Origin of the sequence: Nocardia sp. NPDC023733 (assembly GCF_040639775.1) — a bacterium.
GTDB classification, from domain to species: Bacteria; Actinomycetota; Actinomycetes; order Mycobacteriales; family Mycobacteriaceae; genus Nocardia; species Nocardia rosealba.
This window is the reverse complement of the sequence record NZ_JBFAAN010000001.1, coordinates 1,831,899-2,059,089: the sequence shown is the minus strand read 5'-3', so window position 1 is coordinate 2,059,089 and position 227,191 is coordinate 1,831,899. Positions and strand designations below refer to the sequence as shown.

Here is a 227,191-nt window from a genome sequence, read left to right as displayed (position 1 = left end):
CGTCGGGTGTGCCGTCACGCAACGCCGACCCGAGCCGGTGTCCGCCGACCCGAACTCTGTCCCCGAACAGGTGCCGTCATGAATGAATCCTCCAGTAGCGCAGTGTGTTTCGGTGCGCTGGCGTTCCGGCCGAACGGGGCGGGCGTCGCCACCTACCAGCGCGAACTGCTGGCGAGGATGGCCGGGCTGATGCCGGGAACCGCGCTGTCGGCGCTCGTCCAGGCCGATGCCGCGCCCGTGCTGCCCGAGAGCATCGCCCCGGTGACGCGACCGGTGGCGGCGGGGGCGCGCCGGGCCTGGCACGGCATCGCCCCGCAGCGCGGTGCCGACGTGTTCCACGGACTCGATGTCGACATCCCGCTCAGCGGCCCGAGGGCCACGGTCAGCACCGTGCACGACCTGTCGGTGTTCGACGTACCGTGGGCGTTCAGCCGCTACCGGGCCCGCGGCGAGCAACTCTTGCTGCGGATGTCGCTGACCCGCGCCGACCTGCTCATCGCCGTCTCCGAATTCACCGCACAGCGCATCGCGGACCGCTTCGGGCGCGAGGCCGTCGTCGTCCCGCTCGCCCCGGCCGCCTGGGCGACGGTGCCCGACGAGGCCGCCGTGGACCGGGTTCGCGCCCGGTACACGTTGCCGCCACGCTTCGTGCTGCAGGTCGGCACCGTCGAACCACGCAAGCAGGTCGCGATGCTGGCGCAGGTCGCGGGCGACCTCGACATCCCGCTCGTGCTGGCGGGCGCCGGATCCGACGGCCCCCAGGCACCGGCCTCGGCGATCGGGCTCGGCTACGTGGACCTGGCCGACCTGCCCGCCCTGTACGCGGCCGCGACCGTGGTTGCCTACTGCTCGGAATACGAGGGGTTCGGGCTGCCGCCGGTGGAGGCCATGGCCTGCGGTGGCGCGGTCGTCGCCAGCGCGGTCGGCGCGCTACCGCAGGTCTGCGGTGACGGTGCGATCCTGGTCGAGGGCACGAACCCCGAGGCGTGGGTCCGGGCGATGCGTCCGCTGCTGCACGACGAGGCCGCCAATCGTGAACTGCGCGACCGTGGCCTGGTCGCGATGACGAAACTGAGCTGGCAGGCCACCGCCGAGGCCACCGTCGCCGCCTATCGCACGGCGGGACTCCTGCCGTGAGCGAGCAGACCGCCGCCCTCGACGAGCAAGCCGAGGGCAGGCGCCGCGCCCAATCGGGTCGCGCCGCGGCCAACAACACCGCCGCCATGCTGGCCGCCCGGATCTTCGCCGCCGCGCTCGGCCTGCTCGGCACCACCCTCATCGCGCGGTCGCTGCCGACGGTCGAATGGGGCTATTTCTCCTTCGTTTTCGGTCTGCTCGGCATGCTGGCGATCGTCACCGACCTGGGTGTCGGCCGCGCAGTCATCGGCAAGCTCGTGCACGGCGACCCCACCGAGGCCTCCGAGGTGGCCGCCTCGTTCATCGTGCTGCGCACCGTCCTCGGCCTGGTCGGGTACGGGCTCGCCATCGGCTATGTCCTCGTGATGCGGTGCCCCACACCGGTTGTCACGGCCACGGCGCTCGCCGGGCTGGTGGTGGTGATCGCCACCCCGAGCCACGCGCTGACCATCCTGTTCCAGTCGACGATGCGCCTGACCCTGGTCGCAGCCGCCGAATCCCTCGCGCGCTGCGTCCAATTGGCGCTCACGGTCGCCGCGGTGCTGTGGGCGCCGACGCTGCTGTGGGTCGTGGTGCCTGCCATCGCCTACGAGGCCGTCGCGGTCGTGGTGAAGATCGTCGCGGTGACGCGCGGCCTCGGCGGACCCGTTCCGGCACGGCGCATCGAGCTGCGCTGGTGGGGGCCGATGTTGCGCGAGGCGCTGCCGCTGAGCATCGGTCTGGCACTCATCATCATGTTGCAGAAGGTCGGGCTGCTGTTGCTCGGGCACGCCGACAGCTTCGAAGCCGTCGGTCTGTTCGCCGTCGGTATGAAATTCGCCGATCTGCTCGACACCGCCGCCGTCTCGGTCGTCGCGCCGCTGACGACCCTGCTGATCGCGCTGTGGCCCGACGACCCGGCCCGTTTCCGGCGCTACTTCCGGCAGGCGAACGTCGCGTTGATCGCCCTCGGTCTGCTCGCCCTCGTGGCTTTCTGGCCGGTCGCAGGCCAGGTGATCGGGTTGCTGTTCGGCGAGAACTTCGTCGAGGCGGCGGACGCGGGCCGCATCCAGGTGACCTCCGGTCTGCTGGGCGCCGTCGCGAATCTCGGCCTGGTCGCGCTCATGGCGACCGGACGCAACACCCTGATCCCGTGGATCGCCGCCCTGGCGCTCGCGGTGAACCTGGGCGTCGCGTGGCCGTTGATCGACCGGATGTCCTACGAGGGCGCCGCGATCGCCGGGCTGATCGCCCAGGTGGTGCTGCTGATCTCGGTGTGGATCGCGGTGCTCGCGACAGTCCGGCTGCGGCGGCTGCTCCCGGTCGCGACGGTGGCCGCGCTCACCGGTGTCGCCGGAGCCGTCGTCGTCGCGGCGAGCCTGGCCCAACGGCACTGGGCGCCCCCGTGGATTCTCACCTGCGCTCCGGCCTGCCTGATATACGTTCTCATCGCCGGAAGCATCATGCGAAGGACCGAGGGATTGACCATACGAAGCTTGCGAGGACCGGAAACCGATGACACTGTGGCGAATCGCTCGGGCGGGACTGACCGCCGTGGTCGTCATGGCGACAGTCCTCGGGTGCGCACCGGAGCCGACGGCGAGCACTGAACCGGTGGTGCGCGGCGGTCTGGGCATCTCGGGCGGACACACCTGGCTGCAGCTCGACGCCGCCGAACTGGACCGGCAGATGGGCATCGTGGCGCAGACCGGCGCCACCTGGGTGCGCATCGACATCGACTGGTCGGTGATCGAACCCGTTCGCGGCGAACAGGACTGGTCGGCCACCGACCGCGCCGTGCGGGCCGCGCGCGCCCACAACCTTTCGGTGCTCGCGATCCTCACCTACGCGCCCGCCTGGGCCGGCCCCCACGGCGGTGACGGCGGCAGCAAGACCGCACCGCAACCGGTGTTGTTCGGGCGGTTCGTCGGTGACGCGGTGGAGCATTATCGCGACCAGATCTCGCACTGGGAGGTCTGGAACGAACCGAATGTGACCGCGTTCTTCGCGCCGAAGCCCGATGTCGCCACCTACGCGCACCTGCTGCGGCAAGCCGCGCTCGCGGTGCGCGCACGCCAGCCGCACGGGCAGATCATCGTCGGCGGCCTGGCACCGGCCGCCGACGACGGCCGCGACATCGCCCCCGCCACCTTCGTCGAAGCGCTCTACGCCATCGGCGCGGCCGCCGACTTCGACGCTGTCGCCGTGCACCCGTACTCCTATCCCGAACTACCCGAATCGCAGAGCTGGTACAACGCCTTCGGCAACCTCATGCGGATCCGGCGGATCATGGACGCCAACCACGACACCACCATGCAGTTGTGGCCCACCGAGTTCGGTGCGCCGACCGGTGCGGGCGCGCGGGCCGTGAGCGAGGACGTGCAGGCCCAGATCATCGATCAGGGGCTCGGCATGGTCGCCGCCATCCACGATATCGGCCCCGTGTTCGTCTACTCGCTGGTCGACGCGGGCGGCGACCCGCACGACCTCGAGGACAACTTCGGGCTGCTGCGCCGCGACTACTCCGAGAAACCGGCGGTGACCGTGGTGCGCAACCACGCGGAGGTGCTGCGTGCCGGGCGCTGATCGGGACCTGCTGTTCGTCGCCCACAGTGCGCAGGCCTCCGGTGCCGAGAAGGTGATGCTCGATCTGATCGAGGTGGCCGTCGCGCGCGGGTACCGAGTGCGGGTGGCGTGTCCGGTCGGTGCGCTCAGCCTGCGGCTGCCCGGCTCGGTGGGGCATGTGGCGATCCCGGAACTCGGCTTGTCGGGTCAGCAGGGCGGTGCGCGGTTCGCGGCCGCACTGGTGATGCTGTGGCACTGGGTGCTGGCCGCCGCCGCGTTGCGAAAGGCCTCGCGCGGGGGCCGGGCGCGGCTGGTGGTGAACTCGACGATGGCCCTGCCCGCCGTGGCGATGTCGGTGCCTCGGCGCCGTGACACCGTGTGGTTGGTACACGACATCCTCGCCAGCACAAGACAATTCGCGGTGGCGCGGATCGGTCGGCTGGCGCTGGCACGGGCCGTCGCGGTGTCCGAACGGGCGGCGGCCCCGGTGCGTGCGCTCGGGATCGAGACCGAGGTGGCGTGGCTCGGGGTGCCGTGGCCGGTCGAGCCCGCACCCGTAGTGGTTCGCTCGCACCCCGTGGTCGGCATCCTCGGCGTGATCACCGAGTGGAAGGGCCACCACGTGCTGCTGGAAGCCGTCGCGGCCCTGCCCGAAGTGAGTGTCGAGATCGCGGGAACGGCCCTGCCCGGCGACGAACCGTATCTGGCGCGCCTGCGCGACCGCGCGGCCCAGCCCGACCTCGTCGGCCGTGTGCACTTCCTCGGCCACGTCGACCCACTGCCCACCATCCGAGGCTGGGACGTTCTCGTTTCGGCCAGCGTCCTCCCCGAAGCGGGACCACTGGTGGTGCTCGAGGCGATGAGCGTCGGTGTCCCCGTGGTCGCGACCGACCACGGCGGCAATGTGAGCACCGACGTCGCGGTATGCGTCCGCCCCGACGACCCACACGCCCTGCGCGAGGCGCTGAGCCGGATCACCGAGGACCACGCCCTGCGCGCTCGGCTCCGCGAAGCGGGACTCGCGAAGATCGCCACCCGCCACAACCGCACCCGGACCCGCCCGCACATGTTCGACACAGTGGTCGGCGACGGGAACCGAGCGATGTCGACACCGCCCGGGAACTCGACGTCGGCAGCGCCGGGCTCACCGTGAACCCTACGGTGCGCAGGTCGGACGTCGGGCGTACCGGCCGTCCTTCGATGGGTGGATCCCATCAGCCGTGCGCGCTCGGCCAGCGGGTTTCCGGCAGGTCGTGCGGATAGGGGACGACGAGTTGCCGAGAATCGGCTACCGGTCGACCTTTCGCGGGCGGAGGGGATCGTCGACGAACCAGCGGCCGTCGAGTTGCGGTAGGGAAGTTCGGACTTCGCGGAGGAGGTCGGGGAGCGTGAGCAGGACAGCGTCGGGTTCGGCCGCCACCAGGTCGGCGGGGGAGATGATGGGGACGTCGGTTCCCGGCATGCGTCGGCCCTGTTTGCCGGGCGAGGCATCGGCCACCCCGGCGAGGAGTTCCCGGTGCGCGCCCGCCATCGCCAGGAGGGCGACAGCGCGGGAGGCAGCGCCGTAGGCGAAGGTCCGAAGACCCTGGGCGGCACGGTCTTCCAGCCAATCGTGGAGAGCGTCGACGTGGCGATCCACCACCTGCTGCAGTCCGCCGGCCGCCGCTAACACCTCCTCCTCGGCTGCCAGCAACTCCTCGACCGCCCGGGCGGCGGGATGCGAACCGTGACGTGCGGCGACCAGCACCGTGCCGCCGTAGAGGTCGAAGTCCCATGCCGTCACGACGCTCATCCCCGCCGCGGCGAGAAGGGTGCGCAGGGAGGCGAGAGAGTAGTAGGCGAAATGGCCGTGCCGCAACGCATTCCACTGCCCCTGCGCCACGATCGCGGCCAGCGAGTGGAACTGCACGAGCAGCACACCCGCGGGCGCGGTCGCTGCGGCGCGGGCGGCGAAGGCGGCGCGCTGGTCCGGTTCGTGCATGATGCCGAAACAATCGAGAACTATGTCTGCGGGGCCGGTGGCTTCGGTGAAACCGGGCAGCGGCAACCAGGTACCGCCGTGCGGACTGCCGAACTCGGTCACGGTCGCGCCTGCGAGCAGACCGGCCGCCCGTACCCGGTCGATCGCGTCGGCCGCCTGATCGCGCAGCGCCTGCGGTTCGATCCCGCGCGGTTCGGCGGTGACGGTGTCGTCGTCGGCGAGCTGCGCCAGACCGCACGCCGCGCACCGGTCCATCCGCAGCGGATGCCCGGACTCGGCAGGCTGGACCGGGGAATCCCGAGATGGGAAGTGGTCGGCGGCGGGCACCGTGCCCAGGTCGAGCAGGGTGCGCAGCGCGGTGTCACCGCAACCTCGGCAGCGGCGGGTCATGGCAGGATGTCCTCGTGCGTATCGAAGCGACCGAACTGGCCGACGTGGTTGTGCTCGTCCCCGAGCCGTTTCGCGACGACCGCGGCCTGTTCACCCGCACCTTCGACGCCGAAGAATTCGATGTTCATCTCGGAATCGACGGTGCCGCAGCGAGATTCGTACAGGACTCGCAGTCGCGGTCCAAGCGCGGGGTGATCAGGGGCATGCACGGGCGCGGCGGTCGTGGCGAGGCCAAGCTGGTGCGTTGCGCGCACGGCGCGGTGCACGACGTACTCGTCGACATCCGCCCCGGTTCGCCCACTTTCGGTGCGCGGCAAGCCTTCCGCCTCGACGACGAGCTGTTCCACCACCTGTACGTGCCGCCGGGCTTCCTGCACGGCTTCCAGGCGCTCACCGAGGTCGCCGACGTGTGCTACCGCATCGACCGCCCACACGACCCCGCCGAAGACCTCGGGGTCGCCTACGACGACCCCGACCTGGACATCGACTGGCCGCTGCCGGTGACCGTGGTCTCCGAGCGCGACGCGCGCGCGGGCAGCTGGGCGCGGCTGCGCGCTACGCTGACGCCCGCGCACTGATCCGGCGCAACCGCTCGTCGAGCACACCCGCCTCGCACAGCCCACGCAGGTGCGGCAGCCGGGTGAAACGCTGGAAGAACGCCTCGGACGTGAGTCCGCGCGTGGTGTATTCGGTGAACAGCTCCTCGGCACCGGCAGGCACCGTCCACGCAGCCTCGAAGCCGAGGACCTCGCGCGCGGCCGAGAAGTCGACCCGGTACGAGCGCGGATCGGCACCGCTCTCACCGGTGATCACCAACCGCGAACCCGGCACCGCGTCCACCACGGCCCCCGCGATCTCGGCGACGGTGAGGTTGTTGACCTCGGTGCCGATATTGAACGCGCGGCACGAGACGTCGGCCGCCGGCGCGGTCAGGCACATCGCGAACGCGGTCGCGATATCGGCGGCGTGCACCAGCGGGCGCCACGGCGTGCCGTCGGAGAGCACCTTCACCTCACCGGTGAGCACCGCGTACCCGACCAGGTTGTTGAGCACGATATCGGCACGCAGTCGCGGCGAGAACCCGAAAGCCGTTGCATTGCGCAGGAATACCGGGACGAAGTCGTCGTCGGCCAGCGCCGCCACATCGTCTTCGACCCGCACCTTGCTCTCGGCGTACGGCGTGATCGGGCGCAGCGGTGCCTGTTCGGTGACCAGCTCCTCGCCCGCCGCGCCGTACACCGAACACGTGGAGGCGTACAGGAACCGGCGCACCCCTGCCTCCTTGGCCAGCCGTGCCAACCGGACCGAGGCGTAATGGTTGATGTCGTAGGTGATCTCGGGCGCCAGCGCGCCGAGCGGATCGTTCGACAGGGCCGCCAGGTGGATCACCGCGTCGAACCCGCGCAACTGCTCGACCGTCACCTCCCGCAGATCCACGGCGAGACCCGCTGGGTCACCGGCGAATTCGCCGAGCACACACTCGGCGAAGTACCCGATGTCCAGACCCGTGACCTCGTGGCCCGCGGCCTGGAGCATCGGGACCATCACTGTGCCGAGGTACCCCTGATGCCCGGTGACAAGTACCCGCATGTTCACGTCTGTTCCCATCTGATGATCGCTTTGTCGAGCACGAACGCCTCGGCATACGGCGCGTGACACTGCACGCCACGCATCCGGGCCAGCCCGAGGAAGGCCTGTTCGTCGAACCAGTCACGGCCCGTCTGCGACGGATAGTGCTCGTGCAGCAACTGCGACTTGCGGTGCAGCAGTTCGGCATCCATCGGGTGGTACAGCGTGGGCGCCGGAGTGTCGGTCTCCCACTTGAGGATCTCGTAGCCGAGGGTCAGGTGGTCACGGAACTCGGTGGGCACCAGCTCGGCGAGCAACCGGTGATCCTGGTGAGCGTCACCGCGATGCGGCGCGAACACCACCTCCGGTTCACCGCCGCGGCGGAACGCGGCGAGCGCGTCCTTGATCCGGTCCCAGTGCGCGGGCGCGCGCCCGTCCGGCACGTCGAGCACCTCGAGCTCGGGTTTCGTCCCGGAGCAGAAGGCGGTGAGCGCCGCGCGTTCCTCGTCCTCGCGCGCGGTGCCGCCACCGGAGAGCACCAGTGCCCGCACCTCGACCTCCGGGTCGGCGGCGGTGAGCGCGAGCAGGGTGGCACCCATGCCGATGGCGATATCGTCACAGTGCGCGCCGAGCACCGCGATCCTCTTCGGCGGGCGGGTGAACAAACCGATCACGCCGACTCCCACACCATCCACGGCCGCGAACCGTTGCGGTAGGCGTCGTCGAGTTCGGCGCGCTCCTTGAACGTGTCGGCGGGCTTCCAGAAACCCAGGTGCCGGTACCCGAACAGGCGGCCCTGCCCGGCCAGCGTGCCGCACGCGTCGGCCACCAGATCGCCCCCGGGCGGCAACAGATCGAAGATCTCCTGGCTGAGCACGAAGAACCCGCCGTTCTCCCACAGCGGCATCCGCGCCACCGGCATGATGTCCTTCACCTCGCCGCTGTCGGTGATGTCCACACAGTGGAACGACGACTGCGGGGGAACGACCATCATCGACGCCGCCGCACCCGAGGCGTGGAAACGCTCGATCATGGTGTCGAGCGGTGCGTCGGTGAGCACGTCGGCGTAATTGGCCAGGAAGAACTCGTCACCGTCGAGATGCTCGCGCACCCGGCGCAACCGCTCACCGATCGCCGATTCCACCCCGGTGTCGACGAAGGTGATCGACCAGTCGCTGATATCGGTGCCGAGCAGTTCGACCTTTCCGTCGCGGATGACGAAGTCGTTGGACGCTGTCTCCTGGTAGGTCAGGAAGAAGTTCTTGATGTGTTCGGCGCCGTAGCCGAGGCACAGGATGAACTCTTTGTGCCCGAAGTGCGCGTAGTACCGCATCACGTGCCACAGCAGCGGTCGCGGACCGACCAGCTGCATCGGCTTGGGCACGATGTCGTCGGACCCGCCGCGCATGCGCATGCCGTACCCGCCGCAGAACAACACGACCTTCATCGATTCACTCTCGTTTCCAGCTCGCCGCGGTGCAGCACCGGCAGCGGGTAGACCAGTTCGCCGCCCCATTCGCCCACGTGGCGCAGCTGTGCGCTGATCTCGGTTTCGAGATTCCAGGGCAGCACGAGCACCACGTCGGGCCGGTCCGCGTCGATGCGCTCCGGCGGATGGATCGGGATGCGGGTGCCCGGGGTGTAGCGCCCGTGTTTGTAGGGGTTGCGGTCGACGGTGTACTCGAGCAGGTCGGGTCGGATGCCGCAGTAGTTGAGCAGGGTGTTGCCCTTGCCGGGAGCACCGTAGCCGACGACCCGCTTGCCCTGCGCACGGCAGTCGAGCAGGAAGCGCAGCAACTCCTGGCGCACCGCCTCCGCGCGCGGCGCCAGGTCCAGATATCCGACGGGGGTGTGCAGCCCGGCTTCGCGTTCGAGGTCGAGCACCTCGGCGACCCGCGGACCGGGCTCGGCGACGGCGTCCGGGCGCGCCCACAGCCGCAGCGAACCGCCGTGGGTGTCGAGCAACTCCACGTCCACGACCGTCAGGCCGCCCACCGCGAGCGCGCGCTGCGCCGAATGCACGGTGTAGTACTGGAAGTGCTCGTGATAGATGGTGTCGAACTGGCCGTGGCGCACCAGGTTCAGCGCGTGATGCACCTCGATGCTGAGCCAGCCGTCGTCACTGAGCAGGGTGCGCAGCGCCCGGGTGAAACCGCGCAGATCGGGGATGTGGGCATAGACGTTGTTGGCGACGACCAGATCGGCCGGTCCGTGCTCGGCTCGCACCCGCGCGGCCGAATCCTCGTGCAGGAACGCGGTTTCCGTCGGCACACCGACCGCGCGGGCGGCGGCGCCGACATTGACCGACGGCTCGATGCCGAGACACGGGATACCGCGCGCCACCGCGTGCCGCAGCAGATACCCGTCGTTGCTCGCCACCTCGACGACGAACGATTCGGCCCCGAGTCCCAGACGCCGCACCGCGGTGTCGACGAAGTCCTCGGCATGACGCACCCAGCTGTCGGAGAACGACGAGAAATAGGCGTACTCGGTGAAGGTGTCCTCGGGGGTGATCAGTGCCGGGATCTGCAACAGCAGGCATTGTTCACACAGTCGCAGATGCAGCGGATAGGTCATTTCGGGTGACTCGAGCCGCTCGCTGTCGAGGAAGCTCTCACACGCCGGGGTGGCGCCCAGGTCGAGCACGCTCGTGAGCTGCCCGGAATCACACAGCCGACATTGCAACGGGTCCACCTTCATCAGACGCGAGAATTGTCGCGGCCGATGCCGGACATGCCGGACGTCGGTCCTGCGGGACGAGACGTTACAGCGCGGCCCGGACCATAGCCGCCGGAAAATGTTGCGACCCGGAAAACACCGCGGTGCCCATATCGGGGATCAGGCCAGGTGAAACCGCGATCGGCTAATTTTCGGCGAAGACGACCATTCCTGCGATGAATGTGATGTCACCCACTCGGGAAATCGGTTTTCCTGCTTTCATGTCGAAATGCCATGGACTTTGCGTGATCTCGTCCACCGCTCGCCACCTTGCTGAGCTAATCTCTGGATCGCGTTGTGGCGCTTGCGCTTCGATGTGGAGGAATTTCGGCGATGTGTAACGATCGTCCCACGGGTTTCGAATCGAGGGGCGTAGCGGCCATCGCATTGGTCGCGTTCTGGTCGCCGGCGATCGGAAGGGTTCGACTCCCGATAGGGGAGGTGTGTCGGTTCATGAGCTACGAGCTCACCAGTAGTGGCGAGATGGATGCCGTCACCGGCGTGCACGCGGTGCGCGACTTGCGACGGGAAAGCTGGCAGACCGCATTCGTGCGGCGCCTGATCGTCACCGATGCCGTCGCTGTCGTGGGTGCCGTCGGTACCGCGCAGGCGCTGCGTTTCGACGGACCTGTCGACTCGACGCTGGCCTGGCCCTTGCCGTACGACATCGGCTATTCCGCGGTGTCGCTCGCCCTCGCGCTCGGCTGGCTCGCGCTACTGCACGGGTACGGCACCCGCGCACCCCAGGTGATCGGCACCGGCAGTGAGGAATTCCGCAGGCTGGTGTCGGCGAGCCTGCGGCTGTTCGGTGTCCTCGCCATTCTCGCGCTGCTGTTCCGCATCGAATTCGCCCGCGGCTACCTGGCCATCGCGCTGCCCGCCGGACTCTTCGGCCTGATCGCCGGGCGACTGGCCTGGCGCAGGCAGTTGCGCAGCCTGCGGGCCGAAGGCCGCTGCCACACCGCGGTGCTCGTCGTCGGCTCGCCCGAAGCCGCCCACGCCATGGCTACGGCGTTCACCGACGACCCGGCCTCCGGATACCGGGTGGTCGGGGTGTGCGTGCCGACCGGGCCGGGCGAACGGGTCGAAACCCTCGGTGGCGCATCGGTTCTCGGTGACGACCGCTCCGTACTCGATGCCGTGCGCCGCAGCGGGGCCGGCTCGGTGGCGGTGGCCGCGACCGACCATCTCGGCCCGGCCGAATTGCGGCGCATGGCATGGGAACTCGACCCGCTCGGCGTCGATCTGATCGTGGCACCGGGTGTGGTGGACATCGCCGGTGTGCGCCTCAATCACCGGCTGGTGGCCGGGATGCCGATGCTGCACATCGACCGGCCGCGCTACGGACGGGCCAAGTCCACCCGCAAGGCGCTGTTCGACTTCTGTTTCGCGGCCATGGTGGTGCTGCTCAGCGCACCGGTGCTGCTCGCCATCGCGCTGGCGGTGAAGCTGAGCAGCCCCGGCCCGGTGTTCTACCTGTCGGAGCGGATCGGCCGCGACGGCGTGCCGTTCCGGATGATCAAGTTCCGCAGTATGCGCCCGGATGCCGACACCGCCGTCGACGAACTCATCGCCGAGCACGGCGGAAACCCGGTGTTCTTCAAGGTCAAAGACGATCCACGGGTGACGCCGGTCGGCCGCTTCCTGCGCAAATACAGTCTCGACGAGCTGCCGCAGTTCTTCAATGTGCTGCGCGGTGAGATGAGCGTGGTCGGGCCGAGGCCGCAGGTACAGCGTGAGGTCGACACCTACGACGGCGAGATGCGCAGGCGGCTGCTGGTGAAGCCGGGGCTCACCGGGCTGTGGCAGGTGAGTGGCCGCTCGGACCTGTCACCGGAGGATTCGGTGCGCCTGGACCTGTCGTACGTGGAGAACTGGTCGATGGTGCTGGATGTCGCCCTCATCGCACGAACCATCGGGGTGGTCACCCGGGGCGAGGGCGCGTACTGAGCCGGTGCGCCGAACACGCACCGGCCCAGCCCGTTTCAGCGCAGATCGCGGCGACGGTAGGCGAACAAGCCCACTGCGATGCCGGTTCCCGCTACCGCGAGCAGCCAGGCGATCGGGGTGGCGGTGAACTCCGCACCCGGCAGCTTCGGTGGATGCACGAACGGCACGAGATCGAGCACCCACTGCGGGAAGCCGCCCAGTGAGCCGAGCAGGAACCCAACGACCATCGCGCTCAACACACCCCAGCTCAGCGGCGCGAACCGGGGCAGGGCGCCGACGAGCAGCACCGTGACGGCGGTGACCACCCACACGGCGGGCAGTTGCACGGCCGCCGCGGCGAGCGCCTGGCCGATCTTGCTTGCCGGGTCGCCACCGGTCGCGCCCCAGACCACACCGATCGCCAGCCCGGCGGCCAGCAGGCCCACCGCCGGACCGCCGAGGGCGAACAGCAGATGGCTGCCCGCGTACCGGATCCGGCCGACAGCGGCCGCCAGCACGCTTTCGGTGCGACCGGTGTTCTCCTCCTCGTGCAGTCGCAGCACCGCCGACACCGAGTAGGCCGACGCGGCGGCCGCGAGCATCGCGATCGCGTAGGCGATGAACGACTTCTCCAGATCGTCCGAACCGCCGAGCGAGGTGATGACATCACGCAGCGATTCACTGCCGTCGAGCATGTCGCCGATGCCGGTCACCGCGCCACCGATGAGCAGACCGTAGAGGGCGAAACCGGTCGTCCACGCGAGCAGTGACCCGCGTTGTAGCCGCCAGGCCAGTCCGAAGGGCCCCGAAAGCCCGGCGCCCGCGGTAGCCGGTCCCGGTCGGTCGGCCAACAGGCCGGCGCCGAGGTCACGGGTACGCAGCAGCTGGTAGGCGAGCAGCGTCGCACCGGCGCCGAGGACAAGCAGCGGCACGAGCACCCACCAGCGCTCCTGGGCGAACGGCCGGATCTGCAGGCACCAGCCCACCGGCGAAAACCACGACAGCACACCGTTTCCCGCGTCACCGACGGCACGCACCGCGAACGCCGCACCCAGGGATCCCAGGGCGATGCCACGCGCGATCCTGGCACCCGTGCTCAGCTGCGCGGCGACCGCGGCCACCGCGCCCCAGACGACCCCGGACCCGGCCAGTACCGCACCGAACGCGACCGACCCGGCGAGGGGCAGGTCTGTCGCGAGCAGTGAAGCCGCACAGGCGATTCCGGCGATCGCCGACGCGCCGTAGGTGAGCAGGAGCGCGCCGGTGAGGCCGGCGAACCGGCCGATGCTCGTCGCGCCGACCAGTTCCGCGCGCCCGGTCTCCTCCTCGACCCGGGTATGCCGGATCACGGTGAGCACGGCCGCGATCGCGATGAGCGCGTACATGGCCCCGGCCTTCCAGGTGCCGATCGAGCCGAGGGCCGAACTGAACACCGGGCCGTACATGGCGACCAGCGCCGGGCTGGCGGCCGTCGTCGTGGCGAAACTGTCGAGCTGTTCCTGTGTCGTGTAGAGATCCTTGATCGACACCACCTGGATCGCCGGCATCAGCCCGATCAGCAATGCCCATAGTGGGGCGACCACCCGGTCACGGCGCAGCGCGAGCCGCAGCATCTGCCCGGTGCCGGTGAATTCGTCTGCGGCGCGGGATGTTCCGGAGAAACGACCGGTGGCGGCGAGCGTGCTCATGCGCGCACCTTCTCGGGCTGATCGACGTGGTAGTGGCGCAGGAACAGGTCTTCCAGCGTCGGGGGAGTGCTGGTCAGGCTTCGGACACCGGCGTCGCCGAGTACCCGGATGAGCGCGCCCAGGTTGTCGGCGTCGACCTGGCAGCGCAGGGTCGAACCGTCACGCTCCACGTCCTCGACGCCGGCCAGCGTGCTCAGATCGCCTGGGTCGCCGATCAATTCGGCCGTGATCGCGGTGCGGCTCAGGTGTCGCAGTTCGCTCAGCGAACCGGATTCGACGGTGCGCCCCGCCCGGATGATGGTCACCCGGTCGCACAGGTGCTCCACCTCCGAGAGGATGTGGCTCGACAGCAGCACCGTCGCGCCGCGCGCGGCCGCATCGCGCACACATTCCTGAAAGACCTGCTCCATCAACGGATCCAGGCCCGAGGTCGGTTCGTCGAGGATGAGCAGGTCGGCCTCGGCGGAGAACGCCGACACCAGCGCCACCTTCTGCCGGTTGCCCTTGGAATACGTGCGTGCCTTCTTGGTCGGGTCGAGTTCGAAGCGCTCGATCAACTCGGCCCGGCGTGCCTGATCGAGCCCACCGCGCATGCGGGCGAGCAGGTCGATGGTTTCCCCGCCCGACAGCGACGGCCACAGCGTGACATCGCCTGGCACATAGGCGATCCGCTCGTGCAGCGACACCGCGTCGGCCCATGGATCGCGGCCGAACAGCAGGGCCGAACCGTCGGTGGCTCGCAGCACGCCGAGCAGAATGCGGATGGTGGTGGACTTGCCCGCACCGTTGGGTCCGAGGAACCCGTGGATCTCACCGGGCCCGACCTGGAGGTCCAGCCCGTCGAGAGCGGTGAAGCGGCCGAAAGTTTTGCGCAGGCCCTGGGTTTCGACGACCTGCTGGGTGGGGGACGGCATTGCTACTCCTCGAGGAGAGAGTCGAGCAGAGACGGGTCGGTCAGCATGCCCTGGGTGTAGAGCTCGACGGCCGGGAAGGTGAGTTCGGTGGACAGCTCGCGAATCGCCTTGCGGTAGTCGAGTTTTCCCTCGCGCTGACTACGCATCTGCAGATAGAGGTTCATGGCTCCGACATGGCAGAGCACCAGATAGCGGGCACGGGCCACGGGATCGTGGCTCGGTTTGATGCGGCCTTCGTCGACGGCGGTCTGGGTGTACTGCACGGCGTCGTCGATCATGTGCTCGAGCAGCGACTCGGCAAGCGGTCCGCCGGCCTGGAAGCTGCGGAGCATGTAGGCCACCAAGGGGGCATAGATCTCGATCTCGGCCAACGCGTCGAGCATCCCGGTCGGACCGGTGGCGCGGATGGCCCGCAACTTCTCGTCGCGGATGATCTCGATCACTCGTTCGTCGCACGCCGCGCGCAGGCCGTCCTTGGACCCGAAGTGGTGATTGACCAAGCCCGGTGACACCCCGGCGGCGGTGGCGATGGCACGCACGCCGACACCGAATCCCTGCTCTCCGAACAGGTCGATCGCGGCGTCACGGATGCGCGCGGCGGTGCTCAGGTCGGTGGGGGATCCTTGCGAAACGGGCTGTTGGTTAAACACATGTTCAATATACTAAACGAGTGTTCAATCCGTCCACAAGAGGTTGCCGGAAGGAGTTTCACCGCCGCCGGTACGCCGCCGACCGGGCTATGGTCGAAGACATGGCTACCGGCACATCGACGACGGCAGAACACCTCCGCGCAGCGCTGGACGGACCGTGGCGCGCGGTCAGGGAACAGGCACGCACCCAGCTCGCCGACGACCGCTTCACCGGCGATCCCGACCTCGATCTGAAGGACGCCCGCGCACGGGTGCTCGAGCAGATGCGGGTCATCGCGGGAATGGGTTATCCCGAGCGTGGGTTCCGCCCCGAGAACGGGGGCACCGGGGACCCGGGCGGCGCAGTCACCGGTCTCGAGATGCTGGCCTACGCCGACCTCTCGCTGTGGGTGAAATCCGGCGTCCAGTGGGGCCTTTTCGGCGGTGCGGTGGAAAACCTCGGCACCGAGCGCCACCGCGACTACATCAAGCGGCTCATCTCCCTCGACCTGCTCGGCTGTTTCGCGATGACCGAGTCCGGGCACGGCAGCGATGTCGCGGTTCTCGAGACCACGGCCACCTATGACCCGGCCACTCAGGAATTCGTGGTCGACACCCCGACGCCGTCGGCGCGCAAGGACTACATCGGTGGCGCCGCCGAGCACGCCCGGATGGCGGCGGTGTTCGCCCAGCTCGTCACCGGGGGCAAGAACCAGGGCGTGCACTGCTTCCTGGTGCCCATCCGCGACGAGAACGGCGCCGACCTGCCCGGCGTCACCACCTCCGACGACGGCCGCAAGGGTGGTCTGCCCGGTGTCGACAACGGCCGCATCGTGTTCGACAACGTGCGCATCCCGCGCGAGAACCTGCTCAACCGCTACGCCGATGTCGCGCCGGACGGCACCTACACCTCCGAGATCGAGAACCCGAGCAGGCGCTTCTTCACGACACTCGGCACATTGGTACGCGGCCGGGTGAGTGTCGGCGGCGCCGCCGCGGCGGGTGCGCGCGTGGCGCTGAGCATCGCGGTGCGCTACGCCCTTGCCCGGCGTCAGTTCGCCGACCCCGACACCGGTGCGGAAACCCTGCTGCTCGACTACCGCAGCCACCAGCGCAGGCTGCTGCCGCTGGTCGCGAAGTCGTTCGCGCTGGCCTTCGCGCAGAACGACCTGGTGCGCCGGATGGACCTCGTTCAGCGTGGCGCCGAGATCGAGCCCGGCGCGCAGCGTTCGCTGGAGAAGCGCGCCGCGGGTCTGAAGGTCGCCCAGACCCGGCACGCCACCCGCGCCATCCAAGAATGCCGCGAAGCCTGCGGCGGCGCCGGGTATCTCACCGAGAATCGTCTCGTGACGCTCAAGGCCGACACCGACGTGTTCACCACCTTCGAGGGCGACAATGTGGTCCTCACCCAGCTGGTCGCCAAGGAACTGCTCACCGCCTACGCCGACGAGGTCCGCGACCTGGACGCACTCGGCTGGGTGCGCTTCGCCGCGACGATGGCGGGCGACGTGGTCCGCCGCAATACCGGTGTGCGCCAACTCATTCAGACGCTGCGCGACCGAAACGACGAATCGGTCGACGAGGGTGACCTGTCCAAGCGTGATGTGCAGCTGCAGTTGTTCGCCGACCGCGAGGACTACCTGCTGCGCACCGCCGCGCACCGGCTGCGGGCCCGTGCCGAGGACACCGGTCCGTTCGAGGCGTTCAACAACGCCCAGGACCACATTCTTGCCGCCGGCGCCGCCCACATCGACCGGCTGGTGCTGGAGGAATTCGTCGACGGGATCGCCGCCATCGAGGATCCCGATGCCAGGGCGCTGGCCGAAACCGTCTGCGACCTCTACGTGTATTCCTCGCTGGAGGAGAACCTGGCCTGGTACATCATGCACCGGTTCATGTCGGTGGAACGGGCCAAGGCGGTTCGGCGCGGGGTGAACGAGCTCGTCGACCGGCTGCGTCCCGACGCGCTCACGCTGGTGGAGGCGATGGGTGTGCCGGAGTCGATGCTGCGGGCCGAGATGCTGCACGACGCCAGCGTTTTCGACCGCAGCTGACAGCCCACACCCCCGCGACGGCGAGGGTGACCGCTGCCGCCGCGCCGCCGAGAACATCGGTGGCGTGGTGGTAGCCCCGCTCGATCATCCCCAGGGTGACCGGGACGAGCGCCAGCGCGGTGAGCGCGACGACCACGAGCCGCGCCCGGGCGCTCGTCACCAGACACGCGAATGTCGTTGCGACCGCGACCAAGTGGACGGTGTGGCCGCTCGGGTAGGCCAGATAGTCGTGTAACTGCCTGTCCCACAAAGGCTTCAACAACCACGTATTGATCGTCACCGCGACCTCCGGGACGACGAGCATCGTCGCCGCGCGCCACCACTGGCGCCGCACCAGGAACCAGCAGCAAAACCCCAGCAACCCGATGAGTACGGTCGCGCTGTTGCTCGGCGACACCAGAATCGAGCCCCATTCGGGGGAGACCGAACGCTGCACCGGTTCGGCTATCGCCCGGTCGATATCGGTCGCCCCGTCGTCGGCCGGAAACGTCAGCGGGATCAGGGCGGTGACGCTCGCGCAGGCCGCGAGGACGGTTGTGCGAAGTGCCTGGCCGGGGTGGATCACGGCCCCGACGATAGCGTCCGGTTCAGGCCGGCCCGTAGGTGAGCACAGCGGTGACCACGAACCACAGCACCCACACGATCGCGATGATCATGCCGACGGCGAGGGTGATCCGCAGGAACGCGCGCCCGAAATCGAGATCGCCACCGACCCGGGGGTACAGCTTCCACGGGCTGTACCAGGGTGCGACGAGACCGCGCCGCGACTGCGCCTCCTGCTCGAGCCGTGCCTGCTCCTCCGCGTACGCCTCGGCCTGGGCCTGGGTGGGCCCACCGTGCCACAGCGTCACATCGATCGGCCCGAGGAAACCCTCGTTGAGCAGATCCTGCGGGGCGGGCAGGTACGGCAGGATGCCGAGGCCACGGAAAGCGATGGCGATGTCGTTGGCCGTCCACCGGTTGTGTTCCTTTTCGGCGAGCACCTCGAAATACTGCTCGAGCCGGTAGGGGTCGTCGGTGACGACCACGTCGAAACTCGGGTCGTGCCAACCCTGATGGATGTCGATGTCGGCGCCGGGCTGCGGCACGATCAAGCCGAGCCCGTGCACCGCACGCTGCCCGAGCCCACGCGCGGCGAGGTAGTCCTGCAGCGCGAAGGTGTGCTCCCTGGAGCGTTCCAGCGGCGTCGACTTCTCGCCACCGGCGAACTGCGCGAGTTCACCGGAGACCATCCACGGGCCGTTGAGCGGGATCTCGAGGACACCGTGCTGGGTGGCGGTGAACGTTTCGGCCTCGATCACCACACAGCTGGTCGGTGTCCACACCACCGCGTCGAACTGGTGCAGCCGATCGTTGTGGAACAGGCTGCAGTTGATGGTGGCGACACCGTGCGGACTCGACGGGTCCTTCCAGGTGCGCAGCCAATTGATCAGTGCCCGCTCGGCATCGGTGCCTGCCGCATTCTGCACGCGCACGAGCATGGAGGTCCGCCCTTCTTGGTCGGTGGCGCCGCAAGCCGAGAACCGTTGGCGTACATCGTAGCTCGCCGACGTGCCGATGCCGGTCAGGATGCGGCCGGTGCCTGGTCGGCGCCGCACGGCTCAGCTGGGCTCGGCGGCGAGCTCGCCCCCCTCGACGGCGGCGACGAGCTGCGCGTGATCGGCTTCGGTGCGGTCGGCGTAGCGCACCGCGAAGCGTGCCACGGCCTCCTCGAAGCGGTCGTCGTCGGCACCGTCGCCGTCCAGGTATCCGGCCAGTGTGCGCGGGTCGAGCGAGCGCGCGTGCGCCCGTGCCAGCAGGGCACCCGCCAGCCTGCCGTAGTCGTCGAGATCGTCGGCGGACAACGCGGCCGGGTCGATGGCGCCCTTGAAGTTGCGGAACTGACGCACGATGAACGGCAGTGGCGTGTCGAACTCGATGGTCGTCCAGCCGAGCAGGATGTCGGTGTCGGACTGCACGCTGCGCGCCCCGGCGACGATGCGCTCACCCTCGTGCCGGTGGGTGGTCGCGGGAAGGAACGGTGCGAGCGCCGAGGGTTTGGCCTGTTTGGCCTGCAGCACCAGCGACTCGCCGTCGTTGCCGTGCAGCAGCACCACGTAACTGTGCAGCCCCACGCTGCCGGTGCCGACGATCCGGAACGCGACATCGGAGACCGCGAACCGCGACAGCAGCGTGCGCCGCGACTCCCGGATGGTGCCCGCGTAGCGTTCCAGCCCGTCGATCACCGCCTCCCGGACCTGCTCGTCGACCGCGGTGAGGACCGGCGGATCACTGATGAAGCAGTGCTTGCGGATGCCGGTCTCGTGATCGTCGATGTGCTCGGTCAGTTTCGCGACCACCTTCGCGCTGGTGTTCTTGCGCGCCTTCTTGGCGGCCTTCTTGAAGTCGTCGTGCAGGTCCTGGGCCTTGGCCTTGGTGAGAATCGACTCGTCGTGCAGATCGGTCCAGGACTGCAGGAACGGCAGCTCGGCGAGGCCGGCGACGGTCCGGCGGTAGGAGGCCGCGGCATCGCGGGCCGCGCGCAGGCAGTCGTCGGCGTCGGCACCGCTCTCGCGTCCGGCCAGGACGAGGCTCGCGGCGAGGCGTTCGAGATCCCATTCCCACGGCCCGAGAATCGTCTCGTCGAAATCGTTGATATCCATCACGATCTCGCCCCGCTGGGTGCCGTAGAGGCCGAAGTTGGCGGCGTGCGCGTCGCCACAGATCTGGGCGGGCAGACCACTGTCCGGACCGGCCGCGAGATCGGCGGCCATCAGGCCCGCCGCGCCGCGGAAGAAGCTGAACGGCGACGCCGCCATCCTGCCGATGCGCAACGGGATGAGGTGTGGCAGCCTGCCCTGGTTGCTGGCCTCGACGAACTCGAGCACCCCCGGTCGGTCGGGACTCTCGGCCGGGCGATCGCGCTCGGTCACCGGCACCTTCGTGGCGGCGGCACGGCCACGGGCGCGGGCCTGCTCAGGGGAGACGGAGGAGCGCAGATCGATACCACTGTCGGACACGACTGTCGAGGTTAGCGGTTCGGCGGCCCGACAGTGCCACGACCGAATCACCTGCCACGAAATGGGCGCGGGTTTCGGCGTGGCCGGATGGCGCGTCGGGGGGTCGGTGCGGTAAGCAGGGGCGTGGCAACCGAATCGGGAACGCCTGGCACGAGCGACACCGACGGCGGTGGCGTGTTCAGCGACCGCATCCTGACCGTGCCCAACGCCCTGAGCGTGCTCCGCCTCATCGGCATCCCCGTCTTCCTGTGGTTGATGCTGGTCGAACATGCCGACGGCTGGGCCTTCGCCCTGCTGATCGCCAGCGGCTTCACCGATTTCCTGGACGGCAAACTGGCCAGACTGCTCGATCAGTCCTCGCGCCTGGGCGCCCTGCTCGACCCGTTCGTCGACCGCTTGTATCTGCTGACGACACTGGCCGCCTTCGTGCTGCGCGACCTGATTCCGTGGTGGCTGGCAGTGATCTTGATCGCTCGCGACCTTGTTCTCACCGTGACCCTGTCGGTGTACAAACGGCGTGAGCTGCCCGCACCGGAAGTGATCTACCTGGGCAAAGCGGCGACCTTCGCGCTGATGTCGGGTCTGCCGTGGCTGCTCACCGGGGAAATGGACTGGGTGGGGGCGGGTTTCGGCTGGGCCTTCGGTTGGGCACTGTTGATCTGGGGCACCGCACTGTACGTGTGGACGGGCGTGCTCTACGCGGGGCTGGCGGTCGCGGTCGCACGATCGATACCGCCTGTGCCGCACCGTGGGAGCTAGCCGTTACTGTTGCGTGCAACGTTCACGACGAAAGGACGTCCTGTGACCCGGACCCCTGAGGATCTGCACTACACCGAGGAGCACGAATGGGTGCGGCGGACCAGCCCCACAGCGGTCCGTGTCGGTATCACCGACTACGCCCAGTCACAGCTCGGTGACGTGGTGTTCGTCCAACTGCCCGACGCCGATGCCGACGTCACGGCGGGCGAGAGCATCGCCGAGGTCGAATCGACCAAGAGCGTGTCCGATATCTACGCCCCGCTCAGCGGCAAAGTCGTTGCGGTGAACGAGGATCTGGTCCAGGCCCCGGAGACGCTCAACACTGACCCCTACGAGGCGGGCTGGTTGTTCGAGCTCGCCTTCGACGACGCGGCGAGCCTGGACGCGGCGCTCGCCGAACTGCTGGATGCGGCGGGTTATCAAGGAGTTATCGGGGGCTGACGCAGCCTTCACAGTTCTCCCTGCACGGGCACGCCCCGGCAGGGTACGGTCAATGCCGAAGACAGCACCTGCTTGCATGGATAATCAGGTTCGAGGAGGAGAGAAACGGTGAGCGAGAACAGGGACCCGGGTTACGGGGAGACCGCGGCCGAGACGACATCGGTCTTCCGCGCGGATTTCCTCAACGAGGTCGATTCGTCGCGCTCCGGAGAGCCGGCCGGCGAACAGCCGGTGCAGGGCGTCGAGGGCCTGCCGGTCGGTGCCGCCCTCCTGGTGGTCAAGCGAGGCCCGAACGCGGGGTCGCGCTTTCTGCTCGACCAGCCGACCACGTCGGCCGGTCGCCACCCCGACAGTGACATCTTTCTCGACGACGTCACCGTCAGCCGTCGGCACGCCGAGTTCCGGCAGGACGACGACTCGTTCCAGGTGGTGGATGTGGGCAGCCTCAACGGCACCTACGTCAACCGGGAGCCGGTGGACTCCTCGGAGCTGCAGAACGGCGACGAAGTCCAGATCGGCAAGTTCCGGCTGGTCTTCCTGACGGGGCCGCGCGCGCAGGCCACCGAGTCGTCGACGGGCGCGGGTTCGCGATGACCCGTCCGGTGCTGGTGCTCGCGAAGGGCGCAGTGCTGTGACCGGGGCGGCGCAGTGGGCGCGCGGAGGGATGTCGATCGGCTCCGTGCTCGACTTGCTGCGACCAGATTTTCCCGACATCACCATCTCCAAGATCAGGTTCCTCGAATCGGAGGGCCTGATCCGGCCGGAACGGACACCGTCGGGATACCGGCGGTTCTCGGTGGCCGACTACGAACGGCTGCGTTTCGTGCTCACCGCACAGCGCGATCAGTACCTGCCGTTGAAGGTGATCAAGGAGCAGTTGGAAGCGATCGACAGCGGTGCTGCGACGTTGGGTGTGCGTGAGGCGCGAGCCCGCGCGCACTCCCTGCGTGGCGTCAAGGAGTACACCGAGGACGACGCGCCCGCCGCGCCGCGCCGCCTCGGTGTCGTTCCGGGGGAGATCACGCCCGAAGAATTACGGTTCGATGTCGCGGTGCGGCTCACCCGCGCCGATCTGCTCGCCAAGGCGGGCATCGAGGAGCGTTTCCTCGACGACCTGCTCCGCGCCGGACTCATCGTCCCTGGCGCGGGTGGGTTCTTCGAAGCCGATTCGGTGACGCTGGCGCGCGCGGCCAAGGCGATGGCCGAATTCGGTTTGGAGGCACGGCATCTGCGCGCGTTCAAGCTGGCCGCCGACCGTGAGGCGGCGCTGGTCGCCCAGATCGCCGCACCGATCGCGAAGAGCCGCGACGCCGACGCGCGGGCCCGCGCCGAGGAAACAGTTCGCGAATTGGCCGCGTTGTCACTGAACCTGCATGCGGCACTGGTGAAAGCCGCAGTGCGCAACGCGTTGGGTAGCTGACGCGCGCGAGCGCCGGGTGGCCGGATTCGCCTAGACTCGTGATACCGGGCGGGGCAGCGGTCGTGCCGTCGGCGGCGAGTATGGGAGGCAGGACTACGCATGAGAGGTCAGCGGCCGGAGGCGGCAGCGGAGCGTAACCACGGAGGCCGCCCGAGCATGCGAGGTGTAACAGCATGAGTGAGATGCGCGTTATCGGCATCCGTGTCGAGCAGCCACAGAACCAGCCCGTGCTGCTGCTGCGGGAGGCGGCGGGCGAGCGGTATCTGCCGATCTGGATCGGGCAGGCCGAGGCCACCGCGATCGTGCTCGAGCAGGAAGGGGTCACCCCGATCCGTCCGCTCACTCACGATCTGATCAAGATTCTCATCACCGAACTCGGACACACCCTCAAGGAAGTGCGGATCGTCGATCTGCAGGAGGGCACCTTCTACGCCGATCTGGTCTTCGACGGCGACCTGCGGGTCTCGGCCAGACCATCGGACTCGGTAGCCATCGCGTTGCGCGTGGGATGCCCGATCTTCGCCGAGGAGCCGGTGCTCGCCGAGGCCGGGCTGGTGATGCCCGACGAGCGTGAGGACGAGGTCGAGAAGTTCAAGGAGTTCCTCGACTCGGTGTCCCCCGACGACTTCAAGGCGACCGACAGCTAGGGCCGGACTTTTTTCTGACCCTGAAGTAGAGGTCGAGGGAATCGCCGCTCACGGTGCTTGGTCCGATGACCGTATGGGTCCGACAATGACAGGAGTAACCTCGAAAGTCGGGCAACATCCGTCGTGACTCCGGTACTCGAGAACGTCGGCAGAGCAAGGAGCGGTCAGTGGAAGAGCAAACGCAGGATGTAGTGCAGCCTGGCTTGTTCCCGGACGACTCGGTTCCGGATGATCTGGTCGGTTACCGGGTGCCGAGCGCGTGTCAGGTCGCGGGAATCACCTACCGTCAGCTCGACTACTGGGCGCGGACCGGGTTGGTCGTCCCGTCGATCCGGGGCGCGGCGGGATCTGGGAGCCAGCGGTTGTACTCGTTCAAGGACATCCTTGTCCTCAAGATCGTGAAGCGCCTGCTGGACGCGGGCATCTCTTTACAGAACATCCGGATCGCCGTCGATCACCTGCGCAGTCGTGGCGTCGGCGATCTGGCCGGGATCACCCTGTTCTCCGACGGCACCTCGGTGTACGAATGCACCTCACCCGAGGAAGTCGTCGATTTACTGCAGGGCGGGCAGGGCGTCTTCGGAATCGCGGTCAGCGGCGCCATGCGGGAACTGACCGGCGCCATCGCCGACTTCCCCGCCGAACGAGCCACCGCGATCACCGACCGCCCGGAGGACGAGCTGTCCTACCGCCGCAAGGTCAGGGAGAACCGCAAGACCGGTTAGCGGTGCGCAGTGATCTCGCGCGTACACGGTGACTCCGTGTACGCGCGATTCGCGATCACGTGTGCGAGGCGTCGGTCGAGCAGTCAGAAGGTGCCGTGGGCGGGCGGCGGAGTGCCGTGGAGTAGGGCACGGCCGAGGTGATGGTATTTCCAGCGGACCGGGTCGTGCAGTGTGTGGGTCCTCGCGTTGCGCCAGAAGTGGTGCAGGTTGAGATCCGCTGCGGCACTGCGGGTTCCGCTCACCTCGAACAGTGCGGCCGACACGTCGACGGCCGCGCGGTCGGCGACGATCTTGGCCGTCGCGACGGCGAGGGACGCCTGACCGGCGGCGGTCTGTTCGTCGGCGCCCGACAGCGTGCCCCGGATCGCCGAATCGACGGCGGTCGCCGCGGCAGTCAGCGTCGCTTCGGCCGTCGCCACCGTCACCACCAACTCGCCGAATCGCTGGATCAGCAGCGGGTCGTCGATGGCACGATCGACACCGGCCTCGAACCACGGCCGGGCCTGGCTCCGCACGAATTCCGTTGCGGCGGTGAGGGCTCCGCGTGCGATGCCCGTGTCTATCGCGGCGTGCAGAAGCTGGGCGTACGCGCCGTAGGCGGTGGGCCCGGCGAGGGCTTTCGCCCGGGGGACGAGCTGCTCGGCGCGCACCCGCACATCGTCCAACTCGACGGTGCCGCTGCCGGTGGTGCGCTGACCGAGGCCGTTCCAGTCGTCCACGATCCGGACGCCCGGCGTTCGGGCCGGTAGGTAGACGATGTATTCGCCCGCGGGCAGGCCGCTGCGCGCGTCCGGGTCGTCGAGCCGGGTCAGCACGGCCAGCAGGTCCGCGAACAGCGAGCCGGTGCAATAGTATTTCGTGCCGTCGATCCGGAATTCGTCGTCCACCGGACGCAGCGTGGTCGAGATGTCGGTGATGGTCCGGCCGCCGCGTTCGGATTGGGCATTGGCGATGCGCGCACCGGCGAGGACCGCTCGAAAGTATTCGCGTCGCTGTCCGTCCGTGCCGGCCAGGCGCAACAAGTTCAGATAGACGAAATGACTGTGCGGGATCTGCGCGATGTTCGGGTCGGCCACCGCCAGCAGCCGCACCACTTCCGTGACCACGCTCGGCGCCAGATCCGCCCCACCGAATTCGGCGGGAACCGTGATCGCGAGCAGACCCGAGGACGCCAGCCGATCCAGCTGCGCGTACGGCAGTTCGCGGTCGCGATCACGGGCGGCGGCGCCGGGCGCGAACTCGCGGGCGAGCTCGGCCGCGACGGACACGGCCTGGTCGGCGGAGGTGATGAGCTGGGCGGTGGCCGCGGTCATCAGCCGACCACCGTCGCGGGAACCCGGGCCGCCTCGAGTTCACGGACCAACGGCAGCACCTTCGCCCCGAAATACTCGATGTCCTCCTGGAAATGCAGGAATCCACCGAGAATCAGGTCCACCCCGAGATCGCGATAGGCGACGATCCGCTCGGCCACCTGCTCGGGGGTGCCGATCAGCTGGGTGCGGAATCCGTCGTTGTACTGCACGAGATCCTCGAACGACGAATCCGCCCACATACCCTTGCGGTCGCTGGTGGAGGCACCCGCCTGCTGCACCGCGTCGCGGAAACCCTCGACCGCGGGCTTGTTCGCCTTCTCGATGATCTCGCGCAACGTATCGCGCGCTTCCTTCTCGGTGTCGCGGGCGATGATGAACCCGTTGAGCCCGAATTTCACCTCGCGGTCGTTCTCCCGGGCGACGGCTCGCAGATCGTCGAGCTGTTCGGTGACGCCGTCGAAGTCCTTGCCGTTGGAGAAATACCAGTCGGCGTAGCGGCCGCCGTTGCGCCGGGCAGCCGTCGAGTTACCACCCTGGAACAGTTCGGGATTGGGCCGCTCCGGGGTGTTCAGCGGTTTCGGCTTCAGGGTGAAATCGCGGATGCGGTAGAAATCGCCGCCGTAGTTCACCTCGTCCTCGGTCCAGATCTTGCGGATCACCTCGAGGAATTCGCCGCTGCGCCGATACCGTTCGTCGTGCTCGAGCCAGGGTTCGCCGAGAGCCTGGAATTCGCCCGCGAACCAGCCCGACACCACATTGATCGCGAACCGGCCGTTCGAGAGATGATCGGCGGTCGCGCCGAACTTCGCGAGCACCGCCGGATGCCACAACCCCGGATGAATGGCGGCGATCACCTTCAACCGTTCCGTGGCCAGCAACAATGCCAGGCTGAAGGACGTGGATTCGTGCTGGAATTCGGCACCGTAGGAGGCGGTGTAGCGCACCTGCGAGAGGGCGTAGTCGAAGCCGTTGCGTTCCGCGGTCTGCGCGAGCTTCTTGTTGTACTCGTAATCCCAGCTGGTGCGCTGTTCGATATCGCTGGTGACGAGGCCACCGCTCACATTCGGCACCCAGTAGGCGAACTGGATCTGATCGGTGATCCGCTCGGTTGTCATAGCTGCTCCAGAGGTTCGTGCGGGAGTGGGTTGGCTGTCGCTATCCGACGGCGACCGGTGCGAAGGTCGAGCGTGCGAAGCGGCCCGCGGGTGCGAACTTCGCCAGCAGTTCGCCCGCGTCCACGCCGGTGACCTGGGTGATATAGGCGGCGGCGTCCTCGGGAGTGTCGATGGCGAGGAACGGCTGCGGCCGGTGCAGCAGCCCGACCAGCGCCGAGGCGAAGCGCGGGTCGACGGCGGCGGTGGCGAAGAACTGGCCGCCGATGTCGGCGAACTCGGGGTCGCTGAGGAACAGCCGGGTCACCTTGGCGGCGGCATCGCTGCGGGCGGCCAGGAACGCGGCGTACTGCTCGCCGATCCACTGCTCGTCGAAGGGCCCGTCGTGCACGGCGGCGGCCGCGACCAGGCGCTGGGCCTGGATCAACCCGCTCTGGGCGCCCTGCCCGGCGACCGGGTCGTAGGCGACCGCGGTGTCTCCCAGGGCGGCGACCGGGTGGCCACCCTCGGTGCGTCCCACACCCGCCCGCACGACCGGGCGCACCGCGCCTTTGAGCCAGGAGTGCGGGTCTTCGGCGATCACCTGGGTGGCTTGGACCTCCGGCAGGTCCCAGTCGATGTAGTCGTGGTACAGGTCCTTCACGATGCGCAACGCCGACTCGGCGGAATCGGCCGCGGCGAATCGGGTCTCCCAGTCACTACCGGGACGCGCCCAGCCGAGGAACGCCCAGCTCGGGCCCACATCCTTGTGCAGGTACGGACCCCACCACGCTTCGCCCTGTTCGGCCAGGATGGAGAACAGGCTGTGCGCACCGCCTGCCGGGCTCCGGTGTGCGAACACACCGGAGTCGTAGCCGAGACCGGTCACTGTGACGGTGAGCAGCGAGCGCTGCGGCTTGTCGTAGACGGTGCGGGTGGTATCGATCGGGAAGAGGTCGGACAACCCGCCGCGACCGGTGGCGACCAGGGTGAGGTCGTTGGCGGCGGCGATCGCGTCCAGCGACTGCGGTGTCACGTTGTCGACCACGAACTCGCCGCCGCGTGCACGGAAGACGGTGAGTCGTTCGTCGGCCTTGAGCCGGGTGTCGACCGCGACCCCGACATACCCGTCGAAGGTGCCGTCGAAGGCGATCAGTTCGGCGTTCTCCGGTCCGGCGATGCGGACACTGAGTCCGGTGTGGCGAGGTGCGCGGCCGGTGTAGCTGTCGAGCCCGAGCGCGGCTTCGGCCTGCTGGGTTTCGCCGAATTCGAGGGCAGTGCCGGTGGCGGGCACGTCGTCGCGCAGTGCGCGTTGATCTCGGTCGCTGTAGAGGGTGACGGTGAAACCGGCGTCGAGTAGTCCTAGCGCCGCAGTGACGCCGGTTTGGCCGGCGCCGATTACCGCGGCCGAACGAGTGGAGCGGGAAGCGGGAGTCTGCGATGTCATACCGGAATACTGCGCTGACCTGCACCCGATGAAGAGTGTTGCGATCAGCGCGAATTCATTCCTACGCGTCCGCCGGTTCGTTCACCGATCCAGGCCGTGACACCGCGTGCGGCAGCACGGTGGAACGCGGACCACCGACGCGATACCCGGCACCACGATGGTGGGCGGGGAGCCGATCACCGGCCCCGAAGAGGGCGTTGCGCAACGTTCCCGATTCGTATTCGGTGCGGTACACGCCGCGTTCGGTCAACACCGGAACGACATGGTTCACGATGTCCTCGAACGTGCCGGGGGTGATGGCGTAGGCGAGGTTGAATCCGTCGAGATCGGTGTCGGCGACCCACTCCTGCAGCAGGTCGGCGACCGTTTCCCCGGATCCGGTGAACACCGGCCCCATGCCGCCGATGCCCGCCCAGCGCCCGATGTCGCGCACCGTCCATTCGCGGCCGTCGTCGTCGAATTCCTGGAAGGCCGCCACCGCGGACTGGATGGCGTTGCTGTGTACCTCACCGATCGGGTCGTCGAGGTCGTAGCGCGACAGGTCGATTCCCATCCATCCCGACATGAACACCAGCCCGCCCTCGACGCTGGCGTAGGACAGGTATTCCTCGTGTTTGGCCCGTGCCGCCTCGTCCGTCTCGTCGGTGATGATGGTGGCCAGCGCGTAGATCCTGGCCTCGTACCGCCCACGCCCCGCCGCCTCCAACGCGTCACGAACCCGCGAAACAGTCTGCGCCAGTACGCGTTTGGACGGGCCGGCGATGAAGATCGCTTCGGCGTTCTCGGCCGCGAACTGCACTCCGCGCGGTGAGGCGCCCGCCTGATAGATCACCGGCGTGCGCTGCGGTGACGGCTCCGACACGTGGATTCCTGGCACGGTGTAGTGCTTGCCGTAGTGACCGATGTGGTGCACCTTCGCCGGGTCGGTGTAGATACCGCGATCGGCGTCACGGACCACGGCGTCGTCCTCCCACGAGCCCTCCCAGAGCTTGTAGAGCACCTCGAGGTACTCGTCGGCCCGGTCGTAGCGTTCGTCGTGATCGAGCTGATCGGCGTCACCGAAATTCCTTGCCGCCGAAGGCAGATAACCCGTCACCACATTCCAACCGAGCCGACCGCGCGTGAGGTGGTCGAGGGTCGACATGCGGCGCGCGAACGGAAACGGATGCTCGAACCCGGTGCCGGTGGTGATGCCGAAGCCCAGGTGCTCGGTCACCGCCGCCATCGCCGACACCAGCAGTAGCGGGTCGGCGACCGGGGTCTGCGCACCCTGGCGCAACGCGGCCGTGTCGTCGCCGCCGTACACGTCGTAGGTGCCGAGGACATCGGCGATGAAGATGCCGTCGAACCGTCCGCGTTCCAGCAGTTTCGCCAGCTCGGTCCAGTAGCCGATATCGGTGTAGCGGTGGGACTGGTCGAGCGGGTGACGCCACAGTCCCGGTGACTGGTGGGCCACGCAGTTCATGTCGAACGCGTTGAATCGGATCGGCCTGCTCATCGCGCAACCTCCGTGCGGCGCTCGCCCGCGCTCCAACCGAACGGCAACTCGGTGCCGTTGAGCAGGTGGTCACCGACGGCGCGGGCTTTGAAGATCGCCGGATTGTGCACGGAAACGGTGCGCGCGTTGCGCCAGTGCCGGTCCAGGCGCAGCTGTTCAGACACGATGGACGCGCCACCGAGCTCGAACAGCTGAGTGGTGGCGGCGAGGACGATATCGATCACCGCGAGTTGTGCTTGCGCGGCGGCCAGCTCGGCGGCGGCGAGGTCGCCGTGGTCCTTCGCCCCGGCGTCGAGGACGCGGTCGAGAATGTCCGCGACGGCCAGGACGGTCGCGCGAGCGGTGAACGCCGCCGCCGACAACTTGCCGATCACCTGCTGGACGAGGGGGTCCTCGCGCGGCAGGTCTGCCGAGGCGTGCGTGTAGGTGCGGGTGCGCGCGCTCACCCATTCCCTGGCGTCGCGCTCGGCGCGGGCGGCGATCCCGGCGAGCACCGCGAGCTGCACCAACTGCAGGTAGGCGGTGCCGTAGGTGGGGCCCGCGACACCGTAGCCGGGCCCGAGGACGCGATCGGGCGCCACCACGACATCGGTGAACTCGGTGGTACCGCTGGCGGTGAGCCGCTGCCCGAAACCGTCCCAGTCGTCGTGCTGCACCACACCCTCGGCATTCGCGTCGACCAGCACGCCGAGGCGCTCACCGTCACGATCGGCGGCGACCAGGATGTGATCGGCGAACAGCGAACCGGTGCTGTAGTACTTCACCCCGTTGAGGAGCAGCCGGTCGCCGTCCTCGGTGAGCCGGGTGCGATACCGGTCGACGGCGCCCACCCCGGGTTCGGTGATCGCATTGCCGACCAGGGTGCCCGCGGCCACCGCCCGCAACCACCGCTCCCGCTGCGGGCCCGGCTCGGCCAGCCGCTGATCCTCCACGAACGACCAGTGCACCCGCAGCGCCTGGGGCAGGTTCGACTCGGCGGCCGCCAGGTCGATGAGCAGCCGGAACAGCTGGCGTACGCTCGCACCGTAGCCGCCGAACTCGACCGGTACCCGCAGGGCACCGAACCGGGCCTCCTTCAGCCAGGTGACCTCGTCGAACGGCAATCGCCGGTCGACTTCTCTCGCCACCGCACCGGCGGCGATCCGGTCGAAGATCGGGGCGAAGACGGCATCGAGCTCGGAATCTGTGATCGCGGACGCGGTGGTGGAAGTCATGCCCCAACGATCGCGCAGCGGGCTGCCGGATTCACCGGTTGCGCGCAGGGGGATCGAAACGTCTCCCCGGCACGGTGGGGGAGTGACGAGCACTACACCCCCGGCGGCCCCCTGGTGGCGCGACCGGGGGTTTGCTGCCTCTAGACTCGGGGGTGCGTCGCCGTCGTGCGGGAGAGTCCTGGGATCGCAAGAGTCCGGGCGCCGAAGGAGCAGCACCTCCCCGTCAATCTCTCAGGCAACAGGGACCGCGCGGTGATTCGACGCCTCTGGAAAGCGGTGGCATCCGGCTGCCCGCCCACGGGGAAAGGGGCACGGTTTCGACCGGCTACCGAATCTCTCAGGCGCACAGACAGAGGGGGAGGGCTGGTACCCGTCGGCCACGAGGCCGACCCGCCCGACCTGGAGCTGCCGTGACCCGTTCGTTCGCCGACCGCCACATCGGACCCGATTCCGACGAACTCGCCCGGATCCTCGCGACCATCGGCGTCGAGTCCGTCGACGCGCTCGCGACCACGGCGTTGCCCGCCACCATCCTCGACGAGTCCGGCCTCGCCGCGCTGCCCGCGCCCGCGAGCGAACACGAGGTACTCGCCGAGCTGGCCGGTCTGGCCCAGGCCAACACCGTAGCCACCTCGATGATCGGGCTCGGCTACTACGACACGCTCACCCCGCCCGTGCTGGTGCGCAACCTGCTCGAGAATCCCGCCTGGTACACCGCCTACACCCCGTACCAGCCCGAGATCAGCCAGGGCAGGCTCGAGGCGCTGCTCAACTTCCAGACCATGGTGTCGGACCTGACCGGCATGGACGTGGCCAACGCCTCGATGCTGGACGAGGCGACCGCCGCCGCCGAGGCGATGACGTTGCTGCGCCGCGCGGGCAAGTCCAAGTCGAACCGGCTGCTGCTCGACACCGATCTGTTCCCGCAGACCAAGACCATCATCGGCACCCGCGCCGAGCCGCTCGGCATCGAACTCGTCGAGGCCGACCTGTCCACCGGGGTGCTGCCCGAGGGCGACTTCTTCGGCGTGATCGTGCAGACCCCTGGCGCGTCGGGTCGCATCGTCGACTGGACCGAGGTGTTCACCGCAGCCCACGAGCGTGGCGCGCTGGTCGCCGCCGGTGCCGACCTGCTGGCGATGACCCTGATCGCCCCGCCCGGGGAACAGGGCGCCGACGTGTGCTTCGGGACCACCCAGCGTTTCGGTGTCCCCATGGGCTTCGGTGGCCCGCACGCCGGGTACCTGGCCGTGCGCACCGCGTTCGCCCGTCAGCTGCCGGGCCGCCTGGTCGGTGTGTCGGTCGACGCCGACGGCGCCCCGGCCTACCGCCTGGCGCTGCAGACCCGTGAGCAGCACATCCGCCGCGAGAAGGCCACCTCCAATATCTGTACCGCCCAGGTGCTGCTGGCCATCGTCGCCGCCATGTACGCGAGCTACCACGGTGCCAACGGGCTGCGGGCCATCGCGCGCCGGGTGCACGAGCACGCCGCCGCCGTCGCGACCGGTCTCGGCGGTGCGGTGGTGCACGGCGCCTTCTTCGACACGGTGCTCGCGCACGTGCCCGGTGGTGCGGAAGCCGTTGTTGCCAAGGCGAAGTCGAAGGGGATCAACCTGCGACTGGTCGACGCCGACCACGTCGCCATCGCCTGCGACGAGGCCACCACCGAAGCCCATGTCGCCGCCGTCGTCGAATCGTTCGGCACCGCGCTGACGCCCGAGTCCGGCGCCGGCGCCGAACCGGTCGGCATCGAGACCCGTACCTCGGAGTACCTGACGCACCCGGCGTTCACCCGCCACCACACCGAGACCGCCATGCTGCGCTACCTGCGTTCGCTGTCGGACAAGGACATCGCCCTGGACCGCAGCATGATCCCGCTCGGTTCCTGCACCATGAAGCTCAACGCGACCGCCGAGATGGAGGCCATCACCTGGCCTGGTTTCGCCCGGCTGCACCCCTTCGCCCCCACCGAGGATTCGCCCGGCATCCGCAAGCTCGTCGCCGACCTCGAGCAGTGGCTGTGCGAGATCACCGGCTACGACGCGGTGAGCCTGCAGCCCAACGCCGGTAGCCAGGGCGAGTACGCGGGACTGCTCGCGATCCGCCGCTACCACCTGGACCGCGGCGACGACCACCGCGACACCTGCCTGATCCCGTCGAGCGCACACGGCACCAACGCCGCCTCGGCGGCCATGGTCGGCATGCGGGTCGAAGTGGTGAAGTGCCGGGAGAACGGCGACATCGACCTCGACGACCTGCGCGCCAAGATCGCCGACCACGCCGAGCGGCTGGCCTGCATCATGATCACCTACCCGTCCACCCACGGCGTGTACGAGCACGAGGTCGCCGAGCTGTGCGCGCTGGTGCACGACGCGGGCGGTCAGGTGTACGTGGACGGCGCGAACCTGAATGCCCTTGTCGGACTTGCCCGTCCGGGCCGGTTCGGCGGCGACGTGAGCCACCTGAACCTGCACAAGACCTTCTGCATCCCGCACGGTGGTGGCGGTCCGGGCGTGGGCCCGGTGGCGGTGCGCTCGCACCTGGCGCAGTACCTGCCGGGTGATCCGCTCGAGAACGGTTCGCACGCGGTGTCGGCCGCCAACTACGGTTCGGCCTCGATCCTGCCGATCACCTGGGCCTACATCCGGATGATGGGTGCCGAGGGGTTGCGCGCGGCCACGCTGACGGCCATCGCGTCGGCCAACTACATCGCCCGCCGCCTCGACGCCTCCTTCCCGGTGCTCTACACCGGCGAGAACGGGATGGTCGCCCACGAGTGCATCCTGGATCTGCGCGAGATCACCAAGCAGACCGGTGTCACCGTCGACGATGTGGCAAAGCGACTGGCGGACTACGGGTTCCACGCGCCGACCATGAGTTTCCCGGTCGCGGGCACGCTGATGGTCGAGCCGACCGAGAGCGAGAATCTCGAGGAACTCGACGCCTTCATCGACGCCATGATCGCCATCCGCGGTGAGATCGACCAGGTCGCCGCCGGTGTCTGGCCCGTCACCGACAACCCACTGCGCGGCGCACCGCACACCGCGGCCTGCCTCGTCGGCGAGTGGGACCACCCCTACAGCCGGGAAACCGCCGTCTACCCGCGCGGTGTGGGACACGCCCGGCCGAAGATCTGGCCTGCCGTGCGGCGCATCGATGGCGCGTTCGGCGACCGCAATCTCGTCTGCTCCTGCCCGCCGCTCGACGCGTATCAGGACTGATCCCCGCTGGTCCGGGCCTCGCCGATGCTGTTCGGCGGGGCCCGGATTCGTTCACGGCCCGAATTCGGGCACCCGGTGGGCTGCCCGCCGTGGGCGCGGTCGGTACGGTGGCGGATGGGGCGGGATGTTCCCATGACCAGGAGGGGATCGAATCGTTGAGTATCGGCGAGATAGTGCGCGAGATCGAGGTAGCCGGAGCACCGTACGGGGTCACCGTCGGACCGGACGGCGCGTTGTGGTTCACCTTGGTGACCCAGGGTGCCATCGGACGGTATGCCGAGGGGCAGGTCGACACCTTTGCCCTCGACCCCGTCGGCGGACAACCCACGGTGATCGTGGCGGGGAACGATAACGCTTTGTGGTTCACCGAGTTCCACGGTGGCCGGCTGGGCCGGGTCACCCTCGACGGCGCGGTGAGCAGTCTGGCGATGGACGGGCCCTACGGTGTGTGCGCGGGGCCCGGCGGCATGTGGTTCACCGAATTGCAGGCCGGTCGGGTCGGCCGGATCGCGGGCGACGGCAAGATCGAGGGGGTCGCGGTCGACGGGATGCCGTCGATGATCACCGCGGGCTCCGACGGTGCGGTGTGGTTCACGGTGAACCAGGGCAACGCGATCGGCCGCATCGGCACCGACCTCACGGTGACCCTGCACCCCCTGCCCACCCAGGAGGCGGCGCCGGTCGGCATCACCTCCGGGCCGGACGGTGCGGTGTGGTTCACCGAGATCGGCGTGGGCGCGATCGGCCGGATCGACAGCGCGGGCACCGTCACCGAATACGCCCTGCCGGACCGTGATTCACGCCCACACGCAATCGTCACGGGCCCCGACGGCGCGCTCTGGTTCACCGAATGGGCCAGCGGGAACCTGGGCCGGATCGACACCGACGGCAAGATCGACCACCTCACCCTCCCCGGCGCCGAGCCCCACGGACTCACCGTGGACTCCACCGGCCATCTCTGGGTGGCCATGGAATCCGGTGCATTGGTCGAGGTTTCTCCAGGCTGACCTCTGGGGCACCTATGCCACGCCAGGTTGGGTACTGCTGCGGTCATCAACTGGTGGTGACCGCAGCGTCGGTGATTTCCACGAAATCTGCGTAGCGCCCGCCTTTTTCGACGAGTTCGTGGTGGGTGCCCTGCTCTACGACACTTCCCTTGTCCAGGAAGAGGACGCGGTCGGCGGTTCGGACCGTGCGCAGGCGGTGGGCGACGACGATGACTGTTCGCCCGGCCATCAGGCGTTCGATGCCACGGTGGACGGCTGCTTCGTTGGCGGGGTCGAGCGCCGAGGTGACTTCGTCGAGCAGCACGATGGGTGCGTCCTTCAGGAGGGCGCGGGCGATCGAAACACGTTGGCGCTCACCACCGGACAGCAGCGCACCGCCCTCGCCGACGGCGGCCGACCAGCCACCGGGCAGCCGGTCGACCACCTCGTCCAGCCCGGCCGCGGTCGCCGCCGCCCGCACCTCGGTGTCGGTGGCGTCGGGTCGGCCGAGGCGAATGTTGTCCTCGATCGTGCCGTCGAACAGGTACACATCCTGGAAGACGATGGCGATGGAGGACATCAGGGTCGCGGTGTCGATGTCACGCACGTCGACACCGCCGATGCGGACTGCGCCCGCGTCGACGTCGTGGAACCGGGCGAGCAATTGAAGCACCGTGGATTTCCCGGCGCCGGAGGGGCCGACGATCGCGAACCGCTGACCCTGCGGCACCTGGAATGTCAGCCTGTCCAGCACTGTGCGGCCGTCGCGCGCGAAGCCGACGGCGTCGAATTCGAGATCGTGGCGACTCGGGCGCACCGGATCGCGCGGTTCGGGTAGCGGTTCGGTGCTGAGCAGGTCGTCCAGCCGGGTGAGCTGGGAATGCGCGCTGCGCAGCTTGCCACCCAGATCGGCCAGTGACAGCAACGGTTCGGCGCAACGGGCGGCGAGCACCAAGATCGCCAGCAGTTCGGCGGCGCCGATGCGGCCGCCGAGCGCGAGGTAGGCGCCGAACGCTAGCAGCACGGTGAATGCGGTCTGGACGACGAGCGTGAGACCGACCATCCCCGGCAGCGCGGTGCGCACCGACCGATGAGTGGCTTGCTGCAACTCGCGCAGCGCGTCGTCGAGCAGACCGAACCGTTCGGTGCTTCGGCCACCGGCGCGCAACACGGGCTGGGCCCGCAGATATTCGATCACGCGGCCCGCAGCCTCGTGGTCGCGGGCGTGCCGGTCGGCATCGGTGGCCGCCAGTGCACGACTCGCCCTGATCTGCACCACGGCCACCAGGGGGACGGCGACCAGCGCGGCCAGTCCGAGCCGCCAATCGAAGACCGCGATCACCACCACGATGGTCGCCGGCGTCAGCGTCGCGGTGATGAACGGGCTGAGCAGATGCGCGATCACGCCCATCGCCTCGAGCACACCCCGGCTGGCCAGCACCGACACCTCACCCACCCGGTCCGGCCCGAACCAGCCGACCGGCAGCCGCGCGAGGTGGTCGCCGATGCGGTGGTAGGTCCCGCGCAGCAGTGTGGTGCCCGACCGGAAACCCGACAGATCGCTGACATAACGCAACACGGCGTACACCGCGACCGCGCACCCGAACCCGATCAGCCACGGCCAGGCCCGCGCGGGTTCGCTGCCGAACAGCTCACGCAACACGGGAACGAGCAGCAGGTAGGACAACCCTTCGAGCACGGCGGTGACACTCATCAACACCACGGTCCGGCGAACCGGACCCGCGTACTGATGACCGAGCACCCGTAACAGTGTGCGGATCATGACAACTCGCTTCCTTGTTCGGCCCGCCAGAACGCGGCGAACGCGCCGCCCTCGGCCAGCAGTCGGGTGGGTGCGCCGCGCTCGACGATCACGCCGTCCCGCAGCAGGACGACCGTGTCGGCGTCGGCGATGGTTTCGTGTCGATGGGCGATGACGAGCACCGTGCGGTCACCGCGCAGGTTCGCCATGGCCTGGCGCAACGCCCGCTCGGTCTGTGGGTCGGCGAAGGCAGTCGCCTCGTCGAGCACCAGTACCGGGGTGTCGGCCAGCAGGGCGCGGGCGAGCGAAAGCCGTTGTGCCTCACCGCCGGAGAGTCCGGCCTGTTCGCCGAGAACGGTGTCGTACCCGTGCGGCAGGTCGAGGATCCGTTCGTGGATCCCGGCCAGCCGGGCGGCCTCGATCACCCGTTCACGGTCGGCGTGTGGCACGGCGAGCGCGATATTGTCGGCGACCGAGGCGCGCAGCAGCCGCACATCCTGGAAGACGAACGACACCGACCGGTAGAGCCGATCACTGCCGATGTCACGCAGATCGGCACCACCGAGGACGACGCTGCCGTGACTCGGGTCGAAGAATCGCAGAAGTAGTTGCGCCAGTGTCGATTTGCCGCTGCCCGACGGTCCGACCAGTGCGGTGACGGTACCGGGCTCGAGGACCAGATCGATCCCGCGCAGCACCTCCCGGTCGTCGTAGCCGAATCGCACGTCTCGCAACTCGGCTCGGTGCCCGCGCGGTGCCACGGGTTGCGCGGGTTCGGGCAGTGGCCGCACGGCGAGTACCTCGTTGATCCGGCCGATCGCGTGACCGGCCGCCTGCAGATCGTCGAAACCGTGTTGCAGCGCCGCGACCGGCGCGGTCAAACCGAGCCCGAGCAGCAGGAACGGCAGCAGATCGGCGGCGGTCAGCTCGCCACGGGTCAGCAGGAAGGTGCCACCGCTCAGAATCACCAGCAGCACGAACGGCGGCGACAACGCCAGCTGCATCCCGGCTGCCACCGGGGCGAGACCGCGGACGAAACGCAGGAACGTATCGGCGAATTCGTCTGCGGCCGTGCGGAATCGCCGATGTGCCTGATCACCACCGCCGAAGGCCTTGACCACCGCGATGCCCTGCACGAACTCCACCACCGCATCGGCGATGCGACCCATCGCGGCGTCGAACTCCCGCTGTTCGCGTTCCCTCGCCGGCAGCAGGAGCAGCGGCACGTGCAGCAGTGCGAGCAGCACCGGAACGAGCGTGATGAGCGTGAGGCGCCAGTCCACCGTGCACAGATACGCCAGCGACACCAATGGCACCACGAATGCCGACACCAGCTCACCCGGCGCGTGCGCGAGCACCGGATGCACCGCGCTCACGTCGTCGCCGACCACCTTGGCAAGCTCACCGGTTCGGCGGCCCGAGAACCAGCCGATCGGCACGCGCCCCAGCTGGGCGGCGAGCCGGCGCCGGAACCCCAGCTGTACCCGGCCGTCGAGAACATGGCCGAGGCCGGCCGCCGTACCGGTGAACACCAGCCGCACCAGCAGACCGACCGCCCCGACCAGCACCGCGAGCCACACACGGTCGTGATCCACCGGCCCGGCCGACAAGAGCACCCGGCCCACCTCGACCACCGCGAGCAACGGCGCCAACCCGGCGAGCGAGCCGATGACCTGCGCGATCATCACGGCGGCGAACCCGGGGGCATAGGGGCGGACCGAACTCGCCAGGCTCGGCGGCGGCTCCGCCCCGCCCCGTTCGATTGTCATCGTCATCGCACACTCGATTCAGAAAGTCACTGTCTCTAGACAGCGACTGTACAAGCGTCCTTACAGACAGTCAATGTCTGAATGAAAGTGGCAGTCAGCAGATAGTGGCTTCCTGATAACCTGGCCGCATGGCTGGACTACGCGAACGCTGGCGGCTCAACGCCATGCACACCGTTCAGGAACGCGCGCTCGACCTGTTCGACGCGAAGGGCTTCGCCGCGGTCACCATCGAGGAGATCGCCGCCGCGGCCGAGGTCTCACCCTCGACGGTCTACCGGCTCTTCGGCACCAAGGAGGGCATCATCGTCGCCGACGAGTTCGACAACCTCAGCGACGAACAGCTGGCGAAGGTCGTCGACCCGCACGATCCGATCGGCAGCCTCATCCGATCCGTACGCGAGTACGACACGGGCACGAACGAATCGGGCTCCGAACCCGGTCCGTGGCGGCGCAGCCTGCGCTATCACTTCACCGAACCGTCGGTTCGGCGCGCGGCCTACGCCTCGGCCGACCGCACCAGCCAGCGGCTGTCACCGCTGCTCGCCTCGACCGGCCGTTTCTCCGAGGCGCAGGCCAAGGTGGCGACCAACGCGCTCATCTTCGGCTACCTCGCCGCCTTGGAACAGTGGTTCCTCGACGGCGGTGACCGACCCGTCGCCGCCTATGTCGACGAGGCACTCGAACCATTACGGGCCGTCTGGGGCGACTGACTACGGTGTGGTCAGCGCCTTGACCACGGCCGTTCCGAAGCCGATATCGTTGCTGGTCGGCATCCGGGTATAGGTGCCGCCCGTCTGCGCGGACAGCTCCTGCAAGGTCTGGGTGCCTTCGCCGCCGACCACGATGACGTCCACCCGCACCGGCTTCCCGGACTGGTTGGCCGCCGCGATCTGGGCGAGCAGGTCGGCGCCGGTCAGCGAGGAATCGTCGTCCGGTCCGTCGGTGATGAGCAGAATCGAATTGGTGCGGCCGGGGGAGTAGTTCGCCACCGCCGCGCGATACGCGGCGAGCAGACTCGGATAAGCCTGGTCGGTACTCACCGTGCTCGGCTTCAGTGAGGTCACCGCCGATCCCACGGCATTGCGCTGGGTGTCGGTGAGCAGGCCGGTAGCCACGTTCACCTGGTACGGATTGGTTCCGTCGAGATTCTTGCCGAACGTCCACAGGCCGAGCCCGAAGTCGGGCGGCATCACCTGCAGGGTCGAGGCGAGCGCGGCGCCCGACGTGGCGAGGCGCGTCATCGAGCCGTCGGTGGCGCCCATCGACGACGAGACATCGAGCAGCACAGTCGCATTCACACCGAGCACCGGGTTGTCGATGGTGGCGCGCACCTTCTCGAGCGCCGCCTTGCCAGGATTGGCGGGCGCGGAACCGATGGCCGGGCCGAAACCGTCGGCGGCGAAAGCGGCCGCCTGCTCGGGCGCCCGCAGGAAGTCGATGAAGCGCGAGGCGATGAGGTTCTGGATCTTGTCGACCCACGGACCCGACAGCACCGCCGCCGGGTAGTCCGCCAGCGGCGCGGTGCCCGCCGGACGGAACGCGGTGAGCCCACCGGTGCCCAGTTGCTGAGCGGTAGCGGCAACCGCATGGATATCGTTCGCGGCCGGATCCGCGCTGATCGCGGCCATCGCCGTAGTCAGGTCGGCCGGTTTCTCGGCGGCGGCGGCGAGTCCCGAAATGGCGGCGACCACCTGTCCGGACGCGGCGGCCTGCTCGGTGAGCGGGTCGGTGCCCGACACCGCAGACCCGATCGCGGCGGCGGCCGCGGTGGTCGCGTCACCCGGGGGCAGCGCCATCCGCAGCCCACCCCAGCCGGTCAACCCGATCTCGTCGAGCGAACCCTGCTGCAATCGGGGCAGGTCGGCCCAGGTGATCTGGTGCTCTTCGAGTGCCTGCCGCAGCGGATCGGGCACCGCGAGCACGATGGGACTGGTCGCGATGGAGGCCGGGGTGCCCTCGATCAAGCCGGGCACCCGGACCAGCTCGATCGAGCGGCTCGAGTCGGCGATCCACAGCCCGGGCTTCGGGCCGAGACCGGGTTCCCAGGTGCTGGTGTCGGCGAGCGCGCCGCCGAGCGCCGCCGAGGGCCGGGCCGTCACCTCGACGCGCGCGCAGTGGTCACGCACGCGTGGCTTGGTCGCGTTGAACCGTTCCGCGGCCGCACGCACCGGACCGGCCACGGCCGGGTCGACGGTGACATCGAGGGCGGCGGGCCCCTCCACACATTCCGCCGCGGCGGCCACATCGGATTCGGCGGCACGATCGCGCAGCTGGAACCAGGCGAACACGGCCACAAGCACGAGCACGAGCACCGATGCCGCGATAACCGGACCTTTGCTGATACGTCGAGATCTGGTCCCGCTGCGATGTGTACCCACGCGGCAAGTTTAAGGACTCGTTGCCGGGGCGGCGCACCGCGCATCCCCCGGCGCATCGTCGCAGCTCACAGGCGGAGGCCGGGCGTCGTGGTCGACGCCCGGCCGCCGGTCGGTCATTCGCGGATCACGCGGCCGCGGTCGTATTCACGACCACCCCACACCCCGGACTGACCGGTCCGCGCCGCGTACTCGGTGCACCCCGCGAGCAACGGGCAACCGGCGCAGATGCGGCGGGCGTAGTCGAAATCCTGCGACGGGTACGGAAACCACGCCTCGTGGTTGGGGTCGCCCCGGCAGGCGGCACGATGCCACCGCCCGGAATCGGAAAGGGTGAGCAGGTCGGTCAATGCGGTGGTCACGGCGCGTACTCCTTCCAGATCCGGCGCTGTGTGCTGGCGAGCGGGTCGGGAGCCTTGGGCTCCCACAGCAAACGCATCCCCGCCTCTTCGGGGGTGCGGTCGGCCTTGGTCGTATTGCAGGGTGCGCAGCAGGCCACGAGATTGCCCCAGGTGTTGGGGCCGCCCCGGCTGCGCGGGCGAATGTGGTCGACGGTGGCCGCCCAGTTCGCGCAGTAGCCGCAGCGGTGCTTGTCGCGGCGCAGCACACCGGCCAGGGTGGCGCGGCTGTCCTCGCCGACCGGCCGCACATGCGCCAGGTACACGTAGCGCAGCAACCGGATGGTCTCCGGCAACGCCACCTCGAGCCGCTGGGAGCGGATCGGGAAGCGCGGTACCCGGTCGATGACCGATTCGGCGGCGCCGCTGAGCAGCAGTGTCACCGCGCGATCGGCGGTGATCTCGTCGAGCGCCTCGTAGCTGGCGTTGAGCACCAGCACGCGGCTGTGTATCCAGTTGTCGGCGGCGGGAGCCGTCGGGACGACGGCATGACGAATCATCATCGGAATCACCATGTTTCGAAGAAGCGAGCGGAAGGGAGAGGTGGGGTGCGCTCAGTGCGCGATGGGGAGACGACCGGCTTCGCGCATCTCGGCGCCGCGGTGGCCGGTGCTGTGGTATCCGGGCTTCGAATCATGCTGTCGTACAGCTGGTTTCACGGTCGTCTCCTCCTCTCTACGTGCTCTGCCGGTCTCGCCTGACGCGATACACCGTCGTGAGAATCATGGTGACACACCGTGTCCGGAATGTCGGCTCATTTATTTTCGGTGGGCGACAGCGCATCCCACCGGCACCAAGGATGATTCCGGCGTGGCCGTGACGCCGACGCGTGAGAGCTGGGCCGCCGCCCACACGGCGAACCCGGCCAGGGCGTAGAGCGCGCCGAACAGGCAGGACGCCCACCATCCCCACACGGTGTAAGCCCACGTCGTGGTGACCGCGCCGAGCGCGGAGCCCAGTGAGTAGAAGGCCATGTAGGCACCGATGACGCTGCCCGCGCGGTCGGGATGTGCGGTGGTCAGCACATGCTGACTGCTCACGTGCACAGCCTGGACGGCGAAATCGAGCAGCACGATGCCGACGACGAGCAGTACCGCTGTCCTGGTCCGCGCGATGAACAACCAGGAAGCGGCGAGCACCAGCAGGGCCGAGCCGGTGACCCGCTGCGCGTGACCGGCATCGGCCCACCGGCCGGCCCGGCCCGCGCCGAGGGCGCCCGCGAGACCGAACAACCCGAACAGCCGATTTCGGTGGTGCCCAACGACCAAGGGTGCGCGGCGAGGGGGAGCGCGAGGCCGCTCCACAGCGATCCGAAGGACGCGAAGACGAAGAAGGTGATCGAGCCCCGGCTCAGAAACAGCCGGTCCGTGGTCACCAGCCGTCCCGTGGACCGCAGCACCTGGGTGTACCGAGCATCGCGGGCTCTGACGTCCGGACTCAAAACCTTCCGGGTGAGGACGGCGAGCGTCGCGCAGAGCACCGCGAGCGCCGCATAGGCCGCCCGCCAGCCGAGCGTGTCACCCAGCAGACCCGCGACGACACGGACCCCGAGGATGCCGATCACCACACCGGAGGTGACGGCGCCGATATTGCAGCCCCGTTCACAGGGTGCGGAAACGGCGGCGACGTATGCCACGGTCACCTGGACGACGACCGCGAACACCCCGGCGACCGCGAGCCCGGCGACCGCGACGACACCGGTGGGCGCGACGGCGGTGATCGCGGCCCCGACCGAGGTGAGCGCGAGCATGCCGCCGATGAGCCGACGGCGGTTCACCAGGTCACCGAGTGGGACCAGCAGAATCAGTCCGGCGAAATACCCGATCTGCCCGGCGGCGATGAGGACGCCCGACGACTGCGGCGACAGCCCCAATTCCGCACCCGCCACGGCGAGAACCGGCTGGATCGCGTAGATCGTGGAGACCGCCGCGGCGCACACCACCGCCAACATCACCCGTTGTGCTCGCGTCAGTCGTGTACCCACCGGACCTCCAAAGAGTAGCAAAATGAAACCAAATCAAAGGTAGGCAATAATGGTTTCGAATTGCAACCTATTAGGAGGTGGCCCATGGCTTCGACGGTGCGTGTCGACCGCGAATGGACCGATGCCACCTGCCCGGTGGCGCGAACTGTCGACCTGGTGGGTGATCGGTGGAGTCTGCTCATCGTGCGGGACGCCATGGACGGACCGGCGTCGTTCACCGAGTTGCGGCAGCGGCTCGGGATCGCGCGCAATATCCTGGCCGACCGCCTCCGCCGACTCGTCGACGACGGCATCCTCGGCACCAGCGCGACTGCGAGCGGCAAACGGTACGTCTACGAGTTGACGCCGGCGGGGCAGGACCTGTTCACCGTCGTCGTCGCGCTGCGGCAGTGGGGGGAGAGTCATGCCTTCGCCGAGGACGAGCCCCGCTCGACGCTCGTGGACCGTGACGGCCGGCCACTCGCCGAACTACGCCCGCGCAATCGGGCGGGCGCGGTCGTCACCGCCGCAACCACCGAAGTGCGGCGAGTGGACTGCGGGTGAACTACTTTCGGTCGGCGGCCACCAGCTCCGCGCAGCGTTCGCCGACCAGCATGACGGTGATGTTCGGATTCACCGTGGTGTGGGCCGGGAACACCGACGCGTCGGCCACACGCAGTCCCTCGATGCCCTTGACCCGCAGTTCCGGGTCGAGCGGGCTCATCGGATCGTCCGGTGCGCCCATCCGCACGGTACCGACGGGGTGGTACACGGTGTTGTGGGTGCGCCGGATGTAGTCGGCCAGTTCGGCATCGGTCTCGGCCTGCGGACCCGGATACAGTTCGCGTTCCACCCATTCCGAAAGCGCTGCGGCGGAAGCGATCTCGCGGGCCTTGCGCAGGCCGGCGATCATCACCCGCATGTCGTGGCCCTCGGCGTCGGTGAAGTAGCGCGGGTCCACGCGCGGCTTGTCGCGGAAGTCGCGCGAGCGCAACCGCACGGTGCCGCGCGAGCGGGCGTGGGTGACATTGGGGGTGAGGCAGAAGGTGTTCTCGGCCGTCGGGTAACCCTGGCGCAGCGTATGCATGTCGAAGGGGACGCTGCCGTAGTGCATCATCAGGTCGGGCCGGTCGAGCCCGTCGACGGTGGTGGTGAAGATGCCCGCCTCCCACCATTGCGTCGAACTGCGCACCATCGGCTGTTTCGTCTCGAACCCGATCACCCCCTCGGGGTGGTCCTGCAGGTGCGCACCGACGCCGGGGGAGTCGACCACGACGTCGATTCCGTTCTCGCGCAGGTGATCCGCCGGACCGATACCCGAGAGCATCAGCAGCTTCGGCGAGTCGATGGCCCCGGCCGAGACGATCACCTCCCGCTCGGCGGTGACCCGGGTGGCCCGCCCGAAGGCGTTGTCGGTGTACTCCACACCGACCGCGCGCCCGTCCTCGATGAGGATCCGCTTGGCCCACGCACCCGTGCGGATGGTGAGATTCGGCCGGTCCAGGATCGGGTGCAGGTAGCTCACCGACGACGAGGAACGGGTGCCGTCGGTGCGGCTGTTGATCTGGAAGAAGTTGGCGCCGTTGACAACCGTGCGATCGGCATTGAACTCCGCACGCGGAATCCCGACCTCCGCGCAGGCGTCGAGCACCGCCACACCGCAGGGGTCGTTCGGTGGCACCGTCATGATGTTCACCGGGCCGCTGCGCCCGTGGTGCTCGCCGGGAGCATCGTTGGTTTCGATCCGGCTGTAGAGCCGGTACACCGAGTCCGCGCCCCAACCGGTCGCGCCGTGCTCGCGTTCCCAGCTGTCCAGGTCCTCGCGCGGCGCCCAGAACGCGATGCAGCTGTTGTGCGACGAACAGCCACCGAGCACCTTGGCCCTGGCGTGGCGCATGAACGAATTGCCGTTCTCCTGCGGCTCGATCGGATAGTCCCAGTCGTAACCCGATTCCAGCAGTTCCATCCAGCGATCCAGGCGAAGGATCGCCGGGTCGTCCACATCGGACGGACCTGCCTCGAGCAGGCACACCGTCACCGACGGATCCTCAGAGAGGCGAGCGGCCACCGCCGCGCCCGCCGAACCGGCGCCGACGATCACATAGTCGTAGGTATTCACCGCTGGTCCTCCCGCAGCTCGAACCAGCCGGTGACCCCCGGCCGGAGGTTCTCGTACACGTGCTTGGCCTCGCGATACTCGTGCAACCCGGACGGACCGAGTTCACGGCCGACACCTGAGCGGCCGAACCCGCCCCACTCCGCCTGCGGCAGATACGGCCCGAAGTCGTTGACCCACACCGTCCCCGCGCGCACCCGGGCCGCCACTCGCCGCGCCCGCGCGGAATCGCTGGACCACACCGCGCCCGCCAGGCCGTACTCGGTGTCGTTGGCGATGGAGATCGCCTCTTCCTCGGTGGTGAACGTCTCGACCGTGACCGTCGGGCCGAATGCCTCGTCGTGCACGCACGCCATGGTGCGGTTCGCGCGATCGATGACGGTCGGCAGATAGAACCAGCCGTCGTCGAGATTGCCGGAGCCCTGGTCGCCGACGGCGAAGGTACCGCCGGTGCGGATATCGGCCCCGTCCGCGCGGGCCTGTTCCACGTAGGCGTGCACCTTGTCGCGGTGCGCCGACGAGATCAGCGGACCGGTCTCGGTGCCGTCGGCGAACGGCAGCCCGAGGCGGATCCGGCGGGCGCGGCGGACGAGTTCGTCGACGAACCGGTCGTGCGCCGACTCCTCGATCACCAGCCGTGCTCCGGCCGAGCACACCTGGCCGGAGTGCAGGAACGCGGCGTTGAGGGCGTTGTCGACGCTGGCACTGAGGCGTTCGTCGGTGTCGCAGGCGTCGGCGAAGATGATGTTCGGGTTCTTGCCGCCCAGCTCGAGGGCCACTTTCTTCACCGTCGCCGCCGCCTCGCGGGCGATGACGCGGCCCGTGGACAGCCCGCCGGTGAAGGAGACGAGGTCCACATCAGGATGGGCCGACAGGGGAGCGCCTGCGGTCGGACCGGCGCCGAGAACGAGATTGGCCACGCCCGGCGGCACCCCGAGGTCGTCGAGGACGGTCATCAGCAGGATCGCGGTGTGCGGGGTGAGTTCGGCGGGCTTGAGCACGAAGGTGTTGCCCGCGGCCAGCGCCGGTGCCACCTTCCACGCGGCCTGCAGCAGCGGATAGTTCCACGGCGTGATGAGCCCGCACACCCCGACCGGTTCGTAGACGATGCGCGAGTCGATATCGGCATTGCCCGCGTCGACCACCCGGCCCGCGTCCTCGGCGGCGAGCTTGCCGAAGTACCGGAAGCAGTTCTCGATGTCGGTCATGTCGATCTCGGACTCGTAGGGCCGTTTGCCCGTGTCCAATGTCTCGGCGCCCACGAACTGCTCGCGCCTGCCCTCGATCGCGTCGGCGATATCGAGCAGCAGATCGCCGCGTTCACCGGCAGTGGTGCTGCGCCACGGTCCGTCGTCGAAGGCGCGCCGGGCGGCGGCGATGGCGGCCTCGGTGTCCTCCGCGCCCGCCTCGGCGACGGTGCCGACCACGGAATTGTCCGCCGGACAGCGGATCTCGCGGGTCAGCCCGGACGCGGCCGCGCGCCAGGTGCCATCGATATAGAGGGTCTGGCTCATGGTTGTCCCTTCACGATTCGTCGGTGTCGACGGCTTCGGGTTCGTGGTGATCGGTGGCGGAGCGGCGCAGGTAGAGATAGCCGAGATGACGTTCGTACTGGTCGAGGATGTCGCCGATCACCTGCTCACGGCTGTATCCGTTGAGGGCGTACCCCTGCGAGCCCTCGGCCAGATACACCTCGCAGCGGAAATAGCGGTCACCGGAGCGCTGGGCCAGGACCGCGTAGGAGGGCGCGGGCGCCGAGACCGGCCACACGCCGTATTCGAAGCCGGTCTCGGTGCCCTGATCGACGATCAGCCTCGGATACGGCAGCCCCTCGTGGGTGCCCGATTCGTCGACGTGCGCGGTGAGTCCCATTCTGGCCAGCTCCTCGGAAACCTCACGCATGGCCGGAATCACGGTGTTGTTCAAGAACTTCCGGGTCGAGGCCGGGCCGGGGTAGTGGACGGTGGCCAGCAGCCTGCGCCGCCAGCTGCCGTGCTCGCTCGGTCCGCGCCCGGCCGCGATGGCATTGGGCAGCGCCGCCCGGTAGCTGTCGATCTTGAACGACTCGTTGCGCACCGCGCGTAGCATGGCGATCCCGATCAGCGCCAGCACGAACGAGAACGGCAAGCCCATGATGATCGTCGCGTTCTGCAGGGTGATGATCGATCCGCCCGCCCCCGCGAACAGCATCGACAGCGTGAGCAGACCGATCGCGGCCGACCAGAAGATCCGGGTGCCACGCGCGCAATCCGCCATCGGATCGGGCAGTTTCGAGGTGAAGTTGCCCATCACGAGCGAACCGGAATCGGCGCTGGTCACGTAGAACAGCAGCCCGGTGATGGTGGCGATGCCGAGCAGGAAGGTGGCCCCCGGGTACTGCTCGAGCAGGGAGTAGAAACCCAATTCGGCTCGGGCCGCGGTCTGTTCGGCGAACTGCTGGTCGTCGCGCGCCACCTGCAAGGCGCTGTTGCCGAACACAGAGATCCACAGCAGGGTGAAGCTGAACGGCACGACGAGCACTCCGAAGATGAACTGGCGCAGGGTGCGTCCGCGCGAGATGCGCGCGAGGAACAGCCCGACGAACGGCGCCCATGCCACCCACCACGCCCAGAAGAACAGTGTCCAGCTGTCGAGCCACGTCGACGGCTGATTCGCCGTCTCCGGATTGCGTTCCCAGGCAAAGGTGTTCAGCGTGCGGTCCAGAAACGTCGACAGGTAGTCGCCCGCGTTCTGGGTGAGCCCGTTGAGCAGGAACGACGTGCGACCGGCCACCAGGATGTAGATCAGCAGGGCGATGGCCATGATGACATTGAGTTCGGACAACCGCCGGATGCCCTTGTCGACCCCGGTGGTCGCGGAAATGGTGGTGATGGCCACCGATAGCGCGATCAAACCGATCTGGGCCGCCTTGCCCTGCGGGACGCCGAACAGTTCGTGCAGACCGTAGTTGAGCTGGACGATGCCGATGCCGAGCGAGGTGGCGATACCGAAGATGGTGCCGAGCACCGCGGCCACATCGATGGCGTCACCCCAGCGCCCGTGCACGCGCTTGCCGAAGATCGGGTAGAGAGCGGCGCGAATCGTCAGCGGCAGGTTGTGCCGGAACGCGAAATACGCCAGCGCCCCGCCCATCAGCGCGTACATCGCCCACCCGGTGATGCCGTAATGGAAGATCGTCCAGGTGACCGCTTCGCGGGCGGTGTGATCGGTCTGGGCGGGTCCCTCCGGCGGGTGCAGGTAGTTGTAGACCGGTTCGGCGACGGAAAAGAACATCAGGTCGATGCCGATACCCGCCGCGAACAACATCGACGTCCAGGAGAACAGGCTGTATTCCGGGCGCGACTCCTCCGGGCCGAGGCGATACCGGCCGTAGCGGCCCGCACCGAGGAACACGACGAGCCCGAGGATCACGGTGGCCAGCACGAAATACCACCAGCCGAACCAGGTGGAGATGAAGGTCTTCACCTCGCCGACGACGCTTTCGGCACTCGCCGGCGAGGCCAGCGCCCAGACCGCGAAGGCCAGCACGAGCCCGGCGGCGGTGAGGAACACCGGCTTGTTCACCGACCGCTTGTCGGCCACCGGGTGCAACGGCACCTGCGTCGCCCCGACAGGTGTGCTGTTGTCGCCGGGATTGCTGGGGGCACCCATGCGACGAAGGCTAGTTCCTCCACCTCGTCCTTTCGTGGACATCCGGTGGTTGCTGCACCCGTGTTCGAGCCCGTACGACGGCCGTCGACGGGAACCTACAATCGAGAAGTGGTTCGCCACGCCCAGCCGTCGGCCCCCGACGATTCGGCGTGGCGGAATGCGTGACGCCCGCCGGGCGTTCCACCCACACGCGATGTCGGCAATACCCACGGGTAACATGACATCGACTTTTTCCAGCCGGTTTTCAACCGAAGTGAGGCAGTAGATGACAGAGCGGATTCAGGTCGGCGGGCTCCAGGTGGCGAGCGTTCTCCACGATTTCATCGAGAACGAGGCGCTTCCCGGTACCGGCGTAGATTCCGCCGCGTTCTGGGCAGGCGCCGAACAGGTCATCAACGACCTCGCGCCGCGCAACCGTGCCCTGCTGGCCGAACGCGACGAGATCCAGGGCAAGCTCGACGCCTGGCACGGCGAGAACCCCGGCGCCGGCTACGACAAGGCCGCCTACAAGAAGTTCCTCGCCGAGATCGGGTACCTGCGCCCCGAGCCCGCGCCGTTCCAGATCGGCACCGGCAACGTCGACGCCGAGATCGCCACCACCGCAGGCCCGCAGCTGGTGGTGCCGGTGATGAACGCGCGTTTCGCGATCAACGCCGCCAACGCGCGCTGGGGTTCGCTCTACGACGCGCTCTACGGCACCGACGCCATCTCCGAGGCCAACGGCGCCGAGAAGGGCACCGGTTACAACCGCGTGCGCGGCGACAAGGTCATCGAGTGGGGCCGTAACTTCCTCGACGACGCCGTCACCCTCATCACCGGTTCGCACATCGGTTCGTCGTACTACAAGATCGTCGACGGTGAGCTCGAGGTCGGACTGGAAGACGGCACCGACATCGGCCTGGCCGACCCCTCGCAGCTGGTGGGCTACCTCGGTGACCCCGAGGCGCCGACCTCGGTGCTGCTCAAGCACAACGGCCTGCACATCGAGATCCAGATCGATCCGAACTCGCCCATCGGTTCCACCGACTCCGCGGGCGTCAAGGACATCGTGCTCGAGTCCGCGCTCACCACGATCATGGACTTCGAGGACTCGGTCGCCGCGGTCGACGCCGACGACAAGGTCGTCTGCTACCGCAACTGGCTCGGCCTGATGAAGGGCGACCTGGCCGAAGAGGTCACCAAGAACGGCAAGACCTTCACCCGCACCATGAACCCCGACCGCGTGTTCACCGCGCTCGACGGTTCCGAGCTGGTGCTGCACGGTCGCTCGCTGCTGTTCGTGCGCAACGTCGGCCACCTGATGACCTCCGACGCCATCATCGACGCCGAGGGCAACGAGGTGCCCGAGGGCATCATGGACGGCCTGATCACCTCGCTGATCGCCGTGCACTCCCTCAACGGCACCGCCGAGCTGGCCAACACCCGCACCGGCTCGGTCTACATCGTGAAGCCGAAGATGCACGGCCCCGACGAGGCCGCGTTCACCAACGAGCTGTTCGGCCGCATCGAGGACGTCCTCGGTCTGACCCGCAACACCCTCAAGGTCGGCATCATGGACGAGGAGCGCCGCACCACGGTCAACCTCGCCGCGTCGATCGAGGCCGCCAAGGACCGCGTGGTGTTCATCAACACCGGCTTCCTCGACCGCACCGGCGACGAGATCCACACCTCCATGGAGGCCGGGCCGATGGTCCGCAAGGCCGAGATGAAGACCCAGACCTGGATCACCTCCTACGAGGACTGGAACGTCGACACCGGCCTGGCCAAGGGCCTGCCCGGCAAGGCCCAGATCGGCAAGGGCATGTGGGCCATGCCCGACCTGATGGCAGGCATGCTCGAGCAGAAGATCGGCCACCCCAAGGCAGGCGCCAACACCGCATGGGTGCCCTCGCCGACCGCCGCCACCCTGCACGCCACCCACTACCACCAGGTGGACGTGTTCAAGCGCCAGTCCGAGATCGCCAAGGGCGGCCCCCGCGCCACCGTCGACCAGATCCTCGAGATCCCGCTGGCCCAGTCCACCGACTGGTCCGACGAGGAGAAGCGCCAGGAGCTCGACAACAACTCCCAGGGCATCCTGGGCTACGTCGTGCGCTGGATCGACCACGGCGTCGGCTGCTCCAAGGTGCCCGACATCAACGACATCGGCCTGATGGAAGACCGTGCCACCCTGCGCATCTCGAGCCAGCTGGTCGCCAACTGGCTGCGCCACGGCATCGTCTCCGAAGCCGACGTGATCGCCAGCCTCGAGCGGATGGCCCCCGTGGTCGACCGCCAGAACGCCGGCGACCCGAACTACCGCCCGATGGCGCCGAACTTCGACGCCTCGATCGCGTTCCAGGCCGCCAAGGAACTGGTCCTGGAAGGCACCAAGCAGCCCAACGGCTACACCGAGCCGATCCTGCACCGTCGCCGTCGTGAGTTCAAGGCTGCGCAGAAGTAGTGTGTGTCGCGTGATCGAAAAGTAGCTCGTAGCAGTACTTTTCGCTTGCGGCCCCGCATCGGAGACATCCGATGCGGGGCCGCTGTCGTCACTGGACTGGTAATCAGGAAGAGTGACGATGCGACTGGGCCGGGAGGTCAGGTCAGGTTCTGGGAATAGAACGAGGCGAGTTTGTCGAAGGGGATGAGTTCGGTGCGGTCGTAGAGGTCGACATGTCCGGCGCCGGGCACGATCACCAGTTCCTTGCGGTCCCCGGCGAGATGGTATGCCTCTTCGCTGAATTCGCGGGAGTGGGCGTTCTCGCCGGTGATGAACAGCATCGGGCGTGGGGAGATGGTCTCGATTTCGTTGAACGGGTAGAAGTTCATGAATTTGGTGTTGCTCGACAGGGTCGGGTGGGTGGTGGTGTCGGCGGTGGCGCCCTCGGGGGTGACCGCGCCGCGCTGGGTGCGGTAGAAGTCGTAGAACTCGCGCTCGACCGGGGTGGAGTTCGCGGTCAGTTCGTGCACGGTACCGCCGGTGTATTCGACCGGCCCGCCCCGGAATTCGACGTCGCGCTGGGCGGCGGCCTGGGCGATGATCTGCTGACGCTGTTCGGGAGTGACGGAGCGGCCCAGCCCGTTTCGGTTGGCCGCGCCCATGTCGTACATGCTGACGGTGGCGACGGCCTTGATGCGAGGGTCGATCTTCGCGGCGGAGATGACGAAGCTGCCGCTGCCGCAAATGCCAAGGGCGCCGATGCGTTCGGGGTCGACGGTGGTTTGGGTTCGCAGGTAGTCGACTCCGGCGGAGAAGGTTTCGGTGTAGATGTCGGGGGCGACGGCGTTGCGCGGGTTGCCGCCGCTGCCGCCCCAGAACGCGGTGTCCAGGGCGAGGGTGACGAAGCCTTGTTCGGCCATCTTGGTGGCGTAGAGATTGGCCGATTGTTCCTTGACTGCGCCCATGGGATGCCCGACGACCATGGCGGCGGCGCGGGTATCCGGGGTGAGATTCTTCGGGACGAACAGGTTTCCGGAGACGTCCATCTGGTATTGGTTCTTGAACGTCACGGGGGTCATGGTGACCTGGTCGCTGGTGTAGAAGTTGTCCGCACCGTGAGACAGGTCCCCGGCGTCCAGGCCAGCGATGGGAGTGACCGGCGCGGCTGCGGTGGTGGTGTCGGCGCCGGAGCAGGCCGAGGCCGCCAGCACAGCGAGAGTGGCGATACCGGCTCCGGTGATGCGGGCCAAGCGGTGGGGATCGGTCGTCGTGTTCATGGTGGTGCTCCTGGTGTGGTGTTCGGAGAGGTCAGAGGGTGAGCAGAGTTTTGATGGCGCGGCGTTCGTCCATGGCTCGGTAGCCTTCGGCGGCCTGGTCGAGGGGCAGGATGAGGTCGAAGGCCTTGCCGGGGTCGATGCTGCGGTTCCAGATGCGGTCGATGAGGTCGGGCAGGAACCGGCGAACCGGTGCGGGTCCACCGAGGAGGTGGACTTCGGCGAAGAACAGCTGGTCGGCGGGCAGAGTGACACCGTCGTGGGCGACGCCGACGTACCCGACGTGCCCGCCGGGGCGGGTGGAGTTGATGGCCTGCATCATCGATTCCTGGGTGCCGACGGCTTCGATGACGCCATGGGCGCCGAGCCCGTTCGTGAGGTCCTTGATCGCGGCGACGCCTTCCTCGCCGCGGGTTTCGACGATGTCGGTGGCGCCGAATTCGCGGGCGAGGGCTTGACGGTCGGTGTGGCGGGACATGGCGATGATGCGTTCGGCGCCGAGTTCTCTCGCGGCGAGCACACCCATCAACCCGACGGCACCGTCACCGACGACGGCGATCGTCTTGCCGGGTCCGGCCGCTGCGGCGTCGGCGGCGAACCAGCCGGTGCCGAGCACGTCGGAGGCGGCCAGCAGCGACGGGACCAACGCGGGCTCGGGCATCCCCGGCGTCGCGACGAGAGTGCCGTCGGCATAGGGGATTCGCGCGAGTTCGGATTGGGTGCCGATCGCTCCGGCGACGAAAGAGCCATGCACGCAACGTGATTGGAAGCCGGAGCGGCAGATCTCGCAAGTGTTGTCGGAGATGCAGAACGAGCCGACGACGAAGTCCCCGACCTTCAGGGTGTGCACGTCGGCGCCGATTTCTTCGACAACGCCGACGTATTCGTGGCCCATGAGGGTGTGCTCGACTGGTTCGATGCCTCGGTAGGGCCACAGGTCCGAGCCGCAAATGCAGGTGGCGGTGAGTCGGATGATCGCGTCGGTTGGCTCGACGATCTTCGGGTCTTCACGCTCGACGACGCGCACATCGCCGGGGGCGAACATGACTACTCCACGCATGGGATGTCCTCTCGGTTTTGGATCAGCGGGCGGTAGGGGTTTCGGTGGTGCCGGGGCAGATGGCGTTGATGCGGATACCGCGTGGGGCGTATTCCATTGCGGCTGAACGAGTCAGGTCGATGACGCCGTGGTTGGCCGCGCGTCCAGGTAGTCCGACCAGCCCGCCGAGTGAGGAGCAGTGCACGATCACTCCGGAGCCCTGTTCACGCATCTGGGCGAATTGGCGAGTCCTTTCGGGTCGGTGGTCAGGCGGCGGTGATGGTGAGGGTGGTCCCGGCGGATTCGGCGGTGATCGCTGCCAGGTCGGTCTCGATCTCGCCGATCATCACGATCCCGGGCGAGGGAATGCGGAAGCCGTCTTCGAAGTAGTAGACGGCCAGGTCGTGGCTGGGTGCCCAGTAGCCGAGTTGTCCTGCGCGGTAATCGGATCGGCCTCGTCCGTCGGCGAGTTCGCGGGGCAGAGTGGCGGCCTTCTCCCGGCCGCCGAGGTCGTGGACGGTCAGGGTCAGCGGCAGCAGGGACGCGAAGTCGCGGGCGGTGGGATTGTCGTAGAGGCGGGCGGTGACCTCGCCGGCCGCGTTGCTGAGCCGGATCTGCATATAGGTGTCCTCCTGTGCCGGTGACGTCGTTGTCTGCTCGGTGGTCGAAGTGCTCGGTGCCGGTGCGGATGGGGCGGCGGTGCAGGCCGCGACCGTCACCGCCGCCGTGGTGGTGGTGGTCAGCGCGATCAGGGTGGCGAGCGCTCGCGCGCGGGTTCTCCGTTGGGGTCTGTTCGAGCTGGCCATGGCTCTCAGCTCACTCCGGTCAGGACGGGCTCGGGCCGGTGGCCGGGTCGCGTCGGTGTGTTGTCGTCCTCCCTGCGGCGGCGGGTGCAGGCAAGGACCGCGATCGGAATCAGGGCGGTGGCGGAGAGGAAGGCGCCGAGCACGGCGGGTCCGGTGAGGCCGAGCGCGGTGGACAAGGTGGTCGCGGCCAGCGCGGACCCGGCGGCGGTGCCGAGGTTGAACGCCGCGGTGGCCAGCGATGAGGCCAGCCGCGAACCCGCCCCGGCGAAACGCATGGTCTGGGCGATCAGGACCGGGTTCGCGCCCAGGCCCGTGGCGCCGAGCACGACGACTACGGCGACGACGATCGTCGAATGGGCGGCGGTGGCGGCGAGGACGAGCAGCAGGATCGAGGTGGCCGTGATCGCGATGGCGATGGTGCCCAATGGCCACCGGTCACCGACCCGGCCACCTAGGGCGGTTCCGGCGAGAGCGCCGATGCCGAACCCGACCAGGACCAAAGGGATGAGCGTGCTCGGTATTGCGGCGCGGTCGGTCAGCAGCGGGCTGATGAAGCTGTAGGCGCCCAGGAACCCGGCTTGGGCCAGAGTGATCGCGGCCAGTACCGCCCACACGCGCCACGGCCGGACCGCGGTCATTTCGGCACGCGCCGACACCGGGTTTTCATCGCTGCTGACCGAGGGTGGGGTGAAGCGCAGCACGGCGGCGATGGCGGGTACTGCCAGGGCGGCCAGTATCCAGAACGGGCCGCGCCAGCCGGTGAACTGTCCGGCGAAGGTACCCAGCGGCACGCCCGCGACAACAGCCAGGCTCAACCCGCCCGACATCACCGCCAGCGCCCGAGCGCTCGCACCCGGCCCGGCGATCGCCGCCGCGACCACAGCACCGGTCGCCCAGAACGTGCCGGTCGCCAGCGCCGTCACCACCCGCGAGACCGTGACGACGGTGAACGAGTCACTCAACGCGGCCACTACGTGCCCGGCGGCGAAGACCGCCAGCGCACCGATCAGAGTGGCCCGAGCGGGAAGCCGTAGCGTGGCCATCGCCATCACCGGCGGGCCCAGGATCATGCCGATCGCGAATGCGGTCACCAACAGTCCTGCTCGGGCGATGTCGACACCGAGGTCGGCGGCCACATCCGGCAGGAGACCGGCGATCATGAACTCGGTCGTGCCCATCAGGAAGATCCCGGCGGCCAGCACATACACCAGTACCGGCAATCGAGTCTCGGGCCGGTCGATCCGCGACGTGCTCATCTCACCTCATCGATGTCGAAGGAATCGCTGGAGCTGGTGGCTCCGCAATCCATGCAACGCCCTGAACAGGGGTTGTGGGAGGTGAGGATCAGGGGGGTGCTGGCAGCACCCCTCTTGGCGGCACCTGGCAAACACGCAGGCAGGCGGCCTAGCCTCGAACCCATGGAGTCGAGCCACCGAGCCGCCGAGATCGGCCAGTTCCTGGCCTCACGCCGCGCCAAGATCACCCCCGACCAGGTCGGGCTGCCGGTCTACGACGCCGCCAAACGCCGCGTCCCGGGCCTTCGCCGCCAAGAGGTCGCCACCCTGGCCGGACTCTCGGTCGACTACTACACCCAGATCGAACGCGGCAAGGTCAACAGCGTCTCCGAATCGGTCATCGACGCCATCGCCCGCGCCCTCGAACTCGACGACGCCGAACGCTCACATCTGTTCGACCTGCACCGCAACGCCCTGATCAGCCCACAACGACGCCCCCGCCGCGCCGCCAAAGCGGTTCGGCCCGGCGTGCAGGCCCTGCTCGACAGCTATCACGGGCCCGCGTTCGTCCGCAACGCCCGCCACGACCTCGTCGCGGCCAACCGGCTCGGCTACGCCTTCTACAGCCCGCTCTACCCCGACCCTCTCGCACCCGAGGTCGCCAAACCGGTGAACTTCGTCCGGTTCTGCTTCCTGGACCCCCGCGCCCACGACTTCTACCCCGACTGGGACCACATGGCCGACAGCTCGGTCAACCTGCTGCGCACCGACGCCGGACGCGACCCCTACGACCGTGGCATCTCCGACCTGGTCGGCGAACTGTCCACCCGCAGCGAGGAATTCCGCACCCGCTGGGCCAAACACAATGTGCGCCTGCACTACACCGGAACCAAGAACTTCCACCACCCCGTCGTCGGCGACATCGCCATCGACTACGAAACCATGCCCCTGCCCGCCGACCCCGGCCTGGTCCTCACCTTCTACACCGTGCAACCAGCCACCCCCTCAGCCGACGCGATGGCACTACTCGGCGCATGGGCCGCCACCAACATCCACCCACCAGCACACACGGACCCAGCCCTCAACGTGGGTGACTAGGAATACCAGCGCTGCGCAGGTCGAGGCGGTGGCAGGGTCGTGGCGATACCGATCCGTGCTGGAATCCGGTGTCGCCCCGGTTTCCCTGCCATTTGTCTGCTGACGGTTCGACCGGGCCGCCGGTTCGAGATCTGCAGTAGTGAAGTGCTTTCTCTGCACGTCGATCCAGACCTGCATCTCAGCGGGACATCTTCGCATCGCAGGTCAGTCATCCCGTGATCCTCGTACGGAACGGGACCTCCTGCCGAACGGGCATCGCGACATGGGACTAAACGCCACCTGATGTTGAAACAGGTTGTGCCAGTAGCTGATTCACTAGACATGGCGGCGGCGGGTCACGTGCAGGCGCCATCCGACATGTAGTCGCATTCGGCAGGCACGCTGCTGTTGTCGCGCCGGTGGCCGCGTTGGGCGTCGCGGTCGAAGATGCCCAAGATTTCGCACGGGCCGCCCTCGGCGCCGATGGCGTGCGGGAGCATGGTGGGGAACTCGGCGGCCTGGTTCGTCTCGACGCGGAAGCGTCGGTGGCCCAACATGAGGATCGCGGTACCGGACAGGACGACGAGCCACTCCCGGCCGGGGTGTGCGCGCATGCGTGCGGGGTTGTCCGGTGGCGGTTCGGTCATCCGCTGGCGCACGACGCTCATGCCGGGCTCGCCCTTCATCGGCCAGCGCATCAGCCCGTGCGCCGCGTCGATCATCGGGCTGACGACGACATCGTCGGCGGCGGTCTCCACCAGCTGGTCCAGGGATGTGTCCAGAGCGCGAGCGAGAGTGACCAGCTGATCGAGCGCGAGGCGGCGTTGACCGTTCTCGATGCGCGAGAGGGTGGACTGACTGACATGAGCACGGGTTGCCAGCTCCTCCAGGGACCAGCCTTGTGCCACGCGTAGGGCTCGGATGCGTTTGCGTACGAGGCTGTCCAACTCGCCATCTGTTTGCGTCATAGGCAAGATTGTATGCCAGTGATGCAAGACGGGGTTATGGTCGCCGACAGGTGTCCAGAACGGCTGGGCTACTCACGAAGGGCTATGAGGATATGGCTGAGCCGATTCCCGTGTACGCGACCGACACACTGCCCGACGAGACCGTCGACGTCGTGGTGATCGGCGGGGGAGCTGCGGGTTTGAACGGTGCGCTGATGCTCGCCCGTTCCCGCCGCTCGGTTGTCGTGATCGACAGCGGCAGTCCCCGCAACGCGCCCGCCGAGGCCGTACGTGGCTTCATCGGGCTGGATGGCATGCCGCCCACCGAACTTCTCGAGCGGGGCCGGGAACAGGTCCGCGACTACGGTGGCCGGGTCGTCGTCGGTGCGGTGACCTCCGCCGAGCCTGCGGACTCATCGGTCGAGGGAGACCTGCGTTTCACCGTCACTCTCGTTGACGGCCGCACCCTGACAGCACGCCGTGTGCTGGTGGCCACCGGTCTGCGCGATGTGTTGCCCGATGTGCCCGGCTTGGCGCGGCATTGGGGGCACGCTGTGGTGCACTGCCCGTATTGCCACGGTTGGGAGGTGCGCGATGAGCCGATCGGTGTCCTCGCCAGCGGCCACAATTCGATCCACCACGCGTTGCTGTTCCGTCAGTTGACCGACGATTTGATCTATTTCGCTAGCGGCACCGAGGTGGATGAGGACACCCGCGCGCGTTTCGCCGCCCGAGGCATCCGCGTCATCGACACCCAGGTGGACCAGATCGTTGCTGCCGAGGACGGCACGCTCGCGGGTGTGCGTTTGGCCGACGGACAGCTCATCGCTCGCCGTGTCCTCGCGGTCGCCACGTACATGCAGGCTCGTACCGAGGGGCTGGATGGGCTGAGGCTGCCGATGGAAGACCTGCCCGACAACATGGGTCGCCGCTTTGCCTCCGGCATGGCGGGCACCACCGAGGTGCCAGGCGTGTGGGTCGCCGGCAACGCCACGGACCTGAGCGCCCAGGTGGGTGCCTCGGCCGCAGCCGGCGCCCTTGCCGGCGCCCATATCAACGCCCTCTTGGCCGCTGCCGATACCGACGCGGCGCTGGCCGCAGCGCAGGGCGAAAACACCACCCCCTGATGCCCGAACCCGCGCTGGCCCTCTGCCCGCACTGAGCAGCGCGCGTAGTCGCCGGGCCTCCCACCTCCGTTCACTCAACGACCGGCCATGCTCCGGCGCTGATTCTCCATGCCCATTTTCGAGAGGAATCCATGACCAACCAGCTTTCACAGGTGGCGGCCGCCGACGGCGGCGGGGGTGTTCCGGATGCGCGTGAGCTGCGCACGATCCTGATCGCCGTCTCGATCGCGCTGATGGCCGTCATCGCTTCGGTTTCCGGTCTGAACGTCGCCCAGACTCATATGGCCGTCGAGTTCAGCGCCTCCCAGAACGCAGTGCTGTGGATCATCAATATCTACACACTCGCCTTGGCCGCGCTACTGCTGCCGCTGGGTGCTATCGGTGATCGCCTGGGCCGCAAGCCCATGCTGCTTACCGGGCTGGTCATCTTCGGCACCTCGAATGTCGCGGCGGCGCTGGCCCCGTCGGTTGCGGTCATGCTGTCGGCACGGGTGGCAAGCGGCATCGGCGCGGCGATGATCATGCCCATCACTCTTGCTGTCATCACCTCCACCTTCCCCGAAGAGCAGCGCGGAAAGGCGATCGGTGTGTGGACAGGTGTCGCCGGCGGCGGCGGTATCCTCGGCATGTTCCTCTCCGCCCTCCTCATCGACGTCGCGGACTGGCGCTGGCTGTTCGCCCTGCCCGTGGTCCTGGTCGTCGTAGCCCTGGCCATGACGCTGAAGTCGGTTCCCAACTCCCGCGAGCGGGCCGCTCACTCCTTCGACATCGTCGGCGCGTTGGTATCGACCGTCGCGGTGGTCGGGCTCATCTTCGTCCTGCAGGAGGGACCGGAGCGCGGCTGGACCGCGCCCGCGATACTGATCAGCCTTATTGTCGGTTTCCTCGCCACCGTCGGTTTCGTGGGCTGGGAGCTGCACCGCCGGGACGCATCGCTGCTGGACGTGCGACTGTTCCGTGAGCCCGGCTTGGCCGGCGGCTCACTCACGCTGTTGGTGGTCTTCGGTGTGCAGGCGGGTATCGGGGTGGTCCTGTTCCCGTTCTTCCAGGCCGTGCTCGGCTGGTCGGGACTGTTGTCCACGGTGGCGATGATGCCGATGGCCGTGATGATGATGGCGACCTCCGGACTCGCTCCACTGCTGGCCGCACGTATCGGCGCCCGAGCGACTATGGCCACAGGCATTCTGCTGACCGGCGCCGGTCTTGCGCTTCTGGCCGCGATCGTCTCCGTCGACGGTGGCTACCTGTCCGTCCTGCCCGGCATGGTCGCCATGGGCATCGGTATGGGGCTGTCGATGACACCCTCCACCGAAGCGATCACCAGCTCCCTGCCATGCGAGAAGCAGGGCGTCGCTTCCGCACTCAACGATGTCACCCGAGAGTTCGGCACCGCACTCGGTGTCGCCCTGCTCGGCGCGCTCGTCGCGACCGGCTACCGCAACACCATCGGCAACAAGCTCGACGGCATCCCGCAAGACACCGCCGACACCGCGCGCGAAGGCATCGCCAACGCCATCGAGACAGCGGACAGCGCAGGCTCGCACGCACAAGACCTGGTCCACGCCGCCCAGCAGTCCTTCGTCGCAGGTTGGCAGCAGGCCATGTGGGCAAGCGTCGCCGTCATGGGCGTTCTGTTCGTCTACGTCGCCCTCCGCGGCCCGAAGAGCCAGGATCCCGCGAGGGAAGACGACGCCGAGATGGTCGAGCCCGTCGCCACCCGATAGCGGCGGTGGGTGCGCGAACGTCGCTGATCAGATCAGGAATCGCGCACCCACAGCGTGGTGCCGATCGAATAGCTGCCCCAGACGGCCTGAATATCGAATCCGGTGGACTCTTCGAGAATGGCCTTCGACGTCTGTGGAGGCACGCTGTTTGGTCATCGACGACAACAGGTAGATCACGATAAGTCGAGGTCATCGAACCCTGTGTTGGAATGGGCTCAGCCGACCGCTCATGTGAGTAGCTCGGATTCGGGGGAGGACAACTGGTCTGCAGGTGCCGAGGAATGGAAGTACTCGATGAACACCACTCGCCGAACCCGGCACTGGACGAACACCGCCACACTCGAGCAGCCCGACCCGACTCGACTCCTTCTCGCCGAGTTCGAGCCCTACGGCCGGGCCTCGATCCTGCATGTGCGCGGCATCGTCGACGCTTACACACTCACCCGGTGGCAGTGGGTGCTGGAATCGGCGCTCGGCACGACCGCGATGGATGGCGGCCGGCACCTGATCATCGACCTCACCAAGGTCGATTTCCTCTCCCTTCGCACGATCTTCACGCTGGCAGAACTGGCCCGGCAAGGCTGTCGGCGTGGTGTAGCGATCAGCGTGGTCGAGGCGAGACCGTACGCGGTGACGGGTCGAGTCATGGCGGTCACCGGCTTGGCCGAAATGCTACCGGTGTACCCCGACCTGCTCGGTGCGTTGACTGCGGCTCATTCCGATCTTCTGTTGGCGGGAGCCGAAGCCGTCATCGGCGCCGTGGGCGAGTCCAGTGACGCCTAGGGCAAATATCTTTGACGCCGCCTTCGTTCGGCGGACTCGGTCCGCTGCGACGGTGATCGGAGGGCTTCGCGCACAAGTGCCGACTCATCCCATGTGGTGCCGGTAGGTGGAGTAATCGATGTACCCCTTGTCGCCGCCGGTGTAATACGTGGCTTCGTCGGCCTCATCGAGGGGCAGGTCGGCCCGCAGGCGCTCGACCAGGTCGGGGTTGGCCAGGAACGCCCGTCCGAAGCTGATCAGGTCTGCACCGAGGTCGAGCCAGTGGTCGGCTGCCTTGCGGTCGGTAGGGGTGGCGCCCATGGGGTTCGAGGGGTTGACGATCATGGTGCCGGGCCATTCTCGGCGGAGCCCGACCAGGACCTCCTCGTCGGTAGTTGCCTCCAGGTGCACGTAAGCCAGGTCGTTTCGGGCGAGCTCGGCCAGGAGCGCGCTGTAAAGCTGGGGGACGTCTTCCTCGATCGCGTCCCAGATTCCCGCGCCGGGGCTGAGTCGAATGCCGACCCGGTTGCCGCCGATCGCGGCTACGGCGGCTTCGACCGCCTCGACGGCGAAGCGGATCCGGCCGGTGATCGAGCCGCCGTATCGGTCGGTTCGCTGGTTGGCGTTGCTGGAGAGGAATTGCCCGATCAGGTATCCGTTGGCGCCGTGCAACTCGACGCCGTCGAAACCTGCCTCGATCGCCCTGCTCGCCGCAGTCGCGTACGAGCGGGCCTCGGCAGCGACTTCGGCAGTCTCGAGCGCGCGGGGCACCGGAGCCGGTTGCGGGCCGGTCGGGGTGAAGACCATAGCGTCCCGCGCGGCGACAGCGGAGGGGCCGACCGGCTGGTGGCCGGTAGTGTCCGGGTGGCTGATGCGGCCACCGTGCATGATCTGCGCGTAGATTCGCCCGCCGTTGGCATGGATTGCCGAGGTGACGTGTCGCCAGGACTCGACCTGCTCGTCGGTGTGGAGCCCGGGTGTCGACGGGTTGGACTGGCCGATGATGCTGGGCTGGATGCCTTCGGAGATGATCAGCCCCGCGCTCGCACGCTGTGCGTAGTACGTGGCCATCGACGCTGTCGCCAAACCGGCGGCGTTGGATCGCACGCGGGACATGGGTGCCATCGCGATCCGGTTCGGAAGACGAAGTCCTGCAAGGTCATAGGGGTCGAACAGTGCTGTCTGGTTTGTCATGCCTCGACGGTAAGACCTACCATTGACGTCAGGGGCAAGGGTTTGCGATGGAGGTCACAGTGCGGATCGGTGAGCTGGCAGAACAAGCAGGTGTGAGTGTCCGCTCGCTGCGCTACTACGAGGAACAGGGACTGCTGGTCAGTTCGCGTAGTCCCAGTGGTCAACGGACCTATCGCGACGGTGCTGTGGAACGGGTCCGTTTGCTGCGGCGTCTGTATGCCGCGGGGCTGTCGAGCCGCACCATCGCCGAGCTGCTCCCGTGCGTCGATTCTCCCAGTGCGGAGCAGTCCGACGAGACCTGGGCGCGCTTGCTGGAGGAACGTGCACGCCTCGACGCACAGATCACGGAATTGCTCCAAGCGCGTGACGCCCTGGACGCGGTCGTCATGACCAACCGCCGCCATCGCGAGACATTGGTCGACTCGGTCGACGTCGGCTGACACGACCTCCGGTGTGCCGACCCCGAACCAGCAGTTCCCGTCGGATGGTTCGGATGCTTGGTGACGAGCAGGCGGTTACGCGGGATCCAGCTGGCGCTCCGCCGGCTCGGTACTACCGGCTACTGATCGTGTCGTTCAGTTCCCGGAACCGACGATGGCGGTAACTCGGATCTCCACGCGCATGGCGGACAGGCCGAGCACCGTCACTCCGGTCTCGGTCCAGATCGGCGCGCGACCGCCGAGGCGCTGACGGAACTGCTCGGCCATCACCCTGTTGTGATCGTCGCCGATGGCGTCGTTTCCGGGTTCGACCTTGTGGTAGGAGTTGACGTGGATGACGTCCTTCCAGGTGGCGCCGACCGTGGCGAGCGTGCGTTCCACGTTGTCGAAGGCCTGGACGATCTCGTCTTCGAGTGCGTCGGGGATCACCAGGTCGTCATCCACTCCCGCCTGGCCGGATGTCTCGACCCGGTCGCCGACGCGAACCGCACTGCTGTAGCCGAGTGCTTGGTGCAGCTTCTCGCCGGAGCCCGGAGTGATGCCGAAACTGACAGTGCTCATGATGCTCATTCCTGTGGAGGGAGTTCCCCGATGTATGACTTCACGCATAAACTAACCGCAGGGCGTTAATATTTCAAACTTGAAGTCATTTGGAGATGTGTATGAGCGACGACGAGAACGACGGAGAAGGCCGCTGGCTCGACGAGCAGGAGAAGGCTGCGTGGACCGGATTGATCTCCCTGGTGCTGCTGCTGCCGGGCAAGCTGGAGTCGCCGCTGCGGGCGGAGCACGACCTCACACTGTTCGAATACCTCGTGCTCAGTCACCTCTCCGAGGCGCCGGAACGCAAGCTGCGCATGGGGGAACTGGCTGTCCTCGCCAGTGGATCGCTCTCGCGCCTGTCCAACGTCACCAAGCGCTGTGAGCAGCGCGGGTGGATCGTCCGAACACCCGACCCGACCGACGGCCGCTACACCCTCGCCGAACTCACCGACTTCGGCTTCGACGTCGTGCGTCTGGCAGCACCTACACACCTGCAGTCGGTGCGCCGCATCGTCCTCGACTCGCTCAACGCGGCAGACCAAAAAGCCCTCGCCCGCATCGCGCACAAGCTGCGCATCGTTCCAGACGGCCTCGGCTGACGGTTGTTCCGGCTGTCGGAACCGTCGCGAGGTACGCGCGGCCTGACACCAGAGGGCGTCCCGACTACGGGGCGCCCTCCCTGTCCATCGCCCCGCGCAACCTCCCGAGCAACCGCTCGAACTCCGCGAGCTGGGCGGGTTCGTACTCGGCCAGGATCGCGTCCTGCTCGGTATTGACCGAGTGGAAGAACTCCTCGGCCAGCCGTCGCGCGTGCTCGCTGCACCGCAGTGTCACGACCCGCCGATCGGTGTGCTCGCGGCTGCGGGTGATGTATCCGGCCTGTTCCAGTCGGTTCAACAGAGTCGTCATCGCGCCCGACGTCAGCGTGACCCGCTTGCTCAACAGCGCGGGCGACAGCGGCTCGGCGGCCTGTTCGGCGGCCGCGATCTCCATCAGTGCGAAGGCGTCGGTGGAGTGCACGCCGAGGGTTTCGGCGAACCGTCGGCCCAGCTCGGTGAAGCTCGCGCCGTAGTCGAGGAGGCCCGCGGCGAGCCGCTGCCGTCGCATCGCGACATCGGATGTCTGCTCCACCATCTCGTCCTCTCGTCGACCGCTCGATTGACAACTTACCGCCCAACATTTACCTTCATCATAAAGTAACTTTATGGCGGAGGTATAGTGCGGACAGAAACCGAGACTCCATCACTGCGCCTGTGGTTGGGGTTGATCGCCGTCTCGCTCGGCGTCGCCCTGATCGTGGTCGACCTGACGATCGTGAACGTGATCCTGGCGCCGATCGTCGACGACTTGGGGATCACCTCGATCCAGGCCCAGTGGATCCAGGAGTCGTACGCGATCGTTTTCGCGGCACTGCTCTTGGTCGCCGGTCGACTGAGTGATCTCTACGGCGCGCGCAAGTTGTTCCTGATCGGGTTGGTCGTGTTCGGCGCCACCAGTCTGCTCGCCGCGCTCGCCCCGAACGGCGCCCTGCTGATCGCGGCCCGCTTCCTCCAGGGCGTCGGCGGGGCGATGATCCTGCCGACCTCCCTCGCCCTGGTGAACGCGGCGTTCACCGGCAAGGCTCGCGGGCAGGCCTTCGCGATCTGGGGATCCACGATCGGCGCGGCCGCGGCGGTAGGCCCGTTGCTCGGGGGGTGGCTCGCCGACTTCTCGTGGCGCTGGGCCTTCGGCATCAACATCCCCGCGGTCGCGCTGATCATGGTCGCCGTGCTGGTCTACCTGCCCGCCGCCGCGACCACCACCGGTCGTGTCGATTGGCTCGGGGCCGCCCAGTCCGCACTCGGCCTCGGCCTGCTCTCCTTCGCCACGATCGAGGGGCGACGCTACGGCTGGCTGATGGTGACCGAACCGATGCAGGTCGGTGAATTCGTTTGGCGCAGTGGGCCTTCGCCGGTTCTCGTTGCGTTCATCGCCGCCGCACTCGCGCTCGGGTTGTTCTGGCGCAGACAGGCGATGCTCGGCCGCGCCGGTGGCGATCCCCTGGTGGATGTGCGGTTGTTCTCCATCGATTCGTTCCGCAAGGGCAATGTGGTGACGCTGATCGTGGGGCTCGGCGAGTTCGGGATCATCGCGGTGCTGCCCCTGTGGATGCAGTTCGCCCTCGACTACACCGCGTTCCAGGCCGGACTCGCGTTGGTGCCGTTGGCGATCGGCAGTTTCGTCGCCAGTGGTGCGAGTTTCTCACTGACAGCGTCGGTTTCGGCCTTGGGGCAGGTGCGGATCGGTCTGCTCCTCGAAGCGCTCGGCTTGGCGATGCTCGGTGTGTTCGCCGCGGCGGACAGCAGTTGGTGGTCGATCGCGCTCGCCCTGTTCGTCTACGGCGTCGGCGTCGGCTTCGCGACCGCCCAGGTCACCAATGTGGTGCTCGCCGACGTGCCCGGCGAAAGCGCGGGACAGGGCTCGGGAATTCAGAGCGCCGCACGCGAACTCGGATCGGCACTCGGCATCGCCGTCCTCACCACACTGTATTTCAGCACCCTCGGCGCCGACCTGGGCGACCGCCTGACCGACGAGGGGATGCCCGAACCCGAGGTCGACCAGCTGTCGTCCACCGTCACCGACAGCGCGGGCTCGGTGATTCCAGCCCTCGCCGAGAACCCCGAGACGCTCCCCGTCGCGGAAGCAGCTCGTGCGGCCATGGCGGCAGGGATCGAAGTGGCGAGCTACCTGTGCGCCGGGCTTCTCGTTCTCGCCCTGGCGACAACCGCCTTCGTCAAACCCGCGAAACTAGCGGCGACACAATAGTTCCCACACGGCATGGCGGCCACGGGGTCTCCCGTGGCCGCCATGCTGCATCCGTCACCTGTCGACGAGTAGGTTCTCGAGCCGGAGCACTTCGTCAGCCCATCGAAAGTGGTCATGACTCGAATCCTCATATCCGAGAAGAGGAGTCGACACACTTCGAGGGTGCAAGATCTGCACGGATGTTCGTCGGATGACCGTTCCGGCGACTTTCGGGTCTGTCGGAGGTGTTGACCGATCCGGCCATAGTGGATATTTTGTATCCACTATGAGAATGGGTAAGGGAGTCGAGGCCGCCCTTCACTGCTGCTTGGTGCTGCACTGGCTCGACGGCGCGCCCGTGACGTCTTCTCGGCTCGCCGAATTCTTCGGTCTGCCACCGGCATACCTGCAGAAGACCCTGCGAAGCCTGGTGTCGGACGGGATCGTCGAGGCGGTTCGTGGTCAGGCCGGCGGATTCACGCTCGCACGGTCCGCGTCGTCGATCACTCTCATGGATGTCGTAGCGGCTGTCGAGGGGCGCGAGCCCGCGTTTCGCTGCGAGGAAATTCGTCTCGACGGCCGGTCCGGCACAATCGGTCCCCGTTCAGGACGGTGCGCCATCGCGCGCGCCATGTCTCGCGCTGAGCTGTCGTACCGGTCCGCCCTGGCCGAGCAGACCATCGGCGACCTAGCCGAAGAAACTGGGCCGGACGTGCGAGACCGCACCATCGACGCGCTGACCTGAGTTAGTTCTGAAATCCCGAAATGGTTTGAAGCATACGATCATCGAAAGATTGTGGACAATGGATATCGACAATTCGAGGCGATGGTGGCCCCGGCTGTTACCTTTGCTGGCCGCGACGATCGCGGTGGGCACCGACACCTGGGTCGTCGCCGGATTCCTGCCCGCACTGGCCGCCGACATGGGCGTGTCCACCGCTACGGCCGGCCTGTCCGTGACAGTTTTCGCCGCGTCATACGCACTCGGCGCGCCGGTCCTGGCGGCGGTGACGAGTTCGGTCCGGCCGCGTGTGGTGATCGCGGTCGCCTTGTTGATCCTCGCCCTGGCCAATGTCGTCTGTGCCGTGAGTACGGGGTTCGCGCTGTTTCTGGCGGGGAGGATCCTCGCCGCTCTTGCGGCCTCGGTCGTCACCCCCGCCGCAGGTGTGCTCGCCGCGCGTGTCGCCGATGAACGACACCGTGGACGCGCGCTTGCCCTGGTGATCGCGGGGCTGACCATCGCGACCGCTCTCGGTGTGCCGGTCGGTCATGTGCTGGCGGCCACCACGAGCTGGCGGGGCGCGCTGTTCGCGATCGCGGGACTGGCCCTCGTCGCAGCGATCTTGATTCACACCACGGCGCCGAACCCACCCGCGGGGTCACCTCACCGCATCGCGGACCGACTGGTCCCGCTGACGGAACCGCGCGCCTTGTCCATTCTCGCCCTGACCGTGCTGGGTATGGCTGCTGCGTATGTTCCGTACGCCTACATTGTGAAGCTGTCCCCGGACGGGCACAGCGGATGGTTCGTCGCGATCCTCACCGCTTACGGCGTCGGGGCCGTCGTCGGATCGCTGGCCAGCGGGAGCCTGACAGACATACTCGGCCCCACCCGCACCCTCACCATCGCCTACGCACTCATGGCGGCAGCCTTCCTGGCGCTGGCCGTCGGTCCACCGGCGATAGTGGTGGTCCTCGCCGCCGCGATCTGGGGTGCCGCCAGTTGGGCGCAGACGCCACCGCAGCAGCACCGCCTGCTCGATGCGATGCCGACGATCGGTTCTGTCGCCATCGGAACGAACGCCTCAGCGCTGTACGTGGGAATCGCCCTGGGCAACAGCCTCGGCGCGCTCCTCTTCGATGCAGGCATCGCAGTCATGTGTCTGATTGCCGCGGCAGGGGCTCTGGCGGCCCTGTTGTGGAACAGGACGATGTCGCCAACGGCCCGTCACGCGGAGGTTGCCCGATGACAGGACAGAGCTCGGCGGGCCTCCATTTCACCCGCGCGAGAGCGGAACGGCTCGTACGGCCCCTCGAAATCCGTGCGCGCGACGGCCTATAGCTCGACTGGTCGGAGATCCTGGATTCGGCGAGTCCCGAGACGGCGTGGAGCGGAATACCCGCGTGTAGTCATGACTGAACTGTGCCGTCGTCTGACGGCAATTCGCGAAAAGCCCTGGTACTGAAAACTATTGGAAGTCAGGTGTTGTTGCCCGACGGTGGTGAATGGTGCGGGAGCAGCGATCGGCAGGCGGTGGCGACCAGGATTCCGGCTGCGATGGCGACCAGGATCATCCCGGTGAGGCCGATCTGCCCGGCCGCGGCGGCACCGCCGTTCTGCCCGAAGTTGACCGCTCCCTGCAGGCCGACCGCGCCGGGCACGATCAGCCAGAGCACTGGCGCGAATCCGGCGTAGAACGGTGGAGCCTTGGGTAGGCGCCGTAGCGACATCGACGCCAGGACGCTGGCCGCGCCCGCCGAGAAGCCGCCGATGATCGGACCCGCCCACTGGGTGGTCACGAACTGCGTCGTGAAGGTGACGTACGCGATCAACATCAGATAGGGCAGCGTCCGCAACGACGCGCACTGTGTCAGCAGACATCCGACCGAGAAGACCGCGACGCCGAGCCATGGACCCCAGTCCAGCGACATGTGGGGTGAGATCGGTGCGGTAGCAGGCACCAGAACGCTGGCGGCGTAGGCACCGAATGCCATCAGCAGCAGCCGTTGTACCGCGACAGCCATGCGCGAGGTGCCCGCGATCGCGTCGCCGGTGGACAGGTCGAGCACCGCGAAAGTCATGGCCGCGACAGGCAGCAACGACACCAGCGGCGGAACGATCGCCGGGGTCGGTGATTCGCCGACGTGCGGCGCCACGAGATTCATGACCACGCCGACGAGGAACGCCGCGAGCGCGGGAAACACCGCCGCGGCCATCCGGCGGCTGCTCACGAGGATCCCGAGCGCGCCGATCACCGCCGACATCACGGCATAAACCGGAATAGCCCACAGTGTCGGCTCGAGCAGCAACCCGAAACCCACGCCGAACAACGCGTGCCCCACCAAGACCGCCGCGAGGTGATAGCGCGGCTGCATCGTGGAGATGGCGTGCAGTCGATCGAGCGCGTCGGTGGGACCGCATCGACCCCCGGTGACATCGTCGAGCAGATGTTGCAGGTCGGCCAATTGGTCGAGCCGGAACGAACCGCTCCCGGCGACCGTCCCCTGGGCCAGCGCGACGTTCATCGTGCCGTCGGGGTGCTGAATGAACACCCCGGTCGGCAACGCGAGAATGGTCACCTCGACGCCGAACGCCGCCGCGACCACCTGCATCCGCTCGGTGACATACGACGTCGGAACGCCGGTGTTGCACAGGGCGACAGTCGCCTCGCGCACGAAGGTCATCGCCGAGAGGTCGCTGCGGTCGAGCTTGTCGCCGGTCATCGGCCGTCTTCGGGTCGCTGTCGATTCACCGGTGAGCCTCCCAAGATCGCGGTTCCTGGCACGATAGCGGTTCGGCGGCGGGTTCGGTGCGATGGTGTGCACCACCGCTGGCCTGCAACGAGGACTCGCCAGCCGTGACAACCGTTGCGCCCATGGTGGGTTCCCGATAGTGTTCGCTCGAGCGTTGCCCGATGGGGAAGGCCGCTCTGTTCCGAGTTCGCGAGCTCAGCGCACGGCCATCGAAATTCTGCTTCTGTCAGTCGAACGGAAGGGCGTCGCCATGAATTCTCCCGGTAAATCACCCAGCGAATCGTCGAGTTCGGGCGCCGTCGGTATCAAGAACGCGCGCGTGTTCGACGGGGTGTCCCACAAACTTTCGGCGCCGACAACGGTGGTGACTGCCGACGGGAAGATCGCCGCGATCGGCAAGGACGCCGAGATCCCCGCCGACGCGAAGGTGATCGACGCCGACGGGCGCACCCTCACACCGGGATTCATCGACGCCCACTGCCACTTGATGCTGCAGCCCGACCCCCTCGACCAACTCACCACGGATGCGTTCTACCACGCCTATCGCGGCGCCGAGATCGCGAAACTGTACCTGTCGCGGGGCTTCACCACCGTGCGCGACACCGGCGGCAACACCTTCTCGCTCAAACGCGCCATCGACGAAGGCCGGGTGCAGGGACCGCGTATCTACCCGTCGGGCCCGCTCATCTCGCAGACCTCCGGTCACGCTGACTTCACCCCGATGAACGAACCCTGTGCGCTGCTCGGCGGCAACCGGGATCAGATGCAGGACATCGGGCACCTTCTCGTGGTCAACGGTGTGCAGGAGATGCTGGTGGCCGTGCGCTATGTGCTCGGCCGCGGTGCCTCGCAGGTCAAAATCGCGGTCGGTGGCGGGTGTGCCTCCGAGCGTGATCCCTTGGACGTCGTCGAGTTCAATCCCGACGAGATCGAGGCCGCGGTCATGGCCGCCGCGAACTGGAACACCTACGTCTTGACCCACGTCTACAACCCCACCGGCATCCGCCGCGCCGTCGAAGCGGGCGTGAAGACGATCGAGCACGCCAACCTGATCGACGAGCCCACCCTCGCGCTGATGAAAGAGAAGAACGTCTGGCTCAGCCCGCAGGTCAGCGTCTACGTCGTCGACCCACACGGCTTCCCGCCCGCGCAGATGGAGAAGTTCGCGCAGGCAAGGGCCGGGTTGGACGAGATGTTCGAGCTGACGAAGAAGCTCGACTTCGCCGACATCGCGTTCGGCACCGACATCATCACCAACCCCCAGGCGATCGCCGATATCGGCGACGAGTTCGTCCACCGGACCAAGTGGTTCACCAATGGTGAGGTTCTCGCCCAGGCCACCGGCAACAACGGTCGGATGCTCGCCCTGGCGGGCCCACGCAATCCCTATCCCGCGCCGCTCGGCGTCATCGAGGAGGGTGCGTGGGCCGACCTGCTGCTCATCGACGGCGACCCCGTGGCTGATATCAGGGTGCTCACCGATCCAGAGAAGAACCTGGTGATCATCATGAAGGACGGCAAGCTGGTCAAGGACCTGCTCTCAGTGGACTGACGGCACCGCCGTCGCGATATCGGTGACGGTATCGCCGTGGATCACGTGACGTAAGTGCCGATCCGGTGCGGTGAGGACCGCGATATCGCGCACCGGGTCGGCATCCAACACGCTGGGGGCACCCCCTGCCGAAGGCTGGGGGACGTCAGCAACCGACGACAACGCCGCAATTGTGCGTGCCATACCCCGCGACCTGCCGCATGATCCAAACGACGGCCTTAGGCGGAGCCGGTCACCGCGGGGTAGTCCGTATATCCCGCGGCGTCACCCGCGAAGTACGTGTCGCGGTTGCCGGCGGCGAGAGGGTGGCCGTGCGTGAATCGATCGACGAGGTCTGGATTGGCGATGAAGGGGGCCCCGAAGGAAACCGCCTCGGCCAGCTGCCGTTCGAGCAGCTCGTTGCCGCTCGCTTGCGTAAAGCCGAGGTTGGCGATGACGGCGCCGCGGTAGTGGGCGCGGTAGCGGGTGAATGCGGTGAGGGTGTCGGTTCCTGTGTCGGGTTCCGGGCCGAGGAGGTGGAGGTAGGCCAGGTTGCTGTCGTTGAGGTGCTCGAGGAGCTGGTCGTACTCGTCCAGCGTCTCGGCGTCCGCTGTGAAGGCGGGCCCGTGATTCCAGTAGGGCGAGAGTTTGATTCCGATGCGGTCGCTGTCCCACACGCTGGTGACGGCGTCGACGATGTCGAGGAGGAATTGGGCCCGCTTCTCGCTGCTGCCGCCGTAGGCGTCGGTGCGCTGGTTGAGCCGTGGGTTGAGGAACTGGGCCACGAGGTGGGACACCTGCGCGTGGATCTCCAGGCCGTCGAATCCGGCGCGCAGGGCGTTGGCGGCTGCCTGCCGGTAGGTGCGGATCGTGGTGGCGATCTCTGCGGCGCTCAGAGCGCGTGGGGTGAGTGAGTCCTTCGGACCGTCGGGGGTGAAGGACATCTCGTGGGGATTGATTGCCGACGGGCCGGCGGGGAGCCTGCCACCGTGGTGATCCGGGTGGGAGGCGGCGCCGGCGTGACCGAGTTGCGAGACGATCCTGCCTCCCGCGGAGTGCACGGCTTCGGTGACCTCGGCCCAGCCGGCGGTCTGGGCGTCGGTGTAGATGCCTGGGACGTTGATGAAGCCGATCGCGTCCGTGCTGACCCAGATCCCTTCGCTGATGATCAGGCCGGCGCCGGCGCGCTGCGCGTAGTAGGTGGCGTGCAGGGCGGTAGGGGCCAGTTCCTCGTTGCTGGCCCGAGCGCGTGTCATGGGAGCCATGACGACGCGGTTGGGCAGCTCGAGCGCGCCCAGTTGAACAGGCTGCAGGAGGGGCTGGGTGGGTACTGAGGTCAGGGCGGACATGAGGATCTCTTTCGTGATGGAAGGTGCTCCTCGTGGGCTCGAGGAGCATCAGCGGGTTGGGGGATCAGTCCTGCTGGAGGGCGTGGAGGGCGGACAGGGGGCCGCCGAGCTGGATGAGGCGTCCTCCCTCGCGCAGCGTTCCGAGGTCGACGGGGGCGAAGCCGAACTCGGAGGTCAGGTTTCTCACGGTGCTCTTGGCATCGGCGTCGTCGCCGGCGAGGAACAGCACCTGCCGCCCTGCCTCGTGGCGGGGATCGGGTGCGATGAACTGCGCGTAGAGGGCGTTGAACGCCTTGACCACGCGTGCGCCGGGAAGCAGGGAGGCTACGTATTCGCTCCCGGTGAGGTCGCCCAGATCGGCGATCTCCGGGGTCGGGGACAGGGAGGCGAACTGGTTGGTGGTGTCGATGACGACGGTCTTGTCCAGGCGGGGGAGCCCGGCGACGGCGTCAGGGATCTGCGGCCAGGGAACCGCGAGCACGACGAGGTCCGCGACGGCGGCCTCCGCAGGGGTTGCGGCCGTCGCGAGCGCGCCGAGGTCCTTGACCAGCGGGGCCAGGGAGGCAGGTCCTCGGCTGTTGCTGAGCACGACCTCGTGGCCGTGACGGATCGCATGCCGGGCGATGGCCTGGGCGACTTCTCCAGCTCCGAGCATTCCGATCTTCATCGTCCCGCCCCCTGTCCGGAGCCGGCCGCCCGCAGTGTGGTGAGCAGGACGGTCCCGCTCTTGGCGGGGCGACGGGCGTGCTCGACGGCCGCGTTGAAGTCGGCGAGATCGTAGCTGGCGGCGACTTCGAGCAGGTCCGGCCTGCGCTGCGCCAGATCCTGGGCGAAGGCGACATCCTCAGCCCGCTCCCTGGGGGTGTGGCTCGTCCAGCCTTCTCCACCGCGCGGTACAGCATGCGCACCGTCAGCGGGTTGACCAGCATCAGGGCTGCGGTCTCGTCGCTGACCCTGTGCCGCGTCCCCTTGCCGCGTGTGCTCCACGGTGCGCATAGGCGCCTCCATCTCTCCTTTAATGATGGTCATCATTAAAAATAATGATGAGGGGTAACCTTGAAAAGGTCAAACACTGCCGACACAGGAGGGCGGCCATGCCGCGGATCACCAGGGAAGACAAGGCCAGGAACCGGCAGAACATCGTCGAGGCGGCCGGGCGCATGTTCCGCTCGCAGGGCATCGATGCCGTAGGGATCGCCGAACTGATGAAGGAAGCGGGCCTGACCCACGGCGGCTTCTACAACCATTTCGCGTCCAAAGGGGACCTGGCCGCCGAGGCATGCAGTGCCTCGTTCCAAGCCTCGCTGTGCTCCCTGGACCACATCCTCGGGGAAGGCGACGATCTCACCGGCCCACCGCTGAAGCGAGTGGTGGACAACTATCTTTCGGCCGCCCACCGCGACGCCCTGGACGGCGGCTGTCCCTCCGCCTCCCTGGTCACCGACGCCGGACGGCACAGCGACACGGTCCAGAGCGCCTACGCAACCGGCGTGGAGGGGTACCTCACCGGATTCGCCGAGGAGTTCGCCCGCGAGCACGAAGGGGAGATCACCTCACAGGAGGCGCGGGAGCGCGCGGTGCTGCTGCTCAGCCGACTCGTAGGGGCGATGGCTCTCGCCCGCGCAGTGAGCCACGTCCAGCCCGAACTGTCCGACGAGATTCTGCGGACCTGTCGCGCCCACGCTCTCGACTGACGGCTTCGCGTCGTCAGCCCTGCGTACGAATTCCAGCTTCGGGTCAGCCTGGTTGATCGGAGGCGTACCGGGCGAGTGCGGTCTCAACCGCCTGCTCGACGGCGTAGCGGATGTCAGAGGCTGAGGGGTCCCAGTCGGTCAGCAGCATGCGGGGCCACAGGACGTAGTTGGCGATCATCCCGAGGAACTGGTTGGCGGCGCTCTCGGCGTCCGGGACGTAGGCGTTACCGGCCTCGTGCTCCGACTCGAGGTAGTGCTGGACCGAGGTGAAGTAGGGCAGCTTGCCGAGCTGGAACTGCATCCGCCCCAGTTCGGGGAAGCGGGGCAGCTCGGCGATGACGATGCGGAACAGGGCTGTCATGCCGGGCCGGCCGATCAGGTCGGCGTAGCGATGGCCGATGGAGGTCAGGCCGGAACGCAGGTCTCCGGCCTGAGGCGGTGCGACGGCGCCTCCGGCGTCGCGCTGCCAGGACTCGGTGACGATGGCCTCGAAAAGGGCTGCCTTGGTGGGGAACTGCTTGAACAGGGTGGACTTCGAGACTGCCGCCCCTTCGGCAATGCGGGCGAGGGAAGTGCCGTCGTAACCGCGGTTGAGGAAAAGGTCCGTGGCTGCGGAGATGATCGCCTCACGCTTTTGCTGGGCGAGGCGGCGGTGATGTGTGGAGAGCTCTGCTGCCATGCGTGCAGTATGCCCTAACGCCGAGGCGAGTCACTTGACTCACCTCCTTTGGTCTGCCTACAGTCGATGAAAGGCGAGTCACTCGACTCGTATCTGATTGCGGCGCCCGCCGTCTCTCGGGTGCCGTGCAATGAGGGAGCAACTGATGACAGTCGACAGGATCGCTTTGGTGACCGGTGCGAACCGTGGCCTGGGTCGGAGTACGGCTCTTGCCCTGGCGGCGCGCGGAGTGCGGGTCGTGGTCACCCATCGCGGTGATGCGGCCGGGGCCGAGGAGACGGCGCAGCAAGTGCACGCTGCCGGCGGGACTGCCGCTGTCATGCGTCTCGACATCAGCGACGTCTCCTCTTTCGGAGTCTTCACCTCCGAGTTGAGCGGACTGCTCGAGCGGTGGGGGGTTTCGCGGCTCGATATCGTGGTCAACAACGCGGGGGTGGGTGTCTTCGGCCCGCTGGAAGCGGTCGCGGCCGACGACTTCGACACGGTGTTCGGCACGAACGTGCGTGGCACGTTCTTCCTAATCCAATCGCTTGTGCCGTTGCTGGCGCAGGATGCCCGCGTCATCAACGTCTCGTCGTCGTTGACTCGCCACACCAGTCCCGCGACCTCGGTCTACTCCGCCTCGAAGGCCGCCGTCGAGGCCCTGAGCCGCACTCTGGCCGCAGAACTCGGCCCCCGCGGCATCCGAGTCAACTCCATTGCCCCGGGGCCGACCGCCACCGACTTCAACGGTGGTGCCATGCGCGATGACGCCCAGATGCGCCAGGGTCTCGCCGGGCAGACCGCCCTCGGCCGCGTCGGCGAACCCGAGGAGATCGGCGACGCCATCGCCACGCTGGCGTCGGAGGGCCTGCGCTGGATGACCGCCCAGCGCATCGAGGTCTCCGGCGGCGCCCTCCTCTGATCGACCGGGCGAGCCTGTCCCCGGCCGCGCCGGATTCATTCCGCCCGGTCTCGTCCTCGTCCAGCTCTGGGGCATCCGGGTCGCGCAGTGGGCGCCGGGCGCCGGCGGCTGGGGTCGAGCGGTGAGAAATTGTTGCGGCCGAGCAGGTTTCAGGTTGCGATGCTCGAGCGGGGAGAGCCGGGCGATGTCCTCGCCCCGGATCTCGTGGCCCTCGGCACGGAGCCGGGCGACTGCGTCATCAACGTAGCGGGTTGTCCTGAGCGGCGACCGCCGGGCGATCGACGTGATCCCTTACGACGCGATCCGTTACCGTGGCGCTGATGGCGGTGACCTCGCCGTCCCCGGCGACAAGGGCGCGAATAGTGTCGGGCAGCGAGAGTGGCTCCGAGGCTACGGCTTACGCCGATAGGGAGGCAGCCCGACCAAGTGATCATCAGCCTCGAACGAGCGAGCTCGCCAATCCCCGTGTTCTAGGGAGGAAATCCGAGGTTTCGATGACGCGGACGCGATCAGCCCCGGTGTAGTGCATGATGCGGTCGAGTTCGCGTGCACCGTTCGCGCGCAGGAAAAGCGTGTGCTCTCGCGCGGTGCTCGGTTGTCTGGCAACGAGTAGGGCCTGGATGTTCGATCAGGCCAGCGGTGTCCCATGGGTTTGTCGACCCATCAGGAACGTGGCCTCGACGGTGAGGGCGCGGAGGCGTTCTGGCGGCGTGGACCGGGGGTTGCCCGACAGTACGACCAGGTCGGCGAACTTCCCGGGTTCGAGGGTGCCGATGTCGGTGTCGAGGTGTAATTGTGTTGCGGCACCGATGGTTTGGGCGCGGATCGCGGTGTCGACGTCGACGCACTCTTCCGGTGCCAGGACGCGGCCGCTGCCGCGAGCGACACGAGTGACAGCGGTAGCGATGTTGCCGATCGGATCGGGTGGGGTGACAGTGCCGTCGTTGTGAAACGACAACGTCACGCCTGCCTGGGCCGCTGTCCTCGTCGACATCCATCGGCTTCCGTGCTCGGATCCGAACAGCTCGTCGACCAGGACATCGCCCCAGAAGTAGACATGCTCGATGAACAGGCTGACCACCACACCCAGCTTCGCCGCGCGGGTGAATTGGTCGGGTCGCATCGCCCCGACATGCTCGAGCCGCAACCGCCGATCCTGGCCCGGATACTTCGAGAGCGCTGCGTCGTAGGCATCGAGGACCGCGTCGATCGCGCGGTCACCGTGCACGTGTGTCGACAGTTGCCAGCCCTGGGCGACGAACGCCTCGGCGAGATCACGGATCTGGTCAGCGGTGTAGTTCATCCCACCGTGATGGTGCGGGTTCAGTCCCATCCGCCGAGTGGTGTCATCGTCGAGATACGGAAACGAGGTATCGATGTTGCCTTGCCAGGGTGAGCCGTCGGCCCACATTTTCATCCCGATCTGTGCGAAAAGGGTTTCCCCACCCGGGAACTGGCCACCGAGGTGGCTGCGATCGGCGGCCAACTCCGGGGTGCTGATCTCATAGGCCCGGACCCGCAGCGGACAATCGGGGCGGGCGGCGATGCCTTCGAAGAGACTCGCCTGCCCGGTGTTGTAGGTGTGTTCGGTGGTGGTGGCGATTCCGGCGGCACTGAGCTGACCGTAGGCCCACCGCATGTTCTCGGGCATCCGCGCCTGCACCGACGAACCCATCGGCGCGGCGAGGACCCCGAGCGCGGGCACCTCCAACACCTCACCGGTCAGTTCCCCGTCGCTACCGCGCACGAACTTCCCGCCGGTCGGGTCCGGGGTGTCCTTGGTGATACCGGCCTGGGCGAGCGCCGCACTGTTGGCGTAGGCGGCGTGACCACTGTTGGCGACGATCACCACCGGGTTTTCGGGGGCCAGCTCGTCGAGTTCGGCGCGGGTGGGTAGCTGGAGGTCGGTCTGCAGCAGAATGTCGATGCCGTACGCGAGGATCGGCGCACCTTTGCTCGCCGAACGCACCGCCTCGGTGAGTTTGTCCATGACCTGGGCGCCGGTCGGCACCGAGAACGGCCGCACATCCACCGCGGGCGGGGCCAGCGCGGCCGCGATCGCCGAGGGATGGCTGTGCGCTTCGACGAAGGCCGGGAGCAGGGCTCGGCCGTGCAGGTCGATGACCGTGGTGTCGGTGCCTCGGAGCGCGAGCACTTCGTCGCGGGTACCGACCGCCAGAATCCGTGTGCCGGTGACGGCGAGGGCCTCGACTTCGGGTGCGGACCCGTCGGCCACGGTCACGACTGGCCCCCCGGTGAAGATCAGGTCGGCCTTCTGGGCCGGTTGACTCGACATCCGCCGCACCTTTCATTCGCGCCGACCCCGCGCTGTTTGCCCAGCACACTCAGGCGCCGACGATACCGACCGGCGTGGAAACTGGCGGTGATCCTCGCCCAGGTACGGCAGGTCGGCAGCGAGCCGATCACCTTGTCCGAGGTTTCGGCCAGATGATCTACGGAAGCCGCAGGGATTGCGTCAACGCGGCGGTCCGCATGTGTTCGATACGCGATAGCCCACCTCATCGGCGGGTCGACACGCCTGGGTAGGCCGGGACGCGGCCAGGTGCCGACCAATCCATAAATGTTGCGGCATGATCGCTGGGTGGTGACTCAGTTCGATGAGTTGTTCCGAGTGCTCGACCTGTGTGGCGTGTTCGTCAACGCGGCACTGGGTGGTGTGCTTGCTCGGAGTCAGCGGTTCGATTTCGTCGGCTTCGTGGTGATCGCTCTGGCTTCGGGGCTCGGGGGTGGGATGCTGCGCGACACCTTGCTGCAGCACGGGACGCCGGTAGGGCTGACCGACTACGCCTACATCCTGACCGCGCTGGCCGGTGCGGTATCGGCGTTCATGCTGGGCTTCACGGGTCGATACTGGCATCGGTTCTATCTGTTGATGGATGCTGCCGCGCTGGGATTGTGGGCCACGACCGGGGCACAGAAGACCCTCGCGGCCGGTCTCGGCTGGTTGCCTGCCTTGTTGCTGGGCACTATCACCGCGATCGGTGGCGGCATGATCCGTGACCTTCTGTTGCTGCGGACACCACGGGTGTTCGGGGGTAACACGCTCTACGCGACCAGCGCTGTCGCCGCCAGCGCGGTGCTCGTCGTGCTGGTGTACGCGGGATTCTCGGCCCTCGGGGCGGTCCTCGCTCCGGTTGTCGGCGCCGGGTTGTGTCTGGTCGCCTCCTGGCGAGGATGGATGCTGCCGCAGGCTGCACCGAAGGACTCCTGATTGCACACCCGAACTGCCTGGTGAAGAAAGGTCCCTACCCGCAGATCGAAAGGACGGCTATGACCACGCTTTTGACCGGTGCGATCGTTTGGGACGGTTTGACCGACACCCCTGCCGGGAAACGCGACATCCTGGTGGAGAACGACCGCATCACCCAGGTGGGCGAGAACATCACCGCACCCGCCGACGCGACGGTGATCGATCTGAGCGGACACACCGTGACACCGGGGTTCATGGACTGCCACACCCACGTGACCATCACCCCCGACATCGTCTCGGGATTCTCGATGTCCCCGACCGCGGCGGTTTTCCGGGCCTACTCGGCACTGAAGGCACTTCTGATGAACGGATTCACCACGGTGCGCGACCTGACCGGCGTCGACCGTGGCTACAGTGTTCTCGATCTGCGCGACGCGATCAACGCCGGTCTCGTCGTCGGCCCCCGCATGCTGGTCGCCCCGCACCTCATTTCCGCGCGCGGCGGGCACGGAGACTTCAGCGGCATCCTCGACCTGTCCTATCAGGGGCACCACCCGCTGCTGGAGCTGGCGGCCGCCGATGGCTGTGACGAGCTCCGTACCCGTGTACGTCAAGACATCCGCGCAGGTGCGGACTGGATCAAGTTTGCCGGGACCGGGGGCTTCTCCAGCCCGTCCGACGATCCGACTCAGCCGACCTACAGCCAGGAAGAGATGAACACGATCGTCGCGACCGCGGGGGACCTCGGCCGTTGGGCCACCCCGCACAGTTACGGCGACGAGGGTGTTCAGCGGGCGGTGCGCGCCGGGGTTCGCAGTATCGAACACGGCAATCTCGCCACCAAGGACACCCTGCAAATGATTTCCGACAAGGGTGTCTATCTGGTCCCCACCCAGTTCATGACCATGGACGACGCTCGTCACGCCAACGATGACGACCACTGGGTCGGCAAACCCGTCTACAAGCGCCGCAAGTTCCAGAAGTACCAGAAGCCCCTGCTCGACAGCGCCGAATTCGTCGCCGCCAGCGATGTCAAGATCGCCTTCGGCACCGACGCGGGCATGTTCCCGCACGAAGAGAATTGGAAAGAGTTCCCGGTGATGATCTCCACCGGCATCACCGCCGCCCGTGCCCTCAAAGCGGCAACCAGCGTCGCCGCCGAACTCCTGGAACTCGACGACCTCGGTGTGCTGGCGGTCGGCAAGATCGCCGATATCATCGCCATGCCCGGCGACCCGTTCACCGATATCAACGTGACCGGCAAGGTCGACTTCGTCATGAAGGCAGGCACCGTCTACAAACAGCCGAACGCTTGAACCCACATTCTCGAGTAGCCGCGCGTCCGGACTGGTGAGGTCCCGTATTCAACTGGACCTGACTAGTCCTGCGGCGGATCGGGTAGCAATAGACTTCGCGATGGAGTCCAAGTGCTACGCGCGTACCAACGATGTCGGTGTGAAAGCGGTCCGCCGCCTGATTTCGCGGCTGCGCTACCGCAACTTTGATGTGCTCGTCACCCGCTCGCACGATTCACGCATACGCCTCGCTAGGCAGGACCTAGTAGATCCCACCGGTTGCCGGCAATGTCCAAAAAGACCGCGACACAGCCATACGGCTCGGACCGCGGTTGCGTCACGAATGCGACGCCCGCTGCGACCAACCGGGCATATTCTGACTGAAAGTCATCGACCCGCAGGAAGAATCCCACGCGACCGGCAACCTGGCTACCGACTACAGCTGCCTGCCGTTCACCATCCGCCCGCGCCAGCAGAATCCCGGTTTGCGCACCCGGCGGGCGAACCACCACCCACCGCTTGGGTCTGCCGTCGTCGGTCAGCGCCGGCACGTCCTCGATCAGTTCCAACCCCAACACCGAGACGAAGAACTCGATCGCCGGGTCATACTCCTCGACTACGATCGCTACCAGCTCCAGATGCATCATCTGAGCATAGGAAGCCCGACCCATCAGCATGCTGATCCAGTGGTGGCGTGGCAATAGCCCACCTTTACATCAGGCGCCAGGGTCCTTGCTCTGTGGCACTCTGGTGGCGTGGGCGAGCGTGAACAGGTCGGGCATGGTGGGGGAACCGATGCGATCCTCGAGAGGATTGCGGGCAGCCCGGTGGATGCCGTGGGAACAGAGGTTCCCCCCGGCCAAGGGAATGGGGTTCGACCAGAAGCGCATCGCAAGTCTCGGCTTGTCCGGGTGCTCGTCTGCTCCTCGGTGTTCATCGCTGCTTTGTTGCTGGTCCTCCTGTGTGTAGGAGTGGCCTGGTTCGGGTTCCTGATTTTTCTCTTCTAGCGGTCTGCGACGCCGTCCAACGTTGGCCCGCCGGAACCGAGGCACCGTCATCGGCCCATCGGAACGATGCCGATCGCAGGTCGCGGAGGCAGAGCGTGTGCGAGCAGCCAGGCAGGATTGGCGTGTCAAGAGAGGGAGCCTCGAAACCCTTCTGACCAGGCGATGTCACACTTCGGTCGGCTGCTCCGTCGACTCTGTGAACGCCGAAATCGCGATGAAGGAGTGGACCATGGTGGAGCAGAAGAAGATTGCGGTGGCTGGGGCGACCGGTCGGCTGGGGCGGCACGTGGTGGATGTGCTGGTCGAGCGTGGGCATGAGGTTGTCGCGTTCTCCCGGGCCAACGGTGTCGACATCGAGAGCGGAGCCGGCCTCGATGAGGCTTTGTCCGGGGTCGACATCGTTATCGACGCGTCGAGCACCCCTTCGGCCGATCAGCAGGTGGCCACGGAGTTCTTCACCGCTTCCGCGCGGAACCTGCACGCGGCGGGAGAGCGTGCCGGGGTCGAGCGGCTGGTCGTGGTGTCCATCATCGGGATCGACGGTTCGCTCGCCGGGTACAACGCCGCCAAGCTCGCGCACGAGCAGGAATTGCTCAAAGGTGCGCTGCCGGTGCAGATTCTGCGTGCGGCGCAGTTCCATGAACTCGTCGAGGTGATGGTCGGGTGGGGCACCCAGGGCGATGTTGCTTACGTCCAGGGCATGCGCACCCAGTTGGTCGCCGCGCGGACCGTCGCCGAAGCGTTGGTCGATCTGGCGATGAATCCGATTGCCGCCGAGGATATTCCGTTCCCCGAGATCGCGGGTCCGCAGCCGGAAACGATGGCTTCTGCCGCTGCGGCGCTGATAGCTGCTCGTGGCGACGCCCTGCAGATCATCGAGACCTCCGATGATGCCAACCCCGACCGCGAGCAATTCGAAAACGGCACCCTGTTGCCGTCCCCGCACGCCACACTGGCCGGTCCGTCCTTCGCAGAGTGGGTAGCCGCGACGGTAGCCGCCGCTCGCTGACATTGCCCGCCTCATGGCGGCCTTGCCCGTGGACGACCTGCCGTTGATTGAGTACCGAATGCATATTGTATGATTTCCAAAACAGATGATATTGTTCTCGTAACATACGGCACCCGGAAGGGTTGGTGCCGGAACGACACCTCGAGGAAGTCATGCGCATCATCGTTTTCGGGTCCAACGGTCCCACGGGCCGCCTGCTCACGGAGCAAGCTCTCGGCCGCGGGCACGACGTCGTCGCCGTCACCCGCAAGCCCTTTGAATTCCCGCTCGCGCATGACCGCCTGACGGTCTTCGAAGGGGATGTGTTGCGACCGGACTCGGTCGACTCGGCGATCGCGGGCGCGGATTCTGTGCTGTCCACACTCGGAGTACCTTTCGGCAAGCGTGAGATCACCACCTACTCGGCGGGATCGGCCAACATCCTGGCCGCCATGCACCGGCACGGCGTGCGCCGCCTCGTGGTGGTCTCCTCGAGCGCGGTCGACCCGAAGCCCTATTCCGACGGCGGAATCCTGTTCAACCGGATCCTTCAGCCCTATGTGGCGCGGGTGCTCGGCCGAACCCTGTATGACGACATGCGGCGGATGGAAACCCTGGTCGAGGGCAGCGATCTGGACTGGACCATCGTGCGACCGAGTGGGCTGTACGACTTGCCGACCGTCACCGACTACACGATGGCGGCGGGGCATATAGACCGACGGTTCACAGCTCGTGTCGATCTTGCGGCAAGCCTGTTGCGCTTGGCCGAGGAGGAGCAATTCGTGCGTGAAGTCGTATCGGTTGTCACCGTCACCGACAATCCGAGTATGGCGCAACTGCTGCGACGGGAAGCATTCAACAAATGAGACCATCACCTCCGAGACCGGCCTGTCCGGCCAACGCCAGGTCGAGGATCGCTCGGGCGCCTTCGCCGTAGACGGCATGGGGCCGGCACCGGGCCTCGTGCCAAGGCCATTCCGGTGGTCGAAGGGGTGCGTTCAGGCGGTCGGGCCTGGCGAAGACCGTGATGCCGAGGTCGGCTACATCTTGGTGTATCGCGCCATGGCGAAACTGTAGAGACCGTAAGCGATGATGCCCGCGCCCGCAGCGATCAACAAGGCGGCTCCGAAGGGCTGTGCCCCAAGGGTTTTGAACGCACCGTCGAGTCCGGTGGCTTCGCCGGGATCGGATCGGCCGACCGCGAGTATGACCAGCAATCCGATTGCCGCGACGGCCAACCCCTTGGCGACGTAACCCACGGTGCCCAACCTGCGGACCAGGGTGCTCGTGTCGCCTTGGAGGTCGGCGAGGAAGCGCTGGGTCGCCCCCTTGTAGATGTGATAGCCGCCGATCGCGATGATGATCAGCCCGGCGATCACGAGAGCAACCGTGCCCACGGTGGATTGCATCATCTCAGCTGTGATCCCGGTGCTCTGTGCGCTACTGGATGTGCCTGCGCCCCTTGCGAATCCGAAGGCGGAGATGGCGAAAGCGAGATAGACCACCGCCAACGAGAACGCCTTCACTCTGTTGACGGCCTCCGACTTCTTGCTCTCGGAGTCAGGTTCGGACGAGCTGCCGAGCGCCGCTTCGGCCAGCCGCCACAACGCCATCAGCGTGAACGCGACGACGCCGGCCCAGAGCGCGAAAACACCGCCCGGCTTGGCAGCCAGTTCGGTCATAGCACCCGATTGATCGGCCGTACCCGCCCCGCCACCGAGGGCGAGCCGGATGGCGATGTAGCCGATGATCAGGTGCACGATGCCGCTCATCACCAACCCCGCGCGGGCGAATCGTTCGAAGATACTGTTCTGGGCCACCCGGGCCACGGCAGTGGACGAATTCTCGTACGACGATGAGTCGGTGTTGTTCGGCATGCTGATCACCCTGCGTGTCGTTGATCCGTCGAGGTCGTTCCGCGACGGTCGGCGCAGGATCTACTGCGAGGTCTCGTTCGGCGCAACTAGTTCTTGAAGGCGTCCCTGATCTTGGCACCGGACTGCTTCAGGTTCCCCTTGACCTGCTCGGCCCGCCCTTGCGCCTCGAGCCGCCGGTTACCCGTAGCCCGCCCGATCACCTTCTTCACCCGCCCCTTGGTGGCCTCGACGGAATTCGCGATCTTCTTACTCGTACTCATGGCATTTTCCTCGCTGTATAGACCAAGTCAACGCCGTAGTCCCGCAGGTGTCAACGATGTTGATCTTCGATACGAAGATCTAGGCGGCCGAGGCGAGACCATGGCAACCACGTAAGTTTCGTGTGTGGGGCGAGTATGGGAGGCCTGGGGGCCGGTGCTGGTGGCATGGGGGATCGGTGTCACAGCGATTCCCCTCATCGTGGCGCTGCTGCTGTGGTGGCGGGCCCGTGCGGGAATCGCACGGCCGATCGCGTTGCTGCGCAGCCTGACCGAAGTGGGGATTGTCGCCGGGACGCTGCCCTGGGTGTGGATGATCCTGACACCGACCGGCGGCACCAGGACGGTCAGCGTGGTTCCGCTGCGCGATCTCGCCGCGACGCTGAGCGAGTTCTCCTTCGACACCATCGTGCAGATCGGCGCGAACACCGCGATATTCGTCCCACTGGGTTTCCTGCTGCCCTTGCGATTCCCTCGCTTCACCGGCATATGGCGGATGCTCGTACTCGGTGCCGCGCTGTCGGCGACACTCGAACTCGCCCAATATGTCCTGAATATCGGACGGGTGTCATCAGTGGACGATTTGCTGATGAACGCGGTTGGCGCCGGCATCGGTGCGCATCTGCTGACGATGGGCAGAAAATCGTGGAGCGTTCGGTTCCTCGTGCCGCCGCCGCACCGACCCGATCCGGCGGACAACCCGCTGACAGAGGCAGGGGTTGTCGCAACGGATCATGACGTCGCTTCGAGATCCTGGCGAAGGACCATGTAGCCACCTATCGCGTGTCGAGTGGCTGGGTCTTTGCCAGGACCAGTGTCACGACGCGGTAGGCGAGAACTGCTGGGACGACGATGATCAGCACGAGGCGCAGCGCTACCACGACAATGGCAAGGGTCACGAAGCCTGCGCCGAGGCCATCGGGTGACCCATACCCGTGCCGAGCCGACGACGCCGCCAGAGCCGCATGCAGAGCGAGGTAGACCACCACCAGGACCAGCGGAATGCGGAACAGGCGCCACACGGTCGACACTGCGTGCGGGACCTTCATCGGGCCAGCTCCGGTCCCGAAGACAGGAACGCGAGCATGAGCGCGTTGCCGATCACGCCGCCGGTCACGAATCGTGTGCGGGTTCCGCTCTGTAGCGATAGTCCGAAGAGGTCGGCTGTGCGGAACAGGCGGGTGAAGGTTTCGCGGTGGCCGAAGGCGCGGGCAGGAGCGAGTGCGAAACCGGTGGCTGACACCGATATTCCGAGTATCAAGGGGCCACTGTCCATATCGCCGGGGCCGCTGTAGCCATCGCCGTACTCATCGATCGCGCTGAATCCGAGGACAGTTCTTTCCTGTCCGAACAGCCCTGCTGCCAATTCTTGGGCGAGCGACCGGTCCGCGAAGCCGGCGAAATAGGCCGCCAAACCGGTCCCCGAAGCGCGTGGTGCGTCCTGGGTTCGGCCGTCGGTGCCCATGCGCTGGATCACCAGTCCGGTGTCCCGATCGATCTGAACCGTGCGCACCTGGCGCGCCCAATGCGCGATGACCGCCGTGTGATCGACGCCCGTCACCCTGCCGTGCACCGCGATCGCCGCCGCGACCGCCGCGACATCGGTGGGATACGCCCTGCCGGGAAAGGTGTCGAGCAGCCCGGTCGGCGAAGCGAGCAGCCGCCGCTCGAGGGCGGTGATCAGTGCATCGTGCTGAACGGCAAGGTCGGCAGGAAAGGCTGGATCGATCCACCGGGCCATCCCGAGCGCGAGGGCCGGATAGGAGAGATAGGCGTGACCGTCGGCGCTGTCGAGATCGGCGAGTCCGTCGCGGCCATGCCATGCCGACGTGAACTCCGAACGCATCTGGGGCAAAAGACTTTTGACCGCGGCGCGAGTGATGACCGGGGCATACCGCTCCCGCCATTCGGGATGTTCCAGACACGCTTGCGCCAAACCCTGTGCCGTCATCTGATGGGCGAGCAACCCCCACATGCCGGCGATCCCGTCCCCTCCGCCGGAGGCTCGCCGATGATCGTCGGCGGCTTCGAAGGCCACCATCTCCTCGGCGAGTCCGCGCAGCAACGCCTGGTCACCTCGATACCACCCGTCCGCGTCCCGGCCGCACCACCATGCCGGCAGCACGCACACGACCGAAATCGCGACCACCATCGCGATCACCACCGTGAGCGGACCGCGTAACCGGCGCACCGCTCCGGCTCTACTCCCCATGCTCCGAAGGTACATGCGCGGCAAGAACATTCACTTGGAACCGGGTTTCCCTGACTTCTCGGGTCAGCTTGCACGCCATCGGTCGACGGCTCGCCTGACAGCGATAGCGCACCCGCGCGCCGGTCCGACGCGAGACCGCCGCGGAATGGTCCGGCTCGAACAGATCATCTACTTGGTCAGCACGGTCGAAAGGCTGCGCGACATCGACACGACGCTGGGCGGCGCAGCCACCGCGCCCACTTCCACTATGGTTTGCCGAATGCGAGCGCGACGTTGTGGCCGCCGAATCCGAATGAGTTGTTGAGTGCGTAGTCGATTCGCTGTGATCGTGGCGCGCCCGCGACGATGTCGAGATCGATCGCCGGGTCGGGATTTTCGAAGTTCAGGGTGGCCGGGACGATTTGCTCACGCAAGGTCAGGATCGTGAGGACCGATTCGACCGCGCCGACCGCGCCGATCGAATGCCCTAGCGCTGATTTCGGTGCATACACCGACGCATCAGGAGTGACGGCGGTGATAGCGGCTGCTTCGGAGGCATCACCGATCGGTGTCGACGTCGCGTGCGCGTTCACGTGGTCGATATCGGAAACACGCAGTCCGGCAGCGTGAATCGCTTTGCGCATCGCCCGTGCGGCTCCGGTGCCAGCGGGGTCGGAGGCGACGATGTGGAAGGCGTCGGAGGTGATGCCGGCACCGAGCACCTTGGCATGGATCTGCGCGCCTCGTGCTTTCGCGTGCCGCTCGGATTCGAGCACGAGTAGCGCGCCCGCTTCCCCGAAGACGAAGCCGTCACGGTCGCGATCGAAGGGCCGGGAGGCGCGCTCGGGCTCGTTGTTGCGGGTACTCATCGCCCGCATCATCGCGAAGCCCGCGATGGGGACAGGGTCGATGTGTCCTTCGACGCCACCGGTGACCACCACGTCGGCCTCACCGGTGCGGATCAGCCGCCATGCGTGCGCGATCGCTTCCGATCCCGACGAGCAGGCTGAGACCGGTGCGAAAACACCACCCTGCGCTCCGATTTCGAGCCCGACGGTGGCGGCAGGGCCGTTGGGCATCACCATCGGTACGGCCAGCGGAGAGACCTTGCGGTAGCCGCCAGCCCGCATCGCGTCGACGGCATCGATCAGCGCGTCACCGCCGCCGAGGCCGGTGCCGATGGCGACAGCGAGGCGCTCGCGGTCGACTTCCGGGGCGCCCGCTGCCTGCCAGACCTGCCTTCCTAGGACGAGAGCCATGCGTTCGACGTAGGAATTCCTACGCTGTTCGATTCGCGTCAGCTCGGTATCGGGTGAGGTGACCAGTGGTCCGCCGATCCGCACCGGCAGATCGTGCTCGGCGAGGAACTCCGCAGGCAGTGCACGGATGCCGCTCTCGCCGCGCAGCAGACGTGACCAGGTCTCGTCCATGGTGTCGGCGAGTGCGGTGGTTGCCGCATACGCGGTCACCACCACGCCTTCCGCGGTTTCTGAAGCGATCGGTACATTCATGCCGTCATGAATACCTGTAGCAGTCGGTACAGTCAACCTATGGCCCGTCCCCTCGACCACCGCAAACGCGCTGAGCTGTTGGCCGGTGTCGTCGCGTATATCGCTTCGCACGGTTTGACCGAACTGTCCCTGCGCCCGCTGGCCGCCGCCCTCGGGACCAGTTCGCGGATGCTGATCTACTACTTCGACACCAAGGAAGAATTACTGGTCCAGGCTCTGGCCACACAGCGACCAGACCTGGCCGCGGTATTCGCCGACGTGGTCGAACCCGCGCAGCTACGCGATCGGCTCGTCGGCTTCTTCGACCTGAATTCCGACGGCGCGGAGGCAGACAGCGTGCGGGTGCTGTTGCAGGTGCTCGGTGCCGCGTGTGCTCCGGAATCGCCGTACCAGGACTATGCGAATACCGCGATCGCGACCTTTGTCGGCGAACTCGCAGCGGCGCTGCGCAGGACCGGATTGGCTCGAGAGCCTGAAGTGGTGGCGACGCTTCTGGTCTCGGGACTGCGGGGCATCATTCAAGACCGTGTGATCACGGGCGACCGGGAACGCACTGGCCACGCAGCCCGCGCCCTGATCAACGCGGTCTTGCCGTCCGACCGATAGGTCGTAGGGTTGCGGTGACCACCACATCTGCCACCACGGGCGCCGCCCGAACCGGGTGGTCGGTAATCTCCGACGTCACTGTTCGATGAATGCTGACGTCGGAATCTCTGTTGCGGTGAGCTGATTCGTGTGCGTGAACCCCGTTCGTGCAGAACGAAGTTCAGGTGAACTCTGGATCGGCCAGCAGTACTACGCGATCGGCGGCCGGGTCGAAACCGAGCACCGGAGGTGGGGAGCCGCCCTCTGCGCCCATCAATACCGGTTTGCCCAGTCGCCGGCCGACCGCGCACAGGAAGCCACACAGGGTGTCCACTCCCGCCTGGCCCTGCAGCTGGCGGAGGTCGACGTCGAAGTCGATCTCCGTCGCAGACCACGGACGAAAGATCACCAGCACATCTGGGGTGGGCCAGACGCGCAGTTGGGCTATCTCAGCATCAGCAGGGCGCGATAAGAATTCAGCGCCGGACGGCAACCGCCGCGCAATATCGCCCTCGGAGTACTCCCAGGCCCAGCCCTCCGACCGGACCATGTCGAACACCGCCTGCCAATCCTCGGCCGAGGTGGAAGCGACGGACACGTCCGGAAGTGTCCCCATCAGGTGCGGGTCGAAGAAGTTCTTGACTTCGTCCCACTGCAGATCCGCCATCCTGGCATCCTGTCAGCCGGCTCATCTAAACGCAGCTTGATTTCGTGTCCCACACGGGCCGACGGGGCCGAGACCAGATGCGCTATGACGTCAATTTTTGCCGCTGGTGACGACGACCGACAAAGAGCCGGTCACCGAACCGAGCCGACAGGTGATTAGGCGTCCTCCGGAACCAGGTAGCGACCGACCGAGGAACTCCATTCCCGGAGGCGCTCAGAACTGTTGGTTGCCGTACGCGTGGAACCAGGCCGTGATCTGGTCGTGGTCGGCAGTTCTGGCCAGGATCAGCAGGAGCAGTACGCGCGCCTTCTTGGGGGCGAGGTCGCCACCGCTGACGACGCCGATCTTCGGGTCGACGGTGACCGCGCCGGAGCCGTAGGCGTTGGTGGCGACCAAAGTGACGCCCTCGGTCGCCATCGCAGCGGTCGCCTGGTCGGGTGCGGGCGTGCCCGCGAAGACGATGCCCTTGGCGCCCGCCGCGACGGCCGCGGTGATGGGTGCGGCGGGAGCACCGAGATAGCTGTAGGCGATATCGACACGGGGGAGGGTGTCGCCGTCCATCATGGTCAGGTCGAACGGCGTGGCCCAGTTGGCCTGATCGGCGCAGTGTCGGACGCGGGCCGGGGCGCGTTGCAGGCGGATACCCGCCTGGTCGATGGTGCCGAGGTCGCCGTACTCGCGGGTGGTGAAGGTGTTCACCCGCGCCGAATCGGTCTTCGTGGCGTCGCGGGCCGGGAAGATCTGATCGTTGAGGGTGACGACCGTGCCGAAACAGGTGGTCCGGTTGCTCGCCGCCAGGCGAATCGCGTTGTACAGGTTGGCCGGACCGTCGCTACCGAGCGCGGACCAGGGGCGCATCGCGCCGGTCACCACGACCGGTTTCGTGCTGCGGACGGTCAGATCGAGGAAGTAGCTCAGTTCCTCCATGGTGGCCGAACCTGTGCTGATGACGGCGGAGTCGTGATCTTCGAGACGGCGTTCGACCAGCCGCGCCAGATCGTAGAGGTCGCCCACGGTGTAGTCGCCGGACCCCTTCTGCCCGAAATCCTCGGTCGACAGCATCGCGAGATCGCCGACCTCGGGACGGAGCGAGTCGACGAGCTCGGCGATCGGGCGGGTGCCGGGCCGATAGGTTTCGAAATCCGTGCGCCGGTCGGAAGTACCGGCGATGGTGCCGCCGAGACCGATCACCGCTACCCGCTGCATTGTCTGCGCGGGCGCATAACCTGCTGAGCCGAGCACGATTCCGGTGCCGGTGACGGTTCCGACGAGAGCGATCACCGCGGCGATCCTCGAGACTGTGGACATGCGAGTCAGGCTACGAACGCCCCGTCCGCGAGCGCATCATTCCCCGGTGGTACCTCGATCCGATACCGAGGTACGGCCTCGGCAACACAGTCTCTCAAACCGTCTGCAACGCTTGCGGATTCGTCCGTGAAGGACTACTGAGCGCTACCACCGCATCGATGGGACCAACCGCCAGCAATCCGGCTGAACACCGACGGCAATAGCTGCCACAAACCTGACGCATCCCAGTTCAACGACCAAGTCACTGCGTCACATCAACTCGCGACGGACAGGAGCCCCTAACGGCGACGCCTCGAGGTATCCGTCAGGGGATTTCGGCGCGAATCGCGGAAGCCATGACCGTCCGGACCGGCACTGGCGGGTCATCGGTGATGCGGGTAATTGCGGCGAGGCCGACACCGAGCATCAACAGGCGAGCGGCAGCCGCTCGCGCCTGGGTCGCATCGGCGACGGCACGGGACATCACGGCGGTGAGGACGTCGGTCAATTGCGTGAGGGTTTCGACATAGCTGCTCGCGACCGGGCCGCGCAGTTGGGCGTGCGCGCCGGTCTCGGCCCAACGAGCCAGTGCGTGCCCCTCGCCGTCGCCGACCAGGTCGGAGAAGAACAGTGCAAGCGCGGCCGCCGGCTCGAGGTCGAGGGCCGCGTGCTGGTAGGCGGCTATCTCGCGGGCCGCGTACTGCCGCCACGCTTCGGCGGCGAGTTCATCGGTCGAGGAGAAGTGATGGTGAATCTGTCCTTGTGAGCCGCCGAGCTCGCTCGCGACGGTGCGCGCCGTCACCGCGCTCAGTCCGTCTCGTGCCACCACCGTGGCTGCCGCCTCGACGATCGAATGACGGCGCGCGGCGCGGGCCAGATAAGCCATCGATCTCTCCAACGCACGTTTCGTTCGGCCTCGGACACCGAACGCCAGGGTGCGATCGTACGCGAGCGGGAAATAGACTGGACAGCCAATTTGTACATGGGTACAAATTGACTGTGCCCACTGCAATCCGAACCTTGTTCACCCCAGACCTCGACCGTGCCGCGCAAGTACTCGGCGAGGCCTTCGTCGACTACCCCTGGACGAATTGGTGCGTCGCGAAAGATGATCACCTACAACGCATCTCATCGCTACAGCGCATCTATCTCGAGCACATGGCGCTTCCGCACGGGAGGGCCTACATCGACAGCACCGGCCATGGCGTGATCGCTTTCCTACCGCCCGACACCCCAGCGCCGAGCGCGTCGGTGTCGGCCGAAATCGCGGACCTGCACGGCGACCGCCTGGATCACCTGATGGTGGCCGAGGAACGACTGTCGACGCTGCCGGTGCCCGACGGCGCCTGGCTGCTGGCCACCATCGGTACTACACCACAATCCAGAGGAACCGGCCTCGGCACGGCACTGATGAAACATGGCCTGACCGAACTCGATCGAGCCGGGCATGCCTGTTGGCTGGATACCTCGACCGAACGAAACCTCCCGCTGTATCAACGGTTCGGGTTCTCGGTGGTCGACCACATCACGCTCGACGGTGGCCTGTCCGTATGGCGAATGCACCGTCGCGAGACCTAGCGAGCGTGCCAGGCGCGGCCGACGTCGCAATACGGGTCGCACGATCACCCGACAGCCGCGACCGTATGCGACCCTGCTCGCTTCGGATCTGTGTTGTCAGGGCAGGGGGCGTAGGCCGATGGCTGTTCGGGCGCTGACGTAGACGAGGCGGTCGTCGGGCTGGGGGAGTGGCGTGCTGTCCGCGGTGAGGGCGTGGGGGTCTGGGTTGATGGCGCGGAAGGGGATGTCCCAGAGTGGTTCGCCGGTGGTGGGGTCGAGGGCGGTGAGGCCGCTGGGGTGGGTGATGACGATCGAGTCGGTGGTGGTGGCGACGGTTTCGATGAGGGTGGACTGGGGGTGTTGCCAGCGGCGGTGGCCGGTGTGCATGTCGAGGGCTGTCAGCGTTTGGGCTTCCGGGTCGGCCAGGAGGGCAGTGTCATCGACGACGGCCACCAGTGTCGAAGTGGAAGTGGCCTCCAGGTCGGGGGAGGTCCACACGGTGGCGCCGGTGCGGCGGTCGTAGGCGTGGTTGCCGAGGACGACGGGAATCGTGTCGTCGGCGGGCTGATCGAGCAGGGTGCGGCCGGGGGTTTCGGTCGTCGCCAGTGGCTTGCCGGTGCGGTCGAGGATGTCGGTGCCGGTGTCGCAGGAGACGCGCCGCACCAGCGCACCCGCGAGGGCGCTCGACCAGCCGCAGCCCGTGCGGGTGGTGGTCCAGGTGGGTGCACCGGTGTCGAGGGCGAAGCCTGCCAGGTCACTGCTGAGCGCGAGCACGCCCTGGCCGTGCGTGACGTCGATGATGATGTCCATCAGCACGTCCTCCCAGGCGCCGCCCAGCGCGAACTGCGTGGTCCAGAACCGATCCGGGTCCTGCAGCGTGCCCGCTCGCACCCGCACGTCATCGTCTTCGGCGTTGCCCTCCACCAGATACACCCGGTCCTGGGTGGCGGCGATCGCGAAAGGAGACCAGTCGATCGGGGTGCGTGTCGATTGTCCCGTGGACAGGTCGTAGCCGACCACGGCCGTACCGTCGGCGCCGAACCCGGTGAAGCACACCAGGTGCCCGTCGACGGGCACGTCGGCGCAGCCACCGAGATCGGCGGCGGGCGCACGCCAGCGGATGCTCCCGTCGTACGCATCGATGCCGTACAGGGTCGAGGCGTCCCCGGTGCCGACCACGGTCACCAGGATGTCGTCGGTCGAGACGAAACCTGTACTACCCGAATCGAATTCGGTGCCGAACACCGGCGAACGGAAGACCGCATCTGCCGACCCGGACAACTCGGCCGCGCTCACCGACCAGGCCAGACCCGGTGCGGCACTGTTGGTTCCGGTGATCTTGCGAGTGGTATCTGCGGGTTGCGACAACACCACCACCGCCCCGATGCCGGTGACGAGCGCGGCGACAGCGGCGACGATGAGCCCACGTAGTCCCGGCGTCGTCACGGCGTCACCGAACCCGGTGCGAGAGCGATCTTCTCGAGTTGATCGAACGACATCGGTGACGACGGCCTTTCTGCGCGACAGGTGACGTCGATGCGGGTGCCGTCCGGTTTGGTGAGAACGACGGTCCGCACGAATTCTTCTGCGGTGCGCCCGGATTGATCGGCGGTGGTGAAGTATTCCTCGTGGGTTTCGATCACGGTGCCGTCGGCGCCGGTCCGTGCGGAACCGCCGTGCTCGGGTTCAGTGTTCGGCATCGGTTGTCCTGCGGCGATCGACACGGTCAGTGTGGCGGGCTGCCCCGGCGTCGTGACCCGAACCGCCTGACACAGGCCGCCCCGACCGAAGTCGTCGGGTCGCACATCGCCGAGCGGGCGGTCCGTGCTGATCCCGTCGAGCGCGCCGGCCAGCGCCGCGTTCACCCGTGCTGCCACTGCTTCGTCCAGTACCGGCGAATTGTCTACTCGCACATGGCAAGGCGGCGGCGGTTCGATCGTGCCCGGCGGAATCGGATCGCCGACACCGAGCCCGTCGGCGAGCACGATCGCGACCAGTTCGTCCTTGGTGAGCGGCACGGTTCCGGTCGGCATCGACCCGGACGGCGCGTCGGTGGAGACGACCATGATCCGGCTGCCGTCGGGACGATAGGCCTGGGCGCTGCGTGACAATGTCCGGATACCGTCGAGCTCCTCCCAGGTGTCGTGCAGGTCGACGGTCGAACCGTCCGGCATGGTTCGGCGCTCGTCGAGCCAACCCGCCGTGCACGCCGGGACCGGTTCTGCGGACTGCTCGACAGTCACCCACAGCGACCCGGCACCCGCGCCGCGCCGTAGGTCCGCTCCCGCATCGGTGAATCCGCCGAACGGGCTGTCGGGGTTCCCGAGGATCGGTTCGAACAGCAGTGATCGGTCGGGCGACCCGAATTCGAGCGTCACGTCGGTCGGGAGCGCAGCACGCAGTGCCGTCGACATCGCGACAGCCTTCCGCCCCGAGAACCACGGATAGGCCGGATTGTCGTATTCGCCGGGGCCGAAGACCGCGCCGTACGTCTCGTCGGACGACGGTGCTTCGACGCTCGAACAGCCGGGAATCCGCGTCGGGAACGTCACGGACGGACGAACCCGGACCGGCGTCGGCGGCTCTGCCTCGGGCGTGACGGAAACGGTGGTGGTGGGCGGTGCGGTGGTGAGCTCGGGTTCCGGCTCGTGCAGAAGCCCTCCGACGATCACCCCACCGGCCACCGCCGTGAAGCTCCACAGTGCGACGGTCCATCCCGTAATCGCGCGCGTTGGCATCTTGTCCGGCATCCGGCCTCCTCGGGAACGGCTCGGACAATACGCGGGCGCTGTCCGGATGGCTCAGAGCGTAGAAGATCTCGGTTCCTCCCGCCCGAGCCCAGGAGTTCGTACAGGCGCAGGTGATCGACGTCTGTGGCAACTGCGCATCCGCCTTGCGTGGTGCCGGCTAGGAGTCCGTCGCGGAGATCGGCGATCAGGTGGACCGACCAGATGGTCGTGGACGTCACTAGCCTGGGTTGGGTGGGAGCAATGGAGTTCGGTGGCACCGGATGGGATTTCGCGCGGCCGTCCGAGGGTGGGCGGGTGGGGGCGGCGATCCTCGGCTTCCGTATCGGGCAGGGCCTGGACCTGCGCGTCGCGGCGGCGCCGGCGGTCACCGTGGTGATCAATTTCGGCGATACCGAGCTCGTGGCCGACGATGGCGTCGGGCGGCAGAGGTTGACCGGACTCGTCGCCGGACCCGCGCTCGCGGCGATGCGCGTTCGTTGCGCGCGAGCCGAGTGCATCGAGATCCGCATGTCGCCGGTGCGCGCCTATTCGCTCTTGGGCGTCAGCCCGCGTGATCTGGGTTCAGGCGTGGTCGGAGCAGAGGAACTGTGGGGTGGACCGGCTCGCCGTCTGCGGGCCGCACTGGCCGCTGCCACGGACTGGGATGAGCGGTTCGCTCTGACGAAATCGTTTCTGACACACAGTGATCTGCGCCGGGTGCCGGACTCGGAGGTGGTCGCCTGTTGGAACGACATACTCGCCGCCCGGGGGCAGGTACGCGTCGCCGACCTCGCCCAGTCGTGCGGGTGGAGCCGCAAACGTCTCTGGTCGAGGTTCGAGTCGCAGATCGGCTTGACTCCCAAACGTGCGGCGATGCTGGTCCGATTCCGTTGTGCGGTAGACGGTTTGCTGGCGGGTCGATCCGCCGCCGAGGTCGCCGCGGATGGCGGCTACGCAGATCAGGCGCATTTGCACCGGGATGTGTCCATCTTCGCGGGCAGCACACCCGGGGTGCTCGCGACGCGTTATCTGCCCGATATCGCGCGCTACCGCCACCGGGCCTGGGGAACATTTTCTCAATACTCGACGGGTGCGCTCGGCCGATAGTGGTGTTCGCCTCAGCCGAGGCGACGACCGCGAGAGGACATCTGCCGTGAGTAATTCCTTTGATCCCGACGAACTACAGGCCGCACTCGAGGCGGTGCATCGCGCCGGAGTGCCGGGAGTGTTCGCCGAAGCGCGAGCCGGTGAGCAGATCTGGCGCGGCGCTGCCGGGGTCGCCGACCTCGCCACCGGTCGTCCGGTGACGGCCGATATGCGACATCGTGTCGGCAGTATCACCAAGACGTTCACCGCCGCGGCCGTGCTGCAGCTGGTCGAAGCCGGCGAGATCGGGCTCGATACACCGATCGGCCACTATCTGCCGAAGCTGGTCCCCGGCGAGCGCGGTGCGGCGATCACGGTCGAGATGCTGATCAACCACACCAGTGGTCTCGCCGAATACCTTCCACACGCCTACCCGTCGCTGGCCGCGTTCCCCGATCTGGCGAGGACGACACCGGAAAGCTTGGACGACAACAGGTTCAGCAAGTTCAACTGGGACGAGCTGATCGAGTTGGGCGTCGCCGCCCCGGCCGTCGGCGTCCCCGGCAAGCCGCCGGGGGTGTACTCGAACACCAATTACCTGTTGCTTTGTCGGCTGATGGAGTCGGTCACGGCGACTTCGGCGGAGAAGTTCATCACCCGAAATGTCATCGAACGTGCCGGTCTGCGCCATACTGAACTGCCCACTGGTTCCGAGATCGATGGACCACATTCCCACCATTACGAATCGTGGTTCGGCATGATCGACCCGCCGCGCGACTACAGCGTTTACGACATGTCGTGGGTAGGCCCGTCGGCTTCCCTGATCTCGACCGTCGCCGACCTCAACCGGTTCTTCGATCTGCTCCTTGCCGGTGAGATCATCAGTCGCGCGATGCTGGAACGGATGCAGCGCACCGTCGCGGTGATCTCCTTCGAAGGCAAGACCGTCGACTACGGGCTCGGCCTGCACCGGATGGAGGTTCCCGGCCGTGGCACCTTCTGGGGTCACGACGGCTCGGTCTGGGGCGGTGGCGCCATCTCCCTGACCAGCGCCGACCGAACCCGCCAAGCCTCCGTTGCGCTGAATCTCCAGCGCTGGAACACCCTGGCGCCGTCGGGCCGACCACAACCTCACGCGATCGATGACGCTTTCGCTGGTCTCCTGCGAACACTGACCGGTGGACGCCCCGGGCCGTCACCGCGCTGACGGAGAGAATCATGGCAGGGGTCACCGCGCCGCCGCACGCCTCGGATTCGGCTGCGCGGTGGCGCGGTGATGCGGTGTTCACGCCCGGATTCATGGCGTTCACCGGCCGGATCGGCGACGCCGACCGGCACGCTCATGCCGCGGTTCAGGTGTTGTTCGTCGCCCGTGGTGGCCTCGTTCTCACCGACGCACAGGGGCAGGCAACGCACGCCACGGCGGCGATCATCCCGCCCGGTGTTGTCCACCAGGTCACCGCGGAACCCGGAACATCCGGGTTCGCGGCCTTCCTCGATCCCGACTCCGCCACCGCGCGCGCCGCGCTGGCTCGCTTGGCCGGCTTGCCCTTTGAAGCCGCCACCAGTTGGGTCACAGCGACATCCCCGCGTTCACCCGAGAGCCCGCTCGATTCGCTCGGCGCTGCACGGCGGCGCTCGCATCCGGCGGTCGCCGACGCGCTGCGCGTCGCGGCCGGTTGGCCAGGGGGACCACCGTCGTTGGTCGAACTCGCTGCCCGGGTGGGGATGTCGGCGAGTCGGCTCGCGCATGTGTTCACCGCCGAGGTCGGCTCGGGATATGCGGCGTGGCGGCGCTGGACTCGGCTGCAACGCGGTTTCACGGTTGTGCGCGAGGGCGGTTCGCTGACCGAGGCCGCCCATGCGGCCGGGTTCGCCGACAGCGCACACCTGACCCGTACGTGTCGGGAGTTGATCGGTATCACCCCGACCGAAGCACTCATCGCCACCGGATGGCGTCCGCCACCGGCACAGGTCAGCTGATTTCTTCAAGCCGAGACAGGTACCAGGGCGCGACGCTGAATCCATGTCCGCACTCGTTGCTTCACTCATCCGCTACGGCTACGCCCCGTTGATGCTGATCGGCATCAACGGGGCGGGTATCGCCGTGGCCGCCACCGGCGCCCACAAACTCTGGCTGCTCGCCCTGCTCGGCATCGCTGTCGCTGTGTCGTTCACCGCCGAGGCGGTCCTGCCCTACCGGGCGGATTGGAATACCTCCCACGGTGATTTCGGCCGTGACACCGCGCACGGTGTCGTCAACGAAATCCTGGTCCTGGGCAGCGTCGCCGCTATCCCGGTGCTCGCCGCGCTGATCCCTGGCGTCGGGATCTGGCCTGGCAGTTGGCCTTTCGTAGCTCAGGTGCTGGTCGCGATCCTCGTCGCCGACTTCGGGATCACCCTGGCGCACTACGCGAGTCACAAGATCGCGATCCTGTGGCGCTTCCACGCGGTACACCACAGTGTGCAACGGTTCTACGGGCTCAACGGCCTCATGAAACACCCGTTGCATCAGACCATCGAGATGACGGCCGGAGTCACCCCGCTGCTGCTGGCAGGGATCCCCGTCCCGGTCGCGGCGGCATTGTCACTGGCGGTGGCGGTGCAACTGCTGCTGCAACACTCCAATGCCGACTATCGCGTCGGCCCCTTCAAATACGTTCTGGCGCTCAACGAAGGCCACCGCTTCCACCACCTCAAATGGGCAGGCATCGGTGACGTCAACTTCGGGCTGTTCACCCTCGTCTGGGATCACCTGCTGCGCACCTACAGCTACGACCCGAGCCGACGGTTTTCCAGCGCCGATCTCGGTATGGCGGCCGAACCCGACTACCCCAGCGGCTATCTCGCCCAACTCGCGAAACCGTTCACTCGCTGAGCAGCAGACAGCGTGACCGCGACCTTTGTGCGGGGTCGGACAAACCCGCCCGCAGGGTGGAAGGGCGATCCGTGCTGCGGACGAGTCTGTTCGCGGTGTTGGTACCGGCCGCCCGAAGGCTGCGTCTGTGACGATACGAATCGTGCGGGTTGTTGTAGGTGACCTGATCCGTATGTTGCGAGAGTTCACATCGGATCAGCCCTTGCTTTGTCTCTGAATCGAATCCGATCGCGAACGTGATCCGCGGGGGTTGGTGCGGGCGAAAGTGTAATTGCCCGGTAGGCGCTGGGAGATTCTCAAGAATTTTTCCTCGAAGCTGTGGAGTTCCAGACAATGTTTTCCGAGCGATCGAAGCGGCGTCTACTGGATGTGGACCTCGAGTCGTTGCTCGACTACATCGAGACCCACCAGATCGCCGTGGCCATCACTCCCACGTATCGACATATTCAGAACAACCCGACATGGGTGCGAACCCGGTGCGATCTGATCACGACGGATCCGCCGTCCTACCAGCGCCGTCAACAACGGCTGGTCGTCTCCTGAACCGCCGACGCGAGCGCGAATCGAGCAAGTGCTCGGCAAAACGCGCCGCGGCAGCCTACATACCCGTCGAGGCCGCGCTCGAACTGGTGCATTGTGCTGCGGTACAAGACAGTCTGTGAATCCACACAAACGGTATACCGGGGCATCGTGAGCCCACCAGAGCATTTGCTGGGTACGGTAACCACAGCTGAGGCGTGGCTATGTTGCGATTCACACAGAACCCGCGATCGTCCATTGCCGACTGTTACAACGGAGTGCTCGATGACCCCTTCAACTATCGATCAGGCCCACAACCCTTTCACTGCAGACGGTCGGCCGGTATCGAGTTTCCTGGGGAGCGCGGACGAGTTGGTGCCGCGGCTGGTCACCTATTTCACCGAGCATTTCATGCCGTGTATGACGCTGCCGAGCGAGGCCATCCGCGGCGACGTCACCGAATTCACCCGGCACTGCCTGGCCCTGGCGATGGAAATGCTGGACAAGCGGGCGTCTCCGTCCGAACAGCAGTTGGCCGCGCTGCGGGCATCCGCGGCGCAGTACGCCCGGGAGGGTGTGCCGGTGGGGACCCTGCTCCGTGCCTATGCCGAGGGCTTCAGGATCGGCTTCGAACTCGTCACCGAGCACGTCACCCCGGCGGACCTGACCGAGCTCGTCGAGGGCACCCGGCTGCTGTTGCGGACACTCGAGATGATCAACGCGACGGTGACCAGTGCCTACCTCGACGAGCAACGCCAGGTCGCCAAGGAGCATCAGACCAGTGCGCAGACGGTGGTCTCGGCATTACTGAGCGGGCACGGCATCGGCGCGCTCACCCGGCAGACCGGAATCAGGGTGGCCGGCTCGTATCAGGTTGTCGCACTGATGATTCCCGATCTGGCCGAGGAGTTCGACCCGAATGTCGACGCCCAGGTGGTCGCGCGCCGCAAATTGCGCCGGGTGCAGGCGGCGCTGGCTGATGTGTTCGCCTCGCGGGCGCTGGCGTTGCTGAGTACCAAGGGCGGGACTTTGCTGATCCCGGCCGACGAACCGGACTCGCCGCGGATGACCGCCGCCGTGCTGGCCGAGATCGGCGCCCTGGCCGGTATGGAACTCACCGCGACCCTGGTGCATACCACGACCGAGCGGATTCCCACCGCCACCGAGGAAGCGCACGAGCTGCTCGATTTGGTGCGTGGCATCGCCAAACCGGCTGGGCTGTACGAGCTGTCGGATCTGGCGATCGAGTACCAGCTCACCCGGCCCGGACCTGCGCGCAACCATCTCGCCGCTGTGATCGCCCCGCTCACCGACTACCCGGAATTGCTGGAAACGTTGAAGGTCTATATGGCGACGGGCCTCAACCGCAAGGCTGCGGCCCGCCGGATCAATGTGCACCCCAACACCATCGATTACCGGTTGCGGCGGGTGAGCAGCCTGACCGACCTCGATCTGACGACAGCGGAGGGAATTCTGCGGGCCCGCATCGCGCTGCTGGCCGATGATCTCGTGCACACCCGGGGCGCTGCGTGATGCCCGCCTACCGCGTCGTCAGGGCACTGGCCGCGTCGACCCCGGATCGGTAACAGGCTTCGAGTTGGGCGCCGAGCAGATAGTCACCTGCCAGTTGCAGCCCCGGGACGGCGCGCAGCTGTTCGCGCAGCCCGGCGCGGAATCCGGCGTGGTCGGGTAGGTAAGCGCAGTGGGCTGCTGACCAGCTGCGGGTTTCGGTGCGTAGTCGCTCGATGGTCGGGCCGCCGAGCAGGCCGCATACCTTGGCCTCGGCATCGTCGACCCACCGCGCCAGTTGTGCTGGGTCGGGCTGCGGCCGCGCCTCGCGTCCGCTGAAGGTGTAGCGGACGATGTCGAGATCGTTGACGCCGTAGACGCCTGCCGCGCTGCAGGGCCCGGAATCGAACGCGATCGATCGCACGGTACTGCTGAACAATGGTCGCGCGTACTGCACCACTGCGACCGTCGACGGATAATAGGTGACCTCGCTCAACATCTTGCCGAGCGCCGGAGCAACTTCGCCCAGCAGCCGTGCGGACGCGTGCGCCGGTGTCGCGAGGACGACGCCGTCATAGCTGGAAAACGTGGTCCTACCGTCGTTTTCCATGGTTTCCAGCCCGACCACCCGGCCTTCGCGCAGCGCCACGCGTTCGACTCGCGTGTGGAGGCGAACCGGTACCTGGTCGGCGAACCAGTCCAGTACCGGTTGCATTCCGTCGACGAGTTGGTCGTAGCGATCCTGCACCATGCCCAGGCTCACCCCGAAAGCGCCGAGATACACCTCGTCCGGCTCTGCGGCATTGAGCCGTACGGTCAACGGGCGCAGGACGGTACGGCTGAACTGTTGACCGAATCGAGTGCTGAGGGCGGCGCTGTCTTCGGCAGTGCCCAGGCGACCGAAGTAGTCGGAGTCGAGGTAACGGTTGCGTTCGTCGAATCGTACGCGCGCACCGTAGTAGAGCATGCGGGCCGCGTCGATGGGCGATCCGGTGCGCAGGAGATGGCGCAGGAAGCCGGCGATGCCCGGGTTGTCGAGCGTCACCAGCCGACCGTCGACGACCTGGGAGCTGTTGATCCCGAACGGCTCGTACGCACGTTCGCCGGACGCGGTGATGAACGCGCGCAGCTCGTGGTAGCGACGGCCGATATTTTTGCCGCCCAGCATGATCGGAGTCCCACCGAGCGTGCCGAAACCGCAGCGTCCACCGAGCGTCGAGTCCTGCTCGAGCAGTTCCACGGTGTGACCGGCGCGGTGCAGGGCGAACGCGGCGCCGATGCCGGACAGGCCGCCGCCGACGACCGCGAACTTCTGTGGCGTGCTCATGATCGGTTGTGCTCCTGTTCCGGCGGCACGGGGTAGGGCGCCAGTTCGACGAGCGCGACAGCGATCCGGGCGCCGCGCTGGTGCAGGGTGACCTCGACGCCGATGCCGTCGAGTCCGGTGTCGGCAGTGGTGGTGGTGCAGGTGATGGGCGCGTCCAGTTCGGCGAAATCGGTGAAATGGGCCTCGACGCCGAGCACTGCGGCCGCCGGCGAATCGAGCAGTCCGGCCTCGCTCGCGGCCAGGACGGCCGCCTGCCGGAAGACCTCGAGCAGCAACGGACCCGGGACGTGGTCGTACTGGTGGTCGAAGAAACTGGGATGACTCCGGTCGACTACGACGACCAGCTCGGGCGTTGGGGTCCGGCCGAGGACGACGTTGCGTGGGTCGCGGCGCCCGACGAGCTCAGGTGGGAGAGGCCGCACCGGATCCGGTGCAGGCTCGGCAGCTTGCGCACGGTTGCGGCGTTGCAGTTCGCGGAACTCGTCGTAGTCCTCACGGGGGAAGGTGATCCCGCTGCCCGACAACGTCATCGCCAGCGCACCGTCGACGGTGAAGATGGCATCGAAGGGCACGTCCTGGTAGTAGTCGCGCCCGGTGGCCAAGGCACCCGGACGTACCCGCACGAGCCCCTCCAACGGGTAGCGTTCGCTGTCGCGGAACGCGCTGAGGTCTTCCACCATGAATGCCATCCGCTGCAAGCTCGCCGGGGCGTCGGCGGGCACACCGAGGTGACGTTGCCCGACGACGAGAAGTGCTTGGCGCACGGCCTCGACGGCGCAGAGAGGGTCGTGGTAGGCGACCAGTCGATCGAACCACAGCGAATGTGCGCGCGGAATCTGTACCGCGGCAAGGAATTCGGAGCCGCCGACAACGGCCGTATCGGCGACATAGACCTCGGCGAGACCTCGTCGATGCGCCAATGCGGCGGGGACGAGTTGTTCGAAGCCGAGCGTGCCGCGCACCGGCCACAGGGAACTTGTCACGCGAGTACCGCCTCGTGAGCAGGGACCGTACTCCAGATGCGTTCGGCGAGCAGCACGCCGAGCATCCTCGGTGTCGGATGGGTGAAGAGATCTTCGAGCGAAAGATGCACTGCGGCGGCAGTGTTGATACGGCTGCGCAACTCAAGGATCGACAACGACGTCAGCCCGAGCGTGAGGACGGTCGCGTCCAGGTCGAGCTCGTCTTCGGCGCGGTCGACGAGGATTTCGCGGATCTGCTCGACCACCAGGCGCGTCGCGAAGTCGGTGCGCTGATTCTCGGGGACGGTCGGCAAGTCCGGGCGCCCGGGTCCGGGAGTTCTCGTGAGCGCGTCGTGACGGCCGAGGGCGCTTTGTCCCGCAATGTCGGCGCCGGCCGCGCCGATCATGCGTTCGAGCTCGGAGCTGTCGGTGTCGACCCAGTAGCGGCGATGCTGGAACGGGTAGGTCGGCAGGTCGACTGTGGACGCGTCACCGTCCCCGCACAGTGCCTCCCATCCGACCTCGGCGCCGGAAACCCATGCCGTGCCGAGGGCTTTCACCACCGAGGAAGCTTCACTGGTGCCGGGTCGCAGTATCGGCACGGCGGTGCAGCCGGTGTCTGCGAGCACCTCGTAGACGAGTCCGGCGAGCGTGTCACCAGCGCCGAGCTCGAGATAGGTGACGACACCGGCGTCGTTCAGGTGCAACACACTGTCGTGGAAGCGCACCGGCTCACGGGCCTGACGGACCCAGTGCTCGATCGAAGTGAGCTGCCCCGGTTCGGCCGCGGTCCCTGTCGACGTGGAGATCAACGGGATACGCGGCTCGTGGAGCTGCACCGTCGCGAGGACCGCGCGGAACTCGTCGACGATCGCGGCGACGTGGGGTGAATGGAACCCGCGGTCCACGGCGAGCCGGGTGACGCGACGCCCGCGGGTGCGCCACTGTCGGCCGAGGTCCCCGACCGCGGCGATATCGCCTGCCAGCACGGTGGCGTTGGGTCCGTTGGCCGCCGCGATCGACACTTCGTGCTCCCGTCCGGCGATCGAGGCCAGCACCTCGGCGTAGGACGCTCGCACGGACACCATCGCTCCCGGCGCCATCTGTTGCATCAACCTGCCGCGTGCCGCGACCACGGTGACCGCGTCCGCCAGTGACAACACCCCGGCTACGTGCGCCGCCGAGAGTTCTCCGATGGAGTGTCCGACGACGTAATCCGGTGTCGTGCACCAGGATTCGAGCAGGCGGAACAGTGCGACCTGGAGTGCGAACACCGCGGGCTGGGTGTAGTCGGTGCGGGGGAGCAGGTCCTCACCGTCGAACAGCACCGCGCGCAGCGAGCGGTCCAGGTGAGTGTCGAAACCGGCGCACACCGTGTCGAACGCCGCCGCGAACACCGGGAAGGTGTCGTAGAGTTCACGGCCACTGCCCGCGAGCTGTCCGCCCTGGCCGGAGAACATCATCGCCAGTTTCCCGCTGGGGGAGCGGCGGGCGATGACCGCTGAACCGCCGGTGCGCTCACCCGCGACCACGGCAAGGCCGTCCAGCAGGCCTTCTCGGCTGTCTGCCACGACGACGGCGCGGTGGTCGAATCTCGCCCGGGTGGTCGCCAGCGAATACGCGATGTCGGTGATGTCCTGGCCGGAATCGGTCACGGCCGCGCGTAACCGAGCTGCCTGATCCCGCAGGGCACCCGCGGTGCGAGCCGACAGCAGCCACGGCACGACCGCAGGTTCGGCCCGTGCCGAAACGGCCTGTACTGCTACGGGTTCGGGTGCCTGTTCGACGATCAGATGGACGTTGGTGCCGCTGATGCCGAAGGAGGAGACCCCGGCTCGGCGCGCGTGTCCGGTGCTCGGCCAGGGGTGTGGCCGCAGCGCGAGCCGGATCCGGTCCCCGGTCCAGTCGGCATGTGGGGTCGGTGCGTCGACGTGCAGGGTGGGTGGGACGACGCCGTGCCGGATCGCCTGCACCATCTTGATCAGCCCGGCTACCCCGGCCGCCGACTGGGTGTGTCCCATATTGGATTTCACCGAACCGAGCAGCAGTGGTGGCGCACCGTCACGCGCGCCGTAGGTGGCTAGGAGGGCTTGGGCCTCCACCGGGTCGCCCAATACGGTGCCGGTACCGTGCCCTTCGACCACGTCGACCTCGGCGGCGCCGACCCCGGCGTTCGACAACGCCGCCCGGATCACGCGCTGTTGCGCGGTTCCGCGCGGCGCGGTGAGGCCGTTGGACGCGCCGTCGCTGTTCACCGCGGACCCGCGCAGCACAGCCAGGATCCGGTGGCCCTCCCGCTGGGCGTCCGAAAGGCGTTCCAGCACAACGAAGCCGACACCCTCGCCCCACGCGGTGCCGTCCGCGCCTGCGGCGAAGGATTTGCACCTGCCGTTCGGTGCCAGCGCACGTTGACGCGAGAACAGCGCGAACGGCATCGGTGTCGACATCACCGTGACACCCCCGGCCAGGGCCATCGCGCATTCCCGCAGCCGCAACGACTGCATCGCCTGGTGGATCGCGACCGCCGAGGACGAACAGGCCGTGTCGACGGTCACCGCAGGCCCTTCCAGCCCCAGTAGATAGGCCACCCGGCCCGCCGCCATCGAGGCGTGGTTGCCGGTGAAGTAGTAGGTCTCGGCGCCGTCCCAGGCCTGACTGGCACCGAACCCGTATCCCTGGTCGCTGAAGCCGACGAAGACGCCGGTATCGCTGCCGCGCAACGACATCGGGTCCACGCGAGCGTGCTCGACCGATTCCCAGGCCAGCTCGAGCAGCAGGCGTTGCTGCGGGTCCATCGCTTCGGCCTCGCGCGGACTGATCCCGAAGAACCCGGCGTCGAATTCGCCCGCCTCGGTCAGGAAACCACCCTCGCGCACAGAGGATTTGGCGAACTTGTCGGGGTCGGGATCGTAGAACGCGTCGATGTCCCAGCCCCGGTCGGCCGGGAAGTCCGAGATCAGGTCGCGCCCGTCGAGCAGTGCATGCCACAGATCGTCCGGTGAGTCGATTCCGCCGGGGAACCGGCACGACATGCCGACGATCGCGATCGGTTCCGTTGTTCGTGCCCGCTCGTCGGCGAGCTCCTGACGAGTCTGCTGCAATTGCCGGGTGGCGCGCTTGAGATACGCGCGCAGTTCCGCTTCGTTGGCCATCGGATCCTCGCTTTCTCCTCGGCTCAGACCGAGCGAACCTGATCGATCAGGTCGAACAGGGCGTCGTCGTCGGCGCCGTCGATGTTGTCGACCACGCTGTGCGCGCCGCCGCGTAGGGTGCGCGCGAGCGCGTCGATCCGGTCGAGCAGTTCACCGACCCGGTCCTGCGGCAGGTCCACGCCCGCCCACCCCGCGGCGAGCGCGTCGAGCTGCGCGGCGATCCGTTCGACCGGGTCGTCCAGCGGCGCGATCTCGGTGCGCAGGTACTCGGCCAGTGCCGCGGCATTGGGGTAGTCGAAGACGATGGTCGTGCGCAGCCGCACGCCGGTGGCCGCTTCGAGGCGGTTGCGGAATTCCACGGCGCCCAGCGAGTCGAAACCCAGATCGGTGAAGGCGGTGTCGGCCGGCACCGCCTCCGCCGAGACGTGCCCGAGCACCGCCGCGGCGTGTGCACGGATCACGCCGAGCACCACCCGCTCCTGTTCGGCGGCGTCCAGACCGGACAGGCTCGTGACCAGGGCCGCCGATTCGTCGGACCCCCCGCCGGCCGCGCGGCGCGGACCGCGTGGCAGTGACCGCAGCATCGCGGGCAACTCGTCGTCACCGACCGAGCCGAGCGCGGTGAGGTCGAGCCGCGCGGGCACCGCCAGCGCTCTGCCGGTCGCCAACGCGCTGTCGAACAGCGCCAGCCCGTCGTCGTCGGTGAGCGGCACGAGGCCGTCCCGGCGCATCCGGCGCAGATCCCGCTCGGTGAGGTGGCCGGTGATTCCGGTGCCGCGCTCCCACAACCCCCACGCCAGGGCGGTGGCGGGCAGGCCATGATGTCTGCGGTGCTGGGCCAGCGCGTCGAGGAAGCCGTTGGCCGCGGCATAGTTCGCTTGACCGGGATTGCCGAGCAGCCCGGAGATCGAGGAGTACATGACGAACATCGACAGAGGTCGGCCCTCGGTCACCTCGTTCAGTAGCCAGGCCGCGTCGGCCTTCGGGCCGAACACCTTCGCGAGGTGCTCGGGGGTCTGAGCGGCGAACAACGCGTCGTCGACGACGCCGGCGGTGTGCACCACCGCGGTCAGCGGATGCGCTGGGGGGATCGCGGCGACCAGAGCGGTGAGCGCGTCGCGGTCGCTCACATCGCACGCGGTGATGTCGACGTGGGCGCCGAGCGCGGACAGTTCGGCGGCGAGTTCGGCGGCGCCGTCGGCGTCGGGGCCACGACGGCTGGTCAACAGCAGGCGCCGCGCGCCGTACCCGGACACCAGGTGACGGGCGGCCAGTGCGCCGAGTCCGCCGGTGCCGCCGGTCACCAGGACTGTGCCGTCACGGTCGAGTGGGATGGGCACCGTCAGCACGTACTTGCCGATGTGGCGGGCCTGGCTGAGCTGCCGGAATGCTTCCGGCGCTCGCCGCACATCCCAGGAGGTCACCGGAAGCGGCCGCAGGACACCGGATTCGAACAGGGTGTGTAGTTCGGTCAGGATCTCGCGCAGGCGGTCGGGTCCGGCATCCATCAGCAGGAAGTTGCGGTACCGGACGCCGGGGTGGGTGAGGGCGATCTCGTCGGCGTCCCGCAGGTCGGTCAGGCCCATCTCGATGAACCGACCACCGCGCGGCAGCAGGTCGAGCGAGGCGTCCACCTTGTCGCCCGCCAGCGAATCGAGGACGACGTCGACGCCGCGCCCGCCGGTCGCTTCGAGAAATTTGTCCTTGAACTCGGTGGTACGGGTGCTGGCGATACGGCCGTCGGTGAAACCGTTCGCGCGCAACGCATTCCACTTGCCTGGGCTGGCGGTGACATACAGGTCCAGTCCGAGATGCCGGGCGAGCTGCACCGCGGCCATGCCGACACCACCGGTGGCGGCGTGGATGAGCAGCGACTCTCCCGCTCGCGCTTCGGCCAGATCGACCAGCGAATAGTACGCGGTGGCGAACACGATGGGTGCGGCCGCCGCCTGCTGGAAGGACCAGCCGGTCGGCATCGGAACCACGGTGCGCCGATCGGCCACCGCCGTCGCGCCGATACCGGTGAAGATGCCCATCACCGCGTCGCCGACTGCGAAATCGGTGACACCGGGGCCGATTTCGACAACCACACCCGCCCCCTCGCCACCGATCGCGGTATCGGGGATCGGATACATCCCGAGCACGATCAGCACATCACGGAAGTTGACGCCCGCCGCCCGTACCGCGATCCGCAGCTGGCCGGGCTCGAGCGGCACGCTCTCGGGCTGTGCGGCCAGCACCATGTTGTCGCCGTGCAGCGTGCCGCGCCCACGGTCGACGAGCTGCCATCGACCCTCATGGAGTGCTTCGGTGGACCCGACCGTGTCCGCCCCGGCGCGAACCAGGCGTGGTGCCTGTAGTTCGCCGTGCCGGATGGCCAGCTGCGGCTCGGTGGTCGATCCGGCGGCCAGGCGTGCGGCATCCCGGTAGCCGTCGGGGTCGTCGAGATCCAGCAGCGCGATCCGGCCCGGGTGTTCGTTCTGCGCGGTGCGCAGCAGACCCCACACCGCGGCGCCTACCAGGTCGTCGACGTCCTCGGCGCCGTGGACCGCGACCGCGCCGCTGGTGACGAAGACGATCAGTGCCCCGGAGAATTCGTCGTCGAGGAGCAGGGCGCGCACTGCGGTCTGCGCATTGCTCACCTGCTCGGCGACCGGCTGGGATCGGTCGGCCGGATCGAGCCGGACGACGACCAGCTCGCTATCCGCACAGTGCTCGGCCACAACACCGCGCGCCGTGTCCACGGGGGCCCAGTTGCCTTGGGCTGCATCGGGTTCGGGTGCGGCAACGCCGACCCAGTTCACTTCGTAGAGTCCGCCGTCCGAGGCCGGGCGTCGGCCCAGCGCTGCCGACGGGATCGCGCGCAAGGCCAGCGATTGGGCGGTGGCCACCGGCTTGCCCGCCGTGTCGCTGACCTCGAGACGGATCCGGTCGGTACCGACCGGTGTGAGACGAACACGCAGCGATGACGCGCCCACCGCGTGCAGCGCGACGCCTTCCCACGCGAACGGCAGCTTCACCGCACCGGAGTCGGTGGGCCCGACTGTGCCCGTCGCGATCATCGCGTGCAGGGCGGCATCGAGCAGCGCCGGGTGCAGGCCGAAGTCGGTGGCGTCGGCAGCGGCTGATTCGGGCAGTGCTACTTCGGCGAGCACCTGCTCACCGTGCCGCCAGGTCCGGCCGAGACCGCGGAAAGCCGGGCCGTATTCGTAGCCTGCGGTCGCCATCGCGTCGTACGGGTCGTGCGTGGTGACCAGGACCGCGCCGACGGGCGGCCACGGCCCCTTCGTCTCCGAAGCCACGGTTTCAACCGGTTGCAGCGTGCCCGTGGCGTGCCCGGTCCACGGCAGTTCTTGCGCCGATGTCGTTCGAGGACGAGAGGAAACGGTGAGTGTCCGATGCCCGGACTGCTCCGCCGGTCCGACCTGCACTTGCACGTCCACCGCCCCGGTATCGGGAATCACGAGCGGGGATTCGAGGACGAGTTCACCGACCACCGGGCATTGCACCGATCGGCCCGCGTACCAGGCGAGTTCGATGAACGCGGTACCCGGAAGCAGCACCGATCCGGCGATCCGGTGCCCGGACAACCACGGGTGTGTGCGCAAGGACAGCTGGCCGGTGAGCAGCAGCCCGCCGTCGGCGGCGAGACCGACCTGCGCCCCGAGCAGCGGATGCTCGGCGTCGTCGAGCCCGGCGCCGCGGACATTCCCGCGCTCGCCCACCTCGAGCCAGAACCGGTCGCGTTGGAAGGCGTAGGTGGGCAGATCCACCGGGCGGGCGCCTGCGCCGTCGAACAGTGTGGTCAGGTCCAGGGCTGCGCCCTGGCAGTGCAGCGCGGCCAACCCCACCACGAACGCGAGATCACCGGCGATACCCGGGCGCTGCAACGCGGCCGCCGTGAGCGCCGTGTCGTCGTCGGCGATCTCGTGCACCATCGCCGTCAGCGCGGCGCCCGGTCCCATCTCGGCGAAACAACTCACGCCGCCCTGCTCCCGGGCCCACCGCACCGCGTCCAGATATCGGACCGGTTCGCGGAGATGGCTCACCCAGTACTCGGGGGAGCACAACTGTGCCGCCTCGGCCACCTTGCCGGTGAGCGCCGAGATCACCGGGACAGTCGGTGGGTGATAGGTCAACCCTCGGCAGACCGCGGCGAATTCGGGGAGGACGGCATCCATGTGTGGCGAGTGGAACGCGTGGCTCACCCGCAGCCGGGTGGTGCGGATACCGTCGGCGGCCAACTGTTCCGCGAGAGCGGACACCGGAGCCTCCGCGCCCGAAACCACTACTGATGCAGGCCCGTTCACCGCCGCAACACCGACATCGTCGTAGCGGCGGACCAGATCGGCGACGGTCTCCGGATCCGCGGCGACCGCCACCATCGCACCGCCCACGGGAGCGGACTGCATGAGCCTGCCCCGCGCGGCCACCAAGGCGCAGGCATCGGCCAGGGACCAGACCCCGGCGACATAGGCCGCAGTGATCTCGCCGATGGAGTGCCCCATGACGAAAGCCGGTCGTAGCCCCCATGATTCGGCCAGCCGGTACATCGCCACCTCGGTGGCGAACAGTGCCATCTGCGCGACCTCGGTGCTGTCGAGCGCCGCACCGGAGTCCTCGGTGAGCACCAGTTCGCGCACCGGAATCGCGCAGTGGTTGCCGAATTCGACGCAAACGGCGTCGAACGCGGCGCGATAGGCCGCATAGCCGTCGTACAGTTCCCGCCCCATCCCCGTCCGCTGGGTGCCTTGCCCAGGGAACATCACCGCAGACACGGCCGCATGCGCACTGCCGCGTACCACATTCCGCGCATCGCCGCCTTGCGCGACCGCCCGCAGCCCCTCGGTCAATTCCTCATGGTTCCGCCCGGCGATGACGGCTCGGTGCTCGAACCGAGCGCGCGTATCGAGCAGCGACAACCCGATATCGACGGGCTCGACCGCAGGGTCCGTCGCGAGCTGGTCGAGCAGGGCAGCGGCTTGGGCGGCAACGGCATCCGCGGACCGGGCGGTGACCACCCACGGAATTACCGGTGGCGGGACGACATCCCGTGCAGGCTGGACCGGGTACTCACCCCGTTCGATCACCACATGGGCGTTGGTGCCGCTGATGCCGAACGACGACACCGCGGCGCGCGGCGGACGACCCGCGGCAGGCCACGGCCGGACCTCGGTCACCAACCGGACTGCCCCCGACGACCAGTCCGCGTGTGGGGTCGGTTCGTCGACATTCAACGTCGGCGGCACCATGCCGTGCCGCATCGCCATCACCATCTTGATCAACCCGCCTACTCCCGCGGCGGCCTGCGTGTGCCCCATATTCGACTTGAGCGACCCCAGCAGCAGCGCCTGCTCGTCGTCGCGTTCCGCCCCGTAGGTCGCGAGCAACGCCTCCGCCTCGATCGGATCACCGAGGCGCGTGCCGGTTCCGTGCGCCTCGACCACATCCACCTCGTCGGTGCGCAGACCCGCGTCCGCCAGCGCCGCGCGGATCACGCGCTGCTGCGATCGTCCGTTCGGTGCGGTCAGACCGTTCGACGCACCGTCGGAGTTCACCGCCGTACCACGGATCAGCCCCAGGATCCGGTGTCCGTGCCTGCGGGCCTCGGATGCCCGCTCGAGCAGCAGCATCCCGACACCCTCGCCCCACGCCGTGCCGTCCGCCCCCGCCGCGAAGGATTTGCATCGACCGTCGGCCGCCAGCGCCCGCTGGGCGGAGAACGCGACGAACGCCGCGGGGGTGGTCATCACGGTGACACCGCCGGCCAGCGCCAGGGTCGTCTCACCGGCGCGCAGCGACCGCACGGCCTGATGGATCGCGACCAGCGACGACGAGCAGGCTGTATCGACCGTGACAGCGGGACCCTCCAAACCGAGGACATAGGCCACCCGCCCCGACGCGATGCTCGAGGCCTGCCCGGTCATCAGGAAGTTCTCGATGCGCTCGCGCACCCGGTCGTCGAGATCGCGCGAAGACGGGCCCTGCACATCCGGCATGAGGCCGACATACACACCGGTGTCGCTTCCGCGCACCGTGGTCGGGTCGATGCCCGCCCGTTCGAAGGTCTCCCACGCGGTCTCGAGTATCAATCGTTGCTGTGGGTCCATCGCCAGTGCTTCGCGCGGGCTGATACCGAAGAAGTTCGCGTCGAACGCGGTGGCGCCCGCGACGAAGCCGCCCGTGCGCACATACGATTTGCCCGCGACCCCTGGTTCGGGATCGAACAGCCCTGCCACATCCCAGCCTCGATCGGTCGGCCATTCGGTCACCAGGTCACGCCCATCCAGCACCGCCTGCCACAGCTGCTCGGGCGAACTGATCCCACCCGGATACCGGCACGCCATTCCGACAATGGCAATCGGTTCACACGCCTGCGCTTCGAGCTCGTCGAGGCGCGTCCGGGTGGTCTGCAATTCCCGGATCGCCTTCTTCATGTATGTGCGCAGTTCGTCTTCGCGGGCCATTGAGCAGGACTCCTCGGTGGGCGGAATGTGACAGAAACGAGTAGTGCAGCGGGATCGGGCATTCTGCCGGCGATCTACTCGGCAACACTCACGGCCTCACGCTACGACAACGGGGCCCGAATCAGCCGCGCCGCGAACGGCTTTGGGAAACGACCAACGGTCCGGCCGTGGTCCCTGACATTTTCCAAACGTATTGCCACGGCTTTGTCGGGATTCGTAAGGTCATGCGCCATGGTCAGAACTCCCGAACCGGTACCGGATCAACACGGCAGGCGATTCGTTGTCACCGGCGCCAACGGTGGCCTCGGTGCGATCGTGACGCGCACCCTCGCCGACCGTGGTGCAACGGTGGTCATGGCGTGTCGGGACCCGGAAAGGGGGCGTGCGGTCGCCGACCGGATAGCGGGCGATGTCACCGTGGCCGCCCTCGACCTGGCCGATCTGGCCGATGTGCGGCGGTTCGCACAGGAATGCGGCGAATTCGACGTCCTCGTCAACAATGCCGGGTTGATGAACGTACCATTCGCCCGCACCGTCGATGGATTCGAAATGCAGTTCGGAGTCAACCACCTCGGACATTTCGCACTCACCGGCCTTCTGCTGGACAAGGTGCGGGACCGGATCGTGTCCTTGTCGAGTATTTCGCACGGCTGGACGAAATCACTCCCACTCGACGATCTGCGTTTCGAACGGCGCCGATACCATCGTTCGACTGCCTATGCCGAATCGAAACTGTCGACGCTGATATTCGGCCGTGAATTGCAGCGCAGACTTCGCGAAACCGGGTCGACGCTGCGCTCCTACGCCGTGCACCCCGGCGTGGCCCCGACCGGGCTCGTCGCCAGGACCCAGACTCCGCTCGACTACGTCGCCGAGCCCTTCATCCGGCTGGTCGGCCAATCCCGCACCGCCGCCGCGCAATCCACGCTCTACGCGGCCACCGCACCGGCGGCCGACCCCGACATCTACTGGGGTCCGACCAGGTTGTTCAACACCCGAGGACCGGTCGGTGCGTGCCCGTCGAGCGCGCTGTCGCGAGACCGCACCCTGTGGCAGCAGTTGTGGACGGCGTCCGAACAAGCGACCGGAGTTCGCTACCCCACAGCGGCGGTGACGCATGGGGATTAGCGTTCGCGCCCTTGCCTTTGCGGCGGTGATCGGTGTGTGCGCGGCGTCGGGAACACATTCCGCGGCCGGATCGCCGCCGGTGTATCCGATCCCGGACCCCGACCCGTTCTACGCCGCACCCGCCGACATCGCCGCCGCCGACCCTGGTGCGGTGCTCGCGGTCCGCGTGCAGGAACCGCTGCCGTATTTCCCCACGGCCACCGTCACCTTGGTGAAGTTCCGTTCCGCCGACTCACACGGCCGCCCGATCGCGGCGACCACCACGATCCTCACACCCCGCGACCATCGCCCCGGCGCCCCGCTGCTGTCCTATCAGCACATCATCAACGGTCTCGGCACCCAGTGCGCGGTCTCGCGCGCGCTCTACGCCTACGATCCCAATCTGCTCTATCGTGCTGTGCCGCTGCTGAACACGATGCTGTTGCGCGGCTGGAGCATCGCTCTACCCGATCATCTCGGTCCGAATGCCGCCTACGGTGCGGCCAGGCTCGGCGGACAGCTCACCCTCGACGGCATCCGCGCCGCGACCAGGGTCCCCGAGCTCGGACTCGCGGACAGCCCGGCCGCCCTGCTCGGCTACTCCGGCGGTGGGATGGCCACCGGCTGGGCAGCCGCGCTCGCCCCGCGGTACGCACCCGAACTCCGCCTGGTCGGCGCCGCGCAGGGCGGTGTGCCGATGAACATCACCACCATGGCCCGCACTCTCGGCCTCGCACCGCATCCCATGTTCGGACTGGCGATGGCCGCTGCGCTCGGGCTCGAACGCGAATATCCCGACCGCCTCCCGATCAGCGCGCAACTCAACGACACCGGATTGGCTGTCCGCGACGCGATGGCCAACGGCTGCACCGTCGAAGTGATCGCCGCGGGTGCCATGCACAGCGCCGCCGACCTCGCGTCCACCGTCTCGCTGATCGACGACCCGCGCGTCTGGGAAGTGAGCGACGCGAACAGCCTCGAATTGTTCGACGGCGTGCCGACCATGCCCGTGTTCGAATGGCACACCCCGATCGATCCGCTGATCCCCGTCGACGCCATCGATCGCACCACCCGGCGCTACTGCGCAGCCGGCACACCGGTGCGCTCGGAGCTCTATCCGAGCCCCGACCACCTGGCCACCGCAGTGCTCGGCTTCCCGTCCGCGGTCGACTGGCTCGACGCTCGGTTCCGCGGTGAGCCCGCGCCGAGCAACTGCTGACCCAACTCTCCCAAAGATCGAGGATCGACCATGCGCCGCATCTGGCCGGCCGTACTGGCTGTGCTGTTCTATGCCGTCACCGCGAGTGTCTTCGCCCCGGTAGCGACCTCCGAGCCGCGATATCCCACCCCGGAAGCCGACCCGTTCTTCACAGCACCGCCCGATATCGGCGATTTCGCTCCCGGTGATGTGGTGCGGCAACGGAAATTCGACCTGGGCCCGTACCAGGGCACCGACATCTGGCACGTCGCCTTTCGCTCGACCAACTCCTCGGGCGACCCGATCATGGGCGTCACCACGGTACTGATCCCGACGGGCGTGCCGAATCCGCCGCTGGTCTCGTATCAGGCGCTGATCAATTCGCTCGGCACCAAGTGCAATCCTTCTCACTCGCTCGTCAACGACGAAACTCCGGACGCGTTCGGCGCGGCGCTGCCGCTGGCACGCGGCTGGGCTGTCGCCCTGCCGGACTACCTCGGCCCGAATGTCGCCTATGGGGCCGCCAAACTCAGCGGCATGGTGACCCTCGACAGCGTGCGCGCACTCCAGCGCGCCCCTGAACTCGGCCTGGACCAGTCCCCGATCGCCCTGGCCGGCTACTCGGGCGGAGGACTGGCGACTGCTTGGGCCGCCGCCATGCAGCCGACCTACGCGCCCGAGCTCACCCTTGCCGGCGTCGCCGCGGGCGGTATTCCCGCCGACCTCGAACAGATGGCCCTCGGCATCGGTTTCGGGAACCATCCCGGCTTCGGCCTCGCCTGGGCAGCGGCGATGGGCTTGGAACGCGAATACCCGCAGCGGCTGCCCATTTCCGACCAGCTCAACGCCGAGGGCCGGTGGTTCCGCGACTTCACCGCCGACGAATGCCGCCGTTTCCTGCTGTTCCACGGTGTGCTCCGCAGCGCCGAACAACTCGCGGCGACGAGGTCCCTGATGGACGATCCCGAAGCGCGAGCGGTACTGCGGGAGAACAGTTTGCGGCACTATCCGGGCCTGCCCCAGACACCTACGATGCTCTGGCAAGGCGAATTCGACGCACTCACCCCCTTCGACGCCGTCGCCGACGTCGCCCGGCGCTACTGCGCGGCAGGGGTAGCGCTCACCTTCTCCCGGTACCAGATCGCCGAGCACATGACGACCGCGGTGGCGGGTCTGCCCGAAGCCTGGAACTTCATCGAGGCCCGATTCCGCGGCGAACCCGCACCGACCCGCTGTCGATCATGATCGGCTGCAAACAGCAGGCGTCTTAGGGAAGAGCAACACACACGCCTGGTGTCCAACCGTGACGTTCTCCAACCATCGCCGCGTAGACACACCGTGACCGTGCAGGTTTGGCTATACCTACAGATCTGATCTCCACCGCTTGGCCGAACGAATTCGTCGCCGTGCAACCGCAGAGAACCAGCGGGCTCGCTCTGGCTGCAGAGCCGCACAGTGGAGCCGAGCCCGGGCGAAGGGAACAACAGATGTCCGTCGAGAATCTCGCCAGAGAATCGCTGACCATCTCCGGCAAACCGGCATCGTCTCCACTCAAGGACGTCCGCAATCTTTCCCGGCAGATGGTCGGACATTTCGTCGCCAACGTCATCCCGTGCGGCACCCTGCCCGGCGAGGCGATCGCGGGCGATGTCACCACCATCACCCGCATTTGCCTGGAATTCGCCGTCGGAATGCTCGACGGCCGCGATATTCCGGGCCAATTGCAGCGGTTGCAGGACGCGGCAGGCGGCTGGGCCCGCGAAGGAGTCCCGATCGACACGATCCACCACTCGATCGCCGAAGGCTTCAAGATGGGCCTGGATCTGGTGGTGTCGAGCGCATCGGTGAAGGATTACGACAGCCTCATCGACGGGGCGAAAATGGTGGTCGAGATGCTCGACACGATCACCGCCCAGGTGTCCCTCGCCTATGTGCGTGAATTGCGCAGTGTCATCAGCGAACATCACACCGCGGTGCACACACTCACCTCGGCGTTGCTCGGCGGCCACAGCACCTCGACCATGGCCCGGGAATGCGGCATCGCCATCGCCGAGCAATACGCCGTGCTCGCCTTGTCATTCCCGCCGCACGCTCAAGAAAGCATTCCCGCTCTCGACCAGAAGGTCGTTGCCCGGCGCAAATTGCGTCGCGTGCAAGCCGAATTGGCGAAACGCTGCGGCGATTCGGCGCTGTCACTGCTCAGCGTCGACGGCGGCACCGTGCTCATCCCGGCCGACACCTTCGACCGCGACGGCTGGGCCGCACTCGTCGCCCAACTCTCCCATGCCGCGCAGGTCGGAATCACCGCCGCCCTCGTCGAAACCAGCACCGTCGGCATCCCCGACGCCGCCGACCAAGCCCACGAACTCCTCGACATGGTCCAGCGCCTCGACGTCACCTCCGGGCTCTACCGCTTCGACGAACTCGCCCTCGAATACCAGCTCACCCGCCCCGGACCCGGCCGCGAATTCCTCGGCTCGTTGCTCGACCCCCTCGACCCTTTCCCCGAACTCCTCGAAACCCTGCAACGCCATATCGCCAACAACCTCAACCGCCAACGCACCGCCCGCCTCCTGCACGTGCACACCAACACCGTCGACTACCGGCTCAAGCGCATCGGCCAACTCACCGGCTTCGACCCCACCCAACCGGTGGGCCTGTGGTACATGCGTTCTGCCCTCGTCGCCCGCAGCTACCGCGCCACGACGTCGGGTCAACTGTGACCGGAAGGCTGGTCCGCCGGCCGCGACGCACTGTCCCCGGGTTCGCTCCAGTCGCTCACGTCTTGTCCTGCCCTCGGCCGGGATGCGAAGGAATACCTCGACAAAATCCCCGTTGCGGGAAGCCGACATCCGCGCCGTCGTAACGGCGACGATGCACCGTCTGCGCGGCTCCTATCCGGTCTCCGAACAAGCCGGGTAGCCTGCCGCGCGACGGCGCGGACGAGTCTTCGCTGTCACCCGGAACGGGTGAGCCGGACTCGCCGTCGCTCACCTACGGTTCACTCGTACCGAATTCGACAGCCCAGCCGGCGGGACGAGGAGCGATGGACGACCACGCGGTGCCCACGGCGATTCCCTTGCTGGTGCTGGGTACTGTGCTCATGTACTCCCTGGTGGCAACCCGGCTCGGTCGCGCGAATGTCACCGCACCGATGGTGTTCGTAGCCGCGGGAGTGCTCGCCGGGGGCACGGGGCTCGGGCTGGTCCACGCCACACCGGATGCGCATTGGTTGCTGAATGTCGCGGAGATCACTTTGGCGTTGTTGCTCTTCTCCGACGCCTCACATCTTCGGCTGCGAGATGTCAGCGGCGATCGCGGACCTGCGTTGCGCCTGTTGCTGATCGGATTGCCGCTGACACTGGTGGCGGGAACCGTGCTCGCCTACGTGGTGTTCCCCGAAGACGGCCTCGCGGCGGCCGCCCTGATCGCGGCCCTGATCGCACCTACCGACGCTGCCCTCGGCGCCGCTGTCGTCACCGATACGCGGGTTCCGTCGCGAGTTCGTCGCCTCCTGACTGTGGAAAGCGGCCTCAACGACGGCCTGGTGACACCGGTGGTGGCTGTGCTGATGGTGGTTGTCGCCTCCGAATCAGGACAGCTGGGCCAACAGCGCTGGGTTGTCGACCTGGTCTGGTCCTTGGCGATCGCCGCCGTGGTGGCGGTGTGCGTCGGCGGTTCGGGCGGCGCGGTGTTGCGTCGGTGCCGCGCCCACGCGTGGACCTCACGGCTGTCGGAGCAGTCGGCGGTTCTGGCACTGGCGCTGCTGTGCTACTTCGTGGCGGTGGCCGTCGACGGAAATGGTTTCGTCGCCGCGTTCCTCGGTGGCGTGTGCTTCGGTCATCTCGTCGACGACGAGCTGCGCGCGCAGACCGAGTTCACCGAAACGACGGGGCTGCTGGCGTCTTCGGTCGTGTGGATCGCCTTCGGTGCGGCACTGGTAGGACCGGCACTCGCCGACGCGACCATTCGCACGTATGTCGTCGCGATCGGCGCCCTGACCGTGGTGCGGATCGTCCCGTGGTTGTGGCGATGGCCGGCTATGGCTGGGGGATGCCGACGATGCTGTTCGTCGGCTGGTTCGGACCGCGCGGGCTGGCCACCGTGATCTTCGCGCTGATCCTCGAGGAACTGGGTACGGTCGCACTCGCCGACCAGGTGGTCGACATCGCCGCGGTGACGGTGGTGCTGTCGGTCGTGGTCCACGGCCTCAGTGCAGCACCGCTGGCCGCCCGTTACGGGCGATGGACGACCGGCCTTCCCAACGACGCACCCGAGAAGGTGTCGGTGGCGCCACCATCGACACGGCGAATCGTCCTGCATGCCCCCGCGAGCATCATCGACGTTCCCGGCGGCCACGACCCCGGCACGAAGGGCGACGAAAACCCTCCGCCAGCCGACGCGTAAACCCTCGGATCGCAGTCGTGGCACCCTTGCGTGCACGAATCGTTCTGGCAGGCTGGCGTGATGACCGGAGCGATTCTCGCGGTGTCGTCGGCGCTGCTGCTGTGGGCGATGCTGGCCGGTTGGCTCGAACGTCACCGCATTACCGCGCCGATGGTCGTGGTCGCCGCGGGGATCGCCGCCGGTGTGGCGGCCCACGGCCGAGTCGGCGACGTCCTGGACGCGCACGCGGCGCTCGAGGTCGCCGAGATCATCCTCGCGGTGCTGCTCTTCGTCGATTCCTCCGAGGCACGAGGACGGTTGCTCGGAGGCAGCCCCGGACTCGTCATCCGGATGATGGTCGTCGCGTTGCCGTTGAGCGTTCTCGCGGCCATGCTTGTCGGCTCCTGGCTGTTTCCCATGGCCGGGTGGGCGCTGCTGCTCGTCATCGCGTGCGTGGTGGTCCCCACCGATTTCTCGCCCGCCTCGACGATCTTGCGTGACGAGCGAGTGCCCCGCCGAGTTCGCGATGTGCTCAATATCGAAGCAGGCTACAAAGACGGCGTCCTGGCACCGGTCTTGTTCTTCGGTATCACTCTTGCCGCGGGTACCGACCGTTCGAGGTCCGTGCTCGGGGCGCTCGCCGACGTGGCATGGGCCGTTGCCCTGGCGATCATGGTCGGGGCGGCGCTCGGGCTACTTTTCGGAGCGGGTGTCAACGCGGCGGAAGACCGTGGGTGGATGACCGCACAGTCCGAACGCATGGCCGTCGTGGCCGTCCCCCTGTTGGTGTTCGCGGTGGCACACGCCGTGGGCGCCAACGAGTTCGTCGCCCCGTTCGTGTGCGGCGTGCTGTTCCATCACCTGCGTCGCCGGTCCGAACGTTTCGCCGAAGGTCGCCGGCTGATCGACGACGTGGGTTTCCTGCTGACCACCCAGATGTGGTTCGTCTTCGGAGCCGCCGCCGTCCTTGCCCTGGCCGGCGATGTCACCTGGCGATCGGTGGTGTTCTGCGCGGCCGCGCTCACCGTCGTCCGCATGGTCCCCGTCGCTGTTTCCCTTCTGGGGACCGATGTTTCGTGGCATGAAACGCTGCTTCTGGGCTGGATGGCGCCGCGTGGTACACCGTCCATCATCTTCGGATTGCTTGCCTTCAACCTGCTGCCCGAGGCGTACGGCGAGCACGTTTTGACGATCATGGTCATGACGGTGCTGGGAAGCATCGTCTTGCACGGGGCCGGGTCGACTCTTGCCGCGCACCTGTCGAGTCGACACCAGGAACGAGTGGCTTCGTCTCGGTGATCGAGGATCAGACTCGGTCAGGATTCCAAGTCGCGATCGCCCAGATGATGACGAGGTCGATGCCCACCATGATCATCGACCACCATGGGTAGTACGGCAGGGACAGGAAGTTGGCGATGATCGACAATGCGGCCAAGCAGTAGGCGAAGATTCGGGCCCACGTCGCTGTGACCATCATTCCGATGGCGACCGCTACGAAAAGCAATCCGAGCGCGAGGTGGATCCAGCCCCAGGTGCTGACGTCGAACTGGTAGGTGTATTCGCTCGGGATCAGGAACAGCTCGTCCTTGGTGATGCCGGCGATCCCGCGCAATATGCCGAGGGTGCCTGCCACCAGGAGCATGATCGCGGCGAGCATGGTGATACTCGCGGCCAAACCTTGGCGGACCGGGTGTGAGGTGGTGGTCATGGTTTCGACGCTATGGCCACCGATGGAAACTCGGTTCCCCCGTTTCGGGTGAAGCGGGGGAGGTGCTGGGCCCATCGGTGCAGGAAAGCCTGTCGGCCGGTTGACGGTGTGAAGACGACGATCAGGGCCGAATCACGAGGCGGAAACCCAGGTGCGAGGTCGAGGTGTCGATGGTTTGAGCCATCCTGGCCGCGGGGCGGTACCGACGGCAATAGTTCGGTGCGCACAGGTGCGACCCGCCTTTGATGACGCGTCGACCCAGGCGCGATTGTGTCGGATCGCGACTGTCTTCAACAGCTAGTCTGATTCCCGATGAGACGCGTGACAGCCTTGATCTCGATCGCCGCGGCGACGCTGGCCGCCGCCTGCCGAACGCCCGACGAGACCACCCCAGTCGAGCCACCGCAGACCGTTCTGGCGTGCCAGGGCAAATTCGTGACCGGCCCACAGACGATCGCCGGACTCGATCTGTCGAAGTTCATGCAGCGCACCCGCCTCCCACCGGATGTCCGCATTGCGGCAGGAAGATCGGCGTTGTCGCCCGAGCGACCGGGCTCGGTGGACTTGTACCTCGAGCTCTGTCTGCCCGGCACGGCGACGATGAACGATCTCCTCCCGGTCGCCACCGACCTGGCTCACGACCTCAAAGCCGACGAACTCGGCTCCCGCACAGCCACATTGACCATCACCTGCGTCTGCGCCCACCTCCCGATTCGAACCGAAGTACGCGACGAGGACTTCCCTGGCCATCTATGGAACGGCACCCCGTCCCGCGAGGCCGAGTACCGGACCTGGACCAGGTCCGACAGCTGAACCGCTAGTTGCGGAGCCGGAGTACGTGACCGGCGCATTCTGCGAGCAGGACACCAAGGCGCCTGCGCGTGACTGTTCGCGGGGCATCATCCGATTTCGTTGGTCGACCGCATGAACAGGTCGACTGCAACTTTGTATATTCGGACATCGCTATTCCGTCGTGGTGATTTACCTATGGAGAAACCTACAACGGTTCCGGTGAAAGCTTATGGATTCATATCGAAATATTTGAGGACGGCTCGCTCCGTGAAAATTCGAGCACACGCCTCCGAGGTTCAAGTGAGTTCTGGCTGAGAAATTAGTCTGTGACCGGCTTCTGGTCGAACGAGCTGCACATACCCGGCCTAGTAATGTGAATTATTTCCGTAAGCGTGACATTACTCGCGGGTCGTGATCTGATGTGACCGGTCCCGCTCATGGGACGCATCACAATCGCACTAATGAGGATGGCAGTATGAGTTCCAGAATCTTTCGGCCGCTAGCGGCGGTGGCGATCGCGATGTCGGCGACCGCGCTGGGCGCCGGCGTGGCCGCGGCCGAGGCTCCGACGGTGGCTCCGGTGTCCGGCTCGGTGGAAGTGTGCCTGCCCATTCATTTGGGCCCGCTCGAGGTCAGCTTCTGCCTGTGATTGTTCGCTGAACTCGTGATTCGGTGGCATGGGCGTGGGATCGCGCGGGTCCTGCGCTCCGGCACATGTCACGAAGGCAGCGTCCAGACGGGTCCGGAGCCGATCGTCGTCTCCGGACCCGTCTTTCCAGTCGAGCCGGAGAAGAACGGCAGTCATCCGGTCGAGGGTAAGCAATGACCGGCAAATGGAGTTTGGGCGCAATGATCGAAACAATTGCCGACGCAACCGGATTCAGCCGGACCGTGCAACGTCGAGCCCCGCTGCTCGCGGTGCTGTTTCACGGCGGTCGAGACCCGAATTCGCACAAGATCAAACCGGTATTCGAACAATTCGCCAGGACCGAGGGGCGGGCGATTTCGTGCGCGACAATGGAGTACGACGACTGGTCGAGGGTTGTCGAGGAGCATCGGATCATCGCGCTACCCACCATTCTGATATTCGTGTACGGCGAGGTGCGCGACCGGATCGTTGGCGCCCGAACTCATCGGGAGCTGGTCGGCGACTTCGCCGAGTACATGTCCCTCCCGTTCAGTTCATCGGTTTCGACCGGATCACGCCTGGATGTTTGAAACTGTTGGTCATTCCCGCGAATCGAGTGCGCAGGATCATGACGAGAAATTCGAACCGCAGCACGGCGGCGAAACCAGCTCCGAATGGCGGGCACGTCATGCAGATCATCCCCGGCCTCTCCAGCGGCGAGGCCTGGGACTGGCGGGAATTCGCGAGTTGGGCCACCGCTGGCGATGACGCCCGGATGCCGATCCCGGCGAGGCTGTCGTCCACATCGTCGCCGAGCGCCTGGGATTCGACATCGTCAGCCTCTACTTCGACAGGTCGTCCACACGACACGCGCCCGACTGCCGAGCGCACCACGAGGACGCCGCGGTCGAGGATCTCAACTGCCTTGTCGCGAGATTCGGGGCCAGGATCGACAATCTCGCTCATCTCGTGACGTGGAGCAACACGGACTGAGATCGCGAGCTCGGACAGCGGCCTGAACCGCCGGTGTGGGTGGATACCGCACCGGCGGCTCGGCTGTCTACTTGCGAGCCTGCGTTTTACGGGCGGTTTCGCTCGCGTTGGACAGCAGCATCAGCGCGAGAACGGTGCAGGCGACCGCGAGCGGTGGCAGTGCGCCCGAACCCCACCTGGCCAGGGTGAGACCGCCGAGCAGACCGCCGAGGGCGACACCCAGGTACGTGCCGGAGGTGTTGAGCGCCAGCGCCTGTGGGGCGAGGGCGCCGGACAGGGCGGCGAGCCGGGCTTGGATCGCGGGTGAGTTCCAGAAGGCGGCCGCACCCCACACGGCGAGCACCGGCACCACGGCTGTGATCGGGACCGGGCGCATGCCCCACAGCAGCCACAGGCCTGCCATCGACCCCGCGACGGCGCCCATACCGATCAGCAGGGCGCGGTCCGGGCCGCACCGGTCGGTCATCGCGCCGCCACCCCACATGCCGAGGGTTCCTGCGATACCAGCCAGCCCGAAGGAGAGGGCACGGGCATCGACGGCCGCCCCGGCGACATCGGTGAGGAACGGCGCGAGGTAGGTGAGCATCATCATCGAGCCGGTCATCAGCGACATATTGGCCAACAGACCGAAGGTCACCGGCCGCCGCCCCAGGCTGCGTACCTGCGCCCGCCAATCGGGCGCAGGATCGCCGAACGTTTTGCGCGGCAACGTGATCAGCAGACCGGCGAGGGCGAGCACGCCGCATACCGCCATGGTGGCGAATACCGCGCGCCAGCCGAATACGCCACCGATCCAGGTGCCGATCGGCACACCGACCGCGATCGACCCGGTGACGCCAAGCGCCACCACCGCGACATAGCGGCCGACCTTCGCGGCGGGGGCCTGCTGGACCGCGGTGGCGAACAGTGCCGGGGTCGCGACCGCTGCGGCTGCCGCCGCAGCGACGCGCAAGATCAACAGGACGGTGAACGACGGCGTACCCGCCGCGGCCGCGTTGGCGGCGACGAACGCGCACAGGCTCGCCACCAGCAGCACGCGTCGAGGGGCGCGGGCCAGGACGACGGCGGCGACTGGCGCCACCAGGGCGACTGTCACGGCGAACACGGTGATGAGCTGACCGGCGGCGGCCTGGCTCACGCCCAGATCGCGGGCGATCTCGGGCAGGACACCGGCGATCGCATAGTCGTCGGTATAGAACACGAACGAGGCGGCGAACAGCGCCGCCAACCACTTGGGCATAGGGGTACTCCCACTGAGTGCGAAGCGGACGGCACATCCGAGGAAACGGGACGGCCGCGCGGACGACAGCGGGTCCAGCCGGTGGACTTCAGAGCAGCACGAATTTCCGCGCCGTCAGGGCGCGGTGTCGCCGACTCGAGGCAGCCACCGGGGGACCGGTGGCTAGGGTCTGTCCGCCTCTGTCACAGTGGTCACGAATCACACCCTACTGCGAGACCGGATATCGGACCGGGCGGAGGTGGTACCTCGTTGGCCGGCCACGGCTTCGGTAGTACGCCCGGCACTCCATTGGCGCTGTGTGCCGCGCGCGGCGGTGCCCGGGTGGTTGCGGTACGTTCCGGTGGAAGTAGTCGAGCCATCGACTTCGGCTTTCCTACGGCGCAAGATCCAATACTGCTGTCCCGGTACCGAAGTCGGTCGGGACCGAGGTGCGATCGTGCACGATGAGCCACCTGCCGCCGATCTTCTGGAAACAGGCCGTCCAGCGGAACCAGAAGTCGGTCTTCTGCCCGTCTGCCATGGTGCCCATCATCCGGTTCAGGCTCCGGCTGAAGGCCATGTCGTCGCCCACGGTGATCACCAGATCGCGTATCTCGAAATCGATCGCTCCGATGAAACCGTCGAACGTGTCCTCCCATGGCTTTCGATACGAGTCCCAGCCGATGTAGCGGAGTGGTGGAACGATGTCGAAGGAAACAGTGTCCGGAGAGTGGATCGCCTTCGCGGCCGACACATCTCGGTTACGGAACGCGGCGACCCAGCTGTGGATCACTTCCCGGATCTGCGCTTCATCGCTACTTCCAGTCGTATCAGTCATATCCACATCGAACCTCCCGGTGGGCCCCGCTGTTCCCAGTGTTGCTGCACAACCTCCGACGCGGGCTGGATGTTCATCGTGTGCCATGGGTGATCCGAATCAGGTCGAATCGCGAAAGCGCCTTGTCGCCAAAGTGATTCGCAGAGGAGGCCTATACTGATCGAGCATCACGCGAGTCCCGAACGATGACTGTCCGACATCGCAGCAACAGGAGGGCCACCGCTTTGACGAACGACGATATCCTCGACCGTAAGTTGACTCGACGTTTCCAGACGTTCGATGTCGACAACAACGGTCGAATCGAACGCCGGGATTTCGAAAACTCGGCCATCCGCCTCGCCGACGAGTTCGGCCGTGCCCCAGGCACGCCCGCACGTGAGCGACTGCTCGAATTGAGTCTCGGACTGTGGGAGCGGTTGGTGTCGGCCGCCGACGCCGACGGTGACGGAACTATCGACCTCGACGAGTACAAGCGGGCGTTCACCGCAGGTCTGCTCGTCACCGAGGAGTCCTTCGAAGCGGGGTACCGACCGTTCCTGGAAGCGATCATGGCGGTGGCCGACACCGACGGCGATGGGCAGCTGAATCTCGACGAGTACATTCGCTGGACGGGTGCGTTGATGAACCTGCCCGAATCCGATGTCCGCGCAGTGCATCCGCGTCTGGATACCGACGGCGACGGTCTGGTCGGCACCGACGAGATCCTGCAGGCGATCCGCGGCTACTACTTCGACGAGTCACCCGACGGCCCCGGCGGTTGGCTGCTCGGTTCGCTGCCGAATTGACCTGATCCGTTCCGGCCATGCCACCAGCCGCTGTTCGGGTGACGGTTCCGAATGTCATATCGATGGTGCGGCAGGTGAGTGGCGGGTCTGATTCTCGCCGGTTGTGCGGGCTTGGATCTCGTTGTCGGCGAATGCCGCTACAAGGCGGGCAGTCGTCGCGATCACCTCGTCGCGTATGTGCCTGTCTTCGAGTACGGCGGCGCGTAGGACTATGCCGAAACACGCACTGATGATGGTGATGGTGAGTACGTCGTATTCGTCGTCGGCGCCGGGTCCGAGGATCTGGATGATCTGCATTTTGACCAGCAGTCGCAGGCGTACTTCGAGCTCGGGCATGCCGCTGCTGTAGAAGTCCAACCCGGCTATCAGTGCGCGTACGAGTGGGACGTCGGTGACCATCTCGTCGACGATGGCTTCCAAGACGCCCGAAACCAGTTGCTGCACGGGAGTGTCCGAGAGGTCGTGGGCACGTTCGGTGAATCGTCGTTCGATGTTGTTCTGGATACGGGTGAGTAGTTCTTCGACGATCGTTGCTCGGTCGGGGAAGTATCGGTAGACGGTTCCGATGCTCACCCCGGCGGCAGCGGCGATGCGGTTGGTGGAGGTATCGGTGATGCCGCGTTCGCCGAACAGTGCCGCGGCGGCATCGAGTATGTCCTCGCGTGTTGCCTTGGCACGGTCCTGAGTGGGGCGCCGTCGGTTGGTCGATTTGGGCGGCACCCACACCCTCCTCGAGTCCAGCCGCGATCTCAGCGTCGGCAAGTCTAGTTACGGCGGCGATTGCCTGAAATGGGGCGAGGACCGAAATCCACGCGGCCGGACGGTGGCCGGTCACGACGCATGAACGGCGTTGTCGGTTCGGGCATTTGGGGCCCATCCGCTGCGGGTGACTGATCGCGCAGCGCCGAGCGCAGCCATTGATGGGCGGGGTCGGCGCGGTGGGAGGGCTGCCACCTGAAGGCTTCCACCAAGAAGATCCCAGGGCACGGCAGGACCCGGATCTGCTTGTATCCACGTCACGCGTCTCGCCGCGCCTGGAACCGGGTAGTCCCGCCCGATACCGTCGACCGGGTTACACGGCGACCCGATCTCGGCCCAACCCCTGACCGCTCATCCGCCGAGGGTGTCGGTGAGCGTGCCGATCGCGTAGGTCACCGCCATGGCAAGCGCACCGCCGACGACGACCCGTAGCACTGCTCTGCCTCGCGCGCTTCCGCCGAGTCGCGCGCTCAGCGACCCGGTGAGCGCGAGCGCTACGAGTACCGCCACGAAGGTCACCGGCACCCGCCACTGTGCCGGCGGCAACACGATCGCCAGCAGCGGGAGCAGCGCTCCGCAGGTGAACGCGATCGCCGAGGAGCCGGCGGCGGCCCATGGATTGGTGAGTTCGTCCGGGTCGAGTTTGAGTTCGGCTTCGGCGTGGGCGGTGAAGGCGTCGTGGGCGGTCAGTTCCTCGGCCACCTGGCGCGCGGTCGCCGGGCTCAGGCCCTTGGCCTGGTAGATCTCGGTGAGCTCGGCCAGTTCGTAGTCGGGGAAGGCGGCCAGTTCCCGTCGTTCCTTGGCCAGCAGCGCTTTCTCGGAATCGCGTTGAGTGCTCACCGATACGTACTCACCGGCCGCCATGGAGATCGCGCCCGCGACGAGCCCGGCCACGCCCGCCGCGAGGATCGTCGTGCTGTCGTTCGTCGTCGCCGCAACACCGACCACCAGACCGGCGGTGGAGACGATGCCGTCGTTGGCGCCGAGTACCCCGGCGCGCAGCCAGTTCAGCCGGGAGGCCAGGCCCTCGGTATGGGGTTCGTGCGGATGGGTGTCGGTCGGCGATTCCTGCACCCGATCAGCCTAAACGAGCTCGTCGCACCGCTGGTTCACGAAGACCTCGACGTAGCCGGCGCATCGGCGTGTCTAGGCTGTCGAGTATGACGAAGTCGGGGGTGGCGTCGGAGGCGGTCGAGATATCGCGAACATGGCAGTACGCCATGCGTGCGACAACTGCGGCGTCGTGCTTCGGGACTGCGGTGTTGCTGTTCGAGGTGGTCACCGACTACACCTTGACGGCTCTGCTGCTGGCAGGTGCCGTTCTGGTCGCAGCCGGGGTGGCGTGGATGGTTCTCGCGCCGATCGGTTGCGCGAAGTATCGCGAGTACCGGGCAGTCATGATCGCTCCGATCGTGGTGGGAATCGGTGTCGCGCTGGTGTTTTCGGGGGTACCGGACCGGCTCGCCTGGTGGCTGTCCGCAGACTCGTTCACGCGTGCCGCGCAGGTGTGCGCCAAGGGTGATGCGACCTGGTTCGGTGTGATGCACGTCGACGGCATCTATCCATACGACGGCGGGTGCCTTTTCGCGATCTACCCCACCGACGGCGGCGTCGCCTACTTCGCTCCCGGATCGAGACCGCCGAGCGGACCGCCGCGCCCCTACGCACACGTGTACGAGCGCTTCGCCCCGAACTGGTACCACTTCAGCACACCGATCGTGCACGACTGACTTCGTCCGCTGCCTGTCCGTGCGAATTCCGCCGGACCCCCGGCCATCTCGGCCGCGCGGTAAGGCAGGCGCCGACGACTACGACCTCGAATTGTCGGATGCACCCCCTTAGGTCAGGCGCACCGTCATCCGGGACGAGGCGAAACTCGTCGAGATCCTCTGGTGCTGGCTCGAAGGTGATCGCGCAGCGGTCGACGCCCTGGACTGGGGTCCTCTCGAACGACCATGACAGGCGGGCTGACGAGCAAGGGGTTCGCGAGATACGTGTGGCGGTCCGGTGGTCTCAGGAGGGGCTTGTCACCGGGTACCGTTGGGCGGTGAATCCAGCCGACGCGCGACTCCTCAAAGACGGTGACCTCGAGACTCGCGAGGAAAACCTGCGGCAGCTGCTGCTGCGAACCGAGGAGGGCGACGCATCGGCGGCGGAAGCTCTGCGTGCGCTCGTGCGGGACTATCCCGACTACCACCGGACGCTGTACAGCCGGGCGCTGAATCGGGCTGGACTCTTCGGCGACGACACGCTGCGCGAGCCGCTGCTCGCCTCTCTTGCCGACACCCGCTACAACTGCCAGGCATGGGCGGCGATGGGCTGTGCCGCCCTCGGCTTCCACGACGCGGTCCCGGGCCTGGTCGCGATGCTCGACCACCCGCAGGACATCGCCCGCGACCAGGCGATCGTCGCGCTGGGTGTCCTCGGCGACGAATCGGTGATTCCGGCCCTCGTGCCCCTGCTGGGGGACTCGAACAGCGGTATGCGCGAGCGTGCCGCCGAAGCCCTCGGCATGATCGGTGGCGATGCGGCGCTGGCCGCCCTCTGGGACGAGTTCGAGAACCGCCGCTACTACCGCATCGGCTACATCGCCAGCGCACTGTCGGTATTCGCGCCGGACATCATTCCGCGACTGATCGAAGCGGCTTCGAGCGAGGACGCCGACCAGCGCTACTGGGCGGCCGTCGCCCTCGGCTCGACCGGCGACGACAGCGCGGTGCCGACACTGGAACGGCTGATGGCCACCGACCGCGGCTCGACGGTGTTCGACGGCATGGTGAGTGTCGCCGCGAAGAAGGGGCTGCGCACACTGCGCCGCATCCAGGCCGCGATCGCCGCCCGCGAATCCTGATCGAGCGCCGGTGGCGCACGCCCCGCGCTGTTCTCCTCCTCGCGAGCAGGTCAGTTCGGCGCAGATCGCGGCAGGTGCGGGTCCATCCAGTGCAGCATCCGATCCACCGAGTCCGCGCAGTCACCGTGGGCCCCTGACTCGGCCCATTCGATCAGCGCGGCGAAGGTAGCGGACTGGTAGGCGGTCGCGATGGCCCGGCAGATGGCAGCGGGGGAGTTCGGCAGCCGATCGGCGAGGTAGGCCGAGAGCGTATCGATCCACGGTCGATAGATCCGTGGTGCGGTCGCGGCGAGTTCCGGCTCCGACGAGATCAGCCGCAGCCAATCCGGCGCCAGCTCCTGGATCCGTGGATCGCGCGACACCGACTCGACGATCGCGGTCCTGACCACCACCGCGGGCGACTCCTCGGCGGCGGCCCCGGCGAGTGTCGCGCGCAGCCGCTCCGTCGCCGGTGCGACACCGATCCAGGCGATATCGGAGCGGGACGAGAAGTGCCGCAACAGGGTTCGTGTGCTCACGCCCGTGGCCTCGGCGAGTTCGTTCCAGCCGGTGGCGGCGAACCCATACTCGGTCCACAACCGCAGCGCACCGGCGGACACGGCCGCGGTGTCCAGCACGGAGGGACGGCCGGGACGGCGGGCAGGCTGGGTCACGGCGAAAGCCAAACAGTTTTGGCGAAGTGTGTCAATATCGGTGGGCCGTCACCGAAACAGGAGAAAAGTATGGATTTCGTCAACTCGTCCGCGATCGTCACGGGCGGCGCGTCGGGCCTCGGCTTGGCGACCGTGCAGGAACTGCACGCCAAGGGCGCCAAGGTCGTCATCGTCGACCTGCCCTCGTCCAACGGCGCGGCCATCGCCAAGGAACTCGGCGAGGGCGCGGCTTTCGCAGCCGCGGATGTGACCGATGAATCGGCGGTGGTCGCGGCACTCGACATCGCTGAATCGCTGGCCCCGCTGCGGATCGCCGTGAACTGCGCCGGAATCGGCAACGCGATCAAGACGGTCGGCAAGAAGGGCGCCTTCCCGCTCGCCGACTTCACCAAGGTGATCAACGTGAACCTCGTCGGCACCTTCAATGTGATCCGGCTGGCCGCCGAACGCATGTCGGCCACCGAGCCCGTCGGTGAGGAGCGTGGCGTCATCATCAACACCGCCTCGGTCGCCGCCTACGACGGCCAGATCGGCCAGGCCGCCTACTCGGCGTCCAAGGGCGGCATCGTCGGCCTGACCCTGCCGGTCGCGCGCGACCTGGCGAGCTTCAAGATCCGCGTCGTCACCATCGCACCCGGCCTGTTCCGCACGCCGCTATTCGAGACGCTGCCCGAGGAGGCCCTGCAGTCCCTCGGCGCCCAGGTCCCGCACCCCTCCCGCCTCGGTCAGCCGACCGAGTTCGCCGCACTGGCCCGCCACATCGTGGAGAACCCGATGCTCAACGGCGAAACCATCCGCCTCGACGGCGCCATCCGAATGGCCCCGCGCTGAGTCCACTGTGCCACACGGCATCCGGTCGGCAACAAGGTCGACCGGATATCGGCGCGGTCGTCTTCGTCGAAAGCACCGCCCTGACAAGGTTTCCCGGTACCGTCGGAGTTCGTGACCGGTTCGACGGCGGTAGAGATCGCGGCTGCGGTGAGATCGGGCCAGGTTTCGCCGGTCGATGTGGTGGAAGCGGCGCTGGCGCGGATCGGTGCCGATGCCTCGTTGAACGCGTTTTGTGTGGTGCGCCGCGACGAGGTGCGCGCGGAAGCGGCGGCGCTTGCTCGACGGTCCGATCTGGCGCTGCTTCCGTTGGCCGGGGTGCCGGTGGGGATCAAGGACCACATCGATGTCGCGGGGTGCCCGACCAGGCACGGAACCTTCGCGACAGCTGCCGCGCCCGCCGATACAGATGACGAGCTCGTACGCAGACTGCGTGCCGCCGGGGCGCTGGTGGTCGGCAAGACCACCCTGCCGGAGCTGTGTCAGGGCCCGTTCACCGAGAGCGTGGCGTTCGGTGTCACCCGCAATCCATGGAATCCGGAGTACTCGTCCGGCGGTTCGAGCGGTGGCTCGGCGGCTGCTGTCGCGGCCGGAATGGTGCCTTTGGCGCTCGCGTCCGGTGGCGGTGGGTCGATCCGCATTCCGGCTTCGTGCTGCGGCGTCGTCGGTGTGAAGCCCGGACCCGGCCTTGTGCCGCGGACCGGACCCGGCTGGCGAGGGATGTCCGAACTCGGTCCGATCGCGACCACTGTCGCTGACGCCGCCCTGATGCTCGACGTGCTCGCCGGCACCGACCGCTTCCGGAATGCTGACGGCCATCCGGATATGGCGATACGCGTCGGTGTCACCGTGGATCCGCCCGTGCCCGGAGTGCGCGTCGACCCGCAGGTCCGCGCGTCACTCGAGGCAACGGTGCAGGCTCTGCGCGGCGCCGGTCATGTCGTGGAAACGGCCCCCGCGCCCTGGCGTATTCGGGACCACCCGCGTTACATCGTTCGCTACTTTGCCGGCTCCGCCGACGACGCAGACGGGCTCGACACGCGAACATTGGAACGGCGTACCGGTGCGATCGTGCGGGCCGGGAAAATGCTGCGGCGCTTGCCCCTCGCCGCCGACGCGGTTCCCGCCGGGACGGCCGCACGTTTCGCGGCGTGGTTCGCCCACTACGACGTGCTCTTGACCCCGACATTGGCCCAACTGCCCCCACGCGCGGGCGGCTGGGCCAATGCCGGGATGATCCGCACCCACCTCGCCGCCAGTCGGCTCCTGCCCTTCCTGCTGCCGCTCAACCTCGCTCGGCATCCGGTGCTGACGGTGCCCGCGGGACTTTCCGCCGAAGGCTTGCCGATCGGCGTTCAGCTTTGCTCCGCACCTGGCGGCGAAGACTTGTTGATTTCCCTTGCGGCGCAACTCGAGCGGCTTCGTCCATGGCCTCGGCGAGCCTCGGACGATGATCGGTCTGTGTGACCGACGGGCTGGACGAATCTCTGGGCATGCCGACTCGCCGTGGCAAAAGACAGGCCTGTCATCTGTCCGTTATCACAACGTTGTGCACTCGAAGCCGGTTGCTATGGTGAGGGCGCAAGAGTGTTCGTTCGGATGAAGGAAGACAATGGGAAGCACTGTCCTCGACGTCATCGCTTTGGTGACGAACCGCGCTGCGGAGTTCTGGAACTGGATGGCGACCGGATCGTCGGGGTTCCCGCCGCTGTGATCGGCTGACACCATATTTGTCCGCGAAACCTCCGAACGCCCCTGGGTTTTCGGGGGTTTCGTGGTTTCCGGGGCGGGGCCGGTGCCGGGTTCGTGTCGTACCCCGGCGCTACCGTTGGCGCACAACCCGAGTCGAGGAGGGTGACGATGACCGACAGTATCGAGGGTGCCAGGGAACGGGCGAGGCGCCCGGAGGATCTGAGCAGACTGGTGGTCGAACGGTTGAACGCCGGCGATGTGGACGGCCTGGTCGAGCTCTACGAGAGCGACGCGGTGCTCGCGTTGCCCGACGGTGTGGTCGCCACCGGGGTCGAGGAGATCAGGGCCGCCTACGCCCGGCTCGTCGCCGACCGCCCGGTGTTCCAGCCGGGCCCGCAGGCACCGGCATTACGCGCGGGCGATCTCGCGCTCACGTCCTCCCGCCTGCCCGGCGGTACCGGGGCGACCGTCGAAGTGGCCCGTAGACAGCCCGACGGGACGTGGCGCTGGATCCTCGATCAACCCAACGTACTCGGATGAGCATGGCGCACAACGGTTTCCGATGCGTCAGTTCTGGTTCAGGCCGGTGGAGAGCACGACGACGACCTTCTGGTCGGTGACCTCGCTGACGCGCACGTCCATCCCTTGCGCGGGCTGTGATTCCCCGGCGGGCACGGTCACTTCCTGACCGCCGATGCGCAGGGTGACGATGTTGCCGTTCACGGCGACGAGTTCGGCGTCGATGCCGAGTACCGACGCCTTGGCGTTCACGCCTCGGTCGAAGGTCACGGTGCAACCGCTGACGGTGCATTCGGAGGTGGTTCCTGGCCCGGTGACGGTACAGGCGGTGGCGGAGAGGGGGAGCAGCAGGGCGAACGCGAGGAGCGTGATCCGCCGTCGAACAGACATGCGATGAGTGTAATCGGGATTCGAACCGGCAACGGATCGGTCTCGTCGGGTTGGTCCGTGATCTCGGCGGGGTAGTTCTTGACCGAGAGGTAGCCAGGCATCGCAGGCGGAGGTGCGACACATGGACATGAGCGCGATGACGACGGCGAGTCGCTGGTGGTGGCGGCCGGGGTGGACCCCGGGCCGTTCCTTCTACGACTGGCAGGTGATGCCGACGCAGCCCGTCGCCGACAAGCTCGTGGAGATCTTCGCCCCTACTGTGGCGCGGGTGCCCGGCCTCGAACAAGTCGACGCGCCGCGTCTGCGGGTGGAAGTGCAGGGTGTGGGCTTCGTCGACGGGGTGAAGGGCGTCGATCTGGCCCGTCTGGTCGAGGGTTCGCGCAGCCTGCTCGCCGAGCACGCGCCGTTCCCCATCACCTTCGGCCCGCCGGTGGTCGCCGTCGACGGGGTCCGATTACCCATCGCGCTGCCCGAGGAGTTACTGCGCGTCCGTGAGGACCTCACCCGCGCGTTGACCGATGTCTGGATCCGCGAGCGCGTGCCCGAATTCGGTGAGCCGTTGCTCCCGTACCTGGCGCTGGCCTACACGAAGACACCGGTGCCGGTGGGCGAGATCGAGGACGCGCTCGCCGCCGATGGATTCGCCGACTTCACCCTCGACGACACGGTGTCGTCGCTGTCGCTGGTCGAGTTGGTGTGTGAGAACGGTCGATACGACTGGTCGGAAGTGGTGTCCGCCGAGTTGCTGCGCGACCCGCATCCGCTGCTCGAACGCCTCGGTGCGGGAACCGCGCTGGCCGGTTCGCCCCGCTAGTCCTCGGTCGGCCTGACGTCGGGTGGCGTCAGGCGGACGACACCGGCGTCGAGGTCGAGATCGAGGTGAGGTTCGCGTGCCTGGCCGTCGCTGTCACCGCTGCCTTCGTGCTGCAGCTTCTTGCCAGGAAACATTTCACCCATGATGCCCACGCCCCCACGATAGTCGCGGCAACCACCAGTTCGCCGGTCCCATGAGCTGGACCAGGGCGGGAACCAGCAGCATGCGCACCAGGGTGGCATCGAGGATCAGGGCGATGATCATGCCGATGCCGAGCAGCCGCATGGGCGTGAGCGGTGACAGCGCGAACGCGCCGGTGACCAGAACCAGCAGCACGGCGGCGGCGGTGATGACCCGGGCCGTCCGCACGGTCCCGACGCGCACCGCCGTCGCCGTGTCCGCGCCCGCACGGTGGGCCTCGGCCATCCGCGACAGCAGGAACACCTCGTAATCGGTGGACAACCCGAAAACCACCGCGATGATGAGCACCGTCATGCCCGCCGGGAGCGGTCCGTGGCTGATGCCGAGCAGGCTCGCACCGTGACCGCCGACGAAGATCCAGGTGAGCACCCCGAAGGTGGCGCCCAGGCTGAGAAACGCCATGGCCACGGCTTTGAGCGGCAGGACCACCGAGCGGAAAGCCACGGTGAGCAGCACCATCGTGACCAGCACCATCACGGCGATCATCAGCGGCAGCCGGTCCAGCGTCGCGTCCACGCTGTCGAGGGTGGCCGCGGTGTCACCGCCCACCTCGACCGTGGTGGCACCCGGTGCGGGTAGTGCGCGGATGGCGCGGACGGCGGCGGTGGCTTGCTCGCTGCGGTCGGCGTGGGTGAGGAAGACGTGCAGGACGACGAAGTCGTCGTCGCGTCCCACCTGGACGACATCGTCGACACCCGCAACGTCACCGATCGCGTCGAGTGCGCCCGACACGGCCGCCGATTGCGGTGGGCCGTCGAGACCGCGCAGCAGCACCGTCGCCCCGCTCGCCGCCGCGGGGAACTGAGCGGTGAGCTCCTCGACCGTGTGGCGCATCGGACTGTCGGCGGGCAACGCGCGGTGGTCGATCTCGCCGAGACGGATACCGGCCAGCGGTGCGGCGAGGACGAGCAGGACCGCGCCGACGGCGATCGTCACCGTTCCCGGCCTGCGCAGCACCGCGTCGACCACCCGGCCCCAGAAGTGTTCGGTGCGTGTGGTCGGTTTCGCGCGCCCGATGCGGGCGCCGAAAAGCACGAGCAATGCCGGCAGCACCGTGAGCGACAGGCCCGCCGCCAACGCGACGGCCGCCACCGCGCCGATACCGAGTGAGCGGAGCACGGCCTGCGGGAAGACGAAGGTGCCCGCGAACGCGCAGATCAGCAGCGCCGCCGACACGGCGACCGTGCGCCCGGCACTGGCCATCGTCCGGTCGACCGCGCCGCCGATATCCACGCCCGCACCGTATTCCTCCCGGAACCGGTTCACCAGGAACAGCCCGTAGTCGATGGCCATGCCGAGCCCCAGCAGGGACGCGATATTGACCGCGAAGGTGGTGACCTCGGTGACCTCGGTCAGCAACCGGATGGCGCCGAGCGCACCACCGACGGCGAGCATGCCGACCACCACCGGCAACGCGCCCGCCGCGATGCCCCCGAACACCAGGACGAGAACCAGCAGTGTCAACGGCAGCGAAATCGACTCGGCCACAACGAGATCACGCTGGGACCGGTCGATGATCTCGGCATTGAGGGCGCTGTAGCCCGACAGCCGGGTTTCGACACCGGGCACGCGCAGCGCCTCGGCGACGGCGGGATACGCGGCGATGCGGGCGGTGTCGTCACCGGCGGTGTACACCACGGCCACCGCGTGCCTGCGGTCCTCGGACACCAGGAAGTTCTTGCGCGGCACCACCGCCGACCAGTAACTCTCCACGGGCCGGGCGAGCAGCGCCGGGTCGACGCGGTCGAGGGCGGCGCGCACCTGTGGGCCGATCTCGTCGATCGTGCGACCTTCGGGTGCGGTGTAGAGCGCGACCACGTCGGGGCTCTGCGGGCCGAGCTGTTCGGTGACGAAGCGGTCGACCAAGGCGGATTCACTGCCGCCGTCGACGAACCCGCCCGCGCTGAGGCGTTCGGTCACCGTCGCACCGTATGCGGCGCACAACCCGATGAACACCACGACCACGGCGAGGACGGTGCGCGGCCGGGCCGTGACGAACCGGGCGAGTGTGGTCACCGCGCCGAATCCACCACGGGTAGTTCGGCTTCCAACATCGTGACGATCCGGTCGAGCAGGGCTTCGAGCCGTGCTTCGATTCCGGCGCCGTTGCGGGCCGACACGGTGAGCTCGGTGTGGCCGTCGAATTCGGTGAGGCCGAACAGCAACGGCATGGCGACGCTGTGCTGGGGGAGCACGAACAACCCGGTGGGCCGGAAACCGGGGACCGCGAGGTCGTCGGAGGTGAATCGGCCCATGTGGGAGACGGTGGCCGAGGCCAGGTTGCGGCCCAGCCGCGCACCGAGCCAGTTCGTCGTCCGCAGCACACCCCGATTGACCGGGTCAGGGACCAGGGTGATGCGGGTGTTGGCCAGCTGATTCAGTTCCCGCCGCTGCGCGAGCCCGGCTTTGATGTCGTCTTTGACTTGCGTCCAGTCCTGGCCCGGTGCGATGTCGAGGAACAGCGGCAGCGCGAGGTTGGCGGTCGAGCGCAGCGCCGGATCGTGACGGCGCAGGTCGACGGGCATCATGATCCGCGAAGTTCCCGGAGTTTCGGCGGCCAGCAGGGCGCAGACGCGTGCCAGCGCACCGGGTCCGGCGGCCTGCACGCGCCGGTGCCGCAGCAGATGCCGGGCGGTGCCGCGCCGCTGCCTGCCGCGTCCCACCGCGCTGCGGTAGCGCGGAATCATCGGCGTCGGCTTGCCCGGCGCACCGACCCGATCGACGAGTTGCTGATCGGCCACTGGGTCGGGCTGAGGTACAGGGTCGTCGCCACGCAGCGCGCGCAGCACATTGGTCGCCCACAGCACCATGCCCATACCGTCCATCACGCCGTGGAAGACGCGGAATACCAGGGTCGGTGTGTTTGCGGTGAGCAGCAGGACCTCGACGGTGGCATCCGCGGTCGGCCCGATATCGCTGGTAAGGACCGGATCGGATTCCAATGCCGGATAACCGAATTCGTGGTCATCCACCACCCGGACGGCGGGGACGATGCCGCTGTCCACCCAGATGTCGCCCTGCCTGCGCAGCCGCGCGCCCGGTGTGACTTCGGCCGCCGCGGCAACCGCGGTGCGCAACCGCTGCGGGTCGATCGCGCCCACACCCGGCACGACGAGCTGCATGAGGAAGGGCGGGGCGAGGGTGCGCATGGGGAAGTACATGCGTTCGGTGGTCGTCACGGGCCGACGGAAGACGGTGTCGCCGTTCATGATTGCCTCTCGGAGTGTTACCGCAGGTGCCCGGCGAGCGACTCGATGCCGCCCTGGGCCTCGAGCCAGACCAAGAAGGTGGACAGCCCTGTGTCGCGGTCGACGACGGGGCGGTAGCCCAGGTCGGCGCGGGCCGCGCCGGTGTCGTAGGTGGCGGTGCGGGTCATCAGGGCGACGGCGTAGCGCGACAGCGGCGGCGACCAGCGCCGTGCCACGGCCGGAATCCGCCACACCGCCTCGATGGCCGCGACAACGGCGGCGAGGACACGCGGATTCGGCCTTCGCGTCGGCCGCTGGAGGCCGAGCCCCTCGGCGACCTCGCCGAGAAACCCCCACACATCGGTCTTCTCGGCATCGGCGATGAAATACGCCTTGCCACCGATGTTCTGGGCACTCAGCGCGAGCAGGCAGGCGTGGACGATGTTGTCCACGTGGCACAGCGACGCCTCGATTGTCCGGCCGTACGACAGGTCGGGCAGGGCGCCGTCGGCAGTGCGGGCGAGCAACCGCACGATCGGGCCCGACCGGTCACCGGCACCCCAGATCGCGCGCGGACGCAACGCCACGGTGCTGAATTCGGTGGTGTTCGCGGCGAGCACGGCCTGTTCGGCCGTCGCCTTGGTCTCGGAATAGTGATTGAGGTAGCGGCGCGGATAGGGCAGCGATTCGTCGACGTCGATCTGGTCGCCGCCGTCACGGTCCATCAGGGCACTGGGGCTGGAGATGAACACGAATCGGTGTGCACCGCCGTGACGGGCGGCCTCGAGCAGCAGTTCGGTGGCGCGCACGTTCTCCACCCAGAACTGGGCCCGGGTGCCGCGTTCGTCGACGCGGGCCGCGCTGTGGATCACCGCGTCCACCCCGTCGGCGGCGCGGCGCAGCGAGTCGGCGTCGGTCAGGTCGCCTTCGACGATCGTGACGGCCGCGCGTGCGGTGCCGAGGTCGTCGAGCACGCTGGTGCGCCGCACCAGGATCGACACGTCGTGCGTGCCGTCGGCCACCAGGGCGCGCACGATGGCGCCGCCGAGGAATCCGGACGCGCCGGTGACGAGGATCTTCATGAGTTCAGCTTCTTCGTTGCCCAACGGGCGAGTTCTTCGCGGCCGATCTTGGCGTTGTGCCGGATGTCGACCGGGAAACCGGGGTGGATGAGGAAATCGGTGATCGGTACGGCGGTGTCGAACGCGGCGGCACGGTCGCGCAGGCGCAGGTCCACGGCCACCGCATCGGCACCCGGCTCCAGTTCTACACACAGCACCGGCCGGTGCGCACCGGGTTGACCGACACCGACCAGCGCCGTGCGCGAAACGCCACGTACCGCGTTGAAGACCTGCTCGACCTGCACGGTGAACATCGGTCCCGCGGCGGTGCTCAACCGCTGACTCTTGCGACCGCAGAACCACACGCGGCCCTGCTCGTCGATCCAGCCCAGGTCACCGGTGCGGTGCCAGACGCGGTCACCGTCGTGGATCTTGCCCAGCGCGTTGGCCTCGGCGGGCCAGTAGTAGCGGGTGCTCACATTGGGTGCGGCGACGACGATCTCGCCGATCCGGTCGGTGGGTTCGGCGTCGGCGAGATTCGCGATCGGGGCGTCTGTGACGGCGACGAGCCGCACCTGGACATCGTCGGTGGGACGTCCGATGCAGGTGCCCTCACCGTGTGCCGCCCGTTCGACCAGGCCGTCGAGCAATTCCCGCGATTCGATCGTCGTCATCGGCAGCGCCTCGGTGGAACCGTAGCCCGCGAAGATCTCGACATCGGGACGCAAGACCTCGCGCAGTCCGGCGATGCACCACGCGGGCACCGGCGCACCTCCGGAGAAGATGCTGCCAAGGGTGTCGAGTTCGACGGGGTGCGACCGCAGGTGGGCGAGCAGCGGGATCAGCACAGCCGGGGAGGCGAACATCGTGCGCACCCCGAACTTGGTGATCGCGTCGACCACGTGCGCCGGATCGGTGGAACCGACCTTGCTGGGAATCAGCGGCGGCAGCACGCACCGGGAGCCGAGCAGCAAGTCGAGCACGCCGACCAGTGGCAGGGTGACCAGCGAGGACTCCGGCGGCGTGTGGCCGCGGGCGGCGTGCACGTGCTCGACCATGGCGGCGAGATTGCCGTGGGTGAGTTCGACCGCCTTGGCCGGGCCCGTGCTTCCGGTGGTGAAACCGATGATGAGCAGGTCGTCCTCGGCGGCGGGCGCACGGTCGGGCAGCAGACCCGCCGGAGTGCGGCCCCACGATTGCAGGGTGGGGCCGCCCCAGAACCAGCGGCGGCCGACGGTCAGGGTGGTGCGCACCCGGCGGAAGCTGCGCGGGAACAGCACTCGCAGCGCGTGTGCCTGCGGGATCCCGATGAACGCCTCGGCCTCGACCGCGCGCAGGCAGTGCACCATGCGCCGCACACCCATGCCCGGGTCGATCACCACCGGCACCGCACCGATCTTCAACAGCGCGAACAGGATCGCGTACAGCTCCGGGCTCGGCAACACCAGCACGATGGTGCGGGTGCCGCTGCCGACGCCTGAACTCGTCAGGTGTTCGGCGATGGCGTCGGACCACCGGTCGAGATCGTGGTAGGTGATCCGCCGGTAGTCCGGCATACCGTCGGCGGTGGTGCCGTCGGGGTAGATCACCGCCGGGCGATCGGGTTCGGTGCGGGCGAATTCCCGGAAGCGGTCGATCGTGGCCCAGTAGGTCGCGGTGGTCACGCGAGGTGCTCCTCGGGCAGCCGGTAGAGGGTGGCCGCGGCCGACGGACCGGCGCCGGCACCGACGAACAGGATGTGGGTGAACCCACCGAGCGAGGCATTCTCGGTGGCGCGCGCGTAGGCAAGGGGGAGCGCGGCGGTGTGTGGATCGCCGTCGGTGAGATCCGGTGTGCGCACGGCATTCTGGTCCAGGCCGAGGGCGTCGGCCAGGCGCTTGGGGAAGTGTGCGCTCGGGGTGGAGGCGATGAGTGCGACGCGAGCGTCCGGCGCCTCGGCCAGCGCCGCGCGACCCGCCTCGGCCGCCACCGCCAGCACCCGGTCCTCGAAATCGGGCTCGCGTTCCACCGTCATGAGGCCGCGGCCGACGGTGCCCATCGTCGCGGTGTCGACGTAGGCCTGTCCGGCCGGTGTGCCGGGTGCGGTGACGGTGTGCACGGGTCCGAAGCCCTCCGCGCCCTCGACGTGCTCGAGCAGCAACGCGGCACCGGCTGTGGCATAGGGGAATTCGGTATCCGCGCGCGAGCGGGTGAGCGAGGGATGGGTGTCGCCTGCGACGATCAGCACGTGCTCGGTGCCCGTCGCCAGGATCGCGCCGGCGACCTGCACCGCGTTGACCACGCCGGTCGCACCGTTCATCAGGTCGAAGGAGAAGGTGCGCGGGTCGTTCTTGCCGTAGTCCAGGCCGATACCCGCGGCCTTCTGGATCATCGCGGCGACGGCGGGTTCCACGGTGTTGGAATCGCGGAAGACGCCGGTGTTGATGAGCACACCGACCTGATCGGGCCGGATTCCGGCCTGTTCCAGGCAGTGACGGGCCGCGCGCCCGCTGTGCTCGACGATGCTGTGGGTGTCGGTCGACCGACTGGTACCGGTGGCTCGGATACGCACGCCCATGACGAACCTCAGACCTTCAGGGAGGAGATGGTGGTGGACAGGAAACCCGCGACAACGCCCGAGGCGGCCGGGACCATGAGAACCTTCGCGCCTGCCTCGATGCCGTCCTGTTCGAGCTGATCGTGCAGCACGATGAAATGCGAAGTGGTCGAAGTGTTTCCGTATTTCTCGATCACATTGAGGTCCGGCGGGATGGGGGCGCCGAACTCGCGGGCGGCCACCGCGTTGATGAAAGGCACGGCCGCGGCGCCGAACTGGTGGTGGATGATGTAGTCGAATTCCTCGTCGGCGAAGGTGCGGCCCTGGGCGGCGAGGAACTCGCCCTGGGCGTCGGGCCACAGCTGGAACCTGGCCTCGTTGTGCATCTTGCGGTTGTCGGTGTAGAGCGCCACACCCGAGGTCTTGTCGCTCGGCATGCCGAGGCACAGGTGGGAATGCTCTGCGGCCGTGAGCAATTCGATGTAATGGATCTTGTCGGCGTCGTCGACGGCCTGGTCGAGCACGACCGCGCATCCGGAGTCGCCCACCGAGAGCGACGCGAACTGCAGGTCGTACTTCTCGGAGATTTCGTTGACCGCGGTCTCGGCGATCGGGGTGATGGACTCCCCGCTGACCACCATTCCGTTGCGCACCACACCCGCCCGGATCATCCGGTCGAGCAGGTAGGTGCCGGTGAGCATGCCGGCGCAGGCATTGGACACGTCGAAAGTGATGGCCCGCTCGGCGCCGAGTTCCTTGGCGATGGTCGAGGCGAAGGAGGGCTCCATGTACATGCGGGTGCCCTCGTTGCTGCGGGTGATCGAGCAGGAGATGATCACCTCGAGCTCGCCCGCCCCGTAGCGTGAGCGCTCGAGACAGTCGCGGGCCGCGTTCACGGCGAGCGTGAAGGAGTCCTCGAGGCTGTCCGGACGGGTGTCGCGGAACCGGCGCTCTTTGATGCCGGTGATCTTTTCGAGGTCGAAAGCGGGCGGCGTGGCGAGCCGGGAAAGTAATTCCTCGGTCGAGACGATATTCGACGGAAGATACGCACCGATGGATTCGAAACGCGAATGCGACACGAAAACTCCTGACAGTCGAAAAGGGTCGCCGGTGACCGTGGTGGGGGCCGATGCGAGCGGACACTACCGGAAAGTAACCGGGTTTCGCGGGGCGGCGTCGGCGGTCGCGGAGGGTTGGCTCGCGGCGCGAGCTGGGCTGGGTCCCATCCAGACATCTGCCGGTGGCAATGGTGAAGTTACACAGCAAATGCGCCGAGTCTGCCGATATTCCTCAATCTTTCGACATCAGCGGCTCGGCGCAGGTGCTTGTCGGCAAGTTGTCAGCTATCGATCGGGCGGTTCGGAAGCCGACGATTCGGGGCACCCGGGCTGTCAGGTGTGGCGTGAGGGACCTCACGTCGGTGCGGGTGACGGAATGGCCGCTGCTGTTTCGGAATTTGTTTCCCGCGCCGAAAACACCGGAGGTGATTTGGTTTCGCGAACATCGCCGGAATTCTGCTTCGCGGAATGGTCGCGGAAGAATGGCCGCCACTGATGGACTCGGCGAAATCGCGGGTGGGTGGCCGGCGGTGAGGGCACTCGTTCGGCAAGGTTCGGGGCGTACCAACGTTGGACCAACCTTGCGCACCGATAGTGTGCACCGAACACCGTCGAGACATGCAAGGAGCGCACCATGGGTAACCGTGCCGGGTCCGTACACCGCGACCGAGATCTCCACGCCCACTGGGGAAGTCACCGTCATCGCGCGATCGAGGCGACCGGCGAAGCCGGCGATGTGCTCGCGCTGCTCACCGCGATGCACGGCCCCGTGGTGCTCTACCTGGCCCCCGGCACCGACGGCTGCAGCCCGATCTGCTTGCGCCGCACCGAATTCTGCCCAGGCGCCGACGATGTCCTCGCCGGTCGCACCGCCGCGCACACCGAGTTCTGGATGGCGGGTGACTTCTACGCCGGCTTCGAGGACCTCGATGTCGGCATCGAGGTACGCAGCGCGGTGCGAACCGGACGACAATCCGGCTCACTCGAATCGGACTGCGGCTTCCGCTTCACGCTGCGCATCAGCAAGCCCGAAGCCGCGGAACTGGTCGACGAGGCCTCCTGAACCCTTCCCGCTCACCAGAAGCGGGGTGTCAACGACCAATCGGCGAATTCGGCGGCGAGCAGGTCGCGCAGGGCGGCCCGGTTCGGGAAGCGGTCCGGGTCGGCGCCGGTGACCACCAGGGTGACGGTGTCGTCGTCGCAGGAGAAGGCCAGGTTCACGCCGACCTCCACCTGTCGGAACAAGTCCACCGGGCCGGGATTCACCACCGGACGCATGATCACGTCGCGGGCGCGATGACCGTCGAGCACCGCGATGTTCTGCGCGGTGCGACCCATGTTGGTGCACAGGCATTCCGGTGCCTTGGCGGTGCGGGCGAACTTGTGCAGCACCACCTTCGGCAGCAGCATCTGCACCGGCTGCAGGTGCTGGATCGGGGGAATGGTCGCCGGATCGCGGTAGGCGAGGGCGGCCGCCTTGAGCGACGCACGAACCTCGGGCAGGTCGGTGCGGGCACCGGCGCGGTAGGCGACGCTGATCGGCAGACCGGTGGTCGCGTTGGCGCGGGGGTCGTCGGCCTCGCGCATCGAGTGCGGAATGTCCACGCGCACCTGCGCTCCGTCGGCGATGCGGCCGCTGCGACCGAGCAGACCGACGGCGACGCCGATCAGCAGACCGTTGGTTGTGCCGCCGTGTGCCGCGGCGACAGCGTCCCACTCGGCCAGATCGAGCTGGACGATCGCGTCGGCGGCCTGCCAGGTCTCGGCGTGAGGCAGCCGGGGCTCGGCTGGACGCGGATTGCGGGCCGGTTCGCTCACACCGCGCGCTCGTCGCGCCGCCCGCACACCTCGTGCCACCGCGCGCAGTTGGGCGCGTGCGTCGGCGAAGTCGGCGGCCAACCGGCCGGGCCCGGCCACCGGCCCGACCAGCCTGCCCGCGCTCGCGTCGCGATCGGGCTGCTCACCGCGCCCGAGCCGGTCGAGCGAGTCGACGATCGCGTGCATCATGCCGCCGCCGTCACAGGCGACATGGGAGGCGACGAGGGTGACCACCGTGCCACCGGATTCGGTCGGGGCACCGGCCAATTGCCACACCAGCCCCCGAGCCGGGTCGAATTCCACCGCGGCCTGCTCGAGGAACCAGTCGAGCACGGCGTCGTCGGGGATCGGGGTGTCCGACCACCGCAGCGGCAGCGACTCGGTGGCGGGTTCCCAGTGGGCGCGCGCGATCGGGAAACGGGTGGTACGCACGCGGCGGGCGATGAAACCCGTGGCCAGATGAGCGTGCCAGCGCTGCAACGACTCCCGGCCGACGGCGGTGTCGAACCGGTAGGCCAGCTGGTTGACCAGGGCGTTGGGGTAGAGGCTGTGAAGTTTGAAGAACAGGTCGTCGTCGGCGGTGATCCGGTTGAGGCCGGTGGTGGCCACCGGAACGACGGGCGAGGTGACGGTCATCGGGGGAATCTCCTGATCAGCGGGAACGCAGGGTGCGCACGGTGAGCGGCGCGAAAACAGCGACCACGACCACCGAGGCCACCAGTGACCACCAGGCGTCGGCGCCGATCGTGCCCTCGGCGGCCAGTGTCCGCACCGCCGACACCAGGTAGGACACCGGATTCAGATCCGAGACGTGGCGCATCCAGGTGGGCATCGCCTCCTCGGGCACCAGCGCGTTGGACGCGAAACCGAGGAAGGTGAGCACCAGCATGCACATGCCCTGCACCGCGGCCGGGCGGGCGATGGTCGCGCCGATGAAGGCGAACAGCCAGCTGATGGTGGTAGTGGCGAAGACGACGAGCACCGCACCCGCGAGGAAACCGGCCGTGTGCTCGGGCCGGTAGCCCATGGCGAAGCCGACGACCACGACCGTCGTCGCGGCCAGCAGATAGCGCACCGTGCCCGCCAGCAATGCGCCCGCAACCGGTGCCGAGCGGGCGATCGGCATGGCGACGAACCGGTCGAACACCCCCGAATGGATGTCCTCGGACAGCTGCACACCCGTGGCCACCGAGGAGGTGAGCACTATCTGCACCAGCACACCCGGAATCATGATCGGCAGATACGCCGCCATGCTGCCCGCGATGGCGGTGCCGAAGATGTTGCCGAACAGCACCGGCCCCACGATCGGCAACAGCAGTGCGTCGTAGAGCAATTGCGGGCTGTGCCGGAAGGTGAGCAACCCACGCCAGGCCATCATCAGCGAATGCTGCAGCGCGGCGAACGGGCTCACCCTGGTGACGCGCGGTGCGCGCACGACCTGGGTGGTCGTCTTCTCGGTGGTGAGAGTCATTGCGGTGCTTTCACGAAGGGCGGTCATGCCGCGTCGGGGGTGGTCGCGTGGCCGGTCAGCGACAAGAACACCTCGTTGAGGTCGGGCCGGTCGACGGCGAATCCGCGTAGCTCGATGCCCGCGGCGCGGCAGGCGGCGACGATGTCGGCGCCCGTTCCCACCTCCGGCAGGGCGACGGTGAGCGTCCCGGTGGAGGACCCCTCGGGCACCTCACCGGTGAGCTCGCAGATTAGCGCCTCGGCCCGGCGCAGGTCGGCGGTGTCGGGGATGTCGAGGCGGAGTACCTGCTCGCCGATGGACGACTTCAGTTCGGCCGCAGTGCCTTCCGCGACGAGGCTGCCGCGATCGATCACCGCGATCCGGTCGGCCAGCGCGTCGGCCTCCTCCAGGTACTGGGTGGTCAGCAGCACCGTCGCGCCGCGCTCGACGAGCCCGCGCACGATGCCCCACATGCGGTCACGCGTGTGTGGGTCCAGGCCGGTGGTCGGTTCGTCGAGGAAGATCAGCGGTGGCACGGTGATGAGCGTGGCCGCCAGATCCAGGCGTCTGCGCATGCCACCGGAGAACGCGCTGACGCTGCGCCGCGCCACCGCCGACAACTCGAACTCCTCGAGCAGTTCGTCGCAGCGAGCGGCGGCGGCCCGCCGCGACAGCCCGAGCAGCCGGCCGAACAGGCGCAGATTCTCGGCGGCGGTGAGGGTTTCGTCGACGGAGGCGTACTGGCCGGTGAGCCCGATCATCGACCGGACGGCCGTGGCATCGCGCACCACGTCGTAGCCGAACACTTCGGCGCTGCCGCGATCGGGACGCAGCAGGGTGGCCAGCATGCGCACCGTGGTGGTCTTGCCCGCCCCGTTGGGGCCGAGCATGGCGAATACCGAGCCGGCCGCGATGCTGAGATCGATGGCGCCCACGGCGGTGAAGTCGCCGTAGGACTTGCCGAGACCGCTGGTGCGGACGGCGATGTCGGTGCTCACTGCGGCCTCCCGGCGTGGTCGAACTGTGGTGTCGGAACAGTCAGGGGGGCAAGGGCTTCCACCTCGTCGACGGCGCGGGCCAGGCCGTCGTCGCGGAAGCCGACGGCGTAGGCGGCGGCCCGGGCCACCACGTGTGGGTCGGCGACTGCGTCGAGCAACGCGTCGAGTCGATCGGCGTCCAGCGCGGCGGCGCGGGTCGTCGCGGCGAGGCCGAGCCGCGACAGCGCCGTCCCCCAATACGGCTGATCGGCTTGGATCGCGCAGATGACCTGCGGTACACCGGCTCTCAGAGCCGCAGCGGTCGTCCCGGCGCCACCGTGGTGCACGGCTGCCAGGCAGCGCGGGAACACCGTCGCGTGGTCGACCTGCTCGACGACGGCCACCTCGGGCGAGAGCTCCGGCTCGATCCCGGCCCAGCCCGCCGCGAGCAGCAGTCGCCGCCCGCGCCGCGCACACACGGTGCGCAGCATGCGGACCAGAGCGGCGGGATCATCGACGGTCATCGACCCGAAGCCGACATAGATCGGGGCGGGCCCCGCCACCAGCCAGGCCGCCAGCGCGGGATCGGCTGGGGCACCGAGGAATCCGTCGCTGTCCACGATGAACCCGGTGACCGGGTGCCGTTCGGGCAGCTCGGCCGCCAGCCCGGGAAACAGGTCGGTGTCGTAGGCCTGGATCGACACCCGACCGGGCAGCGGATGGTCGACGATCCCGGACTCGGACAGCGGCTCGGCCAGAGCGGCGTCACGCGCCCACCGCAGACCCGACCAGATCCGGCGGTTGAGCGCACCGGGCACCCGCCGCCCCCACGCGGTCGGCACCACCGGCACCGACCGGCTGGGGTGGATCGGGAAGAAATGCACTGCCGCCAACGGCAATCCGACGTGGCGCGCCGCCTTCTCCGCCGCCTCCTCGCCCGCCATGCCGGTGACGAGCACATCGTGTCCCGGGGCGAGCGCGAGCAGGTCACGCACCGCCTCGGCGACACCGCGTCGCTGCAGATCCAGCACCGCGCGCATCCGCTGACGCGGACTCGCGCTACGGAAGCGCCGGTCGGCGTGCTGGGTGCGCAACAGTTCGGCGCTGTCACACCCGAACCCGACCGCGGCGATGCCGTGGCCGGTGGCGAACTCGACGAGATTGGGCGACAGCGCGAGCGTCACCGCGTGCCCGCGAGCGATGAGCTCGCGGGCGAGCAGGATGCCGGGCTGGGCATCGCCCCTGCTTCCGGTGAAGGCCAGCAGCGCACGCATGGTCAGCTCGCGCTCAATGCCGCCGGCACGTCGGCGACCGGGGTGGCCGCGGCAGGCGCGGCGATCGTGGTCACCGCGTACATGGCCCGGGCGAATTCGGTGAGGTAGCGGTCCATCACCTCGGCGGGCAGACCCGCCGGATACCGGGTGGAGACATAGAGGCCCTCGGGGCCGCGCACCACCCAGAAGTACACCTCCTCGGTCGAGTACGAAACCGCGCGCAGGGTCCGTCCGCGCAGGTCGGCGACGAGTTCGTAGTCGGGCAGCATCCGGATGTCGAGGAACGACGCGCCGAAGGTCGGGCCTTCCATCGCACCGACCATGGCCAGCGAGCGACCCCACGAGGCGTCGTTGCAGATATGGGCGCGTTTGAGCGAGGCCCGGGTGGCGGTGAGCGCGGCGGCCATGTCGGCGCCCGAGGGCAGGGTGATGTCGACGGGTACGACATTGACGAACCAGCCCATCGACTCCAGCCAGGTCAGGTCGGGCCGGGTGGCGATCGGCATCACGGTGCGGAACCGGTCCTGGCCGAACACCTCTCGCCAGGCCACGGCGAGCGCGGCGAACACCGTGACCGACAGCCGGTGCTTGAGCTGATCAAGCCGGGCCTCCACCTCCTCGAGTTCGGCGATGGTCAGCAAGGTGCGCGAGACGCTCGGCTGGGCGTGCTCACCGTCGAGCTCGGCCACCATGCCCGCGCCGAAACGCGGCATCGGGGAGCCGGGGGCGCCGAGAAAATCCCGCCACACCGCCACGGCGGGGGAGTCGGGGGTGAGTTCCTCGGCGGCGGCGCGCTCGACGGCCGCGAAATCGGCGGGACTGCCGAACGTCGAGGAGTCGCGGATCTCGCCGCCGGTGGTGACGGCGGTGTAGAGGGTGCGCAATTCCAGGATCAGCACGGCCTGGGAGTAGGCGTCGAGTACGGAGTGGTCGGCACCGACCAGCACGGTGAAGTCGTCGGTGTCGTGGGCGACCGTCGCGACCAGTAGGTGCGGCCACACCAGTGCCGAGAGCCGCAATTCCAGGACATCACAGAGGAATTCGTTGATCTGTTCACCGTCGGTGAGATCGGCGACCGGGGCGGAGGTGACGCGCACGGTACCCGGTTCGGTGGTGATGCGGTGGTAGTCGCCGTCGCTGGTGGGTGCGACGGTGGTGCGGAAACCCTCGTGGCGGTCGTGCCACAGCTCGAGGGTCCGTGCCCAGGCGCGCGCGTCGAGCGGGGCGTCCATCTCGAAGATGGTGCCGATCCAGCGGCCACGGCCGGGCTGCGGGTCGTCGGGATCGAGGAAACCGAGGTACTGGGCGTGGACGCTGGCCAGCGGCCGTTCGTCGTCGTGCCAGGAGTCGGGCGAGATCAGCTCAGGGGTCCAGATCGACAGATCGCCGGATCGGATGCGGAAATCGGAGAGATGGGTGTATTCCATGCCGGGTCACCTCATGGTGGAAGAACGTGCCGAGAACGGCGGTGAATGGAAGCGGTGAAGACGGGACGCGACACCGGGTGTTGCTCTGGATCCCGCACCGGATGTAGCTGGCGAACCCTGGGCTATCCGGAGTCTATAACTCTGTGAGAATTCTGAAAGACGGCTTAGTCACAACTTCCAGATGTGAAGAAGATCACTTTCTCAATTGTGATCGATCACCGGCGCGACACCATGCCCCTGGAGTAGGGGGCATCGGTTTCCGGGGCGACGACCGGCATCCGTGCGTCGACGATCAGGCCGAGCAACCCGAAGGCCAGACACACCAGCGACACCGCGATCGCGACCGGATGCGTGCCGCCGGTCAGCGCGTCGGCCAGCACGACCGTCGCGATGGTCCCCGGCGCCGAGCCGACCACCGTCGCGAGCAGGTACGGAGTGAATCGCACCGAGGACAACCCGCAGCAGTAGTTCACCACCGAGAACGGCGCGAAAGCGATGAGCCGCAGCGCGGCCACCGCGAGCCACCCGCGCTGCGCCAGCCGCAGGTCGACCGCCCGCACCGCCGGATGGGTGAGGTGCTCGGCGACCCGCGCGCGGCCGATCGCCCGCACCCCGAGCAGAGCGAGACCGGCACTCACGCCCGTGGCCCCGAGCGCGATCACCGACCCGAGCAGCGGACCGAACAGCACCCCACTGGTGACTGTCAGTACGGTGCGAGGCACCGGCGCGACCGCGACGAGGGAATAGAAGAGGAAGAACAGCAGGGGAAGCAGCGGTCCCACGCCGCCTGCCCAGTCCCTGACCTGCTGTGGGCCCGGCAACGGAACCAGCATCGCCACCACGAACAGGGTCGCCAACCCAGCCAGGGTCAGCAGCAGTCGGGGGGAGCGGATCAGCTGGAGCACCGCGACAGCGTACCGGTCGGTAGGGGATGGCCCCAGTGGGTGGACACGATGTCACAGATAGCATCGGAGGCGAACCGGACACATCCCGGTTCGCCGTGACGGAGGAGAGAACAGCAGCTATGCCGATTGGTTCAGAGGCAGGGGCAGGTCTCGCACCGGATCCGGTGCCCGAGTACGCCGCCTGGCGCAAGGGTGTGGCAGGCGTGCTGGCCAAGGCGCGACGGGTCGATGTCGCCGAGCTGCCCACCGAGCCCGAGCATCTGCTCGACGAGACCACCTATGACGGGCTCACCATCGCCCCGCTCTACACCCGCCGCGACGAGCTGCCCGAGCAGCCGCTGCCCGGCACCTTCCCGTTCGTGCGCGGCGGCGACGCCACTCGCGACCCGCAGCGCGGCTGGTTCGTCGGTGCCTTCGCCGGTTCGGCCGACGCCGCGAGTACCAACCGCGCCATCCTCACCGGGCTCGAGAACGGCGTCAGCGCGGTCTCGCTCGGGGTCGGCGCCCACGGCGTGCCGGTCACCCAGATCGCGACCGCCCTGTCCGGGGTGCTGTTCGAACTCGCCCCGCTGTCGCTGGTCGCGGGTGCCGAGGTGAGCGCGGCAGCCGAGCAGGTGTTCGAGGTGCTCGACGGCTACCAGCTCGAGGACCGCTCCCAGATCCGGGTCGGCCTGGGCGCCGCGCCGCTCACCGACGCCTTCGCCGGCCACGCCGACCTCGATGTCGAGCAGGCCGTCGCCTTGGCTCGCCGCGCGATCGCCCGTCCCGAAGCGGTGCGCGCGATCACCGTCGACGGCACCGCCTTCCACAACGCCGGTGCCGCAGACGCCCAGGAGCTCGGCGCCTCGATCGCCGCCGGTCTGGCCTACCTGCGCGCGTTGACGGGTGCGGGCGTGGATATCGCCGACGCGTTCGGTCAGCTCGAGTTCCGCTACGCGGCCACCGACGACCAGTTCGCCACCATCGTGAAGTTCCGCGCCGCCCGCCGTCTCTGGGCGCGCGTCGCCCAGGTGTGTGGTGCGCCCGCTTTCGGCGCCGCCCCGCAGCACGCGGTCACCTCCTCGGCCATGATGACCCAGCGCGATCCGTGGGTGAACCTGCTCCGCACCACGCTCGCCGCGTTCGGTGCCGGTGTCGGCGGGGCCGATTCGGTCACCGTGCAGCCGTTCGACTCCGCCCTTCCCGCGGGCGAACTCGGTGTGTCACAGTCGTTCTCGGAGCGCATGGCCCGCAATATCCAGCTGCTGCTGCTCGAGGAATCCCACCTGGGGCATGTGCAGGATCCCGGTGCCGGTTCGTGGTACGTCGAGTCCCTCACCGACGAACTCGCCGCCAAGGCCTGGGAATTCATGCAGGAGATCGAGGCCGCCGGTGGTTACCCGGCCGCGCTCGACACCGGACTGATCGCCGCGCGCGTCGCCGAGACCGCCGCCGCGCGCGCCGCCGACATCGCGCACCGCAAGACCGCCGTCACCGGTGTCAACGAGTTCCCCAACCTCGCCGAGGCGCCGCTGTCGGAGCAGGCGCGCGACCAGGCTTCGCTGGTGCGCTACGGTGCCGCGTTCGAGGCGCTGCGTAACCGCTCGGACGCCTACCTCGCGGTGAACGGTGAGCGGCCCAAGGCGCTGATCGTGGCACTCGGCCCGGTGGCCGAACACAACGCGCGCACCATCTTCACCGCGAACGTGCTTGCCTCCGGTGGCATCGAGTCGGTGAACCCCGGACCGCTCGCCGTTGAGGGAATCGCCGCTGCCGCAACCGGTTCCGGTGCTCGCATCGCCGTGCTGTGCGGTGCGGACAAGCGCTACGCCGAGGAAGCGGGCGCCGCGGTCGAGGCCTTGCGTGGCGCCGGGATCGAGACGGTGTTGCTGGCCGGGCCGGAGAAGGCCGTCGAGCAGTACAGCGGGACGCAGCGTCCCGACGGATTCCTGAGTCTGCGCATCGACGCGGTCGCGGTCCTGTCGCAGCTGCTGGAGAAGGTGGGAGCCTGATGACCACATCCGATATCGAGCACCGCATCGGCAGTTTCGCCGAGGTGCCGCTCACCGAGCGGGCGCCCGAGCCCGCCGCCGTCGATGCGGAGCAGGTGCGGGAGTTCGTGGCCGAGGCGGCCGCGGCCAACCACACCACCGCCGACCAGCTCACCTGGGCCACCCCGGAGGGCATCGACGTACCGCCGGTGTTCACCAAGGCCGACCGTGACGCCGTTGTTGCACAGGGCTATCCGCTCGACACGGTGCCCGGCGTCGCGCCGTTCCTTCGTGGTCCCTACCCGACCATGTACGTGAACCAGCCGTGGACGATCCGCCAGTACGCGGGCTTCTCCACCGCCGCGGATTCCAACGCCTTCTACCGCCGCAATCTGCAGGCGGGCCAGAAGGGTCTGTCGGTCGCGTTCGACCTCGCCACCCACCGTGGCTACGACTCCGATCACCCGCGCGTACAGGGTGACGTCGGCATGGCCGGTGTGGCGATCGACTCGATCCTGGACATGCGTCAGCTCTTCGACCAGATCCCACTGGATCAGGTGTCGGTGTCGATGACCATGAACGGCGCGGTGCTGCCGATCCTCGCGCTCTACGTCGTCGCCGCCGAAGAACAAGGCGTCACGCCCGAACAGCTGGCCGGAACCATTCAGAACGACATTCTGAAAGAGTTCATGGTCCGCAACACCTACATCTACCCGCCCAAGCCCTCGATGCGGATCATCTCCGACATCTTCGCCTTCACCAGCGCGAAGATGCCGAAGTTCAACTCGATCTCCATCTCGGGGTACCACATCCAAGAGGCCGGTGCGACCGCCGATCTCGAGCTGGCCTACACCCTGGCCGACGGTGTGGAGTACATCCGGGCGGGCATCGCGGCGGGCATGGACGTCGACAAGTTCGCCCCGCGCCTGTCGTTCTTCTGGGCCATCGGCATGAACTTCTTCATGGAGGTCGCCAAGCTGCGCGCCGGGCGCCTGCTGTGGAGCGAACTGGTGTCGAAGTTCGAGCCCAAGAGCGCGAAATCGCTGTCGCTGCGCACTCATTCGCAGACCTCCGGCTGGTCGCTGACCGCGCAGGACGCCTACAACAATGTGGCGCGCACCTGCATCGAGGCGATGGCCGCGACCCAGGGTCACACCCAGTCGCTGCACACCAACGCGCTCGACGAGGCACTGGCGCTGCCGACGGACTTCTCCGCCCGCATCGCCCGCAACACCCAGCTGCTGATCCAGCAGGAGTCCAACACCACCCGCCCGATCGACCCGTGGGGTGGTTCGTACTACGTCGAGTGGCTCACCCACCAGCTCGCCGAGCGGGCGCGCGCCCACATCGCCGAGGTGGAGGCGCACGGCGGTATGGCGCAGGCGATTTCGGAAGGCATTCCGAAGCTGCGCATCGAAGAGGCCGCCGCCCGCACCCAGGCGCGCATCGACACCGGGCAGCAGCCGGTGATCGGCGTCAACAAGTACCAGGTCGAGGAGGACCACGAGGTCGAGGTCCTCAAGGTCGAGAACTCGCGGGTGCGTGCCGAGCAGATCGAGAAGCTGGAACGCTTGCGCGCCGAACGTGATTCGGTGGCGGTCGAACACGCGCTGGCCGAATTGACCCGTGCGGCAGCCTCTTCCGAGGGTGGCATGGAGAACAACCTCCTGGCGCTGGCCATCGACGCGGCCCGCGCCAAGGCCACCGTCGGTGAGATCTCCGACGCGCTGGAGAAGGTGTACGGCCGCCATCAGGCCGAGATCCGTACCCTGTCCGGTGTGTACCGTGACGAAGCAGGCAAGGCATCCAACATCGGTGCCGCCATCGCGCTGGTCGAGGAGTTCGCCGAGGCCGAGGGCCGTCGCCCCCGCATCCTTGTCGCCAAGATGGGTCAGGACGGGCACGACCGCGGCCAGAAGGTCATCGCGACCGCGTTCGCCGACCTCGGCATGGACGTCGACGTGGGCCCGCTGTTCCAGACCCCCGAAGAGGTGGCGCGCCAGGCGGCCGACAACGACGTCCACATCGTCGGTGTCTCCTCGCTGGCCGCGGGTCACCTCACGCTGGTGCCCGCCCTGCGGCAGGCGCTGGCCTCGGTCGGTCGCCCCGACATCATGGTCATCGTCGGCGGCGTCATCCCGCCCGGTGACTTCGACGAGCTCTACGAAGCGGGCGCGGCGGCGATCTTCCCGCCCGGCACCGTGATCGCCGACGCGGCGATCGACCTGCTGCGCAAGCTCGGTGCCTCGCTCGGCCACGAGATCGGTGGCGGCAGCCCGGCATGATGTGGCCGGCCCGCTGCGTCATGGACGAATGTGCCTGCGGCGCAGCGGGTTCGGGCCTGCCCGTGTGGGCGGGTGACGGGCACACGGTGGAGGCACCGGGTCGGCGGCAGCGCGGGCCGGTGCCGGTCGGAGGGACACGGACATGAACGAGGCCGCACAGGGCGGGCATCCACGCCTGGGCACCACGGCGGGTGTCGGGGCGCCCCGCAACGGTGAACGAGCCGTGGCGCGGACACCGCGCACCATCGACGTCGACGCGCTCGCCGACGGTATCCGCGCCGGTCAGCGTGCCGCGCTGGCCCGGGCGATCACGCTGGTCGAGTCGACCAGGTCCGATCACCGCGAACTCGCCCAGCAGTTGTTGCTGCGGGTGAGCGGGGAACCCGGTGCGGTGGTCTCGAACCGGGTCGGCATCACTGGTGTGCCCGGGGTCGGCAAGTCGACGTTCATCGACGCGCTCGGCATGTACCTGCTCGGCAAGGGGCATCGGGTCGCGGTGCTGGCCGTCGACCCGTCCTCGACCCGCACCGGTGGGTCGATCCTGGGCGACAAGACCCGGATGGCGCGGTTGTCCCTGGAAGCCGACGCGTTCATCCGGCCCTCGCCGACGGCGGGCACACTCGGCGGCGTCGCCAAGGCCACCCGCGAAACGATTGTGCTGCTCGAAGCAGCCGGCTACGACGTGATCCTGGTGGAGACAGTCGGCGTCGGCCAGTCCGAGGTGACCGTCGCCAACATGGTCGACGTGTTCTGCTTCCTCACCCTGGCCCGCACCGGCGATCAGTTGCAGGGCATCAAGAAAGGTGTGCTCGAGCTGGCCGAGGTGGTCGCGGTCAACAAAGCCGACGGCAAGCACGAGATGGAAGCCAAGAGCGCCGCCCGGGAACTTTCCGGCGCGCTGCGGCTGATCCACCCGCACGACGCACTGTGGAAACCGCCGGTGCTCACCATGAGCGGGCTGGAAGGTCTTGGCCTGGACAAGTTCTGGGACACCGTGCTCGAACATCGGCGGGTGCTCACCGAGGCGGGAGAGTTCGCCGAGAAGCGTCGCCGTCAGCAGGTCGACTGGACCTGGACCATGGTGCACGACCAGATCCTGCGCCGCCTGACCGACAATCCGCGCGTGAAAGAGGTTCGCGCGCAGGTGGAATCGGCTGTCCGCGCGGGGGAGCTCACCCCTGCTCTCGCCGCCGAGCAAATTCTCACGGCTTTCGACCGGAGTTGACGATCGCCCGCCGATAGCTGACCACGGTAAGGCTTGCCTATCGGGGCGGTGTCTGCTGGGGTTCATAGCCCTTCACCTCGAAGTGTGCGGATGGTATTCCGTTGCCGTCAACTTCGCCAGCTGTTGTCTGTGTCGATTTCCGTGGATGCTGGAAGGTAGACGCCGCAAGCGACTGCCGAGGAGGTAGTGATGGCGATCTACCGCACGAATCGGATCATGGGTAGCGACAAGACCCCCGAGCAGGCGGTTCTCGGGGGAGATGGCCGGTGGCGGCTCACCTGGTTGCCGGAATTCGGCCTCACGACTGATCAGGCGGTATCGGGACTGCGCCTGGATGAAATTCTCAGCGACCCGGATCTGGTCTACGACCGGATGGCGCTGGCGGAGGCCACCACTTGCGCCGATCGCATCGGCATCATCCTCGAGCTCGCGATGGTGCGCTTGTGGAAGCGGCTGAACAGCGCCATCGCACTCTGTGGGCTCTTCATGGCCCGACTCGCCTGACCTGGCACGACAAGGATCTTCCGGAACCCACCGCGCGGACCGCGGTGGGTTTCTTGTCCAGGGGGTTGCGCGAGGGGGTGTCTGTGTGAATACTTAGGTATGTGCCTAAGTATTCGAGCGGTGAAGCGGACGGGAGACTCGACGATGTCTTCCGGGCGCTCATGGATCCGACTCGGCGGGCGATCGTCGAACGGCTGACGCGGGGACCCGCGTCGGTGTCCGAACTCGCGACGCCTTTCGACGTCGCGATGCCGACGATCGTGCAGCACCTCAAAGCCCTGGAAGCGGGGCGGATCGTCGCCTCGGCCAAGATCGGGCGCGTGCGCACCTACCAGTTGGTTCCCGGCGCCTTCGGGGCCGCGATCGACTGGCTGGGGCGCCAGCGTCCACCCGCCGAACGACAGCTCGACAGGCTGACCGCATTGCTCACCGAAACAGCGAAATCCTCAGAAGGAGAACAACAATGAACACCGTGACCCGTTCCGTCAAGCACGCCCAGTTCACCATCGAGCGGGAGGTGCCCGTCGCGCCGTCCGTCGCCTTCGGGGCCTTCGCCGACCCCGCGATCAAGAGCCGCTGGTTCGGTGGCGAGGAAGGCTGGGAGCAGGGTGAGGTCTCCATGGACTTCCGTGTCGGCGGCCAGGAGGTCAACGAGGGCACCTTCGAGGGGAAGATGACCTCCCGCTTCGTCGCCACCTACACCGACATCATCGACGACGAGCGTCTCGTCTACACCTACGACATGTGGATCAACGGCGACCACATCTCCACCTCGGTCGCCACCTGGGAATTCGAACCGACCGCGGCGGGCACCAAGCTCACCCTCGTCGAATTCGGTGCTCACCTGGACGGTTTCGACACCGGCGCACAGCGGGAAGAGGGTACTCGCGAACTGGTCGAGAACCTCGTCCGCTACCTTGCCACCGCCGCCTAGGTTCAGTGATGTCCCTTCGCGCCCATGTCCATGGCCATCGGCGCGGGCCGCTGTCCCGGGGCGAGGACCAGGAACTGGCCCATCATCCCCTGATCCTCGTGGTGGAGCAGGTGGCAGTGGAACATGTAGGGGTAGGTGGGGTCGGTGTGGTCGGCGAAGCGCATGGCCAGGGTGTAGGTCGAGCCGGAGCTGGTGTAGACGGTGTCTTTCCACCCGGATAGCGCTGGGGGAGGGGTCTTTCCGTCGACGGTGAGGACCTGGAACTGCACATCGTGGACATGGAAGTTGTGCGGCCAGTTGTCCTTGTTGCGCACCGACCACACCTCGGTGGTGTCCACGGGGATGGTCATGTCGATGCGGTTCATGTCCATGCGCTGGTTGTTGATCATGAACCACTGCAGGTCGAAGGACCGTGTCGCCGGGGTCGTCGCGGCGGCAAGGGCGGTCATCGGGATCAAAGACGCGGGTAGGGGCGCGCTGGGGCGGAGGGTTTCGGCGGCCTGGAGGGCAAGGATGTCGAAAGTGTCGTCGAAGCCGAACTCGGCGGCACGGTCGATGCCCGCGCGGTCGGCGATCGGCAGCGACCGCAGCGTCGTGTTCTCGCCGGGACGCAGTGCGATCACGATCTCGGCGCGCTCGCCGGGGCTGAGCTGGAGCTGTTCCAGCGCAATGGGTTTCGGTAGTAGTCCGCCGTCCGTGCCGATCAGGTGGAAAGCCCGGCCGTCGGCGAGAGCGAGGTTGTAGAGGCGGCCCGAGGAGCCGTTGAGGACGCGCAAACGCACCCGTTCGGTGGTGACCCGCAGATGCGCGCCCGCGACGCCGTTGGTCACGATGGTGTCGCCCAGCAGGCCTACATCGGTGGGATCGGACTCGTCCACGGCGCCGTCGGCGGTGAACCGGCGGTCCTGGATCACCAGCGGAATATCGTCCACCCCATACTCTTTGGGCAGGGGCAGCGCATCGGCGGCATCGTCATCGATGAGGAAGAAGCCGGACAGACCCCGGTGCACATGCTTTTCCGTCGCACCGTGCGGATGCGGGTGATACCAGAGGGTCGCGGCCTGCTGCTGCACCGTCCAGCTCGGCGTCCACACCGCGCCCGGCGCGATCATCTGGTGCGGCCCACCGTCGAACTTCGCGGGCAGGTGCATGCCGTGCCAATGCACCGACGTCGCCTCGGACAGGGCATTGCTGATCGCGAACTCGACCCGCTCACCACGCCGCGCCCGCACCGTCGGGCCGAGCACCGACCCGCTGTAACCCCAGGTAGCGGTCGTGACCCCGCGCAACACCTCGGTCGTGCCCGCCTGGGCGCGCAGGGTGAACCGCCGGACACCGTCAGCACCGACGGTCGACGGCGCGAGCGGCGGGATCGGCAGCGGACGGGTGCCGGTTGCGGCCGAAACGGACGGCCGAACCGAACACCCGGCCGCGTACACCACCGGGGCCAGCGCCAAGCCGGCGAGGAAACCTCGTCGCGAAACCACAGGTAACTCCATCTCTGAGTGGGAACCCCCAGCTTCGCCCGGTTCCTGCGCACCCGGCTCAGCCCACCGGCCCGACCACCGCCCGAAAATTCCGCCCGCCCGACCCTTGCGCACCTTCCTGTGAGCTGCTACTGGGTATCGCGGAAGACCCTGGCCTCCGTTAGGCGATGCCTCCGGGCGCCCGAGGGGCCGCCGCTCGCAGCCGAACCCCAGCGGCGCGAAGCCGCGGCGGCCAGGAAAGTCGCGCGCCCCGCTGGGCCCGGGATTCGGAAAGGACGAACGAACTTCGCGGCGTCACTCCCGCTGCCGCCACGACGGTGACGGGGCGCAATCCTGGCGGGGGATGCAAGCGCGGCGCTCGGACCGAGCCGACGTTCCGCGTCGGAGCGGCGCACTCCCCTGATGTACCCGGGTCGGCGCGAGCGGCGTGTAACCCGGCCATGCCCGGCGCGGGCCGACCATAGCGACACCGGGCGATCGGCCTGCACGCCGCGCTACAGCGTCGCAGGCGTGCGGCGGCGGATGGTTCGGTGTGTCGGGGTTGCGGGCGGTCGGGCCTTCCACGGTCGACGCATACGGTGGGAACGTGATCGATGTGCGTGCTCGCCCTGACCCGCGCCGCCTGCTGCGGTGGCTGCCGGTGGCTGTGGTCCCGGTGCTGCTGGCGGCCAGCACGTACCCGGGCCAGTTCCGGGTGCCTGTGCACTATTGGGTGCTCGCGATGAGCGCCGCGGTGGTGTTCGCGGTGGGGCGGCGGTGGCCATTGGCGGTGTCGCTCATACTGTCGGCTCTGGCGGTTCCCATGTTTCGTACCGAGGCGTGGGGTGTGGCCGGTCTGGTGCCGTACCTCGGGGCCGTGGCGCTGGTCGATGTCGTCGCCCGGACCGACCGGCGCCTGACCGTCGTACTCGCGACCGTCGGGTGGGCGGCAGCGGTTGTCCTCGGGTGGATCGGGCTGCACGACACATCCATCGGTCGCGCTTCCACCCTCGTCGAGGGCGTCGCCTACGTCGGGTTGCCGCTGCTGCTGGGGTTGTACCTGCGTGGACAACGCGAGCTGGCCGACAATCTGCGCCTGCGCGCCGCCGACGCCGAGGCACGCACCCGCCTCGACGAGCGAGCGGCGATGGCCAGGGAACTGCACGACGTCGTCGCCCACCACATGGCCTCGATCATCCTGCGGATCTCGGTGGCCGGCCACGTTGTCCGGCAAGCGGATCCGCGGATCACGGCGGTCCTCGACGATGTCCGAGCCACAGCGACCGACGCGCTGGGCGACATCCGGAGACTGCTCGCGGTCCTCCGCGATCCCGCGCTGGGGGAGGTGGCGCTGGTCGAGCCCGACGCCGTCGGTGCGGAGATCGACGCCGCCGTCGCACGCGTACGAGCCGCCGGATTCACTGTCGAGTCGACAGTCGGTGACCTGACTGGGCTCGATGCCATTCGAAGGCTCACCCTGCTCCGGCTGGTGCAGGAATCGCTCACCAATGTGATGAAGCACGCGAATCACGCTGTGCCGGTGCGATTCACGATCGACCGGGACGACAACGGCATCACCCTGACCGTCGTCAGCGGCGCCGACAATGCCGCGACAACACCCGGCCACGGCATCGTCGGCATGCGCGAGCGCACCGAACTCGCCGGCGGCACACTGACCGCCACCGCCGAGGACCAGCGCTGGATCGTGCGCGCCCACCTTCCGGACCGGATTCGAGGAGGACAAGAGTGATCCGCGTACTACTCGCCGACGACCAACGCCTGATCCGGGCCGGACTGCGGATGCTCATCGAAGACACCGACGACATCACCGTCGCCGGAGAGGCCGCCGACGGCGTCGAAGCGGTCCGCCTGCACACCGAACTACGTCCCGACCTGGTGATCATGGACCTGCGCATGCCAGGCCTCGACGGCATAGGCGCCACCCGGCAGATTCTCGCCACCGACCCCCGGGCGAAGGTCCTGGTGCTGACCACCTTCGACGACGACGAACACCTGCTGCCCGCCCTGTCCGCCGGTGCCACAGGCTATTTCGTGAAAGACACCGACCCCACCGTCCTCCTCGACGCCATCCGCCGCACCGTCGAAGGCGACCTCCTCTTCTCACCCACCCTGCTCCGCAGACTCATCACCCGAGCACTGACAACCCCACCCGAAACCCCCTCACCCCCACCCGATCTCACCGCCCGCGAACGCGACGTCCTGCACCTGGTAGCCGAAGGTCATGGCAACCAGGAAATCGCCGACCGCCTCCACCTCGGCGTGAGCACCGTCAAAACCCACATCACCAACCTGCTCGACAAAACCGGCACCGACAACCGCGTGCGCCTCGCGGTATACGCCTCCAAAATGGGCTGACCTGCGCTACCCACAACGCTCAGAACGGAGATCGAGACCTCCAGTATCGACGGGCCGGCGACAGCAACCTGACCGGTGCGAAAAACTGTGATCGCCCCAACCGCTCGCCGACGAAACCTTCCTGCACCTGTGGTGAGGCGCCGGAGCGGGTAGTCGGCGGTCAACAGGCGGGAGACAATCCTTAAGGCGCGTCGAGGTCGAAGAGGTGGGCGGCGTTGTCGTGGCACACCTTTCGGAGCCAGTCGGGGCCGAGGTCGAGGCGTTCGAGGGCGGCGACTGCCTCGGCGTAGGGGTAAGGAATGTTGGGGAAGTCGCTGCCGAAAAGGATGCGGGGGCCGAAGGCGAGGAGACGGTCGCGTTGGTCGGCGGGGAAGGGGGCGCCTGCTTCGCTGAAGTCGGTCCAGACCATGGTGGTGTCGAGATAGAGCCGGGGGTATTGCTCGGCGAGATCGAGGAACTCGCGGTATTCGGGGGTGCCCATGTGGGCGATGATCAAGCGCAGGGTGGGGAAGCGGCGCAGGAGTTCGGCGATGGGGGCGGGGCCGGTGAACTCGCCGGGGGCGGGGCCCGAACCACAGTGGATGAGGACGGGGACGCCGCTGTCGGCGAGGATCGACCAGACCGGGTCGAGTAGCGGGTCGAGCGGGGAGAACCCGCCGACCTGGATGTGCACCTTGAAGATTCGCGCACCGCGCTCGATCGCCTCGGCCACATAGCGTGGCGCGTCGGGTTCGGGGTACAAGGTCGCGGTGTGCAGGCAATCGGGGGTACGGGCGGCGAACTCGGCGGTCCACTCGTTGAGCCACTCACCCATATTCGGTTTGTGCGGGTACACCAAGGAGGTGAACGCACGAACACCGAAGTCGCGCAACGTTTTCAGACGCACCTGTTCGTCGTCGCGATAGGTGATCGGCCAGGGGCGGCCGGTGAGTGGGCCGGCCGTGTCGAAGTAGGCCCACACCTTGCGCATCACCTGATCGGGCATGAAGTGGGTGTGCACGTCGACGATCGCGGGAAGCTCCAGCCTGCGGCGGAAATCGGCGAGATAGGTGACGGTGTCGATGGTCATGAGTGCTCCGGGTACAGGCGTCGCGCGAACGCTCCGACGCGGGTGACGAGACGGTCGAAGAACACGGCCGGGTCGGTGCCGATCACGATGTCGGCGTTGGGTTCCCGGCCCCACATGCCCGCCCAGTCGGCGACGGTCGTGGCCCGGGTGATGGTGCCGGCCAGCTCCACGTCCACGGTCGCCGGCCGGGTGGTCGCCAGGGTGGGGTCGAGCGCGACGGCGGCGGCGAACGGGTCGTGCATGTGCGCGAGGTACCCCAGGTCGTACTGGTGGTGGAAGTCGAAATAGAAACGCACCGCGTCGGTGAGGTACCGCACGATCGGATTGGTTGCGGCCGAACGCCATTCGACCGGATGACCCGCCGCGACCAGATCCGGCGAGGTACTACCCGCGGCCTCGGCCAGCAGGACGAGATGCTCGGGCCGCATCTCGATTCTCTCGGTGATGTCGAGCGCGCACACCAGCGGGCGACGATCCGGTGGTGCGGCGGAGAAGGCGTCGAACACCTCCTTGGCCGCTTCCGGATCGACGTGGATGTTCCACTCGTTGGTCGGCGTCGTATTGCCCGGGTGATTAAACGCCCCACCCATCACGACCAGCCTGCGCAACAACCGGGGCAGCTCGGGTTCCATCCGCAAGGCCAGCGCGAGGTTGGTGAGCGGGCCGGTGCACAACCCGATCGCCGCACCGGGATTCGCCCGCGCCAGCTCCACCCACATCCGCGCCGCCGACCGCTCCGAAACCTCGCGTGGCGACAGCGGCAGGACCGCGTACCCGAGTCCCTGCGGACCGTGCGTGTCCTCCGTGGTGCGCAGCGGTATCGCCAGCGGCTCGGCCGCTCCCAGTGCCACCTCGATTTCGGGTGCCCGGCCGAGATCCAGCACGGCGAGCGTATTGGCCGCCACCTGCGCGGCAGGCACATTGCCCGCCGTGGCCGCGATCCCGAGGATCTCGGCCTCCGGCGAGGCGAGCAGATAGAGCATGGCCAGGGAGTCGTCGATTCCGGTATCGACGTCGAGGATGATCGGCTGCGCCACGTTTCGAGAGTAACCAGGCGCCCGCACTCAGTAGCGCGGCAGGGCGAAGTCCTCGTTGTCGGCGAAGAACAGCTTCGCGGTGATCGGGCGCATCGGCCGCGATGTCAGCAGCCGCACACTGACCCGCATCACCCGGGTCATCAAGGCACTGCGCGGAACCATCATGTCGATGCCGCCACCAGGAATCTCCTTGGCCTTGGCCAGGAATGGGGTGATCGCGTCCTGGTAGCGGCGCAGTGCCGCAGGCAGATCATGCGGAGTGGCGGCGATCTCGGCGGCCAGCACATACCCGCCGACGATCGCCATCGCGGTGCCCATGCCCGTCAGCGGGGAACCGCAATACCCGGCGTCGCCGACCAGCGTGACTCGGCCGACGGCCAGTTCGGGCACGTCGACGCGGGCGAGGTCGTCGAAGTAGAAGTCCGGCGTCGTCTCCATCGCGGCCAGGATCTCCGGAGCCCGCCAGCCCGCGTCACGCAGGGCTCCTCGCAGGAGCGCGCGCTGGGCTTCGGGGTCGCGGCGCAGGGCGGGATCGATGTCGGTGCGCACCATGATGATGGCCTTCGCGGTGGCAGGGTCACCGTCGGGCCGGATGCCGAGCATCGCTCCGGGCAGCAGGCGCATGGCGAACCAACCCGGTTCGGCGTCGGCGGGGGTCGGCATCGTGAAGAACGCGCCGTAGGCGCCGAGGTTGGTCACGAACCGGTCTTCCGGGCCGAACACCAGGCGGCGGGTCGCCGAATGCACACCGTCGGCGCCGATCACCAGATCGAAGCGCCCGGTCGCGCCCGAGGCGAAGGTGACCTCGACGCCGGTGTCGTCCTGCTCGACGCGCTCGATCCAGTCACCGTATCGGTAGTCGAGGTGACCGTCGTCGGCTGCGGTCACCGCGTCGAGCAATACCTGATTGAGATCGCCACGGGTGATCTCGATGTCGGCGACGGCGCCCTTGCCGTCGAAGTCCTCCATCGCCATACGGGCATAGACCCGGCCGTCACCGTCGACGTAGGCCATACCGCGTTCGTCGAGCTGGTACTTGCGGATGCCCTCCATCAGCCCCATGCGTTCGACCGCTTCCTTGCTCGGTCCGCGCAGATCCACCGCCTGCCCGCCGGCCCGGGGGACCGCCGCCCGCTCCACGACTGTGGTGCGAATGCCCTTGCGCAGCAACTGGAGTGCGACCGTGTTGCCCGCGATGCCGCCGCCGGCGACCAGAACGTGCAGTGCAGTGGTGGTCATAGTGTGTCCCGCCTCGAGAATTTGAACGCATGTCTTAGACCAATGTCTAACAGAGGTTTGCACGGATGTCTAGTACAAATGTCTAAGACGGTCGGGTAGTCTCGCCGTCATGGGCAACCGAGAAGATCTGCTGGCCGGGGCGCGCAAAGTGATCATGGAGCGCGGGGTGGCCAAGGCGACCGCACGCGATATCGCCGCCGCCGCCGGGGTGAGCCTGGCCGCCATCGGCTATCACTTCGGCTCCAAGGATCGTCTGGTCACCGAGGCGCTCAGTGAGGCGCTCGGCGACGCGCTGGGGGAGGGGATGCGCGGACTCATCGAGGAGGGTGCGGGCGGCTCACCGCTGTCCGGTCTCGCCCGCCTGTGGAACGGCATGCCCGCGGTCTTCGCCGACAACCACGAGGCGATGCTGGCCAGTCTCGAGAACATCGTTCGCATCGTGCGCTCCGAGGAAGCGCGCTCCCAGCTCGGTGACCAGCTCGACGAGGCCTATCGTGATCTCGCGGCCGATCTCCGGGCCGCCCATCCCGACCTCGACGAAGCGCAGGCCGAAGCCATCGGCCGCCTGTACTTCGTCCTCGCGCAGGGCCTCGGTGTGCTGTGGCTGTTGAAACCCGGCGAAACTCTTCTCGACGGCGACCAGCTGTCGACCGCCGTGCGTGCCCTCGCAGGCAGCTGACCGGGGAAAGGGAACAGTGCGAGTGAACACTGCTGCAACGCAATGGATTCGGGTTCTACGTCTCGATGCGGCCCGGCGCAGGCAGTTGGTCTGCCTACCGCCCGGTGGTGCGTCCGCCGCGTTCTATCGTGACCTCGCGCGCCACCTCGGTCCCGGCATCGAGGTCCTCGCCGCGCAGTACCCGGGGCGCCAGGACCGCTTCGGCGACCCGCTCATCACCGACCTGCACGAGCTGGCCGACCGCATCGCCGCCGATCTGCTGCGGCAGCCACCCGCTCAGCGCGCCCTGTTCGGTCACAGCATGGGCGCCACCGTCGCCTACGAGGTGGCACGGCGACTCGCGGCCGGCGGGCAACCGGTGCTGGAACTGATCGTCTCCGGCCGTCCCGCGCCGGATTTCGTCGAGACGGGACTCCTGCACAAGGCCTCCGACGCCGACCTCATCGACAACCTCGAGCGCCTGGCCGCCGATCCGGTGCCGGTGCGGCTGCTGCGCACCGAGCCGAGCCTGGCCGACCTGGTTCTACCCGGTGTCCGGGCCGATTACCAGGCCGTCGAGACCTATCGCCACCGGCCGGGCCCGGTTCTCGATTGCCCGGTGGCCGCCTTCGTCAGCACCGAGGATCCCACCACGAGCCGAGCTCAGGCCGAGCAGTGGCAGACGGTGACCGATGGACCGTTCAGCCTGCACACCTTCCCCGGCGGGCACTTCTACTTCGACGGCGATCCCGGCGCGGTCGCCGAGCAGCTCACGCGGTGTCTGACGTGAACGAGCGGTGGTGCAGACGCAGGTAGCCGAGCCAGGAGACCAGGACGGCGGTCGCGGCCACGGCCCGGACCAGTCCGAGGGCGCTGTCGGGATAGATCACGCCGGTGAGGTAATGGTCGATGAAGCCGGCTTCAGGGAGGCCGGAAACGCCCGCGCGGGCGCGGGCCCAGTTCTCGGCGTAGGTCAGAGGACAGTCGAAACCGATGAGGATGGTGCCGAAACCCCAGGACGCGGCGAGCAGGTGAGCCCCGATGGTGCGCGGCCACCGCCACGCCACGAAACCGCCGGCGACCACGTACGCGATGAACGCGACGTGGGTGACGGCGATCAGATCGGCCAACACCCGGAACGGCACATATCCAGATTAAGCGGCCGCCCGCCGATCGGAATCATGATCAACATTCCGGTTCGGCATCGACCAGGTGATCACCAGGGTGACGGCCGGTAGTCCTTCAGGAAGCATCCGTAGAGGTCGACGCCGTTCTCGCCCTGCACGATCGGGTCGTAGACGCGGGCGGCGCCGTCGACCAGATCGAGGGGTGCGTGGAAGCCCTCCTCGGCCAGGCGGACCTTGGTGTAGTGCGGACGTTCGTCGGTGATCCACCCGGTGTCGACCGCGGTCATCAGGATCGAATCGGACTCGAACATCTCGAGCGCGCTGGTGCGGGTGAGCATGTTCAACGCGGCCTTGGCCATGTTCGTGTGCGGGTGACCGGGGCCCTTGTAGCCGCGACTGAACTGGCCTTCCATCGCCGACACGTTCACCACGTACTTGCGCCTGCCCGGCGCCGCCGCCATCGCCGGCCGCAACCGCGACACCAGGATGAACGGTGCCACCGAATTGCACAGTTGCACCTCGAGCAGTTCGGTGGCGTCCACCTCGCCGACGGTCTGCACCCAACTGTTGGTGTGCGCCAGATCGGGCACGAGCCCACCGGCGTCGATGGCCACGCCCGCCGCGATCCGCTCCGGCGTCGCCGAACCCGCGACCAAGGCCAGTTCGGCCACGTCGACGGCCGACAACGACGGTGTGAGCGAGGCGGTGAGCGCCGTCGGATGCGCCTGCATCGTCTTGCCGAAGGTGACCATCTCCGGCAGCATCCCGACGGGCAGCGGCGCGGACTCGGCCTCGACCAGCGCGCTGTAGGCACCGGCCGAACGGCGAACGGTCTGGGCGGCGTTGTTGATCAGGATGTCGAGCGGGCCCTGCGCCGCGACATCGTCGGCGAGGGCGACCACCTGGGCCGGGTCACGCAGGTCGATCCCGACGATGCGCAGCCGGTGCAGCCAGTCGCCGCTGTCCTCCATCGCGGCGAAGCGGCGGATGGCGTCGTTGGGGAACCGGGTGGTGATGGTGGTGTGGGCGCCGTCGCGCAGCAGCCGCAGCGCGATGTACATGCCGATCTTGGCGCGGCCGCCGGTGAGCAGCGCGCGCTTGCCGGACAGGTCGGTGCGGGCATCGCGCTTGGCGTGGCTCGACGCCGCGCACTCGGGGCACAGCTGGTGATAAAAGGCGTCGACCTGGGTGTAGCGCTGCTTGCAGATGTAGCAGGGACGTGCCCGCACCAGCGTTCCCGCGGTTTCGCCGTCGGCGGCGGACTTGATCGGGATGCCCGCGGTCTCGTCGTCGATGCGCTGCGGCGAACCGGTCGCGGTCGAGGCGATCACGGCGCGGTCGGCTTCGGCGACCTGCTGCCTGGCCTCGATCCGGCGGCGCTGCTTGAGCTTTTTGAACATGTGGCCAACCGCGCGCTGCACCGCGATCGAATCGGGGTGTTCCTTTTCCAGCTGCCCGGCCTGTTCGAGCACCCGCAGGCAGGTCGCCAACTCGTCCGGATCGATCGTCTTCTCGGTCATCGGGGAGTGCGGCATTCCTTCGTGCGGGAGCGGTGGTCGGAAATATTGTCTCATTAGCCGTGCGACGGACCCGCTGGGTATCGTTGTGCACCGCCTCCGCAACCCTGCGGCGGCCGCAGAACCCGACGGAGCGCCCCGATTTCCCCGTTCGACACCGACACAGCAGACCCGCCGCGCAGGCGCCGGCTCGAACCCGACGAGCGTCGGGCGCAGATTTTGGCATGTGCCATCGAGATGTTCGGTGAACGCCCGTACGCGGCGGTGTCGACCGCGGAACTCGCCCAGCGTGCCGGGGTCGCGCGCGGGCTCATCAACCACTACTTCGGCAACAAGCGTGATCTGTACCTGGCCGTTGTCCGCCGGATGGTCACGCTGCCCCGCCTCGAGAAGGTGTCCATTCCGCAGGGCAGCCCGGTCGAACGCGTCGATGCCATCGTGTCGTGGTTGCTCGACACCATTGCCGAGCACGGCAGCACCTGGGTGAAGGTCACCAGCCACGAAGGAGTGGGCGACGACCCCGAGGTGCAGCAGATCCTCGACCAGGCCGACGACGCCGCCGCCGAGCGCATGCTGCTGATGATCGGCCGCTCCGATATGGCAGACGATGCACAATTGCGCGCACTGGTCGTTTCCTACGCGGGCATGGTGAAAGTGGCCGGGCGCGAATGGCTCACCCGGGGCACACTCACCCGCCCCCAGGTGCACCGGCTGCTCACCGACACGCTGCTCACCCTCATCGATCGCACGATCCCCCATGTGAAGTCGTCCTCGGCCGATTAGGAGTTAGCCCACTCTTTCCCGGTTGCGCTGCCCGGCGGCGCGCGAGTCCCTATCCTCTTCGCGTAACCCCGCGCCGCACGCTGTTTCGTTTCCGCGGCCGGGGAGATCGAGAGGGACCCGGGGTTGATGGCACGATACGAGCAGTGGAACGACGACCCCGATGAGGAGTTCGAGGACCGGCGCTGGAACGGTCAGCGTTGGCCACACGCCACACCGGAGGACTCCGCGCGCGACGACCAGCCACGGGTGAACCCCTACGCGATGGTGGCGCTGGCCGCGGCCCTCGTCCTGCTGTTCCCCATCGCGATCGTCTTCGCGCTGCTGTCGTACGGGCATCCGCGTGGGCGGGGGATCGCGATGCTCGCGCTGCTGCTCGGTATCGCCGAGGTCGCCGCGGTGGCGGTGGCCGGAATGGTGCTCTTCGGCGGACTGGAACTCGAGATGCCTGCGTTGGCGAGCAAGGCGGCCACGACACCGGTCGCGGTGACCACCACCGAGGCGGTGCCGTCGGTCGGTGCCCCGACATCGGTCGGATCCACCCCGGTCCTGAGCCAGCCCGCCGCGAGTGTGGTGCAAAAAGGCACACCCTGCCAAGCCGAACAGGTCGGCCTGCTCGGCGTCGCCGCCGACGGCGCCACCCTGCTGTGCCTGCGCTCCGACAAGGGCCACACCTGGTCGGGCCCGCACCGCGTAGCAGGCTCCTACTACACCGAGGGCGAGCCCTGCGACCCATCGGTCGACAAAACCGGCCGCACCACCGACAACCACGCCCTGGTCTGCGAAGGCAAAGCGAACACCGGCACCTGGGTCCCCTGGACCGAGTAGGTCAGTCCTTCTTTGCTCGGCTGGGCTGGACGCGGGGTGGTTCGTTGGGCATTTTCGGGTATTGGGGTGGCCAGGGGGCGTCCATCAGGCCTGCGGCCATGTCCTTGTCGGACATGGTGAGGAGTGGTTCGATCGACTGTGGGGTGCGGTCGGCCCAGGGGTCGCCGCGTTCGGCCAGTCGGGTGGGGACGGTGGCGAGGGTGAGTTCGTCGGGGATGATGGTGTCGAGTTCGTCCCAGGCGATGGGGGTCGAGACCTGGCCGCCCACCTTGGGGCGTACGGACCAGGCGCCGAACACGGTTTTGTGGGGTGCGTTCTGGTTGTAGTCGACGAAGACCCGGCTGCCGCGTTCCTCCTTCCACCACTGGGCGGTGATCTCCTCGGGGAAGCGGCGCTCGAGTTCGCGGGCGAGGGCCACGGCCGCGGCCCGCACCTGGTAGCCGTCCCATCGGGGTTCGAGCATCGCGTAGATGTGCAGGCCGCGTGAGCCGGACGTCTTGACCAGGGCATCGATGCCGAGTTCGGCGAGCAGTTCGCGGGTGCGCACGGCGGCGCCGCGCAGATCGTCGAAGGTGATGCCGGGCGAGGGGTCGAGGTCGATGCGTAGTTCGTCGGCGATCCGCAGGTCGGGCACGTGGTTGGGCCAGACGTGGAAACCGAGACAGCCCTGGTTCACCGCCCACAGCACGTGTGCCAGATCGTGGGCGACCAGCGCGTCGCTTGTGGTGCCGTTCGGGGTGGTGACTTCGACGGTCTGCAACCAGTCCGGCGCGGTCTTGGGGACGCGCTTCTGGAACCACGATTTGCCGGAGGCACCGTCGGGATAGCGTTCGAGCAGCAGCGGCCGGTCACCGATGACGCCGAGCAGTGGTTCGGCCACGGCCTGGTAGTAGCGCACCAGGTCGAGCTTCGTCTCACCGTGTTTGCTGAAGTACACCTTGTCGGGATGACTGATGGTCAGCGTGCGCCCGTCGACCTCGATCTCGACCCCCGCGCTCATGACCGCACCCCGAAGATCGCGTCCAGTTCGGCCGGAGCCACCTCGTCGAGCTGGGCGTATGTGCACGATTCGGGTGTGCGGTCGGGCCGGAACCTCACCAGCCGCCCGCCGTGCCGGAACCGCCCCGACTGCACGTGTTCGTAGCGCACCTCGGCGACCAGTTCGGGCCGCAACGGCTCCCAGGACAGGTCTTTGCCGCCGGTCCACCGGCTCACCCCGCCGGGCATCTTGCCGTCGGCATTGGCCTGGGCCACCGCGTCGGCCCAGTCGCGCCACGGATGGTCCACCAGCGCGTTCTCGCGTAACGGTGCCAGCTCCCCGAGCAATTCGCGGCGCCGGGCGGCGGTGAAACTCGACGCGACGCCCACGTGGTGGAGGTTGCCCTTGTCGTCGAAGAGTCCGAGCAGCAGCGAGCCGACCCCTTCACCGTCCTTGTGCATCCGGTATCCGGCGACCACGCAATCGGCGGTGCGTTCGTGTTTGATCTTGAGCATCACCCGTTTGTCCTGCATGTACGCCAGGTCGTCGGCCTTGGCCATCACTCCGTCGAAACCCGCGCCCTCGAACCGGGTGAACCAGTCCTGAGCCGTGTCCGGGTCCTGGGTGATGGGGGTGAGATGAATGCGGCCGGGAGCGGCTTGCAGCAGCGTCTCCAGTTCCCGGCGACGTTCGGAGAACGGTTCACCGGTGAGGTCGCGATCGCCGTTGGCGAGCAGGTCGAAGGCGACGAAACTGGCCGGGGTCTCGACGGCGAGCTTGTTCACCCGCGACGCCGCCGGATGCAGGCGCTGCTGGAGTGTGTCGAAATCCAAACCGTTCTCGGTGACGACCACGATCTCGCCGTCGATCACACACCGTTGCGGCAGTGCCGCTTTGAGCAGGTCGACCAATTCGGGGAAATACCGGGTGAGCGGACGATCGTTGCGCGAACCCAGTTCGAGTTCGTCGCCGTCGCGGAAGACGATGCAGCGGAAGCCGTCCCATTTGGGTTCGTAGCTCAGCCCGGGTTCGCGGGGCAGCGACGGTGTGGATTTGGCCAGCATCGGGCGCACTGGCGGCATCACCGGTAGATCCATCCGATCCTCCTCGCGGGTTCCTGTCACCCGTATCGACGTCGCGAGCGCACCCGATTAATCGGTGCCATGCGATCGTAGGCCGGGGGACCGACACACACGCGGATCGTGATCAGCGCGTTCGGATCAGCTGTCGAGCCAGCCGTGTTCGTCGGCGAAGGTGGTGAACCGGTCGCGAATGGTGATGATCTCGGCGGCGGTGAGGGCGGGCGACGCCTCGAGCAGGAGTTCGGTGATCTGCCTGCGCATTTCCTCGGACCCGAGCCGTTCGCCTCCGCCCTTGCGGCTGCGGGCGCTCGGGGCACTGTGCCCGGCAGCGGTCAGGTTGACGGCTTTGGGGCCGCGATCGCCCTCGGTGACCTCGAATTCGAAAAGCCTGCCCTGGCGCAGTTCGTCCTCGTCCAGACCGATGTCGTTGACGTGGACGAACACATCGGGCCCACCGTCTTCGGGGCGGATGAACCCGAAACCCCGCGAACCATCGAAAGACACCAATTTCCCGACAGACACCGACCAGCTCCTCGCTCCGCTTTCCCGTCGCCCACTCTAACGCGGCTTTTGGGTGTTTTCTCCGGAAAGTGGATAGTCGGCGACGGCCCGGCGCGGGGTGGCCCAGGCCTGGTCACGATGCGGTAACTGTTTGTTCACATCGGCTCGTTAGCGTCCCACATCTGTTTCGAGACGGGTGGAGGTTGGCGATCTGTGGTGGATCCCGGTGTGGGGATCAGGTCGGGGGGCTTCGGTCGTGGTGTCGCGGTGGCGACGACGCGAGCCGAGGCGGTGTGTTTCCCGGCGCCGCCCGTGGTGACGCTCGAGCCACGCCTCCGACCCGCGCACGTGCCGCTGGCGCCCGCGCAGGAGCGCATGTGGCATGCGGCAGGACAGGGACGTTCCGCGGACTGGAATGTGGCCCGCGCCTTGCGCATTCGTGGCGCCGATATCGATGTGGACGCTCTGCGCGACGCCCTCGCGCTGCTGGTCGCGCGGCACGAACCGTTGCGGACCCGCTACCCGGTGACCGAGCACGGGCCGGCCCAGCAGGTGCTCGACCCGGCCGAGGTCGTGCTCGACATCGCGGTGCGACACGTCGGCGAGGATGCCGTCGGCGCCGAGATCGCCGACCTGGCGGCGCTGCCGTTCGACCTGGCCCTGGATCTGCCCCTGCGAGCCCGGCTGTTAATCCTCGCTCCCGACGACGTCGTCCTCGCTCTTGTGGTGCACCACATTTCGGTCGACGGACGGTCGATGGCCCCGCTGACCCGCGACCTCGTGACCGCCTACCTGGCCTGCCACACCGGCACGGCCCCGCGCTGGGAGCCGCTGCCGGTCACCTACACCGACTACACGCTGTGGAAACACACCCAGCTCGGCGAGTTCACCGACGAGTGGAGCCGGGCCACCCACCAATTGCGGTACTGGGCCAACGCTTTGGCAGGCCGACCCGCATCGCTCGAATTCCCAGCGCGGCCACAGCCGGCGCCGCCGGCCGACCCTGCCGTCGGCGCGCTGATTCCCCTCGCCTTCGACGCCACCACCCACGCGGGTCTGCTGCGGCTGGCCCAGGATCGGCGGGCGAGCCTGTTCATGGTGCTGCAGGCGGCGTTCGCGGTGACCGTCGGCGCGTTCGCGCGCTGTGCCGATGTGACTGTCGCGACGGCGGTTTCGGGCCGCGACCACCGACTGCTCGACGACCTCGTCGGCAACTTCTCCGATGATGTGCTGATGCGGGTGCGCCTGGACCGTGCGGCCGACATCGACGAACTCATCGACCAGGTCCGCCGGGTCGCCCTGGCCGCCTACGCCCACCCCGACACGCCGAATCCGCGACTGAAGCGGTGTCTGCCGCAGGACGCCGCGCTGCCGCTGTTCCAGGCGACGCTCATCCTGCAGAAGTCGACGCGAACAAAACCGTCCGCTGCGCAGGCGTTCTCGATCACGGATGTGCCGACCGGGGTGGTGCGCGCCAAGCACGATCTCGAGTTCGGCCTCACCGCGCACTATGAAACCCACGGCGCTCCGGCCGGGATCGACGGGTCTTTCCTGTATCCCCTCGCTCGCTTCGACCCCGCCGTCGCCGCGCGTTTCGTCGACCGGTTCCGCGCGGTGGTCGCGCTGCTCGCCGACGGCTACCGTGGCCCGTTGCCGCCGCTGCTGGCGACCACCGGCAGGCGGGCACCGTCGCCGCGCCGGGCGATGCGGGCGCTGGTGTGATCAGCCACGTTCGAGCGGCAGTCCCGCGTCGCGCCAGGCGACGATCCCACCTGCCAGGCTGAAGGCCTCGTATCCGGCCTGCCGGGTCAGGGCCGCGAAACGTAGCGACGCCTCACCGACCGGACACACGAACACGATCGGCCGTGAGCGCGGGAACGGCATCCCTTGGCCGAGCATGTCGTCGAGCTGGTCGTCGCGCAGGTTGACGGCGCCCGGTATGTGGCCCACCCGGTACGCCATCGCGCCGCGCGTATCGACGACCATCGGGCGGCCGGTGCGGTCGAGTTCGGCCAGCTCCGCAGGCGTCAGCGCCGGTGCGGAGCCGGTGTCCGGTGCTGGTGGGGCCTCGTGCGCACCGAACAGGTCGGGTCGGCGCTTGGCGAAATAGGACAGGTACGGCTCGAGCCGGTCGCAGACGACGAGCACGGCGACCAGCGGGCGGTCCTCGGGGCGTGGAGCGTCGGCGAGCGTACGCAGAGCGGCGGCATAGCCCGCACCGCTGGTCGGACCCGCGAGTACGCCGTATCCGCGCACCAGATCGAGCGTGGCATCGATGGCGGTGGCGGAGTCGACGGTGACGATGTCGTGGTAGAAATCCGGGCGGAACAGGCCCACGTCCCACATCTCGCGTTCGGAGCGGATGCCGGGAATGAAATCGAACCGGTCCGACACCACGCCGATCGTGCGCAGCGCCGGGTGGGCGGCCAGCAGGGCGGTGGCGGTGCCACGGGTGGACCCGGTGGTGCCGAGCCCACCCACGAGGTAGTCGAGGTGTTCGATGCCCGCCGCGGCCAGGTCGGCGGCGATCTCGGCGCCTGTACCGTCGCGGTGCGCCTCGACATTGCGCTCGTTGGTGTACTGGGACGGGTGGTACCAGCGCTCGGGCGTCTGCCCGGTGGTGTGCTCGATGACCGCCGAAACATCATCGGTCGCATGCGGATCCGGGCATTCGGACAGACCGGGTAGCTCCACGATGTCGGTGCCGAGCAACTGCAGCAACTGGCGTACCTCGGTGACCCGGATACGGTTGGTGACCGCACGCAAGGGAACCCCGTGCAGCGCGCCGAGCACCCGCAGCGCCTTGGCGGTATTGCCGCTGGATGCCTCGATGAACGCCTGCCCGCCTGCCGCCACCGCCTCGATGTCGTCGCGGATCATGGACCAGGCGATGCGGTCCTTCACCGACCCGAACGGGTTGTGCGACTCGAGCTTCGCATACAGCTCGACCCCCGCGAGCCCGTGCACCCGCGGGTCGAGGCGGAGCAGGGGAGTGTTGCCGATCAGCTCGGTGATGTGGGAGTAGATCATCGCCACACCTCGTCGCCGGACAGCTCGAATCGGCTGTCACGATGCAGCACAGCCACTTTCGGTGGCGTGGGGTGCATGGCGGCGTTGGCTGCCGACAGATCCATGTGGTAGGCGCCGGTATTGGGGAACACCACCGGGTCGCCGGGGACGGGGATCCGCGGCACCCGCACCTGCCGCTGGGTCACCAGGTCACGTTCCAAACACAGATGACCGGCGAAGAACACTCCGGCGGGCGCGGATTCGCCGGACTCGGACAGCACGAGAGGATCGATGAGCACCTCCTGGTCGGCGGCGGTGACGGTGTCGCGGCTCAGATCCAGGTGTACCAGCGTCGCCCCGGTCCCCGCCCGCTTCACGAATTCGACCCGGGCCACGGTGATCCCCGCGCGATCGGCCAGCGCCTTGCCGGGTTCCAGCCACAGGTCCAGGAGATTGTCCGCCAGCACCGCGCTCAGCGCCCGGCCGCCGTGCCCCGGCAGGGGCGCGTCGAGGATTTCGGTCAGGATGTCGGTGGCCGATTCCGTATTGGCGTACTTGTGGAACACCGGTGTGCCGTGTGCGACACCGTCGGCGACGTGATAGCCGAAACTGCCCATGCCCCAGTGCAGGGCAGGCCCCTGGCCGAGCAGTCCGGCCCGCAGCGCCTGGTCGTAGGCGTCGTAGGCGGCCGGGTCGGCCACGAAGACCTGACGTAACCCGCCGCCGATGTCGAGCACCGACGGTGTGAACCCGCGCGCGTAGGCCCGTTCGATCACCGTCAGGCACTCACCGACGGCCCGTACCCGTTCCTGTGTGGACGCGGTATCGAGGTGGAAGGCCACACCGAGCAGTGCCAGCCGATCGGGGTGCCGGGCGAGCAGATCGAACGCCTCGCCCACTTGGCCGAGATCGATGCCGAACCGGCTCGGCGCACTTCCCGGAAACCCCGAAAGACGCAGCAGCACCGGCACTTGCGTATCCGCGATGTCGGCGATACGTGCCAACTCCCACAGGTTGTCGACATTGATCGTCACTCCCGCCGCGACGGCCGCCCGCAACAGTGACAACCCTTTGGGCCCGGTGATCTCGATTCGGTCGGGCGCGAAGCCCGCGTCCAGCGCCGACCGCAACTCCGCCCCGGACGCGACGTCGATCCCGATCCCCGTCCGCGCGGCCGAGCGGACGAAGGCCGCGGACCGATTCACCTTGTGCGCGTAGTAGATCCGAGACCTGCACCGTGCCCTGTCCAGCACCCCGGTGAGCGCGGCGAGATTGTCGTCGAACACCTGCGGGAAGACCAGGTGCAGCGGTGAGCCGAACCGCTCCAGCGCCGCGTGCACCGCCGCCCGGTCCTCCAGGAACGCCGCCACGACCGGGTGCAGGGCAGCGGGAATTGCAGGCGGGGTCATTCCACCGGTGTGCCGGGCGAGGGCACCTCGTCGACGGGGTTGTACCCGCCGTCGCGCAACGCCTCGAACACCCGTAACCGATGGCGCGGGCTGCGAATCCGGGCGATCACCCGTTTGGAAGCCAGATCGATGTCGATCACCGCAACGTCCATCGACTCGAGCAGGGCGCCGATGGTCCGCACACAGTGGCGGCAACTCATGTCCGGCACCGCGAACACACTGTCGTCGGCGAGTGGTTCGTTGCCGACCGGTACCTCGGTGACGTCCTCGACGGCCTCCACGAGCCCCGTGAGCGCCACGAACGTCTCGACGAACTGATTCGCGACCGCGCCAAGCACCGACGACCCGTCCGCTGCCGGTGGCGTCGCGAGACACGTCGGCCCGGTGCCGGGCGGCAGCAGCGCGTACTGCCGCGAGATCAGATCGAGGTCGTCGTGGTACTTGGCCACCGCCTGCTCGACATCGAGGCCCTCCTCGGTGGTCGCCTTGCGCATCACCGCGTGCGCGTCGGCGATGGTCGCCTCCTTCATCGCCCGCAGTACCGCCACCGACTCGGGTGTGTACCGCACGGTGCCGTCGGGCGAGGTGGTGAAGCGGACCGGGATCATGCCCCGCCGATAGGTCGAGGCCTGCAACTCCCAGAACCACCGGGTCGCCACCGCCGCGAAGATTCCCGAATCGCGCATTCCACACGCGAATTCGGTGATTTCGCGATATGGGGTGTCGGCGGCGAGGAGGCCGTGCTGGACCAGGGCCCGCCCGGCGGCTTCGATGCCGACCCGGAAGATCTCGTGCGGTTCGTGGTCGGTGGTGGTCGCTGCCAGCACCGACCGTTCGTGCTCGCTCAGCTCGGCGGCACGCTCCCGAAGACCCGATCGTGCCAATGAATCCCACAGTGCCAGTACGGTTTCCCTGGCGACCACGGCCAGCTCCGGTCCGGCGCCGTCGCGGCGGTAGTACGCAGTATTGGGAATGCCCGCGCTGTCGGTCCAGGTGATGCGATGCGTCGCGCTGGTCACCTGTTCCGGGCGGCACGGGCGCATGAAGCGCTCGAGATACATCCGCTGCGACTGGGTGAGCCGCCCGCCCGGCTCGGGCTGTAAAGCCCGCCCGCGAAAGGTGATCCGGACCGGCGCGGTCTCGACGCCGGTGAAGATTCCGGGCGCGGCGAGCCGGGCGAGGACCTGCGAAGCGACACGGCGGTCGTACTGCTGCGCGGGGTGCACCTCGTCAACGATACGCGCGGACAACACTTTTCGGCCGCGAGCGCGACGATCAGTACCGGCCCTGCAGGTAGTCGACGAGCTGCTCGCGTTCGGTGGCCAGCTCCGTGATCTCGCTCTTGACCACGTCACCGATGCTCACGATGCCGATCAACCGGTCCTCGCTCACCACCGGCATGTGCCGGATGCGGTGTTCGGTCATCACATCACGCAGCGAGGACACGTGGTCGTCGGGCCCGCAGGTGCGTACCCGGGCGGTCATGATCTCGGCGACCGGACGGTCGAGCAGTTCGGCGCCGTGCACCGCGAGGCGGCGAACCACGTCTCGTTCGGACACGATGCCCTCGATCGTCGCGCCGTCGGGGGAGACGACCACGGCACCGATATTGCGGTCGGCCAGCACCGTCAGCAGCGCGCGCACGGTGGTGTCCGGTGGCACCGTCGCTACCGCTGTGCCCTTGCTTCGCAGAATCTCCGCAATCCGCATACGCCGCCACCTGTGCTCGCGCCGACCGTCCGTCTCCAAGCATGCCCCGCTGGTACGGCTGTGACCAGCACGAAGACGTCACGACCGCGCTATTCGTCGTCCAGGCCCGCAGACAGATAGGCCGCCGCGGCCAGCCATTGGCGGCACTGTGGGCCGTGGATGTCGTGTTGACGCAGCATCTCGCGAGCCTGCCGATAGGTGAGCCCGTAGGGCTCGTCGCTACACGCGGAAACCGGCGCTACCTCTGCCGCGAGGCTGCGCGGGAGCTCGAGCCCGGCGGTGCCGGCCGAGACCCGGCGGGGTGGTCGATACGGAATGCTCATCGCAGGCCCCTCGTGTCCGGTGGGCCCGGGCCTGCCCCAGCTCTTGACGAGCGGGCCCCGGGGTTGATCTTGCCCCGAGTCTATGGGCGCGGTGATTGCAGATGCAAGCACATCGGAGATCTCATTCGGGGCGTTGCGGCGGCCGATGGCTCTGTGGCCCTTGCGAATTCAGGGGACTGGACGTCACTTTGCGAACGCCACCCGTCCCCTGAGCGCGAGTAAGTACCGACCGGTGCGCAACCGCAGGCTGCGTGTTAATGTCCGCATCGCGCGAAGCGGATGCAAGAACGTTTGTGCGTGCATCTGCAACTTTCACTCCGATGGACATCACACGAGAACAGGGAGTAATGCATGTCCGCAATGCACCATGATCAGCGCGAACGGCCCGCCGACCACGCCTGGCGCAAGAGCACGTACAGCAACGCCAGCGGCAATTGCGTAGAGGTTGCCGCCGTGTCCGACGGGTCGGTAGCTGTGCGCAACTCGCGCGACCCGCGTGGCGCGGTCATCTACTACACACGCCCGGAGATCGATGCATTCATCCGCGGCGCCAAGGCCGGAGAGTTCGACGACTTGACCTGCTGATCGGTAAGATCGCGAGTCATGACGGCTGAACCCCACGAGATCGGTCGTGTACAACCGATCGTCGACCGTGGTCCCACTGTGCTGCGCATCGCGCTCGGTGGGCAACTGCGTAGGTTGCGGGAGAGCAAGGGCATCACCCGCGAGGCCGCGGGGGAGGCGATCCGCGGCTCCCACGCCAAGATCAGCCGACTCGAGCTGGGCCGCACCGGATTCAAGGAACGCGATATCCGCGATCTGCTCACGCTCTACGGAGTCACCGACCCCGTAGATCGTGAGGCGTTCTTCGATCTGGCCAGGCAGGCCAACGAGCCGGGCTGGTGGCACCGCTACAGCGATCTGCTGCCGTCATGGTTCAGTACCTACCTGGGGCTCGAACAGGCCGCGAGCCAAATCCGCACCTATGAGACCCAATTGGTACCCGGCCTGCTGCAGACCCCGGAGTACACCCGGGCGATCGTCACCGTCGGCCTCGACGATGCCGAGACCGAGCGGCGCGTGCAGGTTCGTCAGCTGCGCCAGGACGTGCTGCGGCGGGTCGACCCACCGGTGGTGTGGGCGGTGATCGACGAGGCCGTGCTACACCGGCCGGTGGGTGGGCGCGAGGTGCACCGGAATCAGTTGCGTCATCTGATCGAACTGTCTTTGCTGCCGAACGTCACCGTGCAGGTGCTGCCGTACTCGGCGGGCGGGCACGCGGCGGCGGGCAGTTCGTTCAGCATTCTTCGCTTCGCCGAGCCGGAGCTGCCCGACATCGTGTACCTGGAGCAACTCACCAGCGCCCTCTACCTGGAGCGCAGGCAGGATCTCGCGCTGTACCTGTCGGTGATGGATCAGCTCAGCGTGCAGGCCGCGCACCCCGACCGCTCGCGCGAGATCCTGCGGGAGTACGCCGAGCGGGCCTGAGTACGCCAGGCGGGCCGCAGCGCCGCTTCCGTTCGCCGGAAGCGGCGGCCGGCCGATTCAGTAGCGGATGCAGCCGGATGCGATACGCCAGAACGTGTCCGGGGTCAGCACCTGCAGGTCCCAGTCGTCGGCCAATTCGTGGGCCGTGGTGACGATGCGCTCGATGTCGAAATCGTTGCGGGTCGCGGCGCCGGTGGATTCGACGGCGTCGATGACGAAAGCGACCGCGGTTTCCCTCGAGGGGTGGGTGATCGCTGCGCGATCAGCGAGGCCGAAACGGCCGGTGGTGTGGTTCATGTGAACGCCCCTGTGTCTAGGCAGTGGCAAACCCGAGGCAACTATAGCCCCAGGTGTGCCGCTCGCGGCCTCCCCTGACTATCCCCTGAATTGTGTTGCGGCCCTGAGTTTAGGACGGAGACACTTTCAGATGCAAGCACATCTGCACGATCGATTAGGTCTCGATTCGGTGCTCACCCCGGCTTCTGGGCGGCGAATCCAGCTCGGCGCCACCGGATTCGCACACCGTCCGCGCCGAACAGCGGCGTGACCGGCGCTTCGGCGGCGTACCGGTGGGCGGCAGCCGGTGCCCAGCACCCGGCCTGCACGCCCATCGGCCCGAAAAGTCTTGACCTGGTTAATTTTCGGCTAATGAATCGCGGCGACGGCCGCCTCGATCGGATCCTGCCCCGAAACCACCTCGAGGGTGCGCCGAAAAGTGTTGTCGGCGACCAAGATCGACGCGAGCGTCGCGGCCACATCGGCACGCGGCACCTCGGCGCGCCCGACCGGCGGTGGTCCCAGCGTGATCAGACCGTTGCCCTCGGCGTCGGTGAGCATGCCCGGTCGCACGACGGTCCAGTCCAGCGCGCGGGCCCGCAGATCGTCCTCGGCCTTGGTCTTGGCATCGATATAGGCGGCCCACACCTCGTCGGTCCCCGGCGCGGGCGGCTGACCGGCACCCATCGTCGAGATCTGCACGAACCGGCGCACCCCGGCCCGGTCTGCCGCGTCGGCCAGCTGGACCGAGCCGCCCAGGTCGACGGTGTACTTGCGGTCCACGCCGCTGCCCGGCCCCGCGCCCGCGGCGAACACCACCGCATCCGACCCGGCGACGGCGCCGACGAGATCGGCCGGGTCGTCACGTTCCATGTCGTGGATCACGGGGACGCCGCCGGTCGCGGTGATGTCGGCGGCCTGGGCGGGATCGCGGATGAGGGCGTGCACCTGATGGCCGTCCCTGGTGAGCAGCCCGGCCAGTAGCAGGGCGATCTTGCCGTGTCCTCCTGCGATGACAACGCGCATAACCTGTGCTCCTTTCGCCGCGCGGCGCGGACCTCAGCGTTCCGGGCCGCCGGGATTGCAGTTCGCCGAGACCGTGGCCGAATAGCCGACGGCCGGTCGCCACGGTTCGAGGTTCCAGCTCGTCTTGTCCGGCGCAACCATCCTCGCCCACACCCAGTGGCACAGGAACTGGTCACGCATTCCCGGCGAGTCGGCCGAGGAGTCGAGGGCGAGCACTTCCTGCCAGGCCGTCTCGTCGGTGCCGGGTGCGGCGGTCTTGCGACCCGCCACGGTGGGGAACACGAGCAGGCGGGGGCCGTCGACATTGCTCGTCCAGCGGACCTCGTCGATGAGCGGCAGTCCGGCGTACGGGTCGACCGTGGTGGTCGGCGGTGCGAGGGTGACGGCGGTGCGCTGGGCGGTCGTGGTCGGTGCGGCGGTGGTCGGCGCGGCCTGCTCGGCTTCCTGCGAACCGCAACCGGCCACGGCCAGTGCCGCGACGGCCACGGCGACCGGGTACTGCCACCGTGTCACGCGCGCCTCCTGTGTCCCTGCGATCGGGACACGACCGCCGCACCAGCCTAGTGCGACGGTCCAGGGTTCAGTGCCACAGCGAACGGCACGGCAGCCGGCGCAGGCCGGGTTCCACTCGTCCGTCGACCGTCACCAGCAGACCCGCGTGCACGGCGGCGGTGGTGAATTCCCAAGCCTCGGACTGGGTTGCGGCGTATTCGAGGACCATCGCGTCCTGCGGAGTCGGCCCGTCGAAGTAGACGGTGATCCGCCGAGTCGGTATGTCGGTGTGGTCGAGGGGGTGACCGGCGGCGGCAATGTTCGCGTCGATGGGAATCATGGCGTGCTCCTTCTGCCCCGGCGCTGGTGGGCGCCTTGCTACTCGACGGTAGGGCGCTCGACCATGAAGGAGAACATGTTCCGGACGCGGCTGGAGAATTCACAAACCGCCTGGTCCGGAGCCGGTACTTTCTCCGAAGTATCGAGTACGTGCGGTTGTTGCGATCCGGACGCGGGGCGTGCACGAGTCGGGAACGACGGCCGTGCGCCGATGCGGTGGGACGTACCGTGAGAACACTGACGACGGCGCGCAGGGGAGGTTTCGCCGCGGCTTCGAGTACCGCATCGCCGGGTGTCAGGTCACGAGTCCGATGTGCCACCCGAAGGCGTGTGAGTGCCATGAGATCTGTGCGTGTCCTGCTCTGTTCGCTACTGCTGTTGTGTCCGCTCGCCGTCGGCACCGCAACCGCCGAACCTCTGCCCCCGGCCGCGCCGGGAATCCTGCCCGATCTGCAACGCTGGATCGATCAGGTGCTGCCTTCGCCGATCCCGTCCGGTGCGGACACCGACCCCGACGCTGAGCTCGCCGCGTTGCGGGCGGCCGTAATGCCCTCTCCCGTGGGCGATCCCACCTTCGATCACTGGCCCGACGGCCTGGCCGAGCTGGCGCCCGGTGACCTCGTCGAGGTGCGCGACATCACCGCCGTCGCGGGCCCGCTGACCCTGCTTCCCGTGCGGTCCGCGCATCTGCTCAAGTTCCGCACCTCCGACGCCCACGGTGCCCCGTCGTTCGCGACCGCGACGCTGATCGTGCCCGCCACCGAGTGGACCGGTCCCGGCGACCGCCCGGTGTTGGTGAACAACCTGCCCATCGACGCGCTCGGCCTGTCCTGCACGCCCGGTTACACGTTCACACACGGGCTTTCGCCGAAATCGAGCGCCACCGAGTTCCTGCCACCGACCACCCAGCTGGCGGTGCTCCGCGGATACGCGGTGCTGATCCCCGACCATCAGGGCCCCCGAATGGCTTACGCCGAACCGTATGTCGCCGGACACGCAGTGCTGGACGCGATCCGGGCCACCAGGAATGTCGAGCCGCACACCTACGGTGCCAGCCCGTTCGCGATGACGGGATACTCCGGCGGTGCCATCGCCACGCACGGCGCGGCGAAGCTGATCGGCTCCTACGCACCGGAATTGGCCGAGGTGATCGTCGGTGCCGCCCTCGGCGGCGTGCCCGCAGACTTCGAGATCCTCGCCCGCAGCATGAACGCCAATCTGGCTTCGGGCATCTTCATGGCCGCGACCCTCGCGGTCGGGCGCGAGCGGCCCGAAATCCTGGCCGCCATGAACAATCTCGGCCGCTGGGTGGCGACCTCGGCGATGAAGGACCAGTGCGTGAGCATCTTCGCGCTGCCCGGCATCCTGCACCTGCCCATCGATGTCGGCGCCAATATCGCCGACCCCCTGCGCTCGGACCTGGCCGCCCGGATCTACGAGGTCACCCGGATGGAGGGAATGCGTTCGGCCACACCGCTCTACGTCTACAACGGGGAGCAGGAGTTCTGGATCCCGGCCGAGGGTGCGCGCAATCTCTATCAGGAACAGTGCGAACTGGGCGCGACGGCGGTGTATCGCGGGGTGCTGGGCGAGCACATCGTCGGTGCGGTGACGGGATATCCGGAGGCGATGCTGTGGCTCGACGAGCGGCTACGGGGGATTCCCGCGCACAGCGAATGCTGAGGCCCTTTTTCCGGCCGAAATGTCGGTGTTTCAGTGCTCGGTCAGTGTGAACGGCCGAATGTTCTGGGAAGTATCACTATTTCGCCAGTTTGGCGTCCCGACCTGCGGGATCGTCGTGGGGAAAAGTTCCTGTGTGCCGTCATGGGGCCCGTCGTGGACGGGTGGTGAACTACCCAGAACACCACGGAGAAACGAAATGCCGTGAATTCCCGGGCTTATGTTCGGTGCGGTTTCGACAAGCCATTCGTATTCCCGATCGAAAAAGGGGACACGAATTATCGAATCGCACAGGAAGATACGCCAACGATGAAATCTCCCAGTCGCCGACGCACGCTGCAGACAGCGATGCTCACCGGCGTCAGCGCGCTCGCCGTGGCGCTCACCGGCCCAGGGGCAGGCGCGGCCCCCAACGACGCGCCGACCGAACAGGCTCTCGCCGAGATCATCGCCGCGGGCCGCTCGGTGGCCGGCCCCAGTGGCTCGGCCTGCAACTCCGGTAGCGGCACCGGCTCGGGCAACGGCTCCGGCGACTGCTATGGCGGCTCGGGCTCCAGCTCGGGTTCCTCGGGCGGCTACTCCAGCGACACCGTCGGCGTCGGCCCGGCCCAGACCTCGTTCCTCGCGGCCTTCGCCTACGGCCTGGGCAACGGTGACGCGGCGCCTCCCGGCGCCAACGACTGGAACTGCAAGCCCGCCGACGGCGACCGCCCGCTGGTCATGGTGCACGGCACCTGGATGAACGCCTACAACGGTTACGCGTTCATGGGCCCGGAGTTCAAGAACGCCGGGCTGTGCACCTTCACCTTCAACTACGGTCGCTCCAACCTGATCGAAGGTGGCGGTCTCGGTTCGGTGCTGCCCGGCGTGATGGGCACCGGCTACATCCAGGACTCGGCCGATCAGCTGGCCCTGTTCGTCGACCGGGTCCTCGCGGCCACCGGTGCCGACGAAGTCGACATCGTCGCCCACTCGCAGGGTGGTTCGATGTCGAACTGGTACACCAAGTTCGACGGCGGTGCCGACAAGGTGAAGAACCTGATCACCTACGGTGCCACCCACCACGGCACCAGCCTCGACGGCATCGGCGCCCTGGGCCGCATGATCAACAACCTGGGTATCGACATCCTCGGCTTCATCGAGATCTTCGTCGGGCACGCCGGTATCCAGCAGACCATCGGTTCGGACTTCGTCAACCAGCTCAACGCCAACGGCGACACCGTCCCCGGCATCGACTACACCATCGTCGGCACCCGGTACGACGAGGTCACCAACCCCTACGATCTGACCTTCCTGAAGCAGGGCCCGGGCTCCACCGTCCGCAACATCACCCTGCAGGAAGGCTGTGAGCAGGACGTCTCCGACCATCTCACGATGATGTACTCGCCGCGCGCCCTGTCGATCGCGCTCAACGCCATCGACCCCGGTCATCAGATCGTGTGCACCTTCAACCCCTGGCTGGTCGGCGGTGGCGGCAGCCTCTGATCCCGAGTGAAACGGGCGCTGCCCGGGGAATCATCCCCGGGCAGCGCCTTTTTCGTGGATCAGACGGTGGTGCGGTAGCTGCGCGCGACCAGTGCCGAACGCAGGTACCACAGTCCCGACGGCTGGGTGGGGTCGAAACCGGTGAGCTGACCGATGCGCTTGAGTCGGTAGTCGACGGTGTTGGTGTGCACGTGCAACACCCGCGCGGTGCGCTGCCGGTTGAGGTTGTTGGCGATATGGCGCTGCAGGGTTTCCAGCAGTTCGGGGAACTGGTCGAGCGGGTCGAGCAGCGAGCCGAGGAATTCGCGACCCGGCCCCGGCCGGGTGAGCTGGTATTCGAGCGCGAGTTCGTCGAAGCGGTACAGACCCGAGGTGACCTCGAGGCGCTGGACCATGTCGAGCAGTTCGTGGGCCTGATCGGCGGCATCGGGAATGCCGGTGGTGCTCGTCTCGACCAGCGCGGCCGTGATGCCGACCTGTGCGGCCTGGGAGAGCTGAGCGACCAGAGCGGTGAGGCCGTCGCGGTCGAAGGTGTCGGCGGGGATGAGTACGGTGCCGCCGTCGACACTGAGCAACGACAGCGCGGTATCACCGCAACGCTTGGCCAGCTCGGCCTGCACGCGGCGCAGCTTGCGCCGGGCCACCACCTTCTGATCGAGCGCCGGGTTCGCCTCTTCGCGGTGCGGCGGAATGGACAGCGCGAGCACGGCGTACTGCTCGGCGATGGCGATGCCGCATTCGCGGGCCATGGTGGAGGTGCTGTGCCCGCCGAGCAGCGCGGAGGTGAGGGTGTGCACCGCCGTGTGATGCTCGCTGACCACACCGCGCAATTCGCGCACATAGGCCAGCGAGACCTGGCAGGTGATGGTGTCGAGCATTTCCATCACCATCTTCACGCCGTCGACGAGGTTGTCGTAGTCCTTCACCGACGCGCTCGAGACCACCAGGTCCAGGCCCATCTTGAAGCCCTCGGCGATGGAGTGGTGGATGGTGTCGATCGGCACGCCCTCGCGGGCCCAGCCGCTGGCGGCGTCCTGCAGTCGCTGCAAGGTACTCGGTATATCGCGGCCGTCGAGCATGCTGACCGCGAATTCCAGGCAGATGCGGGTGATGGTCGTGACGTCGCCGGTGATCGCGTCGCCCGGCAGCGTGCCGCACGGGGCGACGTTTTCGACGAAATGTCCTACCATCTGCCGTGACAACGCCCGGACGTCTTTGAGGGGAGACGACATCGGCCGCCCCGAGATCGTGAGCGATTGTCGTGGTGGATTGTGTACGGACATCTGAAGTTCCCTTCGCCTGATTTCGGCTGTCCCCCCGCTGTCCAGCCTGTTCACCCTAGCCAAGGCAGGCCCGATCCGGAATGAAACGCCGGGTTCTGGGTGACGTTCGCGTGTCCACCACCCGATGTTGGTGGGCCGTCACAAGGGTGGTCCCGGTGGCATCACAGGTTGTAGAGTTCAGCGCGCCGGAACGAACCGATAGGGGCACCACCATGCGACCTGCCGTCCGTTGTCTGGTCTGGGAACTGGACGAAACCCTGTGGGACGGTGTGGTCCACGACGGGACCAGCGCCGCGCCACGCCCACCGGCGTTGCGCACGTTGACGATGCTGAGCGACCGCGGCGTGCTGCATGCCGTCGCGGCCCGCGGCGACCGCGCACGCACCATGCGCACGCTGTATCGGCACGGGCTCCACGACATGTTCTCGGCGGTCGAGATCGGCTGGGGACGCAAATCGGCCGCGATCGTGCGGATCGCGGGCACCCTTGGGCTCGGGCTCGAGGGCATGGCGTTCATCGACGCCGAACCCGTCGAGCGCGCCGAGGTCTCGCGCTCGCTGCCGATGGTGCGCTGCTACGCGGCACGCAATGTCGACATGCTGCCGCTGCTTCCCGACTTCCGGCACGACCTGCGTTCGGGTCCGATGCCGACACCGCCACTGGGGTTCGAGCGGGTTCCGGCCTTCTGACCAGCGGAAATCCGGGACTTCGCACTGACGGCAAGCGTGCATCGACTGCCGAAATCATGAGGCCAGCAGCGACAGCGTGAACCGCTCCGGAGTCGCGGACACGTCGTAGGCCGCGATTCGGCCCTCGCACACCTGGAAGGTCAGCACGAAGACCGGCCTGCCCGCCCGTGCCAGCACCAGGCCGGGCCTGCCGTCGACGAGAACCAGGACCGCCTCGCGCGAGCGTTGCCGCAGCGCGACCGCGCCCTCGGCCACCGCACGGGCGCCGCGGACCACCGCGGCCATCCCCGGTGTGAGCGCCGCCGGATCGGCGGTGCGGACCACATCGGGCGCGAGAATCTCGAGCAGCGCGACGAGGTCACCGCCGCGCGCGGCCCGCAGGAACGCGGCAACGGCCGCGCGCTGCTCGACGAGATCGGCCGTGCTCATCGCGGCCGGTGCGTTGACCCGGTGCCGGGCCCGGCTGGCGAGCTTCTTGGTCGTCGCGGGGGTGCGCCCGAGTATCGGCGCGATCTCGGCGAACGGGACCGCGAACAGGTCGTGCAACACGAACGCCACCCGTTCCTCCGGACCCAGCGCGTCGAGCACAACCAGTACCGCACGCTCCACCGAATCCGTTTGTAGCGCTTCGGCTTCCGGACCGGCATCGGTGGTCGGGAGTTCCACTTCGTCGGCGTGGGTCTCGGGGCGGCGCGCACGGGCCCGCAACAGATCGAGGCACAGCCGGGACACGACGGTGGTGAGCCAGCCGTCCAGGTCGGCGATCACCGCGTCGGTCCTCGCCAGGCGCAACCACGCCTCCTGCACCACGTCCTCGGCCTCGGCGGTGGCACCGAGCATCCGGTGCGCGAGGCGGCGCAGCCGGTCACGGCGCTGCTCGAACATCAGCGCGAGCGAATCCGCGCGCATCGGTCACCTTTCGGGTTCGCCGGTCGTCACCGGGAAAGACGGCACTTCGCCGTCGTCGCCTTGCTGTCTCCACTGTGGCAGAGGCGCTCGTCCGCCGAAAACGGAGGAATCCATGAACACCGCTTACGTCGTCGTCACCGTGCTCGCCGCGCTGGCCGCTCTGCTCGCCTCGGGAATCGACGTGTTCCGCGCCGACTGGGTGCGCGAGAACATGCGCGAGTACGGGCTGCCCACCTGGGCGCTGCCACCGCTGGCCGTCATCAAGGCCGCGGGCGGTATCGGTCTGCTCGCGGGGCTGGCCTATCGGCCACTGGCCGTGGCCGCCGCGGCCGGGCTGGTGCTGTACTTCATCGGCGCCGAGATCACCGTGCTGCTCACCCGCTGCTACTCGCACGTGGCCTACCCGCTGCCGTATCTGCTGCTCGCGGGCGCCTCGCTGACGCTGGCCGTGGCGTGAGACCGGTGGTGGCGTGCCGTGCCGGCGCGCCACCACCGTCGTCTCAGGCGCTCGCCAGGATGAAGTCGGCGGCCTGTTCGCCGATGAAGATCGCCGGCGCGTTGGTGTGCCCACGGATGATCAACGGCATCACCGAGGCGTCGGCCACGCGCAGACCTTCGACCCCGCGCACCTTCAGATCCGGGCCGACGACGCTGGCGGCGTCGGTGCCCATCCGGCAGGTGCCGACCGGGTGGTACAGGGTGTGCGAGAACTTCTCGATGGTCAGCGCGATCGTGGCCTCGAGATCGTCGGGTGCCTGCGGCGGGTAGATCAGCGGCCCGAGCGTGCTCTTGAGCGCCGGCTGGCCCGCGAGCCCGGCGCACACCCGCAGACCGGCGGTCAGCGCGGCCAGGTCGGCGCCGTCGGGGTCGGACAGGTAGCGCGGATCGATCACCGGCTTGGCCGTCGGGTCGGCCGAGGCCAGACCGATCCGGCCACGGCTGCGCGGACGCAACAGGATGGACCCGAGGACCACACCGTGCTCGGTCGCCTCCACGAGACCCTCGTGGTAGAACGGCGCGGGCGCGTAGATCAGCTCGAGGTCGGGGTGCTCGAGCTCGGGTTCGCTGCGCACGAAGCCGTACGCCTCGCCGACATTGGAGGTGAGCATGCCCCGGTGCCGCACCACGTAGTTCAGCAGTTCCAGCGGCTTCTCGGCGGTGTACAGCGAATCGGACTCCACGCTGTAGCCGAGCGCGGCGATCAGGTGGTCCTGCAGATTGGCGCCGACCTCGGGGGAGTGGGCGACCACATCGATGCCGTGCTCGGTGAGCTGTTCGCGGTCACCGATGCCCGAAAGCTGCAGCAGCTGTGGGCTGTTCACCGCGCCGCCGCACAGGATGACTTCCTTCGCGGCGGTCACCACATGGGTCTGCCCCTCGTGCAGGAACTCGACCCCGGTGGCCTTGGTGCCCTCGAACAGCACCCGGGTGGCCAGGGCCTCGGCCCGCACGGTGAGGTTGGCGCGCTTCATCGCGGGCCGCAGGTAGGCGTCGGCGGTGCTCCAGCGCCTGCCGTCGCGCTGCGTCACCATCGTCTGGGTGAAACCTTCGGGCGCCGGACGATTCGCGGCCTCGAGTTTGTGCCCCGCCTGCCGGGCCGCCTCGAGGAAGGCGTGGGTGGAGGCACGCGGGCTGCGCTGGCGCTGCACGTGCAGCGGCCCCTTCGCGCCCTCGTCGGGGAACTGCGCGTCCTGTACGTTCTCGATCTTGCGGAACTGTTCGACGGCCGAGGCGAAGTTCCACTTCTCGCCCGCCAGCAGCCCCCATTCCTCGTAGTCGGCGCGGAAACCGCGCACCCACATCATCGCGTTCATCGACGACGAGCCGCCGAAGGTCTTGCCGCGCGGCCAGTAGATCCGGCGGTCACCGAGCGCGGCCTGCGGTTCGGTGGAGTAGTCCCAATCCCGTTCGCTGCGGAACAGTTTCGAGAACGCCGCCGGAATATGGGCGAACTTGTCGTCGTCGGCGGGCCCCGCCTCCAACAGTACGACCGTGGTGCCCGCGTCGGCGCTGAGCCTGTTCGCGAGCACCGCCCCCGCTGACCCGGAGCCGACGATCACGTAATCCGCGGACGTCCCACCTGCTTGCACTGTCCAACTCCGATCCTGCACTGCATCTGTCGTAGCCAACACGGATACACCCGAGGCCCGCGTGAAAACACCGCGAGCACAGCCTGACTCGGCGTCGGGCCGGGTGCTGCAAGCAGCGTACTGACAGTCGGCGTGCGGTGGGACTCAGTAGGTCCCGGCCGCCGCGGCACGACCCGCGCGGCGACCGTAGAAACTGCCGTCACCGAGCGATGCGCCGCTGACATAACCGCCCGCGCACAGCCCTGACGTGCACCGACCGGCGGCGAACAGCCCCGGAATCGGCTCGCCGCTCACATGCAACACCCGCGAATCCAGGTCGGTGCGCAGCCCGCCCAGGGTGAATCCAGCGGTGAAACCGCGCAGATCGAACCCGGCCAGCGAGCCCTCGATCGGGCGCACCCACTCGGGCTTCTTGCCGAGCAGGGGATCGCTGCCGTTCGCGGCGTGCCGGTTGTAGGTGGCGATCGTCGTCTGCAGGGCCTGCTCGGGCAGACCCATCTCGGCCTCGAGTTCGGCGACCGTCTCGGCGACCCACTTGGGCGGGAACCGGAAGAACGGGGTCGAACTCTCGGTGGCGAGCGCCTCCTCGAGGGAACGTTCGTCGAGGATCAGGAAGGCCTGGTTCTCCTGCCGCAGCAGGGTGGCCTGTCCGATCCGACCGGGGTAGGTGTCCTCGGCGATGTAGCGCTGTCCGCGTCCGTTGACGAGGATGCCGCGCGCCATCATCTGCGGGTCACCGAAGATCGCGACCTCGCTGGCGTCCATGTGGGCCAGTTCGGCGCCGAGTGCCTGCGCCAACCGGATGCCGATGCCGTCGTGCTCTTCGATGGCCGCGCCGGGGCGTCCGCTCAGCTGCGGGGTGTAGCGGTCGATCATCTCGGTGTCGTAGGCGAAACTGCCGGTCGCCAGGACCACGCCGCGGGCAGCCCGGACCGTGATCGGCTTGCCGAACCGGGTCGCGACAAGGCCGACCACCCGGTCATCGGCGTCGACGATCAGCCGCCGGATACGCGTGTCGTATTCGACGGCGACACCGAGCTCGGCGACGGTGTCGGCCAGTGGCTTCATCAGCATGTAGCCGCCGCTGCGCTCGCCGATCTTCTTGTTCGCCAGCTGCGGAACATGCCCGCGCGGTGCGGGTTTGGCGATGTCGAGGAACGGCGCCGCGTTCTCGCCGCCGGAATACATCAGGCCCTCGTCGTGGGGCGGCTCCCAGCCCGGCTCGCCCCAGAACTCCTCCTTGAACGGCACACCACAGTTCACCAGCCAGTCGTAGTGTTCGACACTGCCCGCGCAGTAGTCGGCGATCTTGGCGGCATCGACACCGGGGCCGAGCGCGGCGGTCAGGAAGGTGGCCATGTTCTCGGGGGTGTCGTCAAAGCCGAGCGCACGCTGCAACGCGGTCCCGCCGCCGAGGTAGACGAAGCCGCCCGCCAGCGCGGCGGCCCCACCCCAGCCGCCGGTGCGTTCCAGGATCAGCACCTTCGCGCCCGCGCGCGCGGCTTCGATGGCGGCACACACCCCCGCGATCCCGTAGCCGGCGACGACCACGTCGACCTCGAAATCCCACTGGTCGACGGTGTTCTCGCGCAGGGGCCGGACGGTGTCGGTACGCGGGCTGTTGTCGGTCACGGCTGCCTCCGATGGTGGGTGTGTACCGAAATGGTGCCGCGTGGACGCCCACAAAACAAGAACGTGTTACAGAATTCCCGTCCAGCGGGACACGGATTTCGGCCCGCGGCTCCGGTACGGTGGCGATCGAACCCACGTCGAGAAGAATCTGGTGGTGCACACGTGAGCGCGAACATTCGGGACATCGCGGTAGAGACCCTGGCCGGCGAGCCGACCACGCTGGGCGAACTGGCCGGCGACAAGGCCGTGCTGCTGGTGAACGTGGCCTCGAAATGCGGGCTGACCCCGCAGTACAGCGGCCTGGTCGAACTGCAGAAGAGCTACGGCGAGCGCGGTTTCACCGTGATCGGTGTGCCGTGCAACCAGTTCATGGGCCAGGAACCCGGCAGCGCCGAGGAGATCCAGGAATTCTGCTCGGTCACCTACGGTGTCGACTTCCCGCTGCTGGCGAAGACCTCGGTGAACGGCGACGACCGGCACCCGCTGTACCAGGTGCTCACCGAGACGCCCGACGCCGAGGGTGCGGCCGGTGACGTGCAGTGGAACTTCGAGAAGTTCCTCATCGCCCGCGACGGCTCGGTGGCCGCGCGGTTCCGTCCCCGCACTACCCCGGACGACCCCGAGGTCGTGCGGTCGGTCGAAGCCCAGCTCTGAGCTACTGCGCGTTGGCGAGCAGCGCGTACTGCGCTGCCGCCTGCTTGCGCACGGTTCCCGCTTCCGGCCCGCTCACGAACCCGCCGTAATTCCGGTAACTCACGTAGCAGCGAGTCACCGCGGGCGCGCTGCCGGACGCCCGGCGCTCGGCGCAATACGCACCGGGCACCGCGTCCGGGCCCGGGATCTCCCGCGCGGCGTCGCTGAGTGTGTCGCGCCAGGTCGTGCCGAAGGCGCTCGCGCCCGCCTGGTCCCGGAAGCGAAACAGGGTGGTGGTGTAGGAGTGGGCGACGCTGTCGACGCCACCCCGATCCCATGCGGCGGCCAGTTCGGCCGGTTCGCTCGCCCGGTAGTGCCTGCTCGCGCGGCCGGACCACGCTGCGTATTCGCGTGAGGAGATGGCGATGCGCTGGTTCGGCGGACCGGGAATCAGGGTGCGGCGCAACAGGTCGTCGGGGTCGCGAGGCAGATCGGCGAGCTGTTCGGGCGCGGTCGGGGTGAACTCATCGAGTAGCGGCACCTGCGCGTCGAGGACCTGGGCGACCCGGCGGGCCAGCGCGTCGACATCGGGGGTCGGGTGCTGCAGGAACAGGCTGACCACGATCTCACCGTGCGCGAAGAGCGCGCCGATCGTCTTGATGCCCGGCCGCCAATGTGCGTGTGCGCCGGGGTATCCCGGAATCGGCACCGGCCTGTTGTCCGGGCTCACCGCGAAATCGGTCGCGGCCAGATCGCGTGCGGCATCGGCGGCCGAGCTCTGTCCGGGGAACCGCATCAGGACCACCCGGGTCACCTTCGCGTCGGTGTCGATGGCGGGCACGTTCTTGTCGAAAGCCTGGCTGCCCTGGGCGATATCGAACGCGACGATCATCCGATGTCGTTCCAGTGTGGGCAGATTGACGTTCGAGGCGGCCGAGGTGTCGACCACGCGGCGCGGGGTGTCGAGCACGTCGGTGCCCCAGTTGTAGGTGAGCGCCGGATCGAGATCCTGGGGAAACACCACCGCGCCGCCCATCCGCAACCCTTCGAGGATCGGGCCGTCCGCCGCGGTGCGTCCGATCTCCACATCGGCGGGCGTGGTCGTGTAGCTGCCCACGTCGAGGCCGCGCACGTCGAGTTCGCCGGGAGTCGCGGTGCCGGAGACGGTCGCGCAGCCGGTGAGGAGGGTGGCGAGCGCGCCGAGGGCGACGCGTGTTGTCACAGTGGTGCGGTGGCGAGCCATTGGTCGATCATCTCCTGATGGGTGTGCCCTGGCCAGTACACCTGCAGTAACACGCTCGAATGAGGTGCGGCGTCGAACTGCACCAGCAGCCACGGCCCGTCGGACCCGTTGAATTTCCGCACGGTCACCGGCCTGCCGTACCGTGACCGCACCTGTTCGTTCGCGCCGCTCGGCAGGGAGGCGGCATACCGGTCGGCCGTCGCGGCGTCGGGGTAGGCGAGCACCTGCACTTCCAGCTTCTCCCGGTCGGTGCAGTTGAACCCGTTGTCCCACAGGGCATCCGGGTTCTTCGTCGCGAAACTGCACCGCAGGTCCCGATATCCGGTGCTGTCCGGACCGGCCGGGAGCAGATCGGGGAACAGGGCGATGATGGGGCGACCTGCCGCCCAGGAGTCCATTGTGGTTGTCGTCGGCGCGGCGGTGGTGGTGCTGGGAGGTGTGGTGGTGCCGGTGGTGTCGCGGGATGACCAGAGGACTCCGGCGACGACGGCGGCGATCACCGCGAACGCGGCGGCGGACCATCCGACGAGCGCTCGCCTGGATGTGCCGGGAGACGCGCTCGAGCCGGTCGGCAGGGGAGAGTGTTGTGCGCCGACAAACGGGGTCGTGCCGGTATCACGGAAGGGTGTGGGGAGATGCGGTGCGGAGTTTTCGGCGAGTGGTGTACCGCTGAAATAGGGACGCTTTTGTGCACTCGGATCGGTTGACGGGGCGGCTCCACGGCTGAGTGCTGCTTGTGCGGTGTCGACCATCTCGGTACAGGTGGCGAACCGCTGTCCAGGATCCTTCGCCAGCGCCTTGGCGAAGAAGGAATCCATCGCAGGAGGCAGGCCCGGCGCCAGTTCGGTAACCCTCGGCACCGGCTGCATCAAGTGTGCGCCGATCAGTGCGCCCGCCGTAGTCGCGGTGTAGGGCGGCTGTCCGGTCAGCAGGTGGAACAGCGTGCAGGCGAGGGAATACTGGTCCGCGCGTGGACCGGCCGCCCGCCCGTCGAGGTGCTCTGGTGCGGCGTAACGCAGGGTCGCCACCACCGCGCCGGTCTGGGTGAGCGCGGTGGCCTCGTCGACCGCCTTGGCGATACCGAAGTCCGTGAGCAACACCTGCTGTCGTCCCGGAACACCTTCGCGCAGAAGGATATTCGCCGGTTTCACATCGCGGTGCAGCAATCCCGCCGCGTGCGCGTAGTCGAGTGCCGCCGCCGTCGACCGCGCGATGTGCAGCGCGTGCTCCGGCGCCACCGGGCCCACCCGCAATACGGTTTCCGCGTCGGACCCCGCCACGTACTGCATCGCGATCCACAATCGCCCGCCGTCGCTGCCCCGGTCGTGCACGGCGACGATATTCGGGTGGTCGAGCCGCCCCGCCAGCTCCGCCTCCCGCTCGAACCGCCCGCGGAAAACGGGATCCGCCGCGAACGAGGAATGCAGCAATTTCAGCGCGACCAGGCGCGGCAACCGGGGGTGCCCGGCCGCGTACACACTGCCCATCCCACCCGACCCGAGCACCCGCTCGATCCGATAACCGGCGAACATGTCCCCGGCCCTGAGCTCGTGCATGCCTGCAAACCTAGCTCAGGGACCGCCACCTCGGAGCCCGGCGCCCAGGACCCCGCCACCGCGCCGTCGAGATACGTTCCCTACCAAGCGAATAGATCATCTAGGCTGATTTCGGAAAGGCACCCGTCCGAAATCACGGAGGAATCCGATGTCGCACGCTTCTGCCGCATACCCCAGCTCCGTGCCCGTCGGAGTCGATACAACTCGGGCGAGTATCGCTCGCGTGTACGACGCCGCCCTCAACGGCAAGGACAACTACGAAGTCGACCGCGCCGTGCTGGCCCAGGTCCGCACCGTCGCGCCGCAGGTGAACGACCTGGCCTGGGCCAACCGCGATTTCCTCATCCGCGTGTGCCGCTTCCTCGCCAGAATGGGCATCGACCAATACCTCGATCTCGGCTCGGGATTACCCACGGCGGAAAACACCCATCAGGTGGTGCAGCGGGTGAATCCCGAATCGCACGTGGTCTATGTCGACAACGACCCGTCGGTGCTGACGCACGCGAAAGCGCTACTGGCGAGCAACAGCCGCACCCACATCGCCGAGGCCGACATCTTCGCGCCCCTCGATGTCCTCGGCAACGAGACCGTGCGGACAGAACTCGACTTCACCCGCCCGATCGGGCTGTTCCACATCGGCACCCTGCACCACTACCTCGGTGAAGACGCCCCCACCCTGATGCAGACCTACATCGACGCCCTCCCCGCGGGCTCCTTCGTCGCCATCGCCCACTTCCACGACCCCGAAACCCCGGACTACAGCGAACTGGCCAAGAAGATGGAAGAGAAGTTCATCCACAGCCCCATGGGCAGCGGCCGCTTCCGCACCCGCACCGAAATCCAGGCCATGTTCGGCACTACCACCCTGATCGAACCCGGCCTGGTCCGCTGCGACGACTGGTGGCCCGACGGCCCCCACCTTACCCCTCTGTCCGACGTCCGCCACTGCATCCTCGGCGGCGTCGGCCACAAGCGCTAGCGAGGTGTTCTCCTCGCATCCAGGCAAGCAGGATTGTCTTGCTACGACATGATCAGCCGTGGCCTGGATTCGGGACGTCCGTAGGCCAGTACTCGTGGCAGCACTTCGCGCAGACGTGCCAGCTCCGCTTCCGGCGCGCGTAGCAGCGCCTCGACCACGGCATCGGACAGGCCGAGATCTTCGAGCGCTTCGGGATTCAAGCTCACGCGGAGGACGTCCCCGCTCAACGCCACCTCACGGACACAGCCGTAGGCAGTGCCCTGATCGCGCGTGACGACGCAATGGGTGTCCATACCCAGCGCCACTTCCTGTTCGTCGGGTTCCTCGAAATCGCACATGAGCAATAAAGAGAACCCGTCTTCGTCGCTCGATTCGGCCACACCCGCCATTACACAATCGTCTACGTCTGGATCATCGAGCCCGCACGCAACCAGCGCGGTGAACCTGTATGCCATGCACAGGTTCTAGCACCTCTTGGACGCAACAGGTCCCGCTCATCCTTTGTCGCATCCATCCAGGCCGACTTCGGTCGGTGTTCCGCGGTCCGCACTCGTCGCCCCGGACGGGGCGGTAGGCGCCTACTTAAGACTGGTGGTAGGGCGCTTGGTCCCGGCCAGGATCGAGCTGAGGTACTCGGTGGGAAGCTCCCTAAGCGGCTGCCAGCCAGCAGTAGCGGTGTGGCTCTCTAATGGCTTGCAGCCCAACGGGTTACCGTGCGGGTGTGGCTGAAAGAGAAGGAAGACGTGATGTCCTGTCTCAGAGCACTTTTGATGTCGTGACGATCATCGCACGCTCCGCGTTGGACAAGCCGCGGAACGCGACCATCGGCAGATGCCGGCGTTCGTGACGTCGCTAGTTGCGGGCGTTCACAAAGCTCGACGCCGTTCTACGCCGGAGATCCCCTGGGCGGGACGCCGCCGCCGAAGGGTCGCACCACGCGACACTTACTACGGCGTCTTCCAGACCCAAGGTGACGACGGGACGACCCGGCGAACCGTCGGTCAATTGTCGGTGCTTGCGACGATTTCCACGCCTGCGGCGCGGAGTTCGTCCAGGGCCCGTTCGATGCCCGCGGGCGAAACACCTGCGGACAGGTTTACGAGTACGCGGGTGTTGAACCCGGCGGTGCGAGCGTCCGCGGCGGTGGCGCGAACGCAGTGGTCGGTGGCGATGCCACAGACGTCGACGGTGTCTATACCCTTGGCGCGCAACCAGTCCGCCAGGGCTGTCCCGTCCTCGGTGGTGCCCTGGAATCCGGAGTAGGCGGCGGCGTAGGCGCCTTTGAAGAAGACCTCGTCGATCGGCGCAGTGTCCAGGTTCGGATGGAACTCTGCGCCTGGCGTGTCGATCCGGCAGTGTGGCGGCCACGAGTCGACGAAGTCGGGGTTGTCGGAGAAGTGTGGGCCGGGGTCGATGTGGTAGTCGCGAGTAGCGGTGATCGCGGCATATTCGCTGGCGTGTAGATATTCGCTGATCCTTTCGGCCAGCGCGGCTCCGCCCGTGACGGGCACCGAGCCGCCCTCACAGAAGTCGTTCTGTACGTCGACGATGATCAGAGCTGTGCTCATAACGCCTCCACGAGGTCGGTCCCGCAACGATTTTCGGCCAGTACTCAATGCAGATGGCTATCACCGGCGCACATCGCCGACCGAGGCGGCGATATTGTGCGTTTGTGGACCTGATGTCCGGCGGCACTGCCGGCCGGCTAAGTCGAGCGTCGAGGACCGAGCGACTCACTGCGCGCTCCTCGACTACCACCCGTATCCGATCAGGGCCCGCCAGCTCATCTGACTCAACAGGCCCCTATGTTGTTCGGCGTGCCCCGGCCCGCAGATTGGCGCACGATGGAGGCTCTCACCGTGAGCAGCTGCCTCGGACCCGTAGGCGCTCTCAGCAGGCCGTACTCGTTGATTGCGAGGTCGAATGCGATCACGGCAGTGCTCTCGAATTCACACCAGTACGCTGCGTGGGAATGGATGGGACTTGATACTGCTTGCCGTTTCACCCGTCGAGCAGGTGGGGTAGGCCTGCCCGATAGCGGTCGGCATACGACGCGCTCGAGTGGTTCGAAGACTGGAGGGGCGGCCATCGGGGTACTGGAAGTAGCTCGAGCCGCGAACGTCGGCGTCCCGTCGATGATCCTCTGGCACTTCGGATTACAGGACGCCTGAGTCTGAACGTTCGCACCTGCCGAATATCGGGATGCCCGCGACCAATGACGTTGATACCCTCCGCGCATGTCGGATCGACTGAGCAACGGCGCATCGGGAGCGCTTCGCCGTTTTGCCGGATGGGTAGCCCGTGGATCGGTCGGTCATCCGATGCTGGACGGGATCAATTATTGGGACGAGTTGAAGAACTCACCTTCGCAAATGGAGATCTGCTTCGCCATCTTCGCCAACGTTCTCGAGTTCGATGACCAAGGTGAGCCCCTCAACGAGAAGTACGCCGAACGCCGCGCCGCACTGTGGCTCTATAAGTACTGCAAAGGCGAACTCCCGCCGGGAGAAGTGGACCTGCAGGCCTGGGAAGTCGAACTCTACTGACCACGCGTCCCGGGCTGAATGCGCGGTAATGCCGCTGGGCGGGCGGTCTCGAACGTCTGCATCTGCCGCGCCGCCCGCGCGATCCTGAGGGTCGCAGCACAGCTGACGAATCCACTCGACTGCCGATTTCCGTGAACCGGGTCTTCTACGACGCGGAGTATGCGATCCCGCAGCGGCGTACGGCGAATGAAGAGCTCGCCATCCAACTGGGTCGAGGGCGATGCTGACGGCGTGATCGGGGACCGACGTCGCTTCTTCGAGCAGAAGCGCAGAGTTGGCCGCCGCTGATACCAGGGATCGGTCGGCCGAATCGGTGTGGTCGCAGCTCTGGCCGGTCTTCTTTCCCATGAACAGAGTGTCGATCAGCGATCGGAGCCTAGCGACCAGTTTGTCGGCTGAGATCGCCGAATGAAATGCCCGGTATGCAGAGTGCCGCGCTGTTCGAACCGGCTAGGAGTGGACGCCCAGGCCGGATTGCACCGCTACAGCACATCAGCACACGAGTATCGCTCTTGCCGAGGACCGTGCTGGAACTGGATCAAGGCTGGGTGCAGGCATGTTCGCGATCGAACGAGCCGACACTTCCGGTGCCGGTGGGGAGGTTGCGGGTGGCGTCTGCGTATGCCTCTCCCGGGGTCGCCCCCTTACCGAAGCCCACGATCGGGAACCCTGCGACGATCGCGAGCGGACTCGTCACGACTGCGCCGCAGCCGTCCGCGAACGTCACCATCATCCGGCAGTCGATGATGCCTTGACCCTTGCACGCTCGGTCGGCGGCTCGAATGGCGTCGGCTTCCGTGGGGTGGTTGATCGAAAAGGCGTAGACGTTGCCCCACACGCTGAGGGAAATTGCGCCCCAGTTGACCGGGTCGGCGGCGGCGGGGGGTGCCGCAAGAACGGCAGCGGCGCTAACCGAGAGCGCGGCGACCGCAAAAGATTTGTTGAACATGTGGCGTGCTTCCTCTGCGCGCCGACCAGGGTGCGGCGATCGCTTGGAAGATACCGCAGCGCATGGACTCGAGATCGACCCAAGTCTTGGGGGCACCGCAAAGACCATCACGCAGTGCGGTGTTCGTGATGGATCTGCCGAAACCGATCTAGTCGCCCTTGGCCGCGGGAGCGCCCTCGTCGGCGGCCATCGCCTCGCGCAAAGACGGACGCGGTCAACGATGACGACGAGTGGCCCGGGTCAGAGCCGTGGCTGCGGCAGACTCGGCCCTTGCCGGTCTCCGGGTACACGCCGACGCGACAGTCGATATGTATTGGACCGAGTCCGGGCGACCACTGCGGATTTCCGTCAGCTCCGCCGCTGCATAAGAGGTTTCGGAGGCCATCGACGAGGTCGCCTTGCCGAACACACTCTTCTGCCGCTGGGAGTGCGGCCGGCGAACGACCAATAGTGCTGATGAGCGAGCATGGGCGGCCGAGAGCCCGAGGTGGTGGCGGATCAAGGATAAAGTTGGACACGCTGTGGATCAGCTGCATACGCTCCCATTCATGACCGAGGAAGAGCCGAACACCAGGTACCTCGACGATTCGAAAGTGCTTGCCGCTATCGGTGAATGGTTCGCCCCTCGGGTTCAGCCGGTCTCCGTTCGTTTGCCCCTCGAGTTGGCCGAGGCAGCTGTGGCCGCCTGGAATCGAGACGAAACCGGCGAGATCGGGGAGGAAACCGCAGACCAATACGCTTTACGAGACCGCGCTGCGGAGCTGGCCCTGATCGGGTTGGCAGTCTCCGAACGCGGCCGCCGAGACGGTGAAGACGTGGTGGTAGATCTCCATGCTTCATCCGTCGCAGCCGCGATACACGCAGCCCAGTCCTCAGACGATCGGTGACGGCGCACGGAGGCGCCGAGCGCAGACCGAATTCGTCGTAGGTCAGGCGGTGCTGTAGGCACGCAGCACGTCGAACCATCCGCTATTGCCGCGACCCGTGCGTTCACGAGCGTCGGGATCGGCTCATGCCCGACACTGCTGTCCGATGGCGGCGTAAGCGCTGAGGTCCCACGCTTCGGGGTGCATTGGTTCGCTGACGTGACGGTAGCGGTCCGATCCGATTGATTCGGGTCGCCATCGGTGCGGAGCGACCAACCCTGGTGTGTGTAGGTGGTAGCCGGTGAGCATCGACGCGATGTCGTCATGCGTACGTGGGTGGTAAGCGATCCCGACTGCGCGCAGGGCCTGCGCGGCCGATGTGATGTCGTGGCCGAAAACGTCGGCGGTGATGTGGGTGAGCACCAGCCAGGTCGGGGCCGGTAGCGCGTGGGTCAACGCCGCGATCATCGACGGTGCGTCATCGATGAGTTCGGCGGTGCCGGACAGTATCAACGCTATCGGTGCCGACATGTCGAAGGTTGTAGCAATGGCCTCGACTACGGCGGTAGTGTCGGTGAGGTCGACTTCGGCGGTGCGGGCGTGGTGCCCCGCCATCAGGGCGCGGGCGTGGTTGGCCGCGAGTTGATCGTTGTCGATGTAGAGCGTGCGCGCGCTGCTGGTGTGATCTTCTGCGATGTCGTGGATATTCGGGGTGTGTGGGAACCCGCAGCCGAGTTCGACGAACTGGGTGACCCGGTGGTGGATCAGGAGATGGGTGACGGCGCGGCGGGCGAATCGGCGGGATTCGGTGATCGCGGGCGTGATCTTGTTGGCCGCAAGTTTTTCGGCGACCACGTCATCGACGGGGTAGTAGTCCTTACCGCCGAGCAAGGCGGAGTGAACGCGAGCGCGGTTGGGGCTGGACGGGTCCAACATGACGCGCTGTGGGCGGTCTGTTGTGCTCACCTGTTGTCGCTTCCTCCTGCGCGGTCGGCAAGTTTGGGCCCCGGAGATTGCGGCATTACCGGGGATATTCGATTCCGGGGCCGCCTTCGTGCTGCCAGCCGGGTGAGTGTCGTGTGTCTCACCGGGGCGGCGCGAAGGCCATTCGATCGGTCGGTGTTTCGGTGCGGTCGTGCAGGTCAGGGCAGTAGATACAAGCGTTTGTTCGGAAGCCGCGGAAGTCCGGTGCAGCGGCCGGAGTCGACAGCGACGGTGCAAGACCGGCGGACGGCGATGTCTTGAACAAACACGAAGGCGGCGGTCAGGCAAGCCACGAAATCTATTCGTACACTGGCGAACTGGACCGTAAGCCTGATATCGGGCTCATGAGGGTGTGGCGACCTGCCGCCGGTGTTCATCGGGGGTGCCGCCCCGGTAGGCACGTACGAGCGCATTCGATCACAACCGCTCCGGACGGCCGGAAGGCGCTGATTGCCGGTGAGATCCATGTACGGACCACCAGTGCGTCCGGCACCGGGGAAGGCAAGGCGATGTCACCTTCACGGATCACGACCACGCGCGCGGTCCAGAGCTGGGCGACCTCGGCGGGGTCGCCGATAGGTCGGATATCCGATCGCACGAGGAATGTCCACATTCCCGCCCGCGGGTGGCCGATGATCGGCAACGGTGTGACTCCACGGATATCGAGTGCGGTTTTCACTCGTCGTGCCAAATCGGCAGGCATCATCACTGCGCCGACCATTCCGGCTCGCATCGTTATCCGACCCGTCTCGGGGTCGACCACGGTCGGCAGCGAGCACACGCGCCGGTAGAACTCGCATCGCGCGCGGGGTGTTTCAACGAATGATGATGGGAAAGAGTGCATTTGGTTCATGAGTGACCACTCGGTGCGTCGGTGGGCGGGGTGATCGCCCCGGTTGGCATGGCGCCCTCGACCGGGCTCGGTGCTGTAGCGACCCATCCGGCTTCCCGCATCGCCTCGAGCAACGCCACAAGGTCGGCCACAGCCGGCTGACGCTTGGGAGTTGGCGGAGCGAGGCCGCTCATCGGATCACCTGCCGTTCTGGGCGGCGTTTCCCGGCCGAAATCTGCCACTCCCCGCGCCGGTTGCGGAAGGCGTCCCCTTTGTCCCGCAAGGTGTTCAGTACGCGGACGACACGCCACTTCGGCGCGTTCAGGTTGTGAGCGATCGTGTCGGCGGTCAACATCCCGCCCGGCCTGAGAACGTCGATAACCTCATCCTCGAGGGTGCTTGTCGTCGTCGCCGACAAGTTGGTCGGACGAGTCGGGGCCATCCGCGTGTGGTCTGTCGATGGTTCGGGCTCGTTCATCGGTCCTCCGTGATCCTTCGCGGTATCCGCTTCGCGGCGAGCCGGCTGTCCCGACCTGCGCGGTTTCATGGCAACAACGTTGACCGAAGACAAGTGCCCAAAGAAGGACAAACAAGCGGACACCAAGCGGCCACATCCGGATAGGCTCCTCGTCAATTGTCCTGATAGCGGACTAGGCTGGATGCTATGGCGAACAATGGGAACGCGGCGCTTCGCGCGGCACGGCAGGCTCTGGGATACCGCTCTCAGGCGGCGTTGGCCGACGCATTGACCGAAGTGGCGCGGACGATCGGTCTCCGTCTGGAGGTAGCCGCTCGAACCGTAAGACGCTGGGAGTCAGACGATCCGCCCTGGCCGCATCCAGAACATGCCGCAGCGTTGGAAGCGCTTTTCAAGCGACCCGTCACAGAGCTCGGATTCTCACCACCGTGGCGCAACAGTTCAGAGGCGCGAAATTCTGGAGATGTGCTGAGTGGCAACCGGATTCAAGCCGTGCGGTCCAGGCGCGGCTTGACCGGTGCGGAGCTACCGGCAGCTGTCGTGAAGAACTACGTGGCCATCACGGTTGCGCATCGTGGGTGGTACTGGTCGCTGCCAGCGAAGCAGCTGCACCGCTCCGTCGCTCATCACGCGCTGCTGGGATCAGAACTCATTCCGCAGGTGGACGTCCGGGCAACCGTCGCGTTGGCAAAGGCGGTATCGGAGTCGGCGTTGCTTTCGGGTCGCCTCGAGTTCTTCGACCTTCAGCAGGCAGATGAAGCTCAGAGTAGTTTTGTCCTGGCGCTGCAGGCGGCGCACGAAGCGGCTGACGCCCTTCTCGGCTGCGCAGTCCTGGCGCATATGGCCTTTATCCCGGCATTCTCCGGCGAAACGAAACGGGCAGAGGAAGCCCGGGAGCGCGTTCGCGCGGCGCGGGCATTTGCGCGACGAGGAAACGGCAACCATGAACTGACTGCCTGGCTGGACGCTGTCGAAGCCGAGGTCGAAACCAGGTTTGGCAACACTCGTCAGGCTCTCGATCTCATTCGGCACGCGGAACAGTCCTATGCCCTGCACGACCCCCAAGAGCGGCCGTCTCCGCCCTGGTTGGACTGGTTCTCTCCGACACGGCTCGCAGGCTTCAAGGCCAACACCTTGGTCTCTGCCGGCGACGGCCGCCAAGCGCTGGCAACACTGCGCCAAGTCCTGGACGAACTTCCCGCGGAATCGGTCAAACAGCGGTCGGTATATCTTGCTGACGCCGCAGCCGCTTGTGTGTTGGAGAAGCTGCCGGAAGAAGCATGCCGTTTCCTCGAGGATGCACTGGACGGAATCGGGGAGCACTGGTACGCAACGACTTTGGAGCGGATCAAGGTAGTCCGACAAGACCTGCGCAAGTGGGACTCGCTACCACAGGTGCGAGCACTTGATGAGCGGTTGTACGACTGGCATACAACCGTCAACTCGCTCTCCGGCTAGCTTTCAGCCTTCACGATGTCAGGGAGTTCGGACAGGCTGAGAATGCGCCAGTCCGAAAGCTCCTTGACGTCCTGGCGGTCCTTATGAATCCAGCCCCACGGCCCGCGCTGAATGTAGGCGGTCCGCATCCCGACCTTCGTGGCCGGGGTGATGTCGTTGTCGATGCGGTCGCCAACGTAGATGATCTGTTCTGCGGGGCAACCGGCGACCTCGACAACCTTGTCGAAGAACGCGATATCAGGCTTTGCCACGCCCCAATCATCTGAGGTCGCGATGAAGTCGGCTGGCAGGTCAAGCCCACGTAGGAGACCACCCGCCCGCACCGTCTGGTTTCCGACGATGCCCACCCAGATACCCATCGCACGGAGAGCGGACAGTGCCGGGCGAACATCCGGGTAGAGGTCGTCCTCGCCGAACCACTCCGGCTGACCCGCATCCGCGCGGGCTTGTCGCTGCTGGTCGAGATCGAAACCCGGCTTGAACACTTGGAAGGTCTCTCGGTAGTCCAGGCCTTGGGCGATTACGGCCCCGAACACCGAGACGAAGGTATGGCGGGGGACTCCCAACCAGTCCGCCCAGGTGCCATACTCCCTTGTCTCGTCCACCAGGGTCTCGCCGACATCGAACACAACAGCCCGAATCACCACAACTCCTACTCCAATCTCGGCGCGGTGCCGACGTGCCGGCGCCAGTCTAAGGTCCAACGAAGTCTGGCTGCCGCTGTCTATTCACCTCACGAATACGTCGCCGCCGGGCATTGAGGAATCCGGCGAAGGGCGCCTCCATGACGCGTCGCGCATGCGGTAGGCTGCGGAGACCACCTGTGTGGTTGCCAGGCGATTCGCTGCGCAGCACAGCCGCTGCGTCGGAAGAGAGTAGATGTGAAGGGCACCGAGGGCAGATCCAGTGCCGAGGGCGCGGCCTCGAAAGTCGTCCGGCTGCCCAGACGACCACGGCACAGCCCGCAGGACCTCGATGATCCGCGTCGTCGTCCCTGGTACTCACCGCCCGTCTACGACCCCGCGCCCACCCGCCCGGTCACCCGCGCGGAATTGCAAGCCGAGACCGGAACGTGGTCGGCCGACGCGGAGCCGCAGCGTCGCGCCGACGGCAGCCCTGCACACGAGGCCGATGTCATCGACCTCGCTGCGTCGCGGCGCAAGCGGTCGGGGGATTCGGCGCGCGGTGCCCGGCCGAAGATGATGCCGCGTCGCGTCGGGTCCGGCGAGCGAAAGCAAACCGTCGCCGACACCTCACCTCTGCCGAGAACTGATCGGTAACAGCTCGCAGGGCATTCGCGTGCCGCCTGGCACTCCAGCGAAGCTGTTCGAGCCCGAAATCGTTAGCACAACTAGATAACTCACGAAAATGCAATCCTCGGGTACGATCACCGCGGGGGAGCGCGAGATGTCCGATGGTCTGCTTAGTATGTCGCAGGCGACGGCAGCTTCGGCTGCCTCACCAAGCGAATTACGACCATCTCCAGGGGATGAACCTTGATCGACATCACACCGCACCGCACCCCGCGTCGCCGGTCCGCCGTGACCGCGGTCGTCGCGGCCGCCGCACTGTGCGCCGCCCTCGTCACCGGCTGCTCGACCGACGACTCGACCACCACCGCGGCTCCGCCGACCGGCGCTCTGCCCGACGGTGCGCAGATCGTGAAGGAGTCGGCCAAGACCACCCAGACCCTGCGCACCGTCCACCTGAACATCGACGTCAAGAACCTGCCCGACCTGCCGGTGGAAACCGTCTCGGCCGACGTCACCAACGAGACCCAGGGCACGGGCGCCGCGATGGGTGAGGCGAAGGTCAAGATCAAGCCCGAGGACCCGTTCACCGAGGCGAAATTCCTTGTGGTGGACAAGGTTCTCTACACCGAGGTCAGCGGTCGCTACGTGCCTGCCGGTCCGGCCGAGAAGGTCTACGATCCGGGCGTCATCCTGGACAAGGACAAGGGCATCGCGAACGTGATCGCCAACATCCAGAACCCCAAGGCCGAGGCCCGCGAGGTCATCGACGGCATCAACACCGTCAAGGTGAGCGGCACCATCGACGCCGCGGTGATCGACCCGATCGTGCCCCGCATCGGCCAGAACGCCGGCACCATGCCGATCACCGTGTGGATCCAGGACGTCGCCCCGCCTGCCTCGGACTCGACCAAGCCGTCGGAGGCCGCCTCCACCGGTGAGGGCCCCAATCTCGTTCGCGCCGTGGTGAAGAAGGACCAGGGCGAGGTCACCGTCGGCCTGTCGAACTGGGCCAAGCCGGTGAACATCGTCAAGCCCGCGGGCTGATCCTCACCCGCACACGCACCCGACAGCCCACACCGGTCCGGGATCGCGGAATCCGGCACACCGTGCCGCTCCGCCGACCCGGACCGGTGTGTCGTTGGGTCACTCGATAAGAGAACTTTCAGCGAGATGCAAGGCGCCGCAAGGACTATACGTGTCGGGACGCTGGTCGGCAGGCACACGCATCGACCGCCGTTCGGACACGAAGGAAGCACTGATGACGATCGATGATCGACCTGATGAACAGGAGCGCGAGCTCCCGCCACCACCCGGCCCCGGAGGGCGACCGCCCGTCAATAACGTGTGGGTGTATAACGGCAAAGCCTACGACCTGAGCGAGTGGATCTCCAAGCATCCGGGCGGTGAATTCTTCATCGGCCGCACGAAAAACCGCGACATCACCTCGATCATCGGTTCCTACCATCGTGATCCGGAAAAAATCGCGCGAATGATCGAGCGTTACAGCCTCAATCGTAATGCCACGCCCGAGGACATCCATCCGAAGAACAACGCCCCGGACTTCCTCTTCAAAGAGGGCTTCAACAGCTGGGACGACACCCCGAAGTACAAGTTCGACGACAAGAACGACCTGCTGCACGCGGTGAAGGCCCGGATCAAGGAACCGGAGCTGGCCGCGCGGTTGAAGCGCATGGACCGCGCGTTCGACATCGTCGTCGCGTTCCTGATCTTCGCCTACATCGCGGTGCAGGGCCTGCGGCTCTACGACACCAGCTGGATGCCGTTGCCGGTCTTCGTGATCGCGATGGTGCTGCTGCGCAGTTCGCTGGCCGGCTTCGGCCACTACGCGATCCACCGCGCGCAGAAGGGCTGGAACAAGTACGCGGTGAACGCCTTCGACATGAACTATGTCGCACTGTCTTTCGTCACCGCCGACGGCCACGCCCTGCTGCACCACCCGCACACCCAGAGTGAAGTCGACATCAAGAAGAACGTCTTCACCATGATGATGCAGGTCCCGCGCCTGTACCGGGTGCCGATCCACACCGTGCACAAATTCGGGCATCTGTTGACGGGCATGATCATTCGCCTGCTCGATGTCTGCCGGCTCACCCGCAAGGTGGGCATCAAGGACATGTACGGCACCTGGCGTGGTGCGCTGCCGCACTTCATCGGGTCGTTCGGCATGCGGTTCCTGCTGGTCGCCGAGTTCGTGGCCTTCGCCGTCGCGGGCGACCTGCTCGCCTGGACACTGCAATTCGTGATCACCCTGTGGATCAGCACCTTCATGGTGGTCGCGAGCCACGACTTCGAGGTGCCGACCGAGGAACTGCACACCGAGACCGAGGACTGGGGTGTCAACCAGCTCGAACAGGCCTACGACCTGACCGTGGTGGGCAACAAGTACGTCGACTGCTTCCTGTCGGCGGGCTTGAGCTCGCACCGCGTCCATCACGTTCTTCCGTTCCAGCGCAGCGGTTTCGCCAATATCGCCACCGAGGACGTGGTGCGTGAGGAAGCCGCGAAATTCGGGGTGCAGTGGCTGCCCGCGAAGAGCTTCTTCGGTGATCGACTTCCCAAGCTGTGCCGGACCTATCTGCTCGCGCCCTCGGACGAGGCCAAGCAGAACCGGTGGGGACTGGTGCGTGAACACTGCGCACCCACAGCGCTGAAGACCTGCGTCACCTACACGGTGCAGGGCTTCACCGGCATCGGAACCGTCTGACCCGGCCGCTGCCACGTCTTCTCTGTCTCGAAAGGAATTGTGCCCGTGTCTGTTTCCATTGATGAAGGTGTGCGTCGACCACACGGTCCGCTGAAGACGGCCGACGTCGATCGCGGGCACGATCTGCTACCTCCGACGCCGCCCACCACCGTCGGTGTGATCGAGGCCGTGGCGACGGGCTCGCCGCAGCGAGTGATCGAGCAGGCTGTCAACGCCGGACGCGTGGCGGAACTGTTCTCCGATCCCGTTCAGCGGCAGCGCATTCCACGGATCTACGAGAAGACGAGGATCGACACCCGACATCTGGCGATCGATCCACTCGCTCCCGATTTCCTCGAGTTCAGCAGGCGCCCCGGCACCATCCGGGAGCGGATGAATCTGTTCTTCGAGCACGCGGCCCCGCTGGCGGTCGACGTGGCGCGCCGCGCCGTGGCCGGCTTGGCGAACCCGGCCGAGGACATCGGTCAGCTGATCTTCGTGACCAGCACCGGATTCATCGCCCCGGGTGTGGACGTCGCGGTCGTCAAGGAACTCGGCCTCTCGCCGACGGTCAACCGGATGATCGTGAACTTCATGGGTTGCGCCGCCGCGATGAACGGCATCCGGACCGCCGTCGACTTCGTGCGAGCCCATCCGGACAAGAAGTCGATGGTGCTGTGCATCGAATTGAGTTCGGTCAACGCGGTTTTCGACGACGACGTCAACGATGTGATCACCCACAGCCTCTTCGGCGACGGGTGCGGTGCGGTGGTGATCGGCGCCAATCAGGTGCATCAGCCGCTGGCGCCCGGCAGTGTCGTGATCCGCGACAGCTTCAGCCACCTCTTCGACGACGCCGAGGACGGCATCGTGCTCGGGGTGAAGGACGCGGGCATCACCTGCGAGCTCGCGGCGAGCCTGCCCGACTACATCTACCGCGGTGTCGACCCGGTGGTGACGCAGGTGCTGGCGCGCAATGGTCTCGGCAAGGCCGATGTCGAGCTGTGGGCGATCCACCCCGGTGGTCCGCGCATCATCGAGGAGTCGGCCCGGTCGTTGGGTATCGCGCCGGAGTCGGCCGCGCCGAGCTGGGCGGTGCTCGCCGAGCACGGCAACATGCTGAGTGTGTCGCTGATCTTCGTGCTCGAACGCATGATCCGCGAATCCGATTCGGCGGCACCGATTTCCACCGGGGTGGCGTTCTCGTTCGCGCCCGGTGTCACCCTCGAGGGCATCGTGTTCGATGTCATCCGCAGCTGAGAGTCCATCATGCAATTGCTCCGTTTTCTCGCCGCGCTGTCGCCGGCCAGGATCGCGGCCGTGGTGGTCGCGGGCCTGATCTGCGGCGTCGCCAACACCTATCTGGTGACGTTGATCAACGCGGCGGTCTCGCCGAAACCGCCGCCGGACGACCTGATCGCCCGATTCGTGCTGACCGGTCTGGTGATCCTGGTCAGCGGCGTGCTGTCGCAGGTGCTGTTGATCCGGCTGTCGCAGGACGCCATCTACCGGTTGCGCAGCGATCTGAGTTCCGGGATCGTCGCCGCTCCATTGGAGCACCTGGAACGGCTCGGCATGCATCGCCTGATGGCGACGCTCACCGAGGACGTGCGTTCGCTGTCGCAGGCGGTCACCGCCATTCCGGCGATCTGCGTCGACGTGGCGACCATCGTGGGTTGCTTCGTGTTCCTGGCAGTGGTGTCGGGACCGATCTTCGCGGTCACCGTGGCCGGTACGCTGGTCGGGATCGCCTGTGTCGAAATGGTTCTCAAGCGGGTGCGCGGGATCTACCGTGAGGCTCGGGAGAACGAGGACGCGCTGCTGCGCTCTTTCCAGGCGGTGACGCTCGGCATCAAGGAACTCAAGCTGCACCGTGGTCGCCGTCGCGATTTCATGGACCGGCATCTGCTCGGTTCGGCGGGCACCTTGCGTGATCAGAACACCGACGCCGGGTCGAAGTTCTCCTACGCACAGGGTTTCGGTCAGGCGTTGCAGCTGGCGACGATGGCGCTGATCCTGTTCGTCCTCGCCGCGGCGCTCGACCTGCCGCGCGAGACGATGTTCGGGTACGTGCTGGTGACCACGTTCCTGGCGATGCCGATGCAGAACTTCATGCACCGCATTCCCGATCTGCTGCGCGGTGACGTGGCGCTGGCCAAGATCCGGGCGATGAACCTGTCGATGACGACGATGCACAACGAGGACGAACTGCCCTACGTCGAGCGTCCGCCGGTGGGACAGGCCAAGCTCGAACTGTCGGACGTGACCTACGTGTACCGCTCCGAGGCGCCGTCGCCGGTGCCACCGCCGCCCGGCACACACCCGGGCGGGATGCCGGCGCATCCGCCGCGTCCCGGTGTTCCGCCGCGCGGGGGCAACGGGCATCCCGGTGGTCCGCATCCGGCGCATCCCGGCGCGCGGCCCTCGGCCGGTCCCGATGTGAACGGCAAGAACTGGGTCGACCACGGCGCCACCGATGTGCGGCCGGTGCCCTTGGGGCCGCCGCCCGGGCTCGACGAGTCCGGCGAGGGCGGGTTCCGGCTCGGGCCGATCGACCTGGTCTTCGAGCCGGGCCAGATCACCTTCGTCGTCGGCGGTAACGGCAGCGGGAAGTCGACGCTGGCCAAGATCATCACCGGTCTGTATGTGCCGCGCACGGGGTCGTTGTCGCTCAACGGGGAGAGGATCGACCACGACAACATCGAATGGTTCCGGCAGAACTCGTCGGCGGTGTTCACCGATTTCCACCTGTTCGAGGACTACCTGGGCTTCGACCGGCCGGGAATCGACGCCGAGGTGCGGCGGTATCTCGAGGAGCTGCAGATCGCGCACAAGGTGAGTGTGGAGGGCGGGCGCCTGTCGACCGTCGACCTGTCGCAGGGGCAGCGCAAACGCCTGGCGCTGCTCACCGCGCTGCTCGAGGACCGGCAGATCTACGTGTTCGACGAGTGGGCCGCCGATCAGGAACCGAGGTTCCGTGAGGTGTTCTACCGCGAGATCCTCACCGATCTGAAGCGGCGCGGGAAGACCGTCATCGTGATCACCCACGACGACCGGTACTTCGACTGTGCCGATCAGCTGGTGAAGCTCGACTTCGGGTTGGTCGCGGCGTAATCGCCCGTGCCCCGGTCGGTTCGCCGACCGGGGCACAGGTGTGTCCGGGCTCAGGCGATCTCGCGGTGCGCGGTGACGACCCGTCGCATGGGCGGGCGGTCGACCAGGCTGACCTCCGAAGGTGTTCGGCGCCAGCCGGTTTCGCTCGGCAGGAACTGGACCAGGCCGATGCCGGAGTCGCGGATACCGAGGCGGTCGAGGAGGGTGGCGACCACCTGACGGCTCATCACCGCCAGTTCGTGGGTCGGGCGGTTGCGGTGCACACGGATGCCGAGGTCGACCTGGGCGATGGCGGACAGACCGTGGCGCTGCCAGCAGTCGAGCAGGATCCCGATCTCGGCGCCGTATCCACCCGCGAGGGGCACATCGCCGAGGAAGGCCCGGGTGACGGCGTATTCGCCGCCCAGGGGTTGCACGATTTCGGCCAGTGCAGGTGCCAGCGCGGTGAGCAGCGGTCGCGCGACCAGCTGGGTGACGCGGCCGCCGCCGTCGGCGTCCAGCTGCGCGCCGGTGGTGATCGGCCGCCGGTAGAAGCCCTTCACCAGCGCGATGCCGGGTTCGGTGAGCAGGGGAGTCAGTAGGGCGGGCACGAACAGCGGATCAGGTGCCACGAGGTCAGCGTCGAGGTAGACCAGCAGATCGCCGGTCGCCACCGCGAGCGAGCGCCACACCACCTCGCCTTTGCCGGGCCTGGGCGGCACTCCCGGCATCGCCTCCTCGAGGGTGTAGGTGGCCGCGCTCGCCGCCCTCGCCCGGGCGACGGTGTGATCGGTCGAGCCGGCGTCGAGCACGATCAGTTCGTCGATCAGACCACCGAGCAACGGACGCACCGACGCCACGACCCCGGCCACGGTGTCCTCGTCGTCCAGGGCGGGGACAACCACCGAGACCCGGCGACCCGACTTGCGGTCGATGAGCTCACGGACGTCCATATCGATCAGTGAACGTCAGCGACCGCGCGCCTGCCAGCGATGCGGTGACATCTTGTGACCGGAGCCAACGGCGAGGTCGGGGTCGCTGGTGAAACGGACAGCGCGGAGTCGCGGACCGGTACGGTTGGACTGTTCGCCGTCGACGGCGACGACCGGCGAGTGGAGGAGCGGACGTCATGAGTGCGACGATGGTCGAAGTGGCGAAGGGATCGAAGACCGATCTCACCGACGGACGCTACACCGTTCGCCTGGATCTCGACGGCCCCGCGGGTGCGGTCGACGTGTCCGCGGTCCTGGTGACCGCCGACGGGAAGGTGCGCACCGACGCCGACTTCGTCTTCTTCAACAACCCGTCCGCTCCCGGTGTCCAGCTCGAATCGGATGCCGTTGTCTCCGTCGATCTTTCGACGATTCCGGCCGAGATCCACCGGGTGGTCATCGCGGGAAGTACCGAGGCGCAGGGTATCCGGTTCGGTGAGGTGGCGGGGCTGCGGGTGGCGGTGAACGGTAGCGGGCAGGGGTTGAGCTTCACGCCAGCCGGGCTCGATTCCGAGACCGTCCTGCAGGCGGTCGCACTGTACCGGCGGGGGAGCGGGTGGCGGCTGGACGCGATCGGCCAGGGCTACAGCGCGGGTCTCGCGGCCTTCGCGACCGAGCACGGAATCACGGTCGACGAGGAGGCGGTGGAGGATTCCGCGCCTGCGCTTACCTCACCGCAACCCGTTGCGGCGCAGCAGAACCCGACCATCGATCTGCGCAAAGTCGATGTGGTGCTCACCAAGGATTCGCCGGACAAGCGGGCCACCATCGATCTCCGCAAAGGCGGTGCGGGCCATGTGCTCACCGTCGGCCTCGAATGGGACGGGCGCGGCGCGAAATACGACAGCAACGGCAAGCCGACCGAGTTCGGCACCGGCGACCTGGACGTGTACTTCTTCTGCCGCAACGAACTCACCGGCGACTATGTCGTGGTCAGCGGTGAGAAGGGGCACCAGGGCGATCTGAACATCTGGCCGCACATCCACCACCAGGGCGACAGCCGGGGCCCCGGGGCCGGTGGCCTGCCCGCCACCGAACAGGTGGTCGTCCGTCCCACCGAGAACGGTGACCTGCTGCTCAACGTGTACCAGTCCGTCGACAACGGTGCCGGTGCCATCGATACCTTCGGCCGCCCGCGTGTCCGGGTGCGCTACGGCCGCCCCGGGCCCGACGGACTGCCCGGTCCCGACGCGGATCAGATCACCGTCGTCATCGGCAACGGCAAGAACTCCTTCTGGGCGACCGTCGCCCACATCGACGTCCGCGACGGCATCCTCACCGTCGACGGAACCACCAGGTACAGCCGGGCTTTCAGCGAACGCATGCCCGTCCTCGACACCGAGGGCACCTGGGTCCGTGCCGCCAAGAACGGCCCCGTCGGTCGCAGCAAATCCAGCAACGGCCTCGGCCTCAGCCGCTACGAAGGTCAGTGCCCCGCACCGCGCTGACCTGTCCGGTAGTTCCGCCGGAGATTGCCACGCGGGCGGGGCGTCGGCGTTTTCGCTGGTGAGTCGTAGGCTTGGGCCATGGCATCCGACACCGATTCATCGTTCGATATCAAGCCCCGCTCACGCGATGTCACCGACGGGCTCGAGAAGACCGCCGCCCGCGGCATGCTCCGCGCGGTCGGCATGGGGGACGAGGACTGGGTGAAGCCCCAGATCGGGGTGGCGTCGAGCTGGAACGAGATCACCCCGTGCAACCTGTCGCTCGACCGGCTGGCCGACGCCGTGAAGGAAGGCGTGCACGCGGGCGGCGGGTACCCGCTCGAATTCGGGACCATCTCGGTGTCCGACGGTATCTCGATGGGGCATGAGGGCATGCACTTCTCGCTGGTCAGCCGCGAGATCATCGCGGACTCCGTCGAGACGGTCATGATGGCCGAGCGCCTCGACGGGTCGGTGCTGCTCGCCGGGTGCGACAAGAGCCTGCCCGGCATGCTGATGGCGGCCGCCCGGCTCGACCTGGCCAGCGTGTTCCTCTACGCGGGATCGACGCTGCCGGGCAATCTCGACGGCAAGGACGTCACCATCATCGACGCCTTCGAAGCCGTCGGCGCCTGCATCAAGGGACTCATCAGCCGCGAAGAGGTCGACCGCATCGAGCGCGCGATCTGTCCGGGCGAAGGGGCGTGCGGCGGCATGTACACCGCCAACACGATGGCCTCGGCAGCCGAAGCGCTCGGCATGAGCCTGCCCGGGTCGGCGGCGCCGCCGGCCCCCGACCGCCGGCGCGACGTCTACGCGCACCGATCCGGGGAGGCCGTCGTCGAGCTGCTGCGCAAGGGGATCACCGCGCGCGACATCATGACCAAGCCTGCCTTCGAGAACGCCATCACCGTGGTCATGGCACTCGGCGGATCGACCAACGCGGTGCTGCACCTGCTGGCGATCGCCCGCGAGGCCGGAGTGGACCTCACCCTCGCCGACTTCAATCGGGTCGGCGACAAGGTGCCGCATCTGGCCGACCTGAAACCGTTCGGCCGCTACGTGATGACCGATGTGGACCGGGTCGGCGGGATCCCCGTCGTGATGAAGGCACTGCTCGACGCGGGCCTGCTGCACGGCGACGTCATGACCGTCACCGGCAAGACCATGGCCGAGAACCTCGCCGACATCGAACTCGGCCTCGACGGCGACGTGATCCGGCCGCTCGACCGGCCCATCCACCGATCCGGCGGGCTCACCATCCTGCACGGCACGCTGGCTCCCGAAGGGGCGGTGGTGAAGAGCGCGGGCTTCGACTCCGATGTATTCGCCGGAACGGCAAGGGTGTTCGACGGGGAACGCGCCGCGATGGACGCGCTGGAGAACGGCAGCATCGTCGCAGGCGATGTGGTGGTCATCCGCAACGAAGGCCCCAAGGGCGGTCCGGGAATGCGCGAAATGCTCGCCATCACCGGGGCGATCAAGGGCGCGGGCCTCGGCAAGGATGTCCTGCTGCTCACCGACGGCCGATTCTCCGGCGGCACAACGGGTTTGTGCGTCGGGCACGTCGCACCGGAGGCGGTCGACGGCGGTCCGATCGCGTTCGTCCGCGACGGCGACCCGATCGTCCTCGATGTCGCCAACCGGCGCCTCGACGTGGAAATCGACCCGGCCGACCTCGCCGCCCGCAAGGTCGGCTGGCAACCCGCCGCCCCCAAATACACCACCGGTGTGCTCGCCAAGTACCGCAAGCTCGTCAGCTCGGCGGCACACGGAGCCGTCACGGGATGACGCCGGCCGAGGTCCGCCTACTGGCGCTGGGATTCGAGGGCGCGACCGAACGAGACCACCACGGTCGCCCCTCGTTTCGCAGGCGAACCATTTTCGCGACCCTCCCCGACGACGAACACCTGCGGGTGATGCTCCCTGAGGAAGGCATTCGTGAGGCGGTCGCGGAATCACCCACCTGGTGTGCCGAGTCGTGGTGGGGCAGAAAGCTCGCGGCGGTGCAGGTGACGCTGGCGGACGCCTCGCCCGAACTCGTCGCCGAAATGCTGGGTGACGCATGGGACGCCCACGGCTGATCCGAAACCTGCGATCAGCTTGCGCATCGTCGCGGCATCGATCGTGATCGCCTCGGTCCTCGCCCTGTGGTTCACGTTGCGCGTCAAGGGATTCCTGGCCAGGGTGTGGGCGCCGCGATGATCATGGCGTGGCGGTGTGCGGGCGCAGAGCGAGCCGTTCTGACCCCGCTGCTCAGGCGGTCGGCTGGCCGGCCGTAACCGGGTCGGTGTCAGCGCGCGCCGACGATGCGCAATGCCATGTCCGCGTAGCCCTCGGCGATGTCTTCGGGGCTCCAGTCGCCGCCGTCGCGATACCAGCGGGCGATATCGATACCGAGCGAGAGCAGGGCGACCGCGGCCATGCGGGGGTCGCGCACCTCGAACGCGCCGGTCGCCACGCCGCGTTCGACGAGGTCGCGGATCTCCTGATCGATCTGTCGGCGCAGGCCCCGGATCTCGGCGTAGTGCTCGGGGGTGAGCGCGGACAACTCGTAGTTCACGATGCGCGCCCTGGTGTGGCCGCGCACATGGTGTGCCGCGAAATCGTGGACCACGGTGCGCAGGGCGAGCGTGGGATCCTCGGTGGACCGGATGGCGGCGCGGACCAGGTCGAGTGACTGCTCGTGCCCCGCGCGCGAGATCACGTAGAGCAGTTCCTCTTTCGACTTGTGATGCACATAGACCGCTGCCGGGCTCATGCCCGCGGCCGAGGCGATATCGCGCGTGGTCGTGCCGTTGAAGCCCTTTTCGGCGAACGCGTCGATGGCAGCCTCGAGGAGGCGTGCGCGGGTGGCGTCGCCCCGGGGCTCGATGGTTTCGGTCATTTCCGGGCCATTATCTCGCCTCGGCGGATTCCGCCCGGTGGTGGGGCTGTGTGATGTGGCTAACAAGGCTCCGGTCTCGGTGTTCTATTGACGGTGGCGTGCGATCTACAGCACTATGCGTCTAAGCAAGCGCTTATTCAGCAAAGGAGCTCCGATGCCGGAAGCCGTGATCGTCGCCGCCGCTCGTTCCCCGATCGGGCGGGCGGGCAAGGGGTCGCTCAAAGACCTCCGCCCCGACGACCTGACCGTTCAGATGGTGCGTGCGGCCCTGGCACAGGTACCCGCCCTCGACCCCACCGAGATCGAGGACCTGGTCCTGGGCTGCGGGCAGCCGGCGGGAGAGTCCGGTTTCAACATGGCCCGGGTGGTCGCGGTGCTCGCCGGGCTGGACGCGGTGCCCGGGACCACGGTGAACCGCTACTGTTCGTCGAGCTTGCAGAGCACGCGAATGGCACTGCATGCCATCAAGGCGGGCGAGGGCGACGTGTTCATCTCGGCCGGAGTCGAGACGGTGAGCCGCTTCGGCAAGGGCAGCGCCGACGGCATGCCCGACACCAAGAACCCCGTCTTCGCCGAGGCGCTCGCCCGCACCACCGCGCGCACCGACGCGGGGGCACCCGTGTGGACGGATCCGCGCCTGGCCGGTGACCTGCCCGATGTGTACATCGCGATGGGTCAGACCGCCGAGAATGTCGCCCAGCACACCGGGATCACCCGCGCCGAACAGGACGAATTCGGTGTCCGCTCGCAGAATTTCGCCGAGAAGGCCATCGCCAACGGCTTCTGGGCCACCGACATCACCCCGGTGACGCTGCCCGACGGCACGGTGGTCAGCGCCGACGACGGCCCGCGTGCCGGTGTCACGCTCGAGGCGGTGAGTCAGCTGAAGCCGGTCTTCCGTCCCGACGGCACCGTCACCGCGGGCAACTGCTGTGCCCTCAACGACGGCGCCGCCGCCCTGGTGATCATGTCCGACACCAAGGCGCGCGAGCTCGGCCTGACCCCGCTGGCGCGGATCGTCAGCACCGGTGTCTCGGGCCTGTCGCCGGAGATCATGGGCCTGGGCCCCATCGAGGCGTCGCAGCAGGCATTGCGCCGTGCCGGTCTCACCATCGACGACATCGACCTGGTCGAGATCAACGAGGCATTCGCGGTGCAGGTGATCGGCTCGGCCCGCGAACTCGGCATCCCCGAGGACAAATTGAACGTCAACGGTGGCGCGATCGCGATCGGCCATCCGTTCGGCATGACCGGCGCCCGCATCACGAGTACGCTCATCAACTCCTTGCGTTTCCACGACAAGCAGTTCGGTTTGGAGACCATGTGCGTCGGCGGCGGCCAGGGTATGGCCATGGTGCTGGAGCGGCTCTCGTGACCGGCCGTTTCGCGGGCAAGACCGCGATCGTCACCGGCGCCAGCCGTGGCATCGGCCTCGGCATCGCGCAGCGCCTCGTCGACGACGGCGCGAAAGTCGTTGTCACCGCCCGCAAACAGGACGCGCTCGACGCGGCGGTCGCCCAGCTCGGCGGCCCCGAGCACGCCCTCGGCGTGGCCGGTCGCGCCGACGACATCGAGCACCAGGCCGACACCGTCGAGCGTGCGATCACCACCTTCGGCAGCGCCGACCTGCTGGTCAACAACACCGGCATCAATCCGGTCTTCGGTCCGATGATCGACCTCGATCTCGAGGCCGCGCGCAAGATCGTCGAGGTCAACTGCCTCGGCGCGCTCTCGTGGACGCAGCAGGTCCACAAGCGCTGGATGGCCGAACACGGTGGCGCGGTGGTGAACGTCGCCTCGATCGCGGGGATCCGCAGCGCACCAGGCATCGGCTTCTACGGTGCGAGCAAAGCGATGCTCATCCACATCACCCAGGAGCTCGCGGTCGAACTGGGCCCCGACATCCGGGTCAACGCGGTGGCGCCCGCCGTGGTGAAGACGAAATTCGCCACCGCGCTGTACGAAGGCCGCGAAAAGCAGGTGGCCGATACCTACCCGATGAAGCGGCTCGGTGTGCCCGAGGACATCGCCGGTGCCGTGACGTTTCTGCTCTCGCCCGACGCCGCATGGGTCACTGGTCAGCTGCTCGTCGTCGACGGTGGCGTGACCTTGACCGGCGGATTGTAAAGCACTGTGCCGCAAGACTTTCAGGAGAAGATATGAACACGACGAGAACCGCTGTCGTCACCGGCGCCGCCCGGGGAATCGGTGCCGCCGTCGCGAAGAAGCTCGCCGCCGACGGGATGGCGGTGGCCGTCCTCGATCTCGACGAGGACGCCTGCAAGCCGGTCGTCGCCGAGATCGAGGCCGCCGGTGGGCGGGCCCTCGCGGTGGGGGCGAATGTCGCGGTCGAGGCCGCCGTGGAGTCGGCCGTCGAGCGGATCGTCGCCGAGCTCGGCGCGCCGACCGTGCTGGTCAACAACGCGGGTGTCATCCGCGACAACATGCTGTTCCGGATGAGCACCGACGACTGGGACACGGTGATGAACGTGCACCTGCGCGGGGCGTTCCTGATGACCCGCGCGGTCCAGAAGCACATGACCGAGGCGAAGTTCGGCCGCATCGTCAACCTGTCGAGCACCTCGGCGCTGGGTAACCGCGGCCAGGCCAACTACTCGGCCGCGAAGGCGGGTGTGCAGGGTTTCACCAAGACACTGGCTCTGGAACTCGGCAAGTTCGGGGTCACCGCGAACGCCATCGCCCCGGGCTTCATCGAGACCGAGATGACCGCTGCGACCGCCGAACGGCTCGGGGTTCCGTTCGAGGATTTCAAAGCCGGTGTGGCGTCGCAGATCCCGGTGGCGCGCACCGGGGTGCCCGACGATATCGCGCACGCCGTGTCGTTCTTCGTCAGCGAAGGCGCGGGCTTCGTGTCCGGGCAGGTGCTGTACGTGGCGGGCGGGCCGAAGGCATGAGGACATTCCAGGGGATCGCCGAGCTGGAGGCGGCAGTCGGCACCCATCTCGGCTACTCCGGGTGGCACACGGTGACCCAGGAGCAGATCGACACCTTCGCCGACGCGACCGGTGACCACCAGTGGATCCACGTCGACCCCGTACGCGCGGCCGAAGGGCCCTTCGGAACGACGATCGCCCACGGGTATCTGACATTGTCGCTGGTCCCGATGCTCGTCGCCCAGGTGTACCGGATCGAGGGCCTGGCGATGGCGGTGAACTACGGCTCGAACAAGGTGCGCTTCCCGGCGCCCGTGCCCGTCGGATCGAGGCTGCGCGCGGGTCTCGAGTTGCGGTCGGTGGCGCCGGGTGGCGGTGGGCACCTGATCACCAACACCGTCGTCGTCGAGCGCGAGGGCGGTGAGAAGCCGGTGTGTGTGGTGGAGACGGTCACCCTGGCGGTCGCGAAATGACCGTTCCCGGTCTGGATCTCGACCGTTTCGGGCACTGGTTGCGGGCCACGCTGCCCGGCGTCGGCACCGACCTCGACGCCACACTCATCGCCGGTGGCAAGTCCAATCTCACCTACACGGTGTCCGACGGTGCGTCGTCGTGGATCGTGCGGCGCCCGCCGCTCGGGCACGTGCTGGCCACCGCGCACGACATGGCCCGCGAGTATCGGGTGATGGCCGCGCTCGCGCCGACCTCGGTACCCGTGCCTGCCATGTACGGGCTGTGCGAGGACACCGACGTGCTCGGTGCGCCGTTCTACGTCATGGAACGGGTCGAGGGCACGCCCTATCGGGACGCGGCCGCCCTGGCCGAGCTGGGACCGGAACGGACACAGCGCATCTCGGCCGCCCTGGTCGACACCCTCGCCGACTTGCACGCTGTCGACCCGGCGGCCGTCGGACTGGCCGATTTCGGCAGGCCGGAGGGATTCCTCGAACGGCAGGTGCGTCGATGGAAGCAGCAACTCGATGCCTCCCATACCCGTGACCTGCCGCTGGCCACCGAACTGCACGCGCGCCTGGCCGCCGACGTCCCCGTCGAGTCGGCGGCGGGCATCGTGCACGGTGACTACCGCCTCGACAATGTCCTCGTCGACGACGCCGACCGGCTCGCGGCCGTCATCGACTGGGAGATGGCGACCCTGGGTGACCCGCTCACCGATCTGGCCCTGATGGTCGTCTACGGCCGCCTCGCCGCCCTGCCGAACGGCAAGGTCGCCGTGGCCGACGCGTCGCTGGCGCCCGGCTTCCTCACCGAGGACGAGATCATCGCCCGCTACACCGCCCGCAGTAACCGCGACATGTCCCGCTTCGGCTTCTACCTCGGGCTCGCCGCGTTCAAACTCGCCGCGATCCTGGAAGGCATCCACTTCCGCTACCTGCGGGGCCAGACTGTCGGCGAGGGCTTCGATGTCATCGGCTCGGCGATCGAGCCCCTGCTGGAAACCGGCCTCACCGCACTGAAGGAGCATTCCTGATGGACTTCGCCTACGACGCGCGCACCGAAGAACTGCGCGCCACGCTGCTCGACTTCATGGACAGCCACGTCTATCCGGCCGAAGCGGTATTCCGTGCGCAGCTCGGGCAGCTGGACAACCGCTGGGCCTGGGACTCGGTTCCCGTGCTGGCGGAACTGCGCGCCGAGGCGCGAAGACGTGGGCTGTGGAATCTGTTCCTTCCGGGCGAACACGGCGCGGGCCTGACGAATCTGCAGTACGCGCCGCTGGCCGAGATCACCGGGCGCAGTGCGGGACTCGCGCCCGCCGTGTTCAACTGCGCCGCGCCCGACACCGGCAATATGGAGGTGCTCGCCCAGTTCGGTACCGAGGAGCAGCGCAAAGAGTGGCTCGAGCCGCTGCTCGACGGGACCATCCGCTCGGCGTTCGCCATGACCGAACCGGATGTGGCGTCCTCGGACGCCACCAATATCGCCACCCGCATCGAACGCGACGGTGACGACTACGTGCTCAACGGGCGCAAATGGTGGATCACCGGGGCGATGAACCCCAACTGCCGCATCTTCATCGTGATGGGCAAGACCGACCCGTCCGCGAGCAGGCACCAGCAGCAGTCGATGATCCTCGTGCCCCGTGACACCCCCGGCGTCGAAATCCACCGGGGCATGGAGGTTTTCGGCTACGACGACCACGACCACGGTGGCCACGCCGAGATGACGTTCACCGACGCGCGTGTGCCCGCGTCGAACCTGATCGGGGTGGAGGGCGCCGGTTTCGCCATCGCCCAGGCACGGCTGGGGCCGGGCCGCATCCACCACTGCATGCGCTCCATCGGTGTCGCCGAGCGTGCCGTGGAACTGATGTGCGCGCGAGCCGAGGACCGGGTGGCGTTCGGCAGGCCGCTCGCCGACCAGGGCGTGATCCGGGACTGGATCGCCGAGTCGCGGGTGCGGCTCGAGCAACTGCGGCTGCTCGTCCTCAAGACCGCATGGCTGATGGACACCGTCGGAAACAAGGGCGCGCACACCGAGATCCAGGCCATCAAGATCGCCACCCCGGCCACGGTGCAGTGGATTCTGGACAAGGCGATCCAGGTGCACGGTGCGGGCGGGCTGTCCCAGGACTTCCCCCTTGCCGCCGCCTACGCCGGTATCCGCACGCTGCGTTTCGCCGATGGTCCCGACGAAGTGCACAAGAACGCGTTGGCCAAGAGCGAGCTGCGCAAGCAGCGGGAGGCCCGGTGACGCGCGACGAATTGCACCGTGCCGTAGCGGAATTCCTCGCCGCCAACGATCCGGGCACCACCGACCGCCTGGAATTCCTGCGCGCCCGCTTCGACGCGGGATTGGCCTGGGTGCACTACCCGGCCGGTCACGGCGGGCTCGGGCTGCCCCGGGAATGGCAGGGCGAGGTAGAGCGGCTGTTCGCCGAAGCCGGTGCGCCCGACAACAACCCGGGTGCCAACACCATCGGCCTCGGCATGGCGGCGCCGACGATCCTCGCGTGCGGTACCGAAGAACAGAAGCGGCGGTTCCTGCGTCCGTTGTGGACGGGCGAGGAGATCTGGTGCCAGCTGTTCAGCGAACCGGGCGCCGGATCGGACCTGGCGAATGTGAGCACCCGCGCGGTCCGTGACGGCGACGAGTGGGTGGTCGACGGGCAGAAGGTGTGGACGTCGAGCGCCCACCTGGCGCAGTTCGCGATCCTGCTCGCCCGCACCGACCCGGGCGTGCCCAAGCACCGCGGCCTGACGTTCTTCCTCATCGACATGACCCAGCCCGGCGTCGAGGTGCGACCGCTGCGCCAGATCACCGGGGAGGCCGAGTTCAACGAGGTATTCCTCACCGAGGCAAGGGTTCCCGATACCCAGCGCCTCGGCGCCGAGGGCGACGGATGGCGGGTCGCCAACACCACGCTCAACACCGAGCGGGTGGCGATCGGCGGCCGCGACACCGCCCGGGAGACCGGAATGATCGGGGTGGTGAGCCGGACCTGGCGCGACAATCCCGACCTGCGCACCCCCGAGCTGCACGATCGGCTCCTGCGGCTGTGGGTCGATGCCGAGGTGGCCAGGCAGACCGGTGTGCGGTTGCAGCAGAAACTGGCAAAGGGTATGCCGGGCCCGGAGGGGTCGGCGATGAAATTGATCTTCGCCCGCGTGGCCCAGCAGCTGTCCGGCCTGGAGGTGGAGATGCTCGGTGAGCAGGGCCTTCGCTATTCGGACTGGACCATGGTCCGACCCGATCACGTCGACTTCACCGGCCGCGACGCCGGCTACCGGTACCTGCGGGCGAAGGGCAATTCCATCGAGGGCGGCACCTCGGAGATCCTGCGCAATATCGTCGCCGAACGCATTCTCGGGTTGCCCGCCGAGGCGCGCACCGACAAGGACCGTCCCTGGAAGGAGGTCGCCCGATGACCGAGCTGAACCTGCTCTACACCGATGTCGAGGACGACCTGCGCGCCACCGTGCGCGCAGTGCTGAGCGCCCACTGCGACCCGTCGTCGGTGACCGCACTCTACGACGGCGACCGGTCGCTGGTCGCCGGGCTGTGGAAGAACATCGCCGTCGACCTGGGTCTCGCGGGGCTGCTCGTCCCCGAGGAGCACGGCGGTGCGGCGGCATCGGCGCGGGAGGCCGCGGTGGTGCTCGAGGAGCTCGGGCGTTTCGTCGCACCGGTACCGTTCCTCACCAGTTCTGTGGTGGCCACCACCGCACTGCTCGGCTCGGCTAGCTCGTTGCTCGGTGAGCTCGCGGCGGGGGAGCGGACCGCAGCCCTTGTCGTTCCGTTCTCCACGGCCGCGCATGCGCCGGTTCCGGCCGTCGCCGACGGCGGCACCGTCACCAGTGTCGCTGGGGCGCTCGAGGCGGATGTTCTGCTGGTTCCTGTTGCCGGTCCGGAGGGCATCGCACTGCACGCGGTCGCGGCCGACGCCGCACGGATCACCCCGGTGGTGTCGCTGGACATGACCCGCCAGCTCGCCGATATCACCTTCGACGGGTTCGCGGGACAGCCGCTCGTCGCCGACGGCGAAGCCGCGGTTCGCCGCGCACTGCTCGCCGGTTCCGGACTGCTGGCGTCGGAACAGTGCGGGTCGGCGCGGTGGTGTCTCGAGGAAACCGTGGCCTACCTGAAGGAACGCCGTCAGTTCGGCCGGGTGGTCGGCGGCTTCCAGGCGATCAAGCACCGGCTCGCCGACCTCTACACGGGTGTCGAATCGGCGACCGCCACCGCCCGCTACGCCGCGGCCACGCTCGCCGCCGCCGACCCCGATGCCCCGGTGGCGGCGGGTGTCGCGCAGGCCTACTGCAGTGACCTGGCCGTCCTCGCGGCCGAGGAAGCGGTGCAACTGCACGGTGGCATGGGCATGACCTGGGAACACCCGACCCACCTCTACCTCAAACGAGCCAAGGCCGATCAGATCGCCTTCGGCACGGCAGGTACGCACCGCGCCCACCTCGCCGAACTGATCGCCTTGCCGGCCTGAGGTCGCCGTTTTCCCGCCCCCACACCGGGTAGGCGCGGTGCAGAGGAAAGGAGGACCTGATGCACGCGTCGAAGGAACCGTCCGGTGACCGCTACGACCCCGCCGAGGACCCGGACGCCGACCCGGAAATGATCCAGCCATCCGACCGCCTCACCCCGCAGCCGAGTCAGGCCGAAGGAGAGGACGAGCAGTCACACTCCGAACGCAGCGGATAAGCTGTCGGGCAAGAGGATTCGTAATCGGCGGGACGGGGAACGCGACAATGGTCGACCGCCCCCTGCTCTACCTCGATGTCGACGGTCCGCTCAACCCGTACCGCGCGAAACCGGAGCAACGTCCGCGTGGATACGAGACGCACCGGTTGCTGCCGCAGTCGTGGATCGCACGGCACCGCGACATCCCCGTGCGGCGGGTGAAGCCGTTGCGGGTGTGGTTGAACCCGTCCCACGGTCGCACCTTGACCGAGCTGGCGGAGGACTTCGAATTGTGGTGGGCGACAACGTGGGAGCACGACGCGAACACCCACATCGCCCCGGTCCTCGGCTTGCCGGAGTTACCGGTGGTCGAGTGGAAATCGCCCGGGTGCCAGGGTCCGGAGGGGACGTTCTGGAAGACCGCCGAACTGGTCGAACACGCGGCGGGTAGACCGTTCGCCTGGGTCGACGACGACATCACGACACCGGATCGCCGGTACATCAATGCCCGCCACGCCGCACCCGCCCTCCTGCGATTCGTCCACCCGGCCGCCGGTCTCGTCGAGGACGACTTCACCGCCCTGGCGTCCTGGGCCCGCACCCTAAGACCATAGGATGGACCTGAATGCCCTTGCCGCACAGGGTAGTTCGTGGACCGAGCACGGCAGTGATCGTGAGGAGAGGACTGAGCGTGGATCTCGAGGATGCGATACAAGCGCTGCACGACGACCTGGCCGCTTGGCTCGGGTCCGAGGCACCGGAGTCGGTCTTCGACCGCTTCGCCGCAGCGCAGGATCCTTCGTTCTCCATGGTGACGACAACGGGCCAGGTCCTGCACCGCGACGAATTGCTGACCGGGCTGCGCGCGGCGCGTAATGCCCAGCCGGGGTTGCGCATCGCCATCAGCGAGATCGAAGTGCTGTCGAGTGACGGTGCCGTCACGGTGGTCCGCTTCCTGGAATCACACCACCATGCGGGCACGGTTTCCCGACGCCGTGTGCTCGCGGTTCTGCGGTCGGAGCGGGAATCATTGCGCTGGTCGACTCTCCAAGAAACCGACGTCCCCGACTGACCTTCCCCGAGGCCACCGGATCCGCAGATTCCGACGTGAAGTGGCCGCCCCGTCGCCTCAGCCCTGCTCGGTCGGGGGTCAGTCCTGCCAGCTGCTGTGGCTCATAAGGTTGTCCCAGTTCGGCAACGGCACCTCCGGGTGGTGCAGGCGCACGAGCTCGGTTCCGAGGCTGGCCGGGAATGCCTTTCGGGGGTTCGCGAGGATCTGGTCCTCCATGATCGTGGTGATCGCCGGGGTTCCGCCGCGGCGCGGGTAGGCGGCGTGCACGGCGTCGGCGTAGCCGGGCGGCAGATCGCCGGGGCCGCCA

General features: G+C 67.5%; 215 protein-coding genes, 4 pseudogenes and 1 riboswitch (2 of these 220 only partly in view). Of the genes and pseudogenes, 106 read left to right on the top strand and 113 right to left on the bottom strand.

Annotated elements, in window-relative coordinates; genetic code table 11:
* The 5 genes in view from AB0F86_RS09520 to AB0F86_RS09500 are tightly spaced (each overlapping or abutting the next) and all read left to right on the top strand, a layout consistent with a single transcriptional unit that may run on beyond the window.
* On the top strand, positions 1-82 hold the 3' end of the coding sequence (locus AB0F86_RS09520; RefSeq protein ID WP_356983212.1) for an O-antigen ligase family protein. Its footprint begins 1,289 nt before the window's first position; the window shows 82 of its 1,371 coding nt (coding positions 1,290-1,371); its start codon lies off the left edge, out of view; it ends in the stop codon at positions 80-82.
* The gene (locus AB0F86_RS09515; RefSeq protein ID WP_356983210.1) at positions 79-1,137 is read left to right on the top strand and encodes a glycosyltransferase family 1 protein; all 1,059 of its coding nucleotides are present in this window, start codon (positions 79-81) and stop codon (positions 1,135-1,137) included. The genes AB0F86_RS09520 and AB0F86_RS09515 overlap by 4 nt, the downstream gene beginning before the upstream one ends.
* Positions 1,134-2,726: an oligosaccharide flippase family protein gene (locus AB0F86_RS09510; protein WP_356983208.1), complete on the top strand. Its 1,593-nt coding sequence runs from the start codon at positions 1,134-1,136 to the stop codon at positions 2,724-2,726. Before AB0F86_RS09515 ends, AB0F86_RS09510 begins: the two co-directional genes overlap by 4 nt.
* Positions 2,680-3,702 (top strand): beta-xylosidase, encoded by a 1,023-nt coding sequence (locus AB0F86_RS09505; RefSeq protein ID WP_181697450.1) that lies wholly within the window; start codon positions 2,680-2,682, stop codon positions 3,700-3,702. The genes AB0F86_RS09510 and AB0F86_RS09505 overlap by 47 nt, the downstream gene beginning before the upstream one ends.
* Positions 3,689-4,834 carry a glycosyltransferase family 4 protein gene (locus AB0F86_RS09500; RefSeq protein ID WP_356983207.1) on the top strand — a complete coding sequence of 382 codons (1,146 nt, stop codon included), beginning with the start codon at positions 3,689-3,691 and terminating at the stop codon, positions 4,832-4,834. The genes AB0F86_RS09505 and AB0F86_RS09500 overlap by 14 nt, the downstream gene beginning before the upstream one ends.
* A gap of 135 nt (positions 4,835-4,969) precedes the next feature.
* Here AB0F86_RS09500 and AB0F86_RS09495 read toward each other — a convergent pair whose 3' ends face one another.
* Positions 4,970-6,052 carry a methyltransferase domain-containing protein gene (locus AB0F86_RS09495; RefSeq protein WP_356983206.1) on the bottom strand — a complete coding sequence of 361 codons (1,083 nt, stop codon included), beginning with the start codon at positions 6,050-6,052 and terminating at the stop codon, positions 4,970-4,972.
* A 14-nt stretch (positions 6,053-6,066) separates the two neighbouring features.
* Here AB0F86_RS09495 and rfbC point away from each other — a divergent pair, with 14 nt between their 5' ends.
* Entirely contained in the window at positions 6,067-6,630 is a 564-nt protein-coding gene (gene rfbC, locus AB0F86_RS09490; RefSeq protein WP_356983205.1) for a dTDP-4-dehydrorhamnose 3,5-epimerase, read from the top strand.
* Here the strand turns inward: rfbC and AB0F86_RS09485 are convergent.
* From AB0F86_RS09485 to AB0F86_RS09470, 4 genes are read right to left on the bottom strand one after another with little or no spacing between them, the layout of a single operon-like run.
* Complete coding sequence (locus AB0F86_RS09485; RefSeq protein ID WP_356983764.1) at positions 6,608-7,642, bottom strand: SDR family oxidoreductase; 1,035 nt, start codon at positions 7,640-7,642, stop codon at positions 6,608-6,610. The genes rfbC and AB0F86_RS09485 overlap by 23 nt on opposite strands.
* A 2-nt stretch (positions 7,643-7,644) precedes the next feature.
* Complete coding sequence (locus tag AB0F86_RS09480) at positions 7,645-8,307, bottom strand: PIG-L deacetylase family protein (protein ID WP_357171656.1); 663 nt, start codon at positions 8,305-8,307, stop codon at positions 7,645-7,647.
* Positions 8,292-9,068, bottom strand: a complete 777-nt coding sequence (locus AB0F86_RS09475) for a glucose-1-phosphate cytidylyltransferase (protein WP_181698860.1) — start codon at positions 9,066-9,068, stop codon at positions 8,292-8,294. Before AB0F86_RS09475 ends, AB0F86_RS09480 begins: the two co-directional genes overlap by 16 nt.
* Complete coding sequence (locus AB0F86_RS09470) at positions 9,065-10,306, bottom strand: class I SAM-dependent methyltransferase (protein ID WP_356983762.1); 1,242 nt, start codon at positions 10,304-10,306, stop codon at positions 9,065-9,067. Before AB0F86_RS09470 ends, AB0F86_RS09475 begins: the two co-directional genes overlap by 4 nt.
* A gap of 486 nt (positions 10,307-10,792) precedes the next feature.
* On the opposite strand from AB0F86_RS09470, the gene AB0F86_RS09465 reads away from it, so the two are divergent.
* Positions 10,793-12,289 (top strand): sugar transferase, encoded by a 1,497-nt coding sequence (locus AB0F86_RS09465; protein ID WP_181698861.1) that lies wholly within the window; start codon positions 10,793-10,795, stop codon positions 12,287-12,289.
* A gap of 35 nt (positions 12,290-12,324) precedes the next feature.
* Here AB0F86_RS09465 and AB0F86_RS09460 read toward each other — a convergent pair whose 3' ends face one another.
* Genes AB0F86_RS09460 through AB0F86_RS09450 form a run of 3 tightly spaced genes read right to left on the bottom strand, consistent with a single transcriptional unit; the run spans position 12,325 to position 15,520 of the window.
* A complete protein-coding gene (locus AB0F86_RS09460; protein ID WP_356983200.1) occupies positions 12,325-13,956 on the bottom strand; it encodes an ABC transporter permease in 1,632 nt (543 codons plus the stop codon).
* The gene (locus tag AB0F86_RS09455; protein WP_356983198.1) at positions 13,953-14,870 is read right to left on the bottom strand and encodes an ABC transporter ATP-binding protein; all 918 of its coding nucleotides are present in this window, start codon (positions 14,868-14,870) and stop codon (positions 13,953-13,955) included. The genes AB0F86_RS09460 and AB0F86_RS09455 overlap by 4 nt, the downstream gene beginning before the upstream one ends.
* Before the next feature lie 2 nt (positions 14,871-14,872).
* Positions 14,873-15,520, bottom strand: coding sequence for a TetR family transcriptional regulator (locus AB0F86_RS09450; RefSeq protein WP_181698864.1), 648 nt, complete (start codon positions 15,518-15,520; stop codon positions 14,873-14,875).
* Between the two features lie 101 nt (positions 15,521-15,621).
* On the opposite strand from AB0F86_RS09450, the gene AB0F86_RS09445 reads away from it, so the two are divergent.
* A complete protein-coding gene (locus AB0F86_RS09445; protein WP_356983196.1) occupies positions 15,622-17,553 on the top strand; it encodes an acyl-CoA dehydrogenase in 1,932 nt (643 codons plus the stop codon).
* Here AB0F86_RS09445 and AB0F86_RS09440 read toward each other — a convergent pair.
* Genes AB0F86_RS09440 through AB0F86_RS09430 form a run of 3 tightly spaced genes read right to left on the bottom strand, consistent with a single transcriptional unit; the run spans position 17,468 to position 20,552 of the window.
* A complete protein-coding gene (locus AB0F86_RS09440) occupies positions 17,468-18,118 on the bottom strand; it encodes a phosphatase PAP2 family protein (RefSeq protein WP_356983194.1) in 651 nt (216 codons plus the stop codon). The two genes, AB0F86_RS09445 and AB0F86_RS09440, sit on opposite strands and share 86 nt — an antisense overlap.
* 22 nt (positions 18,119-18,140) lie before the next feature.
* A complete protein-coding gene (locus tag AB0F86_RS09435; RefSeq protein WP_356983192.1) occupies positions 18,141-19,151 on the bottom strand; it encodes a nuclease-related domain-containing protein in 1,011 nt (336 codons plus the stop codon).
* A gap of 3 nt (positions 19,152-19,154) precedes the next feature.
* The gene (locus AB0F86_RS09430; protein WP_356983190.1) at positions 19,155-20,552 is read right to left on the bottom strand and encodes a DUF2252 domain-containing protein; all 1,398 of its coding nucleotides are present in this window, start codon (positions 20,550-20,552) and stop codon (positions 19,155-19,157) included.
* A 123-nt stretch (positions 20,553-20,675) separates the two neighbouring features.
* Here AB0F86_RS09430 and AB0F86_RS09425 point away from each other — a divergent pair, with 123 nt between their 5' ends.
* The 6 genes and pseudogenes from AB0F86_RS09425 to AB0F86_RS09400 form a co-directional block, all read left to right on the top strand.
* A complete protein-coding gene (locus AB0F86_RS09425) occupies positions 20,676-21,311 on the top strand; it encodes a CDP-alcohol phosphatidyltransferase family protein (protein ID WP_067638947.1) in 636 nt (211 codons plus the stop codon).
* A gap of 42 nt (positions 21,312-21,353) precedes the next feature.
* Positions 21,354-21,752 carry a glycine cleavage system protein GcvH gene (gcvH, locus tag AB0F86_RS09420; protein ID WP_356983188.1) on the top strand — a complete coding sequence of 133 codons (399 nt, stop codon included), beginning with the start codon at positions 21,354-21,356 and terminating at the stop codon, positions 21,750-21,752.
* Between the two features lie 108 nt (positions 21,753-21,860).
* Entirely contained in the window at positions 21,861-22,346 is a 486-nt protein-coding gene (locus tag AB0F86_RS09415; protein ID WP_067488683.1) for an FHA domain-containing protein, read from the top strand.
* A gap of 70 nt (positions 22,347-22,416) precedes the next feature.
* The gene (locus AB0F86_RS09410; RefSeq protein ID WP_356983186.1) at positions 22,417-23,172 is read left to right on the top strand and encodes a MerR family transcriptional regulator; all 756 of its coding nucleotides are present in this window, start codon (positions 22,417-22,419) and stop codon (positions 23,170-23,172) included.
* A gap of 173 nt (positions 23,173-23,345) precedes the next feature.
* The gene (locus tag AB0F86_RS09405; protein ID WP_067488679.1) at positions 23,346-23,819 is read left to right on the top strand and encodes a bifunctional nuclease family protein; all 474 of its coding nucleotides are present in this window, start codon (positions 23,346-23,348) and stop codon (positions 23,817-23,819) included.
* Positions 23,820-24,010: 191 nt separating this feature from the next.
* Positions 24,011-24,544 (top strand): annotated as a pseudogene (locus tag AB0F86_RS09400) (MerR family transcriptional regulator); the annotation flags it as partial.
* A gap of 83 nt (positions 24,545-24,627) precedes the next feature.
* Here AB0F86_RS09400 and AB0F86_RS09395 read toward each other — a convergent pair.
* The 5 genes from AB0F86_RS09395 to AB0F86_RS09375 all read right to left on the bottom strand — a co-directional run bounded on the left by AB0F86_RS09395 (position 24,628) and on the right by AB0F86_RS09375 (position 31,107).
* Positions 24,628-25,857, bottom strand: coding sequence for an SfnB family sulfur acquisition oxidoreductase (locus AB0F86_RS09395; RefSeq protein WP_356983184.1), 1,230 nt, complete (start codon positions 25,855-25,857; stop codon positions 24,628-24,630).
* Positions 25,857-26,972 carry a dimethylsulfone monooxygenase SfnG gene (sfnG, locus tag AB0F86_RS09390; RefSeq protein ID WP_181698871.1) on the bottom strand — a complete coding sequence of 372 codons (1,116 nt, stop codon included), beginning with the start codon at positions 26,970-26,972 and terminating at the stop codon, positions 25,857-25,859. The genes AB0F86_RS09395 and sfnG overlap by 1 nt, the downstream gene beginning before the upstream one ends.
* A gap of 40 nt (positions 26,973-27,012) precedes the next feature.
* Positions 27,013-28,395 (bottom strand): styrene monooxygenase/indole monooxygenase family protein, encoded by a 1,383-nt coding sequence (locus AB0F86_RS09385; RefSeq protein ID WP_356983183.1) that lies wholly within the window; start codon positions 28,393-28,395, stop codon positions 27,013-27,015.
* 61 nt (positions 28,396-28,456) lie between these two features.
* The gene (locus AB0F86_RS09380) at positions 28,457-29,893 is read right to left on the bottom strand and encodes an LLM class flavin-dependent oxidoreductase (RefSeq protein WP_356983181.1); all 1,437 of its coding nucleotides are present in this window, start codon (positions 29,891-29,893) and stop codon (positions 28,457-28,459) included.
* Positions 29,890-31,107 (bottom strand): acyl-CoA dehydrogenase family protein, encoded by a 1,218-nt coding sequence (locus AB0F86_RS09375; RefSeq protein WP_356983179.1) that lies wholly within the window; start codon positions 31,105-31,107, stop codon positions 29,890-29,892. Before AB0F86_RS09375 ends, AB0F86_RS09380 begins: the two co-directional genes overlap by 4 nt.
* Before the next feature lie 158 nt (positions 31,108-31,265).
* Positions 31,266-31,365, top strand: a riboswitch (glycine riboswitch).
* A 152-nt stretch (positions 31,366-31,517) separates the two neighbouring features.
* Here AB0F86_RS09375 and gcvP point away from each other — a divergent pair.
* Together gcvP and AB0F86_RS09365 are read left to right on the top strand one after the other, a co-directional pair.
* Positions 31,518-34,328 (top strand): aminomethyl-transferring glycine dehydrogenase, encoded by a 2,811-nt coding sequence (gene gcvP / locus AB0F86_RS09370; RefSeq protein WP_356983178.1) that lies wholly within the window; start codon positions 31,518-31,520, stop codon positions 34,326-34,328.
* A 161-nt stretch (positions 34,329-34,489) separates the two neighbouring features.
* Positions 34,490-35,335, top strand: a complete 846-nt coding sequence (locus tag AB0F86_RS09365; protein WP_356983760.1) for a virginiamycin B lyase — start codon at positions 34,490-34,492, stop codon at positions 35,333-35,335.
* A gap of 46 nt (positions 35,336-35,381) precedes the next feature.
* On the opposite strand, the gene AB0F86_RS09360 is transcribed toward AB0F86_RS09365, so the two are convergent.
* Together AB0F86_RS09360 and AB0F86_RS09355 are read right to left on the bottom strand one after the other, a co-directional pair.
* The gene (locus AB0F86_RS09360) at positions 35,382-37,097 is read right to left on the bottom strand and encodes an ABC transporter ATP-binding protein (RefSeq protein ID WP_356983176.1); all 1,716 of its coding nucleotides are present in this window, start codon (positions 37,095-37,097) and stop codon (positions 35,382-35,384) included.
* Positions 37,094-38,851, bottom strand: coding sequence for an ABC transporter ATP-binding protein (locus AB0F86_RS09355; RefSeq protein ID WP_356983174.1), 1,758 nt, complete (start codon positions 38,849-38,851; stop codon positions 37,094-37,096). The genes AB0F86_RS09360 and AB0F86_RS09355 overlap by 4 nt, the downstream gene beginning before the upstream one ends.
* Before the next feature lie 122 nt (positions 38,852-38,973).
* Here AB0F86_RS09355 and AB0F86_RS09350 point away from each other — a divergent pair, with 122 nt between their 5' ends.
* Positions 38,974-39,555 (top strand): helix-turn-helix domain-containing protein, encoded by a 582-nt coding sequence (locus AB0F86_RS09350; RefSeq protein ID WP_356983172.1) that lies wholly within the window; start codon positions 38,974-38,976, stop codon positions 39,553-39,555.
* On the opposite strand, the gene AB0F86_RS09345 is transcribed toward AB0F86_RS09350, so the two are convergent.
* From AB0F86_RS09345 to AB0F86_RS09325, 5 genes and pseudogenes are all read right to left on the bottom strand, one after another.
* Complete coding sequence (locus tag AB0F86_RS09345; protein WP_356983171.1) at positions 39,556-41,223, bottom strand: substrate-binding domain-containing protein; 1,668 nt, start codon at positions 41,221-41,223, stop codon at positions 39,556-39,558.
* 113 nt (positions 41,224-41,336) lie between these two features.
* Positions 41,337-41,582: a WhiB family transcriptional regulator gene (locus tag AB0F86_RS09340; protein ID WP_067488664.1), complete on the bottom strand. Its 246-nt coding sequence runs from the start codon at positions 41,580-41,582 to the stop codon at positions 41,337-41,339.
* On the bottom strand, positions 41,579-42,121 hold the full coding sequence (locus AB0F86_RS09335) for an HNH endonuclease (protein ID WP_356983169.1): 543 nt from the start codon (positions 42,119-42,121) through the stop codon (positions 41,579-41,581). The genes AB0F86_RS09340 and AB0F86_RS09335 overlap by 4 nt, the downstream gene beginning before the upstream one ends.
* Before the next feature lie 255 nt (positions 42,122-42,376).
* On the bottom strand, positions 42,377-42,922 hold the full coding sequence (locus AB0F86_RS09330) for an MFS transporter (protein ID WP_356983167.1): 546 nt from the start codon (positions 42,920-42,922) through the stop codon (positions 42,377-42,379).
* Between the two features lie 41 nt (positions 42,923-42,963).
* Positions 42,964-43,569, bottom strand: a pseudogene (locus AB0F86_RS09325) (MFS transporter); the annotation flags it as partial.
* A 117-nt stretch (positions 43,570-43,686) separates the two neighbouring features.
* On the opposite strand from AB0F86_RS09325, the gene AB0F86_RS09320 reads away from it, so the two are divergent.
* Positions 43,687-44,145: a helix-turn-helix domain-containing protein gene (locus tag AB0F86_RS09320; RefSeq protein ID WP_356983166.1), complete on the top strand. Its 459-nt coding sequence runs from the start codon at positions 43,687-43,689 to the stop codon at positions 44,143-44,145.
* Between the two features lies 1 nt (position 44,146).
* Here AB0F86_RS09320 and AB0F86_RS09315 read toward each other — a convergent pair whose 3' ends face one another.
* From AB0F86_RS09315 to betT, 3 genes are read right to left on the bottom strand one after another with little or no spacing between them, the layout of a single operon-like run.
* Positions 44,147-45,700 (bottom strand): GMC family oxidoreductase N-terminal domain-containing protein, encoded by a 1,554-nt coding sequence (locus tag AB0F86_RS09315; RefSeq protein WP_225279611.1) that lies wholly within the window; start codon positions 45,698-45,700, stop codon positions 44,147-44,149.
* A complete protein-coding gene (locus AB0F86_RS09310) occupies positions 45,697-47,211 on the bottom strand; it encodes an aldehyde dehydrogenase family protein (RefSeq protein WP_356983165.1) in 1,515 nt (504 codons plus the stop codon). Before AB0F86_RS09310 ends, AB0F86_RS09315 begins: the two co-directional genes overlap by 4 nt.
* 10 nt (positions 47,212-47,221) lie before the next feature.
* Positions 47,222-49,348, bottom strand: a complete 2,127-nt coding sequence (gene betT / locus AB0F86_RS09305; protein ID WP_225279613.1) for a choline BCCT transporter BetT — start codon at positions 49,346-49,348, stop codon at positions 47,222-47,224.
* A 265-nt stretch (positions 49,349-49,613) separates the two neighbouring features.
* Between betT and AB0F86_RS09300 the strand changes: the two genes are divergently transcribed.
* Positions 49,614-51,791: a malate synthase G gene (locus tag AB0F86_RS09300; RefSeq protein ID WP_356983163.1), complete on the top strand. Its 2,178-nt coding sequence runs from the start codon at positions 49,614-49,616 to the stop codon at positions 51,789-51,791.
* A gap of 137 nt (positions 51,792-51,928) precedes the next feature.
* On the opposite strand, the gene AB0F86_RS09295 is transcribed toward AB0F86_RS09300, so the two are convergent.
* From AB0F86_RS09295 to AB0F86_RS09275, 5 genes and pseudogenes are all read right to left on the bottom strand, one after another.
* Entirely contained in the window at positions 51,929-53,047 is a 1,119-nt protein-coding gene (locus tag AB0F86_RS09295; protein WP_356983161.1) for an alpha/beta hydrolase, read from the bottom strand.
* 31 nt (positions 53,048-53,078) lie between these two features.
* On the bottom strand, positions 53,079-54,104 hold the full coding sequence (locus AB0F86_RS09290) for a zinc-dependent alcohol dehydrogenase family protein (protein ID WP_356983159.1): 1,026 nt from the start codon (positions 54,102-54,104) through the stop codon (positions 53,079-53,081).
* Positions 54,105-54,126: 22 nt separating this feature from the next.
* A pseudogene (locus AB0F86_RS09285) lies at positions 54,127-54,318 on the bottom strand (SDR family NAD(P)-dependent oxidoreductase); the annotation flags it as partial.
* 31 nt (positions 54,319-54,349) lie between these two features.
* Positions 54,350-54,889, bottom strand: coding sequence for a cyclophilin-like fold protein (locus AB0F86_RS09280; protein ID WP_356983158.1), 540 nt, complete (start codon positions 54,887-54,889; stop codon positions 54,350-54,352).
* Positions 54,890-54,894: 5 nt separating this feature from the next.
* On the bottom strand, positions 54,895-56,145 hold the full coding sequence (locus AB0F86_RS09275; RefSeq protein WP_356983156.1) for an MFS transporter: 1,251 nt from the start codon (positions 56,143-56,145) through the stop codon (positions 54,895-54,897).
* Positions 56,146-56,307: 162 nt separating this feature from the next.
* Between AB0F86_RS09275 and AB0F86_RS09270 the strand changes: the two genes are divergently transcribed.
* The gene (locus AB0F86_RS09270) at positions 56,308-57,222 is read left to right on the top strand and encodes a helix-turn-helix transcriptional regulator (protein ID WP_356983154.1); all 915 of its coding nucleotides are present in this window, start codon (positions 56,308-56,310) and stop codon (positions 57,220-57,222) included.
* 335 nt (positions 57,223-57,557) lie between these two features.
* Here the strand turns inward: AB0F86_RS09270 and AB0F86_RS09265 are convergent, their stop codons facing one another.
* Positions 57,558-58,169, bottom strand: a complete 612-nt coding sequence (locus tag AB0F86_RS09265) for an XRE family transcriptional regulator (protein WP_225279615.1) — start codon at positions 58,167-58,169, stop codon at positions 57,558-57,560.
* A gap of 92 nt (positions 58,170-58,261) precedes the next feature.
* Between AB0F86_RS09265 and AB0F86_RS09260 the strand changes: the two genes are divergently transcribed.
* The 3 genes from AB0F86_RS09260 to AB0F86_RS09250 all read left to right on the top strand — a co-directional run bounded on the left by AB0F86_RS09260 (position 58,262) and on the right by AB0F86_RS09250 (position 61,782).
* A complete protein-coding gene (locus AB0F86_RS09260) occupies positions 58,262-59,275 on the top strand; it encodes an NAD(P)/FAD-dependent oxidoreductase (protein WP_356983759.1) in 1,014 nt (337 codons plus the stop codon).
* 131 nt (positions 59,276-59,406) lie between these two features.
* A complete protein-coding gene (locus tag AB0F86_RS09255; RefSeq protein WP_356983153.1) occupies positions 59,407-60,999 on the top strand; it encodes an MFS transporter in 1,593 nt (530 codons plus the stop codon).
* Between the two features lie 117 nt (positions 61,000-61,116).
* Positions 61,117-61,782 carry an STAS domain-containing protein gene (locus AB0F86_RS09250; RefSeq protein ID WP_356983152.1) on the top strand — a complete coding sequence of 222 codons (666 nt, stop codon included), beginning with the start codon at positions 61,117-61,119 and terminating at the stop codon, positions 61,780-61,782.
* Positions 61,783-61,866: 84 nt separating this feature from the next.
* Here AB0F86_RS09250 and AB0F86_RS09245 read toward each other — a convergent pair whose 3' ends face one another.
* Positions 61,867-62,955 (bottom strand): alkene reductase, encoded by a 1,089-nt coding sequence (locus AB0F86_RS09245; protein WP_356983150.1) that lies wholly within the window; start codon positions 62,953-62,955, stop codon positions 61,867-61,869.
* A gap of 47 nt (positions 62,956-63,002) precedes the next feature.
* On the opposite strand from AB0F86_RS09245, the gene AB0F86_RS09240 reads away from it, so the two are divergent.
* Entirely contained in the window at positions 63,003-63,395 is a 393-nt protein-coding gene (locus tag AB0F86_RS09240) for a MerR family transcriptional regulator (RefSeq protein ID WP_220139517.1), read from the top strand.
* Positions 63,396-63,530: 135 nt separating this feature from the next.
* On the opposite strand, the gene AB0F86_RS09235 is transcribed toward AB0F86_RS09240, so the two are convergent.
* Positions 63,531-63,956: a Rid family hydrolase gene (locus AB0F86_RS09235; RefSeq protein ID WP_356983148.1), complete on the bottom strand. Its 426-nt coding sequence runs from the start codon at positions 63,954-63,956 to the stop codon at positions 63,531-63,533.
* A 101-nt stretch (positions 63,957-64,057) separates the two neighbouring features.
* Between AB0F86_RS09235 and AB0F86_RS09230 the strand changes: the two genes are divergently transcribed.
* Complete coding sequence (locus AB0F86_RS09230) at positions 64,058-64,537, top strand: MarR family transcriptional regulator (protein ID WP_356983147.1); 480 nt, start codon at positions 64,058-64,060, stop codon at positions 64,535-64,537.
* A gap of 64 nt (positions 64,538-64,601) precedes the next feature.
* Here AB0F86_RS09230 and AB0F86_RS09225 read toward each other — a convergent pair whose 3' ends face one another.
* Positions 64,602-65,072, bottom strand: a complete 471-nt coding sequence (locus AB0F86_RS09225; RefSeq protein ID WP_181698904.1) for a MarR family transcriptional regulator — start codon at positions 65,070-65,072, stop codon at positions 64,602-64,604.
* An 84-nt stretch (positions 65,073-65,156) separates the two neighbouring features.
* Between AB0F86_RS09225 and AB0F86_RS09220 the strand changes: the two genes are divergently transcribed.
* The 3 genes from AB0F86_RS09220 (at position 65,157) to AB0F86_RS09210 (ending at position 68,692) form a co-directional block, all read left to right on the top strand.
* Positions 65,157-66,743: a DHA2 family efflux MFS transporter permease subunit gene (locus AB0F86_RS09220; RefSeq protein WP_356983145.1), complete on the top strand. Its 1,587-nt coding sequence runs from the start codon at positions 65,157-65,159 to the stop codon at positions 66,741-66,743.
* Positions 66,744-67,008: 265 nt separating this feature from the next.
* Positions 67,009-67,467, top strand: a complete 459-nt coding sequence (locus AB0F86_RS09215; protein ID WP_356983143.1) for an Rrf2 family transcriptional regulator — start codon at positions 67,009-67,011, stop codon at positions 67,465-67,467.
* A 58-nt stretch (positions 67,468-67,525) separates the two neighbouring features.
* Positions 67,526-68,692, top strand: a complete 1,167-nt coding sequence (locus AB0F86_RS09210) for an MFS transporter (protein ID WP_356983141.1) — start codon at positions 67,526-67,528, stop codon at positions 68,690-68,692.
* Between the two features lie 229 nt (positions 68,693-68,921).
* On the opposite strand, the gene AB0F86_RS09205 is transcribed toward AB0F86_RS09210, so the two are convergent.
* Positions 68,922-70,166, bottom strand: a complete 1,245-nt coding sequence (locus tag AB0F86_RS09205) for a threonine/serine exporter family protein (RefSeq protein ID WP_356983140.1) — start codon at positions 70,164-70,166, stop codon at positions 68,922-68,924.
* Positions 70,167-70,446: 280 nt separating this feature from the next.
* On the opposite strand from AB0F86_RS09205, the gene AB0F86_RS09200 reads away from it, so the two are divergent.
* On the top strand, positions 70,447-71,748 hold the full coding sequence (locus AB0F86_RS09200) for an amidohydrolase family protein (RefSeq protein ID WP_356983139.1): 1,302 nt from the start codon (positions 70,447-70,449) through the stop codon (positions 71,746-71,748).
* On the opposite strand, the gene AB0F86_RS09195 is transcribed toward AB0F86_RS09200, so the two are convergent.
* The 4 genes from AB0F86_RS09195 to AB0F86_RS09180 all read right to left on the bottom strand — a co-directional run bounded on the left by AB0F86_RS09195 (position 71,737) and on the right by AB0F86_RS09180 (position 74,072).
* On the bottom strand, positions 71,737-71,931 hold the full coding sequence (locus AB0F86_RS09195) for a hypothetical protein (RefSeq protein WP_356983138.1): 195 nt from the start codon (positions 71,929-71,931) through the stop codon (positions 71,737-71,739). The two genes, AB0F86_RS09200 and AB0F86_RS09195, sit on opposite strands and share 12 nt — an antisense overlap.
* Before the next feature lie 35 nt (positions 71,932-71,966).
* Complete coding sequence (locus AB0F86_RS09190; protein ID WP_356983137.1) at positions 71,967-73,076, bottom strand: alkene reductase; 1,110 nt, start codon at positions 73,074-73,076, stop codon at positions 71,967-71,969.
* A gap of 64 nt (positions 73,077-73,140) precedes the next feature.
* Positions 73,141-73,743: an NAD(P)-binding domain-containing protein gene (locus AB0F86_RS09185; RefSeq protein ID WP_356983136.1), complete on the bottom strand. Its 603-nt coding sequence runs from the start codon at positions 73,741-73,743 to the stop codon at positions 73,141-73,143.
* Positions 73,740-74,072 (bottom strand): hypothetical protein, encoded by a 333-nt coding sequence (locus AB0F86_RS09180; protein ID WP_356983134.1) that lies wholly within the window; start codon positions 74,070-74,072, stop codon positions 73,740-73,742. The genes AB0F86_RS09185 and AB0F86_RS09180 overlap by 4 nt, the downstream gene beginning before the upstream one ends.
* Positions 74,073-74,170: 98 nt before the next feature.
* Between AB0F86_RS09180 and AB0F86_RS09175 the strand changes: the two genes are divergently transcribed.
* Positions 74,171-74,770 (top strand): TetR/AcrR family transcriptional regulator, encoded by a 600-nt coding sequence (locus AB0F86_RS09175; protein WP_356983132.1) that lies wholly within the window; start codon positions 74,171-74,173, stop codon positions 74,768-74,770.
* A gap of 43 nt (positions 74,771-74,813) precedes the next feature.
* Here AB0F86_RS09175 and AB0F86_RS09170 read toward each other — a convergent pair whose 3' ends face one another.
* The gene (locus AB0F86_RS09170) at positions 74,814-75,449 is read right to left on the bottom strand and encodes a TetR/AcrR family transcriptional regulator (RefSeq protein WP_225279642.1); all 636 of its coding nucleotides are present in this window, start codon (positions 75,447-75,449) and stop codon (positions 74,814-74,816) included.
* Positions 75,450-75,594: 145 nt separating this feature from the next.
* Here AB0F86_RS09170 and AB0F86_RS09165 point away from each other — a divergent pair, with 145 nt between their 5' ends.
* A complete protein-coding gene (locus tag AB0F86_RS09165) occupies positions 75,595-76,353 on the top strand; it encodes an SDR family oxidoreductase (RefSeq protein ID WP_356983131.1) in 759 nt (252 codons plus the stop codon).
* Positions 76,354-76,981: 628 nt separating this feature from the next.
* Here the strand turns inward: AB0F86_RS09165 and AB0F86_RS09160 are convergent.
* Complete coding sequence (locus tag AB0F86_RS09160; protein ID WP_356983130.1) at positions 76,982-78,649, bottom strand: amidohydrolase family protein; 1,668 nt, start codon at positions 78,647-78,649, stop codon at positions 76,982-76,984.
* A gap of 306 nt (positions 78,650-78,955) precedes the next feature.
* Here AB0F86_RS09160 and AB0F86_RS09155 point away from each other — a divergent pair, with 306 nt between their 5' ends.
* Together AB0F86_RS09155 and AB0F86_RS09150 are read left to right on the top strand one after the other, a co-directional pair.
* Positions 78,956-79,585, top strand: coding sequence for a TRIC cation channel family protein (locus tag AB0F86_RS09155; RefSeq protein WP_356983129.1), 630 nt, complete (start codon positions 78,956-78,958; stop codon positions 79,583-79,585).
* Positions 79,586-79,644: 59 nt separating this feature from the next.
* A complete protein-coding gene (locus AB0F86_RS09150; protein WP_356983127.1) occupies positions 79,645-80,880 on the top strand; it encodes an amidohydrolase family protein in 1,236 nt (411 codons plus the stop codon).
* Positions 80,881-81,110: 230 nt separating this feature from the next.
* On the opposite strand, the gene AB0F86_RS09145 is transcribed toward AB0F86_RS09150, so the two are convergent.
* On the bottom strand, positions 81,111-81,503 hold the full coding sequence (locus AB0F86_RS09145; protein ID WP_356983125.1) for a VOC family protein: 393 nt from the start codon (positions 81,501-81,503) through the stop codon (positions 81,111-81,113).
* A gap of 111 nt (positions 81,504-81,614) precedes the next feature.
* Here AB0F86_RS09145 and AB0F86_RS09140 point away from each other — a divergent pair, with 111 nt between their 5' ends.
* The 3 genes from AB0F86_RS09140 to AB0F86_RS09130 all read left to right on the top strand — a co-directional run bounded on the left by AB0F86_RS09140 (position 81,615) and on the right by AB0F86_RS09130 (position 83,720).
* Entirely contained in the window at positions 81,615-81,866 is a 252-nt protein-coding gene (locus AB0F86_RS09140) for a hypothetical protein (protein ID WP_356983124.1), read from the top strand.
* Between the two features lie 97 nt (positions 81,867-81,963).
* The gene (locus tag AB0F86_RS09135; RefSeq protein ID WP_356983122.1) at positions 81,964-82,875 is read left to right on the top strand and encodes an NAD(P)H-binding protein; all 912 of its coding nucleotides are present in this window, start codon (positions 81,964-81,966) and stop codon (positions 82,873-82,875) included.
* Between the two features lie 152 nt (positions 82,876-83,027).
* Positions 83,028-83,720: an NAD(P)H-binding protein gene (locus AB0F86_RS09130; protein WP_356983121.1), complete on the top strand. Its 693-nt coding sequence runs from the start codon at positions 83,028-83,030 to the stop codon at positions 83,718-83,720.
* Positions 83,721-83,894: 174 nt separating this feature from the next.
* Here AB0F86_RS09130 and AB0F86_RS09125 read toward each other — a convergent pair whose 3' ends face one another.
* Positions 83,895-84,731, bottom strand: a complete 837-nt coding sequence (locus AB0F86_RS09125; protein ID WP_356983119.1) for a DUF1206 domain-containing protein — start codon at positions 84,729-84,731, stop codon at positions 83,895-83,897.
* A gap of 86 nt (positions 84,732-84,817) precedes the next feature.
* A complete protein-coding gene (locus AB0F86_RS09120; RefSeq protein WP_225279650.1) occupies positions 84,818-84,991 on the bottom strand; it encodes a CsbD family protein in 174 nt (57 codons plus the stop codon).
* A gap of 199 nt (positions 84,992-85,190) precedes the next feature.
* Here AB0F86_RS09120 and AB0F86_RS09115 point away from each other — a divergent pair, with 199 nt between their 5' ends.
* Entirely contained in the window at positions 85,191-85,760 is a 570-nt protein-coding gene (locus AB0F86_RS09115) for a VanZ family protein (protein ID WP_356983118.1), read from the top strand.
* A 4-nt stretch (positions 85,761-85,764) separates the two neighbouring features.
* Here AB0F86_RS09115 and AB0F86_RS09110 read toward each other — a convergent pair whose 3' ends face one another.
* The 3 genes from AB0F86_RS09110 to AB0F86_RS09100 form a co-directional block, all read right to left on the bottom strand.
* The gene (locus AB0F86_RS09110) at positions 85,765-86,037 is read right to left on the bottom strand and encodes a hypothetical protein (protein ID WP_356983116.1); all 273 of its coding nucleotides are present in this window, start codon (positions 86,035-86,037) and stop codon (positions 85,765-85,767) included.
* Positions 86,034-87,200 (bottom strand): hypothetical protein, encoded by a 1,167-nt coding sequence (locus AB0F86_RS09105; RefSeq protein ID WP_356983114.1) that lies wholly within the window; start codon positions 87,198-87,200, stop codon positions 86,034-86,036. The genes AB0F86_RS09110 and AB0F86_RS09105 overlap by 4 nt, the downstream gene beginning before the upstream one ends.
* 245 nt (positions 87,201-87,445) lie before the next feature.
* Complete coding sequence (locus AB0F86_RS09100) at positions 87,446-88,690, bottom strand: KasA/KasB family beta-ketoacyl-ACP synthase (protein WP_356983112.1); 1,245 nt, start codon at positions 88,688-88,690, stop codon at positions 87,446-87,448.
* Positions 88,691-88,729: 39 nt separating this feature from the next.
* Between AB0F86_RS09100 and AB0F86_RS09095 the strand changes: the two genes are divergently transcribed.
* Positions 88,730-89,296: a TetR/AcrR family transcriptional regulator gene (locus AB0F86_RS09095; RefSeq protein WP_356983111.1), complete on the top strand. Its 567-nt coding sequence runs from the start codon at positions 88,730-88,732 to the stop codon at positions 89,294-89,296.
* A gap of 160 nt (positions 89,297-89,456) precedes the next feature.
* On the opposite strand, the gene AB0F86_RS09090 is transcribed toward AB0F86_RS09095, so the two are convergent.
* From AB0F86_RS09090 to AB0F86_RS09080, 3 genes are all read right to left on the bottom strand, one after another.
* The gene (locus AB0F86_RS09090; protein ID WP_356983110.1) at positions 89,457-89,942 is read right to left on the bottom strand and encodes a hypothetical protein; all 486 of its coding nucleotides are present in this window, start codon (positions 89,940-89,942) and stop codon (positions 89,457-89,459) included.
* A gap of 213 nt (positions 89,943-90,155) precedes the next feature.
* The gene (locus tag AB0F86_RS09085; protein ID WP_356983108.1) at positions 90,156-91,250 is read right to left on the bottom strand and encodes an asparaginase; all 1,095 of its coding nucleotides are present in this window, start codon (positions 91,248-91,250) and stop codon (positions 90,156-90,158) included.
* A gap of 304 nt (positions 91,251-91,554) precedes the next feature.
* Positions 91,555-92,115 carry a TetR family transcriptional regulator gene (locus AB0F86_RS09080; RefSeq protein ID WP_356983106.1) on the bottom strand — a complete coding sequence of 187 codons (561 nt, stop codon included), beginning with the start codon at positions 92,113-92,115 and terminating at the stop codon, positions 91,555-91,557.
* Positions 92,116-92,228: 113 nt separating this feature from the next.
* Between AB0F86_RS09080 and AB0F86_RS09075 the strand changes: the two genes are divergently transcribed.
* Positions 92,229-92,807 (top strand): GNAT family N-acetyltransferase, encoded by a 579-nt coding sequence (locus AB0F86_RS09075; protein ID WP_356983104.1) that lies wholly within the window; start codon positions 92,229-92,231, stop codon positions 92,805-92,807.
* A 96-nt stretch (positions 92,808-92,903) separates the two neighbouring features.
* Here AB0F86_RS09075 and AB0F86_RS09070 read toward each other — a convergent pair whose 3' ends face one another.
* Positions 92,904-94,232 carry a PQQ-binding-like beta-propeller repeat protein gene (locus AB0F86_RS09070; RefSeq protein WP_356983102.1) on the bottom strand — a complete coding sequence of 443 codons (1,329 nt, stop codon included), beginning with the start codon at positions 94,230-94,232 and terminating at the stop codon, positions 92,904-92,906.
* Positions 94,229-95,536, bottom strand: a complete 1,308-nt coding sequence (locus tag AB0F86_RS09065) for a hypothetical protein (RefSeq protein WP_356983100.1) — start codon at positions 95,534-95,536, stop codon at positions 94,229-94,231. Before AB0F86_RS09065 ends, AB0F86_RS09070 begins: the two co-directional genes overlap by 4 nt.
* Positions 95,537-95,776: 240 nt before the next feature.
* Here AB0F86_RS09065 and AB0F86_RS09060 point away from each other — a divergent pair, with 240 nt between their 5' ends.
* The 6 genes from AB0F86_RS09060 to AB0F86_RS09035 all read left to right on the top strand — a co-directional run bounded on the left by AB0F86_RS09060 (position 95,777) and on the right by AB0F86_RS09035 (position 101,531).
* Positions 95,777-96,622, top strand: coding sequence for a helix-turn-helix domain-containing protein (locus AB0F86_RS09060; RefSeq protein ID WP_356983098.1), 846 nt, complete (start codon positions 95,777-95,779; stop codon positions 96,620-96,622).
* Between the two features lie 46 nt (positions 96,623-96,668).
* On the top strand, positions 96,669-97,808 hold the full coding sequence (locus AB0F86_RS09055) for a serine hydrolase domain-containing protein (protein ID WP_356983097.1): 1,140 nt from the start codon (positions 96,669-96,671) through the stop codon (positions 97,806-97,808).
* 11 nt (positions 97,809-97,819) lie between these two features.
* Entirely contained in the window at positions 97,820-98,584 is a 765-nt protein-coding gene (locus AB0F86_RS09050) for an AraC family transcriptional regulator (protein ID WP_356983095.1), read from the top strand.
* Between the two features lie 43 nt (positions 98,585-98,627).
* A complete protein-coding gene (locus tag AB0F86_RS09045; protein ID WP_356983093.1) occupies positions 98,628-99,479 on the top strand; it encodes a sterol desaturase family protein in 852 nt (283 codons plus the stop codon).
* A 318-nt stretch (positions 99,480-99,797) separates the two neighbouring features.
* Entirely contained in the window at positions 99,798-100,022 is a 225-nt protein-coding gene (locus tag AB0F86_RS09040) for a hypothetical protein (protein WP_356983092.1), read from the top strand.
* A 261-nt stretch (positions 100,023-100,283) separates the two neighbouring features.
* Positions 100,284-101,531 (top strand): PucR family transcriptional regulator, encoded by a 1,248-nt coding sequence (locus tag AB0F86_RS09035; protein ID WP_181699730.1) that lies wholly within the window; start codon positions 100,284-100,286, stop codon positions 101,529-101,531.
* 7 nt (positions 101,532-101,538) lie between these two features.
* On the opposite strand, the gene AB0F86_RS09030 is transcribed toward AB0F86_RS09035, so the two are convergent.
* The 4 genes from AB0F86_RS09030 to AB0F86_RS09015 are packed head-to-tail and all read right to left on the bottom strand — an operon-like array spanning position 101,539 to position 113,415.
* A complete protein-coding gene (locus tag AB0F86_RS09030) occupies positions 101,539-102,834 on the bottom strand; it encodes an FAD-dependent oxidoreductase (RefSeq protein WP_356983090.1) in 1,296 nt (431 codons plus the stop codon).
* Entirely contained in the window at positions 102,831-103,817 is a 987-nt protein-coding gene (locus AB0F86_RS09025; RefSeq protein ID WP_356983088.1) for an AfsA-related hotdog domain-containing protein, read from the bottom strand. The genes AB0F86_RS09030 and AB0F86_RS09025 overlap by 4 nt, the downstream gene beginning before the upstream one ends.
* Positions 103,814-106,948 (bottom strand): beta-ketoacyl synthase N-terminal-like domain-containing protein, encoded by a 3,135-nt coding sequence (locus tag AB0F86_RS09020; protein ID WP_356983087.1) that lies wholly within the window; start codon positions 106,946-106,948, stop codon positions 103,814-103,816. The genes AB0F86_RS09025 and AB0F86_RS09020 overlap by 4 nt, the downstream gene beginning before the upstream one ends.
* Before the next feature lie 23 nt (positions 106,949-106,971).
* The gene (locus AB0F86_RS09015; RefSeq protein WP_356983085.1) at positions 106,972-113,415 is read right to left on the bottom strand and encodes a type I polyketide synthase; all 6,444 of its coding nucleotides are present in this window, start codon (positions 113,413-113,415) and stop codon (positions 106,972-106,974) included.
* A 231-nt stretch (positions 113,416-113,646) separates the two neighbouring features.
* Between AB0F86_RS09015 and AB0F86_RS09010 the strand changes: the two genes are divergently transcribed.
* The 7 genes from AB0F86_RS09010 (at position 113,647) to AB0F86_RS08980 (ending at position 121,405) form a co-directional block, all read left to right on the top strand.
* Positions 113,647-114,543 carry an oxidoreductase gene (locus tag AB0F86_RS09010; RefSeq protein WP_356983083.1) on the top strand — a complete coding sequence of 299 codons (897 nt, stop codon included), beginning with the start codon at positions 113,647-113,649 and terminating at the stop codon, positions 114,541-114,543.
* Positions 114,533-115,741, top strand: a complete 1,209-nt coding sequence (locus AB0F86_RS09005; protein WP_356983082.1) for a lipase family protein — start codon at positions 114,533-114,535, stop codon at positions 115,739-115,741. The genes AB0F86_RS09010 and AB0F86_RS09005 overlap by 11 nt, the downstream gene beginning before the upstream one ends.
* A 30-nt stretch (positions 115,742-115,771) precedes the next feature.
* Entirely contained in the window at positions 115,772-116,965 is a 1,194-nt protein-coding gene (locus AB0F86_RS09000) for a lipase family protein (protein WP_356983080.1), read from the top strand.
* Positions 116,966-117,207: 242 nt separating this feature from the next.
* The gene (locus tag AB0F86_RS08995) at positions 117,208-118,443 is read left to right on the top strand and encodes a helix-turn-helix domain-containing protein (protein WP_225279674.1); all 1,236 of its coding nucleotides are present in this window, start codon (positions 117,208-117,210) and stop codon (positions 118,441-118,443) included.
* Between the two features lie 323 nt (positions 118,444-118,766).
* Positions 118,767-119,828, top strand: coding sequence for a cation:proton antiporter (locus tag AB0F86_RS08990; RefSeq protein WP_356983078.1), 1,062 nt, complete (start codon positions 118,767-118,769; stop codon positions 119,826-119,828).
* Positions 119,774-120,127 (top strand): hypothetical protein, encoded by a 354-nt coding sequence (locus tag AB0F86_RS08985; RefSeq protein WP_356983077.1) that lies wholly within the window; start codon positions 119,774-119,776, stop codon positions 120,125-120,127. The genes AB0F86_RS08990 and AB0F86_RS08985 overlap by 55 nt, the downstream gene beginning before the upstream one ends.
* A gap of 60 nt (positions 120,128-120,187) precedes the next feature.
* Entirely contained in the window at positions 120,188-121,405 is a 1,218-nt protein-coding gene (locus AB0F86_RS08980; protein WP_356983075.1) for a cation:proton antiporter, read from the top strand.
* 7 nt (positions 121,406-121,412) lie between these two features.
* Here AB0F86_RS08980 and AB0F86_RS08975 read toward each other — a convergent pair whose 3' ends face one another.
* Positions 121,413-121,814, bottom strand: a complete 402-nt coding sequence (locus AB0F86_RS08975) for a hypothetical protein (protein WP_356983074.1) — start codon at positions 121,812-121,814, stop codon at positions 121,413-121,415.
* A 121-nt stretch (positions 121,815-121,935) separates the two neighbouring features.
* Positions 121,936-122,106, bottom strand: a pseudogene (locus AB0F86_RS08970) (SUMF1/EgtB/PvdO family nonheme iron enzyme); the annotation flags it as partial.
* Positions 122,107-122,126: 20 nt separating this feature from the next.
* Here AB0F86_RS08970 and AB0F86_RS08965 point away from each other — a divergent pair.
* The 3 genes from AB0F86_RS08965 to AB0F86_RS08955 all read left to right on the top strand — a co-directional run bounded on the left by AB0F86_RS08965 (position 122,127) and on the right by AB0F86_RS08955 (position 123,824).
* Positions 122,127-122,627: a hypothetical protein gene (locus AB0F86_RS08965; RefSeq protein WP_356983791.1), complete on the top strand. Its 501-nt coding sequence runs from the start codon at positions 122,127-122,129 to the stop codon at positions 122,625-122,627.
* 454 nt (positions 122,628-123,081) lie between these two features.
* Complete coding sequence (locus AB0F86_RS08960; protein WP_181699701.1) at positions 123,082-123,255, top strand: hypothetical protein; 174 nt, start codon at positions 123,082-123,084, stop codon at positions 123,253-123,255.
* 200 nt (positions 123,256-123,455) lie between these two features.
* Entirely contained in the window at positions 123,456-123,824 is a 369-nt protein-coding gene (locus AB0F86_RS08955) for a thioredoxin family protein (protein ID WP_356983072.1), read from the top strand.
* On the opposite strand, the gene AB0F86_RS08950 is transcribed toward AB0F86_RS08955, so the two are convergent.
* The 3 genes from AB0F86_RS08950 to AB0F86_RS08940 all read right to left on the bottom strand — a co-directional run bounded on the left by AB0F86_RS08950 (position 123,784) and on the right by AB0F86_RS08940 (position 126,371).
* The gene (locus AB0F86_RS08950) at positions 123,784-124,200 is read right to left on the bottom strand and encodes a hypothetical protein (protein WP_356983071.1); all 417 of its coding nucleotides are present in this window, start codon (positions 124,198-124,200) and stop codon (positions 123,784-123,786) included. The genes AB0F86_RS08955 and AB0F86_RS08950 overlap by 41 nt on opposite strands.
* A gap of 94 nt (positions 124,201-124,294) precedes the next feature.
* Complete coding sequence (locus AB0F86_RS08945) at positions 124,295-125,467, bottom strand: MFS transporter (protein ID WP_356983069.1); 1,173 nt, start codon at positions 125,465-125,467, stop codon at positions 124,295-124,297.
* Between the two features lie 373 nt (positions 125,468-125,840).
* Positions 125,841-126,371 (bottom strand): nuclear transport factor 2 family protein, encoded by a 531-nt coding sequence (locus AB0F86_RS08940; protein WP_356983067.1) that lies wholly within the window; start codon positions 126,369-126,371, stop codon positions 125,841-125,843.
* A gap of 137 nt (positions 126,372-126,508) precedes the next feature.
* On the opposite strand from AB0F86_RS08940, the gene AB0F86_RS08935 reads away from it, so the two are divergent.
* Positions 126,509-127,069 carry an EF-hand domain-containing protein gene (locus tag AB0F86_RS08935; RefSeq protein ID WP_356983065.1) on the top strand — a complete coding sequence of 187 codons (561 nt, stop codon included), beginning with the start codon at positions 126,509-126,511 and terminating at the stop codon, positions 127,067-127,069.
* 54 nt (positions 127,070-127,123) lie between these two features.
* Here the strand turns inward: AB0F86_RS08935 and AB0F86_RS08930 are convergent, their stop codons facing one another.
* Both AB0F86_RS08930 and AB0F86_RS08925 read right to left on the bottom strand, forming a co-directional pair.
* Positions 127,124-127,789 carry a TetR/AcrR family transcriptional regulator gene (locus AB0F86_RS08930; RefSeq protein ID WP_356983063.1) on the bottom strand — a complete coding sequence of 222 codons (666 nt, stop codon included), beginning with the start codon at positions 127,787-127,789 and terminating at the stop codon, positions 127,124-127,126.
* A gap of 390 nt (positions 127,790-128,179) precedes the next feature.
* Complete coding sequence (locus tag AB0F86_RS08925) at positions 128,180-128,902, bottom strand: VIT family protein (protein ID WP_225279683.1); 723 nt, start codon at positions 128,900-128,902, stop codon at positions 128,180-128,182.
* Between the two features lie 86 nt (positions 128,903-128,988).
* On the opposite strand from AB0F86_RS08925, the gene AB0F86_RS08920 reads away from it, so the two are divergent.
* Entirely contained in the window at positions 128,989-129,558 is a 570-nt protein-coding gene (locus AB0F86_RS08920) for a hypothetical protein (protein ID WP_356983061.1), read from the top strand.
* Between the two features lie 317 nt (positions 129,559-129,875).
* Positions 129,876-130,679 carry a HEAT repeat domain-containing protein gene (locus AB0F86_RS08915; protein ID WP_356983059.1) on the top strand — a complete coding sequence of 268 codons (804 nt, stop codon included), beginning with the start codon at positions 129,876-129,878 and terminating at the stop codon, positions 130,677-130,679.
* A gap of 50 nt (positions 130,680-130,729) precedes the next feature.
* Here AB0F86_RS08915 and AB0F86_RS08910 read toward each other — a convergent pair whose 3' ends face one another.
* Positions 130,730-131,332: a TetR family transcriptional regulator gene (locus AB0F86_RS08910; RefSeq protein ID WP_356983057.1), complete on the bottom strand. Its 603-nt coding sequence runs from the start codon at positions 131,330-131,332 to the stop codon at positions 130,730-130,732.
* Positions 131,333-131,401: 69 nt separating this feature from the next.
* Here AB0F86_RS08910 and AB0F86_RS08905 point away from each other — a divergent pair, with 69 nt between their 5' ends.
* From AB0F86_RS08905 to AB0F86_RS08895, 3 genes are all read left to right on the top strand, one after another.
* Positions 131,402-132,163 (top strand): 3-hydroxyacyl-CoA dehydrogenase, encoded by a 762-nt coding sequence (locus tag AB0F86_RS08905; RefSeq protein ID WP_356983055.1) that lies wholly within the window; start codon positions 131,402-131,404, stop codon positions 132,161-132,163.
* A 111-nt stretch (positions 132,164-132,274) separates the two neighbouring features.
* A complete protein-coding gene (locus AB0F86_RS08900; protein WP_356983053.1) occupies positions 132,275-133,627 on the top strand; it encodes an amidase in 1,353 nt (450 codons plus the stop codon).
* A gap of 393 nt (positions 133,628-134,020) precedes the next feature.
* A complete protein-coding gene (locus AB0F86_RS08895) occupies positions 134,021-134,392 on the top strand; it encodes a nuclear transport factor 2 family protein (RefSeq protein WP_225279689.1) in 372 nt (123 codons plus the stop codon).
* A gap of 27 nt (positions 134,393-134,419) precedes the next feature.
* On the opposite strand, the gene AB0F86_RS08890 is transcribed toward AB0F86_RS08895, so the two are convergent.
* Positions 134,420-134,761: a hypothetical protein gene (locus tag AB0F86_RS08890; RefSeq protein ID WP_225279690.1), complete on the bottom strand. Its 342-nt coding sequence runs from the start codon at positions 134,759-134,761 to the stop codon at positions 134,420-134,422.
* Positions 134,762-134,882: 121 nt separating this feature from the next.
* Here AB0F86_RS08890 and AB0F86_RS08885 point away from each other — a divergent pair, with 121 nt between their 5' ends.
* On the top strand, positions 134,883-135,575 hold the full coding sequence (locus AB0F86_RS08885) for a hypothetical protein (RefSeq protein ID WP_356983050.1): 693 nt from the start codon (positions 134,883-134,885) through the stop codon (positions 135,573-135,575).
* Here the strand turns inward: AB0F86_RS08885 and AB0F86_RS08880 are convergent.
* Genes AB0F86_RS08880 through AB0F86_RS08850 form a run of 7 tightly spaced genes read right to left on the bottom strand, consistent with a single transcriptional unit; the run spans position 135,572 to position 143,640 of the window.
* Complete coding sequence (locus tag AB0F86_RS08880) at positions 135,572-135,727, bottom strand: hypothetical protein (protein ID WP_225280356.1); 156 nt, start codon at positions 135,725-135,727, stop codon at positions 135,572-135,574. The genes AB0F86_RS08885 and AB0F86_RS08880 overlap by 4 nt on opposite strands.
* Positions 135,711-137,792, bottom strand: coding sequence for an MMPL family transporter (locus AB0F86_RS08875; protein WP_356983048.1), 2,082 nt, complete (start codon positions 137,790-137,792; stop codon positions 135,711-135,713). The genes AB0F86_RS08880 and AB0F86_RS08875 overlap by 17 nt, the downstream gene beginning before the upstream one ends.
* Positions 137,789-138,985: a peptide synthetase gene (locus tag AB0F86_RS08870; RefSeq protein ID WP_356983046.1), complete on the bottom strand. Its 1,197-nt coding sequence runs from the start codon at positions 138,983-138,985 to the stop codon at positions 137,789-137,791. The genes AB0F86_RS08875 and AB0F86_RS08870 overlap by 4 nt, the downstream gene beginning before the upstream one ends.
* A 17-nt stretch (positions 138,986-139,002) precedes the next feature.
* Positions 139,003-140,046 carry an NAD-dependent epimerase/dehydratase family protein gene (locus AB0F86_RS08865; RefSeq protein ID WP_356983044.1) on the bottom strand — a complete coding sequence of 348 codons (1,044 nt, stop codon included), beginning with the start codon at positions 140,044-140,046 and terminating at the stop codon, positions 139,003-139,005.
* Entirely contained in the window at positions 140,043-141,689 is a 1,647-nt protein-coding gene (locus AB0F86_RS08860) for a fatty acid CoA ligase family protein (protein WP_356983042.1), read from the bottom strand. Before AB0F86_RS08860 ends, AB0F86_RS08865 begins: the two co-directional genes overlap by 4 nt.
* A complete protein-coding gene (locus AB0F86_RS08855) occupies positions 141,686-142,582 on the bottom strand; it encodes a hypothetical protein (protein WP_356983040.1) in 897 nt (298 codons plus the stop codon). The genes AB0F86_RS08860 and AB0F86_RS08855 overlap by 4 nt, the downstream gene beginning before the upstream one ends.
* An 8-nt stretch (positions 142,583-142,590) precedes the next feature.
* Positions 142,591-143,640, bottom strand: a complete 1,050-nt coding sequence (locus AB0F86_RS08850; RefSeq protein ID WP_181699662.1) for a 3-oxoacyl-[acyl-carrier-protein] synthase III C-terminal domain-containing protein — start codon at positions 143,638-143,640, stop codon at positions 142,591-142,593.
* Positions 143,641-144,253: 613 nt separating this feature from the next.
* Between AB0F86_RS08850 and AB0F86_RS08845 the strand changes: the two genes are divergently transcribed.
* Positions 144,254-144,682 carry a DUF779 domain-containing protein gene (locus AB0F86_RS08845; protein WP_225279698.1) on the top strand — a complete coding sequence of 143 codons (429 nt, stop codon included), beginning with the start codon at positions 144,254-144,256 and terminating at the stop codon, positions 144,680-144,682.
* A gap of 11 nt (positions 144,683-144,693) precedes the next feature.
* Here the strand turns inward: AB0F86_RS08845 and AB0F86_RS08840 are convergent, their stop codons facing one another.
* From AB0F86_RS08840 to AB0F86_RS08815, 6 genes are all read right to left on the bottom strand, one after another.
* Positions 144,694-146,073: a hypothetical protein gene (locus AB0F86_RS08840; RefSeq protein ID WP_356983037.1), complete on the bottom strand. Its 1,380-nt coding sequence runs from the start codon at positions 146,071-146,073 to the stop codon at positions 144,694-144,696.
* A gap of 16 nt (positions 146,074-146,089) precedes the next feature.
* Entirely contained in the window at positions 146,090-146,908 is an 819-nt protein-coding gene (locus AB0F86_RS08835; protein ID WP_356983035.1) for an ABC transporter permease, read from the bottom strand.
* A gap of 23 nt (positions 146,909-146,931) precedes the next feature.
* Positions 146,932-147,885 carry an ATP-binding cassette domain-containing protein gene (locus AB0F86_RS08830; protein WP_356983033.1) on the bottom strand — a complete coding sequence of 318 codons (954 nt, stop codon included), beginning with the start codon at positions 147,883-147,885 and terminating at the stop codon, positions 146,932-146,934.
* Positions 147,882-149,138, bottom strand: a complete 1,257-nt coding sequence (locus AB0F86_RS08825) for a nucleotide disphospho-sugar-binding domain-containing protein (RefSeq protein WP_356983031.1) — start codon at positions 149,136-149,138, stop codon at positions 147,882-147,884. The genes AB0F86_RS08830 and AB0F86_RS08825 overlap by 4 nt, the downstream gene beginning before the upstream one ends.
* Positions 149,139-149,140: 2 nt before the next feature.
* A complete protein-coding gene (locus AB0F86_RS08820) occupies positions 149,141-150,565 on the bottom strand; it encodes a condensation domain-containing protein (protein WP_225279703.1) in 1,425 nt (474 codons plus the stop codon).
* Between the two features lie 215 nt (positions 150,566-150,780).
* The gene (locus tag AB0F86_RS08815) at positions 150,781-151,470 is read right to left on the bottom strand and encodes a TVP38/TMEM64 family protein (RefSeq protein ID WP_356983029.1); all 690 of its coding nucleotides are present in this window, start codon (positions 151,468-151,470) and stop codon (positions 150,781-150,783) included.
* 119 nt (positions 151,471-151,589) lie between these two features.
* Here AB0F86_RS08815 and AB0F86_RS08810 point away from each other — a divergent pair, with 119 nt between their 5' ends.
* From AB0F86_RS08810 to AB0F86_RS08785, 6 genes are all read left to right on the top strand, one after another.
* Complete coding sequence (locus tag AB0F86_RS08810) at positions 151,590-153,461, top strand: methylmalonyl-CoA mutase family protein (protein ID WP_356983027.1); 1,872 nt, start codon at positions 151,590-151,592, stop codon at positions 153,459-153,461.
* Positions 153,461-155,725: a methylmalonyl-CoA mutase gene (gene scpA, locus AB0F86_RS08805; protein ID WP_356983026.1), complete on the top strand. Its 2,265-nt coding sequence runs from the start codon at positions 153,461-153,463 to the stop codon at positions 155,723-155,725. Before AB0F86_RS08810 ends, scpA begins: the two co-directional genes overlap by 1 nt.
* A gap of 223 nt (positions 155,726-155,948) precedes the next feature.
* Positions 155,949-156,950: a methylmalonyl Co-A mutase-associated GTPase MeaB gene (gene meaB / locus AB0F86_RS08800; RefSeq protein WP_356983758.1), complete on the top strand. Its 1,002-nt coding sequence runs from the start codon at positions 155,949-155,951 to the stop codon at positions 156,948-156,950.
* 189 nt (positions 156,951-157,139) lie between these two features.
* A complete protein-coding gene (locus tag AB0F86_RS08795) occupies positions 157,140-157,454 on the top strand; it encodes a hypothetical protein (RefSeq protein ID WP_181699642.1) in 315 nt (104 codons plus the stop codon).
* A 101-nt stretch (positions 157,455-157,555) separates the two neighbouring features.
* Entirely contained in the window at positions 157,556-157,921 is a 366-nt protein-coding gene (locus tag AB0F86_RS08790) for a metalloregulator ArsR/SmtB family transcription factor (protein ID WP_356983024.1), read from the top strand.
* Positions 157,918-158,388 (top strand): SRPBCC domain-containing protein, encoded by a 471-nt coding sequence (locus AB0F86_RS08785; protein ID WP_356983022.1) that lies wholly within the window; start codon positions 157,918-157,920, stop codon positions 158,386-158,388. Before AB0F86_RS08790 ends, AB0F86_RS08785 begins: the two co-directional genes overlap by 4 nt.
* A gap of 2 nt (positions 158,389-158,390) precedes the next feature.
* On the opposite strand, the gene AB0F86_RS08780 is transcribed toward AB0F86_RS08785, so the two are convergent.
* Positions 158,391-159,887, bottom strand: a complete 1,497-nt coding sequence (locus tag AB0F86_RS08780) for a multicopper oxidase domain-containing protein (protein WP_356983021.1) — start codon at positions 159,885-159,887, stop codon at positions 158,391-158,393.
* Between the two features lie 574 nt (positions 159,888-160,461).
* On the opposite strand from AB0F86_RS08780, the gene AB0F86_RS08775 reads away from it, so the two are divergent.
* Together AB0F86_RS08775 and AB0F86_RS08770 are read left to right on the top strand one after the other, a co-directional pair.
* Positions 160,462-161,604, top strand: a complete 1,143-nt coding sequence (locus AB0F86_RS08775) for a histidine kinase (RefSeq protein WP_356983019.1) — start codon at positions 160,462-160,464, stop codon at positions 161,602-161,604.
* Complete coding sequence (locus AB0F86_RS08770) at positions 161,601-162,230, top strand: response regulator transcription factor (protein ID WP_356983017.1); 630 nt, start codon at positions 161,601-161,603, stop codon at positions 162,228-162,230. The genes AB0F86_RS08775 and AB0F86_RS08770 overlap by 4 nt, the downstream gene beginning before the upstream one ends.
* A gap of 181 nt (positions 162,231-162,411) precedes the next feature.
* Here AB0F86_RS08770 and AB0F86_RS08765 read toward each other — a convergent pair whose 3' ends face one another.
* Genes AB0F86_RS08765 through AB0F86_RS08755 form a run of 3 tightly spaced genes read right to left on the bottom strand, consistent with a single transcriptional unit; the run spans position 162,412 to position 165,575 of the window.
* Positions 162,412-163,299 carry an amidohydrolase family protein gene (locus AB0F86_RS08765; protein WP_356983016.1) on the bottom strand — a complete coding sequence of 296 codons (888 nt, stop codon included), beginning with the start codon at positions 163,297-163,299 and terminating at the stop codon, positions 162,412-162,414.
* Positions 163,296-164,336: a nucleoside hydrolase gene (locus AB0F86_RS08760; RefSeq protein WP_356983014.1), complete on the bottom strand. Its 1,041-nt coding sequence runs from the start codon at positions 164,334-164,336 to the stop codon at positions 163,296-163,298. The genes AB0F86_RS08765 and AB0F86_RS08760 overlap by 4 nt, the downstream gene beginning before the upstream one ends.
* A 27-nt stretch (positions 164,337-164,363) precedes the next feature.
* Entirely contained in the window at positions 164,364-165,575 is a 1,212-nt protein-coding gene (locus AB0F86_RS08755) for an FAD-dependent monooxygenase (protein WP_356983012.1), read from the bottom strand.
* Positions 165,576-165,684: 109 nt separating this feature from the next.
* Here AB0F86_RS08755 and AB0F86_RS08750 point away from each other — a divergent pair, with 109 nt between their 5' ends.
* Positions 165,685-166,254 (top strand): TetR family transcriptional regulator, encoded by a 570-nt coding sequence (locus tag AB0F86_RS08750; RefSeq protein WP_067638776.1) that lies wholly within the window; start codon positions 165,685-165,687, stop codon positions 166,252-166,254.
* 22 nt (positions 166,255-166,276) lie between these two features.
* A complete protein-coding gene (locus tag AB0F86_RS08745; protein ID WP_356983009.1) occupies positions 166,277-167,023 on the top strand; it encodes an alpha/beta fold hydrolase in 747 nt (248 codons plus the stop codon).
* On the opposite strand, the gene AB0F86_RS08740 is transcribed toward AB0F86_RS08745, so the two are convergent.
* Both AB0F86_RS08740 and AB0F86_RS08735 read right to left on the bottom strand, forming a co-directional pair.
* Entirely contained in the window at positions 167,004-167,378 is a 375-nt protein-coding gene (locus tag AB0F86_RS08740; protein WP_225279716.1) for a DUF2784 domain-containing protein, read from the bottom strand. The genes AB0F86_RS08745 and AB0F86_RS08740 overlap by 20 nt on opposite strands.
* 71 nt (positions 167,379-167,449) lie before the next feature.
* On the bottom strand, positions 167,450-168,880 hold the full coding sequence (locus tag AB0F86_RS08735) for an SDR family oxidoreductase (RefSeq protein WP_181697048.1): 1,431 nt from the start codon (positions 168,878-168,880) through the stop codon (positions 167,450-167,452).
* Between the two features lie 234 nt (positions 168,881-169,114).
* Between AB0F86_RS08735 and AB0F86_RS08730 the strand changes: the two genes are divergently transcribed.
* Both AB0F86_RS08730 and AB0F86_RS08725 read left to right on the top strand, forming a co-directional pair.
* A complete protein-coding gene (locus AB0F86_RS08730) occupies positions 169,115-169,660 on the top strand; it encodes a TetR/AcrR family transcriptional regulator (protein WP_255495028.1) in 546 nt (181 codons plus the stop codon).
* 126 nt (positions 169,661-169,786) lie between these two features.
* Positions 169,787-170,485 (top strand): hypothetical protein, encoded by a 699-nt coding sequence (locus AB0F86_RS08725; RefSeq protein ID WP_356983008.1) that lies wholly within the window; start codon positions 169,787-169,789, stop codon positions 170,483-170,485.
* Position 170,486: 1 nt separating this feature from the next.
* Here AB0F86_RS08725 and ligD read toward each other — a convergent pair whose 3' ends face one another.
* From ligD to AB0F86_RS08710, 3 genes are all read right to left on the bottom strand, one after another.
* Positions 170,487-171,485: a non-homologous end-joining DNA ligase gene (gene ligD / locus AB0F86_RS08720; RefSeq protein ID WP_356983006.1), complete on the bottom strand. Its 999-nt coding sequence runs from the start codon at positions 171,483-171,485 to the stop codon at positions 170,487-170,489.
* Positions 171,482-172,561, bottom strand: coding sequence for an ATP-dependent DNA ligase (locus tag AB0F86_RS08715; protein ID WP_181697051.1), 1,080 nt, complete (start codon positions 172,559-172,561; stop codon positions 171,482-171,484). Before AB0F86_RS08715 ends, ligD begins: the two co-directional genes overlap by 4 nt.
* A 123-nt stretch (positions 172,562-172,684) precedes the next feature.
* Positions 172,685-173,068 (bottom strand): cold shock domain-containing protein, encoded by a 384-nt coding sequence (locus AB0F86_RS08710; protein ID WP_356983004.1) that lies wholly within the window; start codon positions 173,066-173,068, stop codon positions 172,685-172,687.
* A 246-nt stretch (positions 173,069-173,314) separates the two neighbouring features.
* Between AB0F86_RS08710 and AB0F86_RS08705 the strand changes: the two genes are divergently transcribed.
* The gene (locus AB0F86_RS08705; RefSeq protein ID WP_356983002.1) at positions 173,315-174,769 is read left to right on the top strand and encodes a condensation domain-containing protein; all 1,455 of its coding nucleotides are present in this window, start codon (positions 173,315-173,317) and stop codon (positions 174,767-174,769) included.
* Here AB0F86_RS08705 and AB0F86_RS08700 read toward each other — a convergent pair whose 3' ends face one another.
* The 5 genes from AB0F86_RS08700 to AB0F86_RS08680 all read right to left on the bottom strand — a co-directional run bounded on the left by AB0F86_RS08700 (position 174,770) and on the right by AB0F86_RS08680 (position 179,498).
* On the bottom strand, positions 174,770-176,077 hold the full coding sequence (locus tag AB0F86_RS08700; protein WP_356983001.1) for a pyridoxal-phosphate dependent enzyme: 1,308 nt from the start codon (positions 176,075-176,077) through the stop codon (positions 174,770-174,772). It lies immediately after the preceding gene.
* Entirely contained in the window at positions 176,074-177,465 is a 1,392-nt protein-coding gene (locus AB0F86_RS08695) for a decarboxylase (RefSeq protein ID WP_356982999.1), read from the bottom strand. Before AB0F86_RS08695 ends, AB0F86_RS08700 begins: the two co-directional genes overlap by 4 nt.
* Positions 177,462-178,691 (bottom strand): heavy-metal-associated domain-containing protein, encoded by a 1,230-nt coding sequence (locus AB0F86_RS08690; RefSeq protein ID WP_356982997.1) that lies wholly within the window; start codon positions 178,689-178,691, stop codon positions 177,462-177,464. Before AB0F86_RS08690 ends, AB0F86_RS08695 begins: the two co-directional genes overlap by 4 nt.
* A gap of 49 nt (positions 178,692-178,740) precedes the next feature.
* Positions 178,741-179,175: a CBS domain-containing protein gene (locus AB0F86_RS08685; RefSeq protein WP_225279725.1), complete on the bottom strand. Its 435-nt coding sequence runs from the start codon at positions 179,173-179,175 to the stop codon at positions 178,741-178,743.
* An 89-nt stretch (positions 179,176-179,264) separates the two neighbouring features.
* A complete protein-coding gene (locus AB0F86_RS08680) occupies positions 179,265-179,498 on the bottom strand; it encodes a hypothetical protein (RefSeq protein WP_067638762.1) in 234 nt (77 codons plus the stop codon).
* A 360-nt stretch (positions 179,499-179,858) separates the two neighbouring features.
* Here AB0F86_RS08680 and AB0F86_RS08675 point away from each other — a divergent pair, with 360 nt between their 5' ends.
* A complete protein-coding gene (locus tag AB0F86_RS08675; RefSeq protein ID WP_067490288.1) occupies positions 179,859-180,083 on the top strand; it encodes a DUF397 domain-containing protein in 225 nt (74 codons plus the stop codon).
* A gap of 18 nt (positions 180,084-180,101) precedes the next feature.
* Entirely contained in the window at positions 180,102-180,986 is an 885-nt protein-coding gene (locus tag AB0F86_RS08670; protein ID WP_181697057.1) for a helix-turn-helix transcriptional regulator, read from the top strand.
* 57 nt (positions 180,987-181,043) lie between these two features.
* Here AB0F86_RS08670 and AB0F86_RS08665 read toward each other — a convergent pair whose 3' ends face one another.
* From AB0F86_RS08665 to AB0F86_RS08645, 5 genes are all read right to left on the bottom strand, one after another.
* Positions 181,044-181,283 (bottom strand): hypothetical protein, encoded by a 240-nt coding sequence (locus AB0F86_RS08665; protein ID WP_067638759.1) that lies wholly within the window; start codon positions 181,281-181,283, stop codon positions 181,044-181,046.
* A gap of 173 nt (positions 181,284-181,456) precedes the next feature.
* Positions 181,457-181,597 carry a hypothetical protein gene (locus tag AB0F86_RS08660; protein ID WP_356982995.1) on the bottom strand — a complete coding sequence of 47 codons (141 nt, stop codon included), beginning with the start codon at positions 181,595-181,597 and terminating at the stop codon, positions 181,457-181,459.
* A gap of 34 nt (positions 181,598-181,631) precedes the next feature.
* On the bottom strand, positions 181,632-182,288 hold the full coding sequence (locus tag AB0F86_RS08655) for an SDR family oxidoreductase (protein ID WP_225279726.1): 657 nt from the start codon (positions 182,286-182,288) through the stop codon (positions 181,632-181,634).
* A gap of 33 nt (positions 182,289-182,321) precedes the next feature.
* Positions 182,322-182,801, bottom strand: coding sequence for a DUF2599 domain-containing protein (locus AB0F86_RS08650; protein ID WP_356982993.1), 480 nt, complete (start codon positions 182,799-182,801; stop codon positions 182,322-182,324).
* A 67-nt stretch (positions 182,802-182,868) separates the two neighbouring features.
* Positions 182,869-183,120 carry a hypothetical protein gene (locus AB0F86_RS08645; protein ID WP_067638753.1) on the bottom strand — a complete coding sequence of 84 codons (252 nt, stop codon included), beginning with the start codon at positions 183,118-183,120 and terminating at the stop codon, positions 182,869-182,871.
* Positions 183,121-183,458: 338 nt separating this feature from the next.
* Here AB0F86_RS08645 and AB0F86_RS08640 point away from each other — a divergent pair, with 338 nt between their 5' ends.
* Together AB0F86_RS08640 and AB0F86_RS08635 are read left to right on the top strand one after the other, a co-directional pair.
* Positions 183,459-184,802, top strand: a complete 1,344-nt coding sequence (locus AB0F86_RS08640; RefSeq protein WP_356982991.1) for a lipase family protein — start codon at positions 183,459-183,461, stop codon at positions 184,800-184,802.
* Between the two features lie 306 nt (positions 184,803-185,108).
* Positions 185,109-186,284, top strand: a complete 1,176-nt coding sequence (locus tag AB0F86_RS08635) for an alpha/beta fold hydrolase (RefSeq protein WP_067489443.1) — start codon at positions 185,109-185,111, stop codon at positions 186,282-186,284.
* Between the two features lie 59 nt (positions 186,285-186,343).
* Here the strand turns inward: AB0F86_RS08635 and AB0F86_RS08630 are convergent, their stop codons facing one another.
* Positions 186,344-187,567 carry a helix-turn-helix domain-containing protein gene (locus AB0F86_RS08630; RefSeq protein WP_181697061.1) on the bottom strand — a complete coding sequence of 408 codons (1,224 nt, stop codon included), beginning with the start codon at positions 187,565-187,567 and terminating at the stop codon, positions 186,344-186,346.
* A gap of 212 nt (positions 187,568-187,779) precedes the next feature.
* Here AB0F86_RS08630 and AB0F86_RS08625 point away from each other — a divergent pair, with 212 nt between their 5' ends.
* Positions 187,780-188,256: an HAD-IIIC family phosphatase gene (locus AB0F86_RS08625; protein WP_181697062.1), complete on the top strand. Its 477-nt coding sequence runs from the start codon at positions 187,780-187,782 to the stop codon at positions 188,254-188,256.
* Positions 188,257-188,310: 54 nt separating this feature from the next.
* On the opposite strand, the gene AB0F86_RS08620 is transcribed toward AB0F86_RS08625, so the two are convergent.
* Positions 188,311-189,165, bottom strand: coding sequence for a sigma-70 family RNA polymerase sigma factor (locus AB0F86_RS08620; protein ID WP_356982989.1), 855 nt, complete (start codon positions 189,163-189,165; stop codon positions 188,311-188,313).
* A 112-nt stretch (positions 189,166-189,277) separates the two neighbouring features.
* Here AB0F86_RS08620 and AB0F86_RS08615 point away from each other — a divergent pair, with 112 nt between their 5' ends.
* Entirely contained in the window at positions 189,278-189,622 is a 345-nt protein-coding gene (locus AB0F86_RS08615) for a DoxX family protein (RefSeq protein WP_356982988.1), read from the top strand.
* A gap of 43 nt (positions 189,623-189,665) precedes the next feature.
* Here the strand turns inward: AB0F86_RS08615 and AB0F86_RS08610 are convergent, their stop codons facing one another.
* Positions 189,666-191,255: a GMC family oxidoreductase N-terminal domain-containing protein gene (locus AB0F86_RS08610; RefSeq protein ID WP_225279732.1), complete on the bottom strand. Its 1,590-nt coding sequence runs from the start codon at positions 191,253-191,255 to the stop codon at positions 189,666-189,668.
* Positions 191,256-191,399: 144 nt separating this feature from the next.
* On the bottom strand, positions 191,400-192,887 hold the full coding sequence (locus tag AB0F86_RS08605) for an FAD-dependent oxidoreductase (protein WP_356982986.1): 1,488 nt from the start codon (positions 192,885-192,887) through the stop codon (positions 191,400-191,402).
* A gap of 162 nt (positions 192,888-193,049) precedes the next feature.
* Here AB0F86_RS08605 and AB0F86_RS08600 point away from each other — a divergent pair, with 162 nt between their 5' ends.
* A complete protein-coding gene (locus tag AB0F86_RS08600; protein WP_356982984.1) occupies positions 193,050-193,541 on the top strand; it encodes a glutathione peroxidase in 492 nt (163 codons plus the stop codon).
* Between the two features lies 1 nt (position 193,542).
* On the opposite strand, the gene AB0F86_RS08595 is transcribed toward AB0F86_RS08600, so the two are convergent.
* Positions 193,543-194,742 (bottom strand): hypothetical protein, encoded by a 1,200-nt coding sequence (locus tag AB0F86_RS08595; protein WP_356982983.1) that lies wholly within the window; start codon positions 194,740-194,742, stop codon positions 193,543-193,545.
* Entirely contained in the window at positions 194,739-196,319 is a 1,581-nt protein-coding gene (locus AB0F86_RS08590) for a serine/threonine-protein kinase (RefSeq protein ID WP_356982981.1), read from the bottom strand. The genes AB0F86_RS08595 and AB0F86_RS08590 overlap by 4 nt, the downstream gene beginning before the upstream one ends.
* A gap of 148 nt (positions 196,320-196,467) precedes the next feature.
* On the opposite strand from AB0F86_RS08590, the gene AB0F86_RS08585 reads away from it, so the two are divergent.
* The gene (locus AB0F86_RS08585; RefSeq protein WP_356982979.1) at positions 196,468-197,298 is read left to right on the top strand and encodes an SAM-dependent methyltransferase; all 831 of its coding nucleotides are present in this window, start codon (positions 196,468-196,470) and stop codon (positions 197,296-197,298) included.
* Between the two features lie 41 nt (positions 197,299-197,339).
* Here the strand turns inward: AB0F86_RS08585 and AB0F86_RS08580 are convergent, their stop codons facing one another.
* Positions 197,340-197,687, bottom strand: a complete 348-nt coding sequence (locus AB0F86_RS08580) for an Imm10 family immunity protein (RefSeq protein ID WP_356982977.1) — start codon at positions 197,685-197,687, stop codon at positions 197,340-197,342.
* 612 nt (positions 197,688-198,299) lie between these two features.
* Entirely contained in the window at positions 198,300-198,866 is a 567-nt protein-coding gene (locus tag AB0F86_RS08575; RefSeq protein ID WP_356982976.1) for an isochorismatase family protein, read from the bottom strand.
* A gap of 669 nt (positions 198,867-199,535) precedes the next feature.
* Here AB0F86_RS08575 and AB0F86_RS08570 point away from each other — a divergent pair.
* Positions 199,536-199,844, top strand: a complete 309-nt coding sequence (locus AB0F86_RS08570) for a hypothetical protein (RefSeq protein WP_356982974.1) — start codon at positions 199,536-199,538, stop codon at positions 199,842-199,844.
* A gap of 538 nt (positions 199,845-200,382) precedes the next feature.
* Here the strand turns inward: AB0F86_RS08570 and AB0F86_RS08565 are convergent.
* Complete coding sequence (locus AB0F86_RS08565; RefSeq protein ID WP_356982972.1) at positions 200,383-200,793, bottom strand: DUF4189 domain-containing protein; 411 nt, start codon at positions 200,791-200,793, stop codon at positions 200,383-200,385.
* Positions 200,794-201,341: 548 nt separating this feature from the next.
* On the opposite strand from AB0F86_RS08565, the gene AB0F86_RS08560 reads away from it, so the two are divergent.
* A complete protein-coding gene (locus tag AB0F86_RS08560; protein WP_356982971.1) occupies positions 201,342-201,680 on the top strand; it encodes a hypothetical protein in 339 nt (112 codons plus the stop codon).
* Between the two features lie 123 nt (positions 201,681-201,803).
* Here AB0F86_RS08560 and AB0F86_RS08555 read toward each other — a convergent pair whose 3' ends face one another.
* Entirely contained in the window at positions 201,804-202,625 is an 822-nt protein-coding gene (locus AB0F86_RS08555; RefSeq protein WP_356982969.1) for an SAM-dependent methyltransferase, read from the bottom strand.
* Between the two features lie 1,040 nt (positions 202,626-203,665).
* Complete coding sequence (locus AB0F86_RS08550; RefSeq protein WP_356982968.1) at positions 203,666-203,953, bottom strand: hypothetical protein; 288 nt, start codon at positions 203,951-203,953, stop codon at positions 203,666-203,668.
* 186 nt (positions 203,954-204,139) lie between these two features.
* Here AB0F86_RS08550 and AB0F86_RS08545 point away from each other — a divergent pair, with 186 nt between their 5' ends.
* Entirely contained in the window at positions 204,140-205,411 is a 1,272-nt protein-coding gene (locus AB0F86_RS08545) for a hypothetical protein (RefSeq protein ID WP_356982966.1), read from the top strand.
* Here the strand turns inward: AB0F86_RS08545 and AB0F86_RS08540 are convergent.
* Positions 205,408-206,055 (bottom strand): HAD family hydrolase, encoded by a 648-nt coding sequence (locus AB0F86_RS08540; protein ID WP_356982965.1) that lies wholly within the window; start codon positions 206,053-206,055, stop codon positions 205,408-205,410. The genes AB0F86_RS08545 and AB0F86_RS08540 overlap by 4 nt on opposite strands.
* A 237-nt stretch (positions 206,056-206,292) precedes the next feature.
* Here AB0F86_RS08540 and AB0F86_RS08535 point away from each other — a divergent pair, with 237 nt between their 5' ends.
* From AB0F86_RS08535 to AB0F86_RS08515, 5 genes are all read left to right on the top strand, one after another.
* The gene (locus tag AB0F86_RS08535) at positions 206,293-206,691 is read left to right on the top strand and encodes a hypothetical protein (RefSeq protein ID WP_356982963.1); all 399 of its coding nucleotides are present in this window, start codon (positions 206,293-206,295) and stop codon (positions 206,689-206,691) included.
* 225 nt (positions 206,692-206,916) lie between these two features.
* A complete protein-coding gene (locus AB0F86_RS08530) occupies positions 206,917-207,708 on the top strand; it encodes an LppX_LprAFG lipoprotein (protein ID WP_181697261.1) in 792 nt (263 codons plus the stop codon).
* 214 nt (positions 207,709-207,922) lie between these two features.
* Positions 207,923-209,389: a fatty acid desaturase gene (locus AB0F86_RS08525; protein ID WP_181697086.1), complete on the top strand. Its 1,467-nt coding sequence runs from the start codon at positions 207,923-207,925 to the stop codon at positions 209,387-209,389.
* Between the two features lie 90 nt (positions 209,390-209,479).
* Positions 209,480-210,628, top strand: a complete 1,149-nt coding sequence (locus AB0F86_RS08520) for a 3-oxoacyl-[acyl-carrier-protein] synthase III C-terminal domain-containing protein (protein WP_220139164.1) — start codon at positions 209,480-209,482, stop codon at positions 210,626-210,628.
* Positions 210,629-210,637: 9 nt separating this feature from the next.
* Positions 210,638-212,482 carry an ATP-binding cassette domain-containing protein gene (locus AB0F86_RS08515; protein WP_356982961.1) on the top strand — a complete coding sequence of 615 codons (1,845 nt, stop codon included), beginning with the start codon at positions 210,638-210,640 and terminating at the stop codon, positions 212,480-212,482.
* A 50-nt stretch (positions 212,483-212,532) separates the two neighbouring features.
* On the opposite strand, the gene AB0F86_RS08510 is transcribed toward AB0F86_RS08515, so the two are convergent.
* Entirely contained in the window at positions 212,533-213,414 is an 882-nt protein-coding gene (locus AB0F86_RS08510) for a glucosyl-3-phosphoglycerate synthase (protein WP_356982959.1), read from the bottom strand.
* Between the two features lie 176 nt (positions 213,415-213,590).
* Here AB0F86_RS08510 and AB0F86_RS08505 point away from each other — a divergent pair, with 176 nt between their 5' ends.
* From AB0F86_RS08505 to AB0F86_RS08495, 3 genes are all read left to right on the top strand, one after another.
* Positions 213,591-214,901, top strand: a complete 1,311-nt coding sequence (locus AB0F86_RS08505; protein ID WP_356982957.1) for a TerD family protein — start codon at positions 213,591-213,593, stop codon at positions 214,899-214,901.
* Positions 214,902-214,979: 78 nt separating this feature from the next.
* Complete coding sequence (gene ilvD, locus AB0F86_RS08500; RefSeq protein WP_181697089.1) at positions 214,980-216,671, top strand: dihydroxy-acid dehydratase; 1,692 nt, start codon at positions 214,980-214,982, stop codon at positions 216,669-216,671.
* Entirely contained in the window at positions 216,668-216,964 is a 297-nt protein-coding gene (locus tag AB0F86_RS08495) for an MmcQ/YjbR family DNA-binding protein (protein ID WP_356982955.1), read from the top strand. The genes ilvD and AB0F86_RS08495 overlap by 4 nt, the downstream gene beginning before the upstream one ends.
* 209 nt (positions 216,965-217,173) lie before the next feature.
* Here AB0F86_RS08495 and AB0F86_RS08490 read toward each other — a convergent pair whose 3' ends face one another.
* Positions 217,174-217,767, bottom strand: a complete 594-nt coding sequence (locus tag AB0F86_RS08490; RefSeq protein WP_181697091.1) for a TetR/AcrR family transcriptional regulator — start codon at positions 217,765-217,767, stop codon at positions 217,174-217,176.
* A 154-nt stretch (positions 217,768-217,921) separates the two neighbouring features.
* On the opposite strand from AB0F86_RS08490, the gene AB0F86_RS08485 reads away from it, so the two are divergent.
* From AB0F86_RS08485 to AB0F86_RS08435, 11 genes are all read left to right on the top strand, one after another.
* Positions 217,922-219,142 carry an acetyl-CoA C-acetyltransferase gene (locus tag AB0F86_RS08485; RefSeq protein ID WP_356982954.1) on the top strand — a complete coding sequence of 407 codons (1,221 nt, stop codon included), beginning with the start codon at positions 217,922-217,924 and terminating at the stop codon, positions 219,140-219,142.
* Entirely contained in the window at positions 219,139-219,894 is a 756-nt protein-coding gene (locus AB0F86_RS08480) for an SDR family oxidoreductase (RefSeq protein WP_356982952.1), read from the top strand. Before AB0F86_RS08485 ends, AB0F86_RS08480 begins: the two co-directional genes overlap by 4 nt.
* A gap of 32 nt (positions 219,895-219,926) precedes the next feature.
* On the top strand, positions 219,927-220,682 hold the full coding sequence (locus AB0F86_RS08475; RefSeq protein ID WP_181697094.1) for an SDR family oxidoreductase: 756 nt from the start codon (positions 219,927-219,929) through the stop codon (positions 220,680-220,682).
* Positions 220,679-221,134 carry a MaoC family dehydratase gene (locus AB0F86_RS08470; RefSeq protein ID WP_181697095.1) on the top strand — a complete coding sequence of 152 codons (456 nt, stop codon included), beginning with the start codon at positions 220,679-220,681 and terminating at the stop codon, positions 221,132-221,134. Before AB0F86_RS08475 ends, AB0F86_RS08470 begins: the two co-directional genes overlap by 4 nt.
* Entirely contained in the window at positions 221,131-222,150 is a 1,020-nt protein-coding gene (locus AB0F86_RS08465) for a phosphotransferase family protein (RefSeq protein WP_356982949.1), read from the top strand. Before AB0F86_RS08470 ends, AB0F86_RS08465 begins: the two co-directional genes overlap by 4 nt.
* A complete protein-coding gene (locus AB0F86_RS08460) occupies positions 222,150-223,373 on the top strand; it encodes an acyl-CoA dehydrogenase family protein (RefSeq protein ID WP_356982948.1) in 1,224 nt (407 codons plus the stop codon). Before AB0F86_RS08465 ends, AB0F86_RS08460 begins: the two co-directional genes overlap by 1 nt.
* Positions 223,370-224,548 carry an acyl-CoA dehydrogenase family protein gene (locus AB0F86_RS08455; protein WP_356982947.1) on the top strand — a complete coding sequence of 393 codons (1,179 nt, stop codon included), beginning with the start codon at positions 223,370-223,372 and terminating at the stop codon, positions 224,546-224,548. The genes AB0F86_RS08460 and AB0F86_RS08455 overlap by 4 nt, the downstream gene beginning before the upstream one ends.
* Positions 224,545-225,618, top strand: coding sequence for an acyl-CoA dehydrogenase family protein (locus AB0F86_RS08450; RefSeq protein ID WP_356982946.1), 1,074 nt, complete (start codon positions 224,545-224,547; stop codon positions 225,616-225,618). The genes AB0F86_RS08455 and AB0F86_RS08450 overlap by 4 nt, the downstream gene beginning before the upstream one ends.
* Positions 225,619-225,677: 59 nt before the next feature.
* On the top strand, positions 225,678-225,833 hold the full coding sequence (locus AB0F86_RS08445; RefSeq protein ID WP_356982944.1) for a hypothetical protein: 156 nt from the start codon (positions 225,678-225,680) through the stop codon (positions 225,831-225,833).
* A gap of 47 nt (positions 225,834-225,880) precedes the next feature.
* On the top strand, positions 225,881-226,426 hold the full coding sequence (locus tag AB0F86_RS08440) for an HAD domain-containing protein (protein ID WP_356982943.1): 546 nt from the start codon (positions 225,881-225,883) through the stop codon (positions 226,424-226,426).
* 77 nt (positions 226,427-226,503) lie between these two features.
* The gene (locus AB0F86_RS08435; protein ID WP_356982942.1) at positions 226,504-226,884 is read left to right on the top strand and encodes a DUF4440 domain-containing protein; all 381 of its coding nucleotides are present in this window, start codon (positions 226,504-226,506) and stop codon (positions 226,882-226,884) included.
* A gap of 78 nt (positions 226,885-226,962) precedes the next feature.
* On the opposite strand, the gene AB0F86_RS08430 is transcribed toward AB0F86_RS08435, so the two are convergent.
* Positions 226,963-227,191 carry the 3' portion of a hypothetical protein gene (locus AB0F86_RS08430; RefSeq protein ID WP_356982940.1) on the bottom strand. Its footprint extends 218 nt past the window's final position, so 229 of the gene's 447 nt are visible here — the last part of the coding sequence; its start codon lies beyond the right edge, outside the window; the stop codon is at positions 226,963-226,965.

Coding starts and splice junctions, on each gene's coding strand:
- AB0F86_RS09290 (WP_356983159.1), bottom strand. CDS start 54,104: ATGCGTGGAGTAGTCATGTTCGCCCCCGGCGATGTGCGCGTCGTCGAG.
- AB0F86_RS08665 (WP_067638759.1), bottom strand. CDS start 181,283: ATGAACCACACCACCGGCCGTTTCGGCCTCGCTGATCGCGCAGCGATC.
- AB0F86_RS08475 (WP_181697094.1), top strand. CDS start 219,927: ATGAACACGACGAGAACCGCTGTCGTCACCGGCGCCGCCCGGGGAATC.
- AB0F86_RS08615 (WP_356982988.1), top strand. CDS start 189,278: ATGAACACCGCTTACGTCGTCGTCACCGTGCTCGCCGCGCTGGCCGCT.
- sfnG (WP_181698871.1), bottom strand. CDS start 26,972: ATGACAACCGAGCGGATCACCGATCAGATCCAGTTCGCCTACTGGGTG.
- AB0F86_RS09515 (WP_356983210.1), top strand. CDS start 79: ATGAATGAATCCTCCAGTAGCGCAGTGTGTTTCGGTGCGCTGGCGTTC.
- AB0F86_RS08575 (WP_356982976.1), bottom strand. CDS start 198,866: ATGAGCACAGCTCTGATCATCGTCGACGTACAGAACGACTTCTGTGAG.
- AB0F86_RS09205 (WP_356983140.1), bottom strand. CDS start 70,166: ATGACCGGCGACAAGCTCGACCGCAGCGACCTCTCGGCGATGACCTTC.
- AB0F86_RS09080 (WP_356983106.1), bottom strand. CDS start 92,115: ATGGCTTATCTGGCCCGCGCCGCGCGCCGTCATTCGATCGTCGAGGCG.
- AB0F86_RS08785 (WP_356983022.1), top strand. CDS start 157,918: ATGAACACCGTGACCCGTTCCGTCAAGCACGCCCAGTTCACCATCGAG.
- AB0F86_RS08995 (WP_225279674.1), top strand. CDS start 117,208: ATGTCCGTCGAGAATCTCGCCAGAGAATCGCTGACCATCTCCGGCAAA.
- AB0F86_RS09150 (WP_356983127.1), top strand. CDS start 79,645: ATGACCACGCTTTTGACCGGTGCGATCGTTTGGGACGGTTTGACCGAC.
- AB0F86_RS09310 (WP_356983165.1), bottom strand. CDS start 47,211: ATGAGCCAGACCCTCTATATCGATGGCACCTGGCGCGCGGCCGCGTCC.
- AB0F86_RS08495 (WP_356982955.1), top strand. CDS start 216,668: ATGACGCCGGCCGAGGTCCGCCTACTGGCGCTGGGATTCGAGGGCGCG.
- AB0F86_RS09455 (WP_356983198.1), bottom strand. CDS start 14,870: ATGCCGTCCCCCACCCAGCAGGTCGTCGAAACCCAGGGCCTGCGCAAA.
- AB0F86_RS08990 (WP_356983078.1), top strand. CDS start 118,767: ATGGACGACCACGCGGTGCCCACGGCGATTCCCTTGCTGGTGCTGGGT.
- AB0F86_RS08825 (WP_356983031.1), bottom strand. CDS start 149,138: ATGCGTGCGCTGCTGGCCTTCACCGGAAGCAGGGGCGATGCCCAGCCC.
- AB0F86_RS09250 (WP_356983152.1), top strand. CDS start 61,117: ATGGCCTTCGACGTCTGTGGAGGCACGCTGTTTGGTCATCGACGACAA.
- AB0F86_RS08810 (WP_356983027.1), top strand. CDS start 151,590: ATGCCGATTGGTTCAGAGGCAGGGGCAGGTCTCGCACCGGATCCGGTG.
- AB0F86_RS08890 (WP_225279690.1), bottom strand. CDS start 134,761: ATGTCTGTTCGACGGCGGATCACGCTCCTCGCGTTCGCCCTGCTGCTC.
- AB0F86_RS08640 (WP_356982991.1), top strand. CDS start 183,459: ATGAGATCTGTGCGTGTCCTGCTCTGTTCGCTACTGCTGTTGTGTCCG.
- AB0F86_RS08490 (WP_181697091.1), bottom strand. CDS start 217,767: ATGACCGAAACCATCGAGCCCCGGGGCGACGCCACCCGCGCACGCCTC.
- AB0F86_RS08855 (WP_356983040.1), bottom strand. CDS start 142,582: ATGGGCGTGCGTATCCGAGCCACCGGTACCAGTCGGTCGACCGACACC.
- AB0F86_RS09275 (WP_356983156.1), bottom strand. CDS start 56,145: ATGAGCACGTCGCGGATCGACCGGCCCGAGACTCGATTGCCGGTACTG.
- AB0F86_RS08635 (WP_067489443.1), top strand. CDS start 185,109: ATGAAATCTCCCAGTCGCCGACGCACGCTGCAGACAGCGATGCTCACC.
- AB0F86_RS09235 (WP_356983148.1), bottom strand. CDS start 63,956: ATGAGCACTGTCAGTTTCGGCATCACTCCGGGCTCCGGCGAGAAGCTG.
- AB0F86_RS09105 (WP_356983114.1), bottom strand. CDS start 87,200: ATGGGGAGTAGAGCCGGAGCGGTGCGCCGGTTACGCGGTCCGCTCACG.
- AB0F86_RS08450 (WP_356982946.1), top strand. CDS start 224,545: ATGACCGAGCTGAACCTGCTCTACACCGATGTCGAGGACGACCTGCGC.
- AB0F86_RS08570 (WP_356982974.1), top strand. CDS start 199,536: ATGTCGGATCGACTGAGCAACGGCGCATCGGGAGCGCTTCGCCGTTTT.
- AB0F86_RS09190 (WP_356983137.1), bottom strand. CDS start 73,076: ATGTCCGCCCTGACCTCAGTACCCACCCAGCCCCTCCTGCAGCCTGTT.
- AB0F86_RS09265 (WP_225279615.1), bottom strand. CDS start 58,169: ATGACGCAAACAGATGGCGAGTTGGACAGCCTCGTACGCAAACGCATC.
- AB0F86_RS08685 (WP_225279725.1), bottom strand. CDS start 179,175: ATGCGGATTGCGGAGATTCTGCGAAGCAAGGGCACAGCGGTAGCGACG.
- AB0F86_RS08715 (WP_181697051.1), bottom strand. CDS start 172,561: ATGGATCTACCGGTGATGCCGCCAGTGCGCCCGATGCTGGCCAAATCC.
- AB0F86_RS09380 (WP_356983181.1), bottom strand. CDS start 29,893: ATGAGCAGGCCGATCCGATTCAACGCGTTCGACATGAACTGCGTGGCC.
- AB0F86_RS08780 (WP_356983021.1), bottom strand. CDS start 159,887: ATGGAGTTACCTGTGGTTTCGCGACGAGGTTTCCTCGCCGGCTTGGCG.
- AB0F86_RS09180 (WP_356983134.1), bottom strand. CDS start 74,072: ATGCGCACCGTGGAGCACACGCGGCAAGGGGACGCGGCACAGGGTCAG.
- AB0F86_RS08820 (WP_225279703.1), bottom strand. CDS start 150,565: ATGGAATACACCCATCTCTCCGATTTCCGCATCCGATCCGGCGATCTG.
- AB0F86_RS09165 (WP_356983131.1), top strand. CDS start 75,595: ATGACAGTCGACAGGATCGCTTTGGTGACCGGTGCGAACCGTGGCCTG.
- AB0F86_RS09130 (WP_356983121.1), top strand. CDS start 83,028: ATGCGCATCATCGTTTTCGGGTCCAACGGTCCCACGGGCCGCCTGCTC.
- AB0F86_RS09195 (WP_356983138.1), bottom strand. CDS start 71,931: ATGGCACGCACAATTGCGGCGTTGTCGTCGGTTGCTGACGTCCCCCAG.
- AB0F86_RS08945 (WP_356983069.1), bottom strand. CDS start 125,467: ATGCCCAAGTGGTTGGCGGCGCTGTTCGCCGCCTCGTTCGTGTTCTAT.
- AB0F86_RS09030 (WP_356983090.1), bottom strand. CDS start 102,834: ATGAGCACGCCACAGAAGTTCGCGGTCGTCGGCGGCGGCCTGTCCGGC.
- AB0F86_RS08870 (WP_356983046.1), bottom strand. CDS start 138,985: ATGAACGGCGACACCGTCTTCCGTCGGCCCGTGACGACCACCGAACGC.
- AB0F86_RS09120 (WP_225279650.1), bottom strand. CDS start 84,991: ATGAGTACGAGTAAGAAGATCGCGAATTCCGTCGAGGCCACCAAGGGG.
- AB0F86_RS08865 (WP_356983044.1), bottom strand. CDS start 140,046: ATGAAGATCCTCGTCACCGGCGCGTCCGGATTCCTCGGCGGCGCCATC.
- AB0F86_RS08750 (WP_067638776.1), top strand. CDS start 165,685: ATGGGCAACCGAGAAGATCTGCTGGCCGGGGCGCGCAAAGTGATCATG.
- AB0F86_RS08695 (WP_356982999.1), bottom strand. CDS start 177,465: ATGACCCCGCCTGCAATTCCCGCTGCCCTGCACCCGGTCGTGGCGGCG.
- AB0F86_RS08465 (WP_356982949.1), top strand. CDS start 221,131: ATGACCGTTCCCGGTCTGGATCTCGACCGTTTCGGGCACTGGTTGCGG.
- AB0F86_RS08885 (WP_356983050.1), top strand. CDS start 134,883: ATGGACATGAGCGCGATGACGACGGCGAGTCGCTGGTGGTGGCGGCCG.
- AB0F86_RS08845 (WP_225279698.1), top strand. CDS start 144,254: ATGGGTAACCGTGCCGGGTCCGTACACCGCGACCGAGATCTCCACGCC.
- AB0F86_RS08735 (WP_181697048.1), bottom strand. CDS start 168,880: ATGACCGAGAAGACGATCGATCCGGACGAGTTGGCGACCTGCCTGCGG.
- AB0F86_RS09175 (WP_356983132.1), top strand. CDS start 74,171: ATGCCGCGGATCACCAGGGAAGACAAGGCCAGGAACCGGCAGAACATC.
- AB0F86_RS09065 (WP_356983100.1), bottom strand. CDS start 95,536: ATGCCGGACAAGATGCCAACGCGCGCGATTACGGGATGGACCGTCGCA.
- AB0F86_RS09045 (WP_356983093.1), top strand. CDS start 98,628: ATGTCCGCACTCGTTGCTTCACTCATCCGCTACGGCTACGCCCCGTTG.
- AB0F86_RS08955 (WP_356983072.1), top strand. CDS start 123,456: ATGATCGAAACAATTGCCGACGCAACCGGATTCAGCCGGACCGTGCAA.
- AB0F86_RS09485 (WP_356983764.1), bottom strand. CDS start 7,642: ATGCGGGTACTTGTCACCGGGCATCAGGGGTACCTCGGCACAGTGATG.
- AB0F86_RS09225 (WP_181698904.1), bottom strand. CDS start 65,072: ATGGTGGAGCAGACATCCGATGTCGCGATGCGACGGCAGCGGCTCGCC.
- AB0F86_RS09110 (WP_356983116.1), bottom strand. CDS start 86,037: ATGAAGGTCCCGCACGCAGTGTCGACCGTGTGGCGCCTGTTCCGCATT.
- AB0F86_RS08590 (WP_356982981.1), bottom strand. CDS start 196,319: ATGCACGAGCTCAGGGCCGGGGACATGTTCGCCGGTTATCGGATCGAG.
- AB0F86_RS09085 (WP_356983108.1), bottom strand. CDS start 91,250: ATGTCCACAGTCTCGAGGATCGCCGCGGTGATCGCTCTCGTCGGAACC.
- AB0F86_RS08680 (WP_067638762.1), bottom strand. CDS start 179,498: ATGAGCATTCCGTATCGACCACCCCGCCGGGTCTCGGCCGGCACCGCC.
- AB0F86_RS08840 (WP_356983037.1), bottom strand. CDS start 146,073: ATGACCGTCACCTCGCCCGTCGTTCCGGTGGCCACCACCGGCCTCAAC.
- AB0F86_RS09295 (WP_356983161.1), bottom strand. CDS start 53,047: ATGAACACGACGACCGATCCCCACCGCTTGGCCCGCATCACCGGAGCC.
- AB0F86_RS09495 (WP_356983206.1), bottom strand. CDS start 6,052: ATGACCCGCCGCTGCCGAGGTTGCGGTGACACCGCGCTGCGCACCCTG.
- AB0F86_RS08510 (WP_356982959.1), bottom strand. CDS start 213,414: ATGGACGTCCGTGAGCTCATCGACCGCAAGTCGGGTCGCCGGGTCTCG.
- AB0F86_RS09010 (WP_356983083.1), top strand. CDS start 113,647: ATGGTCAGAACTCCCGAACCGGTACCGGATCAACACGGCAGGCGATTC.
- AB0F86_RS09475 (WP_181698860.1), bottom strand. CDS start 9,068: ATGAAGGTCGTGTTGTTCTGCGGCGGGTACGGCATGCGCATGCGCGGC.
- AB0F86_RS09170 (WP_225279642.1), bottom strand. CDS start 75,449: ATGGCAGCAGAGCTCTCCACACATCACCGCCGCCTCGCCCAGCAAAAG.
- AB0F86_RS08460 (WP_356982948.1), top strand. CDS start 222,150: ATGGACTTCGCCTACGACGCGCGCACCGAAGAACTGCGCGCCACGCTG.
- AB0F86_RS08905 (WP_356983055.1), top strand. CDS start 131,402: ATGGATTTCGTCAACTCGTCCGCGATCGTCACGGGCGGCGCGTCGGGC.
- AB0F86_RS09335 (WP_356983169.1), bottom strand. CDS start 42,121: ATGATGATTCGTCATGCCGTCGTCCCGACGGCTCCCGCCGCCGACAAC.
- AB0F86_RS09160 (WP_356983130.1), bottom strand. CDS start 78,649: ATGTCGAGTCAACCGGCCCAGAAGGCCGACCTGATCTTCACCGGGGGG.
- AB0F86_RS09350 (WP_356983172.1), top strand. CDS start 38,974: ATGGCTGGACTACGCGAACGCTGGCGGCTCAACGCCATGCACACCGTT.
- AB0F86_RS09465 (WP_181698861.1), top strand. CDS start 10,793: ATGAGCTACGAGCTCACCAGTAGTGGCGAGATGGATGCCGTCACCGGC.
- AB0F86_RS09360 (WP_356983176.1), bottom strand. CDS start 37,097: ATGATCCGCACACTGTTACGGGTGCTCGGTCATCAGTACGCGGGTCCG.
- AB0F86_RS08920 (WP_356983061.1), top strand. CDS start 128,989: ATGACGAAGTCGGGGGTGGCGTCGGAGGCGGTCGAGATATCGCGAACA.
- AB0F86_RS08700 (WP_356983001.1), bottom strand. CDS start 176,077: ATGATCTACTCCCACATCACCGAGCTGATCGGCAACACTCCCCTGCTC.
- ilvD (WP_181697089.1), top strand. CDS start 214,980: ATGGCATCCGACACCGATTCATCGTTCGATATCAAGCCCCGCTCACGC.
- AB0F86_RS08630 (WP_181697061.1), bottom strand. CDS start 187,567: ATGTCCGTACACAATCCACCACGACAATCGCTCACGATCTCGGGGCGG.
- AB0F86_RS08965 (WP_356983791.1), top strand. CDS start 122,127: ATGAGACGCGTGACAGCCTTGATCTCGATCGCCGCGGCGACGCTGGCC.
- AB0F86_RS08515 (WP_356982961.1), top strand. CDS start 210,638: ATGCAATTGCTCCGTTTTCTCGCCGCGCTGTCGCCGGCCAGGATCGCG.
- AB0F86_RS08625 (WP_181697062.1), top strand. CDS start 187,780: ATGCGACCTGCCGTCCGTTGTCTGGTCTGGGAACTGGACGAAACCCTG.
- AB0F86_RS09460 (WP_356983200.1), bottom strand. CDS start 13,956: ATGAGCACGCTCGCCGCCACCGGTCGTTTCTCCGGAACATCCCGCGCC.
- AB0F86_RS09260 (WP_356983759.1), top strand. CDS start 58,262: ATGGCTGAGCCGATTCCCGTGTACGCGACCGACACACTGCCCGACGAG.
- AB0F86_RS09445 (WP_356983196.1), top strand. CDS start 15,622: ATGGCTACCGGCACATCGACGACGGCAGAACACCTCCGCGCAGCGCTG.
- AB0F86_RS08985 (WP_356983077.1), top strand. CDS start 119,774: ATGCCGACGATGCTGTTCGTCGGCTGGTTCGGACCGCGCGGGCTGGCC.
- AB0F86_RS09280 (WP_356983158.1), bottom strand. CDS start 54,889: ATGGCCAGCTCGAACAGACCCCAACGGAGAACCCGCGCGCGAGCGCTC.
- AB0F86_RS09230 (WP_356983147.1), top strand. CDS start 64,058: ATGAGCGACGACGAGAACGACGGAGAAGGCCGCTGGCTCGACGAGCAG.
- AB0F86_RS09210 (WP_356983141.1), top strand. CDS start 67,526: ATGGATATCGACAATTCGAGGCGATGGTGGCCCCGGCTGTTACCTTTG.
- AB0F86_RS08975 (WP_356983074.1), bottom strand. CDS start 121,814: ATGACCACCACCTCACACCCGGTCCGCCAAGGTTTGGCCGCGAGTATC.
- AB0F86_RS08980 (WP_356983075.1), top strand. CDS start 120,188: ATGACCGGAGCGATTCTCGCGGTGTCGTCGGCGCTGCTGCTGTGGGCG.
- AB0F86_RS09375 (WP_356983179.1), bottom strand. CDS start 31,107: ATGACTTCCACCACCGCGTCCGCGATCACAGATTCCGAGCTCGATGCC.
- AB0F86_RS08670 (WP_181697057.1), top strand. CDS start 180,102: ATGACGGCTGAACCCCACGAGATCGGTCGTGTACAACCGATCGTCGAC.
- AB0F86_RS08485 (WP_356982954.1), top strand. CDS start 217,922: ATGCCGGAAGCCGTGATCGTCGCCGCCGCTCGTTCCCCGATCGGGCGG.
- AB0F86_RS09395 (WP_356983184.1), bottom strand. CDS start 25,857: ATGACCGCGGCCACCGCCCAGCTCATCACCTCCGCCGACCAGGCCGTG.
- AB0F86_RS08620 (WP_356982989.1), bottom strand. CDS start 189,165: ATGCGCGCGGATTCGCTCGCGCTGATGTTCGAGCAGCGCCGTGACCGG.
- AB0F86_RS09060 (WP_356983098.1), top strand. CDS start 95,777: ATGGAGTTCGGTGGCACCGGATGGGATTTCGCGCGGCCGTCCGAGGGT.
- AB0F86_RS08765 (WP_356983016.1), bottom strand. CDS start 163,299: ATGACCATCGACACCGTCACCTATCTCGCCGATTTCCGCCGCAGGCTG.
- AB0F86_RS09410 (WP_356983186.1), top strand. CDS start 22,417: ATGTCGATCGGCTCCGTGCTCGACTTGCTGCGACCAGATTTTCCCGAC.
- AB0F86_RS09385 (WP_356983183.1), bottom strand. CDS start 28,395: ATGACATCGCAGACTCCCGCTTCCCGCTCCACTCGTTCGGCCGCGGTA.
- ligD (WP_356983006.1), bottom strand. CDS start 171,485: ATGAGCGCGGGGGTCGAGATCGAGGTCGACGGGCGCACGCTGACCATC.
- AB0F86_RS09270 (WP_356983154.1), top strand. CDS start 56,308: ATGGAGTCGAGCCACCGAGCCGCCGAGATCGGCCAGTTCCTGGCCTCA.
- AB0F86_RS08940 (WP_356983067.1), bottom strand. CDS start 126,371: ATGGCACACGATGAACATCCAGCCCGCGTCGGAGGTTGTGCAGCAACA.
- scpA (WP_356983026.1), top strand. CDS start 153,461: ATGACCACATCCGATATCGAGCACCGCATCGGCAGTTTCGCCGAGGTG.
- AB0F86_RS09095 (WP_356983111.1), top strand. CDS start 88,730: ATGGCCCGTCCCCTCGACCACCGCAAACGCGCTGAGCTGTTGGCCGGT.
- AB0F86_RS08835 (WP_356983035.1), bottom strand. CDS start 146,908: ATGACTCTCACCACCGAGAAGACGACCACCCAGGTCGTGCGCGCACCG.
- AB0F86_RS08550 (WP_356982968.1), bottom strand. CDS start 203,953: ATGAACGAGCCCGAACCATCGACAGACCACACGCGGATGGCCCCGACT.
- AB0F86_RS08675 (WP_067490288.1), top strand. CDS start 179,859: ATGCACCATGATCAGCGCGAACGGCCCGCCGACCACGCCTGGCGCAAG.
- AB0F86_RS09185 (WP_356983136.1), bottom strand. CDS start 73,743: ATGAAGATCGGAATGCTCGGAGCTGGAGAAGTCGCCCAGGCCATCGCC.
- AB0F86_RS08585 (WP_356982979.1), top strand. CDS start 196,468: ATGTCGCACGCTTCTGCCGCATACCCCAGCTCCGTGCCCGTCGGAGTC.
- AB0F86_RS08795 (WP_181699642.1), top strand. CDS start 157,140: ATGGCGATCTACCGCACGAATCGGATCATGGGTAGCGACAAGACCCCC.
- AB0F86_RS09145 (WP_356983125.1), bottom strand. CDS start 81,503: ATGCATCTGGAGCTGGTAGCGATCGTAGTCGAGGAGTATGACCCGGCG.
- betT (WP_225279613.1), bottom strand. CDS start 49,348: ATGGGTGCCCCCAGCAATCCCGGCGACAACAGCACACCTGTCGGGGCG.
- AB0F86_RS08960 (WP_181699701.1), top strand. CDS start 123,082: ATGAGTTCCAGAATCTTTCGGCCGCTAGCGGCGGTGGCGATCGCGATG.
- AB0F86_RS08505 (WP_356982957.1), top strand. CDS start 213,591: ATGAGTGCGACGATGGTCGAAGTGGCGAAGGGATCGAAGACCGATCTC.
- AB0F86_RS09405 (WP_067488679.1), top strand. CDS start 23,346: ATGAGTGAGATGCGCGTTATCGGCATCCGTGTCGAGCAGCCACAGAAC.
- AB0F86_RS08655 (WP_225279726.1), bottom strand. CDS start 182,288: ATGCGCGTTGTCATCGCAGGAGGACACGGCAAGATCGCCCTGCTACTG.
- AB0F86_RS09255 (WP_356983153.1), top strand. CDS start 59,407: ATGACCAACCAGCTTTCACAGGTGGCGGCCGCCGACGGCGGCGGGGGT.
- AB0F86_RS08440 (WP_356982943.1), top strand. CDS start 225,881: ATGGTCGACCGCCCCCTGCTCTACCTCGATGTCGACGGTCCGCTCAAC.
- AB0F86_RS08560 (WP_356982971.1), top strand. CDS start 201,342: ATGACCGAGGAAGAGCCGAACACCAGGTACCTCGACGATTCGAAAGTG.
- AB0F86_RS08645 (WP_067638753.1), bottom strand. CDS start 183,120: ATGATTCCCATCGACGCGAACATTGCCGCCGCCGGTCACCCCCTCGAC.
- AB0F86_RS09050 (WP_356983095.1), top strand. CDS start 97,820: ATGGCAGGGGTCACCGCGCCGCCGCACGCCTCGGATTCGGCTGCGCGG.
- AB0F86_RS09320 (WP_356983166.1), top strand. CDS start 43,687: ATGGCTTCGACGGTGCGTGTCGACCGCGAATGGACCGATGCCACCTGC.
- AB0F86_RS09015 (WP_356983085.1), bottom strand. CDS start 113,415: ATGGCCCGCGAAGACGAACTGCGCACATACATGAAGAAGGCGATCCGG.
- AB0F86_RS09200 (WP_356983139.1), top strand. CDS start 70,447: ATGAATTCTCCCGGTAAATCACCCAGCGAATCGTCGAGTTCGGGCGCC.
- AB0F86_RS09020 (WP_356983087.1), bottom strand. CDS start 106,948: ATGGCCAACGAAGCGGAACTGCGCGCGTATCTCAAGCGCGCCACCCGG.
- AB0F86_RS09090 (WP_356983110.1), bottom strand. CDS start 89,942: ATGGCGGATCTGCAGTGGGACGAAGTCAAGAACTTCTTCGACCCGCAC.
- AB0F86_RS08730 (WP_255495028.1), top strand. CDS start 169,115: ATGTTCGGTGAACGCCCGTACGCGGCGGTGTCGACCGCGGAACTCGCC.
- AB0F86_RS09245 (WP_356983150.1), bottom strand. CDS start 62,955: ATGACAAACCAGACAGCACTGTTCGACCCCTATGACCTTGCAGGACTT.
- AB0F86_RS09000 (WP_356983080.1), top strand. CDS start 115,772: ATGCGCCGCATCTGGCCGGCCGTACTGGCTGTGCTGTTCTATGCCGTC.
- AB0F86_RS09240 (WP_220139517.1), top strand. CDS start 63,003: ATGGAGGTCACAGTGCGGATCGGTGAGCTGGCAGAACAAGCAGGTGTG.
- AB0F86_RS09005 (WP_356983082.1), top strand. CDS start 114,533: ATGGGGATTAGCGTTCGCGCCCTTGCCTTTGCGGCGGTGATCGGTGTG.
- AB0F86_RS08660 (WP_356982995.1), bottom strand. CDS start 181,597: ATGGGCGTGCAGGCCGGGTGCTGGGCACCGGCTGCCGCCCACCGGTAC.
- AB0F86_RS08470 (WP_181697095.1), top strand. CDS start 220,679: ATGAGGACATTCCAGGGGATCGCCGAGCTGGAGGCGGCAGTCGGCACC.
- AB0F86_RS08950 (WP_356983071.1), bottom strand. CDS start 124,200: ATGAGCGAGATTGTCGATCCTGGCCCCGAATCTCGCGACAAGGCAGTT.
- AB0F86_RS09505 (WP_181697450.1), top strand. CDS start 2,680: ATGGCGACAGTCCTCGGGTGCGCACCGGAGCCGACGGCGAGCACTGAA.
- AB0F86_RS09125 (WP_356983119.1), bottom strand. CDS start 84,731: ATGCCGAACAACACCGACTCATCGTCGTACGAGAATTCGTCCACTGCC.
- AB0F86_RS08545 (WP_356982966.1), top strand. CDS start 204,140: ATGGCGAACAATGGGAACGCGGCGCTTCGCGCGGCACGGCAGGCTCTG.
- AB0F86_RS08445 (WP_356982944.1), top strand. CDS start 225,678: ATGCACGCGTCGAAGGAACCGTCCGGTGACCGCTACGACCCCGCCGAG.
- AB0F86_RS08525 (WP_181697086.1), top strand. CDS start 207,923: ATGACGATCGATGATCGACCTGATGAACAGGAGCGCGAGCTCCCGCCA.
- AB0F86_RS08565 (WP_356982972.1), bottom strand. CDS start 200,793: ATGTTCAACAAATCTTTTGCGGTCGCCGCGCTCTCGGTTAGCGCCGCT.
- AB0F86_RS09215 (WP_356983143.1), top strand. CDS start 67,009: ATGAGAATGGGTAAGGGAGTCGAGGCCGCCCTTCACTGCTGCTTGGTG.
- AB0F86_RS09355 (WP_356983174.1), bottom strand. CDS start 38,851: ATGACGATGACAATCGAACGGGGCGGGGCGGAGCCGCCGCCGAGCCTG.
- AB0F86_RS08725 (WP_356983008.1), top strand. CDS start 169,787: ATGGCACGATACGAGCAGTGGAACGACGACCCCGATGAGGAGTTCGAG.
- AB0F86_RS09300 (WP_356983163.1), top strand. CDS start 49,614: ATGACAGAGCGGATTCAGGTCGGCGGGCTCCAGGTGGCGAGCGTTCTC.
- AB0F86_RS08755 (WP_356983012.1), bottom strand. CDS start 165,575: ATGACCACCACTGCACTGCACGTTCTGGTCGCCGGCGGCGGCATCGCG.
- AB0F86_RS08580 (WP_356982977.1), bottom strand. CDS start 197,687: ATGGCGGGTGTGGCCGAATCGAGCGACGAAGACGGGTTCTCTTTATTG.
- AB0F86_RS09100 (WP_356983112.1), bottom strand. CDS start 88,690: ATGAATGTACCGATCGCTTCAGAAACCGCGGAAGGCGTGGTGGTGACC.
- AB0F86_RS08895 (WP_225279689.1), top strand. CDS start 134,021: ATGACCGACAGTATCGAGGGTGCCAGGGAACGGGCGAGGCGCCCGGAG.
- AB0F86_RS09035 (WP_181699730.1), top strand. CDS start 100,284: ATGACCCCTTCAACTATCGATCAGGCCCACAACCCTTTCACTGCAGAC.